We start from the raw sequence: 227835 nt of genomic DNA, 5'->3' as shown, positions 1-227835 counted from the left end.
GCCGTCCTCGAGTTCGCGGATGGACGTGGCGTGGATCTCGCGCAGCCGGGTGCGGCTCGCGTCGTCCAGCGGAGCCGCTCGGACCTCTTCGAGGAGCTGTTTGATCATCGTGCCGATCCGCATCACCTTGGCCGGCTGCTCCACCAGTTCGGTGATCGAGCGCTGATCGTCGTCCTCACCGGCCGACACCGCGTCCGGGTTGCTGATGATCTCGATGTTGTCGTCGTCGGTGTTCGCTGTCATGCGCTGAGCATTCCCTCTGAATTCGATGTCATCGGCTGTCCGTCGGCGCCGGCCCGCGCCATTCGTAGATACGGGCCTCGCCGTTGTCGTAGATCTTCGCCCACGACGCGGACTTGTCTAGTGACACTAGACCGTCGGGCATCACGAACCCGCGGACTATCCGGCTGCCGGTGAGCACATAGCGAATGTTCAGCGCCTTCACCGCTTCGGCGATCCGCGGGTCGTGGTCGGCGTCGTCGGCATAGGCCCAGAAGATGAACCGGTGATAGCCGGGCCCCTGCTGCACCGGATAGTCGTAGTGCGTCCACAGCGGATGCAGGTCCGCGACCGCGTACATCCAGGCGGTGCCGTCGGTGTTGGCGTTGCCGATCAGGGTGTCGTGCGCGCCGGGCAGGCTGGCGAGGTAGGCCATGGCTTCCAGATCTTTGTTGTCGACCATCACCTGGTCGTACTTCTCGCCCATGAGGTGGCGGTGTCGGGGGAAGTAATGCCAGTTCAGGCCGATAACAACCACGGTCAGCAGGGTGGCTGTCGCGCCGATCCACACTCCCCGGTCGGGGTCGGTGGCACCCAACCGCCGGACCAGCCGCCGCACCCCGGCGACCAGCAGCAGCGCCAGCGACCACAGCGCCACTCCGGCCATCGGCGCCAGCAGCATGGTCACGACGGCCGACAGTCGACGCGGGTCGCTGTAGAACAGGTCGCTGTACTTGCCGGTGATCGCTCCGATCGGGCCGCCGAATGGTGCCGAGGAGTGCACGATCGAGACCACCAGCAGGGCCCATACCGCGGCCGGCCACCAGACGCGTTTGATCAGCAGCAGCAGGAATCCCGCGGCGGCCAGCGCGATGAGCATGTTCTGGATCGGATAGTCGTTGAGATGGCGGGTGTGCTGGACGATCGCGTCGAACAGCGCCTTCTTGCGGCCCTGGTGAGTGAGGAAGGCGTGGCCGGTGATGATCTCGGCCTGTTGCAGCACCCCGAGGAATTGCGGTAGCAGCACCGCCAGCGTGGGGGCGGCGACGCAGACCAGCGTCACGAAGTCGCGGAGGCGGCCCAGCACCGGGTGCCACAACGCATCGAGCAGCCACCAGGCGATCACGAACGTCACCACGACCACACCGCCGGTGATGTGCACCGAGAACACCCCGATGAGGGCCAGGACCGCCAGCGGGATGCGGTCGCGGTGTCGCAGGGACGAGGTGATCAGCACGAACGCGGGCACCGCGATGCCGTAAGCGGCCATGTTCGGCATCGAGGCGGTGTCGAACTCCACATAGGGCACCGAGGTGAACGCTGCCGACAGGGCGGCCGCGGTGGCGGCGGCCCCCGCGGTGCGCCATGGCGTCGTCCTGCCCCCCAGCAATTGCCAGGTCAGCACCGCCGCACTGAGTGGGAACAGCCACACCGCGGCGGCCAGCGAACTCAGGGTGTACGCGGTGGTCGGGGCGGCACCGGTGAGCTGGGCCAGGACGGCGCCCAACGCGTGGAAAGCCGACGGGTAGTACAGGGCGGCGTGGGTTTCGACGTTGCGCAGCTCTCCCATGTGGGTCGAGGACGCCTGTCCGGTGTCGAGGATCCAGCGGATGGTGTTGGCATGCCACACCGAGTCCCAGTTGCTCGGGATGGACTGCCAGTGCGGGGTGCCCTTCCAGGCCGCCAGGCCGATCACCAGCGCGCCCAGGATCACCCCGGCGCCCGTCGTCAGGGCCGGCCCCACCGCTATCGCGGCGGTGCCGGAGTCCGGATCGCGTAGCCGGGCGAGCGGAATCCGCAAACCCGCCACGATTGCGGTCACAACGATCAGCGCCGCCAGTGCGGTCAGTGCGTTCCAGGCGATCCCCACCGCCCCGAGCGGGATGATGGCCAGGCTCACAACGCCGTATGTCAGCACTGGGCCAACGGCGATCGCGACGGGCCAGCTCAGCCGCCCCGCCATCGCCACCACAGCGCCCGGTAGGGTCAGCAACAAGACCGCGAACAGGACTCCGAACCCGAAGCTCACTGGACTAGTATGGCTGCCCAGGTGATCCTGCCCTCAGCGCCGTCGGCGGGGCCGGGGACGCTCTCGCTGTTTCGGTAGCGAAATCTCTGACGCTTTAAGGTGGGCTTCATGCCGTACGACGTTGCCCGGGTGCGTGGTCTGCACCCAGCGCTGGGCGACGGGTGGATGCGCTTCGATGCCCAGGCCGGAATGCTCCTGCCGGACTCGGTGGCTACCACGGTGTCCACCGCCTTCCGTGGGTCGGCCACTAACCTCGCCAGCCCGCACCCGTCGGCCCGGCGCAGCGTGGCTGTCCTGGAGGCGGCTCGCCAAGCCGTCGCCGATCTGGTCAACGGTGATCCCGCCGGTGTGGTGCTGGGCGCCGACCGCTCGATCCTGCTGACGTCGCTGGCCGACGCATCGTCCTCGCGTGCCGGGATCGGCTACGAGGTGGTGGTCAGCCGGCTCGACGACGAAGCCAACATCGCCCCATGGCTGCGGGCGGCCAACCGCTACGGCGCCAAGGTCAAGTGGGCCGAGGTCGACATCGAGACCGGTGAGCTGCCCGCCTGGCAGTGGGAGAACCTGATCACCCCGCCCACCCGCCTGGTGGCGCTGACGACCGCGTCCTCGACGCTGGGCACGATGACCGACGTCGGCGTCGTCACCAAACTGGTGCACGACGTCGGTGGTCTGGTGGTGCTGGACCACTCGGCGGCCGCGCCGTACCAACTGCTGGACATCCACGAGGCCGAGGCCGACGTGGTCGCGCTCAACGCGCCCGCCTGGGGGGGCCCGCCGATCGGCGCACTGGTGTTCCGCAATCCGTCGCTGATCGACTCGTTCGGTTCGGTGTCGATGAACCCGTACGCCAGCGGGCCGGCCCGTCTCGAGTTGGGCGGCCACCAGTACGGGATGCTCGCCGGTGTGGTCGCCAGCATCGAGTACCTCGCCGGACTCGACGAGTCGGCGCGCGGCACCAGGCGCGAAAGACTTGCGGTGTCAATGCAATCCGCGAGTGGCTACCTGAACCAGCTGTTCGACTACCTGATGACGTCGCTGCGGTCGCTGCCGTTGGTGATGGTCATCGGCCATCCTGAGGTCCATATCCCGGTGGTCAGCTTCGCCGTCAACGGCGTGCCCGCTGAGCGGGTGGTCCAGCGGCTGGCCGACAACGGAATCCTGGCCATCTGCAACGCCAATTCCCGTGTCCTCGACCTCATCGGCGTCAACGACATCGGCGGTGCGGTGACCATCGGGCTGGCCCACTACTCCACGATGGGCGAGGTGGACCAGCTGGTCCGCGCGCTGGCGTCGCTGGGTTGACCCTCACTCGTTGACGGTCAGCAGGATCTTTCCGTAGGTCTGCCCACTGGCCAACGCCCGGTGGGCTTCGGCCGCTTCGGTGATCGGATAGCGGCCGCCGATGACGGGTTTGACCCGGCCGTCGCCGATCATCGGCCACACCGAGGCCACCACTTCGTCGACGATCGCGCTCTTGCCGTGCGCCCCGCCGACGGGTCGGGCGCGCAGAGTTGTCCCGATGACCCGCAATCGCTTGGTCATCACCTTGCCGATGTTCAGCTCGGCCTTGACGCCGCCCTGCATCCCGATGATCACCAGTCGGCCGTCGGGTGCGAGCGCATCGAGGTTGCGGTCCAGATATGCCGCACCCATGATGTCGAGAATGACGTCGGCGCCGGCACCGCCGGTCGCTTCGCGAATACGATTCACGAAATCGTCGTCGCGGTAGGAGATCACGATATCGGCGCCGAATTCCCGGCAAAGGTCGAGTTTTGCCGGTGACCCTGCCGTCACCGCCACGGTGGCGCCCAATGCGTGGGCGATCTGGATGGCGTGGGTGCCGATACCGCTGGCGCCGCCGTGCACCAACAGTACCTCGCCTGGCGTGAGGGCCCCGGCCGAGACGATGTTCGACCACACCGTGCACGCCACCTCGGGCAGTGCCGCGGCGTCGTGCACGCTCACCCCCGGAGGGATCGGCATGACCTGGCCAGCGGGCACAGCAACGTACTCGGCATAACCGCCGCCGGCCAAGAGAGCGCAAACCTCTTGTCCCACGCTCCATTCCGTGACGCCGCCACCTACGGCGGCGACAATTCCGGAAACCTCCAGCCCCAGGATGTCGCTGGCTCCCGGAGGCGGTGGGTACTTACCCGCTGCCTGGAGCAAATCCGCGCGATTGACGCCGGCGCTACTTACCTTGATGAGGACTTCGCCGTGCTCCGGTGCCACGTCGGGCACCTCTTGCCACAGCAGGTGATCAGAGCTCTCGGCGATGATGGCGCGCATGAGATAAACGTACTACCGGTACGTTTCGCCGCGAAGCGAGGCTTTTGGCCTCGAACTCGCTAGCGTCGCTTACGATTGCGCTATGGGAGGGATTATTGCGGGGCGGACTGCATCTGAAATGCCGGGGCTGGATATTGCCGAGCAAAGAGCTTGGCAGAATTTTCTGGACGCGGCGCTGCGACTCTACGGAACGTTGAATCGCGGCTTGGTGGACAAACACAAGCTGACGCTGGTGGATGTCCGGTTGTTGGAGATCTTGGACAACTCCGAGACGGGCTCGGCGCGGATGGGGGATCTGGCCGAGCAGTTGATGTCGTTGCCGAGCCGGGTGACACGTCAGATTCGCCGGCTGGAGACGGCTGGGCTGGTTCGCCGGGAGGCGAGCCCGGACGACGGGCGCGGAGTGTTGGCCAGTATCACCGACCGTGGCCGCGAGGTGGTGGAGGAAGCGATGATGACGTATGCCCGTGGCGTGCGTGAGAACTTCCTGGGTCCGCTGTCGCGTCCGCAGATGTCGGCGATGGGGGAGAACTGCCGCAGGATCAGCGCCTCGCTGAAGGCGGCCGGCTCCTCGGCGAAATTCGGCAGGGTCTAGGAACCGCGTCTAGGTCGCCCGACGGTCGCACCCAAACGCCCACCGCTTACCCTTGTACACGGTGGCGTGGCAGAGCGGCCTAATGCACTCGCCTTGAAAGCGAGAGACGGCTAACACCGTCCGGGGGTTCAAATCCCTCCGCCACCGCTCTTTGGGCGGCTGTGCCGCTTCCTGGCAGCGGCGTACCACCTTTCTGTGGGTTCGGTGTACACCGTCTGTGTACCGGCGGTCGGGTTTCTGTGGGTCACCTTGAGGTACGTGCTTTGCGGCCCCTGTCGGGCGTACAACGGAGCTACAGGCGACAAATTCGTTGCTCGGCCACCAATGGAGTGTTGGCCGGGTTTCTTGGCGCCGTCCGCTGAACGCTCGAAAGGTGTTGTCCCCCATGAACTCAGACGTGAACCTGAAAAGCAGCTCGGATTCCCGTAAGAGGTTGCTGGCAGCGACGGTAGGCAGCGGCGCTCTCGCGGTGATGGCACTGTTCGGTATCGCCCACTCGCTGCCCACCGCAGATACCAGCGGCGTGACCGCGGACTCCGGCAAGGAGACCAAGATGCCCGGCTTCACCTCGCCGGCCGTCAGCGGCATGGAGATGGGTGCCACCACCACCATGCAGCCCACCGACGAGCCGACGGCGCTGGCGACCACGAAGGCCGTCCCGGCTATTACACCCGCGGGCAACTAGTCAGGCGCGACTATTCGCCGGTGAATTCCGGCGCGCGCTTCTCGAACATGGCCTTGATGCCCTCGCCGAGGTCCTTCGATGGCAGGAACGCGGAGTTCCACGCGGCGACGTAGCGCAGGCTGGCCGCGACGTCGGCGGTGCGCTGCTCGTCGAGCACATCCTTGACGCCGTGCACCGCCAGCGGCGAGTTGGCGGCGATCTCCGCGGCCGTGGCGTGGGCCGCGGCCAGTGTGGCGTCGGCGTCGGGGTACACGTCGTTGACCAGCCCGATCTTCTCGGCGCGAGCGGCGTCGATGTCCTTACCGGTCAGGGCGAGCTCCCGCAGGTGACCGTCGTTGAGGATGTAGGGCAGCCGGGCCAGGCTGCCGACGTCGGCGACGATCGACAGCTTGACCTCACGCACCGAGAACTTGGCGTCGGCGCTGGCGTAGCGGATGTCGACCGCAGAAATCAGGTCGACGCCGCCGCCGATGCACCAGCCGTGCACCGAGGCGATGGTGGGGGTGCGGCAGTCGGCTACTGCGCTGATCGACTCCTGCATCCCCTTGAGCTTCTTGTGGAAGTTCGCGCGGGGGCGGGCGGACGGATCACCTCCGGCTGACGGCAGCATGGCGCCCATGGCCATCAGGTCCAGTCCGTAACTGAAGTTACGGCCCGAGCCGGTCAGCACGATGGCGCGGACCTCGGGGTCGGCGTCCAGCTCGCCGAAGACCACCGGCATCTCTTCCCAGAACGCCGGGCCCATGGCATTGCCCTTACCCGGGCCGAGCAGCGTCACCTGGGCGACGTAGCCCTTGACCTCGACGGCCAGTGATTCGTACGGCTCACTCATGCCATGAGGCTACGACGGGGCCTTACTCCAACGTCACCTGGGGCCGCCGGGCCGCGATACCGGCGCCAATGGCGAAGAACGCCACGAGCAGGGCCCCCACGCCGATCGCGATGGGTGTCGAATTGCCGACCAGCGCGGGCAGGTTCTGCAGGATCAACGCGAATGCGATCACCAGGCCCACCAGACCAAGGCTGGGTGCGATGAACGCGCGCCACACCGACACCTCGAGCTGGCCGGCCCGCTTGCGCTTGGCGAAGAAGACAAGCACAGCAACCGATGTCGCGATCAGCAGGGTAGTGACACCAACCGTCGAGATGCCCGCCAGCCAGGTGTAGAACTGCGTCACCGGGTCGAGCTTGAACAGGATGCCGATTAGAAGCGCGACCGCCACGATGACGGCGTCGGCGCCGGAGGCCAGGTGCGGCGAGCCGTGGCTGGCGTGCGCCTCGCCGAGCTGGCCGGGGAACACCCGGCGGTTGGACAGGGTGAACACGTAGCGGGCGACGATGTTGTGGAAGGACAGGATGCAGGCGAACAGGCTGGTGACGAACAGGACCTGGACGATGTGCAGCCCGGCGGTCCCGAGGTACTCCCGGGTGGCTGTCGGCAGCAGGTCCGAGGGTGCGTTGAGCGCTGCCTCGACCACTCGGCTGTCGCCCCACGCGCTGATCAGCGCCCACGTCGAGACGGTGTAGAAGATCCCGATCAGGATCACGGCCAGGTAGGTCGCCCGCGGGATGGTGTGCAGCGGGTCGCGGGCCTCGTCGCGGAAGACGGCGGTCGCCTCGAAGCCGATGAAGCTGAGGATCGCGAACAGCAGAGCCAGACCCGGTGCGCCCGAGACGATTTGCGAGGGTGTGATGATGCCGGTGGACAGGCCTTCGTGGCCGCCGGTGAAGATGACTGCGGCGTCGAGGGCCAGCACGATCGCCACTTCGCCGATCAGCAGTACGCCGAGGACATTGCGGGACAGGTCGATGTTGAAGTGACCCAGCAGCGTGACAATGGCGAATGCGATGAATGCCCATACACCCCAATGGATCTGAGGCAGACCGTAGGACGAGAACAGGGCCTGGGCGCCCTGGCCGATCAGGCCGTACACGGCGATCTCGAGGGTGAGGTAGGAGATCAGCGCCACGAACGCGAACCCGAATCCGGGCACCTTGCCCAGGCCTTTGCCGATGTATGAGTAGAAAGCTCCGGCGTCCGGTACGTAGGGTGTCAGCGCGGTGAACCCGACGGCGAACAGCAGGATGATCACAGTGCTGACGACGAAGATGGCGGGGAATCCGGTCCCGTTGCCGATTCCGATGCCGAGCGGAACCGGCCCGCCGATCACACCCAACGGTGACGCGGCTGCTACCACCACGAACACGATGCCCCAGACACCGAGCGTGCCGCGCAGCTTGCGGTGCGGACGTTCACCGGTCGCCGGAGCTGTTGTCGTTGTGTCAATCTGGTTAGACATGCCGTCCCCTCGGGATCGATATTCGGGCTGGCGAAACGGTAAGCGCGCATCCTTACGTTCCCGATAGTTCCGATCAGTGCGATTGCATGCCGCGCCAGTGCGCCCGCGGCGGCGTACGACAGTCAGGTGAGTCGATCAGTGCCGCCCCCGTCTGCTACGACGTTCGGCGTCGAAGAAGAGTTCCTGTTGGTCGACGCCGGTACGGGTCAGCCCGCCGGCAAGAACTCGGCTGTCGTGGCAGCGGCGGCGGCCCTCGGGTTGAGGTTGACCACCGAGTTCGCCAACTGCCAGGTCGAGATCGATACCTCGGTCCACACTTCGGCGGCGGAGCTGCGTGACGATCTCACCGAGCAGCGGACGTTGGCCGCCAGGGCCGCAGCGAGTCTGGGTACGCGGTTGCTGCCGGTCGGGGTTCCGCCCGTCGGCAGGCTGCCCTTCACCCTGACCGACAGCAGCCGCTTCGAGTGGATCACCGAGTCATTCGGCAGCCTCACCTACGGCCAGGTGATTTGCGGCGCCCACGTCCACGTCGGAATGCCCGATCGCGAAACCGCCTTGCAGGTCGGCAATTACGTCAGGCTCTGGCTACCGTCGCTGCTCGCGTTGACGGCTAACTCGCCGATCTACGGGGGATTCGACACCGGTTACGCGAGCTGGCGTGCCGTCCAGCAGACCGGCTGGCCGGTGTCAGGTCCGCCACCGTACTTTCGCTCGCTGGAGCACTTCGACGAACTGACCGCGGTGCTGCACGAGACGGGTGCGGTGCTCGACGAGCGAATGCTGTACTGGGACATTCGTCCGTCAAGTCATCTGCCGACCATCGAGGTGCGGGTCAGTGATGTCCCGGCGACAGTCGAGGAGTCGGTCACACTTGCCACTGTGATTCGCGCACTGGCGATTACCGCGCTGGCTGAACTCGACGCGGGGCGTACCGCGCCCGAGGTCGGGACGGAGACCCTGGTGGCCGCCAAATGGAAGGCCGCCCACGATGGCGTGACGGGTCAGGGGTACGACGTAGTCGCCGGCACCCTCACCTCCGCGCAGGAGGCGCTGGGCTCGCTCGTCGACTGGGTAGCGCCCGCCTTGGAGGATCTCGGCGAATTGGCCAACGTCAGGCAGTCGGTGCAGCGAATCCTCACCGAGGGCAATGGCGCGGTGCACCAACGCCGCAAGCTCCGGTCGGGCGGCGGTCTACGGGACCTCATCGCCGACCTAGCCGTGCCGGTCGCGCTTGCGGGTTCGGTCTGACGGGCCGGTCCTGCCCGCGCGGCCGCTCGTCTCTGATGTCAGACGGCGCCAATGTGCTGAGCAGTCAATGGTTTTCGCAGCGGTGCTCGGTGCTTACCCCTCTCGCTAGGGGTTGTCGCCCCCCACACCCCGAACTGCTCCGGTGTGGTCAGCGCGTGCTCGAGGCAGCGAACCTTGATCGGGCAGTTCCAGCAGATGGTCTTGGCCTGCTGTTCCAGGCGGCGACGCTCTCGCCTCGGGCTGTCCTCGGGGAAGAAGATCTCCGTCGGTTCGCCAACGCAGTTGCCTGATGCCTGCCAGTCCCATTCCCACGCGAAGGACTGCGCGAGTGGACGCGGAAAGCTATGCGAGCCTCTGGTCAGCTGACCTGCTCGTTGCACCACGTGTGACCTCCGATGCCGCTCGGCCTGTCGTTGTGAATCGAGCATGATGGGCGAGCGTGCCGAGATCGAGGTATCGAATCGCGGTGAATCTGGTTGCTGGCGGGCGTGCCGACCCTGAGCCGTCGAACAAAGACGCCGGGCCGTTAGCCGGTGTTGGATCCGCTTTCGGCGATGCGTCGGACGGCGTCGATGAAGACGTCGATTTCGTCGTAGGTGTTGTAGAACGCGAACGACGGCCGGACGGTGGTTTCCACGCCCATGCGGCGCAGGATCGGTTGGGCGCAGTGATGTCCGGCGCGCACGGCGATGCCTTCGGCGTTGAGGGCTTTACCGACTTCGAGGGATTCGTGGCCGGCGAGCACGAAGGACAGCACGCTGGCCTTCTGTTCGGCGGTCCCGATCAGGCGCACCCCGGGGATGGCGGCCAGCCGCGGGGTGGCGTAGTCCAGCAGGGCGTGTTCGTAGGCGGCGATCCGGTCGATGCCGACCTTCTCGACGTAGCGGATCGCTTCGCCCAGCCCAACGGCATCAGCGATGTTTCCGGTGCCGGCCTCGAACTTGTTGGGCAGGCCCTGATACAGCGAGCGTTCGATGGTGACATCGGCGATCATGTTGCCCCCGCCTTGCCAGGGCGGCGTCTCGGCCAGCACCTCTTCGGTGCCGTAGAGCACGCCGATCCCGGTGGGCCCGAAGATCTTGTGCCCGGAGAACACCAGGAAGTCGGCCCCGGTCTGGGAGACGTCGATCGGGATGTGCGGGATGGACTGGGCGCCGTCGATGAGCACGCGCGCCCCGTAGCGGTGGCCGAGTTCGACGATCGTGTCCACCGGGGTGACGGTGCCCAGGGCGTTGGAGACCTGGGTGGCCGAGACCAGCTTGGTTCGCGGACCCAGCAGGTCCTCGAACTCACCGAGCAGCAGATTGCCGGCATCGTCGACCGGGGCGACCCGCAGGACCGCACCGGTCTGCTGGCAGATCATCTGCCAGGGAACGATATTGGCGTGATGTTCGAGGTGGGTGATCACGATCTCGTCGCCAGCCTTGAGGTGCTTGGCGCCCCAGGCTTTGGCCACCAGATTGATGGCCTCGGTGGTGCCGCGCACGAAGATGATCTGCTCGGCCTTGGGTGCCCCGATGAAGCGGCGCACGGTGTCGCGGGCTTCTTCGTAGGCGTCGGTGGCCCGGGCGGCCAACTCGTGGGCGGCGCGGTGGATGTTGGAGTTCTCGTGGGCGTAGAAGTAGGCCAGCCGGTCGATGACCGCCTGCGGCTTCTGGGTGGTCGCGGCATTGTCGAACCAGATCAACGGTTTGCCGTTGACCGTCTCGGCCAGGATCGGAAAATCAGCCCGGATCGCGTGGACATCGAAGACCTCATGACGATCCGGCAACTGCGGCACCGGCTCGGCCAACACCGACACCGGCGAGGTGAAGTAGTAACTTCCCTCATCACCACCGGGTGTCGCGACCGCGGGGGCCGACAGAAAACCGAGATCCGGTATCCCCGCAACGCCGGTCGGCCAACTGGGTGCCGAACCACGCGGCGCCACCGGCGCGCTGGGCGCTGCGCCGGCGAGCACACCCGGCACCGTCGGCACGATGCCCTCGGGCACTGCGAACTCGTCGAAATGCGGCGGGGTGCTTAGATCCGGTGCACTACCGCGCGGCGCCACCGGCACCGCACCCGGCGGAATCGGTTCGGGGCCAGGCGAACTCGCAGCAGACACCGTCACACCCGGTGCCTCCAGGAACACCGCGGGCGGGCTGAACGGCTGCGCACCTGCCGCCCCGCTCGCGTAGGAAGCCGCCGCGGTGGTGTCGGGCATCGAACCCCGTGGTGCCGGTGGCACGGCCTGTGGGGGTGAATCATTTCCGGGCCGGATGCTGCCCGCCAGCAATTGCGTTGCCAGAGCGGCCAATTCGGCCTCGCTGATCGGGAGGTCGCCTTCGGCGTCTACCGATCGATACTCACTTGTACTCATGGTACTGATCCACCGCAACGCCATCGAGCACCGCCAACGCATCATCGGTCAGCACCGCCAACGACGAATACAACGACACCAGATACGACGCGATCCCCGACCGATCAATCCCGGTGAACCGCACCGACAGACCCGGCGCCTGCTCACCGACCAGACCCGGCTGGAACAACCCGACCACACCCTGGCGCTCCTCACCGGTACGCACCAGGATGAACTTAGTCTTGCCCTTCTCCACCGGCACCTTGTCACTCGGGATGATCGGGATACCGCGCCAGGTGATGAACTGCGCACCAAAGAGATTGACCACCACCGGCGGCACCCCACGCCAGGTCGCCTCCCGACCGAACGCCGCCACCCCCAACGGATGAGTCAAGAAGAACGCCGGCGTCTTCCACACCTTGGTCAACAAACCATCCAGATCATCCGGGGTCGGCGCGCCCTTGAGCGTCTTGATCGTCTGCTCCGGGGTGACCTGCGACAGCAACCCGTACTCGGGGTTGTTGATCAGCTCGGATTCCTGGCGTTCCTTGATCGTCTCGATCGTCAGCCGCAACTGCTGGGTGATCTGGTCATGCGGGCTGGAGTACAGATCCGAGACCCGGGTGTGCACGTCGAGCAGCGTGGAGATGGCGCGCAGCGTGATCTCACGCGGGCTGGTCTGATAGTCGACATACGTCTGCGGCAGTGGGTCCTCGATGTTCTCCCCGCCGACCTCGGCGTGGATCGCCACCCGATCCGGGTTCGCCACCCGGTTCACCCGGTAGATACCAGCCTCCACCGGCACCCAGCTCAACAGGTGCAACAAAAACCGCGGAGTAATCGTCTCCAACTGCGGGACCGTCTTGGTCGCATTCGCCAACTGCCGGGCGGCAAGCGCGCCAAGTGCCTGAGATTCATTCTGTGCCGACGTCATCGTGATCCCTCCGACTTTTTTGGTGGACCAATCATGTCCGTGCGACGTGAGGCTGCACAGGTTTGGACATCAGCGTGATGCGAACCCCGGTGCCGCGTGCCGTTGGCGTCGCGTATGGTATTGGGCATGCAACAGCACGCTCCGCTGCGCTCTGGCTTCACGCGCTGCCTCGACGTGCGCTGTTGTTGTTGTTGATTCTTCTGACGCCGTAATCCCTGCGCTCAGCCCGCCGCCTATTCGGCGCGTTGATCTGCGCTATCGACGTATCCAGAGAGATCAACCAGATGACCACCTTTGCCCTGCCAGCCCTCGCTGCCGCCCCCGTCGCCGTCCGGCGCCGGGTCAGCCCGACACCGTCGGTGGACCTGTCCAGGATGACCCGCTACCGCCCGGGGACCTACTCGCACACCGTCGACACGATCGTGTTCGCGGACGGGACCTCGGCACGTACCGACCTGATCAGGCTGAACCCGAACATCGAGGCCTACTCGCTGGACTTCGCCGGTGTCGCGCCGAGCCGGCCGTCGCGCTACCGCGCCGACACCTGGTCGGCGGTGCCGCACCTGCAGGCCCGCGCCCACGAGGCCGAGGTGGATTGGATCCTGCGCAACTCCTACCCGACCCTGTCGACCACCGAAATCAGCCGGCGGCTGCGTGCGGCCGGATACCGGCTGGGGACGCGCAACATCGCCGAGCACGAGGCCATCGCCGGCACCCAGGCCGCGATCTGGCGGTTGACCAATGGTCTCGAACTCGACGACCGCCCCCGCAACGTCCCGGCCCGTGTCCAGTACGCCCCGGGGTCGGTGGACGTCGAATTCGATGGTGAGCGGCAGCTGGCCGGTTACACCGCGACCATCTCTTCGAGCGCCGGTGCGGTCCTGCGGCTGCAGAAGTCCGATGACGGGCAGGTCTGGGCGGACGTGGCATCCTCGCAAGTACACGTCGACGCCGGTGCCGGCCAGGTCAGTAAGGCGCTCGGCGTCGGCAGCACGGTGTCCGACAACAGGATCAGCCGGGGCGGGCGGGGATTCCGGTACTACCGGCTCCTGATCGACGGCGATGCCGTCATCGACGAGGTCACCTTCGAACTGCACGGTTCCCGCACCTACCGCAACGCCGAGCCCGTCGTGTTCCTCTATGACTACCTGCTGTCCGGGGCCCGGTCGGCCGCCCGCCAGACCGTCACCCCGTCGCTGCTCGCCTCGTCGGCCGTGGTCGAGGGTGCGATCTTGGGGCCATTCCGGCTGGCCGCTACCGACGCTGCCACCATCAGGGTGTCCGACGGACAGGTCGTCGATGCCGACGGCTTGGTGATCGCCGAGCCGTTGGAGCCGGGTGCGGAGTTCTATCTGCGGGTGTCGCCCGGGGCAGAACAGGCCACCTTGACCATCGAGGTGCCGGGCCGCGCGGACGGATTCGGTGGCCGGGTAATCACCGGGGTGGCCCGCGACGAGGTCGCCGGTGATTACACGCCGCTGGCGCTGGCCGTCCCGGCGCAGCTGGTAGTCGAGTTCGATGTCGAATGGGCCGCACCGCACATCAAGGCCGTCGCTACCGTGTAGTGATGGGCGACGAACTCACCGCAGGACCGCAAGCTCCACCCACCGACGAACTGGCCAGTGCCGAAGCCACGCTGAGCGTGCTGCAACAGGCCGTGCACACGATCGCCACGGACGATCTGTCGAAGCCGACTCCGTGCAGCGAGTTCGACGTCGCCGGTCTCACCGACCATCTGCTCAACTCGATCACCATGCTCGGACGGGCCGCAGCTGCCGAGCTTCCCGGGCGCCGCCCGGACGATTCCGTGGAACGCCAGATCATCGCCGCCGCCCGCCCGACGTTGGACGCCTGGCATCGGCGTGGATTGGGCGGCACGGTCCCGTTCGGCCCCAGCGAGGTGCCTGCCGGGTACGTGGCGGGCATTCTCTCGCTCGAATTTCTCATCCACGCTTGGGATTACGCGACGGCCACCGGACGGACGGTCAACGCCCCGGATTCCCTCGTCGACTACGTCTCCACACTGGTGCACCGGGTCGTCACACCGGAGGGCCGCATTCGGGCCGGCTTCGACGATCCCGTCGAGGTACCCGACAATGCCTCTGCGCTGGACCGGCTGCTCGCGTTCACCGGCCGAGTGCCGATCAGCTGATCGTCGAGATCCAGTCGGTGGCGAAGGCCAGAAAGGTGTCGTTCTCCGCAGGCGCGCCGATGGTCACCCGAACACCGTCGGTGCCGTAGGGGCGTACCAGCACCCGCGCCTCGGCCGCCTTTTCGACGAAGTCGAGGGTGTGTTCGGCCAGCGGTAGCCAGACGAAGTTGGCCTGCGTGGGTGGAAATGTGTAGCCCAACTCGGCGAGGGCCGCGGTGACCCGGCGCCGCTCGGCCACCACGGCGTCGGTGCGTGCCATCAGCTCGTCGGAGGCTTGCAGCGACGCGATCGCGGCGGCCTGTGACACCGTGGTGGCGGTGAAGGGGACGTAGACCTTGCCCAGGGCGACGATCAAGTCCGGGTCGCCGACCGCATAGCCCACCCGCAGCCCAGCCAGCCCGTAGGCCTTCGAAAAGGTCCGGATCACAACCACGTTCGGGTACGACCGGACCAGACCCAGACTGTCGGGGACCATCCCGTCGCGGATGTACTCGACGTAGGCCTCGTCGATCACGACCAGGATGTCCGACGGCACCGCGGCGACGAACCGGGCCAGCTCGTCGGGGTCGACGACCGTCGAGGTCGGGTTGTTCGGATTGCAGACGAAGATCAGGCGGGTGCGGTCGGTGATGGCGGCGAGCATCGCGTCGAGATCGAAGGTGTGGTCGCGCAGGGGCACCTGGACCGGCGTGGCCCCGGCCACCCGCACCTGCAGCGGGTAGACCTCGAAGCTGCGCCAGCCGAAGACGACCTCGTCGCCCACGCTGGAGGTGATCTGGATCAGCTGCTGGCACAGGCTCACCGAGCCGCAGCCGACCGCGATGTGCTCGGGGGCGAAATCGACGTGCTTGGCCAGATGTTCCTTGAGTTCGACGTAGCCGTTGTCGGGGTAGCGGTTGATGGTCTCGGCCGCCGCCGCGATGGCCTCACGCACGCTGGGCAGTGGACCGTGCACCGTCTCGTTGCTGGCCAGCTTGATCGCGCCCGGCACGGTCTTGCCCGGTGTGTAGGCAGGCAGGTCAGCCAGTTCGGGGCGCAGACGGACGGTCACCCGACCAAGTCTAGGGGGGCGGGCGCGGGCCGCTCCGCCTCGGTCGAGGGAACCGCTTTGCCATCGGCGATCCCGGCTGTGTACTCTGTCGGATCGGCGGATCTGAGGGCCTTCACGGGACTTCGGTACGCTCAGATGGTTCAGGAGGCGTGCCAGAGCGGCCGAATGGGACTCACTGCTAATGAGTTGTCCCCCTTACAGGGGACCGGAGGTTCAAATCCTCTCGCCTCCGCCGCGGCTGACTCGTCGGCCACGAACAACTGAAGATGACGGCGCCCGTAGCTCAACGGATAGAGCATCTGACTACGGATCAGAAGGTTAGGGGTTCGAATCCCTTCGGGCGCACTCGGCAGAATTCAAGCCGGGCTCAGTAGGCGCCGGCGTTGGGGCCCATGTCGGTGTACTGCGGAACGTTCGGCTGCGGCACATTGCCGGTTCCGCCGGCGTTCTCGCCCTCTTTCCAGTACAGGTCATCGGTAGGCAGCGGTGCCGGGCCGGTGCCTTGGGCGTTCTCGTTGGCATCCCAGTAGTACGGCTCGTTCGGGTCGGGCCACAGCAGGCCGCTTCCGGAGTCGTCGGCCACCGCCGTCGCCGCGGTGGAAAGAGACAGTCCGGCTACCGTCAACAGGGCCAGCGCCACTGCCCGTGCACGTGTCATCCCGCTATCGTCGCCCACTTCCAGGCGGCCGGGAGGTTTTCCGGTAAACGACCGGTGCAACGCACGCCCGGACGGTCAGGGGTGGGTATGCAGCTCGGCGGGCAGGTCCGACCACTGGGGCGCTTTGCCCGCAGTGCGGAATCGGTGCGCGGTAAAGCGAATTGCCTGCAGCTGACCCAGGCCCACCAGGACCAGCGGCCACAGCGCGCCGGCGATGCCGGCGGCGATGGCGCGGACCACCTCGTTGGGCGGATCGAAAGAGTCGAAGCGCGTGCTCACGCACCAGGTGGCGATCGCGACGCCGATCGCCGGTACGAGATACAGCGCTATCCACACGGGACGCCACCTCTCGGCTCGACAACTACTCAGCCTAGAGTTTCAGACTCTTCTGAGGAGAGTACTGCCGTTTGCCGTGAATTTGCTGAGATCGCGACAACCGACGCAATAGCTCCATCGTCGCGTGACATTCCACTTACGTGACCGTCAAACCCCCGTCGACCACGATCGTTTGGCCGGTGACGTATCCGGCAGCGGGCGAGGCCAGCCACACCGCGGTTGCGGCGAGCTCGTCGGGATCGCCCGTGCGGCCCAGCAGCACCCGCGGCAGCTGGCTGTCCAGGTAGCCGGGCTGGTACTCGTCGGTCATCTCGCTCTTGAAGAATCCCGGCGCCAGCGCATTGACCCGAATTCCTTTACGCGATCCCCACTGTTGGGCCAGGTCGCGGGTCAGGCCGATGACACCGGCCTTCGATGCGGCGTAGGCGGCCTGCGGCAGGCCGGCGGTGGTGATCCCCAGTATGCTCGCGATGTTGATGATCGAGCTCCCCGGCTGCATCACCCGGCCGCAGGCCTGAGCCATCCAGTACGAACCGTTGAGGTTGACGTCGACGACCTTGCGGAAATGCTCGGGTGCCTCCCGGGTGGCGGGGACAGCTGCCCCGATGCCGGCGTTGTTGATCAGCACGTCCACTCGGCCGAACTGCTCGACCGCCGAGTCGACAAGTTGCTGGCACTGCTCGGGATCGGCCACGTCGGTCTTGCGGGTGTACACCCGGCGGCCCGCCCCCTCGACCAACGCGGCGGTCGCCGCCAGTTGCTCGAGCCGCCGCGCGCCGAGCACCAGATCGGCACCTGCCTGCGCGAAGGCCTGCGCGAAGGACACCCCGAGGCCGGAAGAGGCGCCGGTGACGACGACGACCTTGTCGTCGAGGCGGAAGGAATCGAGAATGCTCATGCTTGGGGGCTCCTCAGCACCTGGCGGGCGATCGCGTACTTGTGCACCTCGGTGGGTCCGTCATAGAGCCGGAAGGCGCGCATATCGGAGAAGATCATGCCGACCGGGGTCTCGTCGGAGATGCCCATGCCGCCCAGGATCTGCACACAGCGGTCGGCCACCTTGAACAGTTCCTCGGACACGTAGGCCTTCACCATCGAGCTTTCGTGCCGGCCCTTGGCGCCGGTGTCCAGCGCCCAGCAGGCCCACCAGATCGCCAAGCGGCACTGCTGCAGGGCGATCTCGTTGTCGGCGATCATGAAGCCCACACCCTGGTGCTCGCCGAGCGGTTTGCCGAAACCGGTGCGGGTGCGAGCATGGTCGACCGCGATGGAATGCGCCCGCGAGGCCGCGCCCAGCCACCGCATGCAATGCGTCAATCGCGCTGGGGTCAAACGCAATTGGGCATAGCGCAGGGCCTGTCCCACCTCGCCGAGGACCGCCGAGGCGGGCAGTCGCAGGTCGTTGAACCGCACGACGCCGTGACCCTCGACGTAATTGCGGTCCATCGTGTCCATCACGCGTTCGAGTTCGATACCGGGCGTCTGGCCGTCGCACAGGAACAGGGTGGGACCGTCGGCCCCGTGCGGGTTCGGTGCCACGCGCGCCATGATGATCCAGGTTCGAGCCCCGTTCGCACCGGTGATCAGCCACTTGCGGCCGTTGATCACGTAGTCGGTGCCGTCGAACACCGCTTCGGTGGCCAGCTGGCCGGGGTCCGAACCGGCACCGCCGGGTTCGGTCATCGCGAATACCGACCGCTGCCGGCCCTCGATGACCGGGACCAGGAACTTCTCCACCTGTTCGGGGTTGGCGATCTTGGACAGCACGAACATGTTGCCCTCGTCAGGTGCCGCGCAGTTCAGGGCGACCGGGCCCAGTGTCGACCAACCGGCCGCCTCGAACAGCACCGCCTGTTCGCGGTGCGAGGGCTCGCGGCCGCCGAACCGATGCGGTGCCTGGAACGTCAGCAGTCCAGCCTCGCGGGCCAGCTCGACCAGTTCGGAGCGCAGCTCCTCGTTGGGGCCGTGCCGGGTGAGTCGCGGGTCGCGCTCGAAGGGCACGATCTTGTCGACGACAAAGCTGCGGATCTCGTCGCGCAGGGCGGCCAGGTCGTCTGGAATCTCGAAATCGATCATCGTTGTCCCTCCATGATTGCCAGTGCCCGCTGGAACAATTGCACCGTTGCATTGTGTAGGCGATCACCAATTTCCTTGGGCGCCAGGCCTGCTGCCGCCCGAGCGTTCGATCCCTCCAGGATGATGCCGAGTTTGAAACAGGCCAGCACCGTGTACCAGTCGATGCCGGACAGGTCTCGGGTGGTGTTCTGCGCGTAGCGTGCCACCAGTTCCTCGGGGCTGGCCAGGTCTCCGGCGTCCATCAGCACGTTGGTGAGAACCGAGTCGTGGTCGGGGTCGTACCACGTCGCCAGCATCCAGCCGAGGTCCAGGAGGGGATCGCCGATGGTGCACATCTCCCAGTCGACGATGGCCACCACCTCCGGTCCGGTGGGCGAGAACATCACATTGGCGGCGTGATAATCACCGTGCATGATGCCGGGCTTCCAGGACGACGGCTGGTGCTGCTGCAGCCAGGTCGCCACCGCGTCGACATCGCCGATGTCGGGTCCGTCGTAGTTGTCGAAGCCGCGGTAGGACTCGAGCTCTGAAAGCCATCTCGGCACTTGGCGTTCCAGGAATCCGTCGGCTTTGCCGAAATCTGACAGACCCACCGCCACGTGGTCCACCGCTCCCAGCCGGGCCACCGCCTCGGCCATCGACAGTCCCATCTCGTGCCGGATGGCCCCGTCGCCAGCATGCAGCGCGGGCAGTGCGGCGCCGGCGTTGAACCCGTCGATGGGTTCCATCAGGTAGAACACGGCGTCGCCGAGCACCGAGGTGTCCTCGCACACCGCGATCAGGTGAGGGTGTGGAACATCGGTGTCGGCCAGTGCGCTCAGTACCCGGGTCTCGCGCAGGATCACCTTGTTGCTGATCGGCCGCAGATGCCGGGGCCCGCGCCGGAAGACGTAGTCGCGACCGGCTCTGCTGAATCGCAGCATGACGTTCTGGGTGCCGCCGACGATCTCGACGACGTCGTCGATCGGGCCCTCGCCGAGCCCCTGTTCCGACATCCAGTCGGCTACTGCGGTCAGGTTGTCCACGCCGGTGAACCTACCGTACGGTTGGTTGGTCCAGTCCTTTCGGCCATGGCAACTTGCTGTCGATGGTGTGGAACACGCTCCAACCAACCACCGTACCCAACGCGATCGACAGAATCGCGGCACCGGTAGCGCCCAAGCTGGACACCCCGACGTTGCCTCCTGAGGCGGCTTGGCTCACCGACTCGAAGCTCAGCGCACCCGGCACCAACGACCAGAACGCCGCGAGCATCATGACGACGGCCGGTGGCGCGGTCTTGATCCGGGCGGCCAGCATCGCGAAGGGCACCACCAGGATGGCACCGACGAAACCCGAGTGGGCCGCGGACATGACCTTGCCGGCCAGTTCCTGTCCTACCAGGGCCACGGCAATCGCAGCGATCAGCCACAACAGGGATCCACGCGGAGCGGACAGGTAGACGTAGAGACCGATTCCCACCACAACGATCGCCACGTACAACGACCATGGACCCATCTGGGCCGACGGACTCTGCGGGTACACCTCGCCCGCCACCTGAACGCCCAGGGCCACGCCGAATACCAGCAACGCCAACTGTGCCATCCCGTACATCAGCCGGCTGGCTCCCGAAATGATCTGTGAGGCAGCAAGTTCCATCGCGCCAATGGTCAAGGCCATGCCAGGCAGTGTCGCCACCAGCGCCGGCGCGATCACCCGAAGGAGGCCGTCGTTCGCGGTGTCGGCGACGAACCAGGTGGCCAGGACCGTGACGATGGTGGCGGACAGCGTCGGTAGCATCGGATTCAGGCCCGGGAACGGTCGACCCAACTGAACGATGGCGCCCACGACCAGGCCGAGGAACAGATAGCCGGGCAGCGACGCCCACGTCGGGTTGATCACCATGCCGAATCCCACGGTGGTGACGGCGTATCCGATCGTCGTGGCGATCGGTCCGTATCGGGGCTGGAGGGTGCGGGCCGCCTCGATCTCGGCGACCGCATCGGCCGGGGTGATCGCACCGACAGCCGCCAGGCTGGCGATATCGTCGATGCGCCCGGCCATGTCGAGCTGCAGTGACGAGTGGGTTGACCCGTCGACCTGGTAGGCGATGGTGCCGACCTGGATCATCAGCATCGTCGGCAGTACCACCACCCGCACCGGTTCGCTGGTGTATTGCGCGGCGATCTGCAGCAGGCGGCCTTCCACCAGTTGGGTAGGCTGCTCCACCTCCACCAGGGCGATGCCGATCGCCCGAAGCATCGCGGCGATCTCGACCTGATCGTGGGTATCGGGCGGTCCCAGTGGTTCCGGGGGAGTCTTGCGCACCGCGTCGAACCATCGCTTGCGGCGCGCCCGCCGTGTCTCCTTGGTCATCGAGTGGCCGCAGCCGCGTCCTGCTGCTGGCGAGCCTTCTGCCACGGCCAGTAGCCGGTGACCTCCAACTGCAACGAGAAGCTGAGGAACGTCCGGATCAGCACGATGCCGCCGAGCACCGCGACACTGCGGGCGTCCGGGGTGACCGCCACCGTGCGGATGATGTCGGCGGCGACCAGGAACTCCAGGCCGAGCAGGATGGACCGGCCCAGCTGTTCGCGGAACACCCGGTAGGCGGCGCCGGATTTCAGCCGGGGGACCACTCCGGCGGCCGAGATCAATGCGCCCAAGGCGATGACGGCGACGCCGACCCCGTCGATCGTCTTGCCGACTATCTCGATGACCTCGAAGAAACTCATCGAGGCAATTGTAGGAACGCCCGGCCTATCGGGCCGGTAGCACCGCCGTGGCGTTCGCGGTTCCGTTGACCCCGGCTGCCCTGGTACCCCGCACCGTGACTTCGTCGCCAGAATGCAGGGCTGCGCGCGGCTGGCGGGTCTCGGGATCGATGCGGAAGGTCTGCGTGTAGCCGTCGGCGCTGCGCACCGTGATCGAGGTGTCGGTGGCGGCAGTGACGTTGCCGGTCTGGCTCAGCTCGGTGGTGAAGCCGCCCTTGCCGTCGGGGACGACGGACTCGCTGTGGACCGGGCGGGTGCTGTCACCGGGGAATCCCGGTCCACCCGGCGCCCACCCGGCCCCGCCCATCCGGCCGGGCCCGCCATCGTGGGAGACGCCGGTCGCGGCATGGATGACGAGGCCGCCCGCGACGGCGAGCGCACCAGCGATGGCGACGGCGGTCAGCGTGGTGCGAGTGGACCAGGCCGGCGGCCGGGCCGCCGGGGCTCCCCACACGTCGTCGTGCCCGACCGCGTCGTGTTCACCAGTCATACCGTCAGTCATACCGTCCACCGTGGGCGGTCAACATGAGCGGCCGCTGTGGCCGTGATCGGGACGCTCTATGCGGTCCGGCTTTCACAGCCGGAGCATAGGGATTGCATAGGGTCGGCTCATGGCTCGTCCCATACTGGACTTATGACGTCTTCTTCGGCCGATCGTGTGGTGATGCGGCGCGCCGACGGCAACCCGATCAATGTCCTGGTGGTCGACGACGAGGCGGTGCTCGCCGAGATGGTCTCGATGGCCCTGCGCTACGAGGGCTGGAACATCACCACGGCCGCCGACGGCGCCTCGGCCATCTCCGCCGCGCGCACCGCCCGCCCCGACGCGGTAGTGCTCGACATCATGCTGCCCGATATGAGCGGACTCGATGTCCTGCGCCGGCTCCGCGAGCAGAGCCCGAGCCTGCCGGTCCTGCTGCTCACGGCCAAAGATGCGGTGGAAGACCGGATCGCGGGTCTGACCGCCGGCGGCGACGACTACGTGACCAAGCCGTTCTCCATCGAGGAGGTCGTGCTGCGGCTGCGAGCCCTGCTGCGGCGGACCGGTGTCACCACCGAGGACAGCGGCGCCCAGATCGTCGTCGGCGATCTGGTCCTGGACGAAGACAGCCACGAGGTGACCCGCGCGGGCGCCCCGATCGCGCTGACGTCCACCGAGTTCGAACTGCTGCGGTTCCTGATGCGTAATCCCAAGCGGGTGTTGTCGAAGGCCCAGATCCTGGACCGGGTGTGGAGTTACGACTTCGGCGGCCGGTCCAACATCGTCGAGCTGTACATCTCGTATCTGCGCAAGAAGATCGACAGCGGCCGCGAACCGATGATCCATACGCTTCGCGGCGCGGGTTATGTTCTCAAACCTGCGTGCTAGCACCTGGTCGCTGAGCGCCCGGCTGCTCATCGGACAGGTCAGCCTGCTGGCGGCGGTCTGCCTGGGTATCGGCACGATCACCCTGGTGGCCCAGTACCAGTATCTGGTCGGCGAGGTCGACGCACAGTTGCGCGAGACCGCCCACCGCGCGGCGATGATGTACGGCGAACCGCTGCCCCCCCCGCCGCCGGGCTCGCTGCCGGGCAGCGGCGACCGCCCGAACTATCCCCGTCCCGGTCCCGGCCCGCAGTTCCTCGACGCGCCGGGGCAGCCGATCGGGCTCGCCGCTGGCGTGATCCGCGACGGCGTCGCCACCAACGCCGGGGTCTTGGCGGCCGGTGGTGTCCGCCTTGCACTATCGCCGAAAGCCGAGCAGCAGCTTGCCGACGCAGTCGGTCAACGGCATTCGGTCACCGTCGATCTCGACGGGCTGGGCAGCTACCGGGTGATCGCCGCACGCAGCAGGATGACCGGGGACACCCTGGTGATCGGGTTGAGCATGCGCAACGTCGACAGCACTCTGTTGCGGGTGGCACTCATCTTCGCCGTGGTGACCGCGGCCGCCATGATCATCGCGACCACGGCCGGGATGCTGATCATCCGGCGTGCTCTGACCCCGCTCAACCGGGTGGCGGACGCCGCAGGGGCGGTGGCCGACCTGACGCTGGACCGTGGCGAAGTGCAACTGCCCGTGCGTATTCCGCCGCCGGACGCCAACCCGCACACCGAGGTCGGGCGGCTCGGTCTGGCCATCAACCGGATGCTCGAGCACATCTCGGCGGCGCTGTCGACCCGTCAGGCCAGTGAGAGCAGGGTCCGGCAGTTCGTCGCCGACGCCAGCCATGAGCTGCGCACACCGCTGGCCGCCATCCGCGGCTACACCGAACTGGCGCAACGCAAACGCGACCAGATGCCCGATGACGTCGCACACGCGATGGGGCGGGTGGAGTCCGAAGCCGTGCGGATGACCCAGCTGGTGGAGGATCTGCTGCTGTTGGCCCGCCTCGACTCGGGGCGCCCGCTGGAGCGCGAACCCGTTGACCTGTCCCGGCTTTCGGCCGACGTCGTCAGTGACGCCCATGCAGCAGGACCCGAGCACTGCTGGAACCTCGACCTGCCGCCGGATCCGCTCTATATCGTCGGTGACGACGCCCGTCTGCACCAGGTGGTGGCCAATCTGCTCGCCAACGCCCGCACTCATACACCGCCGGGGACGTTGGTGACGCTGTCGCTGGATACCGAACCCGGCGCGGCCGTGTTGCGGGTGGTGGACAACGGTCCCGGTATCCCCACCGAACTGCAGTCAGAAGTGTTCGAGCGCTTCGCCCGCGGTGACACCTCACGCTCGCGCAAGGGCGGGTCCACCGGCCTCGGACTGGCCATCGCCTCAGCGGTCGTGAAGGCGCACGGCGGCAGTATCGGCCTGCGCAGTACACCCGGCAGCACCGAGTTCACGGTGCGGCTGCCCTGCACAGCGGGGGCCTAGCCACGGCTCAGGTCGGGGATATCGTGTGCCGGCAGCATGGCACGGTGACTGCTTCAGTTCGCCGTACCCAACGTGTTGCGCTGGTGGCACTGCTGGGTGCCACCGCAGTGCTGTATCTGTGGAACCTCGGTGCCAGCGGTTGGGCCAACGCGTTCTATTCCGCTGCCGCGCAAGCAGGTTCGAAGAGCTGGACGGCCTGGCTGTTCGGATCCAGTGATCCCGCCAACGCGATCACCGTGGACAAGACGCCCGCCGCGCTGTGGGTGTCGGGGCTGTCGGTGCGCATCTTCGGTCTCAACCCGTGGAGCATCCTGGTGCCGCAGGCCGTGTTCGGGGTGGCCTCGGTTGCCGTGCTCTACGCGAGCGTGCGCCGGGTCGGCGGGGCGTGGGCGGGGCTGGTGGCCGGTGCTGTCCTGGCCGCCACACCGGCCGCGGCACTGATGTTCCGGTTCAACAATCCTGATGCGCTGCTGGTGCTGGCACTGGTGTGCGCCGCCTACGCGACCCAGCGGGCACTGGACCGCGACGCCGCGGTGTGGTGGCTGCCACTGGCCGGAGTGGCCGTCGGGGTCGGGTTCCTGGCCAAGATGATGCAGGCTTTCCTGGTACTGCCCGCGCTGGCGCTGACATTCGCGGTGGCGGCCGACCTGCCGCGGCACGCCCGGGCACGACGACTGATCGCCGCAGCGGCAGCCCTGGTGCTGACCGGTGGCTGGTATCTGGTGCTGGTCACGGCGTGGCCGGTGAACTCACGCCCCTATATCGGTGGATCGCAGCACAATTCGATCATCGAACTGGCTCTGGGCTACAACGGTCTCGGACGGCTGACCGGTGCGGAGACCGGGGGGCTGGGTAACCTGAACTACGACGTGGGCTGGGCGCGGCTGTTCGGCGCAGAGATGGGCCCGCACGTCGCGTGGCTGCTGCCAGCCGCGGTGATCGCGCTGGCGGCCGGACTGTGGATCACCCGGGCCCGGCCGCGGACCGATGTCACGAGGGCCGCGCTGCTGATGTGGGGCGGCTGGCTGGTCATCACGGCCGTCGTGTTCAGCTATGCCAACGGCATCCTGCACCCGTACTACACCGTAGCCCTGGCGCCGGCAGTGGCCGCGACTGTCGCGGTCGGGATCCGCCTGCTGTGGCAGCGCCGAGCCGATATCCGCGCCAGTACCGTACTGGCCGGGATGTCAGCCATCACGATCGCGCTCAGTGACATTCTGCTGCAACACTATCCGCTCTGGCTACCGTGGCTGCGGCTCGCCATTCTGATCGGCGGTATCGCCGCATCCTTGTTGCTGGCCGTGATCGGCCGCCTCCCGCGTCCGGTCGAGGTGATGGTGGCGGCCCTCGCCGTCGTCCTGGCGTTGGCCGGTCCGGCCGCGGTGTCGGTGGCGACGGCGTCGGCGCCGAGGTCTGGCGCCATCCCGTCGGTGGGGCCGTCCGAGGGCGGTGGGATGCCGGGATTGTTCGGTGCACCCCGGCCCGGCCCGGAACTCGTTGCGGCGCTGCGTTCCGACGCGTTCCACTACACCTGGGCTGCCGGCGTCGTCGGGTCGAGCAATGCGGCCGGATACCAGCTCGGCGCGGGTGTCCCGGTGATGGCCGTCGGCGGATTCAACGGAACGGACCCGGCGCCAACGCTGCAGCAGTTCCAGGATCTTGTCGCCCACGGCCGTATCCACTGGTTCGTACACAGCACCATGCCCGGTCCGGCGTTCGCCGGCCGATCGGGTAGCGACGCGGCCGAGCGCATCAATGACTGGGTGAGCGAGAACTTCTCGTCCCGAATTATCGACCGCGTCAAGGTCTATGACCTGACGCATGTGCTCACAGGAGGGTCATAGCCCGGACCAACGTCCGGCTCAATCCGGTGCCCCATGATCGAGTCATGACCATCACCGAACTGCCAGCGATGCGCCGCCGTAATGCCGCTCTGATCGCCGCCGACCGCGGCGTCCCGGTACTCGACGTCGTCGTCCCGGTGTACAACGAAGAGGTCGTGCTGGCCGGCTCGGTGCACCGGTTGCACCGCTACCTTCGCGAGGACTTCCCGTTCGCCTTCCGGATCACCATCGCCGACAACGCGAGTGTGGACGGCACCTGGCGCATCGCCACCGAACTGGCCGAGGAACTGCCGGAGGTGCGCGCTGTGCACCTCGAGCAGAAGGGCCGCGGCCGTGCCCTGCACGCGGTGTGGTCGTCGTCGGACGCCCCGGTGCTGGCATATATGGACGTCGACCTGTCCACCGACCTCGCGGCGGTCGCGCCGCTGGTGGCCCCACTGGTGTCGGGACATTCCGACTTGGCGATCGGCACCCGGCTCAGCCGGGGCTCACGGGTGGTGCGCGGGGCCAAGCGGGAGATCATCTCGCGCTGCTACAACCTCATCCTCCGGTCCACGCTGTCTGCGAAGTTCTCTGATGCGCAATGTGGTTTCAAGGCCATCCGATCCGATGTCGCCGCCGAGCTGCTGCCGCACATCGAGGACACCGGCTGGTTCTTCGACACCGAACTGCTGGTACTGGCCGAGCGCAGCGGGCTGCGCATCCACGAGGTACCCGTCGACTGGATCGACGATCCGGACAGCAGGGTCGACATCGTCGCCACCGCGATCGCCGACCTGAAGGGAGTGGCCCGGTTGCTCAAGGGATTCGGTACCGGAGAGATCCCTGTCCAGGCCATCGGAGCGCAGTTCGGCAACCGCGCCGGCGCACCGCGCTCGCTGCTCAACCAGGGCGTGCGCTTCGCGGCGATCGGGGTCCTGTCCACTCTTGCCTACCTCGCCCTGTTCCTGCTGCTACGGCCGATGGGTGCGCAGGGCGCGAACCTGGTCGCGCTGTTGGTGACCGCGGTGGCCAACACCGCCGCCAACCGGCGCTTCACGTTCGGTGTGCGCGGCCGGGCCGGTGTGGGCCGCCACCAGTTCGAGGGACTGGTCGTGTTCGGCATCGGCTTGGCGATGACCAGTGGTGCACTGGCGCTGCTGCAGCTGGGTGGCGAGCCGCCGCGGGCGCTGGAGATTCTGGTCCTGGTCGCGGCAAACCTGGGTGCTACCGTGGTGCGGTTTGTGTTGTTGCGCGGCTGGGTGTTTCATCCGCGTCGCACCCGGGTTGCCAACGGGGGTGCGCGATGACGGTTCTCGAGGATGTGGTGGTGCCGGAGTACGCCGAGGTGAACTCGACGGCCCGGCGGCGCTGGGTCCGGCCGGCGTTGTGCGCGTTGCTGGCTGCCACCGCCGTGCTGTACTTGTGGGGGTTGGGCGCGGCAGGCTGGGCCAACGAGTACTACGCGGCTGCTGTCCAGGCGGGGACGCAGAGCTGGAAGGCGCTGCTGTTCGGTTCGATCGACTCGGGCAACGCCATCACCGTCGACAAGCCGCCCGCCGCGCTGTGGGTGATGGCGCTGTCGGGGCGGATCTTCGGATTCAGCACCTGGTCGATGCTCGCGCCGCAGGCGCTCATGGGAGTGGCCTCGGTCGCACTGGTCTACGGCGCGGTGCGCCGGGTCAGCGGCTACCGGGCCGGACTGCTCGCCGGCGCTGTGCTGGCGCTGACTCCCGTTGCGGCACTGATGTTCCGGTACAACAACCCCGACGCACTGTTGGTGCTGCTGCTGGTGGCCGCCGGCTACTGCCTGATCCGCGCCCTCGACGGTGCCGCGTCCCGGTGGGTTGCGCTGGCAGGTGTCGCGGTCGGTGTGGCGTTCCTGGCCAAGCTGCTGCAGGCCCTGCTGGTCACACCGGCGCTGGCCCTGGTGGTGCTCGTCGCCTTGCCCGGTACCGGGTGGCATCGACTGCGGGTTCTGCTGGTCGGCCTGGTGTCGATGATCGTGTCGGCCGGCTGGTATCTGGCTCTGGTGAGCCTGTGGCCGGCGGACTCCCGGCCCTATATCGGTGGGTCCACCGACAACAGTCTGCTGCAATTGGCGCTGGGCTACAACGGTCTTGGTCGCGTCTTCGGTGGCGACGGTAATCCGGGTGGCTCGGGTGGCCCGACCGAGGGCGCCGGCCCGATGGCAGGCTCGGCGATGTTCGGCGGCTCCACCGGGATCACCCGGATGTTCGGTGACTCGATGGGCACCGAAATCTCCTGGCTGCTCCCCGCCGCGCTCATCGGTCTGGCCGCCGGCCTCTGGTTCACCCGCCGTGCACCGCGGACCGATCGCACCCGCGCGGCGCTGCTGCTCTGGGGCGGCTGGCTGGTGGTCACCGTGGTGGTGTTCAGCTTCATGAAGGGGATCATGCATCCCTACTACACGGTTGCACTGGCTCCCGCGGTGGCTGCGGTGATCGGTCTGAGTGTCCGAGAGTTATGGCGCGGCAAGCAGTTCAGCATGCCGCGGTGGACGTTGGCCGCGATGCTCGCCGTCACCGGGATCTGGAACTTCGTCCTGTTGGAGCGCACGCCGGACTGGCTGCCGTGGCTGCGATGGGCCATCGTCGTCGGCGCGGTGGTGGTCGCCGCGGTGCTGGCAGCAGGTGGGCACCGTCTCGGCCGGTGGACCGCCGTGCTGGCGGCGGCAGGGCTGCTGGTCGGCCTCGCGGGCACCTCCGCCTACAGCATCGAGACCGTGCTGAACAGCCACAGCGGCGGCATCCCCACCTCGGGCCCCAGCCGCCCGGGCACCGGTTTCGGCCCGGGTGGGCCGGGTGGCTTCGGTGCGGGGGGCGGTTCACGCGGCGGGGTGTCCCCGGCGGTGAACACCGAGTTGCAGAAGCTGCTCAAGCAGTCCGGAAACCGTTGGGCTGCAGCAACAGTAGGCTCGCACGTCGCGGGCAGCCTGGAGCTGGCCACCGGCGCATCGGTGATGTCGATCGGCGGATTCAACGGCGGGGACAACTCACCCACCCTGCAGCAGTTCCAGGACTACGTCAGCTCAGGACAGGTCCACTACTTCATCGTCTCCGAGGGCCCCGGCGGTCACGGCGGCGGCCCGGGTCACGGCTCGAGCAGCGGGTCGGCGATCATCAGCTGGGTGCAGCAGCACTTCTCGGCGCAGGACATCGGCGGCACCGAGGTCTACGACCTGACCGCCGGCTGAGCACCACTCAGCCGGGCCGCAGTGCGGCCACCGCGGCCCGGTTGGTCTCGAACACCTGGTGGCCCTGCAGCAGGTGCATCCGGGTCAGGTTGGCCGCCAGCTGCGGGCGCACCCGGGAGTAGGCGAAGGTGATCGACTTGCCCTGCAGCCACTGCAGTTCTTTGGCCAGCGACTCCGCCCCGGTGACATCGACGTCGGTGACGCCCTCCATGTCGAGGACGAATGCCGTCACCGGGTGCGGGGCTTCGGTGACCAGCCGCCGGATCTCGGCACTCAGCGTCTGGGCATTGCCGAAGAAGATCGGAGCCGCGAACCGCATGGCGATCACTCCCGGTACCGTCTCCCGGATGCCGTCGTGACCGCCGGTCAGCGAGACGTGCGGATCGTCGGAGCCCTCGAGCACGTCGATGGCCGGCCGAGCGGCCTTGCGCAACAGGTTGATCAGGGACAGGGCGAACGCCAGCACGATGCCGGCCAGCGGGCCGATGAGCAGCACCCCGAGGAAACATGTTGCCCCGATGAGGAATTCGAACCGGGACAGCGACCACAGGTGACGGAACTCGCCGATCCCGAGCAGCTTGGCCACCGACACCCCGACGATGGCCCCGATCGCGGGCATCGGGATGTCGGCGAGCAGGTCGGCACCGAACAGCAGCAGAACCAGGGCGCCCGCGGCCATCACCAGCAGCGGCAGCTGAGTGCGTGATCCGGCCTGGTCCATCGCGGCAGCCCGCGAGGTCGACGATCCGAGGGTGAATCCGGAGGACAGCCCCGAGGCGACGTTGGCCGCCCCGAACGCCAGCAGGTCCCGGTTGGGTTCGGTCTTGTAGTCGTACTTGTCGGCGTACGAGCGGGCCAGCAGCAACCCCTCACCGACGGTGACCGTGGTGATCGCGATCGCGGGCAGGATGACGGCGACCCAGTGCGACCAGGACAGGTGCGGGACCGCCAGCACGGGTGGTCCGGACGGCACCGAACCGAGCACCGCGACGCCCTTGCCGGGCAGATCCAGCAGTGTGGACGCGACCGTCGCGAGCACCAGCACGAGCAGCGCCCACGGGACCGCGGGCCAGCGCCGGCGGGCCGGCACCAGCACCGCCACCGCGGTGACCCCCAGTACCAGCGACCACACGTGCAGGGCGCCGACTTTCGTCACCAGCTGGACGAGTCGTTCGAAGAACTCCGCGCCGGCGGGTGTCTTGATGCCCATGATCTTGGCGACCTGGCTGAGCAGGATGTCGGTGGCCAGCCCGCCGACGAATCCGATCAGGATCGGCTTGGACAGGAAGTCGGCAAGGAACCCGAGGCGGAACACCGAACACCCGGCGAACAGCAGGCCGCCGACGATCGCCTGGGCGGCGGCCATCGCCGCATATTGGCCGCTTCCGGCGGGGGCAAGTCCGCTGAGTGCGGAGCCCACCAACGCGGCCGCGGCGGCATCGGGTGCGGCGACCAGGTGGCGCGAAGAGGCCAGCAGCGCGAACACCACCGACGGCACGACCAGCGCGTAGAGTCCGGCTGTCGGAGGCAGTCCGGCGATCTGGGCGTACCCGATGTTCAGCGGTAATGCGATGGCCAGCAGCGTGACCCCGGCCAGTACCTCGGTGCCGATATTGCCTCTGGTAAGACCGGGCAGCACGTTCATCGGCGCAATCATGCGGCCAACTTTGGCCGTCTGGGGAAGGATTTGCCACATGGAGCACAAACCACCCACATCCGTCATCGAGGCTGCGCACGCCGAGCACCTGGCGTCGCTGCCGTTCGAGGACACCGCTGACTTCGACGACGCCGACCGGGGCTTCATCGCGGCACTGGAACCGTGCGTCGTGACCGCTGCGGACGGCCGGGTGGTGTGGGACAACGACGTCTACGACTTCCTGGCCGGCGACGCCCCGGCTTCGGTGCACCCGAGTCTGTGGCGGCAGTCCATCCTGGCGGCCAAGCAGGGGCTCTACGAAGTGGTCGAGGGCATCTACCAGGTCCGTGGTCTTGACCTGTCGAACATCAGCTTCATCGAGGGTGACACCGGGGTCATCGTGATCGACCCGTTGATCTGCACCGAGACCGCGGCGGCGGCGCTGGCGCTCTACCGCACGCACCGCGGCGACCGGCCGGTGACCGCCGTGATCTACACCCACAGCCACGTCGACCACTTCGGTGGTGTGCTTGGGGTCACCACGCAGGCCGATGTCGACGCCGGCAAGGTGGCGGTGATCGCACCGGAAGGCTTCGTTCAGCATGCGGTGCAGGAGAACGTCTATGCCGGCACCGCGATGGCCCGCCGCGCCGGCTACATGTACGGAACCCTTCTCGAACGCGGTCCGCAGGGCCAGGTGGGGTGTGGGCTGGGCCAGCAGACCTCCACCGGCGAGGTCGCCATCATCGTGCCGACGGTCGATATCGCCACCACGGGGCAGACTCACACCATCGACGGTGTCGAGATCGAGTTCCAGATGGCGCCCGGTACCGAGGCGCCCGCCGAGATGCACTTCTACTTCCCGCAGTTCCGCGCGCTGTGCATGGCCGAGAACGCCACCCACAATCTGCACAACCTGCTGACCCTGCGCGGTGCGCTGGTGCGTGACCCGCACGCTTGGTCGGGCTATCTCACCGAGGCCATCGACACCTTCGCTGACCGCACCGACGTGGTGTTCGCCTCGCATCACTGGCCCACCTGGGGCCACGACAACATCGTGGAATTCCTTTCCCTGCAACGTGATCTCTACGCCTATCTGCATGACCAGACATTGCGTCAGCTCAACCAGGGGTTCACCGGCATCGAGATCGCCGAGACATTCCAGATGCCGCCGGCCCTGCACAAGGCATGGCACGCGCACGGTTACTACGGCTCGGTCAGCCACAACGTAAAGGCCGTCTACCAGCGCTACATGGGCTGGTTCGACGGCAACCCGGGCCGGCTGTGGGCGCATCCCCCGGAGGCGATCGGGCCGCGCTACGTCGAGGCGATGGGCGGCGTCGACCGGGTGGTGGGGCTGGCTCAGGCTGCCTTCGACTCCGGTGACTTCCGTTGGGCAGCAACACTACTGGATCATGCGATCTTCACCGACGAGCATCATGCCGGTGCGCGCGCGTTGTACGCCGACACCCTCGAGCAGTTGGGCTACGGTGCCGAATGCGCCACGTGGCGCAACTTCTTCTTGTCCGGCGCCACCGAATTGCGCGATGGCAACTTCGGCACACCGGTCGGCGGGAACTCGGCTGCGATCATGGGCCAGCTGACCCCCGAGCAGATGTTCGACACGCTGGCGATCAGCGTGAACGGTCCGCGCGCCTGGGATCTGGACCTGGCCGTCGACATCACCTTCGACGACCTCGGGTCGAACTACCGGCTGGTGCTGCGCAACGGCGTCCTGGTCTACCGCCAGTGCGCCGCCGACGCCGCGACCGCGGACACCACGGTGACACTTGCCAGCAAGCTGCGGCTATTAGCGGCGGCCGCAGGAGATTTCACCTCACCGGGGTTGACCGTCAGCGGTGATCCTCAGGCATTGCAATCCCTGCTCGGCGTGCTGGACCGGCCGGATCCCAGCTTCAACATCGTCACGCCGTAGCGGGCCGTCTCGCTACCAGGTAGAAGTACAGCGCATCGGTGGAGTCGGCGTTCGTGACGTCGACCCCGTCGAGCGTGATGACACGTTCGAGCACCAGGCCGGTCGCGGCGACTTCGGCCTTGGCCCGCGCCAGCGTCGTGAAATGCAGGATCAGCTGCCAGTGTGAACCTGGCGACGGCTCGTTGGCCCAGCCGTCGCCAGCTTTGCGTGAACTCTGAGCGTGCCGCCAGTTCTTCAGGTTCGACGGCATCTGCAGCGCCCACTGCAGCCAGCGGTAGGTCCACCGCACGGGGCGTTCGATACCCCGCTGCGGCGGCGGCTCCGGTGGTGTCCACGGCCTCTTGCCGGGGTGCGGGCTTTCCAGGTTCAGCGTCGAATAGACGAGGTAACCGCCCGGGGCGACCACGTGCGCCATTTGCTCCAGCGCCTCCGGGCGGGTGGCGTGGTCGAGGCAGTCCAGTCCGTTGAACGAGAAGAACACCAGGGCTTTCGACTCGTCCCCGAAATCCTCCCGGAGGTTGCGAACGTCGCCGACCCGCAGATCGAAACCGGGCAGCACCGCCTTGGCTTCGCGAACCATATTGGGGGCGTAGTCGATTCCCACGTAGTCGTCGGTGAGTAGCGCCAGCAGGGGAGTCGTACGGCCGGTACCCATCCCGACATCGAGAATCGGCTTGCCGCGCACCGCGGACGCCAGCGATAGCAGGACTGCCATCTCGCCGATGTCGTTCCAACCCTTGTGGGTGTCGTAATCCGCGACGAACTGGTCCAGATCGAACAGGTCGACGTTGATGTCCTCGATGTTCTTGGACGGTTCGGTCACGAGCGTTCCCCTCTCCCCGGCATGATGCAGCGAGAATAGCGGGAGAAGCCCACCAGCATGGGACTTGGCGGCCAACAAGCTGCCCGCACTCCTGTGCCCGGCTATGCTCGGCACGATTTACGCGCAGTGGCAGATCCGGGGTTCGGTAAGGGGCGGATGGGATGACGTGTGTGGTCAAGCCCGTGATCGACGAAGCGCGCTGGAACGCGTTGTTCGCCCGCGTGGACCAACCCCACATCCCCCAGGCGTGGGCGTACGGCCAAGCAGTCCAGGAGACAGTCGACTTCACAACACGACGGCTTCTCGACGCGGGGGGATGGCGGGCCCGGCGAGTGGTCTTCGAACGCGACGGCGCACCGGTGGCGATCTGCCAACTGCTCGACAAGACGCTGGCCGGCCTGCGCTGGGCGGCACTCGTCGACCGTGGACCGCTGTTCCTTGATCGGGAGCCCGGTGATGACGTCGTCAGGGACGTCTACGCGGCGCTGCGGCAGGCGTCGCACCGTCGTGGCGTGCTGATCCTGGTGCCCGCGCTTGCCGACAGCCCGCACAACGTCGCACTGCTGAGCGAGGTAGGTTTTCGGCCTCGTCCTGCCGCGGGGTTTCGCTCCACCCGGGTGGACCTCACCCCCGACGAGGACGAGATGCGCAAGAGCCTGAAGGCGAAATGGCGCAACCAACTCAAGTCCGGTGAACGCAGCGGTGCGGTGATGGTGGCGTCCATCGCGCGCGAGGACGTGGAATGGATGATCCAACGCCACATCGAGAACATGGCAGCCAAGGGATTCAGCGAGCCCACACCGGCTTTCGTCAGGGCTCTCTACAACGCCGCCCCGGAGTCGTTGGTGGTCTGCCGCGCCGTTGTCGACGGTGAATCCCTGGCGGGTATGGCGGCATTCACCTTCGGACAGGCCGCCGAGTACTACATCGGCTGGGTGTCTGAGGCGGGCCGCAAGATCAACGTCAACAATTTCCTGTTCTGGCAGGCCGCACTCGAGTTGCGCCGTCGCGGATGCCGCACTTTCGATCTCGGCGGCATGCGGGCCGGGTCGACCGAGGGATTCAAGACCGGGATGGGCGGCACCGAATACCAGTTGGTGCACAACTGGCTGTCGCTCTAGACGTCGATCACGACCTTGCCCACCGCCTTGCGGTCGGCCACATAACGCAGCGCGGCGGGGGCCTGCTCCAACGGGAACCGCGCCCCGATGTAGGGCCGCAGCTTTCCCTCGGCGAACAGGGCGGCCAGTTCGGCGTCATCGCGGCCGATCTCGTCGGGGTAGTCGGCGGCGAAGGTGCGAACCTCCATGCCCATCACCGTGATTGCCTTGAGCATCACCAGGTTCAGCGGGATCGCCGGAATCTCGCCCGCGGCGTAGCCCAGTGTGACGAAGCGCCCGCCGCGGCCCAGCCCACGCAGGGCGGGTTCGGAGTACTTGCCGCCCACCGGGTCGAGCACCAGCTGTGCGCCGGTCTCACCGGTGATCTCCTTGAGCCGCGCCTTGAGATCCTCGCGGTCGTAGTCGATCACCGCCTGCGCGCCACGCTGCCGGCAGATCTCGAGTTTCTCCGGACCGGATGCGGCGGCGATCACCTTGGCGCCCATCAGCACCGCGATGTCGACGGCCGCCAGGCCGACCCCGCCGCCGGCGCCGAGGATCACGACCCAGTCGCCGGGTTTCACCGGGGCCACGGTGCGCAGGGTGTAGTAGGCGGTCCGATTGGTGATGCCGAACGCGGCGGCATCGGCGTAGTCGACCCCGTCGGGGATGCGGGCCAGCCCGTCGGCCTGCAACACCGCTTGCTCGGCGAAGGCCCCGAGGAACGTCAGTCCCGACACCCGGTCGCCGGGCCGCAAGTCGACGCCGTCACCGACGGCCACGACATCGCCCGCCAGCTCACCGCCGGGCGTGAACGGCGGTGGGATCTTGACCTGGTACTTGCCCGCGATCAGCAGGACGTCGGGGTAGTTGACCGCGGCGGCGCGCACATTGACCACCACCTGGCCAGGGCCGGGGGTCGGATCCGGCACGTCCTCGATGACGAGATCCTCCGGCGTGCCGTACTCCCGGCAGATGACGGCGCGCATCGGCGTTCTCCTCTTGTCACGCCCCAGCCCGGCAGCTGGAAGCCACGTAGCGTCGCATCGTACCGATCGTGCCCAGGATCAAGGGACGCCGCCGTCGGCCCGCAGGATCGAGCCGGTGGTGAAGCTGGAGGCACTCGACATCAGGAACAGCGCGGCACCGACGATCTCCTCGGGCTGGCCGGCCCGCTGCAGGTGGTGCGGGGCGAACGGGTTCTGCACACCGAAATCCCAGGCCTTGCTGATATCGGTGAGAAACGGGCCCGGCATCAACGTGTTGACCCGCACGGTCGGGCCGAACGCCGCGGCCAGCCCTTCGGTCATGGCGTTGAGCCCGGCCTTGGACGCGGCGTACGGGATGAACGACGGGTGTGGCCGCAGTGAGCCGTGCGTGCTGACGTTGACGATCACCCCGCCGCCGTCGGCCACCATCCGCTCGCCGACGAGTGCGGAGAGCCGGAACGGGCCCTTGAGGTTCAGGTTCACCACGGCGTCGAACATCTTCTCGCTGACATCGGTGAGCGTGTCGTAGGTCGGGGACATCCCGGCGTTGTTGACCAGGACGTCGAGCTTGCCGAACCGGGCGTACACCGCCTCTACCAGGCCGTCGAGCTGATCCCAGCGGCCGACATGCACCCCGTAGGGCATCGCGGTGCGACCGGTCTGGGCCTCGATCTCCGCGGCGGTGGCCACACAGGTCTCGTACTTGCGGCTGGCGATCACGACGTCCGCCCCGCAACGGGCGGCCGCCAACGCCATCTCCCGGCCCAGCCCCCGGCTGCCGCCGGTGATCAGGACAACCCGGTCGGTCAGGTCGAAAAGTTCGTCTGCATAACCCAATTCAGGTCTCCTCACCGTCATCTTCCGGGCGAACTGGTGACGCCTTCACCGAGAATAGATTCCCGCGAACGCGCCGCCAGTATTGTTCCGGGGATGGCAGGACCGCTGGATGGGATCAAGGTCGTCGAGCTCGGAGTCTGGGTGGCCGGTCCGGCCGCTGGGGGCATCCTGGCGGACTGGGGCGCCGACGTCGTCAAGATCGAACCCCCATCCGGTGATCCGGCCCGGCTGTTCGGCCGGATACTCGGACTCCAGGACGGCAGCAACCCACCGTTCGAGATGGACAATCGCTCCAAACGCAGCATCGTGCTGGACCTGGGCACCGAGGTGCATCGAGCCGTCGCCCACGAGCTCATCAGCGGCGCGGACGTTTTCATCACCAACGTCCGCCCGGATGCACTGCAGCGGCTGGGGTTGGACTACGCCGCGCTCGCCGAGCACAACCCGGGCTTGGTGTACGGGCTCATCACCGGCTACGGCGAGACCGGACCCGATGCCAACCGGCCGGCCTACGACATTGCCGCGTTCTGGGCCCGCGCCGGGGTGGCTGCGCTACTGACCAGACCCGGTGACGTCCCACCGTTCCAGCGCGGCGGCATGGGCGATCACCTCACCGGTATGACGCTGGCCGCCGCAGTCAATGCCGCTCTGGTGGCCCGCGCCCGCACCGGGACCGGCCAGCTGGTCACCACCTCGTTGTATCGCCAGGGCACCTACACCGTCAGTTTCGACCTCAACACGTTCCTGCTCAGCGGGTCACCAATCTCCATCGGACAGCGCGAGAACATGGGCAACCCCGCTATGAACAACTATGCGGCGTCCGACGGGCGCCGGTTCTGGCTCGTCGGGATGGAGGCCGACCGGCACTGGCCACCCCTGTGCCGGGCGGTGAACCGTCCGGAATGGTTGTCCGACAGCAGGTTTGACACAGCGCGTAACCGTGCGATCAACGCCCGCGAGCTCATCGCTGCCCTCGACGTGATCTTTGCAACCAAGACCCTCGACGAATGGACGCCGATCTTCGAGGCCGAGCCGGAACTGTTCTGGTCACCGGTGAACGGCATGGAGGACATCCTGGGTGACGAGCAGTTCCACGCTGGTGGGGGGCTGGTCGACGTGCCCGACGGTGACTCGCCGGTGCCGATGATCGCCACCCCGGCGGACTTCCACGGCACACCGTGGGCGCCGAGGTCGGTGGCGCCGCGACTCGGGGAGCACACCGAGGAGATCCTGGCCGAACTACGCGAGCGCTGACTCCCGCACCAGCGTGTGCACGAAGCCCAGCTTGGCGGCCACCGGTTCGGTGATGTCGAACGGGTACAACGGGTTCTTGCCCATCGCGGTGTTGACCCGGTTGAAGAACAACGAGATCCACGTCCAGTCGAACAGCAGCTGTTCGACCGGTGCGTCGGCGTAGGACTCGCGCGGGACGATGTCCTGCGGCCAGGCGAACCGCACCCTGTCCTTGTGCAACACCAGCCCGCCCTCGCGCGCAGTGTCGATGGTGTCGGTGATGTGCAGATAATGCGCGAAGCACTCGGCGAAGTCCTCCCACGGGTGCATGGTCGCGTATTCCGAGATGAAGGCACGCTGCCAGTCCGCAGGTGCCCCCACCTCGTAGTGCCGCGCGATCGCCTCGGAGTAGCTGGCGCGCTCGTCACCGAACAGCTCGCGGCAGCGATCCAGGTGGCGGGCTGCGCCCGGGCCCGTCTCCACCAGGATGTTCTGGTAGTAGTGGCCCACTTCGTGGCGAAAGTGTCCGAGCATCGTGCGGTACGGTTCGCCGAGGCGCACCCGAAGCGATTCCCGGTACGCGTCAAGGGATTCCACCAGATCGATGGTGATCACGCCGTTGGCGTGGCCGATCATGATGCGTTCACCGTTGCTGTAGCTGGACAGCAGATCGAACGCGAGCCCGCCGGCACGCTGCCAGTAGGGCTCGATCGGCAAGCCCAGATCGTCGAGCTGGTAGACCAGCCTGCGCAGGGCCACCGCGGTGGGTACCAGCTTCTCCAGCGCAATGGTGTCGTCGGGTTCGGGTTCGCGGCGGATCAGCGAATCGGCCAGACACCGGCCGCGCTGCTCGGCGGGCACGGCATCGGGTACCAGCCAGTTGCAGCCCAGCGGTTCGGCCTGGGTGCAGCGCACCCACCCGGCACCCCCGATGATCGCCGTCCCGGTGGTCAGTGCGACCATCGACTTGCTCGGCAGATGCAGGCCCAACGCGGTGCCGCAGGACGGGCATTCTGCGCTCTCGAACAAGGCGAAGCTCTGGCACACCGGACAGGCGAACGCGCGCATGGGCCTTATCGTTGCACGGGCCCGCAGAACGGCCCCAGTACCGAAAGGATGTCTGAACAGATGCAGTTGCTGCTTGTCAGGCACGCCCTGCCGCATCGCACCCAGGCCGGTGAGGGGTCGGATCCGGAGCTGTCCGAGCAGGGTTGGGAGCAGGCCCGCCGGCTACCCGACGCGCTGGCGCGGTTCCCGATCACCCGGCTGGTGAGCAGCCCGCAGCGCCGGGCCATGCAGACCGGCGAGCCCGTGGCCGCGCAGCGGGGGCTGACCCTCGACATCGACGAACGGTTGGCCGAGTACGACCGCGGCCTGTCCCACTACGTACCGATCGAACTCATCCGCGCGGAACGGCCCGAGGAATGGGCCCGGATGGCCGCCGGCCACCTGCCCAGCAGTGTCGACGAGGACGAGTTCGTCGGCAGGGTGATGGCCGCGCTGGCCGATATCGTCGCGGCCTGCGACCACGACGACACCGTGGCGGTCTTCAGCCATGGCGGAGTGATCAACGTGGTGCTGCATCGGCTTCTCGGTACCGAGCGGCTGCTGTCGTTCCCCATCGACTACGTCTCGGTGACCCGCCTTCTCTACGCCCGCACCGGACAGGCGACGGTGGCGTCGGTGAACACCACCGAACATGTCTGGGATCTGCTGCCCCGCAACAATCGCTGAGCCGTTTCGGCTATACATAGCGAGTGACCGGACTCGACGGCCTCGACCTGACTGCGCTCGACCAGCATCTGCGTTCGGCGGGCATCCCGCGCACCGGTGAACTGCGGGCACAGTTCCTCTCCGGCGGACGATCCAACCTGACCTTCCTGGTCTACGACGACGCGTCCAGATGGGTGCTGCGCCGGCCGCCGCTGCACGGCCTGACCCCCTCGGCACACGACATGGCCCGCGAGTACCGAGTGGTGGCCGCGCTGGCCGGCAGCCCGGTGCCGGTGGCCCCGGCAGTGACGATGCGCGATGACGACTCGGTGCTGGGCGCACCGTTCCAGATGGTCGAGTACGTCGACGGCCAGGTGGTGCGCACCCGGGCCCAACTCGAAGCTCTCGGTGGCCCCGACCTGGTGAGCGACTGTGTGGACAGCTTGGTGAGGGTCCTCGTCGACCTGCACGAGGTGGACCCCGATGCGGTGGGACTGTCGGATTTCGGCAAGCCCTCCGGTTACCTCGAGCGCCAGGTGCGGCGCTGGGGATCGCAGTGGGAACTGGTGCGGCGCCCGGACGACCCGCTCGACGCCGACGTGCACCGGCTGCACACCCGGCTGGCCGAATCGGTTCCCGCGCAGAGCCGTACCTCGATCGTGCACGGCGACTACCGGATCGACAACACGATGCTCGACGCCGAAGACCCGACAGTCGTTCGGGCCGTGCTGGATTGGGAGATGTCCACACTGGGCGATCCGCTCTCGGATGCGGCGTTGATGTGTGTGCACCGCGATCCCGCGCTCAACCTGATCTTCGGCGAGGAGATGGCCTGGTCGGCGCCGACCATGCCGTCGGCGCAGGACCTGGCCCACCGGTACTCGGTGGTGTCCGGGAACCCACTGGCGCACTGGGATTTCCAGATGGCGCTCGGCTATTTCAAGTTGGGCATCATCGTCGCCGGAATCGACTACCGACGCAGGATGGCCGCTGCCGAGGACGACGACACCGAGGCCGGTGCGTTGATGGCACAGGCTGTCGGGGTGTTGATCAGCGGTGGGCTCTGCGCGCTGGCGAACGGTTCGGGGTAGCCGGTCAGCTCTTCAGTGCCGCCTTGAGGTTCTTCTTGGCGGCCCGGCGGAGCTGGAAGATCCGTGCTGCCCCGCCCAGGACCGCGATCAGCCCGCCGCCGACCGCAGCGCCCAGGATCGCCACACCCAGCGGCAGCGTCCAGTGCCAGCCGAGGAAGGCGAACGAGGCCGACTCGGTGTTCTGGGCCACGAAGATCAGCAGCACGATCAGGATCAGCAGACCCAGGAAGATCGCCGACCACAGGGCAGCCGCCCTGGTGAAGCCGACTTCGGAGACCGGCTGCGCGGGCGTTTTGGGGGTGTCGACGGGTGGCGCCGGCGGCGCCGGGGAGGTCGGGGGCCCTGGGGGCGTTGGCTCGCTGGCCGATACCGGCGGTTCGGTGCTCATGACGCCATCTTTGCCCGTTCGTGGCCAGAAAGAAACCACCAACCCGCGACGAGACGATGACGTCGGCTGTGATCTAAACCAGGGCGTTGCGGCCATCGGGTCGATAGTGTCGGTCAAGGGTAGGGGTGAAAGGACGCTCCATGATCGCGTCGAGTCGACCGAAGCTGGTGTGCTTGGCGGCGCTGCTCGTTGCCTTCATCGCGCCGGTGGTTGCCGCTTGCGGCAGTGCCAACCCGCTCGGTGGCGGGTCGGTCTCCGGTGATCTCAAGACGCTGGTCGTCGGGTCCGCCGACTTCCCGGAGTCGAAGATCATCGCCGAGATCTACGCACAAGCCTTGGAGGCCAACGGCTTCACCGTCGGGCGGCAGTTCGGTATCGGCAGCCGGGAAACCTACATCCCGGCCGTGCGCGACCATTCCATCGACCTGGTGCCCGAATACACCGGAAACCTGTTGCAGTACTTCGATCCGAAGACCACCGTCACCGACCCGGATCAGGTGGAGCTCGCCCTGGTTCGGGCGTTGCCCGGTGATCTGTCGATCCTGACGCCGTCACCGGCCAGCGATACCGACACGGTGGCCGTCACCGAGGCGACCGCACAGAAGTGGAACCTCAAGACCATCGGTGATCTGGCCGCCCATTCCGCGGAGGTCAAGTTCGGTGGGCCGTCGGAGTTCCAGAACCGCACCGAGGGGCTGCCCGGCCTGAAGGCCAAGTACGGCCTGGACATCACGCCCGACAACTTCATTTCCATCAGCGACGGGGGCGGTCCGGCCACCGTGCGCGCACTGGTCGACGGAACCGTCACCGCGGCCGACATCTTCAGCACGTCACCGGCAATCCCGCAGAACAATCTGGTCGTGCTCGAGGACCCGAAGAACAACTTCCTGGCCGCCAATGTGGTGCCGCTGGTGAGTTCACAGAAGAAGTCCGATGAACTCAAGCGGGTTCTCGATGCGGTCTCGGCCAAGCTCAGCACGCAGGGCCTGATCGAACTGAATACCGCGGTGTCGGGCAACTCGGGTGTCGATCCCGACCAAGCCGCACGAAAATGGATCAGCGACAACGGGTTCGACAAGCCGATCGGGAAATGATGATCACCTTCGCCAACGTCACCAAGTCCTATCCCGACGGCACCGTGGCCGTCGATGATCTCACCCTGCAGGTGCCGACGGGGACGCTGACAGTCTTCGTCGGCCCGTCCGGGTGCGGCAAGACCACCTCCATGCGGATGATCAACCGGATGATCGACCCGACATCCGGCACCGTCACCGTCGACGGCCGCGATATCGCCGGTGTGGATCCGGTCAAACTCCGGCTCGGCATCGGTTATGTGATCCAGAGCGGTGGACTGATGCCGCACCAGCGGGTGGTCGACAACGTGGCCACCGTGCCGGTGCTCAAGGGTGAGTCCCGGCGCGCCGCCCGCAAGGCCGCCTACGGTGTCCTCGAACGGGTCGGCCTGGACCCCAAACTCGGCGATCGCTACCCGGCGCAGCTATCCGGCGGTCAGCAGCAGCGGGTCGGTGTGGCCCGAGCGTTGGCCGCCGACCCGCCGATCCTGTTGATGGACGAGCCGTTCTCGGCCGTCGACCCGGTGGTGCGCGATGAACTGCAGGTCGAAATCCTGCGTCTGCAAAGCGAATTGCGCAAGACGATCGTCTTCGTCACCCATGACATCGACGAGGCGGTCACACTCGGCGACCGGGTCGCGGTATTCGGGCCCGGTGGTGTGCTGCAGCAGTACGACGCTGGAGCCCGTCTGCTGTCCAATCCGGCCAACGACTTCGTCGCCGGTTTCATCGGAGCCGACCGCGGCTACCGCGGACTGCAGTTCCGATCCGCCGCCGGGTTGCCGTTGCACGACGTCGCAACGGTGACCGAGGGTGGGATCGACGCGTTGTCGCTGGCGCCCGGTGATTGGCGACTGGTCACCAAGGATGACGGCCGGCCGTACGCCTGGATCAACGCCGAAGGTGTGCAGCTACACCGCGGCGGAAGTTCGTTGTACGACAGCACGATCGCCGGTGGATCGCTGTTCGGTCCGGACGGCACCCTGCGGCTGGCACTCGATGCGGCACTGTCCTCACCGTCGGGTCTCGGGGTGGCGGTCGACGCAGACGGACAGGTGATCGGCGGGGTGAAGGCCGACGACGTGATCAACGCCCTGCAGGCCCAGCGGAGCGGCGGATGAACTATCTGCTCACCCATCTGGACAAGGCCTGGGCGCTGACCGTCATCCATCTGCGACTGTCGCTGATCCCGGTGGTGCTCGGTCTGCTGATCGCAGTCCCACTGGGCGCCACGGTGTGGCGCAGCACGCCGCTACGCCGGCTCACCACGGTGACGGCCAGCATCATCTTCACGATCCCGTCGCTGGCGTTGTTCGTGGTGCTGCCGCTGATCATCCCCACCCGGATCCTCGACGAGGCCAACGTCATCGTCGCGCTCACGCTCTACACCACCGCGCTGCTGGTCCGGGCGGTTCCCGAGGCACTCGACGCGGTACCGGGCCAGGTCCGCGACGCGGCCACCGCCGTCGGCTACACCGGCGTGTCCCGAATGCTCAAAGTTGAACTGCCACTGTCGATTCCGGTGCTCGTCGCGGGACTGAGAGTGGTTGCGGTGACCAATATCTCGATGGTGTCGGTCGGCTCGGTCATCGGCATCGGCGGGCTGGGCACCTGGTTCACCGAGGGCTATCAGGCCGACAAGAGCGACCAGATCGTCGCCGGGATCATCGCGATCTTCCTGGTCGCCGTCGTCATCGACATCCTGATCCTGTTGGCCGGGCGGGCCATCACCCCGTGGGCGCGGGCGGGGGCGGCGTCGTGAACTTCCTGCACCAGGCGCTGGCCTACATCTTCACCGCCGCCAACTGGGGCGGTAAGGCCGGACTCGGCGCCCGCATCCTCGAGCACCTGCAGTACACCCTGGTCGCCGTCGTGGTCTCGGCGCTGATCGCCATCCCGGTCGGCCTGCTGATCGGGCACACCGGGCGCGGCACCTTCCTGGTGGTCACCGGGGTCAATGCGCTGCGCGCCCTGCCCACCCTCGGCGTGCTGCTGCTCGGGGTTCTGCTGTGGGGACTGGGCCTGCTGCCGCCGACCATCGCGCTGATGCTGCTCGGAATCCCGCCGCTGTTGGCCGGCACGTATGCCGGGGTCGCCAACGTCGACCCCAGGGTGGTCGACGCGGCCCGGTCGATGGGGATGACCGAGACGCAGGTGCTCACCCGCGTCGAGGTGCCCAACGCGTTGCCGCTCATCCTGGGCGGGCTGCGCACCGCCACCTTGCAGGTGGTGGCCACCGCGACGATCGCCGCGTACGCCAGCCTCGGCGGGCTGGGCCGCTACCTGATCGACGGCATCAAGATCCGCCAGTTCCACATCGCGTTGGTCGGCGCGCTGCTGGTCACCGTGCTGGCGCTGGTACTCGACGGGCTGCTCGCCATGGCCGTCTGGGCTTCCTTACCCGGATCCGGACGATGGTGGCGACTGCCGCAGCCGCTGCTCGACGACGAGGTCAGTGTCGAGTCGAAAGCACCCACGTCACAGATGGGCCGCACTTGGCGACCTGGCTACGAGCGCGGCGACCCGTCGCTTACGGTAGACGGGTGAGTTCAGCCACAGATGCTAGCGACAGCGCTTGGCCGAAGACCCTGACCTGGCGCGCCTACGACGCTTCCCAGATGGAGTCGACCCGCGTCCAGCTGTCCGGAAACCGGATCAAGGCCTATGGCCGGATCGTGGCCGCCGCCTCGGGTACGCACCCCGCCTTCAGCGCCTCATATGACCTGGTCACCGACGAGAGCGGCGCGACCAAGCGGCTCTCGCTCAGCATCACACTCGCCGAGCGGGACCGCCAGCTGTCGATCGCCCGCGACGACGAGAACATGTGGCTGATCACCGACCACCAGGGCCAGTCCCGCGGCTCCTACGAGGGCGCGCTGGACGTCGACGTCGTCTTCAGTCCGTTCTTCAACGCCCTGCCGATCCGGCGCACCGGGCTCTACCGGCGGGCTGACTCGGTGACCCTGCCGGTGGTCTACGTCAACCTGCCCGACCTCACCGTCAGCCAGGCGTCGATCAGCTACAGCAGCTCCGGGACCGACGGCGGCGAGGGCATCAAGCTGCACTCCCCGGTGGCCGAAACCACCATCACCGTCGACCCCGACGGGTTCATCCTCGACTACCCGGGCCTGGCAGAGCGGATCTGATCACCGCGCCGGAGCGTCCGGCGGCGGCCAGTTCCTCGCGCCAGTTCTCCGCGCCGAGCACGATGGTGACGATCTGCGGGCGCGAGAAGCTGTCGTAGCGGGCCCGCGCGGCGTGCCCGCTCTCCACCAGTTCGGCCACCGAACCCTTCTCCGACAGGCTCGCGCGGGTGTGGGTCAACAACTCCAGCGCGCGGTCCAGCAGCGGCAGCAACTGCTCGGCGTTGGCCTCGCACATCGCCCGCACCAGGTCAGGTGAGGTGGCGGCCACCCGGGTGCCGTCCCGGAACGATCCGGCTGCCAGCGAGAAGGCCAGTGGTACCTCACCGGCGGTGACGGCCAGTGCCTCGGCCAGCAGGTGCGGCAGGTGCGAGATGCTGGCCGCGGCAGCGTCATGCTCGTCGGACTTGGCGGGGACGACGACGGCGCCGCAGTCCAGCGCCAGTTGCATCACCTGCGCCCACACCGTGGCGTCGACGTGTTCGTCGACCGAGATCACCCACGGCGCGCCGACGAACATCCGGGCGTCTCCGGCCGCCCAACCGGAGTGCGCGGTGCCGGCCATCGGGTGACCCCCGACGTAGCGGTCGAGCAGGCCGGCCGAGCGCACCTCGTCGAGCACCGCACCCTTGACGCTGATGACGTCGGTCAGCGGGCACTGCGGCGCCACGTCGGCGATATGGCTGAGCATCAGGCCTACGGCGGGCATCGGCACGGCCAACACGATGAGGGCGTCACGCTGGGCTGCCCAGGACAGAGCTTCGGTGAGGTCGGTCGTGGCGTCGAAGCCGTCGATCTTGGCGCCGTCGGCCCCCTCGACGGACCGGTTGTAGCCGAGCGCCTCGCGTCCGGCAGCCACCGCCGCGCGCATCACCGATCCGCCGATCAGGCCAAGCCCGAGCACGCACACGGGAGTCTTCGTCACGCTTCCAGGTTGGCACATCACACCCGGTGGCCACCCATTACCTGGTCAAAGGGCCTGCCCAACGACTAGCGTAGGCGGCCATGGAGGCACGGCGGGGCCAAGGCGGTCAGGGGGCACCGGATTCGGTGGACACCCCGGACGGCTTCGGCGTGGCTGTGGTTCGCGAAGAGGGCAAGTGGCGATGCTCGCCGCTGAGCGCCAAGGCGCTCACCAGCCTGCGGGCTGCCGAGACCGAGTTGCGCGAATTGCGCAGTGCCGGTGCGGTGTTCGGTTTGCTCGACATCGACGACGAGTTCTTCCTGGTGGTGCGGCCCGCGCCGTCGGGCACCCGGCTGCTGCTCTCGGACGCTACCGCGGCGCTGGACTACGACATCGCCGCCGAGGCGCTGGAGACCCTGGACGCCGACATCGCCCCGGAGGACCTGGAGGATTCCGACCCGTTCGAGGAGGGCGATCTCGGGGTGCTCTCCGACATCGGCCTGCCCGAAGCCGTGTTGAGCGTCATCCTCGACGAGACCGACCTGTACGCCGACGAACAACTGGGCCGGATCGCCCGGGAGATGGGGTTCGCCGACGAGCTGTCGGCGATCTTGGACCGCCTCGATCGGTGAGTTCGGATTCTGCGCTGATTCGTGCGGCTCTTGCTGCCGCCCGAGGGGCCGGCCCCGATGACGTCCCCATCGGTGCGGTGGTGTTCGGCCCGGACGGCACCGAGTTGGCCCGCGCGGCCAATGCCCGCGAGGAGCTGGGTGATCCGACCGCGCACGCCGAGATCCTGGCGCTGCGGGCAGCGGCCGCGGTGTACGGCGACGGGTGGCGGCTGGAGGGTGCGACGCTGGCGGTGACCGTGGAACCGTGCACGATGTGCGCGGGTGCGCTGGTGATGGCGCGGGTGGCCCGGGTGGTGTTCGGGGCGTGGGAGCCCAAGACTGGCGCGGTGGGCTCGCTGTGGGACGTGGTGCGCGATCGGCGGCTGACCCACCGGCCGCAGGTGCACGGCGGTGTGCTGGCCGATGAGTGCGCTGCGCTGCTGGAGAGCTTTTTCGCCCGTCAGCGCGATTTGGGTTAGGCCGGGGCGGGACCGTAAGCTTGCCGACGGTGGCGTGTCCGAGCGGCCTAAGGAGCACGCCTCGAAAGCGTGTGACGGGTAACCCCCGTCCGAGGGTTCAAATCCCTCCGCCACCGCCATAGCCCCGATCCTGTTAGCGCAGGTGAGGGGCTGTTTTCATGTCTGCTGTCCGAGCTCCGCGCGGATCGCATCAGCGATGGTGGAGTCGAGAGACGTCGAATCCACGAGACACTTCAGGGCGAGTACATGGTCGTAGGTCGACAGCAGGTCGATGACGTCTTCACGACTGCTTCTACTCAGTCCCGGCCATGCAGAAGGGATCGCCTCGAACGCGAGGTCGCGCCTCCTGTTGTCATCGTCCCTGGACGCGGCGGCCACTGTACGGGGTTTAGGCGCGTAGCTGGTTGCGACGTTTGGCAATCACCGTCGCCGCCACATCTCGATCGACCTGGTACTCGAACGTCGCGCTGAGTCGCTCCAACTCATCGATTTCGGCCGCCGACACAGGTGCAATCTCAACCACGCAAATGGCGGCCACTTCGTCATCCCCGCTCAGATCGCCGAGCAGTTGATGCGTCGCGGCGTCACCGAGTTCGGCGCTGTACTTCTCGATCAGCGCCGCGGCGAACGCATAAGCGGATCTCATCACCCGGACCTTATCGGCGGAATCGATTGCGGGCCATCGAATTATGTCCCCACTTTTCGTCTTTGGCGCCGTCTTTGGCGCCACCTCGACTGTGCATCCTGATCCGCGACACGCCGAGGTCAGCGGATCAGGACGCACACTCGCCGCCCGGTCAGGGCTTCGATGCGGTGATCCCGCTCCCCGAGATCCGGATGTGGTTGCGGCTGCCCGGCCCGGCCGTCACCGTGTTGCTCTTGCCGAGCACCGTGGCCGAGTTGTGGTCCGAGGTGCCGGTCGGATTGGTCGGGTCACCGACGCGCACGGTGTTGTCGCCGCCGAACACGATTGCCCGGTTGCGGTTGCCACCGCCGGCATTGGCGACGTTGCCCTCGCCGAGGACGACCGTCTGGTTGCCGTCACCGAAGGTGGCGACCGAGTTGTTGTTCTTGCCGAACACCATCACCCGGTTGCGGTTTCCGGTACCCGCGAAGGCCCCGTTGTTACGGCCGACCGCGGTGGCGCGGTTGAAGTCACCGTTGATGGCGCTGGCGGTGTTCTGCTCACCGAGGGCGGTAGCCACGTTGAAGTTGCCGATGCCCTGCTCGGAGCCGGCGGTGGCGTAGTTGTTGCGCCCCATCGCCATCGCGATGTTGAAGTTGCCGTTGTAGGCGTTCACCTTGTTGCTGGGCCCGCGTCCCATGGCGATGTTGAAGTTGCCGAAGTAGGCGTAGGACTGGCTGCCGCCGCTGGCCGTCGCGATATTGCCCACGCCGTGTTCGGCGTCGGCGACGCTGCCATCGCCGATCGCCACCGCGGTGTTGAAGACGTCATTCGGGGTGTTGCCGCCGGTGGCGGTGCTGCCCGCGCCGATGGCGAAGGCCAGTCCGAAGATCCCCGCCGAGGTGGCCGTGGCCCCCGGTCCGAACGCCACCGCCAATCCCAGCAAACCTGTCGATGAGCAACTCGCCGACCCGGTGTGCATGTTCAGCGCGCCGAAGGCCACGCAGCCGTCGGCTGCGTTCGCCGGCGCCGGTGCCGAGATCGCGAGTGTGGCCGCGGCCGCCGCGCCGATCATCAGCGCGCCGATCCGGCGGGCACCATCGGCGACTGCTGTGTGTTGATACATGGATCCCCCCTTGGTCCGCGGCCTCCGTTGGCCGTCTGGGCGGAACGTAACTCGGCACGCGTCGACGTAGGTGGATTTCGGCAAAATATTGACGGCTGTGTCGAATCCCTGGGAGCTGTCTGTGGGAACCGGCGAATCGTCGGCCTGCCGCCGCCATTCCCAGGAAGCTGACCTAACCTGACAGCATCGATGAAGGGGGTTGTGAGTATGGCGACGGTTCCACTGCACGGCCGGCGGCTGATCTATGGTGCCGTCGGTCTCGCGATCGCACTGTCCCCGGTGGTGGCAGTCCTTTCCAGGCTTGACGGTCAGGGCCCGCGAGTGCTGGCGCAGTGCTCGGACAACGACACCGAGGACAGTTTCTCGATGAACTGCGCCCCGACCGTCATCCCGGATACCAGTGACCAATTGACCGAGGCCGAGGTTGCCGAGCCCGGTTTCAACGGCGGCCCGCACGACAGTAGTGGGGGCGGCGGTGGCGGTGGCCATCACTGACCGAGGTCGTCGTTGAGGATCCGTTTGGCCGTCGTCAGGTGGTCGATCGCCCTGGCGAGGTAGATCTGGTAATTCGTGGCGTCGTTGGGCTGGCGGGCGTCGACGAATCGCAGACACGCGTGCGCCGCGATGTTGATGTCGTCGATCATGCTCTGCAGCTCGCCGGTCAGCGCCGGGTCCGGGGTGGGTAGATCGGCCTGCAGCCCGACGGCATTGGTGTCGTGTAGCCGCTGACAGCCCGCGCGGACGCCGGCCTCGTCATTGCCCTCAGTTGCGTCCGACACCTGTTCGAGCGCTCGCGCTGACTGCGTGAAGTGGTCGCCGGCGCGCGACTCCCAGGAGCGGACCGCGACCGCGAGCGCGGACGGTCCCGGTGCCGCAGATGTCGAGACGTTCGTCGACGCGGTGGGCCCGGCGGTGTCGCCGGCGGGGTGACGCGCCATCCCGATGAACGCCACCACCAGCAGCCCGATCCCGGCCAGTGTCGCGCCGACGACAACGGCCATGGCTGCCCGCATGCGCCGATCGGCCGTCATGACTTTCACCCTGCGCTGTGGGGGCCGCGCCGGACAGGGTCTTTGGACCTGACGATCCACCCGATTGGCATCGGTGGCGAATAGCGACCCGCTCTAATGGGCACACGGATGGCAGTGAACGCGCGGAGGGAATGCAATGGGATTGATTTCACCGACCGATTCGATGTTCCTGCTGGCCGAATCCCGCGAGCATCCGATGCATGTCGGTGGACTGCAATTGTTCGAGCCACCCGAGGGCGCCGGCCCCGACTTCATCCGCGACATCTATTCGGCGATGCTGACTTTCGAGGATGTCCAGCCCACCTTCCGCAAGCATCCCGGTGAAGTGCTGGGCGGGATCGCCAATCTGTCATGGTCGTTCGACCATGACATCGACCTCGAATATCACCTGCGCCGCTCGGCACTCCCGTCGCCGGGGCGAGTCCGCGAGCTGCTCGAGCTGACCTCGCGGCTGCACGGCAGCCTGCTCGACCGGCATCGCCCGCTGTGGGAAGCCCATCTGGTCGAGGGCCTCAACGACGGCCGCTTCGCGGTGTACACCAAGGTGCATCACGCGCTCCTCGACGGTGTCTCGGCGATGAAGCTGATGCGCCGGTCCCTGTCGATCGATCCGCAGGACACCGAACTGCGGGCCCCGTGGAACATGGGGCCGCGCCGGCGAAGGACGAGCACGTCGCGGTCGTCGCGGTTGGGCGGACTGGTCAAGGCCGCGGGATCGGTTGCAGGACTTGGTCCTTCAGTGTTCACCCTGGCCCGGGCTGCACTGCTGGAGCAGCAGCTCACCCTGCCGTTCGGTGCACCCAAGACGATGTTCAACGTCCCGATCGGCGGCGCTCGGCGGTGCGCTGCGCAGTCCTGGCCGATCAAGCGCGTCGTCGCGGTCAAGGATGCCGCCGGTGTCACCGTCAACGACGTCATCCTGGCGATGTGCGCCGGCGCCCTGCGCGCCTACCTTCTGGAGCAGAAGGCGCTGCCGGACCGGCCGTTGGTCGCCATGGTGCCGGTGAGCCTGCGGTCCGAGGACGACGCCGCCAGCGGCGGCAACCAGGTCGGGGCGATCCTGTGCAGCCTGGCCACCGACCTCGACGACCCGGCCCAGCGGCTGGACACCATCAGTGCGTCGATGCGCGGCAACAAAGAGGTGTTCTCCCAACTGCCGAGGCTGCAGCAGCTGGGCCTGTCCGCATTCAACATGGCGCCGCTGGCGATGGCCCTGGTGCCGGGATTGGCCCAGGCCGCCCAGCCGCCGTTCAACATCGTGATCTCCAACGTGCCCGGTGCGCGCGAACCGCTGTACTGGCGCGGCGCCCGGCTCGACGGCAACTACCCGATGTCGATCGCGCTGGACGGCCAGGCACTCAACATCACGTTGTCGAACAACGCCGACAACCTGGACTTCGGCCTGGTCGGCTGCCGGCGCAGCGTGCCGCACTTGCAGCGGTTGCTCGGCCATCTGGAGGACTCACTGACCGGACTCGAAGAGGCGGTCGGCGTCTAGCCGAGAAGGCGGCGACGACCCCTCAGGTCGCCGCCGCCTTGTCTGGGTCTGCCGTCAGGGGCAGGTGACGTCGATCTCGAAGGGCTTGTTGACCGGCTGCATCGGGTTGGCCATGTCGATGCCCGTCGCGGTTCCGGTGATCTTGAAGTTGTTGCCGTCCTTGGTGGCGGTGGCCGAGGCGCCGCCCGGCACGCCCTCCTGGTAGCCCAGGGTCACGCCGTTGACGTTGCCCAGGCCGACGGAGTGCACCTTGGACGCGTCTTCGCTCATCACGACGGCGATCCCGGTGGCGGCCTCACCGATGGCGATGTTGTAGTTGCCGGCTGCGGTCGCGCAGACGACCTGCCCGTTGATGGTCTGCGGCTGACCGTCGATGGTCACCTTGGCGGTGCTGGCGCCGGAACTGGCGCTGGGTGTCTCGGCTGCGCTCGAGGATGCGCTTGCCGCCGCCGACGAACTCGACGCGCTCGACGTCGACTCCGATTTCTTGTCGTCTTTGGAACAGCCGGACAGGCCGGCGACCAGAACTGCGGCGCCGGCTACGGCCACCACAAAGCCACGATTCACCGAATTTCTCCTTTGTTGAAGTGACCGGTCGACATTGACCGGTCATCGGGACGATTATCGGTCGCCGTTTGCCAGTGAAGGACTGAATGAACGAAATTTCCCCCGTCGGTATCGGTAACGTCGGGCAGCGTGCAGACCCTGCGTACCCCCGAAGATCGGTTCGCTGAACTCCCCGACTTCGACTTTCAGCCGCACTACGCCGAACTCGACGACGACGAGGGCGCGACCCTGCGCGTGGCCTGGGTGGAGGCCGGTCCCGCCCACGCCGACCCGGTCCTGATGTTGCACGGCGAACCGACGTGGTCGTTCCTGTACCGCAAGATGATCCCCATCATCGCCGCCGCCGGCTACCGAGTGATCTGTCCGGACCTCGTCGGTTTCGGTCGCTCCGACAAGCCGACCCGGCTCGAGGACCACACCTACGCGCGCCACGTCGAATGGATGCGGGCACTGGCCTTCGATGTGCTGGATCTGCACCGGGTGACCCTGGTGGGTCAGGACTGGGGTGGTCTGATCGGCCTTCGGGTGGCTGCGGAGAACCCGGACCGGTTCAGCCGCATCGTGGTCGCCAACACCGGTCTGCCGACCGGGGACGTCAGCATGCCCGAGATCTGGTGGAAGTTCCGCGAGGCCATTCAGAGCGCACCCACCGTCGACGTCGGGCGGTTCGTCGAGTCCGGCTGCCGCCGGCCGATGAGTGACGAGGTGCGCGCGGGCTACGACGCCCCGTTCCCCGAGGACAGCTTCTCGGTCGCGGCACGGGCGATGCCAGGCCTGGTGCCGACCAGTCCGGACGACCCGGCATCCGACGCCAACCGCCGGGCCTGGGCTGTGCTGGCGGCCAGCACGACGCCGGTGCTGGTGGCGTTCAGCGATGGCGACCCGATCACCGGCGGCATGGCACCGATCTTCCGCGAGCACATGACCGGGGCCAAGGGCATCGAGCACCCGACGATCCACGACGCCGGTCACTTCCTGCAGGAGGACGCCGGCGAGGACCTGGCCCGGCACATCGTGAGCTTCCTGGGGTAGCCCGCTGGTTAGATGTCGACGTGCCTTTCTTCACCGTCGACGCGGAACTACCCGGCCGGCGGGGACGCAGTGGGGTAATCCACACCCCGCACGGCGACATCCAGACGCCGGCATTCGTCGCCGTCGGCACCAAGGCCACCGTCAAGGCCGTGCTGCCCGAAACCATGCGCGATCTGGGTGCCCAGGCCGTGCTGGCCAACGCCTACCACCTGTACCTGCAGCCCGGTCCCGACATCGTCGACGAGGCCGGTGGTCTCGGTGCGTTCATGAACTGGCCCGGGCCGACGTTCACCGACAGCGGTGGGTTCCAGGTGCTCTCACTGGGCGCGGGGTTTCGCAAGGTGCTGTCGATGGACGCCAACCGGGTCCAGGCCGATGATGTGATCGCCGAGGGCAAGCAGCGGCTGGCCCATGTCGACGACGACGGCGTGACGTTCATTTCGCACCTCGACGGTTCCACGCACCGGTTCACCCCGGAAGTGTCGATGCAGATTCAGCACAAGATCGGTGCGGACATCATCTTCGCCTTCGACGAGCTGACGACATTGGTCAATACCCGTGGCTACCAAGAGGAATCGGTGGCGCGGACACACGCGTGGGCGCAACGCTGCCTGACCGAACACCGGCGGCTGACGGCGCAGCGGCCGGAACGTCCCGCGCAGGCGTTGTTCGGGGTGGTCCAGGGTGCGCAGTACGAGGATCTGCGCCGCCAGGCGTCCCGTGATCTGGCGACCCTGCTGGATTCCGACGGCCGCGGCTTCGACGGCTACGGCATCGGCGGCGCGCTGGAGAAGCAGAACCTGGCCACCATCGTCGGCTGGTGCATCGATGAATTGCCCGACGACAAGCCGCGTCATCTGCTCGGGATCAGCGAGCCCGACGATTTGTTCGCCGCGATCGAGGCCGGTGCGGACACCTTCGACTGTGTGTCACCGTCGCGGGTGGCGCGCAACGCCGCGGTGTATTCGCCGACCGGCCGGTTCAACATCAACACCGCGCGGTTCCGGCGTGACTTCACCCCCATCGACGAGGAGTGCGACTGCTACACCTGCGCGCACTACACCCGGGCGTACCTGCACCATCTGTTCAAGGCCAAGGAGATCCTGTCGGCCACGCTGTGCACGATTCACAACGAACGCTTCATCATTCGACTGGTCGACCAGATCCGCGCGGCTATCGTCGCCGGTGAGTTCGACGAGCTGCGCGATCACGTCCTGGGCAGCTACTACGGCACCGCCCGCTGACGTTCGGCTCAGGTTGCTCTTACTTGACGCATGCACAATAGGGCTATGACCGCTCCCGCTCAGTCGCAGGCGCTGCTCGTCGAACTACTCGACCCGGCCAACCGGGCCAACCCCTACCCGGTGTACGCCCGGATCCGCGAAAGCGGCCCGATGCAGCTGCCCGACAACGACCTCCACGTCTTCTCGACCTTCGCCGAGTGCGACGAGATCCTGCGCCACCCTGATTCCTGCAGTGATCGCACCAAGTCCACGATGGCGCAAAAGGCCTTGGCCGCAGGCCAGCAGGTGCGCCCGTTCGGCACCCCCGGCTTTCTGTTCCTCGATCCGCCCGACCACACTCGGTTGCGCCGGCTGGTCAGCAAGGCGTTCTCGCCCAAGGTCGTCAAGTCGCTGGAACCCGATGTCGCCACCATGGTCGGCGGTCTGCTCGAAAAGGTCTCTGCCAAGGGTGAATTCGATGTGATCGAAGATCTGGCCTACCCACTTCCGGTAGCGGTGATCTGCCGGCTGCTGGGGGTGCCGATCGAAGACGAGCCGAAGTTCAACTGGGCCTCGGCGCTGCTGGCCCAGGGACTGGATCCGTTCATCGCTTTCACCGGGCAGACCCAGGGCTTCGAGGAGCGCCTGGAAGCCGGGTTGTGGCTGCGCGAATACTTGCGCGAATTGCTCGAGAAGCGGCGCGCCCATCCCGCCGAAGACCTGATCTCGGGCCTGATCGCCGTCGAGGAGTCCGGTGACCAACTCACCGAGGAAGAGATCGTCGCGACCTGCAACCTGCTGCTGATCGCCGGCCATGAGACCACGGTGAACCTGATCGCCAACGCCGTCCTGGCGCTGCTGCGCCACCGCGAGCACTGGACGGCGCTGGCCGCCGACGCCGACCTGGCTCCGGCGATCATCGAGGAGACGCTGCGCTACGACCCGCCGGTGCAACTCGCCGGCCGTATCGCCGGTGCGGACATGACGATCGGCGGCGTCGAGATCCCCAAGGGGGACAACATGATGCTGCTGTTCGCCGCCGCGCAGCGCGACCCGTCGGTGACCGAGCGTCCCGACGAGTTCGACCCCACCCGGGAGACCGTGCGCCACATGGCATTCGGCAAGGGCCCCCATTTCTGCCTCGGTGCCCCGCTGGCCCGGTTGGAGACGGCGCTGGCGTTGTCGGCGGTGGCCAAGCGGTTCCCGAATGCGCACCTGGCCGGTGAGCCGCAGTACAAGCCCAACGTCACCCTGCGGGGGATGGCGTCGCTGCCGGTCGCGTTGGGTTAACCGTTGAGCGCCGCGATGACTTCGGACGCCGCCCGCTCGCCGGCGTCCACCGCGCCCTCCATGTAGGCGCTCCAGAAGGTCGCGGTGTCGGTGGAGGCCCAGTGGATGGTGCCGATCGGTTCGCTCAGCGCTGATCCGTAGGTGGTCCACACATGCGGGCCGTGGTTGGCGTTGTAGCAGCCACGCGTCCACTGCCGATCCGACCATTCCCCGTCGACGTAGAACTCGGGGGTGGCGGCCCTGCTGCCGAAGTGGCGCACCAGCTCGGCGGTCAGCGCCTCGCGGCGGTCGTCCTGCGACCACTTGGCGTAGTCGCGGGCCTGTTCGCCCTCCAGGAACATCAGGATGATGCCGTGGTCGTCACCGGGCAGGCAGGTGTCGTTGGACATCCGCGCCGGGCCGATGTCGGAGATCAGCTGACCGTTGAAACCGTCTGCGCGCCAGAAGGGTTCATCGTAGATGAAGAACGCCTTCATCGCCGATCCGTTGGGCATCCGCTGGGTGAGCTGGTCGCGAACCCCGGGCAGCGGCGGGTCGTACATGATCCGCCCGGCCAGCGTCGGCGAGATCGCCACGATGACACGCCGGCCGGTGGCCACCAAGCCGCCGCGACAATGCACGCTCACGCTGTCGGCGCTGTGCTCGATCAGCCATACCGGAGCCTTGAGCACGATGTGCTCGGAGATCAATGCCGCCAAGCGATTCGGTATCTCACTGGTGCCGCCGACAAAGCGGGTGGTCTGCGCGCCGCCCTCGGACTCGGCGAACAACTCCGCGGTGACACCGCACGTTTGGATGGTGAACAGCAGATGCAGGAACGACACCTCGACCGTGGGCACCGCGAGGATGCCGACGGTGCAGATCTCCAGCAGCGTGCGCGCGACCGGGGCCAGGCCTTGGGCGTCGTACCAGTCGGCCGCCGTCATGACATCCCATTCCTCGGCGTGCGGCGCCAGCCAGGGCGCCGCCGGCGGAACCTCGGCCGCCAATTCGTCCAGCGTCCGGAATACCCGCTCCAGGGCCGCCAGTTCGTCGGCGAAGCGGGCGTGGAACTCGTTCTCTCCCAACACTCCTGAGCCCACCAGCTCATAGGACGTCTGGCCGTCGTCGTACTGCGGATAGGTCTGGACGCCGAGTTCCTCGGCCAGCGCGAACATCCGGTGGTGGGTGTCGCCGATCCACTGGGCGCCCAGTTCCACCGGCAGCCCCGGGATGACCTCCTCGGTGAGGATCCGGCCTCCGACGCGTTCGTCCGCTTCGAGCACCAGCGGCTGCAGACCGGCTGCCAGTACCGTGCGGGCAGCGATCATTCCGGACAGCCCGGCGCCGACGATGACCACATCGGCGTCCCGGCGGGAGGTCTGTGACATAGAGACAATCTAGAGCGGGTTGAGCACTCGTTCCAGGAATTGACGGGTCCGTGCCTCTTTCGGGTTGCCGATGACCTCCGACGGTGGCCCCTGCTCGAGGATGATGCCCTGGTCGGTGAACAGCACCTGGTCCGAAACCTGCCTGGCGAACTGGATTTCGTGCGTCACGATCACCAGCGTCCAGCCCTGCACCGCGAGATCCTTGATCACCGACAGGACCTCGCCGACCAGCTCGGGATCCAACGCCGACGTGGGCTCGTCGAACAGCACCAGCCGGGGTTTGAGCGCCAGCGCCCGCGCGATGCCCACCCGCTGCTGCTGGCCACCGGAAAGCTCGTACGGGTATTGGTCGCGCTTCTCCGCGAGCCCGACCTGATCCAGCAGCGTCAGAGCCTCGGCGATGACCTCGTCCTTGGGACGCTTCTGAACGATCAGCGGTCCCTCGGTGACGTTCTCCAGCACCGTCTTGTGGGGGAACAGGTTGTGTCCCTGGAACACGAAGCCGCTGCGCGACTGGAACCTTCGTACCTCGGGCTTGGGAATCGGCTGGGAGAAGTCGAGCTCGATATCGTCGACCCGGATGACGCCGGCATCGGCCCGATCGAGCGCGTTGAGGGTGCGTAACAGGGTGGTCTTCCCGGAACCGGACGGCCCGATGATCGTGGTCGCCGTGCCCTTCTGAACCTTGAACGACACACCCTTGAGCACCTTGTTGTCGCCGAACGCCTTCTCGACGCCCTCGGCGGTGACGCGATACTCGATGTCGTCGGTCTTCTGGGCTGCACTGTCACTCATCGCGCCACATGCCTTTCCAGCCGGTGCTCGAGGCGGCTCTGGCCGAACGAGAGGACCAGGCAGATGATCCAGTAGTACACGGCCGCCGTGCCGTACAACGCGAAGAACTCGAAGGTCGGAGCGGCGGCCACCTGTGCGGTGCGCAGCAGTTCGGTGACCAGGATCGTCGAGGCCAGCGACGTGTCTTTCACCAGTGATATCAGGGTGTTCGACAGCGGCGGCACGGCTACTCGCGCAGCCTGCGGGAGGATGATCCGGCGCAGCGCTCCGGCGTAGTTGTAGCCGATGGTCTCGGCGGCCTCCCATTGGCCCTTCGGGATGCTCTGGATTGCCGAGCGGATGATCTCCGCCGCATAGCCGCCGACGTTGAGGCTGAACGCGATCACCGCGGCCAGGAACGGCGCGAGCTTGATCCCGATCTGCGGTAGCGCGAAGAAGATGATGAACAGCTGAACCAGCAGTGGCGTACCGCGGATGATCGAGATGTAGAACCGAGCCACATTCGACACGACGGCGTTCCTCGACAACCGGCCCAGCGCCACGATCAGTGCGATCACCAGACCGATGACAAAGCTGATGATGGTCAGCGGAATCGTGACCGTGATCGCGGCCTTGGCCAGTGGCCAGAGGTTGTCGGCGATGAGTTTCCACACCGAGCGGTGTCCGGGTTCGGTACCGCCAGCGGTCGGCGCGCCCGTGACATTGGCTTTCAGGTACTTCTGTGAGATCGCCGCCAGTGTGCCGTCGGCCTTCAGTTCGTCGAGGGCCTTGTTCAGCTCGGGCAGCAGGCCGCTGTTCTTCCGGGCCGCGAAGCCCTGTTCGCTCTTCTCCCCGATGGTGGCGCCGATCTTGACCGACTTGTCGTTGGTCTCGGTCTGGTAGGCGTAGAAGGCGATGCTGTCGTTGACCACGGCGTCGACCCGGCCCTGGTTGAGCAGGGTGATTGCCTGGGTGAATCCCTCGACCGGTTCCAGCTTGGCGCCGGCGTCGCGGGACACCTGGGCCCAGTTGCTGGTCACCGTGGCGCCGACGGTCTTGCCCTTCAGATCGGCCACCGAGGTGATGGAGTTGTCGTTGGCCCGGGTGATGACGACGCCTTCGCCCACCGAGTAGGGCTCGGAGATGTCGTATTTGCTCTGGCGTTCCGGGGTGATGGTGACTTCGTTGGCCACCACGTCGAACCGGTTGGCTTCCAGCGCTGCGAAGATGGAATCCCATGGGGTCTGGACGAATTCGACCTTCTTACCAAGCCGCTCGCCGACCGCATTGGCGACGTCGACGTCGTAGCCGGCCAGTTGCCCGGTCGCAGGATCCTGGTAGCTGAACGGCGCGTAGGTGCCTTCGGTGCCGACCCGCAGTACGCCCGAGGACAGCGGAGCGCCGCCGTCGGACTTCGACCCGCAAGCACCCAGCAGCACTGCGGCGACCAGCAGGACGGCCAGCAGCAGGGTGCGGGGGAGGTGACGCATGGAGCGGAGGTTAATGACGCAGGGGATGCCCGCCAAGGGTTCGGATCAAACGGGTTGGTATGTCCACGGCTGGCGCGGCAACGTCGTCGGGTCGAATCGGTCCAGCAGTTCGGTGAGGTCGGCTGACGGCCACCCCAGGGAGGTGCTGATCAGCGAAAACGCCCGCTCGACACCGAGCTCGGCCAGCGTCACCGCACCGTCGCGTTTGGCCAGCCGCTTGCCATCGGCATTGAGCGCCAGCGGCACGTGGGCGTAGACCGGCTGCCGATACCCGAGTAGCTCGGCCAGATAGGCCTGCCGGGGAGACGAGGACAGCAGGTCGTCACCGCGCACCACCTGGTCGACGCCGCTGTGCGCGTCGTCGACCACCACCGCCAGGTTGTAGGCCGGCACGCCGTCGCCGCGACGCAGCACGAAATCGTCGACCACACCGGTGTAGGTGCCATGCAGCAGATCGGTGACCGTGTATTCGGAGGTATCCGAACGCAGTCGCAGGGCCGGTGGCCTGCTCGCGCGACGCTGGGCCCGCTGCTGCTCGGACAGCCCACGGCAGGTGCCCGGGTAGGCTCCTTCCGGAGCATGCGGTGCCCGAGGGGCGGCAAGGATATCCTTTCTGCTGCAATAGCATTCGTAGACCAGGCCGCGTGCGGCGAGGTCGTCGACGACCGCGGCGTAACGGTCGGGGTGTGCGGACTGCCACTGCGGTTCGGCATCCCAGGTGATACCGATGGCGGCGAGATCGGCCAGCTGACGGTGCGCGACATCGTCATGGGTGCGGTCATCGAGGTCTTCGACCCGGATCAGAAACCGTCTGCCGGTCGAGCGGGCGAACAGCCAGGCCAGCACGGCGGTGCGCAGATTCCCGATGTGCAGATCGGCTGACGGGCTGGGGGCGAACCGGCCCGCGCCGCTCACCCGTGACCGCCGAGTCCGGGGACGATGTCACCGACACGGAACCGGACCGGCTCGTCGAGTTGTTCGTAGGTGCACGAGCGGGGATCGCGGTCGGGCCGCCAGCGATTGAATTGCGCGGTATGCCGGAACCGGTCGCCCTCCATGTGGTCGTAGCGAACTTCGACCACGAGTTCGGGACGCAGGGGCGTGAACGACAGGTCCTTACCGGCATTCCACCGCGATCCTTCGTTCTTGCGTGGCGTGCGCTCGCCGGATTCGTGGGCCGCCCAATTCCACGGGTGGTGCTCGAAGTCGGTCACCAGGGGCTGCAACTCGGTGAACAAGGCGCGCCGCTTGGCCATCGGGAACGCCCCGATCACGCCGACGGACGCCAGGTGTCCGTCGGGCTTGTACAGCCCGAGCAACAGGGAGCCGATGGCGTCGGCACCGGACTTGTGCAACCGGTAACCGGCCACCACACAGTCGGCGGTGCGCTCATGCTTGATCTTGAACATCACCCGCTTGTCCGGCTGGTAGGTGACGGTCAGCGGCTTGGCGATGATGCCGTCGAGCCCGGCACCCTCGAATTCGGCGAACCATCGCTGGGCGGTCGGAAGGTCGGTGGTGGCCGGCGTGACGTGGAACGTGGGTCCGGCCGCGGCGAGCGCGTCGACCAGGGCGGCGCGCCGCTCACTGAACGGCGCGGCGGTGTAGTCGTGATCGCCCAGGGCGAGCAGGTCGAAGGCCACGAACGCGGCCGGGGTCTGCTCGGCGAGCAGACGGACCCGGGAGTCGGCGGGATGGATGCGTTGTTGCAGCGCTTCGAAATCCAGCCCGTGCCCGGTGGCGATGATGATCTCCCCGTCGATCACACACCGGGGTGGAAGCTCCGTCCTGGCGGCGGCGAGCAACTCGGGGAAGTAGCGGGTCAACGGCCGCTCGTTGCGGCTGCCCAACTCGACCTCGTCGCCGTCCCGGAAACAGATCGACCGGAAGCCGTCCCATTTCGGTTCGTAGGAGGCATCCGGCGGGAAGGACGTCACCGACTTGGCCAGCATCGGGGAGACCGGCGGCATGACGGGCAGGTCCATGACCCCCATTGTGCCCACTTCTGCGCCTACTTCACCGCGGAGTCGAGGAGGGTCTGCGCGGCTTTGCGGGCGTACCCCCAGCTGGTGGGGTCGTCGAGGGAGGTGCCGAGGGCCGCCGCGCCCTCGTAGAGCACGGCCAACTGCCAGCCGAGCAGCCGCGGGTTGGCAGCCCCGGCCTGTTGGGCCAAGGCGATCAGACCGTCGAGGAAATCCTGCTTGTGATTGTGGACGATGTCCTGCACACCGGGCATGGACGCGGCTTCGACAGCGGCATTGTGGAACGGGCAGCCCCGCATCTGCCCGGGCGGCAGCGGGCGGTCGAAGATCGCGAGCAGCCGTGCTCGTGGTGTGCGAGCCAGATCGCCGGGTGTCGGACTGATGGGATCACCGACGCGGTCCTGAATACCTCGCAGGTATTCCTCGACCACTGCTTGCTTGCTCGGAAAATGTTGGTAGAGAGTCCGTTTGGATACCGCAGCTGCGCTGGCCAGCTGCTCGACGCCGGTGGTGTTGATACCTTCCCGGTAGAACAGCCGGCCAGCTGCATCGAGGATGCGGGCACGGGCGCCGCGGCCGCCGCGCGTTACCTCTCGGTGCTCACTGCTCACCAGTCGAAGTATACCGATGGGTTTACCCCGGGCCAGGGGAGCTGCTACGGTCGATAAAGCACACCGTTCGGTTTACTAACAGGAGGATCCCCGTGACATCGCTCGCTGATCAGACCGTGCTCGTCACCGGCGCCAATCGGGGCATGGGCAGGCATTACGTCCGTCAACTGCTGGACCGGGGAGTGGCCAAGGTCTACGCCGCGGCGCGTGATCCACGCACCATCGAGGCCACCGACTCCCGGGTGGTCCCGCTGGCTCTGGATGTGACCGATCCGGCTTCGGTGGCCGCGGCAGCGCAGGCCGCACCCGACGTCAGCGTGTTGATCAACAACGCCGGCATCGCGCGGCTGACCTCGGTGCTCGACCCCGACGCCACGGCTTTGCGCGAGCAACTCGAAACCAACCTGCTGGGCCCGCTCGCATTGGTGGCAGCGTTCGCCGACCGGATCGCCGAGCGGTCCGGAGCCGTCGTCAACGTGTCCTCGGTCCTGGCCTGGCTACCGGTCGGCGCCAGCTACGGGGTCTCGAAGGCCGCGCTGTGGAGCGCCACCGACTCGATGCGAACGGAACTGGCACCCCGCGGCGTCCAGGTGGTGGGGGTCCATGTCGGACTCGTCGACACCGACATGGGGGCATTCGCCGACGCGCCCAAGTCCGATCCCGCCGATGTGGTGTGCCAGGTTCTCGACGGCATCGAATCCGGTGCGCAGGAGGTGCTCGCCGACCAGGTGACCCGGGATGCGCGTCGGCAACTCGGCACGCCGTTGGACGAGCGGTGACCCTCATCCCCGGTGCCGCAACGGCGTAGTTTCGAACGTGTGGCGACCAAGGCCGAGGAACTCGACGTCGACGGCGTCGCGGTGCGGCTCACCAATCGGGACAAGAGCTATTTCCCCGCACTCGGATCAGCCGGGACCAAGGGCACTCTCGTCGAGTACTACCGCACGGTTGCCTGCGCCGGACCATTGCTGACCGCGCTGCGCGACCGCCCCACGCATCTGCAGCGATTCCCCGACGGGATCGACGGCGAGGAGATCTACCAGAAGCGGGTGCCCGAGAAGCATCCTGACTATCTGCAGACCTGCCGGGTGACGTTCCCGTCCGGCCGTACCGCGGACGCGCTGAAGGTGACCCACCCGTCGGCAGTGGTGTGGGCTGCCCAGATGGGCACCGTGACCTTTCATCCGTGGCAGGTGCGGTGTCCGGACACCGACCATCCCGACGAGCTGCGGGTGGACCTCGACCCGCAGCCGGGCACGGGATTCGCGCAGGCGCGCACCGTCGCCGTCGACATCCTCAAGCCACTGCTCGACGAACTCGGTCTGATCGGTTACCCCAAGACCTCGGGCGGCCGAGGGATCCACGTGTTCCTGCGTATCGCCGAGCACTGGGACTTCGTCGCGGTGCGCCGGGCCGGCATCGCCCTGGCTCGCGAAATCGAAAGGCGCGCTGAGGATTTGGTCACCACCTCGTGGTGGAAGGAAGAACGCGGCAAGCGGATCTTCATCGACTACAACCAGAACGCGCGCGACCGCACCTTCGCCGCCGCCTATGCGGTGCGAGCCACTCCGATCGCCACGGTGTCGACGCCGCTGACGTGGGCTGAGTTGGCCGACGCCGATCCGGACGACTACACGATGGCCACCGTCCCGGCGTTGATCGCCAGCCGCGGCGACCCGATGGCGGACATGGATTCGCAGGCCCAGTCCATCGATGCGCTGCTGGCGATGGCCGACGCCGACGACGAGCGCGGTCTGGGTGACCTGCCGTACCCGCCGAACTACCCCAAGATGCCGGGCGAACCCAAACGGGTGCAGCCCAGCCGGGACACCGATCGCAAGGCCGACAGGGATATCGACGGCCACTGAGCCCAGGACTGATTACTGCCGCTGGCAAATACGCCAGTATTGTTTGCTGCTCTGGTTAGGTGCCAGCTGTGAGCTGTGCGCGTTGGCTATGCCCGCCACCAGACGCTGTGATAGACAAACCAGCAAATTCGCGACGGCGTTAACTCGCTGTGTGAGCCATCAACGCGAGGGGAAGCAATGAGGCAAACGGGGAGCACGAACGGCAGCGGCGGAAAGCACCGCGCGAAGCGGCGCCGCCTGCAGCCCTACGCCTGGTTGGGGGCCGGCGCGGTGACACTCGGGGTGGGTGCGGCACTGGCCGGCGGAACAGCAGTGGCCTACGCCGACACCGGATCCTCCGGTGGCAGCGCCAAGAGCGCGTCGGCCAGTTCGGACAGCAGCTCGCCGGGCTCCAGTGATTCCTCGGCCAGCGATTCGTCGAGCACGGCCAAGAAGACCACCGCCCACTCGGCGCGCAGCAGCAGCAAGGTGTCGTCGTCGGGTGGCAACACCAGCTCACGGTCGTCCGCACCCACGTCGGACAGCTCGAGCGCCGGCACCGCCGGCTCCGCGGCGGCCGGCAACGCCGGTGCGGCGGCGGTGCTCACCCAGACATCGGCGACGGTCACCACGACGTCCACCGAAGCCCTGCCCGAGCCCACCCCGGTGACCTCGACGACCGTCGCACACACCGCCCGAGTGACGGCCACCAAGACCGCCGCCACGCAGACCTCGTCGGCCACCTCCTCCTCGACGGCGGAGACGACCAGCACGCAGACCGCAGCGCCGGCTGAGTCGGTGACCCCGAGCTCGACCTCATACCTGCCGACCAATCCGAAGATCGTGGCCGGCGTCGCCTACCAACTGGGCCGCCAGCAGCTCGTCGACGCGCAGACCGAACTCAACGCGGCGACCTGGGGCAGCGGGAACATCGCCGGCGGTCTGGCCGCCATCGTGCCGAATCTCCTGCTGGCCAGCGCGTCGGCCACCCTGGACATCTGGCAGGGAACCAACGCCGGTGCGCAGGGCTTCTTCGCCAGCACCGCGAACATCCCGATCATCCACCAGATCGCCGGGGGCAATCTGCTGGCCAACATCCTGCTGCCGTCGCTGGCCGGAGCGGAGATGAACACGGCGGCATTCCTGTTGCCGCTGGTCGGTCTGTTCACCGGCACCGGGAGCATGACCCCGGTGTCGAACTCGCTGTCCGCGGCGATGTCGAACACCCGGGTCTACGGGTTCGTGCCGGTGTCCATGAAGGCCACCACCGAACCGGTCGTCTACCTCTCGGTCAACGGCGGTCCCAGCGTGCCAGTGCTGGTGGACACCGGTTCGTCGGGTCTGGTGATCTCCTACAACGCGGTCAACCAGAACGGTCTGGGATCACCGACCGGCAGCGGCTCCATCACCTACAGCGGTGCCCCCACCGACTCCTACGACTACAACATCTATACGACCACCGTCGACTTCGGGAACGGCATCGTCTCCGGCCCGACCAGTGTCGACGTTGTCACCCAGGCTGACTCGGCGGCGTTCGAGAATTTCCTGAGCTGGGGAGCTGACGGCATTCTCGGCATCGGAGCGAACGCGGCGGGGCCGGGCCCCAGCCTGCCCACCACGTCCCTGCCGGGTGAGCTGAGCGACGGCGTGCTCCTCTACCAAGGGTTGTTCTTCGGTCTGGGTGGTCTGATGATCTTCGGCCAGAACGCGATGCCGGTTCGGGCCTCGGTATCCGGCGCTCCCGACGCGTGGTTGCAGGTCCAGGTCAACAACGGCGCCAAGACCACGGTCGGATCGATCATCGACTCCGGCGGTGTGTACGGAACCATGCTGCAGTCGATCGTCGGCGGCGCTGTCGGATCCACCGTTCCGGCGGGCACCAAGATCTCGGTCTACACCCCCGACGGCAACACGCTGCTGTACTCCTACACCACGACGTCCTACGGCAGTCCGACGGTGATCTCCACCGGCCTGATCAACACCGGTTACTACGCCTTCCAGCAGGGGCCGGTGTACATCAACTACGCCTACAACAACCCGTACGGTGTCGGCTCGACGGATTTCAACTACGCGTGAGGCTTTGCCCGACAAAGTAACTCGTGTTGTCGTTGCCAACGACAGCAAACACGTTTTGACGTTTTCGGAAATTTCACGGACCCCGGCCCCCGGTGGGGCTAATCTCCGCTGAGGTGGCGGTCGCCAATCCTCAGGAGGAAGAAGAACATGGGTGCTTCGAGGTTCGTGGGTCGGGTCGGCGGATTGGCGGTTGCGCTGGGAGTAGGCGCCGCGCTGCTGTCGTCGGGCTGTGGTGTGGCCCTGGCGGACCAGTCCACCGGATCGGCGGCCAGTTCCGGCGCTGACGGCGGCAGTTCGGCCGACGCCGGCTCATCGGGCTCCCATGCCAAGTCCACCGGCGGCTCCCGGCGTGCCGCCTCCTCGGACACCGGGAAGGTCAGCAGTACCGGCGGGGCGCAGAGCAGCTCCAAGCACTCGCGCAGCACCATCTCGCTGAGCACCCCGGGATCGTCGACCGACACCTCCGCGTCGGATTCGTCCAACAACTCGGCCGCCCCTGCGGCGTCCACCGCCACCGCCGGCCCCGCCGAATCCAGCACCTATGCGGCGGTGACCGCACCCGCTTCTGCACCCAAGCCGAGCTCGACGGTCGGTTCGGTGAGCCCGGCCGCGCCCGTCGTCGCGCCGGCGACGTCGATCTCCGGCGCCCTGACCACCGCCATCAACGACCTCTTCGATCCGCTGGCCAACGGTGGCCCGACGGTGCCGGTCGACAACCCGCTGGCGCTCGCCCTGGCGGCGTTCACCCGGCGCGAGTCGGCCAGCGCGCTCACCACCACCACTGCGGCTGCCCAGACCACCGCGTCGCTGACCGTCGGGAGCAACCCGATCATCGTGACGCCGACGCTGACCATCAGCAACGGCGTCATCGTCGGACAGAGCTACGTCACCGACTCGTCCGGAAGCACCTTGGTGTACACGCTGGTCAGCGCACCGGACAAGGGTGGCAAGGTCACGTTCTCAGCCACCACCGACCCCAACTACGTCAAGGGGAACTTCGTTTACCTGCCCGACCAGTCGGTGCTCAGCGGCGCCACCAACGAGAAGTTCACCATCATGGTGGCCCAGAGCACCGCCTTCGACCAGTTCTTGGGCAACATTCCGATCCTCGGTTCGCTGGCCACCCCGATCATCAACCTGCTGCACCAGACCCCGATCCTCGGTGACCTGCTCGCCCCGGTGATCGGCTACTCCAGCCTGGCGACGTTCAACTCCAACACCGTCCTGCCCGCGACCAACCCGGTGGCCTACACCTACAAGATGCCGTCGTTCGACGGCACCCTGATCAGCGTCAACTGGTTCCCCGCCACGGGCCTGACCGCTGGTCAGCAGCAGCAGACGGTGCTCGATGGTCCGGGACTGGCCACCGCCGGCCAGACCGACCCGTACCAGCTCTACGGCATCTCTGGTCTGACCCCGGGGGTGTCCCAACTCCGTGATGCCGGCTACAACGTGGTCACCTGGGACCCGCGCGGCGAGTTCGCCTCGGGCGGCATCCTGCAGCTGGACAACCCGTTCTTCGAGGGCCGCGACGTCTCGGCGATCGTCAGCTGGGTGGCCGGGCTTTCGGCGTCCACGCTCAACACCACCGGCGACCCGGTGGTCGGCATGGTCGGTGGCTCCTACGGCGGCGGCATTCAGCTGACCAGCGCCTCCGTCGACCCCCGGATCGACGCCATCGTCCCCGGTATCGCCTGGAACTCGCTGAACAACTCGCTCTACCCGAACGACGCATTCAAGACCGCCTACGGCTCGTTGCTGCTGCTCTCGCTGATCACCAGCGGTGCGCGGATCAACAACCAGATCTACCTGGGTGTTCTCTCCGGTGACCTGATCGGCCGGCTGAGCGAGACCGCACAAGCGGTGTTGAGCAGCAGCGGACCCACCTCGCTGCTGAACAACCTGAAGATCCCGGTGCTGTTTCTGCAGGGCACCGTCGACGTGCTGTTCACCCTGCAGCAGGCCATCGACAACGCCCAGACGGTGCTGGCCAACGGCAACACCGACGTGAAGATGGTCTGGTACTGCGGTGGGCACGGCGTCTGCCTGACCGGGCCGACCTCGCCGAACCCGAACCTGGCCAACACGATCACGTTCCTCAACGAGCAGTTGAAGGGAATCGCCCCGCCGATCGGCTCGGAGATCCCGAACTTCCAGTACACCGACCAGAAGGGCAATTGGTACCAGTCCACCGATCTGCCGGTGGCGGGCAGCCCCTTCTTCGGAACCCCGGAGCAGGTGCTCACCAACGCAAGCGGCGGGGTGCTCGGGATCGTGCCGTTCCTCGGCGGTTCGGGCCCCGGTAGCGGCACGCCGCCCTATCAGGCCACGCTGCCGTACTCCCTGGGACTGGCGTCCAAGGCGAGCAATGCGATCAACGTCGCGGTCAACACCACCGGGATCAATCAGATCGTCGGGTCGCCCACGCTGAGCTTCGACTACCAGGGCATCGGCACCAACCGCTTCGTCTACGCCCAGCTGGTCGACAACAAGACCGGGCTGGTGGTCGGTAACCTGGTGACTCCGGTCGCGGTCACGATGGACGGCCAAACCCACACGGCCACAGTCAATATGGAGAACATCGTCTACACCGTCGACGATCCGAACGTCGACAACCTGACCCTGCAGATCACCAGTTCCACAACGGCGTACTGGAGCCTGACGTCATACGGCGTGGTGAACATCTCCAATATCAACCTCACCGTGCCGACACCGGCGAACATCAGCCCTGAGCTCCTCCCGACGTAGTCGGTACCGCGGTCAGCCGGTGGTCTGTACCACCCGGCTGGCCGCGAACTGGGCGCCCTGGGCCACCGTGCCCGAGTCGATGTACCTGCCGTGCGCGAGAAGGTCGGTGCCCCAGGAGCAGATCGGGTCTCCCGGCATGCACAGGTCGATCGTCTTCGCGCCGTACAGCGAGCTGCGTCCGGTCAGTGGACCGCCGCCGACCTTGCGCGACGGGTCGCCGAACAGCACCACTGCGGCGACATGGGCGGCGGTGGCGGCCGGCATGGGCGTGGGCACGGTGAGCGCGGTGCCGGAGTCGGCCGTCAGCGCATCGATCACATTCGCGCCCTGCGAGTATCCACTGAGCACCAATCTCGTTGCGGGACAGGCGGCTACTTGGTTCTGGATGTATTGCCAGGCCACCGCGGAGCCCTGCGGCGTCGAGCCGGCGAGGTCCAGGGTAGCCGGATAGTCGACGCCGTAGATCGCCAGCGATCGCGGCGCCAGCTGCGTAGTGAGGATGTTGACGAGCGCCTGGCCGACGGGGTCGACCGGGGGAGTCGTGTTGGTGCCGCGGGCATAGATCACCTGAACGTCGGGGCAGGCTCCGGCGGCGGCTGGCGGTGCGTTATTCGGGATCGCGAGCGTGAACAGGGCGGTAGCAACCAGAAGAGCAGACCGGTGTCGGGGCACCGGCGCATGGTGGCATGGCGCTGATCTCGAAAATTGCAGCCACACCGCGGATCAGGAACCGTTATCGGCAAATTCACATCTGGGTGCCATGGTGTTTCAGCACACGGCCGCGCGAACGTAGTGTCGCCGAAACCGACGAACGGGCGCACAATGCCCGAGAAGAGTGCGCCACAACGTCGATCTCGGCGGCGCCCGATCAGTCGGTTGACGGTGTTGAGTCCCGGCGGCGCAGCCGATGGCTGGTCTTGCCGGTCGGCCGCCTGTTGCGCAGGGCACCCGATTCGGGTTCGGCGGCTGTACTGACTTCGGCCGGGGTGTCCTCGTCCGCAGGCTCATCGCCGGCCGGTTCGGTCGACTCCTGCGCCGAATCTTCGTCGACCTCGCCCGCGGCCTCGTCGTCAGCGAAAGTCCCGAGATTGCGCTTGGCCTTCTTCTCCCTGGCGGGTTTTGCCGGCTGGTCGGCGACGAAGGCGAGGTAGAACGCCCCCAGCGCCAGAATCGCCACCGCCGCCGCGGCACCGTAGACCCCGAACAACCACGGCCCCGCGCTGTCCAGGCTGACCCAGGTCTCGGTGACGGCCGCGCCCGCGATCAGCGCAGCGGCCACCAGATGCAGGATCAGCGACCACAACCGCAGCCGCAACGCCAGCGCCGGCGTGCCCAGTGCGGGCTCGCGGGTGCGCTGCAGCGTCAACAGCACCGGGACAGCGGCCAGGGCGAACACCAATGCGGTGACGATGCGCAGCGCGGTGCCGAGGGTGTGCGAGATATCGCCCATCAGCTCCCACCAGCGCGGGAGGACGAACAGGAAGTACAGGACGCCCCCGACCAGCCACACCGTCAGATGCAGTGCCGTCGCGGTAAAGCGACCCATACCCCTCCTAATGCTGTGAATCCGAGGTGCGATCAGGTGGTGATTCACCCCTGATCGCACCTCGGACCAGGTGCGGAGGATAGGGGATTTGAACCCCTGAGGGCTGTTAACCCAACCCGCGTTCCAGGCGAGCGCCATAGGCCACTAGGCGAATCCTCCGTCGGCAATGGTAGCGGACTCGCAGAGCGCTCGGATCCGGCTGCCTGACAGTCGGGATTGGCACAGGTATTAGACTCGCTGTGGACCCCGCGCGGCGTCTATCCTGTGAACTCCCCCAGGGCCGGAAGGCAGCAAGGGTCAATGGGCTCTGGCGGGTGCGCGGGGTCCCCTATTTTGTCGGACACCCCTCACCCCGGTGATCACGGCGTTGACGGTCGAAAGGCGCATGGTGTCGTTCCACTCCCTGAGCCGTGACGAGCTCGCTGCTCAGCATGATGTCCAGCGCCAGAACTACGCCGACTTGCAGGCCAAGAAGCTGTCCCTCGACCTGACCCGAGGCAAGCCGTCGGCCATCCAGCTGGATCTGTCCAACGCGCTGCTGAGCCTGCCGGGCGCCGGTGACTATCGCGACGACGAGGGCACCGACACCCGCAACTACGGCGGCCTGCACGGCCTGCCGGCACTGCGCGCGATTTTCGGTGAGCTGCTCGGCGTGCCGGTGCCCAACCTGATCGCCGGTAACAACGCGAGCCTGGAGATGATGCACGACGCCGTCGTCTTCTCGCTGTTGCACGGTGGCGTCGACTCGCCGCGCCCGTGGATCCAGGAGCCGGTGGTCAAGTTCCTCTGTCCGGCGCCGGGCTACGACCGCCACTTCGCGATCACCGAGACCTACGGCATCGAGATGATCAATGTGCCGATGCTCGAGGACGGCCCCGATGTGGACCTGATCGAGGAGCTCGTCGCGGCCGACCCGGCGATCAAGGGCATGTGGTGCGTGCCGGTGTTCTCCAACCCGACCGGGACCACGTACTCCTGGGAATCGGCCCGCCGTCTGGTCCAAATGCAGACTGCTGCACCGGATTTCAGGCTATTCTGGGACAACGCCTATGCCGTGCACACGTTGACCATGGACTTCCCGCGCCAGATCGACATCCTCGGACTGGCCGAGAAGGCCGGCCACCCGAACCGGCCGTTCGTGTTCGCCTCGACCTCGAAGATCACCTTCGCCGGTGCCGGGGTCAGTTTCCTGGGCGGGTCGTTGGGCAATATCGCCTGGTACCTGCAGCACGCGGGGAAGAAGTCGATCGGCCCGGACAAGGTCAACCAGCTGCGGCATCTGCGGTTCTTCTCCGATGCCGACGGGGTGCGCCTGCACATGCTGCGCCACCAGCAGCTGGTCGCGCCGAAGTTCGCACTCGCCCTGGAGATCCTGGACCAGCGGTTGTCGGACTCGAAGATCGCGTCATGGACCGAACCCAAGGGCGGCTACTTCATCAGCCTCGACGTGCTGCCCGGAACGGCCAAGCGCACGGTGGCCCTGGCCAAGGACGCCGGGATCGCGGTGACCGAGGCCGGCGCTTCGTTCCCGTACCGGAAAGACCCGGAAGACAAGAACATTCGCATCGCACCTACGTTCCCGCCGGAGTCTGATCTGCGGGACGCGATCGACGGTCTGGCCACCTGCGCGCTGCTGGCGGCCACCGAATCGATGCTGGGCTGAGCTTCCGGTAGATGCCTGACGATCCACGCGGATTGCGCGCGAGCGCGCCGCTGTTGGATGCGTGGTTGCGCTTCGCCGAGAACCCACCCACGCCGTTCACCATCCCGGGCCACAAGCAGCGGCACGACCTGGTCGGCGATGTCGTCGCCGGCGACGTTCCGCTGTATGCGGGCCTGGACACCATGAAGCTGAGCCGGGGCGTCCTGGCCGAGGCGGAGGGCCTGGCCGCGCGGCTGTGGGGTGCGCAGGTCTGCCGGTTCTCCGTCGGCGGGGCGACGCACGTCAACCAATCGCTGGCGCTGGCGGTGGCCGCCGGCAGCGGCGATGTCAACGCCAGTGGGTCGCCCGGCAACGGTTCGGTGGTCATCAGCCGGACCCTGCACCGGTCGATGCTGCTGGGCCTGGTTCTGGCCGGCCTCACGCCGGTGTGGGTGTTTCCCGAGATCGACCCGTTGACCGGCTTGCCGCTCGGGGTACGGCCCGATTCGGTCACCGCTGCGCTGCAGCAGTGTCCGCAGGCGCGGGCGGTGTTCGTCGGTGACCCGTCCTACGTCGGGACCGTCGGTGACATCCGCGGGCTCGCCGAGGCGGCGCACGCCGGTGCCGTGCCACTGATCGTCGACGCGGCCTGGGCCGCGCATTTCGGGTTTCACCCCGACCTGCCGCGCCACCCGCTGCAGCTGGGTGCCGACGCCATGGTGGTCAGCGCACACAAGACGCTGCCCGCGTGGAGCCAGGCCGCCATGGTGCTGGCCAACGGTCAGCGGATCGACCCGGCGGCTCTGGATGCCGGGGTGGAGGCGACGCACACCACCAGCCCCGCCGGTGCCATCCTCGCCAGCATCGATGCTGCCCGCGCGCTGCTCGAGCGCGACGGGGCCGCCCTGTTGGGGGAGGCGCTGGCCGCGGTGCGCGTCGCCCGTGCCGAATTGTGCGGTGTCGAGGGCCTCGTGGTCCTCGACGGTGCGCACGTCGATCCGCTCAAGCTGACGGTGGTGCTGTCCGGCACCGGTGCCGACGGGATCGCCGTCGAGAACGACCTGCTGGCAGCCGGACTGCCGGTGGAGGCCGCCGAGCGCGACATGATCGTCGCGCAGGTGTCCCTGGCCGACACCCACGACAGCCTCGGGCGCCTGGTGGAGACGCTGGTGCAGTCGGTGCGGCGACATCGTGGGGCGCCCCGGCCCGTCGTCGCCGGGGCGGCCTACCAGATCGCCCCCGTCACGGCGATGCCGCCGCGGGAGGCGTTCTTCGCCCCCACCGAGACCGTCGAGTTGAGGCGCGCGGTGGGGCGCGTGAGCGTCGAACTCGTCGCGCCCTACCCGCCGGGCATACCGGTCCTGGCGCCCGGTGAGCAGATCACCGAGGGCGTCCTGGACACCTTGGCCAAGGCCCGCGCCGACGGCGTCCGGGTCGCCTATGCCGCCGACAGGACGCTGCAGACGCTGCGAGTGGTGCGCTGAGGCAGCGCAGGCGCAACCCGTCGCGGCGAAGTCGGTCGGTCTAGGTAGCCTTCTTCCGTGGCGCTCTACCGCAAGTATCGGCCGGCGACCTTCGCCGAGGTGGTGGGGCAGGAGCACGTCACCGAACCGCTGTCGACGGCATTGTCGGCCGGCCGGATCAACCATGCCTATCTGTTTTCCGGCCCGCGCGGGTGCGGCAAGACGTCATCGGCGCGCATCCTGGCCCGCTCGCTGAACTGTGAGCAGGGGCCCACCCCCACCCCATGCGGGGTGTGCGCCTCGTGTGTGGCGCTGGCACCCAACGGCGGCGGCTCGGTGGACGTCACCGAGCTCGACGCCGCCAGCCACGGCGGTGTGGACGACACCCGCGAACTGCGCGACCGCGCGTTCTATGCGCCGGCCCAGTCGCGCTACCGCATCTTCATCGTCGACGAAGCCCACATGGTCACCACTGCGGGTTTCAACGCGCTGCTCAAGATCGTCGAGGAGCCGCCCGAGCACCTGATCTTCGTCTTCGCCACCACCGAACCGGAGAAGGTGCTGCCGACCATCCGGTCGCGCACCCACCACTATCCGTTCCGGCTGCTGGCGCCGCGCACCATGCGGTCGCTGATCGAGCGGATCCTGGCTTCCGAGGACGTCCAGGTCGACGACGCCGTCTTCCCGCTGGTGATCCGGGCGGGTGGCGGCTCACCGCGTGACACGCTCTCGGTGCTCGATCAGCTGCTGGCCGGCGCCCAGGACAACCGGGTGCACTACCAGCGGGCGCTGGGTCTGCTGGGCGCCACCGATGTGGCGCTGATCGACGATGCGGTGGACGCCCTGGCCGCGGGTGACGCAGCGGCACTGTTCGGCGCGGTCGAGTCGGTGATCGACGCCGGTCATGATCCGCGCCGGTTCGCCACGGATCTGCTGGAGCGGTTCCGCGATCTGATTGTGCTGCAAGCGGTTCCGGATGCCGCAACCCGAGGTGTGGTGGACGCGCCCGACGATGTGCTGGAGCGGATGCGGGATCAGGCCGCCCGGTTGGGTCCGGCGACGCTGGCCCGCTACGCCGAGGTGGTGCACGCTGGGCTCGGCGAGATGCGCGGAGCCACCGCGCCCCGGCTGCTGCTCGAAGTCGTGTGTGCGCGGCTGCTGCTCCCGTCGGCCAGTGACACCGAATCGGCGCTGCTGCAGCGCATCGAACGTATCGAGACCCGGATGGAGATCTCGATTCCGGCCGGTGAGGCCGCGCTGAGCTCGACGTCCGCAGCTCCGGCCAAGCAGTACGTGCGCAAGACGCAGGCGCAACCGGCCGCACCCGCTGCGCCGCCCGCGTCCGCGCCGGAGCCGCCGCCGGCTCCCCGCCCGGAACCGGTCGCCGCACCCGAACCCGCCGCGCCACCTGCCCCGGCGGCCAGGCCCGAGCCAGTGGCCAGACCGGAACCCGTCGCCAGACCCGAACCCGTCGCCCCGCCCGCGCCCGTCGCCAAGCCGGAACCTGTTGCACCTCAGCCCAAGCCGGTCCCCGAGCCCACACCCGCCCCGGCAGCCCACGCGGGTGAGCCCGGCGCGGCCGCGGTGCGCAGCATGTGGTCCACGGTCCGCGAGAAGGTCCGACAGCGCAGCCGCACCACCGAGGTGATGCTGGCCGGTGCGGTCGTGCGCGCGGTCGACGGTGACACCCTGGTGCTCGCGCACGAGTCCGCCCCGCTGGCCAAGCGGCTCAGTGAGCAGCGCAACGCCGACGTCATCCGTGACGCGCTCAAGGACGCCCTCGGGGTGGATTGGCGGGTGCGGTGCGAGGTGGGCTCGGCAGGGCCCGTCGTCGCCGCCGCTGAACCGCTGCCGCCGGAGCCCGCTCCCGACCCGGTCGAGGCGCAGCGGGCCGAAGAAGACAGCATGATCGCCGAAGTGAACCGCGAGGAGGACTCGGCCCCGCGCCGTGACCCTGAAGAGGTGGCGCTGGAGCTGCTGCAGACCGAGTTGGGTGCCCGGAGGATCGACGGCTGAGGATTTGCTGTGTAATCGGCGAATCGGCCTTCCTCGCAGCGCACTCCTGCCCAACGCCCCCTACCGTCGAACCCGGTGTGTGCGGTCCGATGTGGGCCGCACCGGGACTAGGACGGAATCGAGCGGCGATGCCCAGGACTCTTCTGACCCGGCGACTGACGGCAGCGACGTTCGGCGCGCTGACCCTGACGATGGTGGGTGCCATGCCACTGGCGTCGGCTGATCCTGACGCGCCGCCGCCCCCACCCAACTGCACGGCCGCCGACCTGGAAGGGGTGCGCACCGGGGTGCAGGCCGCCACGTCGGTGTACCTGTTCACCCACCCTGACGTGAACGCCTTCTTCACCAGCCTGGGTGGTCTGCCGCGCGCTCAGGTGCTGGCCAAGGTGAAGGCCTATATGGCCGCGAACCCCGACGTGAAGGCCGACATCGCCGGAATCCGGCAGCCGTTGCAGGACATCAAGAACCGCTGCGGGGACCAGGGCGCGCCCAACCCGGTGTAGCGACGGGCGGCCGGTCAGCCTAGGCGTTCCACCACGGGCGCAGCGGCAGCCCGCCGTCGCCGCCCTTGGGATCGAGCTTGACCGCCAGAACCTGGTGCAGCTGAACCACATTGGTTTCGAAGCCCAGCCGCGAGCCGGCCATGTAGAGACCCCACACCTTGGCGACGGGCAGGCCCACCTCGGCGACAGCCTCGTCCCAATGCTCGACGAGGTTGCGGCACCAGTCCCGCAACGTCATCGCGTAGTGGTGGCGCAGATTCTCCTCGTGGACCACCTCGAGACCGATGTCCTGTATCTCGGTGATGATGCGTCCCGAACCGGTGAGCTCCCCGTCGGGGAACACGTAGCGGTCGATGAACCCGCCGGCGCTGGGGCCGGTCCGATTGTCCGGCCGGGTGATGCAGTGGTTGAGCAGCAGGCCGCCGGTGCGCAGCTTGGACTTCAGGAAAGCGAAGTAGGCCGGGTAGTTGGCCACCCCGATGTGCTCGGTGAGCCCGATCGAGGACACCGCGTCGAAACCGCTCTCCAGTACGTCGCGGTAATCCATGTGGCGCACCTCGGCCAGATCGGCCAGGCCCTCGTCGGCGATCGCCTTCTGCGCCCACGCCGCCTGCTCCCGGGAGAGCGTCACACCGATCGCCCGCACACCGTTGCGGGCGGCGTGGCGCACCATGCTGCCCCAGCCGCACCCCACGTCGAGCAGCCGGTCACCCGGCTTGAGATTCAGCTTCTCGAAGACCAGGCGGTACTTGTTGTCCTGGGCCTCTTCCAGCGTCGCCTCCGCGTTCGGATAGCAGGCGCAGGTGTAGGTCATCGACGGTCCGAGCACCCACTCGTAGAACGTGTTCGACACGTCGTAGTGGTGGTGGATGGCGTCGGCGTCGCGCTTCTTGCTGTGCCGCAGACCCTCGGCCATCCGCCGCCAGCGCGGCAACGCCTCCTGGGGCGGCGGGGCGATCGGCTTGAGCCGCTCGATGCCGATGGATCGCACGATGTCGACGAGCATGCGGGCCGGCGGCCGCTTGAAATCCAGCTTCTGGGCCAGCGCCTTGAGCAGTTCGTAGGGGTCGCCCGGGTGCACACCCTGGGTGGCCAGATCACCCGCCACATAGGCGCGGGCCAGACCCAGGTCGCCGGGCGCGGTGGCGAGATACGTGGTGCCGCGCGGGGTGAGCAGATCCAGGCCCAGTTCGGCATCCTTGGGGCCAGCGCTGCTGCCGTCGTAGGCGCTGAACTTCAGCGGAAGCTCGCCACCGGCGGTGAACATCTCGAGGATCTCGGCAAGGCTGAGCTTGCCGGCAGCCTCAGCAGGGTTGTCGCGGAACGTGGTCATTGTCGTTGCACCGCCTTTGCGTACAGGTCCAGCAGACGCGAATCGGGGTCGTAGATCTTCTTGACGGTCTTGTAGGTTTCTCCGCCGTAGAGCTCGTCAAACTCCTCGCGGCCGTAGAACGAATCCGAGTACAGCGACTTGTGGCCGTGCAGGTCACTGATTTTCTGCTCGATGACCCGATTGGTGTGTCCCTCATGGTGGGGATCGGCCGGTACCGACGACCAGAACCCGATGTTGACGTAGGTGTGGTCGGCGCGCAGCGGGTACAGCGGCCAGCCGTCGGGATCGCGAAGACGCAGCGGGCACAACCAGATCGGTTCGATCGGCACGGTGTCGAGGAACCAGGAGACGAACGTCTCGGTGTTCTCGATCGGCACCTCGACGTCCTGGACCACCCGCTCCCGCGGTGGGCGGCCGTGCCGGGCCTCGATGCGGTCGGCGATGCCGAACTTCTGGTCGTAGCCGATCAGCTTCCAGTAGACGCTGCTGCGGCGGTACCGGCGCGGCCACAGCCGGCGCAGCTTCGGGTCCTGCGCGCCGAATGCCCGTGAGCACCAGAACCAGTCGGTGTCCCAGCGCCACAGGTAGTCGTGGATGGTCAGCTGGTCGTCTTTGACGCCGTCATCGTGCTGGATCGACCGGTAGTAGATGTCGTGCCCGGTGTAGTCGCTGACCGGGCCGGGTGCCGTGGTCTGCACACCCAGGCACAGGTAGCTTTCCTCGGCGCTGAACACCACCCCGTCGAGGTAGTCGACCGGCCGGCCGTCATACCCACCGGTCTCGATGATGCGGTCCATCTCGGCCACCAGGTCGGCCACGGCGTGGAACCGCAGGTGCTCGAGCGCGACGAACGGTTTGACGGTCTCCAGCTCGATCCGCAGCCGAACCGAATAGCCAAGGGTGCCATAGGAATTCGGGAAGGCGCGGAACAGGTCTGCATGCTGGTCGCGGCTGGCGGTGATCACCTCGCCAGATCCGGTGAGGATGTCCATCTCCAACACCGACTCGTGTGGCAGGCCGTTGCGGAAGGACGCCGACTCGATGCCCAACCCGGTGACGGCCCCGCCGAGGGTGATCGTCTTGAGCTGGGGGACCACCAGGGGTGACAGTCCGTAGGGCAGCGTCGCGGCGACCAGGTCCTCATACGTGCACATGCCGGCGACGTCGGCGGTCTTGTTCTCGGCGTCGACGGCGATGACCCCGGTCAGTCCGGAGGTGTCCAGGCCCGGGGCGGTGCGTGTGGCGCGGGCCCGGAACAGGTTGGATGTCGGCTTGGCCAGCCGCACCGACGCCGTGGTCGGGATGGCGCGGTAGCTGGCGAGGAGTCGCTCTACTCCCCGCCGGTGAGCTGTCAGTGCCGCGTCAACAGACACACGACTACGCTAGTCGCCAGCCCCAGCCGATGCGACCGCTCGGCTGAATGATCACACCGGGACACCCCCGCCACCAGAGGAGTTTTGCCTGATGGGACAGGTCAGCGCCGCCAGCACGATCCTGATCGACGCCGAACCCGCCACTGTTCTCGACGCGATCGCCGACTACCAGGGCGTGCGTCCGAAGATCCTGTCGTCGCAGTACAGCGACTATCAGGTGCTTCAGGGCGGCCATGGCCAGGGCACGGTGGCCAAGTGGAAGCTGCAGGCCACCAAGTCGCGGGTCCGCGAGGTCCAGGCAGCGGTCGACGTGGCCGGTCACACCGTCATCGAGAAGGACGCCAACTCCTCGATGGTGACCAACTGGACCGTCGCGCCGGCCGGGCCGGGCTCCACCGTCACCGTCAAGACCACCTGGACCGGCGCGGGTGGCGTCAAGGGCTTCTTCGAGAAGACGTTCGCGCCGTTGGGCCTGCGCCGCATCCAGGACGAGGTGCTGGCCAACCTGAAGAAGACCGTCGAAACGGCTTAGCTCCGGCGGGCTGGAGTGGAGCGACGCGGGCAATCAGCTGGTGCGCGGCGGCTGGGTGGCCAGGAACGCCGCGATGCCCTGCACGACGGCGGAGGCGTACTTCTGCCGGCCTTCCGGGCTTTCCATCAGTGCCGAGTCCGCCGGGTTCTTCATGTTGCCCAGCTCGATGAGGATCGACGGGTACTGGGCCAGGTTCAGGCCGGCGATGTCGGCGCGCGGGTTGAGCCCGTCGGTGCCGATGTAGGTCGACGGTGTCAGGCCCGAGGCGGCCAGGGTGTCGCGCATGACCCGGGCGAACTGCACGGATGGTCCGGCCTGTGCCTGGTTCAGCGGCGGGCTGGAGTACAGCACGTGGAAGCCGCGGCCGGTGGGCGGTCCGCCGTCGGCGTGGATCGACACGATCGCGTTGGGGGCGAACGAGTTGGCCATCGCGGCACGTTCGTCCACACACGCGGCCACCTGGTCGTCGTTACCCCGCGACATCGCCGTGCGCACGCCGAGCTGGGTCAGCTCCTGGCGGATGAGCAGCACGGTGTCCCAGTTGAAGGTGTGTTCGGGGAAGCCGTCGTCGGTGTTGGTGCCCGTGGTCTGGCAGTCCTTGGTGCCGCCGCGGCCGGTCGGGACCTGCTTGGTCAGCGAGGCGTCGTTGGCGCCGTTGTGGCCGGGGTCGAGGAACACGATCATGCCCGCGATGTTGGCGGGCGCGGCATGGGTGATCGGGCTTGCCAGAGGGTATGCCGCGATCAACAGGCCGGCGCAAGCTGCGGTGGCGACACGCCTTGAAGCGGACATAAGCACGCGCGTCACCGTAACTCTTTGGCGTCTAGGCTTGAAGTCGGCGAGCGCCGGAATCCCCAGGCGAAACCAAGTCGAGACCAAGATGCAAGGAGACCGTCATGCAGCCCGGAGAAGTGCCCGACCTCGAGGGTTTGCGTGAGAAGGCCGAGCAGGTGCGCGATCAGCTGATGCCCGGTCTGCAGGCCGCGCTGGAGCAGGCCCAGCAGTTGCAGCAGAAGCTGATGGAAGCCCAGGAGGCGCTGGCCGCCTCCGAGGTGCAGGGTCAGGCCGGCGGCGGGCTGGTGCAGGTGACGATGAAGGGCAGCGGACAGGTGGTCGGGGTGCGCATCGACCCCAAGGTCGTCGACCCCTCCGATGTCGAGACGCTGCAGGACCTGGTCGTCGGTGCCATCGCCGACGCGTCCCGGCAGTTCACGATCCTGGCCCAGACGCATCTGGGACCGCTGGCCAACCAGACTCCGCCCGGTATTCCAGGTGCCGGTGGTCTCGGTACGCCCGGGATCCCGACGGTCTGACGCTGTGTTCGAAGGCCCCGTCCAGGATCTGATCGACGAGCTCGGCAAGCTGCCGGGTATCGGGCCCAAGAGTGCCCAGCGCATCGCGTTCCATCTGCTGTCGGTGGAACCGCCGGACATCGACCGGCTGACCGCGGTTCTGGCGCGGGTGCGCGACGGGGTGCAGTTCTGCGAGGTGTGCGGCAACGTGTCCGACGCGCAGCGCTGTCGGATCTGCAGCGACGCCCGGCGTGACGGTACGCAGGTGTGCGTGGTCGAGGAGCCCAAGGACGTGCAGGCCGTCGAGCGGACGCGCGAGTTTCGCGGTCGCTACCACGTCCTGGGTGGGGCGCTGGATCCGCTGTCCGGGATCGGGCCGGATCAGCTGCGAATTCGTCAGCTGCTCAACAGAATTGGTGAACGGGTCGATGGGGTGGACATCACCGAGGTGATCATCGCGACCGATCCGAACACCGAAGGTGAAGCCACCGCAACGTATTTGGTGCGGATCCTGCGCGACATCCCGGGGCTGACCGTCACCAGGATTGCTTCGGGCCTGCCGATGGGCGGTGACCTGGAGTTCGCCGACGAGCTGACGCTGGGCCGAGCCCTGGTCGGCCGCCGCGCCATGGTCTAGTTCCCTTTGCCCCTCTTTGCGCCGAAACCGACAAACCGGCGCAGAAGTGCGAGTAGACCGCACCATTTCGTCGATCTCGGCGCACTGTCGGACCCTTGGACGACGATGCCGCCATGACTGAAATATTTCTCGGTAGGGAAGCGCTGGGCGATGGCGTTTCACGACACGATCTACGCCGTTGGTATCGGCAGCTGTTCCGCGGCGTGTACGTGCCGAAATATGCAGAGCCAAGCCTGGGAGACCGGGCACGCGGCGCATGGCTGTATACCGACCGAACTGGCGTCATCGCCGGTTCGGCAGCGTCGGCTTTGCACGGTGCACAGTGGATTCGTGATGACGAGCCGATCGAAGTTCTGGTAGCGGAACGACGTCGGCAGGCTGGGTTGGTCATTCGGATGGATCGATTGGCCGACGACGAAGTCACCGAAGTGGGCGGCTTGCCGGTGACCACGCCGGCGCGTACCGCATTTGAGCTTGGGCGATACCAGAAGCGCGCGGACGCTCTAGGACGACTGGATGCGCTTATGCGTGCTGCCCCGTTCGCCGCCGTTGATGTCGAGCAGATCATGCGCCGGTATGGCCCGGTCCGGGGTGTGCGTCAACTCCGTGAGCTCTTGCCACTCGTCGACCCGGGGGCCGCATCGCCCAAGGAAAGCTGGCTCAGACTGCTATTGATCGACGGTGGACTGCCGATTCCTGAGACACAGATCCCGGTGATGGAGGGCGGCGTGCCGGTGGCCTATCTGGATATGGGCTACCGCGACATCAAGCTTGCGTTCGAGTACGACGGAGACCAACATCGCAGTGATCGCCGCCAGTACGTCAAGGATCTTCGGCGTCTGCCCATGGTGGAGAGACGCGGCTGGGAGGTCATCCGCGTGATTGCGGAGGACCGGCCCGCCGAGATCCTGTTGCGGGCGCGCGAGGCTTACGTGCGTCGGGGTGGTGCCGAGATCGACGAAATGGCGCGATCTACTCGAACTTTCGCTGCGTAACGTCGGTTTGGGCGCGATGAAGGCTCACATCCGGCGGGGGGCGGCCAGACGTTCGCGGCGAAGCTCGTCAACCTCGGGCAGGTTCAGCGGTTCCAGCGGCCCGACCACCCGCGACAGCAGCAGGTCGGCCAGCTCCGGATTGCGCGCCAGGCACGGCCCGTGCAGATACGTCGCTACAACGCTGCCCTGCACCGCCCCGTCGTAGCCGTCACCATCGCGATTCCCCGCACCCTTGACCACCGCGGCCAACGGACGTGCATCAGGCCCCAAAACGGTTCCGCCGCGGTGATTCTCGAACCCGGTCAACGGCTGCGACAACCCCTCCACCAACGGGTTGGCCACTACCTCGCCGATCGTGCGGGCCGATTGGGGTGAGGTGGTCACATCCAACAGTCCCACGCCCTCGACCCGCTCACCGGCCGAGGTCTCATACCAGTGCCCCAGCACCTGGATCGCCGCGCAGATCGCCAGCACCGGCGCCCCGCGCGATACCGCACGCTGTAAACCCTGATGTGTCAGAAGATGTTTGGTGGCCAGCCGCTGTGCGTAGTCCTCCGCACCGCCGAGGGTGTAGAGGTCCAACGAGTCGGGCACCGGTTCGGCCAGCGTGATCTCCACGATCTCGGCCGCAATGCCGCGCAGCCGAAGCCGCTGCCGCAGCACCACGGCATTACCACCGTCGCCGTAGGTGCCCATCACATCGGGCAGCACCAGCCCGATCTGCACGGCGCTCATCAGGATCGCATCCTTCCCACTGCGCGGGTCAGCGCAAGGAACGCCGTGTAGTTCGCCACCACCTCGACATGCCCCTTGGGGCAGGACGTGATCGCGTCAATCGTGTTGTGCACCAACGTATGCGGCACCGAGGCATAGCCAAGCCGCACCGCGAGGTCGGTGCCGCGCTCGCCGGCGGCGACCACCGGCACGCCTTCGAAATGCTCGAAGTTGACGTCCCAGAGCCAGGACAGGTCTTCCCCGTCGGGCACCTGCCCGTTGACCGAGATCACCACGCCGTCGGCGCTGGTGTCCACCATCGACAGTGCTTCCTGCCAGCCGGCGGGGTTCTTGGCCAACAGGATTCGCGCCGTGTGCTCACCCATGGGTACGGTCTGGTAGCGCCCGGCGACCTCGTCCACCGTCGACACCGCGGCCACCGCGGCGGCCGGGTCGGCGCCGAGTGCGACGGCTGCCGCGACCGCCTGCGCGGCATTACCCCGGTTCACCCGGCCCGGCAGTGACAACCGCATCGGAATCTCGAGACCGTCCGGCCCGTAGAGGTTCACCTCGTCGAATGTCCACTGCGGTGACGGGCGCTTGAAATCGGTACCGGTGGAGTACCAGTCCACCCCGTCGCGGACGATCACTTCGCCGCTGCGCGGACAGCTCACCGAGTCGTTGGCCCAGCCGGCGCCGGCCGCCACCCACACCACGTTCGGGCAGTCGTAGGCGGCAGAGGCCACCAGCACGTCGTCACAGTTGGCGACGACGACGGCGTCGGGGTGCCGGGCCAGCCCCGCGCGCAGGGTCCGCTCGATGTGGTTGATCTCGCCGACCCGGTCCAGCTGGTCGCGCGAGAGATTCAGCAGCACGATCACCGACGGCTGCACGGCGTCGCAGACGTGCGGTACGTGCATCTCGTCGACTTCCAGGGCGGCCAGCGCCGCGTCGGGGGTACCAGCCAGGGCTGCGATCAGCCCGGCGTCCATGTTGGCGCCCTCGGCATTGGTCGCGACAGTCTGATGTCGCCGGCTCCGCGGCTCCGCGGATCCCAGCGTTCCCAGCGCGGCCGCCGTCATCCGGGTGGTGGTGGACTTGCCGTTCGTGCCGGTGACGACGACGGTGCGACGTCCGGTGCCCAACTGGCCCAGGATCGACTTGTCCAGGGTCATCGCCACCAGGCCGCCGATCATGGCGCCTGCCCCGCGGCCGGTGACCCGCGAGGCCCAGCGCGCGGCGGCGCCGGCGGCAAGCGCGGTGCGCCCCCGGAGAGTCATCGTCGGCCTGGGCATCGGAACGCAGTTTATGCCGAGCGCAGGTGTAAGGCCCGACACGGTGCGATGTACCGGGCGCTGTCGGGGGTGCGTGCCATTCTGACTGGGTGAGCCACACCTGGGGCAGACCAGCCTCCGAGCCGGGGGAGGGCTGGGTCGTCGTTGACGTCGAGACCACCGGCTTTCGCCCAGGTCATGCCCGGGTGATCAGCCTCGCCGCCCTCGCCCTGGACCCCGAGGGACGCGTCGAACATTCCGTCGTCAGCCTGCTCAATCCGGGAGTCGACCCCGGCCCTACCCACATCCACGGCCTGACTGCCGAGATGCTGGAAGATCAGCCGACCTTCGGCGATATCGCCGCTGACGTCGTCGACCTGCTGCACGGCCGCACCCTGGTCGCCCACAACGTCGCCTTCGACTACGCGTTCCTGACTGCCGAGGCCGAGATGGCCGACACCGCGCTGCCGATCGACACCGTCATGTGCACCGTCGAACTGGCCCGCCGCCTGGATCTGGGCCTGGAGAACCTGCGCCTGGAGACCCTGGCCCGGCACTGGGAGGTCGCCCAGACCCGCGCCCACGACGCGTTCGACGACGCACTGGTGCTCTCCCGGGTGCTCACCCCGGCGCTGCAGCGGGCCCGGGACCGTGGCGTCTGGCTGCCGGTGCGCCCGGCCAGCCGCCGGCGCTGGCCCAACGGCCGCGTCACCCACGAAGAGCTGCGCCCGCTGAAGATGCTGGCCTCCCGCATGCCGTGCCCGTACCTCAACCCCGGCCGCTACGACGGTCGCCGGCTGGTGCAAGGCATGCGGGTGGCGCTGTCGGCCGAGGTCGAGCGCACCCATGAGGAGCTCGTCGAGCGCATCCTGCATGCCGGCCTGGCCTATGCCGACGCGGTGGACCCCGAGACGTCGCTGGTGATCTGCAACGCCGCCGAGCCCGAGCAGGGCAAGGGGTATCAGGCCCGCGAACTCGGTGTGCCAACCGTCTCCGACAAGGAGTTCATGGACTCCGTCGCCGAGGTGGCCAACGGCACCGGGATCGACGAGTTCGAGCAGTCGGTGGACCAGGGTCAGCAGTTCGCCCTGTTCTGAAGCGTCAGACCTCGGCTGCCACCAGGTCGGCGGGAGCCGACGAACTCATCTGCTTGCGCAGCGTGGAGAACTCCGAGATCGTCTTGGTCGCCACCGTCGCCACCGGCCGGGCATTGCGGCCGTTGGCGTCGGTCTTGGACACCATCACCACACTGTCGATGTAGGGCTGGATGGTGGTGGCGTTCTGTACGGTCGCCACGATGATGAGCTGGAACCCGAACTTGCGGAACGCCTGCAGCGCCTGCTGGGCGAACTGCGGGTCGGACTTCGAGAACGCCTCGTCGAGCATCAGCTGCGCGAAGATCGGCCGGTTGTCCACGCTGTCGGGGCTGGCGAGGTTGAAGCTCAGCGCACCGGCAAGGCAGAACGCCATCAGCTTCTCCTGCTCACCACCGGAGTTGTCGCCGGCGTTGCTGTGCGTGCGGATCAGCTCGTCGGTGTGCACATCCCACTCGGCGCAGTCGAAGGTGAATCGGTTGCGCACGTCCAGGGCGTCGCGGGTCCAAGCCTTGTCCTCAGGAGTGTTGGCCGCCAACCGGTTTCGCAGCCGAATGATGTCGGCGTACTGATCGAGGATGGCCTGGTTGTCGCCGAGTCCGACCTCGGCGATACGACCCGAGATGGACCGCACGATATCGGTGAGCTCGGACACCGCGGTCAGCTGGCGCGGGGTGGCGCGCAACGTCAGGCGGGTACCGCGGTTGAACTCCACCGACCCCAGACCGGTGTTCACCCGGGCGATCTGATCGCTGATTCGCCGCGCCGCCTGCTCGGCCACCCGGTGCAGGGTCAGGATCGCATCCGGTGCCTGCTCGGTCACCAGACGCATCATCCGCTCGTAGGCCTCGGGTAGTTCGCGCTCGTCGATGTGCTTGCACAACGCCACGTAGTCGTGCACCCGCTCGTCGAACACATCGCTGTCGTTGGGGATCGCGTCGGGGAACGCGGTGTCGAAAGTGTTGAGAATGCGGGCCAATTCGTCATAGGAGCGACGGCGGCTCTCCCGTAGCTGCTCACGCTCGCGGCGGATCGCGGTGAACAACGCGTCGCGGTGCGGTTCGGGATCGAGCAGTTCCAGCGGCACCGGCAGATCTGCGGAGTAGCGGTCCAGCAGCTCGGTCAGCGGTTCGCTGACGAATGCCGGGGTCAGGCGCTCCTGCAACTCCAGCAGCCGGGTGCGGCGCATGTCGAGGTCGTCGCGCCGGGTCTGGATCGCCCCGCGGCGCGTCATCAGGGTCTGGATCTCCGTCCAGCACTCCTCGGCGCGTGCCGACAGCGCCTCGATGTTGGGGTGGTCGGCCAGCAGGATCTCGAATTGCTCGCGCAGCCGCTCGGCGTGCTTGTCGGCGGTCTCGGTGTCGATGTGGCTCCACTGCGGGAACTGTTCGCAGATCGCCTTGTAGGCCGCGGCCCGGTCGCGGCATTGCTGACGCTCGGCGGCGATGTCGTCGGCCGCGCGGCGGGCTAATCGGTAGGCCTCTTCGGCGGTGCTGAGATCGACTGTCAGAGCGTCGATCTTGGCTGCGACGTCACCCTGGTAGATGTACTCCGAGGGGCGCAGTGCCCGCCGGTCGTCCTTGATGGCCAGCCGGTCGGAGTCCTTGTAGAGGCCGGCGTCGGTGACCGCGCGCCGGAACCGGGGGAAGACGTCCGGGGTGTCGACGCAGATGTGGTCGCCGGCCGCGGCCACCACGTCGGCCGCCTCGGCGGCACACGGGTGATCGGGGTCGACGACGAACAGCTTGCCGGCCAACGTGTTCGGCTCGGCCTCCCGGCCGCTGGCCGAGGGGCGCACATGGTGCAGTTGCAACCGCCCGCGCATGTTCGTCTCGTTGACGAAGCGCAGTACTGCCGCGTAATGCTGATCGGGCACCAGCAGCCGCAGGCCGACCCCGCGCAGCACCTTCTCGACGGCCACCCGCCAGCGGCTCTGCTCGGGACGCAGGTCCATCAGCTCGGCGATATAGGGCAGGTCACCGGGCTCGATACCGACTGCGGCACAGATCTGTTCGCGCATGGTGATGGCCGACTCCGGCAGCGCCGAGCCGACGTGCTCCACCCGGCGCAGCTCCTTGACGGCTTCGTCGCGGGCCAGCCGGGCCACCTTCTGCGCGTACTCGGCATCGGTGGACGCCTCGCGGCCGCGGTCCAGCCGGGCCAGCAATTCGGTGGCCTGCCTGGTCAGTTCGTCGCGCAGATTCCAGAACTCGTCGGCGTCCTCGGGCACATCGAGGCCCTGGGCCTCCACCATGGCCTCGTAGGCCGCCCAGCGCCGGGACACCTCGTCGGCCTGAGCCTCCGCGCCGGCCACCTGCGACTGCAGCGGCCCGACCGTCGAGCTGGACCCGTTGATCTGGGCGTTGAGTGAATCCGATTCCGCTTTGGCCAGATTCAGCGTGCGGGTGACGTCCTCGTACTCGTTGCCGAGCTGGTCGATGCTGCTGTCCAGCGCCTCGATCTGGGCCGGGCACTGGGCCAGCCGCACGTGGTCGGTGTAGGCCCGGACCATCGACACGTCGACCAGGTCGATGATGCCCAGATCGGTGGACTCCGAGGCGTACCGCTGCTGGATGTTCTCGATGTCGCCGAGTATTTTGCGTTTACGCTGCGCGACGGCTAGCAGTTCGCGGGCCTCCACCAGCGGGTCGATCTGCTTGAGCGCTTCGGGCAGCCGGGCCAGGCTCTCCGGCTCGTCGAGCATGAACTCCCGCACGAACTGTTCAAGTCCACCAACGCTTTTCAGCGATTTGGCCTTGCCGAGCAGCTGCTGGGCGGCATCCGAGGCGCGGATGCCGATGGTGGCGTACAGCTGGGCGAGGTACTGGGATTCGACCTTGGTGGAGAACCGCCACTCGTCGTCCTTGAACACATTGCTGTCGAACCGGCCCGCGGCCCAGCGGTTGCACACTTCTTCGATGTCGCGGTCCCCGTCGGAGAGCACGAACCGGCTCGAGGAGTCCGACCGGGATTCGCCGACCAGCCACTTGAGCACCAGGCCGGTGACGCTGCGGCCGGTGTTGCTGGCGTAGGTGACCGCGACGGCAGACCACGCGGTGCCTTCCCCGCGCAGGTACATCACCCGGCTGGTGCCACCGTCGGTGCGCTCACCCCAGGCGCCGCGCACGTACTTGTCGACGGTGCGGCGGCCCGCGTTGGAACCGGCTGCCGAATGATCACCCGATGCGTTGAAGTTACGCCGGTTGAACGGCAGGAATCCCAGCGAAATGGCATCCAGCAGTGAGGATTTGCCGCTACCGGAGGCTCCGGCGATCAGTGCTCCACCGTCGGTGAACGCGATGTCGTGGTAGCCGTCGAAGACACCCCAGTTGATGACCTGCAGTCGCGACAGGTGGAACTGCTCAGGCATCGACGTCGACCTCTTCCTGCTCCTGTGGCGCGCCCCCGCTGAGCAGGAGTTCGAACTGCTCCTGCAATTCGGCGATCACCGACGCGGTCATCACGGCGGTGATCACCGGGCTGATGGTGTAGCTGTCCTCGTCGTCGCGGCTGCGGCGCAGGATATCCAGGCCCGCCAACCGGGCGATGGCCCCGTCGATGCGGGCGGCGAAGGTCACGGCGTCGCGGTCGGTGTCGTTGAGCACCCCGGTGAACAGACCGTGGATCTCGTCGCGGGAGATCAGCACACTCTGGTCGCCGGCCGCACGCATCATCTGGGCCAGGTGCAGCGCCAGGATGGAGTCGTAGGTGCCCAGCGGTTCACGGCGCAAAAGCTTGACGCCCCTTGCCGATTCGTAGCGGGCTTGTTCGATGAAGGCGACCTCGACACCCTCGACGACGCGCAGCAGCAGATCCAGCTCGGAGAGCCGGATGCTGAGCTGGTCGCGGTACTCGAGCACCCAGCCGTAGAGTTCGCGGTCAGCCTCGGCGCTGATGTAGCGGCGGGTCAGCAGGTGTTGCAGCGCCCAGCAGGCCCGGTCCGGCAGCTCGCCGACATCGCCGTCGAAACGCGGCCGGCGTTCGGCCGGCACCCGGGAGGTCTTGTTGACCTGCGGCAGGGACGAGAAGTCGATGGCCGGTTCGGTGCTCACTGCGCGGCTCCCTGCAGCGTCGAGATGGGTTCGGTGAACATCAGCAGCGGGACCTCGATCTCCCGGTCACGTCCGTCCAGCGACTGGAAGCGGACTGTCGTCGATTCCTGCGCGTCGCCGGTGCGGGGCTGCTTGAGCGCCCACGACCACAGCACGATGACGTGGCCCAGATAGGCCGAGTCGAGCATGGATACCGCGTCGGGCAGCGACAGCGGGCCACGGGCGACCGCGGTGTTGATCATCTCCGACATCCCGGGGGCGTCGACCTGGGTGGTCAGCGCGGCGAAGCTGGCCAGGTCGACGGTGCTCTGCGCGGCCTGCGCCGGTTTGGGTGTCGACAGGTCGCTGATCCGGAAGCTCAGCGCACCGATCGAACTGATGGTGTGCCGGGCCAGCGGCAGTTCGAGGTCCAGCCGCGAGTCGGTCAGCGACTCTTTGAGCAGGGCGCGGGCGGCGCCGATGGCCGAGTTCAGCTGGCGGGCCACGCCACGGCTCTGCTCCAGGGTGCCGAACGCGGTGAACCGCTTGACCCGCTGGGCGCAGCGCTGCTGGATGCGCTCCACCTCGTCGATCTGCTGGCCGACCAGCTCGAAGAACCCGGTCATCACCTTGCGCAGCGCCGGATCCAGCGACGGCAGCGCATCGGCGACGGCGGCGACATCGGCCTCGAACTCGGCGCGCTGGTCCGGGTCGTTGACCATCGCCAGGAAAGCGCGGTGGGAGTCGCGGCCCTGCGAGTCCCAGGCCGCCTGGTAGTCGGCGTACATCTGGCGCTGCCGGTCGCGGTATTCGACGTTGGTCTCGATCGGCTCGTCGAGTGCCGCGGTGGCCTGCTCGATCATGGTGCCGTACTGGCCGATGTCGGTGATCAGCCGTTCCATCTGCAGCGCGATCGCATGCGCTTCGTCATAGGAGTCGGTGACGTCGTCAACGACGCGGGTGACACCGGCGTCGAGCTCGTCGAGTTCGGCCTGCAGTGCGGCGATCTGCGCCTGGATGCCGGCGCGGATCCGGTCCGGATCGTTGCCGACGCGCATGGCCACCTGCTTGAGCCGCGAGGCGATGCCGTTGATCGACCCGCCGGTGGCGATGGTGTCCTGGCGGCGGATACCGCGCAGGAAGTCCAGCGCGCGGCGGGCGTCCTGGGTCAGGTAACACAGGTTGCGTTCGTAGCCGCTGCGCGTGTCGGCGACCCGGTGCAGCCAACCCTGGCTGGCCCACAGCTTGATCAGGGCCAGCCCGGACAGCCCGTCGGGCCGGTCGAACGCATCCAGGTCACGCTCGAGGGCCACCACCAGTTCGGTCTCCACCGCCACGCCAGTGCTGAGGTGTCGCTCCATCAGCGTGGCGTACATGCTCAGGTTCAGCGCCGCGAGCAGGCGAATCGTCGGCGAGGCCTGGATGTCGCGGTTGGACTGTTCGAGCTCGGCGATGGACCCCCGATCGGTGGACACAGCTGCGTCGTCCACCTAGGCCCTCTCCCGGCTTCTGCGAGTAGTCATCGAAGCGTCCAAGATATGCGACCGGCCCGACGGCCATCGTGTCGGCACGGCGTGTCGCCGCCACCGGCGTGGCGGCCGGGTTACCCCAGCCGCGCCGCCCGGTTGACCGCCGAAACCACCGCGCGCAGCGACGCGGTCGTGATCGACGTGGCGATGCCGACACCCCACACGGTGCGGCCACCGACGGAGGCCTCCACGTAGGCTGCCGCGGCGGCCTCCTCACCGGCGGACATCGCATGTTCGGAGTAGTCCAGGACGCTGATGTCGAAGCCGACGGTGCCCAGAGCGTCGACGAACGCGGCCAGCGGGCCGTTGCCCTGGCCACGGATGTCGGTCTCGACGTCGTCGATCTTCACCGTCGCCTCGATGACGTCGATCCCGCCGTCGGTCTCCGAGCCGATCACCTTCTGCTTGATGCGCTCCAGCGGCCGGATCGGGGCCAGGTATTCGTCGGCGAACGCGTCCCACATCTCCTTGGGCGACACCTCGCCGCCCTCGCCGTCGGTGATCTGCTGAATCGCCTTGCTGAACTCGATCTGCAGGCGGCGCGGCAGCACCAGGCCGTGGTCGGCCTTCATGATGTAGGCCACCCCGCCCTTGCCGGACTGGGAGTTCACCCGGATCACGGCCTCGTAGGTGCGCCCGACGTCCTTGGGGTCGATCGGCAGGTACGGCACCTGCCACAGGATGTCGTCGACGTCTTTGTCGGCGGCATCAGCGTCGAACTTCATGGCATCCAGGCCCTTGTTGATGGCGTCCTGGTGGCTGCCGGAGAAGGCGGTGTAGACCAGGTCGCCGCCGTAGGGGTGCCGCTCGTGGACGCCCAGCTGGTTGCAGTACTCCACGGTGCGGCGGATCTCGTCGATGTTGGAGAAGTCGATCTGCGGGTCCACCCCACGGGAGAACATGTTCAGCCCGAGGGTCACCAGGCAGACGTTGCCGGTGCGCTCACCGTTGCCGAACAGGCAGCCCTCGATGCGGTCCGCGCCCGCCTGATAGCCCAATTCGGCTGCGGCGACGGCAGTTCCGCGGTCGTTGTGAGGGTGCAGGCTCAGGATGATCGAGTCCCGGCGGGCCAGGTTACGGCTCATCCACTCGATCGAGTCGGCGTAGACGTTCGGGGTGGCCATCTCGACGGTGGCCGGCAGGTTGACGATCAGCGGCCAGTCCGGGGTGGGCTCGATGATCTCGGAGACCGCGTCGCAGACTTCCTTGGCGTAGGACAGCTCGGTGCCGGTGTAGGACTCCGGGGAGTACTCGTAACGCCACCGCGTGCCGGGGTGCTTGGCAGCCTCCTGCAGGCACTTGCGGGCGCCGTCGGTGGCGATCTTCTTGATCTCGTCGCGGTCGGCGCGGAACACCACCCGGCGCTGCAGGATCGACGTCGAGTTGTAGAAGTGCACGATCACGTTCGGGGCGCCGTGGCAGGCCTCGAAGGTGCGCTCGATCAGCTCGTCACGGCACTGGGTCAGCACCTGGATGGTGACATCGTCGGGGATGGCGCCCTGCTCGATGATCTCGCGGACGAAGTCGTAGTCGGTCTGGCTGGCCGACGGGAAACCGACCTCGATCTCCTTGTAGCCCATCTTGACCAGCAGCTCGAACATCCGGCGCTTGCGGGCGGGGCTCATCGGGTCGATCAGGGCCTGGTTGCCGTCGCGCAGGTCGACCGCGCACCACAGCGGGGCCCGGTCGATGACCTTGTCGGGCCAGGTCCGGTCGGCCAGGGTGATTTTTTCGACCTCGTCGGCGAACGGCCGGTAGCGGAACGTTGCCATCGAGGAGTTGCGCTGGGTGTTGTATGCCGGCTGGCCATCCTGGCGCGGTCCGGCGGGGGTCTTGATGGTTCGTGCGGATACGAAAGCATCCGCGGCATCCATCGAATGGGAAGAAATGTGGGTGGTCACGATCAGGGCTCCGGGTGTCTTGGATTGGACTTCAGACCGGCGCATCGCGAATACCCGCGACGGGAGGCCAGTCTGGATCAGACCCCGTCGCGGCGTCCGAGAAGGAGCACCCGCTGCACAAGGTCGTACTGTACTCCCGATGCGTCACCCGGCCAAAGCCTGGGGTTTGACAGCTCAGACCTGCGAGTCCGGGAAGGCGATCACCGACAGGAACCGGATCGGCACCTCGACGAGGTCGACGGGCCCGTGCGCCCCCTCGCCGTCGATCTGCAGTGAGTCACCCGGGTGCAGCCGGTACACCGAGCGGCTGTGCGCGTACTCCATCACGCCGGAGAGCATGTAGATGAACTCGGTGCCCGGATGCTGGAACATCGGGTAGGTCTTGCTCTTCTCCGACAGCGTGACCAGCAGACACTCCAGCCGTTTGTGCTCACCGCGCAGTGAGCCGAGCAGTTCGTACTCGTGGCCCTCGCGGGTGCCGTTGCGCACGATCCGCGCCCCGGTCCCGGCCTTGACGAAGGCCGCCGGCCGCTCCACATCGGCGCCACGGAACAGGGTGGTGACCGGGACGTCGAACCCTTTGGCCAGCAACGCCAGGGTCGACAGGCTGGGGGAGGTCTGGGCGTTCTCGATCTTGGACATCATCGCCTTGGAGATGCCGATCCGGGTGGCCATGTCGGCGACCGACAACCCGAGCTGCTGGCGGAGCTGGCGCACATTGCGGGCGATGGCCGCTTCGAACTCCAGCTCGGCCACCGGCTCGTCGGGTTCGCGGTCACGTGCGGTACCCGACTGGTTGCGCAGCAGATCTGTCACAACCGCACTATCGCATCTGCCCAGCACCGACGTAGGGGTAAGGACTCTTGAGCAGCGATCCCTCGGCGAAACGGGACAGCCGGAAGTCGCTCTCCGGGATCCGCGGGTCGCTGCTGTGACCGTCGACCACCAGGTCGGCGACCAGCCGCCCGACCGATGGCGCGATCTTGAAGCCGTGCCCGCTGAAGCCGGCGGCCACGAACAGCCCGTCCCGCCCGCTCAGGGAGATGACCGGGTTCCAGTCGGGTGTGACGTCGTAGCAGCCCGCGTAGCTGGTGGCGATCGCCGGTTCGGGGAAACCGGGGAAGCGGGTACCGACCTTGTTGACGGTGAGGTCGACGAAATCCTCGGTCGCCCGGTTGAGGTAGTCGTCGGGATCGGCGGTCGCGACGTCGGACAGATCGCTGTTGCCGAACAGCACATCGCCGCCCACTTCCGGGCGTACGTACTGCAGGGACACCAGGTCGGAGAACACCGGCACCGGCCCCAGGTCGATGCCGGGCGAGATCATCACGATCTGCTCGCGGACCACCCGGATCGGGACGTCGACGCCGTAGGGAGCCAGGAGCGGCTGCGTCCACACCCCGGTGGCGACCACCACGGTGCCGGCGCTGATCTGACTGCCGTCGGCCAGCCGGACCCCGGTGACGGTGTCGCCGTCGGTGAGCAGCCCGGTGACCTCGGCACCCTGCCTGATGCGCACGCCCGCCGCCCGCGCGGCGACGGCGAACGCCTGGGCGGTCTGATAGGCGTCGCCGTAGCCGCCGCGGGCCTCCCAGCCGAAGGCGGCGAACGGCGACAGATCGGCGAACGGCCACAGCTTGGCCACCTCGCCGGCGTCGATCTCCTCGGTCTGCACGCCCACCTCACGCTGGGCGGCAAGGCTTTTGCGCAGTGAGTCGACGTTCGGCTCGCCGACGCCGACGACGTAGCCGGTCTGGCGGAAGCCGATGTCCCCGCCGAAGATCTCCTCGGCCTTCTCGAAGACCTCCAGACCGGCGGCCGCCATGGCGGCCAGTGAGCTCACCCCGTAGTGGCAGCGGACGATGCCGCTGGATTTGCCCGTCATCCCCGATCCGACGGTATGGCGTTCCAGCACAACGACATCGGTGATGCCGCGTTGAGCCAGCGCCCAGGCGGCGGCGCACCCCTCGAGCCCGCCGCCGACGATGACGATGTCCGCAGTCTCGCTCACAGGCCCGCCCCGGGAATCCACGACGTGCCGGCCAGCGGCACCCGGGCCATGGCTGCGGCCTCGATGGTGACCGCGACCAGATCCTCGGGTTCGAGATGCCGCAGGTGTGCCTTGCCGCAGGCCCGCGCGATCGTCTGGGCTTCCATCGTGAGCACCCGCAGGTAATTCGCCAGCCGCCGGCCACCCTCGATCGGGTCGAGCCGGGCAGCCAGTTCCGGATCCTGGGTGCTGATCCCGGCCGGGTCGCGGCCGTCCTGGAAGTCGTCGTAGAAACCGGCTGCGCTGCCGAGCTTTTCGTATTCGGCGGCGTACTTCGGGCTGTTGTCGCCCAGCGCGATCAGGGCGGCGGTACCGATCGCCACCGCATCGGCGCCCAGCGCCATCGCCTTGGCGACGTCGGCTCCGGTGCGGATGCCACCGGAGATGATGAGCTGAACCTTCCGGTGCACGCCCAGCTCGGACAGTGCCTGCACGGCCTGCGGCAGTGCCGCCAGCGTCGGGATGCCGACGTGCTCGATGAAGACGTCCTGGGTGGCGGCGGTGCCGCCCTGCATCCCGTCGACCACCACGACATCGGCACCGGCGGCCACCGCCAGCTTCACGTCGTAGTAGGTGCGGGTGGCGCCGACCTTGACGTAGATGGGCTTCTCCCAGTCAGTGAGCTCGCGCAGCTCGTTGATCTTGATGGTCAGATCATCCGGCCCGGTCCAGTCCGGATGCCGGCAGGCTGAGCGCTGGTCGATACCCTCGGGCAGGGTGCGCATGGCGGCGACTCGCTCGGAGATCTTCTGCCCCAGCAGCATTCCGCCCCCGCCGGGCTTGGCGCCCTGTCCGAGCACCACCTCGATGGCGTCGGCCTTGCGCAGGTCATCCGGGTTCATCCCGTACCGCGATGGAAGATACTGGTAGACAAGGTATTTGGACTGGCCGCGTTCTTCGGGTGTCATGCCGCCGTCGCCGGTGGTGGTGGAGGTGCCCGCCTCGCTGGCACCGCGGCCCAGCGCCTCCTTGGCCTGCCCGGACAGTGCGCCGAACGACATTCCCGCGATGGTCACCGGGATATCCAGGTGCAGAGGGTGTTTGGCGTGCCGATCACCGAGGATGACGTCGGTGTCGCAACGCTCCCGGTAACCCTCCAGCGGGTACCGGGACATCGACGCGCCCAGGAACAGCAGGTCGTCGAAGTGCGGCAGCGGACGTTTGGCACCCCAGCCGCGGATGTCGTAGATGCCGGTCTCTGCCGCCCGCTGGATGGCCGCGATGGTAGCCCGGTCGAAGGTGGCCGACTCGCGCAGGCCGCGCTGGGTCCGCTCGTCGTAGGAGTAGGTCATCAGTACACCGCCGCATTGTCGACATGGAAGTGGTAGAGCGCACGGGCCGAGCCGTAGCGGGTGTAGGCCGCCGTGTCGTCGTCGTCGAACCCGGCCGCCTTGAGCAGCCGGCTCAGCTCCTGATGGTGCTCGTCGCGCATCTCCTTGGCCACGCAGTCGGCGCCCAGAGAGGCGACATCACCCCGAACATAAAGGCGTGCTTCATAGATGGAGTCACCGAGTGCTTCGCCGGCATCACCGCGGATGACCAGGCGGCCGGCCTGGGCCATGAATGCACTCATGTGCCCGACGCTGCCGCCCACGACGATGTCCACACCCTTCATCGATATTCCGCACCGCGCGGCGGCATTGCCCTCGATGACCAGCAGGCCGCCGTGCGCGGTGGCACCGGCGGACTGCGAGGCATTGCCCTTGACCCACACGGTGCCGCTCATCATGTTCTCGGCGACCCCGGTACCGGCATTGCCGTTGACGATGATCTCGGCCTGCTTGTTCATCCCGGCGGCGTAGTAGCCGACGTGGCCGTCGACGGTGACCCGCAACGGCGCGTCGACTCCGACCGCGACGTTGTGCGCGCCAGCGGGATTGGTGATGAGGAACTCACCGGAAACGCCAGGTGCGTGCAAGGCCGCGTTGACCTCCCGCAGGGGTGTGCTGCTCAGGTCGTACCGTGTTGGATCCCCCGGTCGCTGCGCTCCTGCCCGCCGGTTCACCTCGTCCATGCGTAGACCACCTCCGGCTCGGGCTCCCAGATGACGGCGTTCTCGACGCCGGGCAGGCCGGCCAGGGCGCGGTACTCGCTGCCCATCGCCACCCAGTCGTCCGTCTCGGCGATCACGGCCGGCTTGCAGGCGATCGCGTCGCGCACCACGGCGAACGAGTCGTGGTTGGACACCAGCAGGGTGTAGAAGCCGTCGAAGGTGGCGCACAGTTCCTTGAGTGCGGTCTCCACGTCGCGGCCCGCACCGAGCTGCTCGGCGACGAACCGGGCGCCCACCTCGGTGTCGTTCTCGCTGTCGAACACCACGCCGTGCGCCATCAGGTCGCGGCGGATGGTGGCGTGGTTGGCGAACGATCCGTTGTGCACCAGGCACTGCTCCGGGCCGACGGCGTAGGGGTGCGCACCGGCGGGCACCACGGCGGACTCGGTGGCCATCCGAGTGTGCCCGACGCCCTGCCAGCCCTGCGCCTCGGCCAGACCCCAGGCCTCGGCCAGCGCCTTGGGGTGGCCAACTCCCTTGAGGACGGCCAGATCCCGTCCGAAGCCGGCGATCAGTGCGGCGGGGAAATGCGCGGCCACCGCGGCCCGCAGCGTCTGGGGTGCGACGTCGGCCGAGACCAGCAGCGTTTCGTCGACATGGTGTGCCAAGACCGTCACGCCCAGTGCCTCACCCAGAGCCCGGGTGATCTCGTCGGTTCCGGCGACCACGTCGAGCACCGAGACGGTGCTGCGTCCCGGCGGTGACCAGGTCGGGTCGCCGTATACCGCGACACCGGCTGAATCGCTTCCGCGATTGGACATTTCGCACAGCATGCCGGTAAGCAGCTCGCCGAGCCGGGGGTAGAGCTCCGGGTTGCGCAGGTGAAGTCCCACGATCCCACACATGGTGGTTCCTTTCTTGGGTGTCGGCGTCGCTCAGAAGGCGGTCAGGTACTGGTCGACCTCCCACGCGGACACCGCGCTGTGGTAGGCGAAGAATTCGTTGCGCTTGATGGTCGCGAAGTAGTCCGCGACACCGTCACCCGCCGCATCGAGAACGCCGGTGATCACCGGATCGGTCTGCAGTTCGTCGACGGCGTGCAACAGTGTCGGCGGCAGCGGGGTTCGGCCGATGGCCGCGCCCAGGTCGCCGGGGTCCAGGCTGCGTTTGATGCCGTCGATCCCGGCGCCCAGCGCTGCGGCGATCGCCAGGTACGGGTTGGCGGATCCGTCACCGCCCCGCAGTTCGATGCGCTGGGAGTCCGGCACCCGGATGTAGTGGGTGCGGTCGTTGCCGCCGTAGGTCGGCAGTTTCGGTGCCCAGGATGCCCCGGAGGCCGTGGTCAGCGCCCCGGTTCGCTTGTAGGAGTTGACCGTTGGGCCCACCACTGCCTGCAGGGCACAGGCATGGTCGAGGATTCCGCCGATGAAGGCGTACGCGGTGGGCGAGAGTCCCAGCCCGCGACTGTCTTCGTCCCCGGCCGCGGGGAACACCGGCGTTCCCCCGCTGGTGAGCGAAAGATGAAGGTGCAGGCCGCTTCCGGTTCGGTCGGCGAACGGCTTGGGCATGAAGGTGGCCACCATGCCGCGTTCGGCCGCGATCATCGACAGCAGGTAGCGCAGTGTGATGACCCGGTCGGCGGTGGTGAGTGCGTCGGAGTACTCGAAGTTCTGCTCGAACTGGCCGTTGCCGTCCTCGTGGTCGTTGGCGTAGTTGGACCAGCCCAGCGTGTTCATCGCCGTCGAGATCGACGTCAGGTGGTCATACATCCGCGTCACGCCGCGGGCGTCATAGCAGGGCTGGGACGCGGTGTCGGCCACATCGGCGGTAGCCAGCGTGCCGTCGGCTCCGCGGGTCAGCAGGAAGTACTCCACCTCGGCGCCGACCCACGGCTCGAACCCGGCGTCGGCGGCGCGCTGGATCAGCGACTTCAGGATCACCCGCGGCGCGAACGGCCACGGCCGCCCCTCCACGTGCGGATCGCAGTGCACGATCGCCAGGCCCTCTTTGATGAACGGGATCGGGGTGAACGACTCCGGATCCGGGATGGCCATCATGTCGGGATCCTTGGGCTCCTGGCCCATGGCTCCGACGGCGTACCCGGCGAACCCGACGCCCTCGGTGGACAACAGGCCGATGGCCTCGACCGGAACCAGTTTGGCGCAGGGCTTTCCGCGCAGATCGACGAATAGCGCAAGGATGAACTTCGTTGCCGACGCCTCGGCCAGCTCGGCAAGGGTGGTGGGGGACATGTTCTCCGACAGGTTCTTTCGTGCGGATAAGGGCTATCGAGAGGACGGGCCGGACGCGCTGGGTGAAGGGTGCGCGCCCGGCCCGGGCCCTCGTCAGGCGTACTCGAGCTCGTACGCCAGGTCGCGGTGCACGTGGGCGTCGATGCCCTTTTCCTCTTCCTCCGGCGAGATGCGGATGCCCATCGTCTTCTTGATCGCGAAGGCGATGCCGTAGGCAATGGCGAAGGAGTAGATCATCACCGCGCCGGCGGCGACGGCCTGGCGCCACAGCTGGTCGAAACCGCCGCCGTAGAACACGCCGTTGATCTTGTTGGGCATCGTGTCGCTGGCCAGGAAGCCGATCAGCAGGGTGCCGATGACGCCACCGACCAGGTGGACACCGACCACGTCGAGCGAGTCGTCGTAGCCGAACTTCTCCTTGAGGCCCACCGCGTAGGGGCAGATGGCGCCCGCGACCAGACCCAGGATGATCGCTCCGACCGGCGTCACCGAACCACACGCCGGGGTGATCGCGACCAGGCCGGTGATGGCGCCCGCTGCGGCTCCGACTCCGGTGACGTGACCGTCCTTGATCTTCTCGACGGCCAGCCAGGCCAGGGTGGCCGCACAGGTGGCGACGAACGTGGTGACCATGACGATGGCAGCCGAATTGCCTGCTGCCAGAGCAGATCCGCCGTTGAAGGCGTACCAGCCGGCCCACAGCAGCCCGGCGCCGAGCAGGGTCAGCGGCACGTTGTGCGGCTTGCGCAGCTTGCCCCAGCTGGCGCCCTTGCCGAGCACGATCGCCACCGCCAGCGCGGCGGCTCCGGCGTTGATGTGCACTGCGGTGCCACCGGCGAAGTCAATGGCCTTGAGGCTGTTGGCAATCCAGCCGCCAACCGAGTCCTTGGTGACGACGCCGTCGAAGGCGAAGACCCAGTGCGCGACGGGGAAGTAGACCAGCACCGCCCAGACGGTGGCGAAGACCATCCACGCCGCGAACTTCATCCGGTCGGCGGCCGCACCCGAGACCAGCGCCACGGTGATGGCGGCGAACAGGGCCTGGAACAACGCGAACAGGCTGACCGGTAGACCGGAGATCGTGGTCTGCGGATCCATCAGGTTCTTCATGCCGAGGAACTCGGTGAAGTTACCCACGAAACCGCCGTAGGACGTGCCGAACGTCATCGAGAAGCCGAACAGCACCCACAGCACGCCGACGACGGCGACAGCGCCGAACGTCATCATCATCATGTTGGTCGAGCTCTTGACCGAGACCATGCCGCCGTAGAACAGCGCGAGGCCCGGGATCATCATCGTCAGCCCGATGATGCAACACAGCATGAATGCTGTGGTCCCTGTATCCATCTACTCTCCTGCCAGAAATGTCGTCGAGTGGGCGGCGCCGCCCAGCCCCTTCGTTCACTAGCAGTGAACAATGTTTCTGTTACGTAGACGGTGATCGGTTGTTGCCGGGGAGTTACGAATCTCCGGCGTCGCTACGCTTCGGTCATGCGTCGTCGTCCGCCCCGCTGGACCCTCACCGTGCTCGTCCTCGTTCTTGCCGCCGGGTACGCCATCTGGTCCTACTTCGACAAGCCGCCGGAGAAGTGCAAGCCGGTGATCGAGATGCTGAACTACAACAAGAGCCAGTCCCAGCTCATCGAGTCCAAGGGCGGTACCGGTACGCCGACCGCCAATGACGACCTGATGTACCAGCAGTGGGCCGACGGCCTGGCCGAGCGGTCGCAGAAGGTCACCGATCCAGCCCTGGCGGCCCAGGCCGTCCAGCTCGCGCAGCTGGCCAATGAGTTCGTCACGGATCTGCCCAAGGTGCGCGCCGAGAAGGACACCCGGGCACCGGGGGCGCCGGCACCGGTGATCGTCTACCAGATGCAGGCGCTGTCCGATCAGATCACCGCGGTCACCAACCAGCTCTCAAAGGCCTGTTCCTGACCAGTTGAGCACCACGTCCGGCAGCGGCAGGCGCTCGCGGGGACGGGAGTCGCGCTCCAGGATCTCCGGTGCCATGGTGCGGTAGTCGCCCAGGGTGCCGACGGCGATCATGATCAGCGGACGGACGCCGGCCGGCAGGTCCAGGACAGCGGGCGCGGCGTCGACGTCGAACCCGGCCATCGGGTGGGCGATCAACCCGCGGGCCACCGCCTCGATGGCCAGGTTGGCCGCCGCGGCGCCCGCGTCGACCGCCGCGTACAGCGCGGTCCGCTCGTCCTCGCCCTCGTCGACGCACAGCAGGATCAGCGCGCCGGCCGCCTTCGCGTAGCTGTTGCCCCGTCTGAGCAGGCCGGAAAGCGCCTCGAACGCTTCGTCACCCCGTCGGAGTTGTTCCCCGGGTCGCTTCGCTCCAGCCCGCCGGGCGACCACGAACCGCACCGGTTGGCGATTTCCCCAGGTCGCGGCCCAGCGGGCCGCCTCCAACAGGGCGGTGAGCTGCTCGTCGGAGACCGTCGCCCCGGGGTCGAAGGCCCGCGGACTCCATCGCTGGGCGATCGGCGGGTGCAGCGGCACCCGGGTATCAGCACGCCGGTCGGACGGTTGGTCGGCCACGGTCGCGACGCTACCGCCGATCTCGGCGGAAAAAGCATGTGCGTATACCCCTTATCCTTATGGGCAACCCCACGCATGCAGAAAGGGCAGACAGTGGCGCTCGTCGTGCAGAAGTACGGCGGATCCTCGGTGGCAGACGCCGAGCGGATTCGTCGGGTGGCCGAGCGCATCGTCGAGACGAAGAAGCAGGGTAACGACGTCGTCGTGGTGGTTTCGGCCATGGGCGACACCACCGACGAACTGCTGGACCTGGCCCGCCAGGTCTGCCCGGCACCGCCGCCGCGCGAACTCGACATGCTGCTGACGGCCGGAGAGCGGATCTCCAACGCCCTGGTGGCGATGGCCATCGAGTCGCTCGGCGCTCATGCCCGCTCGTTCACCGGATCGCAGGCCGGCGTGATCACCACCGGCACCCACGGCAACGCCAAGATCATCGACGTCACCCCGGGCCGGCTGCGGGCCGAGCTCGACGAGGGGCAGATCGTCCTCGTCGCCGGCTTCCAGGGGGTCAGCCAGGACAGCAAGGACGTCACCACCCTGGGCCGCGGCGGGTCGGACACCACTGCGGTGGCGCTGGCCGCCGCGCTGCACGCCGACGTGTGCGAGATCTACACCGACGTCGACGGCATCTTCACCGCCGACCCCCGCATCGTGCCCAATGCCCGCCGGCTCGACACCGTCAGCTTCGAAGAAATGCTGGAGATGGCGGCGTGCGGCGCGAAGGTACTCATGCTGCGGTGCGTGGAATACGCCCGCCGCTACAACGTTCCGATTCACGTCCGGTCGTCGTACTCCGACAAGCCCGGCACGATCGTCACCGGATCTATTGAGGACATCCCCATGGAAGACGCCATCCTGACCGGAGTTGCCCACGACCGCAGCGAGGCCAAGGTCACTGTTGTCGGTCTGCCCGACGTACCCGGCTACGCCGCCAAGGTGTTCCGGGCTGTCGCCGACGCCGACATCAACATCGATATGGTGCTGCAGAACATCTCCAAGGTCGAGGACGGCAAGACCGACATCACCTTCACCTGCTCGCGGGACATGGGGCCCGCCGCGGTGGAGAAGCTCGCCTCGCTGCAGGGCGAGATCGGCTTCACCAAGGTGCTCTACGACGACCACATCGGCAAGGTGTCGCTGGTCGGCGCCGGTATGCGCAGCCACCCGGGCGTCACCGCCACGTTCTGCGAGGCGCTGGCCGAGGTCGGGGTGAACATCGAGCTGATCTCCACCTCGGAGATCCGAATCTCGGTGCTGGTCAAGGATTCCGAGCTGGACAAGGCCGTGGCCGCACTGCATGAGGCGTTCGGCCTGGGCAGCGAGGAAGAGGCCGTGGTATACGGCGGGACGGGGCGCTGACGATGGTGAACATCGGAGTCGTCGGCGCGACCGGACAGGTCGGCCAGGTCATGCGCACCCTGCTCGAGGAACGTGACTTCCCGGTCACCAGTGTGCGGTTCTTCGCGTCGTCACGCTCGGCGGGCAAGAAACTGCCGTTCCGCGGTCAGGAGATCGAGGTCGAGGATTCCGAGACCGCCGACCCCAGTGGCCTTGACATCGCGCTGTTTTCGGCCGGTGCCACGATGTCGCGGGTCCAGGCGCCGCGGTTCGCCGCCGCCGGTGTGGTCGTGATCGACAATTCCTCGGCCTGGCGCAAGGATCCCGACGTCCCGCTGGTGGTCTCGGAGGTCAACTTCGCACGGGACGCCGGCAATCGGCCGAAAGGCATCATCGCCAACCCGAACTGCACCACGATGGCCGCGATGCCGGTGCTCAAGGTGCTGCACGACGAGGCGCAGCTGGTGCGGATGATCGCCTCGACGTACCAGGCGGTGTCGGGCAGCGGACTGGCCGGGGTCGAGGAGCTGGCCTCCCAGGCGCGCGCGGTGATCGATGGTGTCGAGGAACTGGTGCACGACGGCTCTGCTATGGACTACCCGGCGCCGGTGAAATACGTTGCGCCCATTGCGTTCAACGTGGTGCCGCTGGCCGGTGCGCTGGTCGACGACGGCTCCGGTGAGACCGACGAGGATCAGAAGCTGCGCAACGAGAGCCGCAAGATCCTCGGCATCCCTGACCTGGCCGTCAGCGGCACCTGTGTGCGAGTCCCGGTGTTCACCGGTCACTCGCTGTCGATCAATGCCGAGTTCGCCCAACCGATTTCGCCGGCCCGCGCCACCGAATTGCTGGCCGATGCGCCGGGCGTGACGCTGGTGGACGTGCCCACCCCGCTGGCCGCCGCTGGAGTGGACGACACCCTGGTGGGCCGTATCCGCCAGGATCCCGGTGTGCCCGACGGTCGCGGGCTGGCGCTGTTCCTGTCCGGGGACAACCTGCGCAAGGGTGCGGCCCTGAACACCATCCAGATCGCCGAACTGCTGGCCGCCCAGCTTTGACCTCCTCACGCCGAAACCGAAGTTTGGGCGTGAAACTGCGAGTGGCGTGCGCCATTTCGTCGATCTCGGTGCTGGTATTCGCGCCAGCCGCACGGGCTGACCCGCCGAGTCCGGCACCGGACCCGATCCTTGCGCCCCTGGCGCCGGGACAGGTGGCGCTCATCGGCCCGACGGCGGGCACCGGCACTCCCACCAGCGACTACGGTATCGGCGCCACCGATCTCTGCGAGTTCATGGAGTTCCCCACCGAGCTGCTGCAGATCTGCGGTGACAGCTTCGCCGGGCAGGGCGTGGGCTTCGGCGGCTGGTTCTCGCCGGTGGCCCTGCACGTCGCCGGAGACTCGGTGGACGATCCGGCCGGCGTCCGCTACACCGGCGTCACCGGTGTGGACAAGCCCCTGCTGGCCGACCCGACACCGGCCGGCGCATCGCAACTGCCCGCCGGTGTCGTCTCGATCAACCGGCAGAACTATCTGCTGGTGACCACTACCAAGAATCTGACGCCGCAGAGCTCCCGACTGGTCAAAGCCGAAGCTGGACAAGGTAATTGGCAGACCGTGCCGGGTTCGGTGCGCGCGGCCGGCTACGCCGGTGAGCGGCAGACCCAGATCAGCGGCTACTACGACCCGATCCCCACCCCGGATTCGCCGACCGGGTGGGTGTACGTCGTCGCCAACAACTTCGACCGCACCGGGCCGGTGATGCTCTACCGGGTTGCACCGCAGGACTTCACCGACCGCAGCCGCTGGCAGGGCTGGTCGGCTGCCGCCGGCTGGAACAAGCCCCCGACACCGCTGTGGCCCGATCGGGTGGGGGAGATGAGCATCCGCCAGATCGACGGCAAGACCGTGCTGTCCTACTTCAACGCCAGCACCGGCAACATGGAAGTACGGGTGGCCTACGACCCCACCGGGCTGGGCAGCGCGCCGGTGACGACCGTGGTGCAGGCCGGGCAATGGCCCGATCCCGCCGACGCACTACCCGCTCCCGACGACAATCGGTTGGCCCAGCCCTATGGCGGCTACATCTCGCCGGGTTCCACGCTCGACGAGGTCCGGGTTTTCGTCAGCCAATGGAACACCGCCCCGCGCGACCGCGCACCATACCGGGTGCTGCAGTTCGCGGTGAATCCCTACAAGCCCTGGGACAGCTGATACGCCGAGGCTGAAGCCTGGGCGGGATTGAGGCCAGGATCCCGCCCTGGTGCACGTCTGGGTGAGCTGTGGATGCGCGAAACCGCGAGTACCCGCGAGCCGCCATCCTGTGACGCGTGCACCCTATGCCGTTTGTGGGCAAGGACGCCTTGCTGGACGGGAGACTCACTCGGCACGCCTTGAGAACACAGCACCGCGCGGTCTTTCCCGGCGTTTACGTCCACAACTCGATCGAGCTGACACTGCGCTGCAGAACCGTCGCGGCGTGGCTGTGGTCGGGTCGAACTGCTGCCATCGCAGGATGTGCGGCGGCGGCATGGCATGGCACCAAGTGGATCGACGACGATCTCGACATCGAACTCGTATCGGCCAATACGCGGCCGCCGCCAGGTATTGCCACCTATAACGACACACTGCTGCCCGACGAGGTGATGGTGAGATCGGGTCTCCTGGTGACCACACCCGCGCGCACCGCGTTCGACCTGGCGCGACGCCGCGGCCGAGATGAGTTGGCGAGACTAGATGCGCTGGCGCGCGCGTCGGGATACACCGCTGAGCAGGTCGAGCAGATTGCGCGCCGTCATCCAGGCGCGCGTGGAGTGCGCCGGTTGCCGCAGGTCTTGGCCCTCGTCGATCCGGGGGCAGAGTCGCCCCGTGAAACCTGGTTGCGAGTGTTGTTGGTAGAGGCGGGTTTCCCGGCTCCGGTTACCCAGATCGAGGTCTATGACTGTGGCCTTTTCATCGCCCGGCTGGACATGGGGTGGGAGAAAGTCAAGGTCGCAGTGGAGTACGACGGTGACCAGCACCGCAGTGATCGAGCGCAGTATGTCCGCGATGTGCGCCGTCATGAGTTGTTGCAGAGGTTGGGCTGGATCGTGATCCGGGTGGTCAAGGAGGATGCGCCCGCTGGCGTCGTCCGTCGGGTTCGCGTTGCGTTGCAGTCGCGGGGATTGTCCTAGCCAGTGGTACCGCAGCATTCACATCCATTTCAAAGCCGTTACCTACGGCGCGCTATGCGCCCGGCTCGGATGATCGAAGGCATGACCGATACACCCGAGCGGGTCGAGGAACCCGCAACCGGCCCCGTCGCCACCCTTCCCCCGCCCCCTCCACCACCGGCCTACGTTCCACCGGTGTATCCGCAGCGACCCAGCCGCCTGTACCAGGTGGCTGCCTGGGTGGCGATCGTCGCGGGCGTCATTTTCATCGTCGGCGCCGTGTTCTTCACCGGCTTCGCGCTCGGCCGCCACAGCGGCTATGACGGCGGCTGGCGTCACCACAACTCCGAATTCCGCGAGCGCATCGGACCGCCGATGTTCCCCATGCCGATGATGCCGGGCGGGCCCGGCGGCCCCGGTGAGTTTGGTGGACCCGGCGGTCCCGGCCCGTTCGGCGGACCGGGCATGGGCCCCGGCCCCGGACCGGGCGCCGGTCCGGGGATGCCGGGCAGCGGCGGCCCGGGTGCCACGGCGACGCCGATTCCGCGCCCCTGACCGATCAACCCGACGAGAGCCCAGTGCCCCCGCGCTGGGCTCTTGTCGTCGGGTGGGGACAATCCGTCGAAGTGGGTACACCCCGCACATGACCGAGAAGTATGCGACCACCGATGCCGGCGCCCCGGCGCCCAGCCTCGAGCATTCGCTCACCGTCGGCCCGGACGGACCGATCCTGCTGCAGGACCACTACCTCATCGAGCAGATGGCCAACTTCAACCGGGAACGCATCCCGGAGCGCCAGCCGCACGCCAAGGGCGGCGGCGCCTTCGGCATGTTCGAAGTGACGCAGGATGTCAGTGCGTTCACGAGGGCGGAGTTCCTGCAGCCTGGCGCCAAGACGGAGATGGTGGCTCGGTTCTCCACCGTCGCCGGTGAGCGGGGCAGCCCAGATACGTGGCGCGACCCGCGCGGGTTCGCGCTGAAGTTCTACACCTCCGAAGGCAACTTCGACATGGTCGGCAACAACACCCCGGTGTTCTTCATCCGGGATCCCATGAAATTCCAGAACTTCATCCGCTCGCAGAAACGCCTGCAGTCCAGCAACCTTCGCGACCACCACATGCAATGGGACTTCTGGACCTTGTCCCCGGAGTCTGCACATCAGGTCACCTGGCTGATGGGGGACCGCGGTATCCCCAGGACGTGGCGGCACATGAACGGCTACTCCAGCCACACCTACAGCTGGCTCAACGCCGCTGGTGAGCTGTTCTGGGTGAAGTACCACTTCAAGAGCGACCAGGGCATCGAGTTCCTCACCCAGGAGGAGGGCGACGAGATGGCCGGCACCGACGGCGACGCCCACCAGCGCGACCTGTTCGCCTCGATCGAGGGAGGCGACTTCCCGAGCTGGACGCTGCACGTTCAGATCATGCCGTTCGAGGATGCCAAGACCTACCGGTTCAACCCGTTCGACCTCACCAAGGTGTGGCCGCACAGCGACTACCCGCTGCGCGAGGTCGGCCGGATGACGTTGAACCGCAACGTCACCGACTACCACGCAGAGATCGAACAGGCCGCCTTCGAGCCGAACAACATCGTGCCGGGCACCGGACTGAGCCCGGACAAGATGCTGTTGGCCCGGGGATTCTCCTACAGCGACGCCCACCGGCACCGACTTGGCGTGAACTACAAGCAGATTCCGGTCAACACCCCCAAAGTCGAGGTGCATAGCTACTCCAAGGACGGTGCGATGCGCATCCGCAACGTCACCGACCCGGTCTACGCGCCCAACTCTATGGGTGGCCCACAAGCGGACCCGGCGCGCGCCGCCGAGGTGCACTGGGCCTCCGATGGCGACATGGTGCGCACCGCGTACGCCCTGCGCGAGGACGACGACGACTGGGGCCAGGCCGGCACCCTGGTGCGCGAGGTGCTCGACGACGAGGCTCGGGAACGTCTGGCGCACAACATCATCGGCCACGTCTCCAAGGGTGTGCGGGAGCCGGTGCTGTCCCGGGTGTTCGAGTACTGGCGCAAGGTCGATCCCGACCTCGGCAAGGCCGTGGAGGAAGGTGTGCGCGCGAACCTGGAGGGTTAGTTCGCGTCGTCGATCGTGGGTGATCACGCGTATTCTGCACACGCCGGATGCCGGCGAGACCGCACCCGCTTGTCGATCGTCGACCCGAGAGGGCACCGCTATGACCACAACCGATGCCGCTGACATCCGGCGTTCGGTGCCCGCCGATATCGGCTACTTCGACCCGCAGGTCTTCGAGGACCTGGGCATCGTTCAGACCGTCGTCGCCCGGGGCACCATCTACGTCTCCGGAATAGCGCCGCTGACCGTCGGTGAGTCCGGGCTCGAGCCGGTGGCAAGTAGTTTCGACGAGCAGTTGGACTTCACCCTGGAGGTGCTCGACCGCTCTCTGCAGGCCGTCGGTGGCCAGCGCAGCGGTCTGGTCGCATGGACGATCTACACGACCGACATGGCTGGGCTCGCCGCTGCCGCGCCGATTCTCAAGGCCTGGGTCGGTGCCCACCGCCCGACGAGCACCTGGGTGACGGTGGCGGGGCTGATCCATCCGCAGCAGAAGCTCGAGTTGACGGCGACCGCCGTCTGCTGACGCTGGCATGATCGATTCATGACCGTCGACGCCAGCCGCCTGTTGGCCGCCGCGCCGGCGATGGCTGCGGCGGTGGCGATCGCCTTTGCGGCGGCAGGGCCGGCACAGGCCCGGCCGTCGGATCCGGGGGTGGTGTCCTACGCGGTCCTCGGCAAGGGCTCGGTCGGCAATATCGTCGGCGCGCCGATGGCCTGGGAGTCGGTGTTCACCGATCCGTTCCAGGCCTACTGGGTGGATCTGCCGGTGTGCAACAACTGGGCCGACGTCGGCCTGCCCGAGGTGTACTACGACCCCGACCTCGCCTCGTTCAACGGTGCGGTGACCCAGACGTCGGCCAGCGATCAAGGCCACCTGGTCAAGCAGGCGATCGGGGTGTTCGCCACTGCCGAGGCGGCGTCGCGCGCCTACCACCGGGTGATCGACCGCACGGTCGGCTGCGCGGGGCAGACCACGGCCATGCACCTCGAGGACGGCACCACCGAGGTGTGGTCGTTCACGGGTGCGCCGCCGACTGCCACCGACGCCGTGTGGGTCAAGCAGGAGGCCGGTAGTGATCGGCGCTGCTTCACCCAGACCAGGCTGCGAGAGAACGTCCTGCTGCAAGCCAAGGTCTGCCAGTCCGGAAACGGCGGCCCCGCGGTCAACGTGCTGGCGGGCGCGATGCAGAACACCCTGGGTCAGTAGCGGTAACGATCCGCGACTTTGGGTACACGTCACCAACGTGTCGCTCGATCAGCGGGGAGTTTTGTCGGTGCGGTCTGGAAGATGGATCCCATGACGTTCGTCGTCACGTCCACACCGGGCCGTTCGCGCAGCGGGCCGGAGGCCGACGAGCGCCCGCTGGCCGATTCGACCTCGGCCGCCCTGCACATCGCGGGGCTGACTCTGTCCGACACCTCGGTGGGACGGGTGGGCCTGGAACTCGAGGCGCACTGCTTCGACCTCGACGATCCGCATCGCAGACCGAGCTGGGCCGAGTTACGTGCGGTGATCTCCGCGGTGCCGTCCCTACCGGGCGGTGGTGCGATCACGGTCGAGCCGGGCGGCGCCATCGAACTGTCCGGACCTCCGCTGGACGGCCCGACGGCCGCGATTGCCGCCATGGCCGCTGACCGGGAGGTCCTGCGGTCGGTGGCCGAGGAGGCCGGGCTGGGGCTGGTGCTGCTGGGTGCCGACCCGCTGCGGCGTGCCCAGCGGATCAACCCGGGCGCCCGCTACCTGGCGATGGAACAGTTCTTCACCGCCACCTGCACGGCCGGCGCCGGCGCGGCGATGATGACCTCGACGGCCTCGATGCAGATCAACCTGGACGCCGGTCCCCGGGACGGCTGGGCCGACCGGGTGCGCCTTGCCCACGCGCTGGGCCCCACGATGATCGCGATCGCGGCCAACTCGCCGCTGCTGGCCGGCACTTTCACCGGCTGGCAGTCCAGCAGGCAGTGGGTGTGGGGACAGCTGGACTCCGCGCGGTGCGGCCCGGTCCTGGGTGCCAGCGGGGATGACCCGTGCACCGACTGGGCGCGCTACGCGCTGAAAGCGCCGGTGATGCTGGTGCACACACCACACGCGGTCCCGCTGACCACCCAGGTGCCCTTCGCGGACTGGGCGGACGGCCTGGTCGAGCTCGACGGCAGGCGGCCCACCACGACGGATCTCGACTACCACCTGACCACCCTGTTCCCGCCGGTCCGCCCGCGCGGCTGGCTGGAGATCCGTTATCTCGACAGCGTGCCCGACGCGCTGTGGCCGGCCCTGGTGTTCCTGTTGACCACGCTGCTCGATGATCCCCAGGCAGCCGATGTGGCCGCCGAGGCTGTCGCGCCGGTGGCGACGTCCTGGGACCTGGCTGCCCGGGTCGGCCTCGCCGACAATCGGCTGTACACCGCGGCCAACCGCTGCGTGGCCGCCGTCGCGGATCGGGCGCCCGCGGAATTATCGGAGTCCATGGCGCGGTTGGTCCACAATGTGGAAGCCGGCCGTAGTCCTGCCGATGACATCGCCGACGGGGTGATCCGGAGTGGGATCGTGCCCGCCGTGCGCCGGCTGGCGCGGGGGCAGGAGTGATCTCCCGCGAGCTGCTGGCCCGTGACCTCGACCGGGCCCGGCAGCGGACGCTGGCCCTCACCGACTTCGATGACGCCGAACTGCACCGCCAGTACAACCCGCTGATGAGTCCACTGGTCTGGGACCTCGCCCACATCGGCCAGCAGGAAGAACTCTGGCTGCTGCGCGACGGCAATCCAGACCGTCCGGGCATACTGCCCGCCACCGTCGAGGGCCTTTACGACGCGTTCGTGCACAGCCGAGCCAGCCGGGTCGACCTGCCACTGCTGTCGCCGGCCCAGTCCCGGGCTTACTGCGGCAGCGTGCGGGCGGCGGCGCTCGACGTCCTCGATGCCGCATCCGAGCATGACGAGGACATCGCATTCCGCTTCGGTCTGGTGATCAGCCACGAAAACCAGCACGACGAAACCATGCTGCAGGCGCTCAACCTGCGCACCGGCGCACCGATTCTCGGCCCGGGCGCCGCGCTGCCACCCGGTCGACCCGACCTGGCCGGAACCTCCGTGCTGGTCCCCGGCGGGCCGTTCGTGCTCGGCGTCGATGCCGATGACGAGCCGCTGTCACTGGACAACGAGCGCCCCGCGCACGTCGTCGACGTGCCGTCCTTCCGGATCGGGCGGGTGCCGGTCACCAACGGCGAGTGGCGGCACTTCATCGACGACGGCGGCTACCGCCAGCCGCGGTGGTGGTCGCAGCGCGGCTGGGAGCATCGCGTCCAAGCCGGGCTCACCGCACCCCAGTTCTGGAACGCCGACGGCAGCCGCGCCCGGTTCGGCCACATCGAACAGATCCCCGATGACGAACCCGTCCAGCACATCACCTACTTCGAAGCCGAGGCCTACGCGGCATGGGCCGGGGCGCGCCTGCCCACCGAGATCGAATGGGAGAAGGCCTGCGCCTGGGACCCGGAAGCGGGTGCCCGGCGCCGCTTTCCCTGGGGTGCCGAGCGCCCGTCGGCGCAGCTGGCCAACCTCGACGGTGCCGCCCTGCGCCCAGCCCCGGTGGGCGCCTACCCGCAGGGGGCGTCGGCCTACGGTGTCGAGCAGATGCTCGGCGATGTCTGGGAGTGGACCACCTCGCCGCTGCGGCCGTGGCCGGGCTTCACGCCGATGATCTACCAGCGCTACTCCGAACCGTTTTTCGACGGCGACTACCGGGTGCTGCGCGGCGGATCGTGGGCGGTGGCCGGTGACATCCTGCGCCCCAGCTTCCGCAACTGGGACCATCCGATCCGCCGGCAGATCTTCTCCGGTGTGCGATTGGCCTGGGACGCCTGATGTGTCGGCATCTCGGCTGGCTGGGCGAATCGGCGTCGTTGGCCTCGCTGACACTGGACCCGCCGTCGGGGTTGCTGGTGCAGTCCTATGCCCCCCGCCGGCAGAAGCACGGATTGCTCAACGCCGACGGTTGGGGTGTGGGCTTTTTCGATGACCTGAGTCAGCCACGGCGTTGGCGCAGCGCCGCCCCGCTCTGGGGTGATGCGTCGTTCGCGTCGGTGTCGCCCGCGCTGCGCAGCAGTTGTGTGGTGGCCGCTGTGCGATCGGCGAGTGTCGGTATGCCGATCGAACCCAGTGCCTGCGCCCCCTTCACCGACGGCCGATGGTTGTTGTCGCACAACGGGATTGTCGATCGTGGCGTGCTCCCGCTGACGTCGGCGGCCGAATCGACCGTCGACAGCGCGATCCTGGCCGCGATGATCTTCGAGCGCGGTCTGGACAACCTCGGGGACACCATCGTCGAGGTGGCCGCCGCCGACCCAGGAGCGCGGCTGAACATCCTGGCCGCCAACGGTTCCCGGCTGCTGGCCACCACCTGGGGAGACACCTTGTCGGTGCTCGAGCGTGCGGACGGCGTAGTGCTGGCCAGTGAGCCCTACGACGATCACCCCGATTGGCGCGACATCCCGGACCGTCACCTGGTCGAGGTCACCGAGCAGCGCGTGACGCTGACCCCGCTGAGAGGATCGTCGTGACCTTCACCCTGTCGAACTACCTGGCTGCCGACGCCGCCGGGCAGGCGCTGCGCCACGATGTGCGCACCGGCTTGCAACAGACCCCGAAGTCGTTGCCGCCCAAGTGGTTCTATGACGCCATCGGAAGTGACCTCTTCGATCAGATCACCCGTTTGCCGGAGTACTACCCGACCCGCGCCGAGGCGCAGATCCTGCGCGCCGAGTCGGCCGCCATCGCGGCGGCTAGTGGCGCGGACACCCTGGTCGAACTGGGCAGCGGCACCTCGGAGAAGACCAGGATGCTGCTGGCCGCCCTGCGCGACCACGGATCGCTGCAGCGCTTCATCCCGTTCGACGTCGATGCAGGGGTGCTCGAGGCCGCCGGTGCGGCACTGCAGTCGGAGTTCGCAGGTCTGGAGATCGACGCGGTGTGCGGTGATTTCGAGGAGCACCTGGCCAAGATCCCGGTGGGCGGTCGGCGGCTGTTCGTCTTCCTCGGCTCGACGATCGGCAATCTGACCCCGGGGCCGCGGGCAGCCTTCTTGTCCGCACTCGCCGACGTGCTCGAGCCCGGGGATTCCCTGCTGCTGGGTACCGACCTGGTCAAGGACGTCGGGCGGCTGGTCCGCGCCTACGACGACAGCGCCGGTGTGACGGCTCGGTTCAACCGCAACGTCCTCGCAGTCGTCAACCGGGAACTCGATGCCGACTTCGCCGTCGAGCAGTTCAGCCACGTCGCCCGGTGGAACGCCCCCCAGGAGCGGATCGAGATGTGGCTGCGTGCCGACACGCCACAGCACGTCCACATCGCGGCACTGGACCTGCACGTCGACTTCGGCCAAGGTGAAGAGATGTTGACCGAGGTGTCGTGCAAGTTCCGTCCGGAGGCTGTCGGCAGGGAACTGGCCGACGCCGGGCTGCGGCGGACGCACTGGTGGACCGATCCGGCGGGGGATTTCGGCCTCTCGCTGGCGGTCCGGTGAGCGATCTCGCGCAACGCTGGCGCGCCGACCGGCTGCCGGTGGCCGGAGTGCACCTGGACAGCGCGGCCTGCTCACGGCAGAGCCTTGCGGCCATCGATGCCGCGGTCGCCCACGCCCGCCACGAGAGCGAGGTCGGCGGCTACGTGGCCGCCGAAGCCGCCGCACCCGTGCTCGACGCCGGCCGAGCCGGGGTTGCCGCGCTCACCGGAATGTCCTCGGGTGATGTGGTTTTCAGCACGGGATCGGGCAATGCCCTCGAACTGTTGCTCGGGGTGTGGCCGCTGCCGCGGACCGTGGCCTGTCTGCCCGGCGAGTACGGGCCCAACCTCGCTCAGTTCGCCGCACAGGGATTCACCACCTCGCCGTTGCCGGTGGATGAACTTGGCCGGCTGGACCCCGATGCCGCCGCAGCAGCGCTGCGGGCCGCACCTCCGGCGATGGTGCATCTGACCGCTATCGGCAGCCACCGCGGGGTGCTGCAACCAGTACCGGCAGTAGCCGAGATCTGCCGCGAGCTCGGGGTGCCCCTGGTGGTCGACGCCGCGCAGGCCCTGGGTCAGATCGATTGCGTGGTCGACGCCGACGCCGTCTACTCCTCGTCGCGCAAGTGGATGGCTGGTCCTCGCGGCGTCGGTGTTCTGGCCGTCCGGCCCGCACTCGCGGATCTGCTGCGCACCCCGCAGTGGGCCGACCAGTTCTCGGCATTACAGTCCCTGGAACTCGGCGAGGCCAATGTGGCTGCGCGAGTGGGATTCTCGGTTGCAGTGGGAGAGCACCTGGCGGCCGGTCCGGACGTGGTGCGCCAGCACCTGATCGAGCTGGCCCGCGCCACCCGTGGTGTGCTGGCCGAGGTCCCCGGCTGGCGCGTGGTGGAACCGGCCGACGAGCCCACTGCCATCACGACTTTGGCGCCGACCGACGGGGCCGACCCGGTGACGGTGCGGGCCCGGCTGATCGCCGAACACGGCATCGTCACCACCGCGGCAGGTGTGGAGCGCGCGCCACTGGAGATGCAGACGCCGGTCCTGCGAGTGTCGCCGCATGTCGACAACACCGTCGAGGACGTCGAGGTGCTGGCCGCCGCGCTCAGTTCCGCCACCTGACCGGCGGCAGAGGTCAGCTCGCGGTATGCGCGCTGAGCAGGTAGGCCGGCATCATCATCCGGCCCTTCCCGTCGGTGTCGAACGGCATCGGGCCATCCGGCATGTCGGGGAATTCCGGTTTGTGCGAATGGATCTTGGCGGGCCGGATCTCATCGATCTCGAAATGTTGCGACACCGCGGCTCGCAACTCGTCCTCGTCGACCTCGTGCGGCTTGGTCTCGATGTCGGGCGGGAAGGCGCCCTTGGCGAACACCAACACGTAGTAGCGCGCGCCCGGCGCCGCGGCCCGGCGAATGGACCGCAGGTACCCGTCACGGCCCTCGATCGGTAGCGAATGGAACAACGTGCTGTCGATGATCGTCGAGAACCGGCCGTCGAAACCGGTGAAGGCGGTGATGTCATCGCACACGAACGTCGCGTTGGACAGCCCGCGTTCCTCGGCCGAGCGGGTGGCGGCGGCGATCGCGGTCGGTGAGACGTCGATGCCGACCACGGTGTAGCCCTGGGCGGCCAGCGCCAACGACAATTCGGCGTGCCCGCAGCCGGCGTCCAGCACGTCGCCGGTCACCTTGCCGTCGCGGATCAGCGCCGCCAATTCGGGTTGCGGCTCACCGATGTTCCACGGCGGCGGTCCCGGGAAAGCCCCGTCCTGCCGGTAGGCGCTGTCCCAATCCATCACTTCGTCAGCCATGAGAACGACGCTACTCCGCGTTTCGGATCAGGTGGGTTGCTCCCAGGTGTGCACCGGTTCGTTGCTGTGCATCTGCTCGCAGTAGCGCCGCAGCATCTCGGCCAGTGCCTGCGGCCGGGCCACGCCCTGCTCCTGCAGTGCGCGCACCGTGGCCACCTGCCAGGCCGACCCGTTGCGGCCGGTCTTCGCGCGGCCCTCGATCACCCCGAGATAGCGATCGCGGACCTCGGCGGCCACCTGCCAGCGGCGCAGCCCCTCGTCGGCCATCGGCAGCAGCGTCCGCAGCACCAACTCGTCGGCGGTCACCTCACCAAGGCCGGGCCAGTACAGCCGGCCATCCAGACCGTTGCGTGCAGACTCCAGAAATTGTCTTGTGCCGCAGTGAAACTCATCTTCGTCCACAGTGGACGGTCCTCCTCGGACAGGTAGCGCAGCGCCCCGTAATAGAACGCCGAGTTGGCCATCATGTCGACGACGGTCGGCCCGGCCGGCAGCACCCGGTTCTCCACCCGCAGATGCGGGCGGCCGTCCACCACGTCGTACACCGGACGGTTCCAGCGGTAGACCGTGCCGTTGTGCAGCCGCAGCTCGGGCAGGTGCGGGGTACGCCCGGCGGCCAGCTCGGCGACCGGATCCTCGTCGGACAGTTCGGGCAGCAGCGACGGGAAGTAGCGGACGTTCTCCTCGAACAGGTCGAAGATCGAGGTGATCCAGCGTTCGCCGAACCACACCCGGGGACGTACCCCCTGTGCCTTCAACTCGTCGGGCCGGGTATCGGTGGCCTGGGCGAACAGTTCGATGCGGGTCTCGGCCCACAATTGATGGCCGAAGAAATAGGGTGAATTCGCGCCGAGTGCCAACTGGGGCCCCGCCAGTACCTGCGCGGCGTTCCAATTGCTGGCGAAGTCCGCCGGCGACACCTGAAGGTGCAATTGCATGCTGGTGCAAGCGGATTCGGGTGCAATGGACTCCGCGTGCAGGCTCAGCCGCTCCGGGCCCGCGATATCGATCAGGATGTCCTCGCCGCGGGCGGTGAAGATGGAATCGTTGAGCGCCTGATACCGCATCGACGGGCTCATCCAATGCCCGGTCAGGTGTTGCGGCATCAGCGTCGGCAGGATGCCGATCATCACGATGTGGGCGCCGTCGGTGTTGGCCTTGGACTCCGCGGCGTTGAGACTGGCGCGGATCTCGTCCTCCAATTCCAGCGCCGTTCGCCCGGGCAGCCGACGCGGTGGGACGTTGAATTCGATGTTGTAGGCGCCCAATTCAGTCTGGTAGGCCGGATCGGCGATCGCCGCGAGCACCTCTTGGTTGGACATCGCCGGCTGGTAGCCGGCGTCCACCAGGTTGCATTCGATCTCCATCCCGGTCAGCGGCCGGTCGAACTCGAAACTGGACTGGGCCAGCATGGTTTCGAACACGTCCAGGCACAGCTGCACCTTGCGGCGGTATTCCTGGCGGTGTGCCCGGTTGTAGCTGGCGTGCTTGACCTCTTCGCCCACTTTGGCCATGCAACCGGTTCGGCGCCGAGCGCGCAAGGAAATCGCGGAGATCAGCCGCGGCGGCGGACTACCACCGTCTGCCGGTCGAACTGGCCGCTGCTGACCTCGACGTCGACACCCGCGTGGTCACCGAGGGCCTGCAGGGCCGAACGACTGTAGGCCCGCAGCGAGCTGATCAGCCCGTCGTGGGCGAACGGCCAGCACAGCGCGAACGGGGCGAACGTCGCCAGCTTCACCAGGTGCAGCGGTGACGGCGGCCGCGGCAGGTCGATGATCAACAGCTCGGCGGCCACCCGGGTTCCCTCGGCGAAGACGCGGGCAGCCAGATCCGGTGGCAGGTGATGGAACGACAGCGCGAAGACCGCGAGGTCGAACGAGTCGTCCGGGGCGTCGATCGCCGTCGCGTCGAGGGTGCGGACGGTGGCGCGCGGGTGCTCGCCGAGGTCGGAAGCCGACATCGCCGCCACCGACTCGGGGTTGATGTCGGAGATCGTCACCGTGGCGGTGGGGTGCTGGTCGAGGACGATCCGCGACAGCGCACCATGGCCGGCACCGAGTTCGAGAATCCTGGGGTCGGGCACGTCGGCGACCTCGGCCAGCACCAGGGCAGCGTTGCGTTCGTGCTCCTTGAACAGCGAGCCCATCACGTCCAGCGCCCGGATCACCCCGCGCTTGACCTTGTCATCGACGTCGTCGCGGTCGAGGTATTCGGGGCGATCGGTCTGCAGCATGCGGTCCAACCAGGACGCATCCGGGCCGCCCCGGGGCATGTCGGCGATGTCGGCCACTGGCTTTGCCACGTAGGCCATCATGGACGATGGACCGCCACCTTTTCTAGGAGCACTGTTGGCCGACTTCGTCGCATCCATTGACCAGGGCACCACCAGCACCCGCTGCATGATCTTCGACCACAACGGTCTGGAGGTGGGGCGCCACCAGCTCGAGCACGAGCAGATCCTGCCTAAGGCAGGGTGGGTGGAGCACAACCCGGTGGAGATCTGGGAGCGCACGCAGACGGTGGTGCAGTCGGCCCTCAACGCCACCAAGCTGTCGGCCGGTGACCTCGCTGCCCTCGGTATCACCAATCAGCGCGAGACCACGCTGGTGTGGAACCGCAAGACCGGCCGGCCGTATTACAACGCGATCGTGTGGCAGGACACCCGCACCGACCGCATCGCCACCGCGCTGGATCGTGACGGCCGTGGTGAGGTGATCCGGCACAAGGCCGGTCTGCCGCCGGCGACGTACTTCTCGGGCGGCAAGCTGCAGTGGATCCTGGACAACGTCGACGGGGTGCGGGCGGCCGCCGAACGCGGCGATGCGTTGTTCGGCACGCCGGACACCTGGGTGCTGTGGAATCTCACCGGGGGCCCGGCCGGCGGCGTGCACGTCACCGATGTCACCAACGCCAGCCGGACCATGCTGATGAACCTCGAGACCCTGGACTGGGACGACGAGCTGTTGTCGTTCTTCGGCGTTCCGCGCGCCATGCTGCCGGAGATCCGTCCGTCGTCCTCACCGGAGCCCTACGGCATGACCCATCCCGGTGGTCCGGCCGGCGGGCAGGTGCCGGTGACCGCCAGTCTGGGGGATCAGCAGGCCGCGATGGTCGGCCAGGTGTGTCTGGCGCCGGGGGAGGCCAAGAACACCTATGGCACAGGCAATTTCCTGCTGCTCAACACCGGCGAGAAGATCGTGCGTAGCGCCAACGGGCTGCTGACCACGGTGTGCTACCAGTTCGGTGACGCGAAACCTGTTTACGCCCTTGAGGGTTCGATCGCGGTGACCGGGTCGGCGGTGCAGTGGTTGCGAGATCAGCTGGGCATCATCAGCGGGGCCTCCGACAGCGAGACGCTGGCCGCGCAGGTCTCCGACAACGGCGGGGTGTACTTCGTGCCGGCGTTCTCCGGATTGTTCGCGCCCTACTGGCGCTCCGATGCGCGCGGCGCGATCGTGGGGCTGTCGCGGTTCAACTCCAATGCCCACGTGGCTCGCGCGACGCTGGAGGCGATCTGCTATCAGAGCCGCGACGTCGTCGACGCCATGGAGGCCGACTCCGGCGTGCACCTGGAGGTGCTGAAGGTCGACGGCGGGGTGACGGCCAACGAGTTGTGCATGCAGATCCAGGCCGACGTGCTGGGCGTCGACGTGGTGCGCCCGGTGGTGGCCGAGACGACGGCGCTGGGCGCGGCGTACGCGGCGGGTCTGGCGACCGGCTTCTGGGCGGATCCCGATGACCTGCGGGCGAATTGGCAGGAGGATCGCCGGTGGTCGCCGGCCTGGAGTGAGGAGCAGCGCGCCGGTGGGTACGCCGGCTGGCGTAAGGCGGTGCAGCGCACCCTGGACTGGGTCGACGTCTCGTGACTGCGGCTAGCGGCGGGTCAGCCCGGCGCTGATCGCGTCGAGGGGGCAGAGGTCGTCGGGGCAGTCGCTGGGCGCCGTCGGCACCTGCTGTGCCGGGCCTGGCACCAGATCACGGATCTGGTCCAGGGTTTGGGAACGGTAGGACGTCCGGACCAACCGGTGCCCGGCACCGTCCTCGAGCACCTCGAAGATCAGCGCACCGCCGGGTGCCGGCTCGTCGTCGGCGAATCCGGTGATGGACCAATGCAGGTCCAACAGGCCGGAGAGGTTGGCGATGTCGGTGTCGTGGCCGACGATCACCGTCAACGGCGGCCCGTCGGCGAGTGCGCGGGCGACGGTGTCGGCGATCCCGCCGGCGTTGGCCAGCGCCAACGGGCGTGGCCGGGCGATGATCGACAGCTCCAGCGCGTGCAGTGTTCCCACGGCGGCGATGTCGGCGGCGCTGGCTCGCCCCCACCCGACATCGGAGCGCGGCTTGCCCTCGGCGTACTGGAGTTCCAGCACTTCGGAGATCACCGATCCGTGGGCCAGCGCCCCGGTCAGCTTCGGGCGGTGTGCGCCGCTGGGGTCGACCTCGGTGCCGCTGGTCAGGTCGGTGAGCCCGCATCCGCTGCTGTGCGTCCCGCACAGGATGCGGGTCAGCGTGGCCAGCTCCGGTTGATATCGGGCAGCCAATGCCGTCGCGCCGTCGGGGCCGACCGCCGCGGCGACGGCGTCGGCGGCTTCCTCGGTGGTGATGCCCGAGTCCCGATACTCGGCGAACAGCGGGTCGGGTTCCCCTTGCGGGCGGTGCAGGTTGGGCAACGCACAACCGGGGGCCAGGGCGGCGGCATAGGCGTTGCCGGTGGCGATGGTGCGTTCCAGGGAATCGGATAGGACCTGCACCGAGCCTGACGGCGGGCAGCCCTGAGCGGGCAGGAGACCGTCGGCGGTGAATCGGCGGCCGTCGTCGGCGGCGACCAGTCGGATGGCGGCGGCGCCGTGATCGGTGAGCCAGCCGGGTGGGGTTACCCATGCGGGCCACGGTTGGGGGGCTATCGAGGTGGGTACCGGCGGTTCCTGGTTTGGCGGGCGCACGCCGTGGCGCATCACCACGACGGCACGTACCACGTGCCAGTCGTCGGCGCGGCTCACCCCTGGCGCCGGTGCGCCAAGCAGAAGCCCGAGAGTCAGGACACACGCGATCGACCGTGACACGGGACCATCGAAGCATGCCCATGATTTCGGCGCGGTTGCCGCCGCTCAGCGACGGCAACCGCGCCGAAATCGCTACTCCGATTCGCCGAGGATCTGGTAGACCTCACGGCGCGCAGCGTTGACGATGTCGACGATGCGCTGCTGTTGCTCCGGGCTGGCGGTGTGCGCGGACTGCGCAACCGCTCCGAACAACTGGCCGATGGCGGCACGCAGGTTGAGCTGGCCCGGGTCGACGTCTTCGGCGATCTCCTGCCACGGCGGGGCGGTGATCTTCTCGGCGGCGGCGCGACCGTCCTCGGTCAGCTCGAAAAGCTTCTTGCTGCCGTCGGTTTCGGTGCCGACGATGACGCCTTCGTCGACGAGCAATTGCAGGGTGGGGTAGACCGAGCCGGGGCTGGGCTTCCACACACCGTCGGTGCGTTCGGCGATCTCCTGGATCATCTCGTAGCCGTGCATCGGCCGTTCGGCCAGCAGGGCCAGGATCGCGGCACGGACATCACCGCGCCTGCCGCGGCCACGGCCATGCCCGCGGCGGCCACCGCGGCCGCCGGGCCCGAAACCAGGCCCGAAGCCGAAGCCCGGGCCGAACCCGAATCCGGGGCCGAAGCCACCGCGCGGGCCGAACCCGGCCGGACCGTCACCGGCGGCCATCTGTTCGCGGACGTGCTCACGGAAGTGCCGGCGAGCGTGCCGGCGGCCGGGTCCGGGCGGGGCGAAACCGAATCCGGGGCCGAAGCCAGGACCGAACCCGGGACCGAAACTGGGACGACCCGGGTGCGGGCCGTTGAACTGGGGAAATGGGGTGCTCATCGCACTCTCTCTTTCTCGACGGGAAGCGCCGAGTGCGCCTCCGATACGTCAACGATATATCGGAAGCTATCGCGATGCAACGACGAGTTTCAGGAGCGGCGGTCGATCTCCTCGACGAGCCAGCGGGCCCAGTCGGCTTCCATCGCCTCTGCGCGCAGCCCGTACTCCAGGGCGGCACGGCCGTAGAAGTCGGTGTCGGAGGTGCCCCAGTCGACCGAATCGCGCAGCTGCTCATAACGTTTGCGCTCGGCATCGGCTTGTTCGGCCAGGCTGGCGACATGCGCGCGCGCCTGATCGGCGGGCATCTCGCCGAGCAGGAACACCCGCAGGAGTTCGGCACTGCGATACGGCGGGTCATCCTGCGGATGGGCCATCCAGCGCAGCAGATCCTCGCGGCCGGCGTCGGTGACCCGGTATTCCTTACGCCCGCGCGGGCCGATATCGGTGACCTCGATCAGGCCGGCGTCGGCCAGCTTGTTCAATTCGCCGTACAGCTGGCTCTGGGTGGCGGGCCACACGTTGGCCATCGAGTACTCGAACCGCTTGAGCAGGTCATACCCACTGCCGGGCTGCTGGGCCAGCAGGCCCAATGCTGCGTAGCGAAGACTCACCCGTCCATCGTAGAGCGCGACATGTCAGAAGTGGAACGTCACGGCTGCGGCACGGTCATCTTCATCGACGAATGTTTCGCCAGCAGGTAGTACAGGCCGAACGCCACCCCGCAGCCGATGAACCACGAGTACTGGGCGGCGGTGTGCATCCCGTAGACCGACCCGGCCAGCAGTACCGGGACCACGGCCAGCACCGCGCCCACTCCGGTGGCGATGACGGCCACCGGGTTGTAGCCCTTGGTGTACCAGTAGGTTCCGTTCGGGCTCATCGTGAACAGGTCGTCGACCGCGACGTGCTGGCGGCGCACCAGGTAGAAGTCGGCGATCAGGACGCCGAACAGCGGGCCGATGAAGGCACCGAGGATCTCCAGCGTGTAGTGGATGACCTCGGGGTTGTTGTAGAGGTTCCACGGGGTGATCAACACCGAACCGATGGCGGCGATCATGCCGCCGGCACGCCAGCTGATCTTCTGCGGGCTCACGTTGGAGAAGTCGAAGGCCGGGCTGATGAAGTTCGCGACGATGTTGATGCCGATGGTCGCGATGGTGAAGGTCAAGGCGCCCAACACGATCGCGAAGGTGCTGTCGATGCGGGCCACGGTCTGAACCGGATCGGTGATCAGTTCACCGAAAACCGGAACGGTCAGCGAGGCCGTCACCACCACCAGTACCGAGAACACCAGAAAGTTGACCGGCAGGCCCAGGAAGTTACCCCGCTTCACCGCAGCGAACGACTTTCCATACCGCGAGAAGTCGCCGAAGTTCAGCATCGGGCCCGAAAAGTAGGACACCACAAGGGCGATCGCCCCCAGCATCACCGGAACCGACTCCAGTCCGGTGTAGGTCACCGCACCCAGGTTGAGGTCGATCGCGCTCCAGCCGGCCTTGTGGATCAAATACCCGCACAGGATGAACATCACCACGTACACCGCGGGGCCGCAGAAGTCGATGAACCTGCGGATCGATTCCATGCCGCGCCAGAACACGCAGGCCTGCAGCACCCAGAGCAGCATGAAGCTGCACCAGCCGAGCAGCGGCAGCCCGAGGAAGCCGTACTGGTTCACATCGGCGTAGGGCGCCAGGCCTGGAAAGAGCTTGAGCAGCACCACATCCAGTGCTGCCGAGGCCAGGTATGTCTGGATGCCGTACCAGGCGACCGCGATCAGGCCGCGGATGATCGCCGGGATGTTGGCGCCCAGCACACCGAATACGCTGCGGCAGATCACCGGATAGGGCACCCCGGCCTGCTGGCTGGGTTTGGCGACCAGGTTGCAGAAGATGTTGACGATCACGATCCCGATCAGCAGCGCGACCAGCACCTGCCAACTGGCCAGTCCCAGCGCGAACAGGCTGCCCGCGGTGACATAGCCGCCGACACTGTGCACGTCGGACATCCAGAACGCGAAAATGTTGTAGGCCGACCAGCTTTGCTTGGCCAGTGGTGCAAGGTCCTCGTTGGTCAGTCGCGGGTCATACCCCGGTTTGATCAGGCCACCGCCGACTGGGTGCCCGGCCGCCTCGACGATGTCGTCAGCACCGGCGCGGGCGGTGGGCGGGAGGTCGCGCGTCTCGGTCATGGCAGGCTCCGTGGATCAATCAACAGGTCGTTGCCGGAACCGTATCGACGCCATATTGCCGGGCCGTTGCAGGAAAGCTATATTCTGCGGCCTACGCTTCGTCAGCCACCAGGCCGCTGTGCGCCGGCAGGGTGGACACCACCGCGTTGAGCCGCTGGTGATGCAGCGCGCTGACCGACAGCAGCCGTTCGGTGTCGCGGTCGAGGAACGCTTCGAGCATGACCCGGTGATCCTGGTGGAGCAGGGCGCGTTGCGACTGCTCGACGTGCACCATCAGTTGGACGGGTTCGGTGATGTTCCAGGCGTATTCGAGCATGTGCAGTAGCCGCAGCATCCGCGACGGCCGGGCAAGTCCGAGATGGAAATGCCGGCTCTGCCGGTGATAGTTCTGCGGATCACCCTCGGCGAGAGCGGTTTCCAGTTGTGTGTTGATGTCGCGCAGGGCGTGGCGTTCGGCATCGTCGGCGCGGTCCACGGCCGCGGCAAGTGCTGCGGACTCCAATGTCTGACGCACGATGTACATCTCGGCCAACTCGCTGGCGGTCAACTGGGCCACCGAGTAGCCGAAGTTACGGCGGTGCTGGATCAGTCCTTCGCCGGTGAGGGTCTTGAGCGCCTCCCGCACCGGGATATGACTGACTCCGAACGCGTCGGCCACCTCACCGACGGGCACGGCAGTTCCCGGCGGCAGGGCACCATCGAGGATGACGCGGCGCAGCTCGTCGAGGATGTCCTGCTGGGAGCAGCCCACCGGGCGCACCGCGAGCCGGAACAGCAGCGCGGAGTGCCGGCGGTCGGTCATCCCCCATTCTCACCGGGCAGGCCGCGATGCGCGCGCCGAGACCGCTACCGGCCGCGTGGAATCCTGGTGTGCGCGGTGAGCAACACGTGGTCGTAGACCGATCGGGCCGGCAACCGTTCGCCGTGCTCGAGGGCGCGGACGTCGATCAGGATCTGCTCGGCCAGCAGCCGCACTTTGGTGTTGGTGGTTGCCGAGCGCCAGCGCAGGATCTCGAAGGCCCGGTCGGCGTCGATGCGGTAGACCAGCATCAGCATGCCCTTGGCCTGTTCGATCGTGGCCCGGTTGGTGGCCACCTCGGCGACGGCGGCGGCGATGTGCTCGTCGGCGGCGCGCAGGGTGGGAGTGACGTCGACGTAGTGGCCCTCGCTGCCGACGATCCGGCCGGTGTCGTCACGCAGGTGGGAGCCGACGACCACGACCTCGTGGAGAGCGCCGCAGGTGTCGATGATGCGGTGCCGGCTGCTCCACGGCTGGTGCGCCTGCCGGACCCGGTCCAGGAGCGCATGCACCATCGCGAGATCGTCCGGGTGCTTGTGCGACAGCACCAGCTCGGTGGTGGGGGCCACGGCATCCGGTGCATACCCGTGCAATCGGGCCACCGCGGGCGACCACTCCCACCGGTCGTCGGCGAAGTAGAAGCGGGTCCAGCCCACAGTGCCGACCGGGTCGTCTCCCCCTCCGGACGGCATGCTCGAAATCTACGCAGTCCGCGCGGCATGCGGTCGGGGAGCGACCAGGCTGTACCGAATTCGGATAACCGTTCACTATTGACATGTCATGTCTGGACAGTCAGAGTGGTGAGATGACCGACGTCACAGCAGACTCCGCCAATCTGCCCACCGAGGGCCAGTTCTTCCAGCGCGGCAACTACGCGCCGGTACCCGACGAACTCACCGACTACGACCTGCCCGTCGAGGGCGTCATTCCGCCCGAGCTCGACGGCTGGTACCTGCGCAACGGCCCCAACCCGCGGCAACCCACCGGACACTGGTTCACCGGCGACGGGATGATCCACGGGGTGCGCATCGAGGGAGGTGCGGCCAGGTGGTACCGCAACCGCTGGATCCGCACCGACAGTTTCACCGACCCGTTCCCGCTCTACAACGAGGACGGCACTCGCAGCCTCAACGCCTCGGTGGCCAACACTCACGTCGTCAACCATGCCGGCAAGACGCTGGCACTCGTGGAATCCTCGCTGCCGTATGAGATCACCAACGACCTCGAAACCGTCGGCTGCTACGACTTCGACGGCAAGCTCAACGACGCGATGACGGCTCACCCGAAGATCTGCCCGACCACCGGCGAACTGCATTTCTTCGGATACGGCAACATCTTCGAACCGAACGTCACCTATCACCGTGCCGACGCAGACGGCCGGCTGACGATCAACCGGCCCGTCGAAGTCGGGGCGCTCACCATGATGCACGACTTTGCGATGACGTCGGGGCACGTGATCTTCATGGACCTGCCGATCGTGTTCAACCTCGACATCGCCATCGAGGGCAAGGGCGACATGCCCTACCGCTGGGATGACAACTACGGGGCCCGGTTGGGAGTCTTACGCCGCGACGACCCGTTCGGCGAGATCCGCTGGTTCGACATCGATCCCTGCTACGTCTTCCACGTCGCCAACGCCTACGAGTCCGGGAATTCGATTGTGCTGCAGGCAGTCCGGTATCCCGAACTGTGGCGGGACAACGGCGGATTCGAAGCCAGTGCCGTGCTGTGGAGCTGGACCATCGACCTTGCCGCCGGCACCGTTCGCGAGCAGCAGCTCGATGACCGGGCTGTCGAGTTCCCGCGGATCGATGACCGGCTGGCCGGTCTGCCCGCCCGCTATGCGGTGTCGGTCGGCGACGCGAAGCTGGTGCGCTACGACCTGCAGACCGGCGCTGCCGTCGAGCATTCCTTCGGTCGCGCGGCCGCCCCGGGCGGCCCCGGCGAAGCGGTGTTCGTGCCGTCGCCGTCGGGCCCGGCCGACGAGACCAACGGCTGGTACCTGGGCTACGTCTACGACGCGGAGCGCGACGGCAGCGATCTGGTGATCCTGGATGCCGCCGACTTCGCCGCCGACCCGGTCGCCCGCATCCGATTGCCTCGGCGAGTCCCGTACGGATTCCACGGAAACTGGATCAGCGCCTAGCCTTCGGGCATGGATGACTTCGGGGCACAGCCCGGGATGGCGCTGGTCGTGGGCGGCACCGGCGGGATCGGCTCGCAGATCGTGCGGACCCTGATCGCTCGCGGTTCCCGGGTGGGGTTTACCTTTCACGGCAACGAGGCCACGGCGGCCGCGCTCGCCGCGGAGACCGGCGCCCGTGGACACCGGTTGGAGTTGGGCGATGCCGCGGATGTCCAGCGGGTCGTGGAATCGGTCGCACAGCCAGCAGCTGGCTTGCACACCGTGGTCTACGCCGCCGGGCCGCATGTGCCGATGCGCCACCTGAGCACGATCGAACCGGAGCAGTTCGATCGCCAGATCGGCACGGACGCTGGTGGTTTCTTCGCCCTGATCACCGCGGCACTACCGTATCTGCGCGCCTCCCGGGGCAACCTGGTGGCGGTGACCACTGCGGCGACCCGGCGATTCGCGGTGCGCGACGGCCTCTCGGTGGCTCCCAAAGCTGCCATCGAGGCGTTGATCCGGGGTGTGGCGGCCGAAGAGGGACGGTTCGGCGTCCGGGCCAACTGTGTGGGTCCGGGGATGCTCGTGGACGGCAACGCCGAACGGCTCAGGGCCGATGGTGATCTCGATGATGCCGCGCTGGAGGCCGCGCGACGCAACACCCCGCTGCGCCGCTTCGGCTGTGCCGCCGACGTGGCCGAGGCGGTGTGCTTCCTCGCCTCGCCGCGGGCCGGTTTCATCACCGGTCAGAAGCTCGACGTGGACGGCGGCTACGGTGCCTGAGGACGTAGGTCGGCTGGCTGATGTCGCCGCGATTCGTGAGGTGGTGACGCTGTACTGCCGCGGGGTGGATCGCCTCGACCTGAAGCTGGTGCGAGAGGCTTACCATCCCGGCGCTGTCGATCACCACACCGGCTTTGACGGCACTGTCGAGGAGTACGTCGTCTGGCTTGGCCGCAATCTCGAATACCTGTCCGGGACAATGCACTTCATCGGAAACCATCACGTCGAGTTCGTTGGTGCGGACCGAGCGGTCAGCGAAACATATTGCACGGCAACGCATTGGGGATCGGGCGAGCGCTTGAACTTCACCACCGGGGTGCGCTACATCGATCTGATGGAACGCCGCGACGGCCGGTGGGCCATCGCCGAGCGGTGGGCGGTGCGGGAATGGACCCGCCCGGATGAGTTCGTCGGCCCGGACCGCCCGGGGCCGCGGGGAAGCCGCGACAGTACCGACCCGCTCGCTGTTCTCAGGCGACATTACGGTCTGAGCTGAGGGCGCAGTCGATGCGACTAGAGCTCCTTGAGAGCTGCGAAGGTGTCGTTGACCAACATCTGATTGGCAGCGCGGTCTGCCATTGCCGCGAACATGCGGTCGCCACGCTCGGTAGACTGCACGCCCAGCGATATCGGAATCGACAACATCAGGCCGTAGATCGAGTGAGCCCGGTATTCATGCCAACACTGGTCCAGGGAGTACCCCTGTACGCCGTGGGCGAGCAGCCGTCGATGGTAGGACGTGACGAGCGCCCGCTCGGTGGCCATTCGATCGGCTTCCGACAGAGAATTGCCAAGGAAATAGGAGACGTCGGCGATACCCGGGCCGGAGGAAACGCTTTGCCAGTCGACAACCACGACCGGTGTCCTGCCGTCCTGCGCGTCGAAGAGCAGGTTATCCAGCCGGAAATCGCCATGCCAAAGGCAACGAGAATCACGGAGTGTGGCCAGCCACGAGGACACGTGTGAGCCGCACTCCTCGATCACTGGAAGATGCTCTGGGCGTAGGTACTTGCCGAATCGCTCGAGCCACATCCCCGTGACTTGCGGGATCGATCCGGCGAGCGCCGACCACAGATCGGCGATCGACAGCCAGGACTCCGCTTTCAGCGCAGGATGGCCCCATGTGGGGCCGTGCAAGTCCGCCGCTTGCGCGAGGGCCAGCTCCGCCTGGTCCGGTGTGCATCCAGCGAGCTGATCGATGGTGCGGGCCGGACCCATATCCTCGAGTAGTAACACAAAACCCAGGCTGTCACTGGTGATATCAGCGAAATGGCAGGCCGGTGTGCGGGCTGTCGTGAGGGCGGCAAGGCTTCGATAAAAGCAGATCTCTCGCAGATAAGCGCCTGTCGCGAGTGCCATCTGCCGGCTGGTTGGATCGGTGCTCGGCATCTTGGCGATGAGCGTGTCGGGCGCACCAGTCGGTTGACGTTCGTAGTCGAGGTCGAGGCGGTAGCTGCTCGCCATCTGTCCCGTACCGACCGCGGTCGATTTCACCTGGGCGACAGCGGCATCGGCCCACTCTGGCGTGGTACGCAACATCGAAGTGACAACCCCAGGGGTCAGTTCGGCAACGGTGTAGTCGTGGATTGTCATGTCCTCAACCCTTCTGGTGGCGTATTGCTCGGTAGGCGGGCAAGATGGGGCTCAATTCAGCCGGAGACGCTCCGTGCAGAATGACTCCGTCGGCGCCGTGGTCGAGTTGTGACTGGATCGTGGCAGCACACTGCTGCGGGCTTCCGGTCGCCGCGTGGGCCAGCCATTCCGCGGGCAGCAGAGTGCCGATGTGTTCGAGTTGTTCAACCGTAGTCGACGGGGAGTCGATGACCTTTATCGCACCGCTGGGCGGCATGAAGGTCTGAACCACCGCGTCTTCGCGGAACCGCCTGAGCACCAGAGGATCCCAGTTGTTCGTAGTGACGAGCAGGTCACCATAGGCTTGGAGATATGTCGCCAACCGACCGACCGTCTTCCGCAGACGCTGCTCTTCTGACAGATGGTCACCGATCGTGGCCAGACAGGACCACACCTTGACCGCATCGGGATCCCGGCCAGCTCGTTGGGCGGCCGACTTCACGGTCCGGACGCATCGTTGGAGAGTCTCGTCGGTGAAGTAGGTGTGCAAGACGACCTTGTCGAAAGCACGTCCGGCGAGTTCAAGGGAACCGGGGCCGAATGCCACAATGCCCAGCTGAACGTCTTCGTCGAAGTTCGGATCCAATCGAAGGGCGGGATAGCGCCCCATCGGACCATCGTGCCCTACTACGGTCTGGCCGTGAAACAGGCGACGCATCACCCCGGCGAAATCCTCCATCTGCGCCGTGGTGATTGTCGGCATGCCGAACGCCTTCTGTACCCCTGCGATACCCCGTCCGATGCCGAGCGTGAATCTGCCGCGGGTGAGTCTGTGCATCGTTGTTGCGAATGCCGCTGTCACGATCGGGTGTCGAGTGTTGTGGTTCGTTGCGGCGGTGGTGATTTCGATGGTCGTCGTCGCGGCGCCGACGGCGCCTGAGATCGTGGCCGCTTCCTTGGTGGAGAACCGTTCGGAGATGAAGCACTCCCCAATCCCCATCGCTTCCGCGTCGTGCACTTCGTCGACCAACTGGCGGGGGTCTTCGGCCTGACCTGCCAACGTGTAGAAGCCAATCTCTGGCATCGGGGCCGTCATCAATGTCTCCCAGTCTCGGGCGTCGCGGCGGTGCACACGGGGGGCGACGCTAGGTTGTCAAGCGTTGGTAGTCAAGGCTTTCGGCATATTTCGACCGGAAGTCGGACTCGACATATTCTAATGTCAAATAAATTTGACGGATTGCCCCAAACTGTTCACGGCAAGGGCAGTATTATTTTGTGGCGGTCGGGGTTTCATGGACGGCCTCGAATGTCTGGCGGTCTATCCTGAGCTCAACTGCGTGCGGCTTTAGGCGGTGCTGGATGACCCGCGGTGCAGCGTGTGGGGTCCCCGTGTCATGACGTCAGCACCAGGGGATCGACCGGCGCAAATTTACTGGCGGGCGCGAAATGCCGGCGCAGGAAGTGCAATTGATGAGCTACCGCGGGTTCAAACCAGTCGCTGCCCGGGTAGACGTCGAAGTGATCACAGGGATAGTGGCGTACGTCGGCGCGGCACCGGAACGCGGCGGTACGCGCCGATTGCGGGGGAGCGGACATGTCGTTGTCGGCGATCTGTACGAGGACCGGACACGAGATCTTGTGGGCGCGCCGCAATGGCCGGTACAGCGCGGCCCGCAGGACCGAGCGCGCGGGCACCCCGTTGACCGCAGATGGGCCCGCCATCTGCGTGTAACCCGTTGCGGCACCGGGGGCTGACATGACGGCCGTCGCGCCGGGCTCGCCTACCACCGCTACTGTCACGCGGGGACGGCCCGACAGTGCTGCGGCCGTGTCGCGGAGCGCAGCCCACGCCATCCGGGCGGCTGCGATCGGTGATCGTCGAATGGCCACGCGGATGGCGGCGACGCCGTCGACCGCGGGGGTCATGGCGATGACTGCTGCGACGGACGAGTCTTGGGCTGCCACATTCATCACGTGTCCGGAGGACAGTGAAACACCCCAGATGACGATCCTTTCGGGATCAACTCCGGGCAATGACCGAGCATGATGTACCGCGGCGCGGAAGTCGGCTTCGTGTGAGCGCGGGTTGACCTCTGCCGGGACACCGTCGACGGAATTGGCACCGAAGTGGCGGTAGTCGAAGGCCAGTACGTCGAGACCGGCAGCGGCAAGACGCTCTGCATACTCGGCCAGCCCACTGTCCTTCGTCGCGCTGAACCCGTGACCCATGACGACACAGGGGCGGCGGTCGTCGACCAGGAATTCATCGCCTGTGCCCGTGAAATGCCAAGCGTGGCAGCGGTGATTGGCGGACTGGAAGGTGACATCAGTGGGCATTGGCGGACTCCTGGTTGCGGTTGGTTGCGCGACCCGCCAGCGTCACGGGGCCCAATTGCCGGGCACGTTGAGCGCCGGCAGGGATCTCGCGGCGGTTGATGTCGTCGTTGTAGATGGGGGTGTCCATCTGCTGGGTATGGCGTGGGCGATCGCTGACGTGCGCGCGGTCGCGTTTGTCGTCGGCGGCGATCGCTGAGTGCATCTCGTCGATGGTTGGCGTCCGATAGGTGCCGGCGAGATACCGCGCTGCCAGGTGCGCCTGGCATTCGACGAAGGGAAACAGCGTGGGAATCGCCTGGCCGAATCCGACGAGGATCAGATCGTCGATGCCGGGTTTGAACATTCGCTTGAAGAGATCGATCTTATTGCCGGGAGCGCTGAGGAACTCGGGATCGAAGAACGGGAACGAGATGTTGTAGCCGGTGGCCCAGATGATGACGTCGATCTCCTCGACGGAGTCGTCGACGAAGCGAACGCGGTTGCCCTCCAGTGCTTTCACATTGGGCTTGGCGATCGCATCGCCGGATCCCAGCCGGACGAGCAACTCCGCGGACTGCGTCGGGTGTGCGTCCATGAAGTGGTGGTCTGGCTTCGGTAAACCGTAGCGCTGCATGTCGCCCGAGAGAAGTTTCGGCAGAATCCGGGCTGCGATCTTCTGGGGGCGCAACGGTAGCCGGGGCTTCAGGGATAGCATCTGATCGACCGGAACACCCATGATGTATTTGGGTACCACCCAGGCTCCCGAGCGGGTCGAGAGGAAGACCCGGTTGCGATTGCTCTTCTGCGACAGCTCCGAGGTGATGTCGGAGGCGCTGTTACCGATGCCCACCACCAGAATCCGCTTGCCCCGCAGATCCATGGGCTCGCTGGGATCGATGTAGTAGTGGGAGTGCATCTGCTCGCCGGTGAACGTGCCCGGGAACTCGGCGTATCGCGGATCCCAATGGTGGCCGTTGGCCACCACCAGCGCATCGAAATACTCGACGTCGCCAGAGTGCAGCTCGATCTCCCAGCCACCGTGGGTGAGTCGCCGGGCATGTCGGACCGGCGTCTCGAACCGGATGTTGCGCTTGAGGTCGAAGGCCCGGCAGTAGTCCTCGAGATACTGCTGAACCTGGCTGTGATGCGGGAAGTCGGGATATGCCGTCGAGATTGCAAAATCGCGAAACCGCAAGCCTTCCTTGGAGGTGTCGATGTGCAGTGAGCGGTAGGCGCTCGAATGCCCATTGGAGTTCTTGAAGGCCCAGTTGCCACCAACCCGGTTCCCGGACTCGAAGATCACATGGTCGATTCCGTAGTCGCTAAGGCTCTTTGCCGTAGTCAGGCCGCTGATACCTGCACCGATGATGGCGGTCCTCGGGTTCTGCGATGCCAAGGTTCACTCCCTGCGTCGGGTGTCACAGCGTGAGGTTGTTGTGACTGGAGTCATAGTAGGACTAGAATCGACGCATGTCCAAAAAAATCGACGACCGTCGAAAAAGTCCGGTGGATGTGCAGCCTCCCGTCTCTGCGCCCCGGTGGTCGTCGGGCAGGATTCGTAAGAGCGACCTGACCCGCCAGCGAATCCTCGAGGCTCTCGAGGGGCTGCTGGCCACCCGCAGTCTCGATGAGCTCAGCGTCAACGAGGTCGCCGCAGCCGCAGGCGTGCGCCGGACCGGCTTCTACTTCTACTTCCCCAGCAAGGCGGTCGCTGTCGCGACGTTGCTCGATGAAGTGTTCGACGAGACCTTCGAGGGCGCATCGCAATTCATGGCTCGCAGCATGGATCGTCCCACTGCCCTACGGGTGGCGATCGGGCATCTGTGGGCACTGTGGCAGCAGCACAGACCGTTGATGCTGGCCGTCCTCGACGCACGATCTACCGACCGGGAAGCGGCCACGATCTGGGAGCGCTGGCTGGAACGCCACGTCGCGCCGGTCGCGGGTGTCGTCGCCGCTGATCGCGCAGCAGGACTCGCGCCTGAAGGCCCTGAGCCGGCCACATTGCTGCGACTGTTGGTATCGATGAACGAGCGCACTCTGGAGCGAATGTTGCGCGCCGACCTCACGCGCGCGGAAGCCGAATCCGAACTGGACGCTTTGACATCGATTTGGGCACGGGCGATTTACGGCACGCTGACCTGCTAGTCACGACGGGGATGCCGGCGCCAACACTCTCAGGCGACATTACGGTCTGAGCTGAGCTAACCGCCGGTGAGGGCGAGTACCCTCTGCACACCATGGCGGTGAAATGGCTGGACGATCCCGAAGATCATGACTACGACGCGGCGGCGGACTACCTGAGTCTGCTCGCCGAGTCGTCGGCGGTCACCGCGACGGTCGCCGCACTCGGGTCGACGGGTACCGAGTACCGCAAGGCCAAGGACATCTTACGGGCGGCCAGACTCAGCCTGCTGCCGGCCGACAACCCGCATGTCCGTTCGGATCTGGACAAGATCAGCAACGGCAAGAAGCTCTCACCGATCCTGCTGGTCCGCGGCAGCGCGGCTGACGCGCTCCAGGTGGCCGACGGTTATCACCGCGTGTGTGCCAGCTACCTGACCGACGAGAACACCCCTATTCCCTGCCGCCTGGTGTCGTGGGCTGACGGTTCGTGAGCGGTTTCGGGTTCGGCGCGCTGGCGATCGTCACGGTGGCCGGCCTGGCCGGCCCGCTGTTGGCGTCGGTGCCCGGACTGCGGATCCCGGTTGTCATCGGGGAACTCGCGATCGGTCTGGTGATCGGCAGAACCGGCTTCGGCGTGGTCGACTCGGGCGATCGCACCTTCGAATTGCTGGCCAACATCGGTTTCGCGCTGGTGATGTTCGTGGTCGGCACCCACGTCCCGATCCGCGACACCACCCTGCGGTCATCGATTCCGGGTGCTGCCGGCCGGGCCGTCCTCGTCGGAGTGGCGGCCGCCATCCTGGGGGCGGCGCTGGCCGCGGTCTTCCAGACCGGGCACGCCGCGGTCTACGCGGTGCTCATGGCGTCGTCCTCGGCGGCGCTGGCGTTGCCCGTGATCCAGTCCCTTCGGCTCGATGGCCCCGCGGTCAAGAGCGTGACGGCCCAGATCGCCATTGCCGACGCCACCTGCATTGTGCTGCTGCCCTTGGTGATCGACCCCAGCCGCGCGGTCACTGCGGCGATCGGGGCGGCCATCATCGCCGGCTGCGCCGTGATCCTGTTCGTCGCGCTGCGTTTTGTCGATCGGCGCGGACTACGTCAACGACTGCACCGGTACTCCGAGCGCAACCGCTTCGCCCTCGAACTGCGGATCAGCCTCATCGTGCTGTTCAGTCTGGGCGCGCTCGCCATCACCACCCACGTGTCAATCATGTTGGCGGGGTTCGCGATCGGTTTGGTGGTCAATGCGGTGGGGGAACCGCGCCGGCTGGCGCGCCAGCTGTTCGGGATCACCGAAGGCTTTTTCGGCCCCCTGTTCTTCGTGTGGCTGGGTGCCTCGCTGCAGGTCCGCGATCTCGGCGATCACCCGGCCTACATCCTGTTGGGTGTCAGCCTCGGGGTGGGCGCGGTAGTGGCGCATTGCGTGTCGCGTCTGGTCAGTCAGCCGCTGGCACTCGGCGCACTGGCCGCTGCCCAGCTGGGCGTCCCGGTCGCCGCCGCGACGCTCGGTACTCAACAGCATCTGCTGTCCGCCGGCGAACCCTCCGCATTGATCCTGGGCGCGCTGTTGACCATCGCCGTGACCTCCGTCGCCGGTGTGGTGGCGGCCCGCCGCAACAGCGCCCAGCCGCTGACCCCGTAGTCGCGCCGGGGTAGGTGTGCCGTGCCGGTTTGGCGGGTAGCCGACGTGGCATGACCGCATCGAATGCCACCGACGTCGACACCGACCGCGTCCACCGCAGACGGCTGTGGCTCAACTGGCTGTTGGCGCTGTCCACGATCCTCGGGGCGGTAGCCGTGCAGCTACTGGCCATGGGGGCCGTGATGAGCACCGCGGCGTGCAGCCAACCGAGCTGCCCGAAACCGACCGGGTTTGGCTACGGGCTGCTCATCTACACCCCGCCTGTGGTCGCCGTCCTCGCGATCGTGCTGTCCTTCTTCACCGCCGGGCGCCGGCGCGGCTTCCTGGTGCCGGTGATCGCCTGGGTGGTGATCCTGGTGGACGTCGTCGTTCTGGTGGCGGCCTTCTCCTGATCAGCCCGGCGGAACGAAGCCGTCGGTCCGAGCCGGCTCGGCCACCGCGGGCACTACCGGCGATGCTGGCGGTGGGGGTATCGGCGCGGGTGGGTAGTAGCCGTAGGTGGGTGCCGGCACCGGTGGGGCGGCCGGACGCAAGCGGGCCAGTTCGCGTCGATGCCGCTCGGCGAGCACGGCGGCGAGCACGTACTGCGGTGGTGTGCCAGGAGGTGGTGGCGGCGAGATCCGCGCGACTACCTCCGAGGCGATCCGGTAGGCCATCTGGTCGCGGATATCGGGATCCAGTTGTGGCGCGCGAGAGAGGAATTGGCGAGCGAGCTCGGCCTGCTCCGGGCCGAGGCCAGATAGTTCCAGGGAGGCCGCCCACCACGCCAGCGCCGGTGGCATCACCGGCGGCGGAGCCAGCTTGGGACCGCGTTCGCTGATCACCACTGTCCCGGCGAAGATGTCACCGATTCGCTTGCCCTGTGCCGAGGCGAGGCTGCAGATCACCGCAGGCCCGCCGAACAGCGTCCAGATTTCCACGAATCCGGCGAGCGCGCGAAACAGCGCCTGGCGGAAGCGCTCCGGGCCGCCGTCGTCAGATACCACCCGCAGCCCCATGACCATCTTGCCGATCGAGCGGCCCCTCGTCGCGGTCTCGATGATCACCGGATAACCCACCAGCGCCAGCACGGTGAAGATGATCATCACCGCGGCACTGAGGGCCTCATCGAATTGGACCACCGTGGCGACCCACAGCATCATGCCGATCAGGTAGACGATCGTCACGACGCAGATGTCGATCAACGAACTCACCGCGCGCACCGGCAGTTGAGCGATCTGGACATCGAGGACGACGGCGTCCCCGGTCACCACCGTCTCGGGCACCGGCATCATGGGGACCAACGGTACTAGTCTCGGCCGGGTGGACGTCGACGCATTCGTCTTGGCCCACCAGGACACCTGGGACCGGCTCGAGCAGCTGGTCAAGCGGCGCAGGCGGCTGACCGGGCCGGAGGTGGACGAACTCGTCGACCTCTACCAGCGCGTTTCCACCCATCTGTCGATGGTGCGCTCGGCATCGTCGGACACCGTGCTGATCGGGCGGCTGTCCACCTTGGTGGCTCGCGCACGGTCGGCGGTCACCGGGGCGCACGCGCCGCTGTGGAGCGAGTTCGTGCGGTTCTGGACGGTGTCGTTCCCGGTGGTGGCCTACCGCGCCTGGCGGTGGTGGCTGGCTACCGCGGTCGCGTTCTTCGTCGTCGTCGTGCTGATCGGCATCTGGGTGGCAAGCAACCACGAGGTGCAGTCCGCGCTGAGCACACCCGAGGAGATCGACCACCTGGTCAACCACGACTTCGCCAACTACTACCGGGACAACCCGGCCGGCTCGTTCGCGCTGCGGGTGTGGCTGAACAATTCGTGGGTGGCCGCCCAATGCATCGGCTTCGCGATCCTGCTCGGTATCCCCATCCCGTGGGTGCTGTTCCAGAACGCGGCCAACCTCGGCGTCACGGGCGGTCTGATGATGCACGCCGGGAAGGCTGACGTGCTGTTCGGACTGTTGATCCCGCACGGCCTGCTGGAGCTGACTGCGGTGTTCCTGGCTGCCGCGGTCGGGATGCGTCTGGGCTGGACAGTGATTGCGCCCGGTGACCGCCCCCGCGGGCAGGCACTCGCCGAGCAGGGCCGGGCGGTGGTCGCCGCCGCGGTGGGACTGGCCGTGGTGCTGCTGGTATCCGGCCTCATCGAGGCGTTGGTGACGCCGTCACCGCTGCCGACGTTCGTTCGCATCGGCATCGGGGTGGTCGCCGAGGCCGGATTCCTGTCCTACGTCGTCTATTTCGGGCGTCGGGCGGCCCTGGCCGGGGAGACCGGCGACCTCGAGGACGCGCCCGACGTCGTGCCTACGGGGTGAGAGCGCCGGGGGAAGGCGCGCGGCGTTCAGAGCCGCCCGGTGGCTTTCATCGCCAGATAGCGGTCGGCGAGCGCAGGGGCAACATCCTCGGGAGCGGCGTCGACCACCTCAACTCCCTTGTGCCGCAACTGAGATGCGATGCGCCGACGCTCATTGCGCGCCCGCTCGGCCGCGGCCGCGTCGTACACCTGAGCAGCGTCGGCCCGCCCCGCGGCCAGCTGGTCGACCCGCGGATCAGACACCGCGGCGACGATCACCTGATGCTTGGCCGACAGCTGCGGCAACACCGGCAGCAGCCCTTCGTCGAGTGCCGAGGCGTTGAGGTCGGTCAGCAGTACCACCAGTGCGCGCCGCCGCACCCGCCGCTGAACCGCGGCCACCATCGCGGTGGCATCGGACTCGATCAGTGCCGGCTCCAGCGGCGCCATGGCGTCGACAAGCTGGGCCAGCAACTCCGTGCGCGAGGCGCCGAACACCGCCGCCCGCGTCAGCCGGTCGTGAGCCAGGAAGTCGACATGATCACCGGCGCGGGAGGCCAGCGCGGCCAGCAGCAGAGCGGCATCCATCGACCAGTCCAGCCGCGGCCAGCCGCCGGGATCTCGGGCCGTCGGGTCCACCCCCACCCGGCCCGCCGAGGTGCGGCCGGTGTCGAGCACGATCACCACCCGGCGGTCCCGCTCGGGACGCCAGGTGCGGACCACCACGTCGGCGCGCCGTGCGGTCGCTCGCCAGTCGATGGAACGCACATCGTCACCCACGACGTATTCGCGCAACGAGTCGAACTCGGTGCCGTGACCACGGATCAGCACCGGCAACAGCCCGTCGATCTCCCGCAGCTTGGCCAGCCGTGACGGCAGATGCTTGCGGGACAGGAACGGCGGCAGGATCCGGATCAGCCCGCCCACCTGATAAGAGCGTTGACGCCCGGCCAGACCGAGCGGCCCGATGGAGCGCGCCGTCACGACCTCCGATGTCAGGTCCCCGCGCCGGCGCGGTTGCAGGACCGATGTGACGGTGGCGGTTTGGCAGGACGGCACAGCCAGCGTGTGTGCCCGCGGTCGCGCCCCGGCGCTGGGCGGCCACGCGTCACGCAGCACGCCGCGGAACCGCCGCGACCCGTCGTTGTGGACCTGCAGCCCAGCGTGTACCGGTTGGCCGAGGCGTGCCGACGTCTCACCGGCCCGGCGGATGCGCAGTGCCCGCGGATTACCGGCCAGCGCGACGTCCACGACTACGGCCGCCAGTAGCACCAGCAGGGCGACCGCGAAAGCCGTTGCGGGCCAGGGCGCCAGCGCGATCGGCAGCACGCACACCAGTGCCACCAGCCCGGCGCGGCCGGTGAGAACCACTAGCGTGGCACCGGCACGGCGGCCAGGATGCCGTCGAGCACACCGTCCGGTGTGGCTCCCTCGAGTTCGGCTTCGGGCCGCAAACCGATCCGGTGGCGCAACGTCGGGCGTGCCATCGCCTTGACGTCGTCGGGGGTGACGTAGGTGCGCCCCGACAGCCACGCCCAGGACCGCGCCGTACCCAGCAGCGCGGTGGCACCGCGTGGCGAGACGCCCAGTTGCAGCGACGGCGAACTCCGGGTGGCGCCCACGATGTCGACGATGTACCCGAGCACCTCGTCGGCGATCAGCACCTGCTTGACCGCCGCGCGGCCGGCGGCCAGTTCGGCGGGCCCGGCCACCGGCCGGATCGCGCTCAGATTGCGGGGGTCGAACCCCTGGGCGTGTCGGCTCAGGATCGCGATCTCCTGATCACGCGGCGGTAGCGGCACATTCAGCTTCAGCAGGAACCGGTCGAGTTGCGCTTCGGGCAGCTGGTAGGTGCCCTCGTACTCGATCGGGTTCTGGGTGGCGGCCACGATGAACGGATCCGGCAACGGCCGGGGTTCGCCGTCCACGCTGACCTGACGCTCCTCCATGGCCTCCAGCAGAGCGGCCTGAGTCTTGGGTGGGGTGCGGTTGATCTCGTCGGCCAGCATCAGATTGGTGAAGACCGGACCTTCCCGGAACACGAAGGCAGCGGTGCGCGCGTCGTAGACCAGCGAGCCCGTGACGTCCCCGGGCATCAGATCCGGAGTGAACTGCACCCTCTTGAAATCGAGCTGCAACGCCGCAGCCATGGCTCTGACCAACAGCGTCTTGGCCACGCCGGGAACACCTTCCAGCAGGACGTGGCCGCGGCACAGCAGCGCGATCACCAGACCGCTGACGACGGCGTCCTGTCCGACAACCGCTTTGGCGATCTCGGCCCGCAGGGCGAGCAGGGCGTTGCGGGCCGCGTCGTGGTCGGCGGTGGGGGAGGGAGGGGTCGCGAAGTGCGTCACGTCGTCGTGACCTGCCTTTCGATGTCGTCGAGTGCGTGGGCCAGGTGCAGAAGGTCGGCGTCGGTGGCCGGGACGGGTCCGAACAGGATGTGCGCCACCGCGTTGGCGTCGCCACGGTAGCGCTGCGCGACGGCCGACGCGATGGCGGCTGCGGAAGCGTTGGCGCCCAGACCGAGCCGGGGCGTCAGACGGTGCAGCGAGGCGGTGCGCAGCGCTTCGGCCGCCTGATCGCGGGCCCGGCGGGACCGATAGAGCCGCGCGCGGCCCTCGACGGTCTCCGAGGCGCGCACCACCACGGGCAGCTTCTCGGCGACCAGCGGGCCGAGACGGCGGCCCTGCCACAGGGCCAGCAGAACCACCACCAGACACAGCTGCCAGATCACCCAGCTCACCGCGTCGGGCACCAGGTCCCCGATCTCCGAACCTCCGCCGGCTCCGCCTTCCGCTTTCTGGGGGGCGTACCAGATCAACCTGGGCCGCTGCCCGGCCAGGTTCATCGCCAATGCGGCGTTGCCTTCTTTGAGCAGTGCGCCGTTGGTCATGAAGTCCGAGCTGCCGACCACGGTGATCGTCCGTCCTGCGTCGCGGTAGCGCACCAGGGCTCCGCCGTAACAGCGGGTGAGGTCGGTGTCGCCGGCCTTCTCGTAGGCATCGGTGGTGCCGAACTGCACCACACCGGCCTGATTCGCCTCGCGCAGATCGCAATTCGGCTGGTCGTCGAACACGCTGGCACCGCCGATCCGGATCCCGGGAGCCATCGCCTCGCGCACCCGGGCGGTCGGCTCGAGCAGCAGCCGGTCACCAGGGACCGCGGCAAGCCGGTCGAGCAGACCCTCTCCGCGGGTGAAGTAGGTTTCGGCGGCCAGCAGCAGGGTGTCGGGCCGGGCGGCCCGCTCCACATCGGCGACGTCCTTGGCGACGATCACCTGCACGCCACGCTGCCGCAGCAGGGCGACCACGGCGTGCGCGCCGTCCGAGGACGTCGACTCCGGATCCATCCGACCGCCCGGCCGCGGAGCGGTCAGGTAGGCGCTGACCGCGGCGACCGCCGAGATGAGGATCAGGCCCACCGCCAGCCAACGGCCGGTGCGCCAACGCTGCGAGATGGTGGTACTCACCGCAGCGGAGCCCAGGCTTCGGTGGTCGCCGGTAGGGCGGCCTCGGCACCAGCCGGTGCGGTATGGCGGCGCAGGGCGTCATCCAGGTCGGCGATCATCCGGTAGCCGTCCTCGGTACCAGGCTGCTCGCCGTAGGTCACGTCGTTGAATGCCGTTGCGGCGCGGCGCAGCTCGGCGGCGAAACCTGGCAGCAGCTCGCCGGCGTCGCGGGCCCACTCATTGGCGGTGCGGCCGGGGACGGCGTTCAGTGTGCCGGCTTCTTCCAGCTGGCGGGCCACCGCACGTAGCCGGTGCCGGATCGCCGAGGCCCAATTGCCCTGTGCGGCGAAGCTTTCCGCGGTCGCGCGGTGTTCGGCGGCGGACAGCTCATGAGCGCCGAACAATCCCGCCCCGGTGCCCCGATTGGTTCGCATGGTGCGTCGCGCGATCCGGACCGCCACCACGAAGGCCACGGCAACCAGGATCACCAGCACCGCGATGGTGAACCAGCCGCCGGGGATCGAGCCGCCCTTGACGATCAGCTGGTTGATCAGGTTGTCGAGCCATTCGGTGATCCGGTCGGTCAGCGACGGCCTCGGGTAGATCGGTTTGGCCAGCTCGCGCTGAGCCAGCTCGTGGGCGGTATCCCGGTCGATATCGACGGTCGGCACGGTGAATCTCAGCGTGCCGCGGTGAGCCAGAGTGCGTCGCCGGCATCGGCCTCCGCGGGCCCGCGCGCGGCACCGGTCTGCAACACCAGGTCGAACGCCTCGGCGCGGATCCGGATGTCGGTGTAGAGCAACACCACCACGCCGGCGTTGAACGGTGCGGTCACGATCTGTCCGATGGCGCCGCCGACCGCGGCGATGGCGGTGGCCGCGATGAAGGGTCCCGAGGTGTCGGCGCCCAGCGCGGTGAGCTGGCCGGCGATGCTGAACGGCACTGCCACCGCGCCCGCGACGAGTCCGGCGACCAGTGAGGCCAGCAGCCGGATCCCCAGGACACGCCAGAAGTGGTTGCGCACCAAGCCGAATGAGCGGTTGATCGCCTCCATCACCGACTTGCGCTCCAGGACGATCGCCACCGGTGCGAAGGCCAACGCCGTGTAGAGGTACAGCAGGACGGCGATCATCATCAACACCAGGGGGATCCCCACCAGTACCGCGGCCACCGTGTTGCCGGCGACCGAGATCCCCAGGATCGCCAGGATGACGGCGCCGATGACCACCACTGCCGCAACGACTTCCAGTGCGCTCAGGCCGATCAGGGCCAGCAGTCGCCCGCGGACTCGCTGCCAGGCTTCCCCGACGGTGATGGTGGACCCGAACACCGCTCGTCCCACGACCACGGTCAGCATTCCCGAGAGCAGGATCGCCGACAGCGCGGTGGCGATGCCACCGGCGATGGTCGAGGCGGCGGAGCCGATCAGCATCGGCGTGGACAGCTCGTCACCGGTTTGGGCGCCCACCCGCCCGGCGTAGGCCAGTGGCCCCAGCTGCAACAGCAGGGCCAGGATCTGGGTGATGATCACCACGACCGCGGTCAGCCCGAGGGTCGCCTTGGGGTTGGTCCGGATGTAGCCGACCGCGCCGTTGAAGATGTCGCTCAGTGACAGCGGCCGCAGCGGGATGATCCCGGGCTTGAGGCCCACCGGCGGCAGGAATCCCGGCGGCGGATAGCTCGGTGGCGGGTAACCGGGTGGCGGATAGCCCGGCGGGGGATAGCCGGACGGTGGGTAGCGGGGCGGAGCGACGTACGGGCCGGCCTGCGGGTAGCTCGGTGGCGGGAACTGTGGCTGACCAGGCCAACCGTACGGCGGCCAGCCGGGGCCAGGAGGTGGTGTCGTCACAGGACGACGCCCCCGACGTCGTTGCTCATGGACCCATCCTGTCGATCGGCGGGGTAATTCTCAACGTCCTGCCACTTCGGGCGCGTAGCGTTTGCGCCATGGCGGAGCTCAAAGACCGGCTGAGATCAGACCTCACCGACGCGATGAAGTCGCAGGACAAGTTGCGCACCTCGACACTGCGAATGCTGCTCGCGGCGATTCAGACCGAGGAGGTGTCGGGCAAGCAAGCCCGGGAGCTCTCCGACGACGACGTCCTCAAGGTGCTGGCCCGCGAATCCCGCAAGCGCAGTGAAGCCGCTGAGATCTACACCCAGAACGGCCGCGGTGAGCTCGCTGCCGAGGAGCACGCCGAGGCGCGCGTCATCGACGAGTATCTGCCGACCCCGCTGACCGAGGCGGAGGTGGCCGACGTGGTCGACACGGCCATCGCGCAGGTGGCCGAGGAGCTCGGGGAGCGGCCGTCGATGAAGCAGATGGGTTTGGTGATGAAGGCCGCCACGCTGATCGCTGCGGGCAAGGCCGACGGCTCGCGGTTGTCGGCGGCGGTCAAAGACCGGCTCTAGCCAGCCGGTGGGCCCCTCGGCCCGGGGTTCGCCGAAGGTAACCTCACGGCGGAAAATCGCCACCTTCTCCGCGGTGGCGTTACTCTCGTGAGCCTCGGGTGACGTCGGGTACTGCAACTCGTTTTGTGCGCTGACGTGCGGGTACCCGTAGCGCATGACGCGCTTCGGATACACCCTGATGACTGAGCAGAGCGGTCCCAAAGAGCTTGTCCGCTATGCCATTTCGGCGGAACAGGCCGGCTTCGACTTCGAGGTCTCCAGTGACCACTATTCGCCGTGGCTGGCCGCGCAGGGGCATGCGCCCAACGCCTGGACCCTGCTCGGTGCGGTGGCTCATGCGACCGAGAAGGTGGACCTCTATACCTACGTGACCTGCCCGACGATGCGGTACCACCCCGCTGTCGTCGCCCAACAGGCCGCGACGCTGCAGATTCTGGCCGACGGCCGGTTCACGCTGGGCCTGGGCTCCGGAGAGAACCTCAACGAGCACGTCGTCGGAAAGGGCTGGCCGACCGTCCAGCGACGCCACGACATGCTGCGTGAGGCGATCGTCATCATCCGACGGCTGCTCAGCGGCGACCTCGTCGACCACAAAGGCGACTACTTCGAAGTCGACTCGGCGCGGATCTGGGACGTGCCCGACGAACCGGTGACGCTCGGTGTTGCGGTGTCGGGCCCTCGTTCGCTTGACGCCTTCGCCACCGCCGGCGATCACATGATCGCCGTCGAACCCAACGGGGAGCTCGTCGACGGGTGGCACAGCGCCCGGCAGGCCACCGGGCTGCCCGGTGGTGGCCGGGTGATCGGACAGATCCCGATCTGCTGGGACCCCGACCGGGACGCCGCCATTGCCCGGGCCCACGAGCAGTTCCGGTGGTTCGGCGGCGGCTGGGCGGTCAACGCCGATCTGCCGACACCCGCCGGGTTCGCCGGCGCCACCCAATTCGTCACGCCCGAGGCGGTGGCCGACAGCATCCCCTGCGGGCCCGACCTGGACGCCATCGTCGAGTCGGTCAGTGCGTATTGGAAAGCCGGATTCACCGACATCGCCCTGGTGCAAATCGGCGACGACGGGCAGGAGGAATTCCTGGCCAAGGCCGCCGAACCGCTGCTGGCCGCGCTGCGCGACGCCGCGGGCTGACCAGCCACATCCGTTGTCTCGAAACGTGTTTGGCCCACTCGTTCGAAGTATGTGATCGCGCGCTCATACCCGGCGCCGGTGGGTTGAAACAGCAGCCCGCGGGCTATCCCCAGGGCCATGACCGAACGGACTTCTGACGAGGACGACCACGCCGACTACACCGACGACCACCAGGAAGACCGGGCGACCGCGGCACCGCAACGATCCGACTCCGACCCCACGCCCGATGTCGCCGAGGTGCCTGATTTCGAGCCGCCCGACTAACCCTTAGGGGTTTAACGCACTGGTAATCGGGCATGTATGTGGACAATGCCGTGGCCTCACAACGGCTTCGATCTCGAAAGGCCGATGTTGACCATCCTCTATCCCGACGTGCAGGATTCGGTTGCCGCCGCGACGGGTGTGTATGCCCCACAACATGATTCGATGCTTCTGATCGAGGCGATGACGGTGAAGGCGGACGTTGCCGGCCGTCGGGTTCTCGACGTCTGCACCGGCAGCGGAGTGGTGGCCATCGCCGCCGCACAGCTGGGTGCACGTAGCGTCGCCGCGTTGGACATCTGCCCGCGCGCAGTGCGTTCGGTGCGTGCCAACGCCGAGCGGGCCGGCGTCCGTGTCGAGGCCATGGTGGGCACGGTCACCGCTCCGCTGCGCGACGCCCCGTATGACGTGGTGGTGGCTAATCCGCCTTACGTGCCAACAAGTCCCGATTCGCATCTGGAGTGTATCGCCGCCGAGGTCGGTCCGTCGCAGGCCTGGGATGCCGGGCCGGACGGCCGGATGGTCCTGGACCCGTTGTGCGACAAAGCTCCCTCGCTATTGGCCGATGGTGGCACGATGTTGATCGTGCAGTCCGAGTTCGCCGACGCAGATCTCACCGTGCGCAGTCTGCAGCGCGGCGGACTGCGCTCGGAAATTGTTTTGACACAGCTCATTCCGTTCGGGCCAGTGCTTCGTGCCAGGGCGAGATGGATGGAGCGGATCGGCATGCTGCCAGTCGGCAGACGTGAGGAGGAGCTGGTCGTGATCAGAGCGGTGAAGCCGTGAGCGACAGTGAGCCGCGGCTGGTCCGGATCATCCCGTCGGGGCCGATGATGGTCCAGGGGCCGGTCCGGATCGAACTGGCCGACGGTACCGTCGTCGAGTCGGACCGGTTCCAGGTCGCGATCTGTATGTGCAAGCGCAGCAAGAACTATCCGCTGTGCGACACCAGTCACCGTCGTCGACGTAAGGTCGACGGGTCCTAGCCGATCGGCTTGCGCAGTGAGCTCTCTCCGTCGGTCCAGCACCGCATCAGGTGGTTGGCCAGCCGGTCCTCCACCACCTCGTGGGCCCGGATGCCGAAGATGACATCGCCGTTCAGTGCCGGCTCGCGGCTGACCAGATCGCCGACGACGTCGGTGCGGACCACCTGTTCGTGCACGGCGTCGGCCTCGACGTGTTCACGGTAGAACGCCACACAGGTATCCGGGGCCCCCAGGCGCTCCAAGGCCTCGACCAGCCGGCGTGAGCCGGGGGAGGAAGTGATCTCGGTGGAGGCGAAGTGGCCAACGGCGCATCCTCGATGCTTGCGGTGCAGGCCGAACAGGGACATCAGGTTCACCACGGCCAGCGACTCGGCCGGGACGGCGTCGATGTAGCCGAGGTAGCTGGCGTCCAGCCCGGCCGCGACCATGAGGTCGGCGAACAACTGCTGGTGCACCTGATCGCTACGGCCACCGCCGAACTCGTCGTACTCGACGGCCACGAACGCCGCCTTGGCCTGACCGGTGAGCCGCGGGATCGCCCAGGCGTGCGGATCGCCCTCCTTGAGGTGATAGAGCGAGCGGTGCACGAAGTACTCCCGCATCTGTTCCCAGGTGCCCTTGTCGCGCAGGAAGTACGACGGCCCTGAGCCGTCGGCCGGTTCCACCGACAGCCGCTCCATCTCGGAGGCCGCGGTGTCTTCCAGTCCGATGTCCCCGACGTCGTGGCGAACGGCGCTCAGAAAGGTCTCTTCCAGGCGGGCCCGCAGGTGTAGCAGGCCCGGGTTCCATTCCCAGCCGTTGTCCACTCCGGCGAATCCGCGGTAATGCAGTTCGTAGCAGACGTACAGGCTCAGCTGGACGTCGATGCCGTAGGGGTCGGAGTCGCCGACGGAGGCCTCCACCCGGTTCAGGTGGGCTCGCGGTGCGCGCTCGGTCAACAGGTCGAGCACGGCCATGGACAACGGACCCCGCGGCGCCGGGAGGTAGGGCTGCAGGGCGAAGGGGGCGAGCGTCACCCCTGACGGCTTCCCTGCCGAGTGTTTTGCTAAACACCGTGCGTCACATCGGCCACGCCGCTCGGCGGTACGGTGAGTGCTGCGTGATCTGGAGGTTGTCATGGACGCAGACGTCATCGTCGTCGGGGCCGGCCTGGCCGGTCTGGTTGCCACCCACGAACTGACCAGCCGCGGCAAGCGGGTGGCCCTGGTCGATCAGGAGAACGCCGCGAACCTCGGCGGGCAGGCGTTCTGGTCCTTCGGTGGGCTGTTCTTGGTCGACAGCCCCGAGCAGCGCCGCCTGGGCGTCAAGGACTCCTTCGAACTGGCCTGGAACGACTGGCGTGGCAGCGCCCAGTTCGACCGCATCGAGGACGAGGACAGTTGGGCGGTGCAGTGGGCCCGCGCCTACGTCGAGTTTGCGGCCGGTGAGAAACGGTCGTGGTTGCTGGGCCACGGGATCAGCTTTCTGCCGACGGTGGGCTGGGCCGAGCGCGGTGACCTGCGCGCCGACGGCCACGGCAATTCGGTGCCCCGGTTCCACGTTGCCTGGGGTACTGGCACCGGTGTGGTCGAGCCGTTCGTCAACTCGGCGCTGGCCGCCGCCGACCGTGGGCTGGTCACGTTCCACCACCGCCACCGGGTCGACGAACTCGTCATCAGCGGCGGATCCGCCACTGGCGTCCGGGGTACCGTGCTGGCCGCTGACGACGCACCGCGTGGCGCTCCGTCCAACCGGGATGCGTTGGGCGAGTTCGAGATTGCGGCTCAGGCGGTGATCATCACCACCGGCGGGATCGGCGGCAACCACGACATCGTGCGCCAATACTGGCCGGCCCGCATGGGTACCGCGCCGCGGTCGATGATCACCGGGGTCCCGGCTTACGTCGACGGCAGGATGCTCGACATCGCCGCCGGCTCGGGGGTGCGCCTGGTCAACCGGGACCGGATGTGGCACTACACCGAGGGCATCCAGAACTGGGATCCGATCTGGCCCGAACACGCCATCCGGATCCTGCCCGGACCGTCCTCGATGTGGTTCGACGCGTTGGGCAGGCGGTTGCCGTTCCCGTATCTGCCGGGTTATGACACCTTGGGCACACTGCGCTACCTGCGCACCACCCCGGAGATCGCCGGCTATGACCACAGCTGGTTCATCCTCACGCAGAAGATCATCGAGCGGGAGTTCGCGCTGTCGGGCTCCGAACAGAACCCCGACATCACCAACTCCGATCGCCGGAGTTTCCTCAAGGAGCGACTGCTGAGCAAGGGTGCTCCGGCGCCGGTGGAGGCGTTCAAACAACACGGCGCCGACTTCGTGGTGGCCGGCACCATCGAGGAACTCGTCACCAAGATGAACACTTTGACCGACGAACCCCTGCTCGACGTGGCCACCATCCGGGATCAGATCGTTGCTCGGGATCTGCAGATGGCCAACCCGTACTCCAAAGATGCTCAGGTGCAAGGTATTCGGAATTCCCGGCGCTACATCGGCGACCGGATCGGCCGGACAGCGGCGCCGCACCGGATCCTCGATCCGCAAGCCGGGCCGCTGATCGGCGTCAAACTGCACATTCTGACCCGAAAGACGTTGGGCGGCATCCAAACCGACCTGTCGTCCCGCGCGCTCGGCCACGACGGCAACCCGATCGGCGGCTTGTACGCTGCCGGTGAAGTGGCCGGATTCGGCGGCGGTGGCGTGCACGGGTACAACGCGCTGGAGGGCACGTTCCTCGGCGGCTGCCTTTTCTCCGGCCGGGCAGCAGGCCGGGCCGCCGCCGACGCGGTGTGACCAGGAGCCGGGCACCTCTGCTGACTCTTACGAGTTGCTGACAAGCCCGGTTCTGCTTTCCGCCAACACCTTCGGTGATGCCAGGCTGTGTGCAGGAGGTAACCCGACATGACCGCCATCCCCGGACGGGGCCCGATCAAGGCGCTGGTACTCGTGACGTACCTGGCCATGGTCACCATGAACGTCTTGGCCAACGCGCTGCCACTCAACGGTCGCAACACCGGCGACGTGTCCAACGCCTATCCCAGCCTGTTCACCCCGGCCGGGATCACGTTCTCGATCTGGAGCCTGATCTATCTGCTGCTCGGCCTGCACGTGCTCTACCAACTGGGTCTGTTCCGGGAGAGCACGCCCGACGTCGGGCGGACGGCGCTGCTGAATCGGGTCGGCGTCCTCTTCGCGGTCTCTTCCCTGGCCAACACCGCTTGGATCTTCGCCTGGCACTACGACGTCATCGGGTTATCCGTGGTCCTGATCGTCGTGATCCTGGTGTGCCTGATCCTGATCACCGATACGGTGCGGGTCGCGCAGCTGAGCAAGCGGGAGAAGTTCTTCATCGCGGTGCCGTTCAGCGTCTACTTCGGCTGGACCACGGTGGCGACGGTGGCCAATGTGACCGTGCTGCTGGTCAGCCTGAACTGGGACGGCTTCGGCATCAGCCCCGCTGTATGGGCCACGATCATCGTTGCCGTGGCGATGCTGATCGGTACCGTCACGATGCTACGCAACCGGGACGTCGCCTACGGGCTGGTGCTGATCTGGGCGTTCGCCGGAATCCTGCTCCGTCAGACGACCGATCTGGGCGGTCGGTACCCGGCGATCATCGCCGCGGTGGTCGCGTCACTGGTGATCTTCGTCGCCGCCGAGGTGCTGCTCTTACGTCAGCATCGGGCCAACGTATTGACGTGAGCGTCGATAACGATTGCTGTCCTCGGCGGGGGATGCCGGATACTATTGCTCGCATCCCACAAAAGGAGTGATCATGGGCTTCCGGCATACCTCAGTCCGCATGGCGGCCGCGGCGTCGCTGTGCGTCGGGGCGTTGCTGACCCTTAGCGGGCCCGCCATGGCGGCTCCCGGTGACGACGACACAATCCTGCCCGCCGAGGGGCAGCCCCGCGCGCAGAAGGTCAGCAATCCTTCTGACCTGCAGTCATTCCTCAACAGCCTGTCGCAGTCCTTCAACGACAGCATCGGACGACAACTGGACGAGGCCCGGGATACCGCCGTCCAGCAGGCCAATTCCAACCTCGCGGTGAGTATCGCCACCCCGATCGCCAACGGGGCCGCCGGCGTGGTGTCCGGTGCGGCCTCGGGTGCGGCCTCGGGCCTGTTCTACCTGCTGGCCCAGAACATCGGGAAGATCTCGGCGCCGTCCGGGTCGGCCTTCGCGCTGCCGGCCGCCTCGGTGGCGGCGATGCCGGCCTTCAGCGCCGCGTCCCTGCCCTCGCTGAGCCTGCCGCAGCTGCCCCCGCCCCCGCCGATCGGTCTGCCCCAGTTCGCGGCGCTGAGCCTGCCCTCGCTGCCGCCGCCTCCGTCGATCGGACTGCCGCAGTTCCCGCCCATCGGCCTGCCGTCGCTGCCGCCGCCGCCACCCATCGGCCTGCCGCAGCTGCCGCCTATCGGGCTTCCGGAACTACCGCCGCCTCCGCCGATCGGGTTGCCGCAACTGCCGCCCCCGCCGTCGCTGCCCTGCATCATCTTCTGCCTGCCGAAGCTGTTCTGATCCGGCACGCCCCTGGCGACTCAGATCTCGACGCGCTCACCCATGACGACGGTGCGCTGCAGCGGGAGTTGGAAGTACGCCGCGGCGTCGGCCGCGACGTAAGACGTGGCGATGAACAGCCGCTTGCGCCACGGCGGAAGTTCGGTGCCCGCCCCGGCGACCAGGTCGATCTTGGACAGGAAGTAGGAGACCTGATCGATGTCGATCGGTCCCTCGGTCAGTGACGGGTCGATCAGCCGCGGAATCGCCGGCACGTTGGGCCGCTCCATGTAGCCCAGCTTCGCGGAGACGAAGAAGATACCGTCGGTGCGATCACCCAGATCGTCGACGCTGATCCGGTCGGAATCGGCCACCCGCGGCACCGGAACCGTGGCCAGCGACAAGATGATGACGTGCTCGTGCAGAACGTGGTTGTGTTTGACGTTGGCGCGCATGGCAATTGGGGCGGTGAGCCCACCACGGTCCAGGAACACCGCGGTGCCCGGAATGCGGCGCAATCGTGGGGTACGCCCGGTGAGGGCGGCAACGAACTGCCGTAGCGACCCTTGGGCGCCGTCGCGGATCGTGGCGACGATTCCCTGCCCCTTGGCCCACGTCGTCATCACGGTGAACGCGCACACGCCGATCAACAGGGGCAACCAAGCCCCGTGGACGAGCTTCGTCAGATTGGCGCTGAAGAACAGCAAGTCCACGGTCAGCAGCAGCCCGCCGCCGATCACTACCACCCACAGCGGCCAGCGCCAGCGAGTACGGGCGATGTAGAAGAACAACAGCGTGGTGATGGTGATGGTCCCGGTGACCGCCATTCCGAAGGCGTAGGCCAACGCCGAGGAACTGCGGAACGCGAACACCAGGATCAGCACCGCCACCATCAGGAAGCCATTGATCCACGGGACGTAGATCTGCCCGATCGACGATGCGGACGTGTGTGCCACCCGCAGCCTCGGCAGGTAGCCCAGCTGGGCGGCCTGGGAGGTCACCGAGTAGGCGCCGGTGATCACCGACTGCGAGGCGATCACCGTCGCAGCGGTGGCCAGCACGATCATCGGCAGCTGCGCCCAGCTCGGAGCCAGCAGGAAGAACGGCGCGTTGACCACGCTCTGGTTGCCCAGCAGCAGGGCGCCCTGCCCGAAATAGCTCAGCACGCAGGCTGGTAGCACCAGCACGATCCACGCCAGACTGATCGACGGCCGGCCGAAGTGCCCCAGATCGGCGTAGAGAGCTTCCGCACCGGTCACCGACAGCACGACCGCGGCCAGCGCGAAGAAGGCGATGTGGAAGTGGCCGGCCATGAACCCGAGCGCGTACGTCGGCGACAGTGCCCGCAGGATCTGCGGGTGGGCGCCGATGCCCCATGCCCCGCACACGCCGATTGCCACGAACCAGAGCACCATCACCGGACCGAAGAAGCGTCCTACCACCGCAGTGCCCCGGCGCTGCACGGAGAACAGGCCGATGATGATGATCGCGGTGATGGGAACCACCCAGCCGGCCAGGCCGGGGCTGACCACCTTGAGGCCTTCGACGGCCGAGAGCACCGAGATCGCGGGGGTGATCATGCTGTCGCCGAAGAACAACGCCGCACCCAGGATCCCGATGGTGACCAGTGCTCTGACGGTTGTGGTGCGCCGAGCGCCCGACAGCGGGCTGATCAGCGTGATCAGCGCCATGACGCCGCCCTCGCCGTGGTTGTCGGCCCGCATCACCAGCAGCACGTAGGTGACGGTCACGATGATCATCACCGACCAGAACACGAGCGAGACGATCCCGTAGATGTTGTCGGGATTGATGCTGACCGGGTGCGGATCGCCCGGATCGAAGACGGTTTGCAGGGTGTAGATCGGGCTGGTGCCGATGTCGCCGAAGACCACACCCAGCGCACCGATCACCAAGCCCGTGCGCAGCTGATGGCCCACCGGCTCCACGGTGGTGGGGACCGCGTCCGTCATCGGTGACTACCTGCCATGAAAGGTCCTCCGGTCAGCGGATCGGCTGGATGGGGCTCGGAACAGCCTCACCAACATCGTCCTGCCGGCCGGGGACTCCGTACGGGTTGTATACGGCCGACGCCCGGCACCTTTACGGATTCTTAGCGAATCAGCCGAAGGGGCTTGGTACGCAAACGCCCCGACGGCTCGTTGCCAGTCGGGGCGTTGCTTTCACACGAGTCGGGGTGGCGGGATTCGAACCCACGACCTCTTCGTCCCGAACGAAGCGCGCTACCAAGCTGCGCCACACCCCGCGTGAAGCCACGACAGCGTATCGCACTGGCACCTCGGGAAGCCAAACGGCCGGTCACGGCGGGTGCGCAGGTTGATCACCTGCGGCGGGAAGCATCTGACTTGTCGGTGGCGTTGTGCACACTAACGGCGCGACGACAACGCCGGCAGGCGAAAGGTGGAGCGGATGATGACCGCTTTGGGAGCCGTGGTGTACGGGGGATTCTTCCTACTTGCCGCGCTGTGGCTGGTGGTGACCGGCGACTACGACGCCGTCGACGACACCGGTCAGGACCAGCCGCTGGAGCGTTCGAACTCGGCCAGCACGCCCGCGTGCTGGCTCGGCTCGAGGTTGTGACCCGCTAGCCACACCGGGTCGAAGTAGGTGTCGGCGTAGCGGTCGCCGCTGTCGGCGATCAGGGTGACCACCGACCCGCTCGCGCCCCTGGCCACCATCTCGGACAGCAGGCTGAACGCCCCCCAGACGTTGGTTCCCGTCGACGGCCCAACACGGCGGCCCAGCACCCGCGAGACGTGGTGCGCAGCGGCCACCGAGGCGGCGTCGGGCACGAGTTCCATCCGGTCGACCACCTCCGGCAGGAACGACGGTTCCACCCGCGGCCGCCCGATTCCCTCGATTCGGGAGGACCCCGCCATGACGATGTCGCGGCGGCCCTCGGTATACGACGGGAAGAACGCCGAATTCTCCGGATCCACCACGCAGAGTTTGGTGGCGTGCCGCCGGTAGCGGATGTAGCGCCCGATCGTTGCGCTGGTGCCACCCGTGCCGGCGCCCACCACGATCCACGACGGGATCGGGTGGGACTCCTCGCGCATCTGGTCGTAGATCGACTCGGCGATGTTGTTGTTGCCCCGCCAGTCGGTGGCTCGCTCGGCGTTGGTGAACTGGTCCAGATAGTGCCCGCCGGTCTCCTCGGCGATGCGCTGCGCCTCGGTGTACACCTCGCCCGGATGATCGACGAAATGGCAACGCCCGCCCTGGGATTCGATGAGCGCGGTCTTGGCCGGGCTGGTCGAGGCCGGCATCACCGCAACGAACGGTAGGCCGAGGAGGGCAGCGAAGTAGGCCTCCGACACCGCGGTGGAACCCGATGACGCCTCGACGACGGTGGTGCCTTCACCGATCCATCCGTTGCACAGGCCGTAGAGGAACAGCGAACGGGCCAGCCGGTGCTTGAGGCTGCCGGTGATGTGGGTCGATTCGTCCTTGAGGTACAGCTGCACGTCCACCCGGTCGCTCCACGACGACGGCAGCGGATAGCGCAGCAGATGGGTGTCGGCGCTGCGGCGCGCGTCAGCCTCGATCAACCGGATGGCGTCGTTCACCCAGCCTCGCGGCTGGCTGTGGACGGCGACCTTGCTCATCGCCGGGACGCTATCAACGCACAGAAGCGGTGGGGCTGGAGCGCACCACGTTTCGCGAATCGTCGTGGCCGCCGGTCGGTGCGCCGACCAACGTGAGCAGGGTGGCCTCTGGGCGGCAGCAGAACCGGAACGGCGCATACGGCGAGGTGCCGATGCCGGCCGAGACATGCAGCGCGGTGTCCGCACCCCAGCGCGACGCACCCTTGGCCCGGGTGCGGTCGATATCGCAGTTGGTGGCCAGAGCACCGTAGAACGGCAGGCACAGCTGCCCACCATGGGTGTGCCCGGCCATGATCAGCTGGTAGCCATCCGCGGCGAACCGGTCCAGCACCCGGGTATACGGCGCGTGCGTCACGCCGAGGCTGAGGTTCGCGATCGGATTGGGCGCCCCGGCGATGGTGTCGTAGCGGTCGCGCTCCAAATGGGCGTCGTCGACACCGGCGGCGGCGATCGTCAGACCCGCGACCTCGAACTCGCGGCGGTTGTGGGTCAGATCCAGCCAGCCCCGCTCGGTGAACGCCGCCCGAAGGTCCTGCCACGGCAACGGCTTACCCAGAATCCGATGGTCGGGGTCGGTGATGTACTTCGCCGGGTTCTTCAGCTTGGGGGCGAAGTAGTCGTTGCTGCCGAAGACGAACACCCCAGGGAACGAGAGCAGGTCGCCGATGGCCTGCACGACGGCCGGCACGGCCTTCGGATGCGACAGGTTGTCGCCGGTGTTGACCACCAGATCCGGCTCCCAGCGGGCCAGCTCACGGAGCCAGGCCTGCTTGTGCCGCTGGGTGGGGCGCATGTGGATATCGGACAGGTGCAGCACCCGCAACGGGGTCGAACCGGGGGTCAGCACCGGCATCGTCACCTCGCGCACGACGAACGCGTTGCGTTCGATCACCGTGGCATAACCGACCGCGAGCGCCGCTGAACCTGCGGCCACGAGGGCGGAGGTTTTCACTGCTGGAGGCACAGCCATACCCGTCAGAGTACTGCCAACGGCCAGCTCCGAAAGGGTCGAGGCGCTGTGAAGATCCCTACGTCAGAGACCCGTCAGGGTGGCGGCGGCGCCAAGAGCGGCACCGTGATCGGCGGTAGGCCCGGAATCTCGACCACGGTCACCGCAGGGGGTGGCGGCAGGCCGTCGAGACCTGGCGGCGCACCGGGAGGTGGCGGCGGCGGGGCCGGCGGGATGCCGTTGCTGGTCTGGATCGTCACGATGGAGCCCGGCACCGTCTGCCCGCCCGGCGACGTGCCCACCACGCTGCCGGCCGGTGCCGCGCTGTTGACCGGGGTGGGCTGATCGGCCACCTGGAAGCCGGCGCTCTTGAGCCGCTCGCGGGCGGTGTCCACGGTCAGACCGGCGACGCTGGGCACCTTGGAGCCCGGCGCCCCGTCCACATAACGCGGATCGGTCGGTGGCAGCGCCACGTCCCCGAAGCTCTGGGCGATCGGCAGCATCGCGGTGAACCAGGTCTTGGCCGGCTCGTTACCGCCATAGAGGTTGCCGTCGCCGCACTGGCGCAGCGGCCACGAGCACAGATCCGACGGGTTGGGGGAGTCGTCGTAGATGTAGTTGGCCGCCGCGTAGTGGTTGGTGTAACCAAGGAAGCCCGACGACCGGTGCGCCTCGGTGGTACCGGTCTTGCCGGACATCGGCAGGGTCCACCCGGCCGAACTGGCCGACCCGGCGGCGGTGCCGCTGACGTCGTCCTTGCTCAGAGCGTTGGACAAGGTGTTGGCCAGACCTTCGGGGACCACCTGGTCGCAGGTTTCGGTGGTCACCGCGACCTCGTTGCCGTGCCGGTCATAGAGCTTGTCGATCGGGTTGGGTGGGCACCACACCCCGCCGGAGGACAGGGTGGCCGCCACATTGGACAGCTCCAAGGCGTTGACCGCAATCGGGCCCAGCGTGAACGAGCCGAGGTTGTAGTGCTTGATGTAGTCGGCCAGGCTCTCGTTGCTCTCCGGGTCGTACGGCCGGGCGGTCCCGGGCTCGGCGTAGGACCGCAGGCCCAGCTTGACCGCCATGTCAACGGTGCGCTGCACGCCCACCTGGGAGATCAGCTTGGCGAACGCGGTGTTCGGCGAGGTCGCCAACGCGTCGGTCACGCTCATCGAGCCCCGGTAGTTGCCGGCGTTCTGCACACACCAGGTGTCCCGCGGGCAGTTCTTGGCGCCGCCGCTGCCCAGGCCCTTGGCCTCGAAGCGCACCGGAGAGTCCAGGGTGGCGTTGATACCCAGCCCCATGTCGAGCGCGGCCGCGGTGGTGAAGATCTTGAAGATCGACCCGGCGCCATCACCGACCAGGGAGAACGGTTGCGGCTGCATGGTCTCGCCGGCCGCGGTGTTCAGGCCGTAGGTGCGGTTGCTCACCATGGCCACCACCGGATGGGCCGTCTTACCCGGCAGCACCACACTCATCACGCTGGCGATGCCCTGGATGTCCGGGGCCGCCAACGAGTCGACGGCCTGCTTGGCCGAATTCTGAATGTCGGGATCCAGCGTGGTCTTGATCAGGTAGCCGCCCTTGGCCAGCTGCTCCTTGCTGATGCCGGCCCGAGCCAGGTACTCCTGCACGTAATCGCAGAAGAAGGCGCGATCGCCGGCGGCGATACAACCGCGGGGCAGTTCGTTGGGCTGCGCCAGGATGCCCAGCGGCTGTTCCTTGGCGGCCCGCAACTCGTCGGCCTTGTCCGGCAGGTTCTCGATCATGGTGTCGAGTACGAGGTTGCGCCGGGCCAGCGCACCGTCGGGATTGGTGTAGGGGTTCAGCGCGCTCGTCGACTGCACCAGGCCGGCCAGCAGCGCGGCCTGCTGCCAGTTCAGGTCGGAGGCGTCCACTCCGAAGTAGGTCTGAGCGGCGTCCTGGATACCGAAGGCACCGTTGCCGAACGACACCAGGTTGAGGTACCGGGTCAGGATCTCCGGTTTGGTGAAGGTCTTGTCCAGCGTGAGCGCCATCCGGATCTCGCGCAGCTTGCGCGCCGGGGTGGTCTCGATCGCGGCGCGCTTCTCGGCGTCCGTCTGGGCGATGACCAGCAGCTGGTAGTTCTTGACGTACTGCTGCTCGATGGTCGACCCGCCGCGGGTGTCCGCGTCGCCGGAGGCGTACCCGGCCAGGCCGGTCAGGGTGCCTTTCCAGTCGACACCGTTGTGTTCGGCAAATCTCTTGTCTTCGATCGAGACGATCGCCAGTTTCATCGTGTCGGCGATCTTGTCGCTGGGGACCTCGAAGCGGCGCTGCGAGTACAGCCAGGCGATGGTGTTGCCCTTGGCGTCGACCATCGTCGTCACCGCGGGCACCTCGCCCTCGACAAGTTGGGCTGATCCGTTGGCCACCACATCGGAGGCGCGGTTGGACACCAGGCCCAGTCCGCCGACCACCGGGAACAGGAGCGCCGCCAGTATCACGCTGGCCAATAGGCAGCACCAGGCCAGCTTGATGATCGTGGCGCCGGCCAGGGGGCGTTCCGACATGGGTACAGAGTACTGAGGACCTTCGGGGTCTTGCGGACCGTCCCTACGCGGGCAATGATGACCCCGGGGAATTTACGGGGGAGTTAGAAAATGGCAGCTCACGCCAAAATTTGAGCCGGACTGGACGATCGTCCCAAAAAAGCTGAGATCTAACTGTTGCGCAAACGATACCTGACCACCTAACTTAAACAGACAGTGCGATTCAGGTAACACTCAGGATCGCAATGTGGCGTAGATCGCATGCACGTTCTACACCTGAAGAGTGCGCCGCTCACGCAGCGGCCCGGAGGAAGGGGATCGCCGGTGTCAGCTACTCGGCCCGCTGCCCGCAGGACCAGCGCAGTTTCGGTACCCGGTTCCATCCACGGTGTCGACGGAGAATCCCGTATCGCGTGGGTGTCCAAGGCGCTGTGCCGATCCACTGATCCCGACGAGCTCTTCGTTCGCGGCGCCGCCCAGCGCAAGGCTGCCGTGATCTGCCGGCACTGCCCGGTGATGGCCGAATGCGGCGCCGACGCCCTGGACAACCGGGTGGAGTTCGGCGTATGGGGCGGTATGACCGAGCGTCAGCGCCGCGCCCTGCTCAAGCAGCATCCCGAGGTGGTGTCCTGGGCCGAGTTCTTCTCCTCCCAGCGCAAGCACCGCAGCGTCAGCTAACTCGTTATTGACGCGGGGCAACGCCCCAAGCAAATTTTCGTATCCGTCAGCTAGCGACGGTCATGTCGTTTCACCCGTGATCTGATCGGCGATCGCCTGCAGCGCATCGAGATCAGAGACATCGAACGGCAGCGACGGAACCCCGATCCACGGCACATGCGGATTCGCCCCGGTGAACCGGGACAGCAGCCTGATCTCCCGCTTGGCGGTCTGCGCCCGGTCGGCGTGAACCTCCAGCACCGCCGCCGCCAGCTGGTCGCCGTTGGATCCGGATTTCAGCTCCTCGGCGGCATCGACGGCCCGCTCCACCGTCAACGAGCACAACGTCGGATGGGTCCGGTTGAGGATCAGGCCCGCCAGGGGCATCGACTCCTCGGAGAGCCGGTCGACGAAGAACGACGCCTCACGCAGCGCATCGGGTTCGGCCGCCGACACCACCACGAACTGGGTGCCGCGCCGCTTGAGCAATTCGTAGGTCCGGTCCGCCTTCTCCCGGAAGCCGCCGAACGTCGAGTCCAGCGACTGCACGAATGCCGAAGCGTCGGAAAGCATCTGCGAACCGAGGATCGTCGACATCGCCTTCATCGCCAAACCGACCACGCCGGTGACCAGGCGGCCGATGCCCTTACCGGGAGCCAACAGCAACCGCCACAACCGGCCGTCCATGAAACTGCCCAGCCGTTTGGGAGCATCCAGGAAGTCCAGCGCATTACGCGAGGGTGGGGTGTCGACCACCACCAGATCCCAGCGGTCCTGGCCGAGTAGTTGGCCAAGCTTCTCCATGGCCATGTACTCCTGCGTGCCCGCCAGTGAGGTCGCCACGGTCTGATAGAACTGGTTATCCAAAATCGCTTGTGCGCGTTGCGGTCCCGAGTGTTCGATGACCATGTCGTCGAACGTGCGGCGCATGTCGAGCATCATCGCGTGCAGTTCGCCGGTCACCTCGGGAGCCAGCGGGACCCGCTGCGGTTCGTTACCCAGCTCCCGGATGCCGAGGGCCTGGGCCAGCCGCTTGGCCGGGTCGATGGTGAGAACCACCACCGTGCGGCCGTATTCGGCGGCGCGCACCGCCATTGCCGCCGCGGTGGTGGTCTTGCCGACGCCGCCCGCGCCGCAGCAGACGACGACGCGGTTGGACTTGTCGGTGAGGATCGACTTCATGTCGAGCGCTGCAGCTGCGCCACTCATCTACCTAACTCCTTGCTGCGCAAGCGTTTCCGCCAACTCGTACAGGCTCCCCAGATCCACGCCGTCGGCGATGGTGGGCAGCTCCAGCCGCGGAACCTTCAACCGGTCCAACTGTTCGGCACTTTCCGTGCGGGCCCGGATCCGGGTGGCATGCTCGATGGTCTCGGTGAGCAGCCCGGCGAAATCGGCGTCGTCCAGGGTGATACCGGCCTTGCCCAGCCCGGCACGCACTGCGTCGGCGTCGATGTCACCCTCGGCGGCCTTGGCCAGATCCGCAGGCGGCAGGAACGGCGGGATGTTCCGGTTGACGATCACGCTGCCGATCGGCAGTTCGAGCTCTTCGAGTTCCTCGATCGCCTCGATGGTCTCCTGGATCGGCAGCGCCTCCAGCAGGGTGACGAGGTGGATCGCGGTCTGCTCGGAATGCAGCAGTTTCACCACGCCTTCGGCCTGCGAATGCACCGGCCCGCCCTTGGCCAGATCCGAGACCGCCTTGGTGACGTCGAGGAACCGCGCGATCCGCCCGGTGGGGGGAGAGTCGACGACGATCGCGTCGTAGACCGGCTTCTTGTTGCGGTCCAGCCGGACCACCGATTCCTTGATCTTGCCGGTGAGTAGCACGTCACGCAGCCCCGGCGCGATGGTGGTGGCGAACTCGATGGCCCCGATCCGGCGCATCGCGCGGCCGGCGATGCCCAGGTTGTAGAACATGTCGAGGTATTCCAGGAACGCCGCCTCGATGTCGATCGCCAAGGCGTTGACGTGTCCGCCGCCATCGGCGGTGGCGATCTTGGACTCCTCGTAGGGCAGCGGCGGCACATCGAACAGCTGGGCAATGCCTTGCCGCCCTTCGACTTCCACGAGCAGCACCCGCCGGCCACCGGCCGCCAGCGTCAGCGCCAGGGCCGCGGCGACGGTGGTCTTGCCAGTACCGCCTTTGCCCGTCACGAAGTGCAGCCGTGCTTTGCTCAGGCGGGAGGGCCAGCCGACGGCAGCGCCGTCGCTCGAAGTGGTCGCCATCAGTGCATGCTAACCAAGGCCGTCCCGGGGCCCTCAGCGATTGCCGAGTTCAGCGATAGGCTTCGGCCATGAGCGAACCGACGACATGGGAATACGCCACGGTCCCCCTGCTGACCCACGCGACCAAACAGATCCTCGACCAGTGGGGCGCCGACGGCTGGGAATTGGTAGCCGTCCTGCCCGGCCCGACCGGCGAACAACACGTCGCCTACCTCAAGCGGCCGAAGTGACCCCTTCTCAGAGACTGGCCGAGCTGGGCCTGACCCTGCCCACCGTCGTCAAGCCGCTGGCGGCGTACGTCCCCGCCGTGCGTACCGGCAACCTGGTGTACACGGCAGGCCAGCTGCCCATGGAAGCCGGCCAGCTCACCGACACCGGCAAGGTCGGCGCCGAGGTGAGCCCTGAGCAGGCCAAGGTCGCTGCCCGGCTGTGCGCGCTCAACGCGTTGGCCGCCATCGACGCGCTGGTCGGCATCGACAACGTCGTCAAGGTCGTCAAGGTGGTCGGGTTCGTCGCCTCCGCGCCCGGCTTCGGCGGCCAGCCCGGCGTCATCAACGGGGCCTCGGAGTTCCTCGGCGAGGTGTTCGGCGAGGCCGGCGCCCACGCCCGCTCCGCTGTCGGCGTCTCCGAGCTTCCGCTCGACGCGCCCGTCGAGGTCGAGCTCATCGTCGAGGTGCAATGACCCATCCGGCGTACGGGGTGCTGAGGCCCGTCACCGACGTCGCCTCGGTGCTGCTGTGCAACAACCCGGGCATCATGACGCTCGACGGCACCAACACCTGGGTGGTGCGCGGTCCGGGTAGCGACGAGATGGTCGTCGTCGATCCCGGGCCCGACGATGACGAGCACATCGCCCGGCTCGCCGGCCTCGGCACCATTTCGCTGGTCCTCATCAGCCACAAGCACGACGACCATACTGGCGGGATCGACAAGATCCGCGACGCCACCGGGGCCACCGTGCGGTCCGTCGGCAGCGGCTTCCTGCGTGGGTTGGGCGGACCGCTGACCGACGGTGAGGTGATTGACGCCGCCGGGGTGCGGATCACCGTGATGGCCACTCCCGGGCATACCGCCGACTCGCTGTCCTTCATCCTCGAGGACGGCCGGGGCGAGCGCAGCGACGGGAGAAGGGCGGTGCTGACCGGCGACACGGTGCTGGGCCGCGGCACCACGGTCATCGACGACGAGGACGGCAGCCTCGCCGACTATCTGGAGTCCTTGCGCCGGCTTCAGGCGCTGGGCAGGCTGCGGGTGCTACCGGGGCACGGCCCCGAACTCGATGACATCGCCGCCGTCACCACCATGTACCTGGCTCACCGCGAGGAGCGCCTGGACCAGGTCCGGGCGGCGTTACGCACCCTCGGTGCGGACGCGACGGCACGTGAAGTCGTCGAACACGTCTATACCGATGTCGACGAGAAGCTGTGGGACGCCGCGGAGAAATCCGTGCGGGCCCAGCTGGACTACCTCAGGACGTGATTTCGGCGCGGTTGCCGTCGAGTAGGGACGAGAACCGCGCCGAAATCGTTAGCGGGCGCGCCTCGCGAGGCGCTCGCTGTCGCTGATCAGCACGCTCTTGCCTTCGAGGCGGATCCACCCGCGGTGGGCGAAGTCGGCCAGGGCCTTGTTCACCGTCTCGCGCGAGGCGCCGACAAGCTGGGCGATCTCTTCCTGAGTCAGGTCATGGGTGACACGCAGCGCGCCGCCCTCCTGGGTGCCGAAGCGCTGAGCGAGCTGAAGCAGCTGCTTGGCCACCCGGCCCGGCACGTCGGTGAAGATCAGGTCGGCCAGGTTGTTGTTGGTGCGCCGCAGGCGGCGGGCCAAAACGCGAAGTAGCTGCTCAGCGATCTCGGGCCGATCGGCGATCCACGCGCGCAGCGCGTCGCGGTCCATCGACACGGCGCGCACCTCGGTGATCGTGGTGGCGCTCGACGTGCGGGGACCCGGGTCGAAGATCGACAACTCGCCGAACATGTCCGACGGGCCCATGATCGTCAGCAGGTTCTCCCGACCGTCCGGGGAACGCCGGCCGATCTTCACCTTGCCGGAGATGATGATGTACAGCCGGTCGCCGGGCTCGCCTTCGGCGAACACGGTATGCCCCCGCGGGAAGTCCACCGGCTGCAGTTGCTTGGTCAGCGCGGAAACTGCGCTGGGTTCAACCCCCTGGAAGATTCCGGCCCTCGCCAGGATCTCGTCCACGTTGCCCCTCTTAGGTCATTGATTGTCAGTCATGCTCAGGCCAGCTCTATGTCGACGTCAGTCTAGAGGTAGCACACCTGGCAACGTGCCAACGCTACACACGATTGGCGTATTGAGTCCGGTGAAACTGCGGATTCGGCCTCGCGTGCGCGTAGGAGCGCGTCGGCAAACCCGGCTCGTCGGCATTCAACAGATGGTGAACATCGACGGGGCGGGGCTCCTCGGGCGCCGGACGCGGCGGCGCCTGCCTGCGCGCCTCCTCGGCCTGCTTGAGGTACTCGGCGACCTCGTCGGCGGCTGCCCGATCGGTTTCCAGGCTGCTTTCCAGGCGCTGCAACCCGAAGGTTGAGAGCATCATCAGCCCGGGGACACACACCGCGAGCAACCAGGTCACCCGGCAAAGTAAACACGGGCAAGGTCTCGGCCAGATCACGAATTGTCACCGGTCTGCCCGCAGCTCGGTCACTATTCGTCGGAGCTCGTCAGTACCCTTGGCAGCGTGCCCGCGGCCGCCAAGAAACCGGACTCGAAGAAGTGGGATTCCGAGACCCACCTGGGACTGGTGCGCCGCGCCCGCCGGATGAACCGGACGCTGGCCGTCGCCTTCCCGCACGTTTACTGCGAGCTGGACTTCAACAATCCACTCGAGCTGGCCGTCGCCACCATCCTGTCGGCGCAGTCCACCGACAAGCGGGTCAACCTGACCACCCCGGCGCTGTTCAAGCGGTACCGCACCGCGCTGGACTACGCCCAGGCCGACCGCACCGAACTCGAGGAGCTGATCCGGCCCACTGGGTTCTATCGCAACAAGACCACCTCCCTGATCCGGCTGGGCCAGGAGCTCGTCGAGCGGTTTGACGGGCAGGTGCCGGACACCCTGGATGAGCTGGTCACGCTGCCCGGAGTCGGCCGCAAGACGGCCAACGTGATCCTCGGCAACGCCTTTGACATCCCCGGCATCACCGTCGACACCCACTTCGGCCGTCTGGTCCGGCGCTGGCGCTGGACGGCCGAAGAGGATCCGGTCAAGGTCGAGTTCGCCATCGGCGAGTTGATCGAGCGCAGCGAGTGGACGCTGCTCAGCCACCGGGTCATCTTCCATGGCCGCCGGGTCTGCCACGCCCGCAAGCCGGCCTGCGGGGTGTGCGTCCTGGCCAAGGACTGCCCCTCCTTCGGCGTCGGCCCGACCGAGCCGCTGGTGGCAGCCGCGCTGGTCAAAGGCCCCGAGACCGAGCATCTGCTCGCCCTGGCCGGGCTGTGAGCGTCCGGCTCGCCGCCCGCCGATGACCAGATCGACAATCTGGACGCTGGTGGTGCTGGCTGTGGTGGCTGCACTTGTCGCCGCGTTCGTGGTCGAACTCGACGACGACCCAGCTGCCGGCGGCGGACCCCCCAGCGCACAGGCCGCCCGCGCCCACCGCGACGCCGACACCCCGGCGGCGCTGGCCGGTCCACGGCAGCAGGCCGACCTGCCGCCCTGCCCGTCCAGCCCGGACAACCCCGGTCCGGCCAGGCTGCGCGGCATCGTCGTCGAGTGCGCGGGCGACGGCGTCGCCGTCGACGTCGCCCGCGCGGTGGCCGGGCAGCCGACCGTGCTGAACCTGTGGGCCTACTGGTGTGGGCCGTGCGCGGAAGAATTGCCCGCGATGGCCGAATACCAACGCCGGGCTGGGCCGGACGTCCGGGTGATCACCGTGCACCAGGACGAGAACGAGACGGCAGCCCTGCTGCGTCTGGCCGATCTGAAGGTGCGGCTGCCTACCCTGCAGGACGGTCAGCGGCGGGTGGCCGCCGCCCTGGGGGTGCCCAATGTGATGCCCGCGACGGTGGTGTTGCGGGCGGACGGTAGCGTTGCCGCAATCTTGCCGCGGGCATTCACCACTGCCGATGACATTGCCGCCGCGGTGAAGAATGCACTCCAATGACCGCGAGCGAGGGAGCACGGGTGACGGGTGGGATACCGCTCAACCCCGACGTGCGGCCGCCGTGGCTGGCCCCGCTGGTGGAGAACGTCGACCGCGTCCCGCACGCCTATCGCCGCAAGGTGCCCCCGGAGCTGCTGGCCGCGGTGAGCAGCACGGGCAACGCCGGCCGGCCGTCTCGCGATGCCGCGGTGCTGGTGCTGTTCTCCGGGCCGCCCTCCGAGCACCCGCTCGGGGCGGTGCCCGACGACGCTGACCTGCTGCTGACGGTGCGGGCCAGCACACTGCGACACCACGCCGGTCAAGCGGCCTTTCCCGGCGGGGCGGCAGATCCCGGTGACGCCGGACCGGTGGCGACTGCCCTGCGGGAGGCCCAGGAGGAGACGGGCCTGGATCCCAACCGACTGAGTCCGCTGGCCACCCTGGAACGAATGTTCATCCCGCCCTCGGGCTTTCACGTCGTACCGGTGCTCGCCTACTCGCCTGACCCCGGGCCGGTCGCGGTGGTCGACGCAGCCGAGACGGCGATCGTCGCCCGGGTTCCGCTGCGCGCGTTCGTCAATCCTGACAATCGGCTGATGGTGTACCGCACCGATGCGGGGGCGCGTTTCGCCGGACCGGCGTTTTTGCTCAACGAGATGTTGGTGTGGGGGTTCACCGGTCACGTAATCTCGGCGATGCTCGATGTGGCCGGCTGGTCACAACCGTGGGACACCGAAGACATCCGAGATCTGGACGAGGCGATGGCACTCGTCGGCGACAACAGTAAGGGGCCGCTGTGACGAGTTCGCAATGGCTGGACCTCGCCGTCCTGGTGGTGGCGTTCGTCGCCGCGATATCCGGCTGGCGCTCCGGTGCGTTGGGCTCGTTGATGTCGTTCGTCGGCGTGGTGCTCGGTGCCATCGCCGGCGTGATGCTGGCTCCGCACATCGTCAGCCACATCCAGTCCCCGCGGGCCAAGCTGTTCGCCGCGCTGTTCCTGATCCTGGCGCTGGTGGTCGTCGGCGAGGTCGCCGGTGTGGTGCTCGGGCGGGCGGTGCGCGGCGCGATCCGCAACCGCGGGGTGCGTACGGTCGACTCGATCATCGGCGTGGCGCTGCAGCTGGTAGTGGTGCTGGTCGCCGCCTGGCTGCTGGCCAGCCCGCTGACGTCTTCGGATCAACCCAATCTTGCCGCCGCCGTACGTGGCTCCAAAGTGCTTGCGCAGGTGGACAAATACGCTCCGGAGTGGCTGAAGTCCGTGCCCAAGCGGATGTCGACCCTGCTCAGTACGTCCGGGTTGCCGGATGTCCTGCAGCCGTTCGGGCGCACCCCTATCCAGGCCGTCGAAGCGCCTGACGCCTCGCTGGCCGACAGTCTGGTGGTGGCAACGGCGCGGCCCAGCGTCGTCAAGATCCGCGGTGTGGCACCCGGCTGCCAGAAGGTGCTGGAGGGAACAGGTTTCGTCATCGCCCCCAACCGGGTGATGTCCAATGCGCACGTGGTTGCCGGGTCGGACAGCGTCACCGTCGAGGCCGAAGGGCAGACCTACGACGCCACCGTCGTCTCCTACGACCCCAACGCCGACATCTCGATACTGGACGTGCCGAACCTGCCGCAGCGTCCGCTGGTGTTCGCCGACCAGCCCGCCAAGTCGGGCACCGACGCGGTGGTGCTGGGCTACCCCGGCGGCGGCGATTTCGCCGCCACCCCGGCCCGCATCCGCGAAACAATCGAACTGTCGGGTCCGGACATCTACCGCACCACGACCGTCAACCGCGAGGTCTACACCATCAGAGGCACTGTCCGGCAAGGTAATTCCGGTGGGCCGATGATCAACCGGGCGGGTCAGGTGCTCGGTGTGGTGTTCGGCGCCGCCGTCGACGACAACGACACCGGTTTCGTGCTGACCGCCAACGAGGTCTCGCGTCAGCTGGCCAAGATCGGCAACACCCAGAAGGTGCCCACCGGGGCTTGCGTCACCTAGCCGAGCCGTACACCTGGTCGAGGAACCGCCGCAGGTGGTGATTGACCTCGTCGGGGGCTTCCTCGTGGGCATAATGCCCCACCCCGGCCAGTGCCACGAAGCGTCCGCGGGGGGCATAGCGCTGGGTGCGGTCTACCGGGTCGGCGAGCACGTACGGGTCGGCATCGCCGCGCAGGTGCAGTACCGGCACGTCGAGTTGGCGGTTCATCAGCTTCATGAAGCGCCACCCCTCGGACCGCAGCTGGCTGCGTACCGCCCACCGTTGATACTCCAGCGCGCAGTGTGCTGCCGACGGAATCCGGATGGCGCGGCGCATGTGTGCGATGGTCTCGGAAAAGTCCTCGGAGGCAAGCCATTTGCCAGCGGAGCGGCTTCGGACCAGATGCTCGAGCTGGTCGGCGTTGTGAGCGGTCAAGGCCCGCTCCGGCAGCACCGGCAGCTGGTAGCGCAGCAGGGACGGCAGCAGCGCGCGACCCTGGTCCCGCCGGGTCAGCACCGATGCCCGCAGAGCCGCTGGATGCGGTGAACTCACCAGGGCGATGCCGCGCACCAGCCGGGAGTGCAGTACCGAGGTCGCCCAGCAGACCAGTCCGCCGTCGGCGTGCCCGACCAGCGTGGCCGAGCTGTGTCCCAGGGCGCGGACCAGGCCAGCGGTGTCACCAGCCAGCGTCCACCCGTCGTAGCCGCGGGGCGGCTTGTCGCTGCCGCCGTAGCCGCGCAGATCCACCGCGACGACCCGGACGCCCGGCAGGCCCTGCAGCTGATGGCGCCACGACCACCAGAACGATCCGAAGCCGTGCAGCAGGATCACCAGCGGCCGGGCGGTAGCCGGTGCGCTGTCCTCGGAGAGTGCCTCCACGCAGTGGAACCGGATCCCGTTGGCATGGACGTCGAGGTGACGCCACGGCCCCGCAATGCGGGTGACCGAGGGATCCGGCTGTGCCATTACCAGCCCGAGGGGTCGGTGGGCGCGGGGCTGGCGCTGCCGTTGGCCGGAGCGACTGCCGTGCCGGGCGCACGATCGTGGCCCGGAGTCAGGGCGTCGCGGGTTTCCTTGACCGATTCGATGGTCTGCTGCGGTCCGCGGATGCGGCGCACCTTGAGATAACCGAGCAGGGCGAACACCGCGGTGGTGACGACCATGAGCAGGAACACGATCAGGAAGGCGACCCAGCGCCACAGCCAGGTGTCGAGCAGTTCGGCGAGGAAGAAGAAGAAAAAGAAGGTCGAGTAGAACAGCACCACCAGCGCGAGGATGAAGAAGACGCTGCCGGTCAGGCCCTTTTTGACGTCGCGGGTGATCTCCGCCTTGGCGAGTTCGACCTCGGCCCGCACCAGGGTGGAGACCTGGGTGGTGGCGTCCTTGACCAGGTCGCCGAGGGAGGGGTTGGCCGGTATGGCGTTCGGGTCCACCAGCGGGATCGAGGTCACGGTGGTCGGCACCCCGTTCGTGCGATCGCCATTGCTCACGGTCGTCCTCCAACTCTCGTTGTCGTCGCGGTTCATGTTGCCATGTCCGGTGCGCGGCCGGATACCCGCCGAGCTGTTACGCAAGTTACTGGTGTGAAACAGGTAGACTCCCTTGTCAGGGTGGGTTCGGACGGAGGTTTGCCTACAGTGACGACCGCGCGAATGCGGGTGATGGCAGGGGCCGCGGCCCTGGCTGTCGGCGCACTGTTTGTCAGCCCCGTCTGCGCGGCCGGCGCCGACAACAAAGTCCCGATGGGTGGCGGTGCGGGCATCGTCATCAACGGCGACACGTATTGCACGCTGACCTCGATCGGCACCGACAAGACCGGTGCGTTGATCGGCTTCACCTCCGCGCACTGCGGTGGCCCGGGCGCCCAGGTGGCCTCCGAAGCAAACCAGGACAGCGGCGTCATCGGAACAATGGTCGCCGGCAACGACGGCCTGGACTACGCGGTGATCCGGTTCGACCCGGCCAAGGTGGCACCGGTGGCCAACTACAACGGCTTCCTCATCGACGGCCTCGGCCCCGACCCGGAGTTCGGTGCGGTTGCCTGCAAGCTCGGCCGCACCACCGGCTACTCCTGCGGTGTCACGTGGGGACCCGGCCAGGAGCCCGGCACGATCCTCAACCAGGTGTGCGGTCAACCCGGTGACTCCGGTGCTCCCGTGACGGTGAACAACAAGCTCGTCGGCATGATCCACGGCGCCTTCAGCGACGCGTTGCCGACGTGCATCATCAAATACATCCCGCTGCACACGCCCGCGGTCACGATGTCGATGAGCTCGATCCTCGGCGATATCGCCGCCAAGGACCGCCCGGGCAGCGGCTTCGTGCCGACGCCCAACATGGCGCCGGCACCCGCAGCCTGACTCCCGGCTAGTTGGCCTTGCTGGCCCGGATCGCCTCGAAGACCGTTGCATCCACCAGCGTCGAGGTGTCGCCGAGTTCGCGGCCCTCAGCGACGTCACGCAGCAACCGCCGCATGATCTTGCCGCTTCGGGTCTTGGGAAGCTCTGGCACGACGTGGATTTCGCGCGGCTTGGCGATCGGGGAGATCTCCCGGGACACTTCGGCCCGCAGTTCGTCCACCATCTGCTCGGTCGGCGTCTCGGCATGGTGCGCCTTGAGGATCACGAACGCACAGATCGCCTGGCCGGTGGTGTCGTCGCTGGCACCCACGACGGCAGCCTCGGCGACACCGGAGTGGCCGACCAGAGCCGATTCCACCTCGGCCGTCGAAATGCGGTGTCCCGAAACGTTCATCACGTCGTCGATGCGGCCGAGCACCCAGACCTCACCGTCGCTGCCGTACCGGGCGCCGTCACCGGCGAAGTACCAGCCCCGCTCGGCGAATCGCGACCAGTAGGTCTCCTTGAAACGTTCCGGGTCGCCCCAGATACCGCGCAGCATCGATGGCCACGGCTTGTCGAGCACCAGATATCCGGTGACATGCTCACCGTGATCGGCGCTGGGCGTCAACTCATTTCCGTCGTCATCGACGATCTTGGCCGAGATGCCCGGCAGCGGGCGCATCGCCGAACCCGGCTTGCAGTTCGTCACGCCGGGCAGCGGCGAGATCATCGCGGCCCCGGTCTCGGTCTGCCACCAGGTGTCCACGATCGGGGTGGCGTCGGCGCCGAACACCAGCCGGTACCAGCGCCAGGCTTCCGGATTGATCGGCTCGCCGACCGAGCCCAGCAGCCGCAGGCTGGACAGGTCGTGCTGGAACGCCAGCTCGCGGCCCCACTTCATGAAGGTGCGGATCAGCGTCGGCGCGGTGTAATAGATTGTCACACCGTACTTTTCGATCACCTGGAAGTGGCGGTGCTCGTCGGGGGAGGCGGGAGTGCCTTCGTAGACCACCTGGGTGGCCCCGTTGGACAGCGGTCCGTAGACGATGTAGGTGTGACCGGTCACCCAGCCGATGTCGGCCGTGCACCAGTAGACGTCGCTGTCCGGCTTGATGTCGAACACGTTGTAGTGGGTGTAGGACGCCTGGGTCAGGTAGCCGCCGGAGGTGTGGATGATGCCCTTGGGCTTGCCGGTGGTGCCCGAGGTGTACAGCAGGAACAACGGTTGCTCGGAGTCGAAGGCCTCCGGAGTGTGCTCCGGCGAGGCGCTGTCGACCGTCTCGTGCCACCACAGGTCCCGGCCCTGGGTCCATTCGACGTCAATTCCGGTGCGCCGCACCACCAGAACGTGTTCGACCGAAGGCTGGTCGGAGACCGCGTCATCGACGGCGTCCTTCAGTGACACCGCAGCGCCGCGCCGGTACTGGCCGTCGGTGGTGATCACCAGCTTGGCTTCGGCATCCTCGATGCGGGCGCGCAGGGCCGAGGCCGAGAATCCGGCGAAGACCACGCTGTGCATCAGACCCAGACGCGCGCAGGCCAGCATCGCCACGATCGCCTCGGGCACCATCGGCATGTAGATGGCCACCCGGTCGCCTGCCACCAGGCCTAGATCGGTGAGCGTGTTGGCGGCCTTGCTGACCTCGTCCTTGAGCTGTGCGTAGGTGATGGACCTCGCATCACCGACCGGCTCGCCCTCCCAATGGATGGCGACCCGGTCGCCGTTACCGGCCTCGACGTGCCGGTCCACGCAGTTGTAGGCGACGTTCAGCTTGCCGCCGACGAACCATTTCGCGAACGGCGCGTCCGACCAGTCGAGCACCTCGCCGAACGGCGTCGCCCAGGACAGCCGGTTGGCCTGCTTGGCCCAGAAGGCCAGCCGGTCGGCTTCGGCCTCGTCATAGAGGGCGGCCGTGGCATTGGCGTTGTCGGAGAACTCCGCAGCCGGCGGGTAGTAAGACGGAACTTCGGTGTGCGCCTCGGTCATGGTTGTGAGCGTAGTCACTTGAGGTTGCATCGGCGTTGGGGAGTCACATTCGTCGGCGGGCGGTCCGTGTCACGCGCCGAACGGTCGAATCACGACCCACCGTACTGCCGCCTCCGGCGCGCCGATAGCGTGGCCGAACGTGACCGACCTGCTGGCCCCGTTACTCGACCTGCCGGGCGTCTCCGACGCCGCCGAGGCGGCCCGCGAGGCGCTGGCCAAAGCCCACCGGCACCGCACGAACCTGCGCAACTGGCCGGTGACCGCCGCGGAATCGGCGATCCGCGGCGCACGGTCGTCGTCGGCTCTCGACGGCGGCGCCGTGCAACTGGATGCCTCGGGCGCCGAACCCAACGATCCGGTGCTGGCAGGCGCGCTGCGGGTCGGCCAGGCGATGGAGGGCGGCACCACGGCACTGGTCGGGGTGTGGCAGCGCGCGCCGTTGCAGGCGCTGGCCCGGCTGCACGCGTTGGCCGCCGCCGACCTCACCGACGGCGACAGCCTCGGTCGGCCGCGGCAGGACCCCGAGGTTGCTGCCCGGCTGGATCTGGTCACCCGATTGGTGACCGGGGCCAGCACTGCGCCGGCCCCGGTGCTCGCGGCCGTCGCGCACGGCGAATTGCTGGCGCTGGCACCGTTCGGTAGCGGGGACGGTGTGATCGCCCGGGCGGTGTCGCGTCTGGTCACGATCGGCACCGGTCTGGATCCGCACGGTCTCGGTGTTCCCGAGGTGTATTGGATGCGCCGCGCCGAGGAATACCAGGCTGCGGCCGGCGACTTTGCCTCCGGTGTGCCCGACGGTGTCCGGCGGTGGCTCTTGATGAGTTGCGCTGCGCTGGAAGATGGTGCGCGAGAAGCACTCTCGATCGCGGAAGCGGCTGCGAAGTAGTCCGGACAGTCGAAAGCGGGCGACGATCCGAGAAGAGTTCGGCTCGCCGCCCGCTAGCACGGTTTCCCGGTTACCAAGCGTGCGGTATCGGCTGCGTGGGTTGGCCTCGGCGGTCTTGCGATGCGCTTCGGTAGCGATCCACCCCAAAGGATCGTCGTGTCCGTCCGCTTTTCGCAATGGCGCAGGCCCGCAACACTTCTGCCATATCGCGGCATGCTCCGCGTGGGTGCCGGGAACCGTGCTGGGTCGCTGGGGTCGGGAGATAGTGCCTTCTCTTCCGGCGCTACCTAGGCCTCGCTTCGCGACCGTGCTTCCTTTGTACTCCGTGACGATCGTCACATCAAGGCTTTGGCGGGCAACGGTTTGGCGGCTAGAAGGTCAAGCGCCGTAACACCGAGTACGTCAACGCGCCGGCGGCCAGTGCGCTGATCCCGAGGGCGGCCGAGGTGGCGACCGCCGCGCCGGACGGCGCCGAGATCCGGTCGCGCAACGGCACCGGTCGGGAGAACGTCAGGATGGGCCAGTCGCGGGCGCTGGCTTCCTTGCGGAGCGCGCGATCTGGGTTGACCGCAGTGGGGTGGCCCACCGCCTCGAGCATCGGCAGATCGGTCACGGAGTCGGAATAGGCGTAGCAGTGTTCCAGCGGGTAGCCCTCCAGGGCGGCCAGTTCGCGGATCGCGGCGGCCTTGCCCTCGCCGTAGCAGTAGAACGCGACCTCGCCGGTGTACTTGCCGTCCTCGACCACCATCCGGGTGCCCATCGCGTGGGTGGCGCCCAGGGCGCGGGCGATCGGCGCCACGATCTCCTCACCGGAGGCCGACACGATCACCACGTCGCGTCCGCAGAGCCGATGGTCGGCGATCAGCTCGGCGGCCTCGGCGAACACCAGCGGATCGACGATGTCGTGCAATGTCTCGTTGACGATCGACGTCACCTGCTCGACGTCCCAGCCGGCACACATGCTGGTGACATAGGAGCGCATCCGGTCCATCTGGTCGTGGTCGGCACCGGACATCAGATAGAGGAACTGGGCGTAGCTCGAGGCGAGCACGGCGCGGCGGTTGAGCAGGCCTTGGTTGAAGAAGGGTTTGCTGAAAGCGAGCGTGCTTGACTTGGCAATCACTGTCTTGTCCAGGTCGAAGAACGCCGCTGTGCGGGGTGCGCTATCCGCGGTGGGGCCGCCGTGGGGGGCCGTTAGCTGGGGTGTTGCCGTCGGGGCATCGGTCACACGGCCAGGATAGGTGCGGCGCTTCTGGTCGGGGCGGCGCGCGGAAAGTGGCAGAGGGCGCCACGTGTCCTGTGCTGCACTTTCACAGCAAAAACATGGGCTTTTCGTAGATTGAGTACTTGCGCGACAGCGCCTCGTCGTGTGTATAGTGGCATTACTCGGCTTATGCCGGGTGTGCATCAGCCCGACCCCCCGGGGCTGATACACGACGACCTCCGCCTCCTCCCCCCCTGGCGGGGGTCGTCCCTTTTTCCGGACCTTCTCCGGCGTCAATTCCCTCCGATTCTGGCTAACACCCCGTTCGTTGCCAGAACTGCAGTTCCGTGTCGAGTGCGATTTTCGGTGGACGGCGGTGGGCGCCCGTGTTCCGATGAGCGACTGGTCGGCGCGGGTTTATCCCCACACCCCGGTTGATCCCCAGAACGGCTGCTGACGGCTATCGCCTCGAGCGCGACGGCGCGACGGTGGTCAGGTGACGTCCCAGACCGGTGTGGTGCTGACCCTGCTCGACGACGATCAGCTGCGGGCGCTGTGTGCCCGCGCCGCCGCGGCGGCAGGTCTGCGGATGGTGGCTGCCTCGTCGACCATCACCCGCAGGGCCTGGTCGAGTGCGACCGCCGTCCTCCTCGACGACGCCGCTGTGCACCGATGCGGAGATGACGGGCTGCCCCGGCGCGACTCGGTCATCCTGGTCTCGGGTGTCGATCCACACCCGGCCACCTGGACCGCGGCGATGGCCGTCGGTGTTCAGCACCTGTGCACGCTCCCGGCACAGGAAGACGACCTGGTCCGGTATCTTTCCGAAGCCGCCGAGACCGAACCGGACAAACCGGCCCGCGGCCGGCTGATCGCGGTGACACCGGGACGTGGCGGCGCCGGCGCTTCGGTCTTCGCCGCCGCACTCGCCCTGGTGGCAGCGGACTCGCTGCTCGTCGACCTCGACCCCTGGAGCGGTGGTATCGACCTGTTGCTCGGAGCGGAGTCCGCCACCGGCTTGCGCTGGCCGGACCTGAGTCTGCAGGGCGGCCGGCTCAGTTGGCCGGCGGTGCGTGACGCATTGCCCGCCCAGCGTGGTGTCACCGTCCTGTCGGGGACGCGCTCGGGTCACGAGATGGATGCCGCACCGGTCGAATCGGTGCTCGACGCGGGTCGCCGTGGCGGCGTGATGGTGGTCTGCGATGTGCCCCGCCGGGGCACACCGGCGGCCGCGGTCGCGCTGGAGTGCGCCGATCTGGTGCTGGCCGTCACCACGTGCGATGTGCGCGCGGTCGCCGCGATGTCGGCGCGGGCCGCGATCCTGCGGGCGGCCAACCCCAACGTCGCACTGGTCGTCCGGGGCCCCTCCCCGGGCGGTCTCACCGCCCGCGAGGTCGCCGAGGTGACCCGACTGCCCCTGCTGGCCGCCATGCGCCCGGAGCCGATGCTGGCGCAGCGTCTCGAGCACGGCGGCATTCGGCTGGGGCGGCGGTCGCCGCTGGCCGCCGCCGCCCGGCAGGTGCTGGAGGCGTTGCGCCGCGGGTCAGGAATGCAGGCCGCATGAGTGCCTCCCTGATCGAGCGCGTGCGCGAACGGTTGGCCGCGGAGTCGGGCGCGTTGCGTCCGACCACCGTGGCGGCGGCCATCCGCGCCGAGTCGGGCGGCGTGCTGGGTGACACCGAGGTGCTGAGCAATCTGCGGGTGCTGCAGACCGAACTCACCGGTGCCGGTGTGCTGGAACCGCTGCTGCGGGCGCCGGGCACCACTGACGTTCTGGTCACCGCACCCGACGCGGTATGGGTGGACGACGGGTCCGGATTGCGCCGCAGCACTGTGCGTTTCGACGACGAGGCCGCGGTACGTCGGCTTGCGCAGCGTCTGGCGGTCGCCGCCGGCCGCCGCCTCGACGATGCCCAACCGTGGGTGGACGGGCAGCTGACCGGTATCGGCAGCGGCCAGTTCACGGTGCGCCTGCACGCGGTGCTCCCGCCGGTGGCTGTCGCCGGCACGTGCGTATCGCTGCGGGTACTGCGTCCGGCCACCCAGGACCTCGCGGCGTTGGCTCGCTCGGGCGCGATCGATGACGAGGCGGGCCGATTGCTGAGCCGCATCATCGCAGCGCGGTTGGCCTTCCTGGTCTCGGGTGGGACGGGCGCGGGCAAGACCACTCTGCTGGCGGCGGCGCTCGGGTCGGTGAGTGCCACCGAGCGGATCGTCTGTGTCGAGGATGCCGCCGAACTGGCACCGCCCCACCCGCATCTGGTGCGGCTGGTGGCGCGCGGCGCCAACGTCGAAGGCATAGGAGAGATCACCCTGCGCCAGCTGGTCCGCCAGGCCCTGCGGATGCGGCCGGACCGCATCGTCGTCGGGGAGGTGCGTGGGGCCGAGGTCGTCGACCTGCTTGCCGCACTGAACACCGGCCACGACGGCGGGGCCGGAACAGTGCACGCCAACAGTCCCGCCGAGGTGCCTGCCCGGCTCGAGGCGCTGGCCGCACTCGGCGGGCTGGACCGCGCAGCGCTGCACAGCCAACTCGCGGCCGCGGTGCAGGTGGTCGTGCATGTCAGTCGCGGCCATGACGGGGTTCGCAGGCTCACCGAGATCGCGGTGTTGCAGCGCGCCGACGACGGCCGGGTGGCCGCGCGCGCCGCCTGGCGTCTGCATCGCGGATTTGATTGTGGCGCTGACGAACTGGATCGTCTGCTCGGCGATCGCGGGGTGCCGTGATGGCCGTGGCAGCCGTGTTGTTGGCGGCCGCGTTCCTGGTTGCGCCCGCGCCTGCGCACCGTCGGCTGGGACTGGCCGGCAGACAGGTGCGGGTGAAGGGTCCGATGGTCGTACTCGGTGCGGTGGCCATGGTGACCACGCTGCCACCGGCCGTGGTGATCGCCGCGGCGCTCCTGACGGCGACGCTGGCGGTACGGCGGCGGCAGGCCCGGCACCAACACCGTCGGCGAGCCGACGCACGCGCACTGGCCGCAGCGCTGGAGGTTCTGGTCGGGGAACTCCGAGTCGGTGCCCACCCCGTGCTCGCGTTCGCCGTCGCGGCCACCGAAAGCGATGGCGATGTCGGGGCTTCGCTACAGGCGGTCGCCGCCCGCGCGGGACTGGGCGCGGATGTCGCGGGTGGACTGCACGCGGTGGCGGACCGGTCCCTGGTCGCAGGGCAGTGGAGTCGCCTGGCGGTGTGTTGGCAATTGGCCGCCGAGCAGGGTCTGGGAATGACGGCACTGATGCGCGCGGCGCAGCGCGACATCGTCGAGAGGCAGCGGTTCGCCGACCGGGTCCAGGCCGGGCTGGCCGGGGCCCGCGCCACTGCCCTCATCCTCGCTGGCCTGCCCGTGCTCGGCGTGCTGCTGGGCCAGCTGATCGGAGCACGGCCCGTCGCGTTCCTGGCCGGCGCCGGACTCGGTGGCTGGTTGCTGGTCACCGGTGTGATGCTGGTCTGTCTCGGCCTGCTGTGGGCGGACCGGATCACCGAACGGACGGTGACATGACTTCTGCTGCACTGCTTCTGGCGGCCGCGTTGCTGATCGCCGCGGGTCCGGCGGCAGTCCGGCACCGGGCCGGGATCCGAAGCGTACGGTCGGCGGGGCCGCGCGCGGTGCACCGTCGTCGTGACCCACTCGCGGCGGCCTCGGCGCTCGATGTGTTCGCTGTCTGCCTGTCCGCCGGGATGTCGGTACCCGCGGCGGCCACGGCCACGGCGCCATCGGCACCCGAACAACTCGGCGCGATGCTGCGTCGCGCCGCCGACCTACTGGCACTGGGCGCCCCGGCCGACATGGCCTGGGAAGTCCCCGATGGGCTGCGTGATCCGACCTGTGCGGCCGTGGCCCGGCTGGCTCGGCGCTCGGCGGCCTCGGGCAGTGCGCTGGCGCAGGGAGTGGCCGAATTGGCCGAACAATCGCGCCAGGACGCCACCCATGCCGCGGCTGCCGCCGCCGAACGCGCGTCGGTGCTCATCGCCGGTCCGCTCGGGTTGTGTTTTCTGCCCGCCTTCATCTGCCTGGGCATCGTGCCCGTGGTGGCCGGCCTGGCCGGTGACGTGTTCTCCGGAATCCTGTTATGAGAGAAGGGAAAAGCATTGAGCAACAGTTCATTACGAGACTTCAAGGTGCGGATCGCGGCGCTGGGCGCCGACGAATCCGGCATGTCCACCGTCGAATACGCTATCGGGACTATCGCCGCGGCGGCCTTCGGCGCGATCCTCTACAGCGTGGTCACCGGCGATTCCATCGTCGGAGCACTGACCAACATCATCAGCCGGGCGCTGAACACCAACGTCTAGCCGATGCCGGTTTCAGCACGGTCGAGGCGGCCCTGGCCATCGCCGCGTTGGTGGTGGTGCTGGTCTGCTGTGTCGGCGGCGTCACTGCGATTTCCGCTCAGCTCCGCTGTGTCGATGCGGCCAGGGAGGCGGCCAGGCTGGCCGCTCGTGGTGACACCGTCGCCGCCGATGCGGCGGCCCGGCGGGTGGCTCCGCCGGGTGCCGGGGTGGAGCTGCGGCGCACCGGCGGCTTCGTGGAGGCCAGGGTCAGCTCCCGATCGGCGTTGCTTCCCGGCATCGTCATCTCGGCCGGTGCGCTCGCGGCGACCGAGCCGGGTCAGTGACGACAACGGCGCGGCGACGGTCCTAGGTGCGCTGCTGATCGTCGTGGTCGTGGTGGTGACACTGGCTGGTGTCCAGATCGGCTCGGCGGTCGTGGGCCGCCATCGCGCCCAGGCGGCCGCGGACCTCGCGGCGCTGGCCGCGGCAGTATGGCTGCCACAGGGGCCGGGCACCGCGTGCCGGCAGGCCGCTGCGGTCACCGCAGCCATGAACGCCTCGCTGCTGCGGTGCGAGGTCGAGCAGCTCGATGTGGTGATCAACGCGGGCGTGGGGTCCGCGCGGGCCGTGGCCCGTGCAGGGCCGGTCGAATAGAGCCCGGGCAGGGACCGGTCAGGTGGTGCTCCCAGCGCCCGATAGGCCCGCCTCGGCCAGTTCGGCGTCGGTCGGCAGCCGCAGCGTGATCAGCCCGGCGAACACGCCGTTGTCCAGTTCGATGCGGTTGGCCATGATATGCATCGGCACCCATCCGCTGCCGTTGGCGGGGAGCCGCAAAACCCTACTGGTCGAACCGGTTTCGAACTCCTTGACCATCGGTTCGAGCTTCGTCCTGTCGTCGGGATGGAACTGCATACCCTGGCGCCAGTCGTAATGCGGGCACGGCTCGTCGAGCCACTTGAGCAGATGCCAGCTGCCCAGGTCGACGATCGCCCGGTACACCCCGCGCTGCGAAAGACCCTTCAGGATTCGCTGGGCCAGCAGGCCGGTCGGGATGTCCGTCTCGTCCAGTTCGCCCACCAGGTTCATAGCGCGGGCAATGAGGTGCTCGGTGCCGTCTGCGGCGGGCTCCATCGCGGTGCGCACGACGAAGCCGACACGGCGGAAGCCGCCCAGCTTGTCGGTGAAATCCCAGCTGCTGCAATAGGTGCGCCCGGGCGCGGTATCGACGGCCATAGCGAGCACCCGGGCCTCGTTCTTGTGGAGGTCCCGGCTGGGTAGATCCTCGACGAAAGCGCGACCGTGGGTGCGTTCCTGAGCCGGGTTCATCCCGGAGTTCGTCAGCGATTCCACGGTGTCGGTCGCCTCGCCCGCGGTCATGTCCCAGATCAGCGGACCGGGAATCGGGCGCTGCGGCGGCTCGGCGTCGGCCGGTCCGATCCACACGTGCACACCGTGCACCTTGCCGTCGGACATCGTGACCGGTTCGGTACGGATCACCCGATCGCTTTTCGGGGTAATGCTGGCGAGGCTCGTCCCCGCGATCACCGTCTCGGTGATCGCGGTCTGGATCGCCGCCCGGTGCGGATGGCGCCGCAGGAACGCGGTGATCGGCACCAGGTTCTTCATCCGGCGGCCCTGCGCAACGACCACGGGTTCGGTGCCGAGCGTCTCCACCAGCAGCCAGTCCTGGTCCATGGCTAGGAGTTTATTCGGCGCCGGGTTGGCCGGTTTGTCGCGAGATCAAACAGCACAATGGCGTCACATCGTGGTCACGACCGCTGCATGTGGGGTTCAGATCCTTGCCGGGGCCCAATTGCTTGGGTATTTTTCGCTAGGTCCGACTCGTCGGACGGAGGAACGGATCGAGTTGTCCGGCTGTTCCTCGACGGCGATTGCGCATCGCCCTTCGGGCCTCCAGCAGAGCGGGGCACCAGCTTGTGCCGCGTTGGCACCGACGCCTGGAGGTCGACCGTGCGAGGGGTCGGTCGGCCGCCAACAGTCAGGTGCCGGCGGCGGCGAGCTCGGCGAGGATGAGCCTGAGGACGCGCACCGCACCGACCTTGTCCAGCGGATCATTGCCGTTCCCACACTTGGGGGACTGCACGCACGACGGGCAGCCGTTCGGGCACTCGCACGATTCGATCGCGTCTGCCGTCGCGCCCAGCCAGGTGGTTGCCAGCCGGTAGCCCCGCTCGGCGAAACCGGCTCCCCCCGGGTGCCCGTCGTAGACGAACACCGTCGGCAGGCCACCTTCCCCGATCGCGGTCGACAGGCCGCCGATGTCACCTCGATCGCAGCTGGCCACCAATGGCAGCAGCCCGATCGCGGCGTGCTCGGCGGCGTGCAGTGCGCCGGGGATCCGTACCACATCGATTCCGTTGTCCACCAACGCTTCCAGGGCAATGGTGTACATCACCGCGGTGGTGGGCAGTGACTGCTCAGGCATGTCGAGCTCGACGAAGTCGATCACCTCGCCGGACAGGCGCCGGCGCAGATACCCGATGACGCGGTGGGTCACCGACACCGGCACCAGGCCCAGCGTCACCGCGTCGTATCGCACCCGTTCGCCGGGGCCGCTCACCGTGATGTCGGTGATCTCGCGCGCGTATGTCGAATAGCCGGGGTCCTCGGCGTGCACGAAGGCCACCCCGTCCTCCAGCCGCAGCGAGTCCACCACATAGCTCTCGCCCTGATGCAGATAGACCGCGCCGGGGTGCACCGTTGCCGGTGCCTGGCCGGCCGGCGTGCTGCCGAGCATGCGGCCGGTGTCCTCCTCCACGATGGCCACCTGCCCGCCCGCCGAACCGCGAATGTCCACGGCCGGATGCGGGTCCAGTCCCGGCGCCGGGAAGTACCGTTCGCCGCGTTTGCGTAACAACCCGTCGTCGACCAGCTCCTCGGCCACCGACTCGGCCTCCCAGCGCCGGACCTCGGCGGATTCGAGCGGTAATTCGGTTGCTGCACAGAGCAACTGCGGTCCCACCACGTACGGGTTGGACGGGTCGATGACGACCCGCTCGACGGGCTTGTCCAAGAGGGCGGCGGGATGGTGCACCAGGTAGGTGTCCAGTGGGTCGTCGCGCGCGATCAACACCACCAACGCCCCCTGGCCGCGACGCCCGGACCGGCCGGCCTGCTGCCAGAACGAGGCGACGGTGCCCGGGAAGCCGGCCAGCAACACCGCGTCCAGGCCGGCGATGTCGATGCCCAGTTCAAGCGCGTTCGTCGTTGCCAGCCCACGCAATTCGCCGTCGGTGAGCTTGCGTTCGAGATCCCGGCGATCCTCGGCGAGATAGCCCGCACGATAGGACGCCACCGTCTCGAGCAGCTGCGGCGCGATGTCCTCCAGTCGGGCCCGGGCTCCCAGCGCGGTCAGCTCGGCCCCACGCCGCGAGCGCACAAAGGTCAGCGTCCTGGCCCCTTCGGCCACCAGGTCTGCCATCATCCGCGCCGCCTCCGCGCCCGCCGAGCGCCGCACCGGAGCCCCGTTTTCGCCGAGCAGATCGGTGCGCAACTCCGGTTCCCAGAGGGCAACGGTGCGCGCTCCGTGTGGCGAACCGTCCTCGGTGACCGCGTCCACCGTCTGACCGATCAACTCCGCGGCCGTCTCACCCGGGGCCGCGGTGGTGGCACTGGCGAAGATCACCGTGGGGCCCGACCAGGCCCCCGGTCCGGCCCGCCGATCCTCGGAGGCTGGTGCGTACCGCTGGCACAGCCGCAGCAGCCGGCGCAGCACCATCGCGACGTTGGATCCGAATATCCCTCGGTAGTAATGGCATTCGTCTACCACGATGTAGCGCAGGTTGCGCAGGAACACCGCCCACCGGGCGTGGTTGCGCAACAACGCCGCATGGATCATGTCGGGGTTTGAGAACAGCCACCTGGAGCGTTCGCGGGCGAATCTACGTACCTCGGTGGGGGTGTCACCGTCATAGGCCGTCGGCGCGACGTCGGCCAGCGCCGGCACCGCTGCAGCCAACGAGTGGGCGGCCCGCAGCTGGTCGTGGCCAAGCGCTTTCGTCGGCGACAAATACAGTGCCCGGGCCCGCGGGTCGCGAGCCAGCGCATCCATGATGGGCAACTGGAAGGCCAGCGACTTGCCCGATGCGGTGCCGGTGCTGATGACGACATGGCGCCCGGCATGGGCCAGGTCCGCGGCCTGAACCTGGTGGGACCACGGTGCCACAATTCCGCGATCATGGAACGCGCGGAGGACATCTGGCTGAACCCACGCCGGCCACCCGACGCTGACGGCGGCGCGCGCGGGGATCTCCGCGACGTGTCGCAATGCCCCGGCAGCAGAGTCCGCGCCGGCGATCGCGACGGTCAGCAATTCACTGCCGAAACTCGCCACCCCCGACCTCCTCTCCGGCTCCGTGACACCGCTGCACAACGGTTGTATCGAATTGTTCATCAGTTGGTAGCAGTGAGACTGTCGCAAGTGCGCTGAACGTGATTGGATAAGGGCGGTCGCAGCTTCTGTGTTCGTGTCTTCACAATCGCAGGATCGACGTTGCGATCGCGGTTCCTGCGAGGGTCTGTAGGTCGGGTGAGTTCCGACAACTCCACGAAGGATGGCGGTCGGAACGGGCCCGGTCTGCCGAAAACTCGGTCGGCCGCACCCGGTAGCAAGAGAAGGAAAGTACGAAAGATGCCACAGGGAACTGTGAAGTGGTTCAACGCGGAGAAGGGCTTCGGGTTCATTGCCCCCGAGGACGGTTCTGCGGATGTGTTTGTCCACTACACGGAAATTCAGGGGTCGGGCTTCCGCACCCTTGAGGAGAACCAGAGGGTCGAGTTCGAGGTCGGTCAGAGCCCCAAGGGACCGCAGGCCACAGGCGTGCGCTCTATCTGATCAGCAGCGACATACAGAATCACCCCCGTGCGTCCCGGTGACGGGCACCGCCGGGGGTGTTTCGTTTTCTGGTGTCATACGGCTCGGCGACATGGCGCTGGTCGCCGACTGGCTTAGTGTCGAGTCGTGAGTCAGCTGTCCTTCTTCTCGGCTGAGTCGGTGCCGCCCGCGGTCGCCGACCTCACCGGGATGCTTGCGGCAGCTGGACAGGTGGTCATGGTCTCCGGTGGAGCGCGGCTGTCGGTGGTGGTCGAAGACCTCTGGCGGGCCACCGCGCTGGCCGAGATGATCACCGAGGCTGGTCTGCAGCCGGAGATCACCCGCACCGAGGAGGACACTCCGCTGGTGCGCACCGCGGTGGACGACCGGCTGGTGGTCACCGCGAAGGAGTGGACGCGCGGGGCGGTCAAGACGGTGCCGCCGCAATGGCTGCCCGGGCCCCGGCAATTACGGGCCTGGACACTGGCGGCCGGGACGCCGGAGGCCGATCGCTATCTGCTGGGACTGGACCCGCACGCCCCCGACACTCACTCGCCGCTCGCGTCAGCGCTGATGCGGGTGGGAATCGCACCCACCCTGATCGGAACAAGAGGGTCTAGGCCGGCGTTGCGAATCAGTGGACGCAGACGGCTATCGCGCCTGGTAGAGAACGTGGGGGAACCGCCGGATGACACGGAGGCGTTGTCAGCGTGGCCCACAATCTGAGACATTCCGTGTGGGGGGTCGGTTTGCGTCGGCCCGTCCGGGGTGCCACATTGTGGGGTGCCCGCGAGGCCGGGGGTACCGGTGGGCACGACAGAAGTGGAGCGTAAGCGCAGTTGGCTGACGACGAAACCCGCGACAGCGGCGGCGGCAATGGCCGCGTGCGACGGCTCGTCATCGTCGAGTCGCCGACCAAGGCGCGCAAAATCGCCGGCTACCTGGGCTCCAATTACATCGTGGAGTCGTCCCGCGGGCACATCCGTGACCTGCCGCGCAACGCCGCTGACGTGCCCGCGAAGTACAAATCCGAGCCCTGGGCCCGCCTCGGGGTCAACGTGGAGCAGAACTTCGAGCCGCTCTACATCATCAGCCCGGAGAAGAAGAGCACGGTCAGCGAGCTCAAGGACCTGCTGAAGAACGTCGACGAGCTCTACCTGGCCACCGACGGTGACCGCGAGGGTGAAGCCATCGCCTGGCACCTGCTGGAAACCCTCAAGCCCAGGGTGCCGGTCAAGCGCATGGTGTTCCACGAGATCACCGAACCGGCCATCCTCGCCGCCGCCGAGCATCCCCGCGACCTGGACAACGACCTGGTCGACGCGCAGGAGACCCGCCGCATCCTGGACCGGTTGTACGGCTACGAGGTCAGCCCGGTGCTGTGGAAGAAGGTAGCCCCGCGGCTGTCGGCCGGCCGGGTGCAGTCGGTGGCGACCCGCATCATCGTGCAGCGGGAACGCGACCGCATGGCGTTCCGCAGCGCGTCGTACTGGGATGTGCTCGCCGAGCTGGATGCCAGCGTGTCCGACCCGAATGCCGCACCGCCGCGTTTCAACGCCCGTCTGGTCACGCTGGACGGCAAACGGGTGGCCACCGGGCGCGACTTCGACTCGCTCGGCGTCGTCCGCAAGCCCGACGAGGTGCTGGTGCTCGACGAGGCCTCCGCCGGGGCGTTGGCCGCTGGCCTGCGCGGGGCCAGCCTCAGCGTGGCCTCGGTGGAGGAGAAGCCCTACACCCGCCGCCCGTACCCCCCGTTCATGACCTCCACCCTGCAGCAGGAGGCCGGTCGCAAGCTGCGGTTCAGCTCCGAGCGCACGATGAGTGTGGCGCAGCGGCTGTACGAGAACGGCTACATCACCTATATGCGTACCGACTCGACGACGTTGTCGGAGTCGGCCATCAACGCGGCCCGCAACCAGGCCCGTCAGCTCTACGGCGACGAGTACGTGCACCCGTCGCCGCGGCAGTACACCCGCAAGGTCAAGAACGCCCAGGAGGCGCACGAGGCGATCCGGCCCGCCGGTGACACTTTCGCCACCCCGGGTGCCCTGCACCGCGAACTCGACGGCGACGAGTTCCGGCTCTATGAGCTGATCTGGCAGCGCACGGTGGCCTCGCAGATGGCCGACGCCCGCGGCACCACACTGAGCCTGCGGATAGCCGGCACGGCCGCCGACGGCCGCGAGGTGGTCTTCACCGCCAGCGGGCGCACCATCACCTTCCCCGGCTTCCTGAAGGCCTACGTCGAGACCGTCGACGAACTGGCCGGCGGTGAGGCCGACGACGCCGAGAGCCGACTGCCCCAATTGCGGCAGGGCCAGCGGGTGGATGCCACCCAGCTGACCGCGGACGGACACAACACCAACCCGCCCGCCCGCTACACCGAGGCGTCCTTGATCAAGGCGCTCGAGGATCTCGGAATCGGCCGTCCCTCAACGTATTCCTCGATCATCAAGACGATCCAGGACCGCGGCTACGTGCACAAGAAGGGCAGTGCCCTGGTGCCGTCCTGGGTGGCGTTCGCGGTCACCGGCTTGCTCGAGCAGCATTTCGGACGGCTGGTGGACTACGACTTCACCGCCGCGATGGAAGACGAGCTCGACGAGATCGCCTCGGGTCACGAGCGTCGCACCAACTGGCTGTCCAATTTCTACTTCGGTGGCGAGCACGGCGTGGCCGACTCGATCGCGCGGGCCGGTGGCCTCAAGAAGCTGGTCGGCGTGAACCTCGAGGGCATCGACGCCCGAGAAGTGAACTCCATCAAGCTCTTTGACGACGAGCAGGGCCGCCCGATCGTGGTGCGGGTGGGCAAGAACGGGCCCTACCTGGAGCGGATGATCACCGGCGAGGACGGCGAGCCCACCCCGCAACGGGCCAACCTGTCCGACGAGATCACTCCGGACGAATTGACCCTGGAGCTGGCCGAAACGCTGTTCGCCACACCGCAAGAGGGCCGGGTGCTCGGCGTCGACCCGGACAGTGGACACGAGATCGTGGCCCGCGACGGCCGGTACGGCCCGTACGTCACCGAGGTGCTGCCGCCCCCGCCGGACGAGGACGGCGGCGTCACGGCCAAGAAGTCCAAGAAGCCCACCGGACCCAAGCCGCGTACCGGCTCGCTGTTCCGCTCGATGGACCTGCAGACGGTCACCCTCGAGGACGCGCTCAAGCTACTGTCGCTGCCGCGGCTGGTCGGGGTGGACCCGGAAAACGGTGAGGAGATCACCGCGCAGAACGGCCGCTACGGCCCGTACCTCAAGCGCGGCACCGACTCTCGCTCACTGGCCACCGAGGACCAGATCTTCGACATCAGCCTCGAAGACGCGCTGAAGATCTACGCCGAACCCAAGCGCCGTGGCCGCCAGGGCGCGGCCGCACCGCCCTTGCGTGAGCTGGGCACCGACGCCGCGTCGGGCAAGCCGATGGTGATCAAGGACGGCCGGTTCGGTCCTTACGTGACCGATGGCGAGACCAACGCCAGCCTGCGCAAGGGCGATGACGTGCTGAGCATCACCGACGAACGTGCGTCGGAGTTGCTGGCCGACCGCCGCGCCCGTGGGCCGGTCAAGAAGGCCGCCCGCAAGGCGCCGGCCAAGAAGGCTGCGGCGAAGAAGGCCCCGGCGAAGAAGGCCGCCAAGAAAGCCTGACCTCGTCGCGCCCAAACCGACAAACGGGTGCGAAAAGCCAAGTGGGATAACCCAATTCGTCGATCTGGACGATAGCGCTATCCGGCGATGTCGCTGGCGACCTCGGGCCGCCTGACCGGCATGGCCAGCTTGGCCGGGCGGGCCAGCTGCGTCGGAGCGGTGCGCCCGCGGAGTTCGACGATTTCGCCGACGTTCCAGCACAGCGCCTCGGCGTCCAGCGCGCCGCTGACCGCGATCGCCGACGCCAGCACGTGGCCGTTCTCCAGCTTGGCCAGCTCGGTGAGCCGGGCCGCCTCGTTCACCGGATCGCCGATCACGGTGTATTCGAACCGCGCCTGGGCACCGATGTGTCCGGCGATCGCGCGCCCGGCCGACACCCCGATGCCGAAGTCGGTTTGGCCCAGCACCTCGACGAGTTCGTCGTGCAACTCACGGGACGCGGCCAGCGCGGCGCCCGAGGCGTCCGGGTGCTCGATCGGCGCGCCGAAGATGCACAGTGCGGCGTCACCCTGGAACTTGTTGACGAACCCGCCGTGCTTCTTCACGGTGTCGACGACCACGCGGAAGAACTCGTTGAGCAGGTTGACGACCTCGCTGGGCGGGCGGGTCGAGGCCAGCTGGGTCGAGCCTACGAGGTCGACGAACAGCACCGCGACGTCGCGTTCCTGGCCGCCCAGTTCGGTGCCGCGCTCCAGGGCCCGGCGGGCGACGTCCTCGCCGACGTAGCGGCCGAACAGGTCGCGCAGCCGCTGCCGCTCAGACAGGTCGCGCACCATGTCGTTGAAGCCGGCCTGCAGCAGCCCCAGCTCGGTGGCGTCGTAGATCTGCATGTGGGCGTTGTAGTTGCCGCGCTGGACCTCGCCGAGTGCCCAGCGCAGCTGGCGCAGCGGGTCGGCGATCGCCATGGCGGACAGCAGGTTACCCGCCAGGCCGATCACCAGTGCGGCGATCGCCATCAGCAGGATCGGGGTGAACAGCTGGTCGGCGGAGGCCTGCAGCAGCGAGAACTTGGCGGCCACCACCGACAGCACGATGGCCAGCAGCGGCACCCCGGTGGACAACAGCCAGGTCAGCACCAGCCGCAGGATCACGCCCGGCCGGCGGAACTTGACCGGCGGCCCACCGCGCAGCGCCGCCACCGCGACCGGGCGCAATACCCGCTCTGCCTGCAGATAGCCGATGATCGAGGTTGCTGCCGCGCCGAGCAGGGTCGCCACCGCCATCACCGGCGCCGCATGGCTGGCCACCGGCCAGCTGGCCGCGATGAACACCACGGCGCCGAGCACCCAGTTCGTCATGCTGATCATCGAGCGGTAGACGGGCATCCGCAGCGCACGCAGCCGGGCTGCCTCGGTGGTCTCCGGATCATCGTCGGCCAGTAGCGCGTCGCGTCGCTGCCAGCGGAACACCGGGACCATCAGTCGCAGGCTGACGTAGGCGCCCACCGCGAACGAGATGAACAGATAGCTCAGGAAGATCGCCAGGTTCACCGCAGGCAGGTCCTGCAGCATGATGCGGTCCGCGGGCGGCAGTCCGAACCGCAGGAAGCCCAGCACGAGCAGCGCGCCTATGATGTCGGCCTGCAGCATGCCGAGGGAAAACACCGGCCACGGCGTACGGGCGACCCAGCGGATGAATCCGCTGATTCGTCCGATGCTGGTCGGCGCAGTGCTCACCAACCCACCGTATCGGTCCAGAGCGACGGATCTGCACCTTACTGACCTACCGCCGAGCTGCTGTGTCGTTGCTGCACACTAGGGTCGGAAGGTGATGTCCGGGGTATTTACGCGGCTGGTGGGCCAAAGTGCGGTGGAAGCCGAGCTCGTTGCTGCTGCTCGCGCCGCGCGGGGTGATTCCGCTCACGATGTCGCTGCCACCGGCACCATGACACATGCCTGGCTGATCACCGGCCCGCCCGGGTCCGGCCGGTCGGTGGCCGCGTTGTGCTTTGCCGCTGCCCTGCAGTGCACCTCGGCGGGCGCTCCGGGCTGTGGGGAATGCCGGGCGTGCACGACGACGATGGCCGGCACCCACGGCGACGTGCGTCGCATCATCCCCGAAGGGCTCTCGATCGGCGTCGACGAGATGCGTTCCATCGTCCAGATCGCCTCCCGGCGCCCCAGCACCGGACGATGGCAGATCGTCGTGGTGGAGGATGCCGACCGGCTGACCGAAGGTGCGGCCAACGCGCTGCTCAAGGTCGTGGAGGAGCCGCCACCGTCGACGGTCTTCCTGCTGTGTGCACCATCGGTGGATCCCGAGGACATCGCCATCACGCTGCGGTCGCGATGCCGCCATGTGGCGCTGGTGACGCCGTCCACGGCGGCGATCGCGCAGGTGCTGATCGACAGCGACGGACTGTCTGCCGAGCAGGCGCAATGGGCGGCCTCGGTCAGCGGCGGCCATGTCGGGCGGGCCCGGCGGCTGGCCACCGATTCCGAGGCCCGGGACCGTCGGACCCGCGCCCTGGGACTGGCGCGTGACGCGGCGACGCCCTCGCGGGCGTACGCAGCCGCCGAAGAGCTGGTGGCAACCGCAGAAGCCGAGGCCCGGGCCCTGACCGGCGGGCGGGACGAGGTCGAGACCGAGGAATTGCGTACCGCCCTGGGTGCCGGCGGCACCGGCAAGGGCGCCGCGGGCGCCCTGCGGGGCTCGGCTGGAGCGCTCAAGGATCTCGAGCGGCGGCAGAAGTCGCGACAGACCCGCGCCTCGCGGGATGCCCTGGACCGGGCGCTGATCGACCTCGCGACCTACTTCCGGGACGCCCTGCTGGTCGCCAACGGGGCAGGAGCGGTCGCACCGAACCACCCGGACATGGCCGACAAGGTGGCCAGCCTGGCCGCGCACGCCTCCCCGGAGCGGCTGCTGCGCTGCATCGAGGCCGTCCTGGAGTGCCGGGAGGCGCTGGCGACGAACGTCAAGCCGAAGTTCGCCGTCGATGCCATGGTGGCCACCGTGGGACAGGCACTGCGTTCGGACCTGTAGACTCATCGCTCGGCCCGGCGCTCATCGGCGACGGCCACGCCGCCTTAGCTCAGTCGGTAGAGCGATTCACTCGTAATGAATAGGTCGGGGGTTCGATTCCCCCAGGCGGCTCCACGTTCTCCGCGGACGCGGCCAACCGTGCCCCATCAGTTCTTCGGGGACAGCGCCTCGATCGCCACGGTCTTGGCGGTGGCGGCCGCCGGGAAGCCGGCATAGCTGCTCGAGTGATAGATCACCTCGGCCAGTTCCTCGTCGGACAGACCGTTCTGCCGCGCGATCCGGAAGTGCGCCTTGAGCTCGTCGGTGGCCCGCAGGGCGATCAGGATGCCCAGCGTCACCAGGCTGCGATCACGTCGGCTCAGCCCTTCGCGGGTCCACAGCTGGCCGAACACGTTCTCCAGGGTGATGTTCGTGAATTCGCTGGCGAATCCCTCGGTGAAGTCGATCTCGCCCTCAGGCAGTATGCCCGGCAGCATTTCCCGAAGTACTTCCAAGCCATCCTCACGTAAGTTAGACATGCGAACTATTTTTCCACACTCGATCTAATGCCGGGGTGCGAGATAGCCCACAGGCCCCGAGGCCAGACAGAGCGAGAGTGCGGCCGTCGTGGCCCGCACCGTGATCGCGTCGCCCGCTCCCGGCAGCCGCACGAACACCCGATTCAGACCCGGGTGCACCGCCACCTTGGTCGCGGGGCCTTCGGACATTTTCATCGTTATCGAGCCCTCGCTGTTGGCCAGATAATTGATCTCCGCGGTCCAGTCGGCGGGCAGCATCGGCCCGTCCAGCGGCATCCGCACCGCGGAGTCGGGCTGGCCATCAGATTGGATGAGGTATCCGCACCCTGGGGTGGGTCCCGGCACGATGGTACGCACCCAGGTCACGTTCGCATCCACTAGCCGGCCGCTGGTATCGAGCATCCGCAGTTCTGTTGTGGAGGAGGCGAATTCGGGACGATCGCGGATCAGCGCGAACATGTGGCTGGCCAGGTTCTCCGGGTAGGCGACGCGCTGTAGCACCAGCGGGTCCACCTCCTGGTCCAGCAGGGGCGCCGCCGCCGACGCCCGAGCCTGCGCCAGACCCCGCAGCGCGTTCTGCACATAGGGCTGCGCGGGGTTGTCCTTCCAGCTGGTCAGGAACGTCGACGTCGAATACAGACTGCTGGCCAGGAACGCCGCGGTCACCCCGGCAACGACGGTGGTGCGGACCCGTGACGCGTCGAGCCATCCCGATGACAGCCGGTTCGGCGCGCACAACCCGACCGCGGCCAGCAGTGCCAGTACGACCACCAGATCCGGGAAGTAGCGCAACGTCTGGGCCAACTCCAGCGCAGTGAACTTCGACGAGCGCATCAGATAGATCGGAATCTGACAGGCCACCGCATACCCCAGCGCCACCACCCACACCGGGCCGATGCGTCGCTTACGGGCCAATGACACCGCGATCACCGCGGCCAGCGCAACCCAGCCGAGCACCATCACCGCGACCGGCGGCACCCCCCAGGGCGAGGCGGGTGCCCACCGCTGCCATTGCCACGGACCGCCGGCCAATCCGGGCACCATCCCGTGGGTGAAGGAGCGGCGCAACAGATCCCACGTCATCGCCAGATCCGAACTCCACCGTTGCTGGTCGACGACCACCAGGTAGACACCGATCCAGCCGGCGGTCAATGCCAGCGCCGCAACCCACAGCCGCATCCCCGCGCGCCACACGGTGCGCAGCGCAGCCGAATCGCCCTGGACATGCCGGAGCAGAGCCGTCACCGTGAACGCCACGAACGGGATGACGGCGGCCTTCTCGAAGAACAACAACCCGCCGAAGAATGCCAGCACAGCGGTGCCGGCATACCGCCGATTCCCGGTGCGCACCAACATGATTGCGTCGGCGCACACCCACGCCATCGCCGCCAGCATGGGCAGTGAATTGAGCGCCGCGGCCCACCACGCGAAACCCGGCACGCCCAGCGGGGTGAACAGCGCAAACGTCAGCGGAAGCAACAACACCGGGCGCCAGCCCAGGATCACGTGCAGCGCCCGCAACAACGACAGCGAGGCCAGCAGCTGCAACACCACCAGGCTCACCGCGGGCCAGGTCCAGATCAAGGGAGCGAGTCGGGTGATCACCCCGGCCAGCAGGAACGCGCCGGGCATGACGTGACCGTCGTGATCGTCGAACAGGTACGACGGTGACAACAGGCCCTGAGTTCCGGCCCGGCCCACCAGGATCAGGTCATCCCAGTAGAAATAGCCGCCGAAGGCCAGCACCGCGCGCACCACGAGTTGCACCGCGATCAGGACGACGGCTGCCACCGCGACCGGTGGCACGCGCGCCACTCGAGCCGGAACTGCCATCGCATCGACTGTACGGCCTCGGTAGTGTGTTTCCGATGGGGGTATTGGTCACCGGAGCCGCAGGCTTCATCGGTTCGACGCTGGTGGACCGGCTGCTCGCCGACGGCCACACCGTGCTGGGCATCGACGATCTCAGTACCGGCAACGCCGCCAATCTCGATGATGCGCGTCACAGTGGCGGTTTCGAACTCATCGAGGCAGACATCGTCAGCGCCGATCTGATCGGTCTGCTGGCCGCGCACCGGCCCGAGGTCGTCTATCACCTCGCCGCCCAGATCGACGTGCGTCGCTCGGTGGCCGACCCCGAGTTCGACGCCGCGGTCAACGTCATCGGCACGGTGCGTTTGGCGGAGGCGGCCCGGCGGGCCGGGGTTCGCAAGGTGGTCTTCACCTCGTCCGGCGGCTCGATCTACGGTGTCCCGAAGAACTACCCGACCAACGAGACGTCGCCCGTCGACCCTGAATCACCCTATGCGGCAAGCAAGATCGCGGGCGAGACCTACCTCAACACCTTCCGGCACCTCTACGGGCTGGAGTGTTCGCACATCGCTCCGGCCAACGTCTACGGCCCGCGGCAGAACCCGCACGGCGAGGCCGGGGTAGTGGCGATCTTTGCCACCGCGCTGCTGGAGGGCCGGCCCACCAAGGTCTACGGTGACGGCGCCAACACCCGCGATTACGTGTTCGTCGACGACGTGGTCGATGCGTTCATCCGCGCCTCAGGACAGGCCGGCGGAGGCCAGCGGTTCAACATCGGCACCGGCGTGGAGACCTCGGACCGGGCGCTGCACACCACGGTCGCCAAGGTCGTCGGGGTGCCCGACGAACCCGCCACCGCTCCGGCACGCCTGGGCGATCTGACCCGCTCCTGCCTCGATGTCCGCAAGGCCGAAATGATCCTTGGCTGGCACCCCACTGTGCACCTCGAGGAGGGCGTGCGCCGCACCGTCGAGTACTTCCAGGCGCTGCGCTAAGCGTCGGGTACCCGGGCGCCCTCGAGCGCGACCGCGCGGGCCAGCCGGGCGTAACGCAACTCGAGCTCCTTGAACCGCAGATAGGTGCTCAGCGTGGTGAACACGAACGCGATGATCAGCGCGTAGGTGATCAGGTCGGCACCGCGGCGCACACCGAGCCAATTGGCCAGCACCGTGGTGTCGTCCGGGCGCAGGATGGCATAGATCGCGGCGACGACGAACAGCACATAGCCCACCTTGACCCAGGCCTTGGCCTTGGCGTTGGTGCGGGAGCGCAGCAGGTACACCAGCAGCGCCATGACCGCCGCGATCAGCAGCACCTGAATCCAGTTCATCGGCGCATCCTTCCGCGCAGGAACCCGTCGAAGACGATGTTCACCCCGTTGAGCAGCGGCTGCCCCTTGGACATCGAGTACTCGGTATAGAGGATCTCGACGGGTTCTTCGGCGACCCGCCAGTGGTTTTCGACGATGAGCGCGACGAACTCGCTGGCGTGGCTCATTCCGCTCATGGTGAGGTTGAGGTGGTCGGCCACCGTCTTGTTGAACACCCGCAGCCCGTTGTGGGCGTCGGTGAGGCCGAGTCGGTGGCTGCTCGGGCTCAGTGCGGCCGCGGTGCGCAGGATCAGCTTCTTCAACGGCGGCGTGTGGCTGACCGTCGTCCCGGAGAACCGGGTGCCGACGACAATGTCCACGTCGCCCCTGGCCAGTCGGTCGATCATCGACAGGACGTCTTTGACGCGGTGCTGGCCGTCGGCGTCGAAGGTGACGAACACGCTCGCACCCGGCTGGCTGCGGGCGTACTCCACGCCGGTCTGGATGGCCGCGCCCTGGCCCAGGTTCACCGGATGTCGCACCACGTGGGCTCCCGCATGCAGGGCGATCTCGGAGGTGTCGTCGCGGCTTCCGTCGTCGACACACACCACATGGGCGAAGGTCTGGCGAAGGTCGGTGATGACGTCGCCGATGACCTCCGCTTCGTTGTACGCGGGGACGATGATCCAGGCGTCGGGGTGGGCCGTCGTGTCGATGCCCACAACGTACACGCTGATCCCGGCCCGTTCAGCGCCCGGCGCGGGCCAGTGCATACAGGTGAACGGCGATGCCGACCAGCGGGCCGCACAGCAGTGCGACCACGGTGCGCTCGGCCAGGCCCAGCGGCAATGTCAGCAGCAGAGCCGAGGCCACCGTCGCGCCGACCCAGCCGATCGAGTACGCCCGGTGCTGGGCGGCGGCCACCGTCGCCGCGCCGGTCAGGGTCAGCAGGGCGATCGCCACCGCGCCGGCCGTCAGCCAGCCCAGCAGCACCCCGTCGGGGGTGTATTCGGCGCCGAAGGCCACCCGGATCAGCCAGGGGCCGGCCAGCCAGGCTGCCAGCACCCCGATGGTGCCCAGCGCCAGCACCACGGCGGCCGGTGCGACCAGGGACTTGAGCCGGTGGCCGCGATGGTCGACGAAGTGGGCGATCAGGTTGCCCTGCATCGCGGTCAGCGGCACCAGCAGCGGTGCGCGGGTCAGTGTCACCGCCAGGATCACCACGCCACCTGCCGCGCCCAGTTCACCGGAGGTGGCCTTCAGTAGCACGGGAAAGCCCATGACCAGGACCGCGCTGGCGCCTGCCGCGGCGATCGAGTGCGCCGCCCCGCGCAGGAACGTCGATGTGCCACCCGGCGTACGCAGCGCCGCCGCAGTGCGGGCGGTCGGCGACACCAGCAGTAACAGCAGCCACCCGATCGCGCCACCGACAGTGGCCCACAGGAACCCGACCAGACCCCAGCCCAGCAGGAACGTCGCTGCGGCTACCAGCACCCGGATGACGGCATCGGCGACCATCAATGCGCCGTACTGGCCCCACTGCCCGATCCCGGCGAGCAGTCCGAGCAAGGTGGCGTGCAGGCAGAAGCCGGCCAACCCGGCGGCCAGCAGCGCCACCGACAGCGGGCGGGCCTCGCTGAACACGTGCGGTGCCCATAGCGGCGAGGTCGCGGCCATCACCAGAGCACCGACCACACCCAGCCCGGCACTGACCCTCATCGGGTGTGTGCGCGGCCCGTCGGCCACCTCGACGTAGCCGGCGGTGCGGACCTCCCGGGTCGACTCCTGCAGCAGGCCGTAGGCGGCGCCACCGACCAGACCGAAGGCGCCCCAGAAGACGCCGAAGACGGAGAAGCCGGCCGGATCCAGGGCGCGGGCGGCCAGATACAGCACGGCGTACCCGCACACCGCCGAGATCGCGGTGGCCACCCCGACCCGGGCGACGCTGCCGCGGCTGATCGCGGCGCTGCGGACCTGATCGGGGCCGGTGGCGCTCAGCGCGTCGAAAGAGGCACCTGCGTCGGTCACAACCGCGGCACTTCGGTGGAGAACAACCAGTCATTCCACAGCGGACGCAGGGACACGTCGGCGTAGTTGGCGGCCAAGCCGGTGAAGTCGTCGGTGACGACGGTGCCGTGCCGATGGCGGGCCGTCCAATCCCGTAGCAGCGCAAAGAATTTGTCGTCACCGATGGTGGTGCGCAACACGTGCAGGGTCAGTGCGCCACGCTTGTAGACCCGGTCGTCGAACATGTCCCGCGGCCCGGGGTCGGCCAGCACCATGTCCTGCGGCGCGCTGACAAGCTTCTGGTGGTAGTGCCGTGCCCATTGCTCGGCGGTCTGACCGCCGGAGTTCTCCGACCACAACCATTCGGCGTAGCAGGCGAATCCCTCGTGCAGCCAGATGTCCCGCCATCGCCGGGCGGTCACGCTGTTCCCGAACCACTGGTGGGCCAGCTCGTGGGCGATCAACCGCTCCGAGCTGCGCGAGCCGTCGCAGTGGTTGGCGCCGAAGATTGAAATCCCTTGCGCCTCGAGCGGTATCTCCAGCTCGTCGTCGGTGACCACGACGGTGTACCCGTTGGACAGCGGATAGGGGCCGAAGAGCTTGACGAACAGTTTCATCATCTGCGGCTGGCGGCCGAAGTCGTGATCGAAGTTGCGCTGCAGCCGGTCGGGCAACACCGCCTGCATCGGTACCGGCGCCTTGGGCAGCTTGTGGACGCCGTACATCCCGATCTGTAGGGTCACCAGATAGGTCGATGTCGGCTCGGGCTGCTCAAAGGTCCACACCGTGTGTGCTGCCCGGACCCGCCGCGACACCAGTTCCCCGTTGGCCAGCGCCCGGTACGGGCTGTCGGTGCTGATCTGGATGCGGTAGCTGGCTTTGGCGCTCGGATGGTCGTCACAGGGGAACCAGGACGCCGCGCCGTTGGGCTGCCCGGCCACCAGCACCCCGTTGGTCAACTCCTCGAAACCGACTTCCCCCCAATAGCTTCTGATGGGTCGGGGGGATCCGCCGTAACGCACCTCGATCGACATCGCGGCGCCGGCCGGCAGTGCCGTGCTCAGGGTGATGTGCAGCTTGGCGTTGCCGGTGCGGAAATTCGCCGGCCGGCGTCCGTTGACCACCACCTTGGTCACCGAGAGCGCATCGGCCAGGTCGAGGGTGAATGTCTTGAGTGACGCCAGCGTCACGGCGGTGATGGTGGCCGTCCCGGTCAGCCGGTTGATCGCGACCTTGTACTCCAGGTCCAGCTCGTATCGCGACACCCGATAGCCGAAGTTGCCGTTGGCGGGCAGGTAGGGGTCGATCACCGGGGCGTTACCGCTCTTCTTGACGGCCTTCTTGGGGGGCCGTTTCATGCCGCCGCTTCCTCGGGGCTTCTGTCCCGAGACTTCTTCCGCGAAATGACCCATGGTGCAATGGGATTGCCCTGCCATCGCGTTGACGGCGGGACCTCGTCCCCGCGCATCACCAACGACGCCGGTCCGACGGTGGCGCCGGCGCCCAGCTTGGCGGCAGGCAGGGCCACGCAGTGCGGTCCGAGTGTCGCGCCTTCTTCGAGGATGACGGTGTCCATCCGCATGATCCGGTCGTGGAACAGGTGGGTCTGCACCACGCATCCCCGGTTGACCGTGCTGGCGCGCTGCAGCGTCACCAGATCCGCCTCGGGCAGCCAGTACGTCTCGCACCACACGCCGCGGCCGATCTTCGCGCCGAGCGCGCGCAGCCACAGGTTCATCACGGGTGTGCCGCTGGCGGCGCGGGCGAACCACGGTGCGGCCACCGTCTCGACGAAGGTGTCCGAGACCTCGTTACGCCAGACGAACGACGACCACAGCGGGTACTCCACCGCGCGGATCCGGCCCACCACAAGCCATTTGGCGGCCACCGCGACACCGCCCGCGACGGCGCCGGCCACCAGCAGCAGGACTCCACTTGCCAGCCCGGCCCAGCCGTAGCCGAACCGCAGGGCCAGCGCCTGCAGGGTCACGAGCACCGCCACGCCGATGGCGAAGGTGACGATCACCGGGAGCAGTCGGCAGGTTTCCACGGCCGAGCGCATGGCCTTCAACCGCAGCGGCGGCTGGTAGGTCAGTGCGGCGTCGGCCTCGTCGGCATGCCTGCGGAGCCGGATCGGCGGGCTGCCCAGCCACGACGACCCGGCTTTGGCCTTGTGCGGGGCGGCGGACAACACCGCCACCAGGCCGTCGTCGGGAACCCGCCGGCCCGGCTGGGTGATACCGGAGTTGCCGAGGAAGGCCCGCTTGCCAACGGTGGCTTTCGCGGCATGGATCCAGCCGCCGCCGAGTTCGTAGGAGGCCACCATGGTGTCGTCGGCCAGGAACGCGCCGTCCTCGATGACGGTGAACTTCGGTGTCAGCAGGGCGGTGGAGATCTCGGTGTTGCGGCCCACCTTGGCACCCAGCAGCCGCAGCCACCACGGGGTGAGCAGGCTGGCGTAGATGGGGAACAGGTAGTTGCGCGCGGCATCCATCAGCCGTTCGGTGGCCCACATCTGCCAACCGATCCGGCTGCGCACCGGGTGGTAGCCCTCTCGCAACCCGAACGAGAGCAGCCGCACCAGCACCACGGTCACCAGCGCGTAGATCGCCATCGCCGCCAGGGCCGCCACCGGAATCCACGGCGCGGCAACCACTATCGCGTCGCGCAGGGTCACTGTGTGCCGGGCGATGAACGCCGGCACCGCAAGCCCGGCGGCCAGTGCGGCCAGCGGCAGCGCCCCGAGCAGTATCGAGGTCAGGCCGTAGATCGCCACCCATTGAGTAGCCCGCGGCGGGCGGTGCTGCGGCCAGGGATGGCGGGCCTTGCCGGACTTCACCGCCGGCGACCCCTTCCAGTATTGGCCGTTCTTCACCTTGCCGACCACACCCGAACCGGGTGCGACATCGGCGTCCTTGCCCACCACCGCACCGGGGAACAGGGTGGTGCGGGCCCCGATCGTCGCGTCGTTGCCGACGGTGATCGGCCCGACGTGGAACAGGTCGCCGTCGATCCAGTGCCCGGTCAGATCCACCTCCGGCTCGATGGAGCAGCGGTGGCCGAGTTTGACCATGCCGGTCACCGGAGGCGCCGAATGCAGATCCACGCCCTTGCCGACGGTGTTACCCAGGGCTCGCGCGTAGTACACCAGCCACGGTGCGCCGGCCAGGTTCTCGGCGCCGCTGGCGTCGGCCAATCGTTCGGCCAGCCAGACCCGCAGGTGTTCGGAGCCGCCGCGCCGGTAGGTGCCGGGCTGCAGCCCGGACAGCAGCGTGCGGGCACCCAGCACGGCGATCCCCATCCGGCCGATCGGGGTGATGAACAGCAGGAAGCCGATGACCACCAGCCACCAGTTGACCGGGGTCAGCCAGGGCAGCGGGTGGACGGCGGCGGCGACGTTGTTGATCAGCGCCAGCCAGATCAGCCACTGCAGCCCGGTCAGGGTGGCCAGCGGCACCGACAGCAGAACCTGCGCGGCCTGGGTGGTGACCGGCGTGGGTGCGACGTCGCGCGGGGTCACCGCGACCGCGGGGGCCTGCTCGTCGAGGAACTCGGCCAACGAACCCAGTCGCGGATGGTCGTAGAGCTGGGCCACGGTCAGCTGGGGGAACCGGTCGCGCAGCGCCGCCACCAGCTGTGCGGCCGACAGCGACCCGCCGCCCAGCGCGAAGAAGTCCGCCTCGGGTCCGTCGACAACCGCGCCGAGGACGTCGCGCCACAGCCCGGCCAGCCAGCCCATGGTGCCGCCGAGGTCCGGCTCGGACTCCTGGTAGCCGGGCGGCGGCCACGGCAGCGCGTTGCGGTCGACTTTCCCGGAGGTGCGGGTGGGTAGTTCGTCCATCAGCACCAGCCGCGGTACCAGTGCGGCAGGCAGTTCCTCGGCCAGTCGGGCCCGGGCGGCGGCCAGGTCGAAGTCCGGGTTGGTGCTCGCGATATACCCGACCAGCATCGGCGTGCCGCTCGCCGTACGCCGCACCGCAGCCGCACCGCCGCTGACACCGGGCAGGTTCACCAGTGCGGAGTCCACCTCACCGAGTTCGATCCGGCGCCCACCGACCTTCACCTGGTCGTCGGCGCGGCCCTGGAAGTACAGCCCGTCGGCTTCCAGGCGCACCAGATCGCCGCTGCGGTAGGCCCGCGCCCAGCCCAGTGATTCCATCGGGGCGTACTTCTCGGCGTCCTTCTCCGGATCGAGGTAGCGGGCCAGCCCGACACCGCCGATCACCAGCTCGCCGACCCCGCCGAGGGGCACCGGGTTGCCTTCGGCGTCCACCACTGCCAGATCCCAGCCGGGCAGCGGGCGGCCGATACTGACCGGGCTGCGCCCATCCAGCCGCGCACCGCTGGCCACCACGGTGGCCTCGGTGGGCCCGTAGGTGTTCCACACCTCGCGGCCCTCGACCGCCAGCCGCTCGGCCAGCTCGGGCGGGCAGGCCTCGCCGCCGAAGATCAGCAGCCGGACGGCCTCCAACGCCTCGGCCGGCCACAGCGAGGCCAGGGTGGGCACGGTGGACACCACGGTGATGTCGCGGGCGACCAGCCAGGGACCGAGGTCCATCCCGCTGCGGACCAGGGCCCGCGGCGCGGGTACCAGGCAGGCGCCGTGCCGCCAGGCCAGCCACATCTCCTCGCAGGAGGCGTCGAACGCCACCGACAGTCCGGCCAGTACCCGGTCGCCCGGTCCAATCGGGTTGTCCTGCAAGAACATCTGCGCTTCGGCATCGACGAACGCCGCGGCGTTTCGGTGCGTCACCGCCACGCCTTTCGGGGTGCCGGTGGAGCCGGAGGTGAAGATGATCCACGCGTCGTCGCGGCCGAGCGGGGCGGTCGCCCGCCAGCCCCGTGAGGACCCGGTGCCGCGGGTCAGCCCCGCATCGGTGATCACGCCGACCACCTGGGCCTCGCCGAACACCAGGTGCGCGCGCTCCTCCGGATCGTCGGCGTCGACCGGGACGTAGGCCGCACCGGCGGCCAGCGTCGAGAGGATCGCGACGTAGAGGGCATAGCTGCCCGACGGCATCCGGATGCCGATGCGGTCTCCCCGGCCGATACCCCGGGCGCCCAGCCAATCGACGCTGTCCTCGATGTCGGCGATCAGCTCGGAGTAGGTCAGCACCACGGTGCCGTCGTCGATGGCCGGCGCGTCGGGGTAGCGCGCCGCGGTGTCGTAGAGGATGTCGATGAGCGTGCGCGGGGCCGGAGCATGCTCCGAGAGCAGGTACTGAGCGGGAATTTCCGGCGTCGCCACGACTGTGGATACTAGGCGTCCCCGATGACGGGGGAGCGTCGGACGCAGCTCGGTTTGTGCTGTCCTGGGACTACCTGGGAGACTGCTGGGTGAGGGGAGTATTCCTTCGTCGCGGTGTCGTCACCACGGCGGCCGTCCATCGGCTGTCCGGTGCCGCGGGCCGCGGCTGGTATGCGGCGGAAGAGACCTCGGACGTTTCCTGACGCCCGGAGGTCTTGTTGTGAACGTGTCCCAGCTCGAATGGCTGATCACCCTCGGTGTGACGGTGGCCGTGCTGCTGTTCGATGTGATCGTCATCGCGCGTCGGCCACACGAACCGACGATGCGCGAGTGTGCGATCTATTTGTCGTTCTATGTGAGCCTGGCCATTGCGTTCGGCATCTGGGTATGGAACTTCCACGGCAGCCAGTTCGGGCTGGAGTTCTTCGCCGGCTGGCTGACCGAGTACAGCCTGTCGGTGGACAACCTGTTCATCTTCATCATCATCATGGCCAGCTTCAACGTGCCCAAGGTGTACCAGCAGCAGGCGCTACTCGTCGGGATCGTGCTCGCCCTGGTGTTCCGCGGAATCTTCATCGCGCTGGGAGCGGTTGCGATCAAGCAGTTTTCGTGGATCTTCTACATCTTCGGCGCATTCCTGGTGTTCACCGCGATCAAGCTGGTCCGTGACACCGACCACGACGACGACGCCGAGAACGCGGTGGTGCGCTTTGCTCGCACCTACCTGAACACCACTGACAAGTGGGACGGGCTCAAGCTGTACATCAAAGATGGCGGCAAGCGGCTGATGACCCCGATGTTCCTGGTGATCGTGGCGCTGGGCACCACTGACCTGCTGTTCGCGCTGGACTCGATCCCGGCGATCTACGGGCTGACCAGCGAACCGTATCTGGTGTTCACGGCCAACCTTTTTGCGCTGATGGGGTTACGCCAGCTGTACTTCCTGCTCGGTGATCTGCTCAACCGCCTGGTGTATCTGTCGCAGGGGCTGGCGTTCATCCTGTTCTTCATCGGGGTCAAGCTGGTGCTGCACGCGCTGCACGAGAACACCGTGCCGTTCATCAACGGCGGCGAGCACGTCGCAGTCCCGGAGATTCCCACCCTGCTCAGCCTGGCGGTCATCATCCTGACGCTGTTCCTGACGATGGTGGCCAGCCTGATCAAGACCCGCGTGGTCGACAAGCCCTGACACCTTTAGCGTCCGGATGAATGCAACCGTTTGCGGGCCGGGCGACGGCCCCTAGCGTGGCGATCATGCCGGAGTCACGGAAACCGCGGGTCTTCATCACCGACGCGGTGGGGGAATGGACGGAACTGACGGCGGGCGGCCGTCCCGTCGTCCGGTTGCGGGCGGCTGACCTGCAGGAGGCGCAACGACGCCGGCGGCGGCTGCCCGCCGATGTGCCCGTGGTGCTCGACGTGGCCGTCGCCGTCGCCGAGGACTCCCGGGCCGCGCTGACCGCGATCTCCGGGCACGCCGGTGAGTCGACGGTGCACTATGCCGGCACCGTGGACGGCCTGGCCGGGATGGTCACCGACCTGTTCGTCGCCGGGGTGGCCGACGGGGTGACGCTGATCCCGGTGACACCCGAGCAGGACCTTCGGCCACAGGCTCAGGCCGCGCTGCGCGGCATCCAGAATCGGCTTCGAATCTCCGCCGCCTGATCACTGCCTGCCTCCTACCCTGGACAGCGGAGGGAGGCGACGATGATCGAAGTGCTGGCCGACATGCCCGCTGGGGTGACCGGCTTCCGGGTATCGGGGACCTTGAGCGGTGCCGAACTGCAGGACTTCCGGCCCCTGATCGACAAACAGCTCGCCGACGGCGGCGCGATCCGGATCGTCGAGGTGATCGACCACGACTACGAGGGCTTCGGTCCCGGTGGTCTGGTCGAGGATCTCAAACTCGGCTTCGGCACGGTGTATCCGCATCACGCGGCGTTCAAGCGCATCGCGATCGTCACCGACAAGGACTGGGTGGCGATCACGTTGCATGCGTTGGCGTGGCTCGTCCCCGGTGAGTGTGCGGTGTTCGGGCTCGACGAACTCGAGCGCGCCAAACAGTGGGCGGCGGGCTGATTCTCCGCTATTCCGCGTGCCGGGACGGCGACGGCCAGACATTTTCCTCGCCGAAGATGGCAGGCGCCCATGGTTGAGGTGTTGGTAGCCGAGCCTGGGGAACTCGGCGCAGTCGACCTTGGTGCAGCCGAAGTGTTGGTGCGTACCTGATTCGGATCTCAGTTCCGTTCTCACGACTGGCTGCACGCCGTCGAGGGCGTGCACGTCGCCATCTACAACGATGGGACTGCCCCGGGTTCAGTTGACTCGCGGGGTGTGAATTTCAGGCCGCGGTTGCAACCGGTGTGTGGAGCAGTTCGAACTCTATCGGGGTGAGCCTGCCGAGTGTGCGCTGGCGCCGGCGGCGGTGGTAGGTCCGCTCGATCCAGGTGACGATTGCCATTCGTAGTTCGGCTCGTGTGGCCCATCGCGTGCGGTCCAGAACGTTGCGTTGCAGCAGGGCGAAGAACGACTCCATGGCGGCATTGTCTCCGCACGCCCCGACACGTCCCATCGATCCGTGTAATCCGTTGTGCAACAGAGCTTGGACGAACCTCCGTGACCGGAATTGACCGGATTCAATCGGTGCATGCAACACCGGCTTGGTGAAGCAAGAGTAGCTCTTCGTTGAATGCTTCGGCCGGTGTCTTCCAGCCCAGAGTTTTGCGCGGTCGGGCGTTGAGTGTGTGAGCGACGGCCTCGATTTCCTCGGCGGACCATCGGGCGAGATCGGTGCAGGGCACGGCCAGTGCGCAGGCACCAGACCAGTTCACGTTTGAGCGCGCAACGCCCCTGAATGTAGAGCGATTGGTAGATCGCCTCGTGGCTGATGCGCATGGCATCCGCCGAACATCCAGTGGTGCGCTTACTGCACGCCTTCGGCGATGATCCCGAGAGCGGAATCGATGAGGTGTTCTAACGCCTCGAAGTCGCCGGCGCCCGTTGCCAACCAGACATCGAGGGCGGTGAACATCGCTGAACTGATCATCTGCGCCTGCAGCTGATCTCGCAGAGTGTCGAGCACGTCATCACCGCTCGACGTCCGTCGGAGCCGGCGCAGGTGTTGCACGATCTCGTGGGTGAAGTCGGCCTGCACCCGGCGTAAGTGCGCGTTGATTGTGTCTATCTGTAGTTCGCGGGTGCGTAGTTCAGCCACTTCCCGTAGAGCGTCGTCATAGGGAAACGATTCGACAGCAGTGCGCACCGACGCCATGATCGGCTCACGAGGTGGACGGACGCGCAACGCCGCGCGGAACCAGTCCAGCCGAGCGTCGTAATCGCTAAAGAGAATATGCTCTTTCGACGGGAAGTACCGGTAGAAGGTTCTCTCCGTCACACCGGCATCGGCGGCGATGTCAGCAACCGAGGTGGTTGCAACCCCATGATTGAGAAATCGCCGCAACGCCGCCGAGATCAAGGCGTGCCGAGTCCGTTCGCTGCGTGCGGTACTGCTCGTCATCGCCTGAGCATATGGCACACCTACACGCTGCAGCACTGTTGACACCTTAATGTCACTTCTGACATTCTGATGGCTCACTCGACGACTGAGGGAGAACAGTATGGCGGATTACGACGCGATCATCATCGGTGCAGGTCACAATGGCCTTACGGCAGCGAACGTACTGTCCAAGGCGGGTGCGCGGGTGCTGGTACTTGAGCGAGCTCGGTTCGTCGGCGGCATGGCCGCCACACGGCAGCTCTTCGATGGATTCAAACACAGCGTCGGCGCCTGGGCAGTCCTCGTCTGGTCAGAACTGATGACCGAGCGTCTCGAGTTGACGAACTGGGATTTCGAGCTGGTCGAGCAGTGGTCCTCGGCGTGCACCTTCGGCGACCCGGGTGACACCCCGTTCGTGATGTACAACAACCCCGAGCGGATGGCTCGGCACATGCTCGAAGACCACAACCCCGAGGTAGCCATGAAGATGGGCGAGTTCTTCGCCCATCTCATGAGATTCGAGCCGTACTTCGAGAAGGCTCGATTCGATCCGACCATGAGCATCTTCGAGGTCATCGCCGAGCAGACCGACCCCCAGACGCGTCGGGACTTCGCGCAGATGTGGTTTGGCAGCGCCATGGACACCGTCCGTCGGTTCTTGCCCAAGGGCGTCGGCGACCCGATCCAGGGATCGATGGCAGCGATGTCGATCGACGGATTTGACGGCGGCCCCTGGACACCCGGTTCGGGAACCTCAATGCTCTATCACTACCTGCTGCGCAGCCCCGGGGAAGCCAGCGACCGAATCTTGATGCCTCGCGGCGGTATTGGCTCGCTGAGTTCGGCGCTGCAGCGTCGCGCCGAATCAATGGGCACCGAAGTGCGCCTCAACACCGCGGTGAAATCGATCGATCTCGTCAACGGCACCGCCACCGGCGTAACGTTGCGAGACGGAACGCAGATCTCGGCGGACATCGTCCTGTCGAGCTTGGACCCACACACCACGTTCCGCGAGCTCATCGGCGACGACTACCTGCCCGACGAGTTCATCCGCAAGATCAAAGAGATCAACTACGACCTCGGCTATCTGCAGGCGCACCTCACCATCGAGGGAGAGCCTGAGTTCGTCGAGTGGCTTGAACCCTACGTCCAGGACGAAGGCCACACCTGCCCCACGCTGGCCTATCTACCGTCAGCGGAGTACGTGGCCGACGGGTGGGACGAGTACCGCTTCAACGTCTGTCCGTCAAAGCCCATCTGCTACCTGTACCTACCCAGCATGGTGGACCACACTCTGGCACCCGAGGGCTATCACAGCGCCACGATCTACGCGCCATACTTCCCGTACGGACTCGACCCGGACACACACCGCACGCTGAAAGACGCCTACACTGACGCCTGCATCGCCTCGATTGACAAGTACTCGCCGAAATTCTCCGAGCGGATCATCGACCGAGTAACCATGTCCGATCGGTACTTCCACAGCGCGTTCAGCGCCCACAACGGCGACTTCTGCCACGGCACGCTGTCACCGATGCAGATGTGGGACAACCGCATGGCGCCCGGCGAATCCAAATACGCCACGCCGCTGAAGAATCTGTTCCTGTGCGGGCAAGGCACCCACCCCGGCCCCGGAGTCACCGGAATGCCCGGCTGGAATGGCGGCACTGCTGCCGTCGAGGCGCTCAACACCCGAACCTCGGCGCCGGCCTAACGAGACAACAACTTTCAGGAGTCTGACACATGACCTATGTCATCGCCGAAGCCTGCGTTGACATCAAAGACAAAGCCTGCATCGCAGAGTGTCCCGTCGACTGCATCTACGAGGGTGCTCGCATGCTCTACATCAACCCCGATGAGTGCGTCGACTGTGCCGCGTGCGAGCCGGTCTGTCCGGTCGATGCGATCTACTTCGATGAAAACGTGCCTGAGGAGCTCAGTCAGTACACGAAGTACAACGTCGATTTCTTCGCCGACCTTGGCTCACCTGGTGGTGCGTCGAAACTCGGAGTCATCGAACACGATCCGGAGCCGATCAAATCCCTGCCGGCACGACAGCACTAGCCCACAACGCTGCGGTGGTGATGCGCAACCGCACATCACCGCCGCGGCCTGTGCTTCCGTGACGACAGCGAACGTTGAGCGGACCACGCTGGCGGTCGTCTTTCCGACGAGCGGATGGAAGTTCCAGCGCTCCTCTGCTCCGATCTCTTTTCCGGACCGAACACAGCGCCTTCCTACCGGCGGTCGTCACAACAAACTGAGCGACGTGCTTGAGCGCATCACCCGGCCAAACAGACTGCCGATGAGGCTGATTCAGGTGTCGTGGAAGTCGGCCGGGCCGGACTTCGCGGTAGGCCACTGTGCGGCGGTGTCGTCCGCCGCGCCACGCTGATCCAACTCCACGGCGGAGTGACTGCGGCGGCGCAGCAGAGCTAGCGTGCCGTATGCAGTGCGACATCATTTCCGGACACCTGTCCACTCAGGGTGCCAACCGGTGGTCCACACATGAACCAGAAGCTCGAGTCCGACATCTTCTCAAAACCACTGAAGTCTTTGTACATGAGCCTGTTTCGATGCACGGTTGAACCGCACCAAGGACCCCGGCTATACTGGACACATGTCCACCTATTCACGAGGTGCACGGCTATGGCCTACGTAATCACGCAGAACTGCTGCAAGGACGCCAGTTGCGTGCCTGTCTGTCCCGTCGACTGCATCCGTCCAGTCGCCGGTGCAGGTGAGTTGACGGGCACTGACATGCTCTACATTGACCCCGCCACGTGCATCGATTGCGGTGCATGCCAAGAGGAATGCCCTGTTGACGCGGTGTACTACGAAGATGATCTGCCGCAAGGTCTCGAAATATTCCGCGACATCAACGCACGGTATTTCGAACAGCACCCGCTTGAGCCCGACCGATCGCACGCGCCAACCGGGCACGGCCGCGTCGAACCGGGCGTACTGCGCGTCGCGGTGGTGGGCGCAGGCCCAGCCGGCTGTTACGCCGTCGAACAGCTGCTCGCGGTCGACGGCGTCGAGGTAAATCTGCTCGACCGACTGCCCACGCCCTTTGGACTGATTCGTGCCGGCGTGGCACCGGACCACCAGCACACCAAATCCGTCACCAAAGTGTTCGACCGAGCCTTTGGGAACGCGCGGTTGCGATGCTGCTTCAACGTCGAAGTCGGTAGCGACATCACCCACGATGAGCTCCTAGCTCACCACCACGCGGTGCTCTACGCAGTCGGCGCTGAGCAGAGTCGGCAGCTCGGAATCCCCGGCGAACAAGTGTCCGGGCACCACGCAGCCTCCGAGTTCGTTGGGTGGTACAACGGTCACCCCGATCATGCGCACCGCGCCTACGATCTATCCGGCGAGCGCGCCGTCATCATCGGCAACGGCAATGTCGCTTTGGATGTGGCTCGGATCCTGCTCACGTCAGCAGAGGTCCTGGCCTCAACCGATATCGCCGAGCACGCCTTGGATGCTCTGGTCCGCAGTGATATTCGCGAAGTCGTTATCTTGGGACGGCGTGGCCCGCGCCATGCCGCCTTCTCGGTCGGCGAGTTCAACGCTCTGACTCATCTACCCGGTGTTGACGTCCTGATCGAGGGCATCGATTTGAATCCAGCGCCTGAGGACGGCATCGAGACGGTTCTCAAGCTGGAGGCGATGCGCGAACGTGCATTGCGCAGGGCAACTCCCGGCAATAAGCGCATCATCTTCCGATTCCACGCACCGCCACTGAAGATCGAGGGTGAAACGCACGCCGAAGGCGTTTGGATCGCCGCCAGCGATCCAGCAGGAGAAGCCGAATTTGTCACAGCATCGATAATCCTGCGTGCGACTGGATATCGCGGCTCTGCGATCCCGGGCCTGCCCTTTGATGAAATCAGTGGCACCATACCCAACGATTCTGGACGCGTGGTCACACACGACGGTGCTCGCGTACCGCGAACCTACGTCACCGGATGGGTCAAGCGCGGTCCGCGCGGCGTGATTGGCACCAACCGGACCTGCGCCACGCAGACAGTTCAACGTCTCTGGGAGGATTTTGACGCCAACGTCCTGGCCGCCGAGCTTCCCCCGCGGGGCGAGCTCAGCGTGCTGCTGGCGGATCGCGGGGTGGCCACACTGGACTGGCGCGACTGGCGGACTATCGACGTCGCCGAACGCGATCGCGGTAAGTCACGCTCGCGGCCTCGGATCAAGTTCGTCTCAGTCGATGACATGCTTTCCGCGGTCCGGCGCTGATGCACGGCCCCAACGCCGCCGTCGCGGACCACGACAGGCTTGCTCATGCATGACTGGGTGCTCGTCACAGGCGCATTCGGTGTCGTAGGTTCGGCCACCGTGCGCCAGCTTGCCGCCGATAACCGCCGCGTCGTTCGCAACCGATCTGGACACCGGAGCCAACCGGAAAGCCCTGGCGGACCTACCGAAAGGGGTCGAGGCGCGCTGGGCCGATCCCACCGATCCCGAGCAAGTGCGCCAATTGGTTTCCGGCGTCGCGCCCAGCGCGATCATCCACCTCGCCACGTTGATTCCACCGCTGATATACCGGAACCCACCGCTAGCCCAACGGTTCAACGTCGAGGCCACCGCGGAGCTGGTGCGGGTCCGCGCTTGACAGCCGCCTGCCGGCAGCGTCAGGCTAATGTCAATACAGACGTGATGATGTCAGGTCCGCAATTTGCGGCTGGTGCCCGATGCTAACGATGGGAGTGTGTCAATGCAACGAAGTGAGATGATTGGCGCTCTGAAGGATCTCCTCCACCACGATGCCGCGGGGACCACGGCGATGAGCGAGTCGGTGACGTCGTTGCCGGCTGATAGGTTCCTCGACCCTCAGCGACACGAGGATGAGCGCCGCGCCCTGTTCCTGCACTATCCACAGGTTGTTGGGATGAGTACTGACATCGACGCGGGGCAGTACCGGACGCAGACGGTTGCCGGTGTGCCGGTGCTGTTGACCCGTGATCGGGAGGGTGAATTTCATGCCTTCCTCAACGCCTGCCGACACCGAGGCACCGCCGTGGCCGAGGGGTGTGGCAAGGCGCGGCGGCTAGTCTGCCCTTGGCACGCATGGTCTTACGACTTGCGAGGGGCACTGGTGGGCGTGGCTCATGCGCCCACGTTCGGCGAGATCGACAAGAGCGTGAACGGCCTTGTCGAGCTGCCCAGCGCCGAACGACACGGGATGCTGTTCGTCGTCCCCACCCCGGGGGAATCCATCGACGTTGACGCTTCGCTGGCCGACCTAGGGCCTGAACTGGCCGATTTCAACTTCGAGACACTTCACCTAGTGGCTGAGCGCACCAGCACCGTGGACCTGAACTGGAAACTGGCGAACGACACCGGATTCGAGCTCTACCATGTCGCCTACCTCCACAAAGACAGCGTCGGGCCGGCCAACATCGGCAACACCGGCCTTTATCGCCAATACGGCTACAACCACCGAATGACGGCGATATCACCTGCCGCACGAGAGCTCCTCACCACTGCCGAAGATCAGTGGCAGCCGTTCGACCATCTGCAGTTCATCTACAACATCTTCCCCAGCGCCGGACTCGTCGTGTCCGCCCAACTCGTCGCGCTGACGCGGTTGGATCCGGGGCCGACTCCGGGCACATCTGAATTTCGATTCTCCAGCTACAGCTGGCAGCCGCTCGATGACACCAGCCGGGCAGGGGCGGAGATGCTCAACGAGTTCCTCTTCAACATCGTTGCCAGTGAGGACTTTCCGACGGCCGCCAAGACCCAAGTCACACTCGCGTCGGGCATCCTGCCGGAGCTTCTAGTCGGCCGCAACGAGCCTGCCATCGCCAACGTCCACCGCTCCTACGACGCCGTACTCGCCAGCGCCCTAGCCGCGATCGACTGAGCATCGCCAACCGAAAACGCTACACGGCTCTTGGCGGCCGGGACGAAACCTCGGCGGTGCGGCGCGAGAGCTGCAGTACGGTGCACTCGTCGCTGAGACCGAATAGCCACGGCGCGGAACGTCTTCTGCTGATTCGCCACACGGGTCGAAGCGGAGTTAGACCTCGCTGCGGCTTGCTTCAGCACGGCGGTCGTCGGTCGACGGCTGAAGCCGGAAGATTCGGATCTGCCTAGGCGCGCAGTTTCTGCGGTAGTTCTCGTAGCCGGCGTAGAAGTCGTTGGCCGTCGCCCAGGCTGCGTCACGCTCGGCTCCCGCCAGGAGTTCGGCTCGATGACGGACAGGCGGACCGCTGAGCTCGACGGTGCAATCAGGGTGCGCGAGCAGGTTCGAACTCCACCCAGGATGCTTTTCGCGGCCGAAATTGGACCCGATCGCCAGGAGACCTCGGCCATCGTTGATCAAGGCCAGCGGTTGCCGGCGGAGCCGGCCGGACTTGGCGCCGACGGTCGTAACGATCCCGATCTTGTTGAGCCCCATCGTGCTCAGTCGGCCGTTCGTCCTAGGTATCACTGCCTTGTCAAAGCGCGGCCCCACGCGTTGCCCAAGGTAGGATGCGACCCGGGTCATGGCCATGCGTTCGAAGAGGGCCTCGTCCCAGCGCAGACGCCTACCCCGATAGGGGCTGAACCGTCGCAGCATCACGGCTAGATGGTAATCACGTTGCCCGGCAACGGCGCGCAACTTGTGCGGATTGGTCAGCGATGCGGTGGACGTGTGCGCACCCAAAGGCAATGCCGTGCAGGACGATGTCGTCGAAAGGTATCCCGATCGACGCCGCTGGACCCGCACACCCAGTAGTTCGCGGATCTCGATCCCATCACCCAAACCCCAATGCTCAGCTTGGCAGGCGGGCAACCGGCACTGGCAGCCGAGCCACCGACGTTCGGCATTCGCACACCGGTGCGGCAGCTATGTCGGTCCCGAGTAACCCCTGACTGTGCGCCGCACTTAAGCGCCCGTCTTCTCCCACGCATCGGACACCGTGCTACCGAGATAGGGGATGTCGGTGGCAGTCCCTTACACCGCCGAGTTCCTCGCGGCGCAGGAACCGCTTGCGTCGAGTGGGCCGCGCTCAGCTCGATCAGCCGTCCAGCTGAGCGCGACCTGCGTCTCCTCAGTCGAGTTTGAACCGGCCGGCAAAACCGCGCAGCGGCAGGTCGGCACTGGTGAGTAGCCCCGGCGGCGCGGCAACGACAGCTTTGATGGCGTTGATCGCGGGCATTCCGGTCACCGTCATACCGATCGAGGCGAATTCGTCCGGATTAGACAGGTCCACACCGGGTTTCGGGAAGATCATGTGTTTGTTATAGATGCAGGGGTCGCCCTTGATCTGAGTGATGTAGCAGCCCTTGATGTCCCAGCTGGGGTCCGTGTGGGGAGTCATCTGCCACTCCAAATGTGTCTCGACCCTGCGCACGCCATCGACGGTGCCCACGTACTTGATGTAATTGCCGCCCAAAGACCCCTTGGGCAACGTGTACCACCCGAGGTCGACGTCCTTGGTGCAGGCGCCGAGCTCATACTCGAATTTCACGTCGTCGAGCGTCAAACCGAAGCAGTCAGCCATCATGTACACCGAGTCGGCGAACACTTCAGTATACTTGCGCAGCTTACCGGGGATGCTCGGATCATCAACGGGCAGACCGTATCCCACCTCGATCCAGGTGTCCTTGCTGTGATGGCATGACACGTCGACCGACTCGATGGTCACGATGTTCTCGATCTCGGCGACGTCCGCGGAGGCGACCACACCCAGAATTTGGTTGAGGCCTGGATTCATGCCGGTGCCGTAAAAGCTGACACCCCCCCGGCGGCAGGCCTCGGCCAGCACCTCGGTAACTTTCTTGCCGGACGGATGCGGATGATTCGTGTCGCGGTGGAACCCGGTGATCCAATCTGCAGTCGTGACGATGTTGATGCCCGCCTCGAGGACCTTCACGTAGAGATCTTCATCGGGGAAGACGCCGTGGAAGGTCAGGACATCGGGTTTGGCGGCGATGATGTCGTCAATGGAGCCGGTGGCGATGACACCGTTGGGCGCCAGCCCAGCCAGTTCCCCGGCGTCTTTGCCTACCTTGCTCGGTGAGTAGCAATGTACGCCGACCAGTTCGAGGTCGGGTTGGGTCGCGATGCGCTTTATCATTTCCGAGCCGACGTTTCCGGTGGCTACCTGGAATACCCGAATGGGTTGACTGTTGCTCACTTGTCACTTCCGCCTTTCGCTAGCGCTGCGTACACGTCGGCAGCACTGCCGCCGATGCCATCTGGATAGAACTGCTTGGCCCACTGGCGGATTGCCGTGAACCCGGTCACCTCCGAACTCACCAACGCCGGTGGATCGGAGTACCGCTGATGTGACCAGATGTGGATGTCCTGGCGGAACTGTCTGATCACGTCGAGGCCGAACCCCTCGGCCTTGATCCGTGCGCGTTCTGGGTCGCGCACCTCGCGTTTCGGTTTGCCGATGTAGACCATGAACCGGACGTCGGAGGTGACGTCGTCCACAGGGGTGATGCAGGAGATCGTTCGATTATCGATCATCCCCCAGCTCTTGGTGACGGCGATGCCCAGGCCTGCATTAATGGCTTCTACACCACTGTGTACGTCATCGACAACCTGTTGATCGTCGCCTTCGAACGTGATGGTGAAATCGACGAATGACACCGGTTGATCGAAGTCATGGCGAGTGAAGATCGGGTTGATCGGCGTGCCGTGCACATACTTGAAGTGGGCGAAATCGACGCCGTTTTCCAGTACATACTGCGGGTGCATTTCGTGGCCCTGTTCGAACAGGCGCTGCTGGGGGTAGTAGTCCTCGATGCTTGACCCGTCCGCGAAGCTGGCGAAGACGTCGGGTACATCGAAGAACGGCTCTCGGCCATCGACGTCGTGCCAAATGTACACTGATGCATTGCGTTCCACGACCGGATAGGTCGGAATGCGGCGCCCGCGATTGGGTCTTGATTCATACGGAATGCAGACGTTTCGACCTTCGGTGCTCCACTGCCACCCATGAAATGGGCATTGGATCACCTCGCCCACCACATGCCCGCCGAACCCAAGGTGGGCGCCTAGATGTTCGCAGTACGCGTGCATCACGGTGAGTTCGCCCCTCGCGGTTCGCCATGCCACGAGGTCTTGACCGAAGTACCGCATGCGGTGCACCTCGCCGACGCCGATCTCGTCGGACCACGCCACCTGGAACCAGCCCGTCGGCTTCATGGATAGTGGCGGTTTGGCCATGCCGATAAACCCCTCTCTCAACGAGTCTCGCGATTCCTAGAGCACCCTATGAAATATTCATAGATCCGTCAACGAAAAATATTGGACGGCGGGTTAGGATGCGGGGTATGGCTGAACCGGACAGCGCGGGTCGGACTTCGAACCGTCGGGGTCAGGCGACTCGCGAGGCGATGCTGAATGGCGCCGTGGCAGCCCTGGCGACCGGTGATCCCGCTGCCGTATCCGCGAATCGCATCGCCAAAGACATCGGGGTGACGTGGGGAACGGTCCAGTATCAATTCGGAGACGCTGATGGCTTCTGGGCCGCAGTCCTGCACCACACCGCCGAGCGTAGGGCCCACCTCTTCGTCCAGTTCGCCGGTGCGGATCCCGCTCAGTCGGTGCAAGAGCGCGTCGCCGACATCATCAATACCTTGTACAAAGGACTCGACGCGCCCGACTCCCGAGCGATCGAAAACCTTCGTGCCGCCCTCCCTCGTGATCCGGCCGATCTGGACCGGCTTTATCCCGCCACTGCGGCTGAGTTGCGCTCCTGGGGTCGCAGCTGGCACGAAACCTGCCAGAAGGCCTTTGCTGACCTGCAGGTCGATCCTCAGCGAGTCCACCAGGTGGCCTCGTTCATTCCAGGCGCGATGCGTGGCCTGGTGTCAGAGAAAACGCTGGGCAGCTATGCCGATATTGACGAAGCGCGGGAGGGCTTGGCGAACGCGATCGCCGCGTACCTCGATACGTCTCACAACTAGAGCCGCCGGCCCGCGGGCCTATCGACGAGACCTCCATCATCCCCGCAACCGTGCGCTTACCCACAGACCCTGGGGCACCGGCCTTTTGGTGATGTTGACCCCGAGGCATCCACGGCGTGCGACAATCGAAGCTCCGTCACTCGTCGCCGCGCCAGGGAGGATATCAGCGTGAAGTCCCTTGTGATCACCGCTGCGGTGGTGGCGGCAACGGTGGCGCTCGCTCCGCCGGCGTCCGCCGAGATGTACCTGGGCAATTACGAGCTGATCATCCCCGACCGCAGGGACTTTCACACCTGGGTCTGGTCGGCGGTGACTCCGTGTAAGGACGACCAGAACAACAACATTGCCCATTGCATTCACATCCTGACGCTGCCGCGACCGATCGCCAAGGCAGTGCAGAGCGTCGGTGATGCGCATCTGGTCAATGGTCAGTACAACTTTACCGTCGACGACCCGTTCGGGTTGCGGTGCGGCGATATCTATTACGGTCCAACCGTTCCCACCCATGACGTATACACCTGGGACGCGAACACACTTGCCGGATCGATGGTCTCGACGTTCGATGCCGGCTGTGACGGCGCCCCCGGCGGCAGTTTCAGCTACCCGTTCAGCCTGAACCGGATTTGACTATGCGATTCGCTTCAAACACGTCTGCCATCGCCCTCGCCATTGCTTGCATCGCAACTGCTTTCGCCTCACCGGTGCTCGCCGACGACCCGCCGCCGGGAGTCGATCCGACTCCTCCCCCGCCACAGATGTTCAACGTGCGCTACACCGTCACCGCCGACAAACCGGTGATCGCCGAGATTTATTACCGGGATACCGATCCGCCGACCTTCTCGGACTACAGCCACGACCCGTATGTCTTCAGCCCGAACGCCGAGGCGACCGTCGGGCCCAGCAAGCCGTGGGTATTAGAGTCCACGTTGACCGATCCGATTCAGTGGGGCCTGGTGCTCGTCCAGGCCACGGGTGCGCTGCCGAAGGCGGCCGCTGGGTTCAATTGCACGATGGAGATCAACGGCCAAGTGGTGAAGCGAAACAGCGGGCCAAGGGGCGCGCTGTGTTCGTTGCGCAATTGGTAGCGGCTACAGCTTTTTCATGTAGAACGGCATCTCGATCACCGGCCATTGATTACGGCCGCACGATCCACTTGGACCGATGACGCGATTCGTGCCGGTGTATTCGTCCGATGCGATATCGACGTGGCCGTCGGCGCCGACGGGATAGAGGTGGTATTCCTGAAATCCTTCGATCGCCGCTCCGTCGGCGCAGAATCGCCAGTTCGGGATGGTGCGCTTGAGGTACCAGATGCCGTTGGTGGTGAAGATCGGCGCCGTCCAGCCTGCATCGCTCTGTACGGTTCCGGTGCATTCGGTTGGCGAAATACATTGAGTCGATATCGTCCAAGTCTGGCGCTCGGACGGTTGGTCCTGATACCGCTGGTTGACCTTTGCCCATTCCCCGTTGGATGACGTGGCGAATGTGCCGTCGATGCCCCAATTCTGGTCGGCCACCGCGGGTGTGGCGCCACAAATCTCAGCGAAGGTCGCCGCCGCAATCGCGACCAGCGCTTGCAGTGTGCGCATCGACAGACCCCTTTCAGCTTTGGAACATGTCCTGCCACGTCGTTGCCGGCTTGGCCAAGTTCGTCTGGCGGTAGAGAGTTCCGTCGCTGCCCATGTATTGCCCGGTGCGCGGATCGTACTTGGCGACCTGCAGTGCCGGTACCTTTTGGCCGTTCGGGGTGTAAGCGCTCGGAGAAACTTGCGGCACAGCGGGGTCCAGCGGTGGTGGCGGTTGTAGGTCCGGTGGCAACATGTTGCCGGGACCCGGCTCGTTGATCGGGTCGGGGCCGATATTGCCTTCCGGCCCTGGCGGACTGACCGGCGGGGTCTGATAGATCGGTTGGCCAGGAAGCAGCGGTCCCGGCCCGGTGCCAGCGAAGTTCGGTGGTGGTTGGTCGATTGGCGCCGCTCCCGGCGGTGGTGTGGGCACCCCCGGTGGTAACGGAGTGCCCTGGAGGGGCCCGAAAATGTTGGAATCGGGCAGGACCCGGTTGTCGACCGGAATGCCCTGGGCGACCAGGTTGGGGTCGATCGGGTACGGACCGGTCACGTGTTGGCGTTGTGCGATCGGTTGAAAACCGTTGGGATCGTTGCACAGTTCCACCGTCGGCGCCCGCTTACCCGGGTGTTCCATGCAGGGATAGTTGCGTGCGCCGCGAACGGCTATCGGGGAGTCCTGCGGCAGCTTGCAGTACATGCCGTCCGGGGTGTCGATCACCGAGGTGTCGGCGGGGTTACGCCACGAGGATGGCGGGAGGAACCCGACGGTACAGGGAGCCGGGTCAGCCTGTCCCAGCGAGAACTCACCGTTGGGTATGCCGGCGGGATTGCTGGACTGTGTGTAGGTTTGGATCTGGGCGACGAATGGTGGAACGAGTACCATCAATTGCTCGATCGACTTGTTGTACGTCAGCAAGATCTGACCGAACGTGGTGAGGTTCGCCAAGAGCACTGGCAGTGTTGGTTTTATCTGTTCGAGCAGCTGTGACGTTTCCTGTGCGAACCCGGGGCCGTCGTGCAGGATCGACCGGACCTGCGGGTCGTTGTTGGCCACCTGCTCGGTGATGCCGGCCAGGCTCTGTGCCCAGGTCCGGATTGAGTCGGTGGTCATCTCCTGTGCCCCTACGAACGGTCGTGCGTCGTCGATCAGGGCGCGGGTGTTGTCGGAGACTGCGTTGGCGTCCCGGGTGATGGTCGCCCCGGAGTCCACCAGCGAACCAAAGTCGTAGCCGGTCCCGTTGAAAGCCTGATAGGTCTCGCCAAGCAATTGACTCAGCTTGTCCTTCGGGATGCTGTCCACCAGCTTGCTGACTTGGTCGAGCATCGGGCCCACCGCTTGTGGGATCGCGGTGTTGCCGACCGGGATGACGGAGCCATCCTGCAGGTAGGGCGCTTTGTCGTTACGCGGCAACAGCTCTACGTACTGCTCGCCGACCGCGGACATGCTGCGGACCTCGGCCTTGAGGTCCGCAGGGATCTTCGGCGAGGTGTCCAGTGACAGCGTCGCCCGAGCACCGTTGTCGGTGAGCTCGATCGAGGTGACCTTGCCTACCTGCAGTCCCCGATAGGTGACATTGCTGAACTTGTACAGGCCACCGGTGGCCGGCAGGTCCAGGGTCACGGTGAGCCGGCCCAACCCCAGCAGGGTCGGGAGCTGCACGTAGGCGAACATCATGATGGCCACACCGACAATCGAGGCGACCGTGAAGATGATCAGCTGAGTCCGGACGAAACGCGTGAGCATTAGCCGCCCCCTCCCGTCGGCGGAGCCGGCGGCGTCGCTGCCGGCGGATTAGCTTGTCCCCCATAGGGTCCGGCGAAGATCGGTTGGACGCCCGTTGCGGTCAGCTGTTCCCGGGTGTAGATCTGGGTGTCCGGCGCCGCGATCGGTGCCGGCGGCACCAGCGGCAGGATCGGGCCCGCGGCGGCGATCGCGGCGGGCGGGGGCGCCACTGCCGGGTTGTCGTCGATGCCGTCCGGGGGTGGGGGTGTGACCCCGGTCTTGAGCGGGTCGTAGGTGTAGTTCAGGTAGTACGGGTCACCGGGTGCGGGAATCACCTGCGCATTGGCATCTCCCCACCGGGTACCCAGCATCAGGGTGCGCTTCAGGCGCGGGATGGTCAGGTCGATGGTTGCGAACAGGTTGAAGTAGTCACCCCGGATCGCACGGTCGATCAGACTCTGTGTGAAGGGGAAATGGCCGGCGTATTCGATCAGCGCATCCAGGTCGGGGCCGACGTCGGCGAACGCTTTGAGGGCCGGTTCGAGGTTCTTCAGGTTCGCCACGAGGTCGGCCTGCGATTCGTTGACCAGTGTGTTGGCGGTGACGCTGAAGGTGCCGAGCTTCTGCAACGCTGTTGTCAGCGTGGGCCTTTCCTTGATCAGCACGTCGATTGCGGGTGGGATCTTCTGCAGGGCCGCCGCGACGTCGTCGCGCTGTTCGGCGAACGTCGATGCCATCCGGTTCAGTGACTGGATGACTGAGACGATGTTGTCGCGCTGGCTGTCCAGGGTTCCGACGAAGGTGTCCAGTCGGGTGATCAGGTCACGGAATGCGGCCTCGTTGCCGTTGACCGCGGTGCTGAAGTTGTGGATGACGTCGCCGATCTGCCCTAGTCCGCCGCCGTTGACAACCGCCGCCAGTGAGGCCAGGGTTTGCTCGGTGGTCGGGTAGGTCGATGAGGCGTTGAGTGGGATCGTCGCGCCGGGGGTGAGCGTGCCGTTGGGGGCTTGTCCGACCGGCGGATTCAGCGAGAGGTGCATCGAGCCGAGCAGGCTGGTCTGGCCCACGCTCGCGACCACGTTCGCCGGCACCGCCACGTCGGGTTTCACCGAGAATTCGACGTCGGCGTGCCAGTTCTTGACCGTCATCTTGCGCACGCTGCCGACGACGGCGTCGTTCATCAGCACCGGTGAATTCGGTTCCAGGGTCGACACGTTGGCGATCTCGACGTGGTAGATGCTGGCGTCGGAGCTGCGGCCGACCGTGCCGGGCAGTGGTAGTGAGTTGACGCCTTGGAAGGCGCATGCACTACTGGTCACCGCAACACATGAGCCGACGATCACTGCTCGTCGCAACGACTTTCCGCCGATCATGGCGTCCCTCCTGCTTCCGCGGCCATCGGCGGACTAGGCGCTGGGCCGGGCGCGGCCGCCGGGTTCAGCATGCTGGGCAGCGACGAGATCACCGATGGCGGTATTGCCGGCGATCCGCCCGGAAGAAGCTGGGCAGCACCTGGAGGCGCCTCTCCCGGGGCACGTCCGGTGAATCCCGGCGGTCCAGGCAGCACGCCCTCGTATGCCGAGTGGTGGGGCGGCTGCGGTGGAATGTCCGGGGTCGGTCCACCCGCGCCGGGCGCGAGATTGGGCTGCGAGTAGATGAGCTCGTCTGGCGCGGCGGCCGGCATCAGGTAGGGATCGACGGGGATCGGTAGGTAGTTGAAGTTCAGCAGGCGAAGCGCGGGGCCGAGGTACTGGCTGCACAGCTTTGCCGTTTCCGGGGCGGTGGTGTTCTCGATGGCACCGATTGCGCCACAGATGTATTCGGTCGGGTTGGAGAAGTCGTTGAGGACGAACTGTCCGACCGCGCTGCCCGTGGACGGGTTGTAGATGTTGTACGCGTTGGCCAATGCGTTCGGGGCGATGTGGAGAAGGTTCTCGATCTCCATCTTGTTGTTGAGCAGGTTGGTGGTGACGTTGGTCAGCCGGTGCAGCTGCTCGGAGGTCTGGTTCCGGCTGCCCGCGACGAATCGCTGTATGTCGACGATGGCCACCGAGAGGTTCTTCAGTGCGGCGTCGAGGTCCGACCGGTTGCCGTCGATCACGCTGGTCAGCGTCGCCAGCCGGTTCTGGAACATCACCACCTGCTCGTTGCTCTCGCGCAGGGTCGTGATGAAGGTCTGTAGGTTCTTGATGATGTCGACGATGTTGCCGCTGCCGTTGGCCAACACTCGGGAGACTCCGGCGAGCTCGGTGATGGTCTGGCGGAGTTTGTCGCCGTTGCCGTCGAGTGCGTTGGCCGCGCTGTCGATGAAGCGCGACACCGAGGTTCCCGATACACCGTTCTGCGGTCCGAGGTCGGTGGCTAGTCGGGTGAGCTGTTCTTTGACTTCGTCCCACTCCACCGGGATCGCGGTGCGGTCCGATGGGATCAGCGTGTCGACGGCCATCTCCTTCTGCCCAGTGTTCTTCCGATATGCCGGGGTCAGTTGAACGTAGCGGGCTGCGACGAGGTTCTGGGCCACGATCACCGCCTTGGCGTCGGCGGGGATGGGCACATCGCGATCGATGTGCAGCACCAGTTTGGTTTGGGTGCCTTGCGGCTCGATCGCATCAATGGTGCCGACCTTGACGCCTGACACCCGTACATCGTCGCCGGGATAGATGCCGGTGGCGGTGGTGAACAACGCGGAGATGGTTTTCGGTCCGAAGAAGATGTTGCGCACCAGTACCGCGGTCCCGACCACTAGGAGGCCGGCCAGTACGACCGAGAGCACCTTGGCCCTACGCTTGCTCATCAGCGGGATCCTTCCGGAATACCGTTGTACGGCAGCGGCAGCTCGGCGCGCGGGCCCGCAGTGTCGGGCGGCTGGCCTGCGTTGACGCCGCGCCGGAAGCCGAGCGCATAATCCAGGAACGGCTGGAGCTGACCCGCCGGTGGCAGGTTGGGCACATAGGCGTTGTAGTAGGGGCCGTTGGCCAGCGTCTCGCCTTCGGTGAGGATGAACTTTTTCACGTTCGGCAGCATCGCTGCGATGTTGTCTTTGTTCTTCTCCAGAACGGCGACAACGGAATTCAGCCGCTGCAGGGTTGGCGCCAGTTTGTCCTCGTTGTCGTGGACCAGACCCGTCAGCTGCGCTGAGACCGCGGCGGTGTTGGCCAGCAGGTCGACGATGGCCTCGCGGCGGTCGTTCAGCACACCGAGCAGGTAGTTGGCATTGAGGATCAATGTGTTGAGCTGCTGACTGCGCTGCCCCAGCACCGTGGTGACGTCGGCGGCGCTCTTGAGTAGACCGGCCAGGTTCTCGTTGCGGCTGTCGAGGGACCGCGAGAGCTTGCTCAAGCCATCGAATGCCGGTCCCAACTTTGGGGCGAGCTGGTCGATGGTGTCCGAGAGTGTGTCCAGCGACTGGTTGAGTGACGAGGTGTCGGTGCCGGCGGTGTCGGTGGTCAGGTCACTGACGGCGTCGGTGAGTGAGTACGGCGAGGACGTCCGCGTCGTCGGGATGACGTCGCCGGCACGGAGGGTCCCGCTGCCCGCGGATTCCAGGGTGAGGACGCGCTCACCCAGCAGCGAGCCGGTCTGGATGTGGGCGGCGGTCTGCGAGCCCAGCGTATATTTGCCCGCGGTGGTGAAGGTGACCAGGGCGTCGCCGTTGTCAAGCGAAACATCGTTCACCGAACCGATTTTGATGCCGGACAGCGTCACGTCGTTGCCGACGGTGATCCCGCCGGCTTCGGTGAACAGCGCCTGGTGACGCACCGACGTGGCGAGCTGGAATAGCCGCTCGGGCTGCAGGCCCACCGCGATCACCAGGAGGATCAATACCGCGCCGAGGAAGCCGGCGCGCCACAGGTTTGGAGCTCGGTATTTCAGCATTATGGCTCCGAACACCTGCCGGATTCTTGTTTGATCGTTGGGAAGACTGCGGTCCGTCCCTGGAGGTCAGTGACGCGGATGGACAGGCCGCAGATGTAGTACATGATGAAGCCGCCGTATGCGCCGAGCCGGGCCATCTTGCGGTAGTTGTCAGGCCCCCGCTGGAGCCCTCTATCGAGAACGATCCTGTTGTCGTCCATGAGTGGCGCCAGCCGATTGAGCTCGTCGATATCGCCCTTCAGCGGAGCACGAGCCTCGTTGAGAAGGCTGGTCAGAGAGGCAGTTCCGTTGTCCAGCTGGGTGATCGCGGTAACGATCGGTTCGCGATCGTGCGACAGGCCGGTCATCAGCTGCTCCAGCTTGTCGATGGCCCCGGAGAACTTGTCTCCGTCCTTGGCGAGCGTGTCGACGACCACCTTGAGGTTGTCGATCAATTGCTCCACGGTCTGGCTGTTGTTGGCCAACGCATTCGAGAACGATGTGGTCTTGCCGAGCAGCGAGTCGAGCGTATCGCCCTGACCCTGTAGAACATTGATCAGTGAAGCGGTGAGTGCGTTGACATCCTGCGGGTTCAGTCCCTGGATCACCGGCCGCAGCCCGCCGAGTAGGAGGTCCAGGTCGAGCGCTCCCTGCGTGCGATCCTTGGGGATCTGGGATCCCGGCGGCAGCACGCGGGTGGAGCCGGGGCCGTCGATCAGATCCAGATAACGATCGCCGGTCAGGTTCAGATAGCGCACGGCCGCTTGGGTTCCTGTGGTCAAGACGATGTCGCGGTCGGCGTCGAACGTGACCAGAACGGTCTTGTCCGGTTGCAGGTCAACGCTGTTGACCGTGCCGACCCGGACGCCGGCGACTCGCACGGTGTCGCCGTCCTTGAGCCGGGATGCGTCGGCGAACACCGCCGAGTATCCGGAGGTCGAACCGCTGCGGTAGTTGCTGAAGGTCAAAAACAGAAAGGCGGTCAGGAGCGCCATCACCACCGCGAACACGCCGAACTTGACGAGTGTGCTTGTGGTGCTCATCATCCCGGCTGCCCGATCTGTGCAGTGTTGCGCGGTGGCCCGTCTAACGGTCCGAACAACAGCTGCTTGAGACCGTCGGAGTTCAGCAGGATGCCCTGGTTGCCGTAATGCCACGGGTTCGCGCCAACGTCGGTCACCAGGTATTTGGACTTCTTGCCGTATCCGATGTAGGGCAGGCCCATGCACTGCGGACCGCCCGAGGCGGCGACCTTAGGCAGGTTCGACGGGTAGCGATACCGTTCGATGCCCAGGGTGAAGGCAACCGAAACTGCTAAGCCGGGATCCACCGGGGGCGGTGATAGTCGGATCGAGTTCATGCCTTTGAGTGTGCAGTCGATCGCCGGTGCGTACTCGTTGAACAACGTCGTGGTGGGCGCGAGCAGATGAAGCACCTTGCTCAGGGCCGGCTGGTTGGTGCCGAGCACCTCGTTGCCTTCGTCGGCCAACCCAATCATGTTGACCAGGAGGCTATCGAGGTTCTGCTGCTCATCGACGATGCTGTCGCTGACTTTGTTGGTACTCTGCACGGTCTTGACCAGATTTGGTGCGGCATCGGCATAGGCCGACGACACTGGGGCGGACAGTTCGATGTCCTTCGCCAGGTTCGGCAGGCTGGGCTCCATCTTGGCCAACAGTTCGTCGAAGTCTGCGATGGTCTGGCCGAATCTGTGGCCACGCCCGGCGAATGCCTCCGAGAGGGCACCGAGGGTCGCGTTGAGCTGGGTCGGGTCGATCTTGTTCAGCACCTGAGTGAGTTGCTGGAACACGGTGTTGATTTCAACCGTCACGTGCTGGCCCTGCAGGACCTGACCGGCGTACATCGGCTTTGGCGACGGGTCTGCCGGCGGTTGGAAGTTGACGTACTTGGCGCCGAAAACTGTGGTGGACGCGATGTCGGCGACGACATTCGACGGGATCTTGCGCAGCTGCGCGGGATCCATCGCCAGGTGCAGTGCCGCGGTGCCGTCGGCGCGGCTCTCGATCGATTCCACCTTGCCGACCTGGACACCGCGCATCTTCACGCGCGCGTCGGGGTTCATCACCAGTCCCGCCCGATCGGAGATCACGGTCACTGGAACGGTTTTGGTGAAGTCGCCGCGGAAGAGACCGACGGCAACCGCGACGATAGCGACCACGAGGACGACCGTGGCCAGACCCGCAATCGGCCGTGCCCATCCGGTTGCGCCGAAGCTTGCGCCGGTTCGCGCCGCAACCGGCGCTGCATGGGTTTCGGTTTCGGATCGGTCGGCCGGACCCGGACCGAGATTGCGTGTCACGTCATCTCCCGATCCGGACAGGTTGAAGTTGCCGTTGGAGCCGTAGATGGCCAGGGATACCAGCAGGATGACGGAGACGGAATCGCCACCAACAACGTCGGCGCTAACGACACCCGCGCCACAAACCACGACTGCTCCGAAAACTCCCGCCACTGAAACGGCTTGCGAAACACAAACCGCACCGCATCCGCCGACATAGCAAACAAGCCACCAATGGCCTGCATCGGACCAGCCGCACTACTCAGCGCAATGCCCGGCGACCAACGATCTGCTCCCCTAACAGGCATCGGTATCAGATCTCTTCAGGATCGCGACCGCGGCGACCGCCGTCGGCCCACTGATGCTGTGGGCCAGTCCGATTCGTGCGCCGTCCACCTGATTGCCGGCCTCACCACGCAGCTGGTCGAAGAGCTCCACACACTGAGCCACCCCGGTCGCACCGAGCAGATGGCCCTTGGCCTTCAGGCCGCCACTCGGATTCGCCGGCAAAGTGCCACCGGACACGTCCGACTCTGACCTCGGCAAGTGCGACGGCAGACGACCAATCATCAACAATGCAGGAAACCCTCTCCCCGGAACCGCCGCCCCAGAGGCAGAAAAGACATCATGATGTCTGTTCTGACAGAAGAATGACCTATAAGACGACTGAAGTCAACGCCTGGGTACCGGTTGCTGAGACGTCTAGGATGCGCTGATGGACGGTGGAGTGTGACCCCGCCAGGGATTCTGGAAACCTAGCTGGCCAGCTTTGAGCTGCCGCCGCCGACGTCTATAGCCGGTTGGGAGTGTCCTCGGGCGGTTGTGTATCGACGGTGGGGGATGAATCAGCCTGTGGGTTACGGGGGTTCGCGGATGACCTGCGCACCGCCCCATTCGGTCGGAGCGAATGTTGAGCATGAGACGCACAGTCGCCGTAGTGGCTGGCCGCATGTCGTCGCTGACGGATGTCGAGATCACCGAGTTACGAGCAGCACTGGCAGGAGTAGCAGTAGTCCATAATCCAACTATGCCGAACAGCCTGCGGCAGCATTGACACAGACATGTCAGAAGTGACACAGTCCATCCACTGTGGTCGCCAGTCGCGCGATCCGGAGAGGCGTGGAGGTATGTGTAGTTCAGGTGCTGTTTCTGCGGGCACGACGCGCTCCAGCAAATCCCCGCACGGCCTTCGTCACACCCTCGCGCGCCGGATCGTGGGGCTGCGCCGCGCCACGCCCGATCCCATGATGCCTCAGTGGGCAAACCTGTGAGTCAGAATCAGAATGATGCTGCTCTCGCCGATGGCGCGCAGGGCACGCGTGGTGTCTCCAATGTTGGCCAGATCGACTCACATTGGTTGACTGCGGTGCTTCGTGCGTCGGGTCTTGCCGTCACCGTGCGCGGGGTCGAGTCCGAACCCATCGGTACCGGACAGATGGGTTCGTGCTTCAGATTGACGATTGACTACGCCGACGGGGACGGCCCGCGCCGGCTGGTCGTGAAACTGCCTGCTGCTGATGAGAGCAGCCGGGCGGCAGGAGCATTGGGCTACCGTTGTGAAGTCAGCTTCTACCGGGAGTTCGCCGACCGGATCCAGGCACGTGTGCCACGTTGTTATTTAGCCGCACTTGATGATTCGACCAACGAGTTCACCTTGTTGTTGGAAGACATGGCGCCGAAGCTGCCGGGTGACCAGATCGCCGGATGTTCCGTGAGGCAGGCAGAAGTCGCGGCTGTTAACGTCGCGGGTCTGCATGGGCCTACGTGGAATGACCCGCGCATTCGTTCCCTGGATTGGCTCATACCCGAATGGTCGTCGATGGTGGACTTCACCGCGAAGTTTCTCGCTGAGGCTACCGAGCAGTTCCTCCGCCGCTACTCCGTTGATCCTTCGACGGAGTCGGTTCTCCAAGAGTTCGTCGACCTCTTTACCAGTTGGGCTACCCGACGCAGCCAGCCGTATTCGTTGGTACATGGCGACTACCGGCCCGACAACCTCCTGTTTGACGCGCCCCATATGCCCGATCCGGTTGTGGCAGTGGACTGGCAAGTCGTGTCGACCGGCCTACCTTTGCGCGACATCGCATTGTTGCTCGCCACCGGACTCACCACCCAGGACCGCCGCAGTTCGGAGTACGAGATCGTCTCGGCCTATCACCGAAGACTCGTCGAACTGGGCGTGACGCATTACGACCTCGAGCACTGCTGGGACGATTACCGATACGCCATCTTTTATGCGCCATTCATGACGGTAGTGGGTGCTTTTGTCGCCCAACGCTCTGAGCGTGGAGATCGGATGTTTACGGTGATGGCCGAGAGATCGTCGGCCGCCATCACCGACCTCGACGCCTTCGAACTGCTCTTCACGTGATCGCCCCCGAAGGGCGCCTCCTTATCCGCGTCGTCGCGCCAACACTTGAAAACGGCCACGAAGGCCACTCGCCGCCTGTCCTTGCGGAGAACCAAACTAAGAATTTTGGCCGAATACTGGCTCCCGCACAGGGGGTTTCGGCCTCCTGTTGTGGTCGCAGGTGTTCATCGCGTGTTGTGCAGGAACACCGGTGTTGCTCAGATGCGCTCTGCACGTACGTTTGCGGCACCCCGTAGGTGAAAGGGATCTCGTGTGACCGACCGAATGCTGAATGAACTGGGTTACTACCTCTTGGCGGGCGCCGGGGGTGAGGGACCCGCCGGTCTTGTGGCGGAAGCTCGTCGCGGTGAGCAGCTCGGCTTTGGCACGGCGTTCATTTCCGAGCGCTGGAATTTTAAAGAGGCATCCTCACTTACCGGTGCGGCCCTTGCGGTCACGAGCAATATGCGCATCGCGACAGGTGCTACCAACCACAACACTCGCCACCCCTTGATCACCGGAGCGTGGGCGGCGACCATGCACCGCCTGTCCGGCGGCAGATTCACTCTCGGGTTGGGACGGGGCGTGGCGGCAATCTATAACGCGTTCGGTGTGTCGTCGGTGACGACCGCCCAGCTGGAAGACTTCGCTCAGGTGATGCGACGCCTGTGGCACGGCGAGATCATCGTCCACCACGACGGACCGATCGGCCAGTATCAGATGCTTCTGCTAGATCCGGACTTTGATGAAGACATTCGGCTGGCGATTGTGGCATTTGGCCCGAAGACGCTTGCGCTGGCTGGGCGAGAATTCGACGATGTCATTCTGCACACGTACTTCACCCCGGAAACGGTCCAGCGCGCGGTCGCCACAGTGAAGACCGCCGCCGAACAAGCGGGCCGTGATCCGGCCACTGTGCGGGTGTGGTCGTGCTTCGCCACCGTCGGTGATCACCTGCCCGAGGAGCTGCGCCTGAAGAAGACTGTCGCCCGGCTCGCTACCTATCTGCAGGGGTACGGCGACCTCATTGTTGGCACCAACGGATGGGATCCCGCGGTACTGCAGAAGTTTCGCGATGACAAGGTGGTGCAATCGATTCCAGGAGGGATCGACCATAAGGCGACCGCCGACCAGATCCAACACATCGCCACGCTGATCCCCGACGAATGGCTCGAGCCCTCGGCAACAGGATCGCCCCAGCAATGCGTCGCGCGGGTCCGTAAGGAGTTCGACTACGGTGCCGACGCGGTCATCCTGCATGGCGCAACGCCCGACGAACTCGAACCGATTGTCAGCGCATACCGCACCGCTGCCAAATGACGTCAAGGTTCGGCGCTAAGCGGCCGCAACTACGCTCACTGCGTCGATTGCTGGTTCGCAGCCGAGGTGTCCGCGTCGGCGGCTAGGGTCACGTTGTTGTCATCGCTCCAGCGGGGCAGCGAAATTCGCCGTTCTGCGTTGTTGAAAAGCTGCGATGCCTTCGCGGAACTCGCTGCCCTCGATAAGGATCTGCTGGCCATGCTTCTCGCGTTCGAGAGCCTCGTTGAGTTCGCTCAGGGCGGCAGAATTGATGGCGCTGTTGGTTTTACCCAGCGCGGTCGCGGGCCCGGCCGCCAACGATGCAACGATCTTATCCGCCTCGGCTCCCAGCGCGTCGTCTGGATAGATCCCGCTGATGAGGCCCCAGTCGTAAGCAGTTGGTGCGGGGATGCGCTGGGCCAGCAGCGCCATTCGCATCGCACGGACGCGACCTGCCGCGGCAGCGATGAGAGCTGACGCGCCGCCATCAGGCATCAGTCCGATCTTGGTGAAAGTGAGGGCGAAAAAAGCTGTTTCGGAGGCCAGTACGATATCGCACGCCAGCGCCAACGAGACCGCGACTCCGGCTGCGGCACCTCGAATGACGGCCACCACCGGTTGCGGCAATTTGGTGATTGCGCGGACAGTGTCGTTGGTGGCCTCCAGGATGTCGGCCGGTGTCACCGGTGCTCCTGGCTGTGTGAAGTCCTCGCCGCCGATACCGGCACCGGACGAAAAGCTAGAGCCCGCGCCGCTGAGCTGTACCACCCTCACCCGCGGATCCACTGCGGCCAGGTTCAGGATGCCGACCAGCCCGACGAGCATCGACGCGGAGAGAGAATTTAGACTCTCAGGGCGGTTGAAGGTGACCGACAACACGCCGTCGGCCAAGGACACGGGTAGGTCGGGAATGGTCGGATAGTTATTATCGACAGACTTCATGGAGCTGCGTCGCCTTTCCTTGCCCCGGCTCTCTTCGAGATTGTGTTGCGCATTCTGACGATCTAAAGGGAGCTAATGCCGCAGATCTGCACGGGCCGAGGATGTTTCGCTGGGCGATGGTAGGTCGTGAAGGCTCCGCACAAAAGCGGACAAATCCGCGATGCTCGGTTTGTAGCCGGGGAAGTAGCAGCAGACCTCGGATGCATGGTCGCCGAAGCGGCGATAGATCTGCTCAGCACATTGCCGCGGTGTGCCTACCACACCGTATGTATCGACCATGTCGTCGGAGACGAGCTCGCGCATCTCAGGGTAATTGCCTCCCTTGGATAGAGCGTTGAGCCGCGGTTGCAGCTCGCCCCAGCCCTCGATGTCGAGAACCCGACGATAGTTCGGCGTTGAACCGTAGAAGCCGATGAGGAAGGCGACGAGGTCGATCGCCTTGCGCAGCTCGGTGTCGATGCTCCCCATCGCGACCATGACCTGGGCGATGATCGGGAAGGGGTGGTCGACCCTGCCTGCTCTGCGCAACCCGTCTGTGACAGCGGTCATCGTCTGCTCGGCGAAGAATCGGGTGCTGGTGAACGGCATCACCAGCAGACCGTCGGCGACCTCTGCTGCTTTACGTGTCATCACCGGTCCTAGCCCACCCATCAGCACCGCTGGTGGACCGTATGGATTCGGGCCCGGGTTGAAGTTGGCTGGCATGAGGGTGTGGGTGTAGAACTCACCCCGGAAATCCAAGGGCGCCTGCCCTTCCCAGGCCGCGAAGATAGCTTTCACTGCTGCCACGGTTTCGGCTACCCGGGCGGCCGGTTTCTCCCATCGACCGCTGTAGCGCTTCTCGATGTGCACCCGAATCTGGGAGCCGAGCCCTAATCGGAAGCGCCCACCGCTGTAGCTTTGCAAATCGTAGGCGGCATGTGCCAGGTGGAGTGGGCTGCGCGGGCCAGCGATAGCGACGTTGGTCATCACCTCGAGGTCGGTTTCGACGGCGCTGAGCACTAGCGGGAGGAACACATCGTGTTGACCTTCAAAGGAGAAAGCCCCGTCAGCTCCGGCTTGGACGATGCTGCGGGCACTGTCGAGCACGCGGCGCGGGTCGCCGTCGACCTGCAAATGAACTTTCATGGCCGAATCCGACTGGCTGTCGCAGCGCCGCCAGCCGGGGGTCTGATGGTTGTCATCGACCAACTCCTCGCCGTCACAACGGTGTCTTCTGTCATTCCAATGCTGTTCTGTTCGCGGGCGGTCAGTGGATGACGGTGTCGCGGCGCAACGCGTCGAGATTGTCGGCAAGGCCGAGTTCGTTGAGTACTTCCTCGGTGTGCTGGCCGAGTGTCGGTGCGTCGCGCGTCAGTGTCGCTGGCGTGGAGCCGAATTGGGTGGGGTGTCGCGGCATTCGGACGCGGCCGGC

The 227835-nt window shown here is 67.0% G+C and carries 217 protein-coding genes, 7 tRNA genes, 1 other RNA gene and 6 pseudogenes (2 of these 231 only partly in view); 113 read left to right on the top strand and 118 right to left on the bottom strand.

The window, feature by feature from the left end; translation table 11 throughout:
- Positions 1-243, bottom strand: partial view of a bacterial proteasome activator family protein gene (locus tag G6N35_RS17850; RefSeq protein ID WP_163805453.1) — the 5' end (the start) only. The gene continues 270 nt to the left of window position 1, outside the view; the window shows 243 of its 513 coding nt (coding positions 1-243); its start codon is at positions 241-243; its stop codon lies off the left edge, out of view.
- Between the two features lie 28 nt (positions 244-271).
- Positions 272-2248 (bottom strand): DUF6541 family protein, encoded by a 1977-nt coding sequence (locus tag G6N35_RS17845; protein WP_163805452.1) that lies wholly within the window; start codon positions 2246-2248, stop codon positions 272-274.
- Between the two features lie 108 nt (positions 2249-2356).
- Here G6N35_RS17845 and G6N35_RS17840 point away from each other — a divergent pair, with 108 nt between their 5' ends.
- Positions 2357-3553, top strand: coding sequence for a cysteine desulfurase-like protein (locus G6N35_RS17840; RefSeq protein WP_163805451.1), 1197 nt, complete (start codon positions 2357-2359; stop codon positions 3551-3553).
- 3 nt (positions 3554-3556) lie between these two features.
- Here the strand turns inward: G6N35_RS17840 and G6N35_RS17835 are convergent, their stop codons facing one another.
- Positions 3557-4540, bottom strand: a complete 984-nt coding sequence (locus G6N35_RS17835; protein ID WP_163805450.1) for an NAD(P)H-quinone oxidoreductase — start codon at positions 4538-4540, stop codon at positions 3557-3559.
- A gap of 82 nt (positions 4541-4622) precedes the next feature.
- On the opposite strand from G6N35_RS17835, the gene G6N35_RS17830 reads away from it, so the two are divergent.
- The 3 genes from G6N35_RS17830 (at position 4623) to G6N35_RS17820 (ending at position 5820) form a co-directional block, all read left to right on the top strand.
- On the top strand, positions 4623-5135 hold the full coding sequence (locus G6N35_RS17830) for a MarR family winged helix-turn-helix transcriptional regulator (RefSeq protein WP_163805449.1): 513 nt from the start codon (positions 4623-4625) through the stop codon (positions 5133-5135).
- Positions 5136-5195: 60 nt separating this feature from the next.
- Positions 5196-5282: transfer RNA gene (locus G6N35_RS17825), tRNA-Ser, on the top strand.
- 238 nt (positions 5283-5520) lie between these two features.
- The gene (locus tag G6N35_RS17820; protein ID WP_163805448.1) at positions 5521-5820 is read left to right on the top strand and encodes a hypothetical protein; all 300 of its coding nucleotides are present in this window, start codon (positions 5521-5523) and stop codon (positions 5818-5820) included.
- Between the two features lie 10 nt (positions 5821-5830).
- Here G6N35_RS17820 and G6N35_RS17815 read toward each other — a convergent pair whose 3' ends face one another.
- Complete coding sequence (locus G6N35_RS17815) at positions 5831-6652, bottom strand: crotonase/enoyl-CoA hydratase family protein (RefSeq protein ID WP_163805447.1); 822 nt, start codon at positions 6650-6652, stop codon at positions 5831-5833.
- A gap of 22 nt (positions 6653-6674) precedes the next feature.
- Positions 6675-8120, bottom strand: a complete 1446-nt coding sequence (locus tag G6N35_RS17810) for an APC family permease (protein WP_163805446.1) — start codon at positions 8118-8120, stop codon at positions 6675-6677.
- A gap of 138 nt (positions 8121-8258) precedes the next feature.
- Here G6N35_RS17810 and G6N35_RS17805 point away from each other — a divergent pair, with 138 nt between their 5' ends.
- Entirely contained in the window at positions 8259-9368 is a 1110-nt protein-coding gene (locus G6N35_RS17805; RefSeq protein ID WP_163805445.1) for a carboxylate-amine ligase, read from the top strand.
- A 38-nt stretch (positions 9369-9406) separates the two neighbouring features.
- Here G6N35_RS17805 and G6N35_RS17800 read toward each other — a convergent pair whose 3' ends face one another.
- The 3 genes from G6N35_RS17800 to G6N35_RS17790 form a co-directional block, all read right to left on the bottom strand.
- Entirely contained in the window at positions 9407-9796 is a 390-nt protein-coding gene (locus tag G6N35_RS17800) for a WhiB family transcriptional regulator (RefSeq protein ID WP_163805444.1), read from the bottom strand.
- 98 nt (positions 9797-9894) lie between these two features.
- Positions 9895-11730, bottom strand: coding sequence for a family 2A encapsulin nanocompartment cargo protein cysteine desulfurase (locus G6N35_RS17795; RefSeq protein ID WP_163805443.1), 1836 nt, complete (start codon positions 11728-11730; stop codon positions 9895-9897).
- Positions 11717-12643: a family 2A encapsulin nanocompartment shell protein gene (locus tag G6N35_RS17790; protein WP_163805442.1), complete on the bottom strand. Its 927-nt coding sequence runs from the start codon at positions 12641-12643 to the stop codon at positions 11717-11719. The genes G6N35_RS17795 and G6N35_RS17790 overlap by 14 nt, the downstream gene beginning before the upstream one ends.
- 284 nt (positions 12644-12927) lie before the next feature.
- Between G6N35_RS17790 and G6N35_RS17785 the strand changes: the two genes are divergently transcribed.
- Together G6N35_RS17785 and G6N35_RS17780 are read left to right on the top strand one after the other, a co-directional pair.
- On the top strand, positions 12928-14208 hold the full coding sequence (locus tag G6N35_RS17785) for a thioester domain-containing protein (RefSeq protein WP_163805441.1): 1281 nt from the start codon (positions 12928-12930) through the stop codon (positions 14206-14208).
- 2 nt (positions 14209-14210) lie between these two features.
- Positions 14211-14795, top strand: coding sequence for a TIGR03086 family metal-binding protein (locus G6N35_RS17780; protein WP_163805440.1), 585 nt, complete (start codon positions 14211-14213; stop codon positions 14793-14795).
- Here G6N35_RS17780 and hisC read toward each other — a convergent pair.
- The gene (gene hisC, locus G6N35_RS17775; RefSeq protein ID WP_163805439.1) at positions 14788-15846 is read right to left on the bottom strand and encodes a histidinol-phosphate transaminase; all 1059 of its coding nucleotides are present in this window, start codon (positions 15844-15846) and stop codon (positions 14788-14790) included. The two genes, G6N35_RS17780 and hisC, sit on opposite strands and share 8 nt — an antisense overlap.
- Before the next feature lie 143 nt (positions 15847-15989).
- Here hisC and G6N35_RS17770 point away from each other — a divergent pair.
- A tRNA-Ser gene (locus G6N35_RS17770) sits at positions 15990-16078 on the top strand.
- A 40-nt stretch (positions 16079-16118) separates the two neighbouring features.
- Positions 16119-16191, top strand: a tRNA-Arg gene (locus G6N35_RS17765).
- Positions 16192-16213: 22 nt separating this feature from the next.
- Here the strand turns inward: G6N35_RS17765 and G6N35_RS17760 are convergent.
- From G6N35_RS17760 to G6N35_RS17725, 8 genes are all read right to left on the bottom strand, one after another.
- Positions 16214-16504, bottom strand: coding sequence for a hypothetical protein (locus G6N35_RS17760; RefSeq protein ID WP_163805438.1), 291 nt, complete (start codon positions 16502-16504; stop codon positions 16214-16216).
- Positions 16505-16579: 75 nt separating this feature from the next.
- The gene (locus tag G6N35_RS17755; RefSeq protein ID WP_163805437.1) at positions 16580-16840 is read right to left on the bottom strand and encodes a hypothetical protein; all 261 of its coding nucleotides are present in this window, start codon (positions 16838-16840) and stop codon (positions 16580-16582) included.
- 136 nt (positions 16841-16976) lie between these two features.
- Entirely contained in the window at positions 16977-17738 is a 762-nt protein-coding gene (locus tag G6N35_RS17750) for an SDR family NAD(P)-dependent oxidoreductase (RefSeq protein WP_163805436.1), read from the bottom strand.
- Positions 17735-18916, bottom strand: coding sequence for an acyl-CoA dehydrogenase family protein (locus G6N35_RS17745; protein WP_163805435.1), 1182 nt, complete (start codon positions 18914-18916; stop codon positions 17735-17737). Before G6N35_RS17745 ends, G6N35_RS17750 begins: the two co-directional genes overlap by 4 nt.
- Positions 18913-19911: a phosphotransferase family protein gene (locus tag G6N35_RS17740; RefSeq protein WP_163807756.1), complete on the bottom strand. Its 999-nt coding sequence runs from the start codon at positions 19909-19911 to the stop codon at positions 18913-18915. Before G6N35_RS17740 ends, G6N35_RS17745 begins: the two co-directional genes overlap by 4 nt.
- Before the next feature lie 40 nt (positions 19912-19951).
- Positions 19952-21271 (bottom strand): threonine/serine exporter family protein, encoded by a 1320-nt coding sequence (locus tag G6N35_RS17735; RefSeq protein WP_163805434.1) that lies wholly within the window; start codon positions 21269-21271, stop codon positions 19952-19954.
- Complete coding sequence (locus tag G6N35_RS17730) at positions 21268-21630, bottom strand: DUF1622 domain-containing protein (protein WP_163805433.1); 363 nt, start codon at positions 21628-21630, stop codon at positions 21268-21270. Before G6N35_RS17730 ends, G6N35_RS17735 begins: the two co-directional genes overlap by 4 nt.
- A 25-nt stretch (positions 21631-21655) precedes the next feature.
- The gene (locus G6N35_RS17725) at positions 21656-22171 is read right to left on the bottom strand and encodes a hypothetical protein (protein ID WP_163805432.1); all 516 of its coding nucleotides are present in this window, start codon (positions 22169-22171) and stop codon (positions 21656-21658) included.
- A gap of 162 nt (positions 22172-22333) precedes the next feature.
- Between G6N35_RS17725 and G6N35_RS17720 the strand changes: the two genes are divergently transcribed.
- From G6N35_RS17720 to G6N35_RS17700, 5 genes are read left to right on the top strand one after another with little or no spacing between them, the layout of a single operon-like run.
- Complete coding sequence (locus G6N35_RS17720; protein WP_163807755.1) at positions 22334-23038, top strand: response regulator transcription factor; 705 nt, start codon at positions 22334-22336, stop codon at positions 23036-23038.
- On the top strand, positions 23016-24524 hold the full coding sequence (locus G6N35_RS17715; protein ID WP_163805431.1) for a sensor histidine kinase: 1509 nt from the start codon (positions 23016-23018) through the stop codon (positions 24522-24524). The genes G6N35_RS17720 and G6N35_RS17715 overlap by 23 nt, the downstream gene beginning before the upstream one ends.
- Positions 24525-24568: 44 nt before the next feature.
- Positions 24569-26368, top strand: a complete 1800-nt coding sequence (locus G6N35_RS17710; protein ID WP_246224345.1) for a glycosyltransferase family 39 protein — start codon at positions 24569-24571, stop codon at positions 26366-26368.
- A gap of 44 nt (positions 26369-26412) precedes the next feature.
- A complete protein-coding gene (locus tag G6N35_RS17705) occupies positions 26413-27657 on the top strand; it encodes a bifunctional glycosyltransferase family 2/GtrA family protein (protein WP_163805430.1) in 1245 nt (414 codons plus the stop codon).
- Positions 27654-29564 carry an ArnT family glycosyltransferase gene (locus tag G6N35_RS17700; protein ID WP_163805429.1) on the top strand — a complete coding sequence of 637 codons (1911 nt, stop codon included), beginning with the start codon at positions 27654-27656 and terminating at the stop codon, positions 29562-29564. Before G6N35_RS17705 ends, G6N35_RS17700 begins: the two co-directional genes overlap by 4 nt.
- Before the next feature lie 7 nt (positions 29565-29571).
- Here G6N35_RS17700 and G6N35_RS17695 read toward each other — a convergent pair whose 3' ends face one another.
- On the bottom strand, positions 29572-31221 hold the full coding sequence (locus tag G6N35_RS17695) for a SulP family inorganic anion transporter (RefSeq protein ID WP_246224343.1): 1650 nt from the start codon (positions 31219-31221) through the stop codon (positions 29572-29574).
- 37 nt (positions 31222-31258) lie between these two features.
- Here G6N35_RS17695 and G6N35_RS17690 point away from each other — a divergent pair, with 37 nt between their 5' ends.
- Positions 31259-33136, top strand: coding sequence for an alkyl/aryl-sulfatase (locus tag G6N35_RS17690; protein ID WP_163805428.1), 1878 nt, complete (start codon positions 31259-31261; stop codon positions 33134-33136).
- On the opposite strand, the gene G6N35_RS17685 is transcribed toward G6N35_RS17690, so the two are convergent.
- On the bottom strand, positions 33126-33959 hold the full coding sequence (locus tag G6N35_RS17685) for a class I SAM-dependent methyltransferase (RefSeq protein WP_163805427.1): 834 nt from the start codon (positions 33957-33959) through the stop codon (positions 33126-33128). The genes G6N35_RS17690 and G6N35_RS17685 overlap by 11 nt on opposite strands.
- Before the next feature lie 170 nt (positions 33960-34129).
- On the opposite strand from G6N35_RS17685, the gene G6N35_RS17680 reads away from it, so the two are divergent.
- Positions 34130-35080: a lipid II:glycine glycyltransferase FemX gene (locus tag G6N35_RS17680; RefSeq protein ID WP_163805426.1), complete on the top strand. Its 951-nt coding sequence runs from the start codon at positions 34130-34132 to the stop codon at positions 35078-35080.
- On the opposite strand, the gene G6N35_RS17675 is transcribed toward G6N35_RS17680, so the two are convergent.
- A complete protein-coding gene (locus G6N35_RS17675; protein WP_163805425.1) occupies positions 35077-36048 on the bottom strand; it encodes an NADPH:quinone oxidoreductase family protein in 972 nt (323 codons plus the stop codon). The two genes, G6N35_RS17680 and G6N35_RS17675, sit on opposite strands and share 4 nt — an antisense overlap.
- A gap of 78 nt (positions 36049-36126) precedes the next feature.
- Positions 36127-36906 carry an SDR family NAD(P)-dependent oxidoreductase gene (locus tag G6N35_RS17670; RefSeq protein WP_163805424.1) on the bottom strand — a complete coding sequence of 260 codons (780 nt, stop codon included), beginning with the start codon at positions 36904-36906 and terminating at the stop codon, positions 36127-36129.
- Positions 36907-36978: 72 nt separating this feature from the next.
- Here G6N35_RS17670 and G6N35_RS17665 point away from each other — a divergent pair, with 72 nt between their 5' ends.
- Positions 36979-38139, top strand: coding sequence for a CaiB/BaiF CoA transferase family protein (locus G6N35_RS17665; RefSeq protein ID WP_163805423.1), 1161 nt, complete (start codon positions 36979-36981; stop codon positions 38137-38139).
- Here G6N35_RS17665 and G6N35_RS17660 read toward each other — a convergent pair.
- Positions 38125-39186, bottom strand: a complete 1062-nt coding sequence (locus G6N35_RS17660) for a zinc-binding metallopeptidase family protein (RefSeq protein ID WP_163805422.1) — start codon at positions 39184-39186, stop codon at positions 38125-38127. The two genes, G6N35_RS17665 and G6N35_RS17660, sit on opposite strands and share 15 nt — an antisense overlap.
- Before the next feature lie 60 nt (positions 39187-39246).
- On the opposite strand from G6N35_RS17660, the gene G6N35_RS17655 reads away from it, so the two are divergent.
- Both G6N35_RS17655 and G6N35_RS17650 read left to right on the top strand, forming a co-directional pair.
- Positions 39247-39852: a histidine phosphatase family protein gene (locus G6N35_RS17655; protein WP_163805421.1), complete on the top strand. Its 606-nt coding sequence runs from the start codon at positions 39247-39249 to the stop codon at positions 39850-39852.
- A gap of 23 nt (positions 39853-39875) precedes the next feature.
- The gene (locus G6N35_RS17650) at positions 39876-40922 is read left to right on the top strand and encodes a phosphotransferase family protein (RefSeq protein ID WP_163805420.1); all 1047 of its coding nucleotides are present in this window, start codon (positions 39876-39878) and stop codon (positions 40920-40922) included.
- Positions 40923-40926: 4 nt separating this feature from the next.
- On the opposite strand, the gene G6N35_RS17645 is transcribed toward G6N35_RS17650, so the two are convergent.
- The gene (locus tag G6N35_RS17645; RefSeq protein WP_163805419.1) at positions 40927-41310 is read right to left on the bottom strand and encodes a LapA family protein; all 384 of its coding nucleotides are present in this window, start codon (positions 41308-41310) and stop codon (positions 40927-40929) included.
- A gap of 140 nt (positions 41311-41450) precedes the next feature.
- Here G6N35_RS17645 and G6N35_RS17640 point away from each other — a divergent pair, with 140 nt between their 5' ends.
- The 5 genes from G6N35_RS17640 to G6N35_RS17620 are packed head-to-tail and all read left to right on the top strand — an operon-like array spanning position 41451 to position 45529.
- Positions 41451-42404: an ABC transporter substrate-binding protein gene (locus tag G6N35_RS17640; RefSeq protein ID WP_179967381.1), complete on the top strand. Its 954-nt coding sequence runs from the start codon at positions 41451-41453 to the stop codon at positions 42402-42404.
- Positions 42404-43504: an ABC transporter ATP-binding protein gene (locus tag G6N35_RS17635; RefSeq protein ID WP_163807751.1), complete on the top strand. Its 1101-nt coding sequence runs from the start codon at positions 42404-42406 to the stop codon at positions 43502-43504. Before G6N35_RS17640 ends, G6N35_RS17635 begins: the two co-directional genes overlap by 1 nt.
- On the top strand, positions 43501-44145 hold the full coding sequence (locus G6N35_RS17630) for an ABC transporter permease (RefSeq protein ID WP_163805418.1): 645 nt from the start codon (positions 43501-43503) through the stop codon (positions 44143-44145). The genes G6N35_RS17635 and G6N35_RS17630 overlap by 4 nt, the downstream gene beginning before the upstream one ends.
- On the top strand, positions 44142-44930 hold the full coding sequence (locus G6N35_RS17625) for an ABC transporter permease (protein WP_163805417.1): 789 nt from the start codon (positions 44142-44144) through the stop codon (positions 44928-44930). Before G6N35_RS17630 ends, G6N35_RS17625 begins: the two co-directional genes overlap by 4 nt.
- Complete coding sequence (locus G6N35_RS17620; protein ID WP_163805416.1) at positions 44927-45529, top strand: putative glycolipid-binding domain-containing protein; 603 nt, start codon at positions 44927-44929, stop codon at positions 45527-45529. Before G6N35_RS17625 ends, G6N35_RS17620 begins: the two co-directional genes overlap by 4 nt.
- Here G6N35_RS17620 and G6N35_RS17615 read toward each other — a convergent pair.
- The gene (locus G6N35_RS17615) at positions 45492-46436 is read right to left on the bottom strand and encodes a prephenate dehydrogenase (RefSeq protein ID WP_179967479.1); all 945 of its coding nucleotides are present in this window, start codon (positions 46434-46436) and stop codon (positions 45492-45494) included. The genes G6N35_RS17620 and G6N35_RS17615 overlap by 38 nt on opposite strands.
- Before the next feature lie 95 nt (positions 46437-46531).
- Here G6N35_RS17615 and G6N35_RS17610 point away from each other — a divergent pair, with 95 nt between their 5' ends.
- From G6N35_RS17610 to G6N35_RS17600, 3 genes are all read left to right on the top strand, one after another.
- On the top strand, positions 46532-47062 hold the full coding sequence (locus tag G6N35_RS17610; RefSeq protein ID WP_163805414.1) for a tRNA adenosine deaminase-associated protein: 531 nt from the start codon (positions 46532-46534) through the stop codon (positions 47060-47062).
- A complete protein-coding gene (locus G6N35_RS17605) occupies positions 47059-47520 on the top strand; it encodes a nucleoside deaminase (RefSeq protein WP_163805413.1) in 462 nt (153 codons plus the stop codon). The genes G6N35_RS17610 and G6N35_RS17605 overlap by 4 nt, the downstream gene beginning before the upstream one ends.
- A 28-nt stretch (positions 47521-47548) precedes the next feature.
- A tRNA-Ser gene (locus G6N35_RS17600) sits at positions 47549-47639 on the top strand.
- A 37-nt stretch (positions 47640-47676) separates the two neighbouring features.
- On the opposite strand, the gene G6N35_RS17595 is transcribed toward G6N35_RS17600, so the two are convergent.
- The 3 genes from G6N35_RS17595 to G6N35_RS17585 form a co-directional block, all read right to left on the bottom strand.
- The gene (locus G6N35_RS17595) at positions 47677-47898 is read right to left on the bottom strand and encodes a hypothetical protein (protein ID WP_163805412.1); all 222 of its coding nucleotides are present in this window, start codon (positions 47896-47898) and stop codon (positions 47677-47679) included.
- Between the two features lie 10 nt (positions 47899-47908).
- A complete protein-coding gene (locus G6N35_RS17590; protein WP_163805411.1) occupies positions 47909-48250 on the bottom strand; it encodes a hypothetical protein in 342 nt (113 codons plus the stop codon).
- 67 nt (positions 48251-48317) lie between these two features.
- Complete coding sequence (locus tag G6N35_RS17585) at positions 48318-49271, bottom strand: hypothetical protein (RefSeq protein WP_163805410.1); 954 nt, start codon at positions 49269-49271, stop codon at positions 48318-48320.
- 207 nt (positions 49272-49478) lie between these two features.
- Here G6N35_RS17585 and G6N35_RS17580 point away from each other — a divergent pair, with 207 nt between their 5' ends.
- Positions 49479-49766: a hypothetical protein gene (locus G6N35_RS17580; RefSeq protein ID WP_163805409.1), complete on the top strand. Its 288-nt coding sequence runs from the start codon at positions 49479-49481 to the stop codon at positions 49764-49766.
- On the opposite strand, the gene G6N35_RS17575 is transcribed toward G6N35_RS17580, so the two are convergent.
- Complete coding sequence (locus G6N35_RS17575) at positions 49760-50302, bottom strand: hypothetical protein (protein ID WP_163805408.1); 543 nt, start codon at positions 50300-50302, stop codon at positions 49760-49762. The two genes, G6N35_RS17580 and G6N35_RS17575, sit on opposite strands and share 7 nt — an antisense overlap.
- Before the next feature lie 136 nt (positions 50303-50438).
- Here G6N35_RS17575 and G6N35_RS17570 point away from each other — a divergent pair, with 136 nt between their 5' ends.
- Entirely contained in the window at positions 50439-51800 is a 1362-nt protein-coding gene (locus G6N35_RS17570; RefSeq protein ID WP_163805407.1) for a WS/DGAT/MGAT family O-acyltransferase, read from the top strand.
- Between the two features lie 54 nt (positions 51801-51854).
- On the opposite strand, the gene G6N35_RS17565 is transcribed toward G6N35_RS17570, so the two are convergent.
- Positions 51855-52367, bottom strand: a complete 513-nt coding sequence (locus tag G6N35_RS17565) for a lipoprotein LpqH (RefSeq protein ID WP_163805406.1) — start codon at positions 52365-52367, stop codon at positions 51855-51857.
- A gap of 129 nt (positions 52368-52496) precedes the next feature.
- Between G6N35_RS17565 and G6N35_RS17560 the strand changes: the two genes are divergently transcribed.
- The 3 genes from G6N35_RS17560 to G6N35_RS17550 are packed head-to-tail and all read left to right on the top strand — an operon-like array spanning position 52497 to position 55912.
- Positions 52497-53399, top strand: a complete 903-nt coding sequence (locus G6N35_RS17560; RefSeq protein WP_163805405.1) for a haloalkane dehalogenase — start codon at positions 52497-52499, stop codon at positions 53397-53399.
- A gap of 20 nt (positions 53400-53419) precedes the next feature.
- Entirely contained in the window at positions 53420-54643 is a 1224-nt protein-coding gene (gene tgt, locus G6N35_RS17555) for a tRNA guanosine(34) transglycosylase Tgt (protein ID WP_163805404.1), read from the top strand.
- Between the two features lie 45 nt (positions 54644-54688).
- Positions 54689-55912 (top strand): cytochrome P450, encoded by a 1224-nt coding sequence (locus tag G6N35_RS17550; protein WP_163805403.1) that lies wholly within the window; start codon positions 54689-54691, stop codon positions 55910-55912.
- On the opposite strand, the gene G6N35_RS17545 is transcribed toward G6N35_RS17550, so the two are convergent.
- Genes G6N35_RS17545 through G6N35_RS17520 form a run of 6 tightly spaced genes read right to left on the bottom strand, consistent with a single transcriptional unit; the run spans position 55909 to position 62139 of the window.
- Complete coding sequence (locus tag G6N35_RS17545; RefSeq protein WP_163805402.1) at positions 55909-57282, bottom strand: flavin monoamine oxidase family protein; 1374 nt, start codon at positions 57280-57282, stop codon at positions 55909-55911. The two genes, G6N35_RS17550 and G6N35_RS17545, sit on opposite strands and share 4 nt — an antisense overlap.
- Before the next feature lie 9 nt (positions 57283-57291).
- The gene (locus tag G6N35_RS17540) at positions 57292-58077 is read right to left on the bottom strand and encodes an amino acid ABC transporter ATP-binding protein (protein WP_163805401.1); all 786 of its coding nucleotides are present in this window, start codon (positions 58075-58077) and stop codon (positions 57292-57294) included.
- A complete protein-coding gene (locus G6N35_RS17535; RefSeq protein ID WP_163805400.1) occupies positions 58074-59546 on the bottom strand; it encodes an ABC transporter permease subunit in 1473 nt (490 codons plus the stop codon). Before G6N35_RS17535 ends, G6N35_RS17540 begins: the two co-directional genes overlap by 4 nt.
- A 45-nt stretch (positions 59547-59591) precedes the next feature.
- Entirely contained in the window at positions 59592-60461 is an 870-nt protein-coding gene (gene gluQRS / locus G6N35_RS17530; RefSeq protein WP_163805399.1) for a tRNA glutamyl-Q(34) synthetase GluQRS, read from the bottom strand.
- The gene (locus tag G6N35_RS17525; RefSeq protein ID WP_163805398.1) at positions 60458-61531 is read right to left on the bottom strand and encodes an ATP-dependent DNA ligase; all 1074 of its coding nucleotides are present in this window, start codon (positions 61529-61531) and stop codon (positions 60458-60460) included. Before G6N35_RS17525 ends, gluQRS begins: the two co-directional genes overlap by 4 nt.
- A 26-nt stretch (positions 61532-61557) precedes the next feature.
- Entirely contained in the window at positions 61558-62139 is a 582-nt protein-coding gene (locus G6N35_RS17520; RefSeq protein ID WP_163805397.1) for a TetR/AcrR family transcriptional regulator, read from the bottom strand.
- A 92-nt stretch (positions 62140-62231) separates the two neighbouring features.
- On the opposite strand from G6N35_RS17520, the gene G6N35_RS17515 reads away from it, so the two are divergent.
- Positions 62232-62918: an SDR family oxidoreductase gene (locus G6N35_RS17515; protein ID WP_163805396.1), complete on the top strand. Its 687-nt coding sequence runs from the start codon at positions 62232-62234 to the stop codon at positions 62916-62918.
- 39 nt (positions 62919-62957) lie between these two features.
- A complete protein-coding gene (locus G6N35_RS17510; RefSeq protein ID WP_163805395.1) occupies positions 62958-64007 on the top strand; it encodes a DNA polymerase domain-containing protein in 1050 nt (349 codons plus the stop codon).
- Positions 64008-64324: 317 nt separating this feature from the next.
- On the opposite strand, the gene G6N35_RS17505 is transcribed toward G6N35_RS17510, so the two are convergent.
- A complete protein-coding gene (locus G6N35_RS17505) occupies positions 64325-64819 on the bottom strand; it encodes a hypothetical protein (protein ID WP_163805394.1) in 495 nt (164 codons plus the stop codon).
- Between G6N35_RS17505 and G6N35_RS17500 the strand changes: the two genes are divergently transcribed.
- Positions 64785-66062, top strand: a complete 1278-nt coding sequence (locus G6N35_RS17500; protein WP_163805393.1) for a PecA family PE domain-processing aspartic protease — start codon at positions 64785-64787, stop codon at positions 66060-66062. The two genes, G6N35_RS17505 and G6N35_RS17500, sit on opposite strands and share 35 nt — an antisense overlap.
- Before the next feature lie 147 nt (positions 66063-66209).
- Positions 66210-68810 carry an alpha/beta hydrolase family protein gene (locus G6N35_RS17495; protein ID WP_163805392.1) on the top strand — a complete coding sequence of 867 codons (2601 nt, stop codon included), beginning with the start codon at positions 66210-66212 and terminating at the stop codon, positions 68808-68810.
- A gap of 12 nt (positions 68811-68822) precedes the next feature.
- Here G6N35_RS17495 and G6N35_RS17490 read toward each other — a convergent pair whose 3' ends face one another.
- The 3 genes from G6N35_RS17490 to G6N35_RS17480 form a co-directional block, all read right to left on the bottom strand.
- Positions 68823-69482 carry a cutinase family protein gene (locus G6N35_RS17490; protein WP_179967380.1) on the bottom strand — a complete coding sequence of 220 codons (660 nt, stop codon included), beginning with the start codon at positions 69480-69482 and terminating at the stop codon, positions 68823-68825.
- Positions 69483-69678: 196 nt separating this feature from the next.
- On the bottom strand, positions 69679-70356 hold the full coding sequence (locus tag G6N35_RS17485) for a lipid uptake coordinator LucA (RefSeq protein WP_163805391.1): 678 nt from the start codon (positions 70354-70356) through the stop codon (positions 69679-69681).
- Positions 70357-70429: 73 nt separating this feature from the next.
- A tRNA-Ser gene (locus G6N35_RS17480) sits at positions 70430-70515 on the bottom strand.
- A gap of 79 nt (positions 70516-70594) precedes the next feature.
- Here G6N35_RS17480 and ffs point away from each other — a divergent pair.
- From ffs to G6N35_RS17455, 5 genes are all read left to right on the top strand, one after another.
- Positions 70595-70689: signal recognition particle sRNA small type (gene ffs / locus G6N35_RS17475), an RNA gene on the top strand.
- 55 nt (positions 70690-70744) lie between these two features.
- Positions 70745-72019: an aspartate aminotransferase type Ic gene (locus tag G6N35_RS17470; protein ID WP_163805390.1), complete on the top strand. Its 1275-nt coding sequence runs from the start codon at positions 70745-70747 to the stop codon at positions 72017-72019.
- Between the two features lie 11 nt (positions 72020-72030).
- Positions 72031-73482 (top strand): aminotransferase class I/II-fold pyridoxal phosphate-dependent enzyme, encoded by a 1452-nt coding sequence (locus G6N35_RS17465; protein ID WP_163805389.1) that lies wholly within the window; start codon positions 72031-72033, stop codon positions 73480-73482.
- A 57-nt stretch (positions 73483-73539) separates the two neighbouring features.
- A complete protein-coding gene (locus G6N35_RS17460) occupies positions 73540-75477 on the top strand; it encodes a DNA polymerase III subunits gamma/tau (protein WP_163805388.1) in 1938 nt (645 codons plus the stop codon).
- 128 nt (positions 75478-75605) lie between these two features.
- A complete protein-coding gene (locus G6N35_RS17455) occupies positions 75606-75980 on the top strand; it encodes a heme-binding protein (RefSeq protein ID WP_179967379.1) in 375 nt (124 codons plus the stop codon).
- A gap of 19 nt (positions 75981-75999) precedes the next feature.
- Here G6N35_RS17455 and G6N35_RS17450 read toward each other — a convergent pair whose 3' ends face one another.
- The gene (locus G6N35_RS17450) at positions 76000-77313 is read right to left on the bottom strand and encodes a class I SAM-dependent methyltransferase (RefSeq protein WP_163805387.1); all 1314 of its coding nucleotides are present in this window, start codon (positions 77311-77313) and stop codon (positions 76000-76002) included.
- Positions 77310-78686, bottom strand: a complete 1377-nt coding sequence (locus G6N35_RS17445) for an FAD-binding oxidoreductase (RefSeq protein ID WP_163805386.1) — start codon at positions 78684-78686, stop codon at positions 77310-77312. Before G6N35_RS17445 ends, G6N35_RS17450 begins: the two co-directional genes overlap by 4 nt.
- 91 nt (positions 78687-78777) lie before the next feature.
- On the opposite strand from G6N35_RS17445, the gene G6N35_RS17440 reads away from it, so the two are divergent.
- A complete protein-coding gene (locus G6N35_RS17440; protein ID WP_163805385.1) occupies positions 78778-79218 on the top strand; it encodes an SRPBCC family protein in 441 nt (146 codons plus the stop codon).
- A 33-nt stretch (positions 79219-79251) separates the two neighbouring features.
- On the opposite strand, the gene G6N35_RS17435 is transcribed toward G6N35_RS17440, so the two are convergent.
- Positions 79252-80010: an Rv3717 family N-acetylmuramoyl-L-alanine amidase gene (locus G6N35_RS17435; protein ID WP_163807748.1), complete on the bottom strand. Its 759-nt coding sequence runs from the start codon at positions 80008-80010 to the stop codon at positions 79252-79254.
- 173 nt (positions 80011-80183) lie between these two features.
- Between G6N35_RS17435 and G6N35_RS17430 the strand changes: the two genes are divergently transcribed.
- From G6N35_RS17430 to G6N35_RS17420, 3 genes are all read left to right on the top strand, one after another.
- Positions 80184-80531 carry a YbaB/EbfC family nucleoid-associated protein gene (locus G6N35_RS17430; RefSeq protein ID WP_163807747.1) on the top strand — a complete coding sequence of 116 codons (348 nt, stop codon included), beginning with the start codon at positions 80184-80186 and terminating at the stop codon, positions 80529-80531.
- Between the two features lie 4 nt (positions 80532-80535).
- Positions 80536-81147: a recombination mediator RecR gene (gene recR, locus G6N35_RS17425; protein WP_163805384.1), complete on the top strand. Its 612-nt coding sequence runs from the start codon at positions 80536-80538 to the stop codon at positions 81145-81147.
- A gap of 113 nt (positions 81148-81260) precedes the next feature.
- On the top strand, positions 81261-82142 hold the full coding sequence (locus G6N35_RS17420; RefSeq protein WP_163805383.1) for a type IV toxin-antitoxin system AbiEi family antitoxin: 882 nt from the start codon (positions 81261-81263) through the stop codon (positions 82140-82142).
- Positions 82143-82166: 24 nt separating this feature from the next.
- On the opposite strand, the gene G6N35_RS17415 is transcribed toward G6N35_RS17420, so the two are convergent.
- Both G6N35_RS17415 and G6N35_RS17410 read right to left on the bottom strand, forming a co-directional pair.
- Positions 82167-82877 (bottom strand): type 1 glutamine amidotransferase, encoded by a 711-nt coding sequence (locus G6N35_RS17415; RefSeq protein ID WP_179967378.1) that lies wholly within the window; start codon positions 82875-82877, stop codon positions 82167-82169.
- Complete coding sequence (locus G6N35_RS17410; protein ID WP_163805382.1) at positions 82877-84151, bottom strand: Mur ligase family protein; 1275 nt, start codon at positions 84149-84151, stop codon at positions 82877-82879. Before G6N35_RS17410 ends, G6N35_RS17415 begins: the two co-directional genes overlap by 1 nt.
- 89 nt (positions 84152-84240) lie before the next feature.
- Here G6N35_RS17410 and G6N35_RS17405 point away from each other — a divergent pair, with 89 nt between their 5' ends.
- On the top strand, positions 84241-85227 hold the full coding sequence (locus G6N35_RS17405; protein ID WP_163805381.1) for a DEDDh family exonuclease: 987 nt from the start codon (positions 84241-84243) through the stop codon (positions 85225-85227).
- Between the two features lie 4 nt (positions 85228-85231).
- Here G6N35_RS17405 and G6N35_RS17400 read toward each other — a convergent pair whose 3' ends face one another.
- From G6N35_RS17400 to G6N35_RS17350, 11 genes are all read right to left on the bottom strand, one after another.
- Positions 85232-88594, bottom strand: a complete 3363-nt coding sequence (locus G6N35_RS17400) for an ATP-binding protein (RefSeq protein ID WP_163805380.1) — start codon at positions 88592-88594, stop codon at positions 85232-85234.
- Entirely contained in the window at positions 88587-89276 is a 690-nt protein-coding gene (locus tag G6N35_RS17395) for a DUF4194 domain-containing protein (protein ID WP_163805379.1), read from the bottom strand. The genes G6N35_RS17400 and G6N35_RS17395 overlap by 8 nt, the downstream gene beginning before the upstream one ends.
- Positions 89273-90745, bottom strand: coding sequence for a DUF3375 domain-containing protein (locus G6N35_RS17390; RefSeq protein ID WP_246224342.1), 1473 nt, complete (start codon positions 90743-90745; stop codon positions 89273-89275). The genes G6N35_RS17395 and G6N35_RS17390 overlap by 4 nt, the downstream gene beginning before the upstream one ends.
- A gap of 113 nt (positions 90746-90858) precedes the next feature.
- Positions 90859-92658: a 2-isopropylmalate synthase gene (leuA, locus tag G6N35_RS17385; protein WP_246224627.1), complete on the bottom strand. Its 1800-nt coding sequence runs from the start codon at positions 92656-92658 to the stop codon at positions 90859-90861.
- Between the two features lie 201 nt (positions 92659-92859).
- Complete coding sequence (locus G6N35_RS17380; RefSeq protein ID WP_163805377.1) at positions 92860-93501, bottom strand: type II toxin-antitoxin system RelB family anti-toxin; 642 nt, start codon at positions 93499-93501, stop codon at positions 92860-92862.
- A 7-nt stretch (positions 93502-93508) separates the two neighbouring features.
- Complete coding sequence (locus G6N35_RS17375) at positions 93509-94696, bottom strand: NAD(P)/FAD-dependent oxidoreductase (protein WP_163805376.1); 1188 nt, start codon at positions 94694-94696, stop codon at positions 93509-93511.
- Entirely contained in the window at positions 94693-96027 is a 1335-nt protein-coding gene (locus G6N35_RS17370; RefSeq protein WP_163805375.1) for an FMN-binding glutamate synthase family protein, read from the bottom strand. The genes G6N35_RS17375 and G6N35_RS17370 overlap by 4 nt, the downstream gene beginning before the upstream one ends.
- Entirely contained in the window at positions 96027-96749 is a 723-nt protein-coding gene (locus tag G6N35_RS17365; RefSeq protein ID WP_163805374.1) for a GltB/FmdC/FwdC-like GXGXG domain-containing protein, read from the bottom strand. Before G6N35_RS17365 ends, G6N35_RS17370 begins: the two co-directional genes overlap by 1 nt.
- Entirely contained in the window at positions 96737-97633 is an 897-nt protein-coding gene (locus G6N35_RS17360) for a class II glutamine amidotransferase domain-containing protein (protein ID WP_163805373.1), read from the bottom strand. Before G6N35_RS17360 ends, G6N35_RS17365 begins: the two co-directional genes overlap by 13 nt.
- A gap of 30 nt (positions 97634-97663) precedes the next feature.
- Positions 97664-98980 (bottom strand): type III glutamate--ammonia ligase, encoded by a 1317-nt coding sequence (gene glnT, locus G6N35_RS17355; protein WP_163805372.1) that lies wholly within the window; start codon positions 98978-98980, stop codon positions 97664-97666.
- Positions 98981-99073: 93 nt separating this feature from the next.
- Positions 99074-100327 (bottom strand): ammonium transporter, encoded by a 1254-nt coding sequence (locus G6N35_RS17350; protein WP_163805371.1) that lies wholly within the window; start codon positions 100325-100327, stop codon positions 99074-99076.
- 144 nt (positions 100328-100471) lie between these two features.
- Between G6N35_RS17350 and G6N35_RS17345 the strand changes: the two genes are divergently transcribed.
- Positions 100472-100915, top strand: coding sequence for a hypothetical protein (locus tag G6N35_RS17345; protein WP_163805370.1), 444 nt, complete (start codon positions 100472-100474; stop codon positions 100913-100915).
- Here G6N35_RS17345 and G6N35_RS17340 read toward each other — a convergent pair.
- Positions 100898-101527: a nitroreductase family protein gene (locus G6N35_RS17340; protein WP_163805369.1), complete on the bottom strand. Its 630-nt coding sequence runs from the start codon at positions 101525-101527 to the stop codon at positions 100898-100900. The genes G6N35_RS17345 and G6N35_RS17340 overlap by 18 nt on opposite strands.
- A gap of 93 nt (positions 101528-101620) precedes the next feature.
- Between G6N35_RS17340 and G6N35_RS17335 the strand changes: the two genes are divergently transcribed.
- The 13 genes from G6N35_RS17335 to egtE all read left to right on the top strand — a co-directional run bounded on the left by G6N35_RS17335 (position 101621) and on the right by egtE (position 114737).
- The gene (locus G6N35_RS17335) at positions 101621-102886 is read left to right on the top strand and encodes an aspartate kinase (RefSeq protein ID WP_163805368.1); all 1266 of its coding nucleotides are present in this window, start codon (positions 101621-101623) and stop codon (positions 102884-102886) included.
- Positions 102887-102888: 2 nt separating this feature from the next.
- Positions 102889-103923 (top strand): aspartate-semialdehyde dehydrogenase, encoded by a 1035-nt coding sequence (locus tag G6N35_RS17330; protein ID WP_163805367.1) that lies wholly within the window; start codon positions 102889-102891, stop codon positions 103921-103923.
- A 29-nt stretch (positions 103924-103952) separates the two neighbouring features.
- A complete protein-coding gene (locus tag G6N35_RS17325; protein WP_407664558.1) occupies positions 103953-105077 on the top strand; it encodes a DUF4185 domain-containing protein in 1125 nt (374 codons plus the stop codon).
- Between the two features lie 125 nt (positions 105078-105202).
- Positions 105203-106036, top strand: coding sequence for a type IV toxin-antitoxin system AbiEi family antitoxin (locus G6N35_RS17320; RefSeq protein ID WP_163807744.1), 834 nt, complete (start codon positions 105203-105205; stop codon positions 106034-106036).
- Positions 106037-106117: 81 nt separating this feature from the next.
- A complete protein-coding gene (locus G6N35_RS17315; protein ID WP_163805365.1) occupies positions 106118-106570 on the top strand; it encodes a hypothetical protein in 453 nt (150 codons plus the stop codon).
- Between the two features lie 88 nt (positions 106571-106658).
- Positions 106659-108110: a catalase gene (locus G6N35_RS17310; protein WP_163805364.1), complete on the top strand. Its 1452-nt coding sequence runs from the start codon at positions 106659-106661 to the stop codon at positions 108108-108110.
- Positions 108111-108210: 100 nt separating this feature from the next.
- Positions 108211-108636, top strand: coding sequence for a RidA family protein (locus G6N35_RS17305; protein WP_163805363.1), 426 nt, complete (start codon positions 108211-108213; stop codon positions 108634-108636).
- Between the two features lie 18 nt (positions 108637-108654).
- Entirely contained in the window at positions 108655-109320 is a 666-nt protein-coding gene (locus G6N35_RS17300; protein ID WP_407664557.1) for a sensor domain-containing protein, read from the top strand.
- A 90-nt stretch (positions 109321-109410) separates the two neighbouring features.
- Positions 109411-110700, top strand: coding sequence for an ergothioneine biosynthesis glutamate--cysteine ligase EgtA (gene egtA, locus G6N35_RS17295; RefSeq protein WP_163805362.1), 1290 nt, complete (start codon positions 109411-109413; stop codon positions 110698-110700).
- Complete coding sequence (gene egtB / locus G6N35_RS17290) at positions 110697-111977, top strand: ergothioneine biosynthesis protein EgtB (protein WP_163805361.1); 1281 nt, start codon at positions 110697-110699, stop codon at positions 111975-111977. Before egtA ends, egtB begins: the two co-directional genes overlap by 4 nt.
- Positions 111977-112672 carry an ergothioneine biosynthesis protein EgtC gene (gene egtC, locus G6N35_RS17285; protein WP_163805360.1) on the top strand — a complete coding sequence of 232 codons (696 nt, stop codon included), beginning with the start codon at positions 111977-111979 and terminating at the stop codon, positions 112670-112672. Before egtB ends, egtC begins: the two co-directional genes overlap by 1 nt.
- Positions 112669-113634, top strand: a complete 966-nt coding sequence (gene egtD / locus G6N35_RS17280) for an L-histidine N(alpha)-methyltransferase (RefSeq protein WP_163805359.1) — start codon at positions 112669-112671, stop codon at positions 113632-113634. Before egtC ends, egtD begins: the two co-directional genes overlap by 4 nt.
- Positions 113631-114737, top strand: a complete 1107-nt coding sequence (gene egtE / locus G6N35_RS17275) for an ergothioneine biosynthesis PLP-dependent enzyme EgtE (protein WP_163805358.1) — start codon at positions 113631-113633, stop codon at positions 114735-114737. Before egtD ends, egtE begins: the two co-directional genes overlap by 4 nt.
- Before the next feature lie 13 nt (positions 114738-114750).
- Here the strand turns inward: egtE and G6N35_RS17270 are convergent, their stop codons facing one another.
- From G6N35_RS17270 to G6N35_RS17260, 3 genes and pseudogenes are all read right to left on the bottom strand, one after another.
- Positions 114751-115428 (bottom strand): class I SAM-dependent methyltransferase, encoded by a 678-nt coding sequence (locus G6N35_RS17270; RefSeq protein ID WP_163805357.1) that lies wholly within the window; start codon positions 115426-115428, stop codon positions 114751-114753.
- Between the two features lie 27 nt (positions 115429-115455).
- Positions 115456-116933: pseudogene (locus tag G6N35_RS17265) on the bottom strand (glutamate--cysteine ligase).
- Between the two features lie 50 nt (positions 116934-116983).
- Entirely contained in the window at positions 116984-117742 is a 759-nt protein-coding gene (locus tag G6N35_RS17260; RefSeq protein WP_163807742.1) for a class I SAM-dependent methyltransferase, read from the bottom strand.
- A gap of 1 nt (position 117743) precedes the next feature.
- Between G6N35_RS17260 and glpK the strand changes: the two genes are divergently transcribed.
- On the top strand, positions 117744-119297 hold the full coding sequence (gene glpK, locus G6N35_RS17255; protein WP_179967377.1) for a glycerol kinase GlpK: 1554 nt from the start codon (positions 117744-117746) through the stop codon (positions 119295-119297).
- 6 nt (positions 119298-119303) lie between these two features.
- On the opposite strand, the gene G6N35_RS17250 is transcribed toward glpK, so the two are convergent.
- The 6 genes from G6N35_RS17250 to G6N35_RS17225 form a co-directional block, all read right to left on the bottom strand.
- Complete coding sequence (locus G6N35_RS17250; protein WP_163805355.1) at positions 119304-120494, bottom strand: histidine-type phosphatase; 1191 nt, start codon at positions 120492-120494, stop codon at positions 119304-119306.
- A 72-nt stretch (positions 120495-120566) separates the two neighbouring features.
- Positions 120567-121304, bottom strand: a complete 738-nt coding sequence (locus tag G6N35_RS17245; RefSeq protein ID WP_163805354.1) for a PadR family transcriptional regulator — start codon at positions 121302-121304, stop codon at positions 120567-120569.
- A gap of 89 nt (positions 121305-121393) precedes the next feature.
- The gene (locus G6N35_RS17240) at positions 121394-121915 is read right to left on the bottom strand and encodes a PadR family transcriptional regulator (protein WP_163805353.1); all 522 of its coding nucleotides are present in this window, start codon (positions 121913-121915) and stop codon (positions 121394-121396) included.
- A gap of 38 nt (positions 121916-121953) precedes the next feature.
- Positions 121954-123492: an NCS1 family nucleobase:cation symporter-1 gene (locus tag G6N35_RS17235; RefSeq protein WP_163805352.1), complete on the bottom strand. Its 1539-nt coding sequence runs from the start codon at positions 123490-123492 to the stop codon at positions 121954-121956.
- Positions 123493-123583: 91 nt separating this feature from the next.
- The gene (locus G6N35_RS17230) at positions 123584-124294 is read right to left on the bottom strand and encodes a GntR family transcriptional regulator (RefSeq protein WP_163805351.1); all 711 of its coding nucleotides are present in this window, start codon (positions 124292-124294) and stop codon (positions 123584-123586) included.
- Positions 124295-124338: 44 nt separating this feature from the next.
- Positions 124339-124983: a PAS and ANTAR domain-containing protein gene (locus tag G6N35_RS17225; protein ID WP_163805350.1), complete on the bottom strand. Its 645-nt coding sequence runs from the start codon at positions 124981-124983 to the stop codon at positions 124339-124341.
- A 113-nt stretch (positions 124984-125096) separates the two neighbouring features.
- Here G6N35_RS17225 and G6N35_RS17220 point away from each other — a divergent pair, with 113 nt between their 5' ends.
- Genes G6N35_RS17220 through G6N35_RS17210 form a run of 3 tightly spaced genes read left to right on the top strand, consistent with a single transcriptional unit; the run spans position 125097 to position 127698 of the window.
- Entirely contained in the window at positions 125097-126437 is a 1341-nt protein-coding gene (locus tag G6N35_RS17220) for a carotenoid oxygenase family protein (protein WP_163805349.1), read from the top strand.
- Positions 126438-126446: 9 nt separating this feature from the next.
- On the top strand, positions 126447-127202 hold the full coding sequence (locus tag G6N35_RS17215; RefSeq protein WP_163805348.1) for an SDR family NAD(P)-dependent oxidoreductase: 756 nt from the start codon (positions 126447-126449) through the stop codon (positions 127200-127202).
- Entirely contained in the window at positions 127195-127698 is a 504-nt protein-coding gene (locus G6N35_RS17210; RefSeq protein WP_163805347.1) for a nuclear transport factor 2 family protein, read from the top strand. Before G6N35_RS17215 ends, G6N35_RS17210 begins: the two co-directional genes overlap by 8 nt.
- A 17-nt stretch (positions 127699-127715) precedes the next feature.
- Here the strand turns inward: G6N35_RS17210 and G6N35_RS17205 are convergent, their stop codons facing one another.
- The 4 genes from G6N35_RS17205 to G6N35_RS17190 all read right to left on the bottom strand — a co-directional run bounded on the left by G6N35_RS17205 (position 127716) and on the right by G6N35_RS17190 (position 132486).
- Positions 127716-128795, bottom strand: a complete 1080-nt coding sequence (locus G6N35_RS17205; protein WP_163805346.1) for a phosphotransferase family protein — start codon at positions 128793-128795, stop codon at positions 127716-127718.
- 4 nt (positions 128796-128799) lie between these two features.
- Positions 128800-129870 (bottom strand): TIGR03857 family LLM class F420-dependent oxidoreductase, encoded by a 1071-nt coding sequence (locus G6N35_RS17200; protein WP_163805345.1) that lies wholly within the window; start codon positions 129868-129870, stop codon positions 128800-128802.
- 296 nt (positions 129871-130166) lie between these two features.
- Positions 130167-131111: an alpha/beta hydrolase gene (locus G6N35_RS17195; protein WP_163805344.1), complete on the bottom strand. Its 945-nt coding sequence runs from the start codon at positions 131109-131111 to the stop codon at positions 130167-130169.
- Positions 131101-132486, bottom strand: coding sequence for a flavin-containing monooxygenase (locus G6N35_RS17190; RefSeq protein ID WP_163805343.1), 1386 nt, complete (start codon positions 132484-132486; stop codon positions 131101-131103). The genes G6N35_RS17195 and G6N35_RS17190 overlap by 11 nt, the downstream gene beginning before the upstream one ends.
- A 74-nt stretch (positions 132487-132560) precedes the next feature.
- Here G6N35_RS17190 and G6N35_RS17185 point away from each other — a divergent pair, with 74 nt between their 5' ends.
- The 4 genes from G6N35_RS17185 (at position 132561) to G6N35_RS17170 (ending at position 135251) form a co-directional block, all read left to right on the top strand.
- Complete coding sequence (locus tag G6N35_RS17185; protein ID WP_163805342.1) at positions 132561-133238, top strand: TetR/AcrR family transcriptional regulator; 678 nt, start codon at positions 132561-132563, stop codon at positions 133236-133238.
- Between the two features lie 92 nt (positions 133239-133330).
- The gene (locus tag G6N35_RS17180; RefSeq protein WP_163805341.1) at positions 133331-133708 is read left to right on the top strand and encodes a hypothetical protein; all 378 of its coding nucleotides are present in this window, start codon (positions 133331-133333) and stop codon (positions 133706-133708) included.
- The gene (locus tag G6N35_RS17175) at positions 133705-134859 is read left to right on the top strand and encodes a cation:proton antiporter (protein WP_163805340.1); all 1155 of its coding nucleotides are present in this window, start codon (positions 133705-133707) and stop codon (positions 134857-134859) included. Before G6N35_RS17180 ends, G6N35_RS17175 begins: the two co-directional genes overlap by 4 nt.
- Before the next feature lie 50 nt (positions 134860-134909).
- The gene (locus G6N35_RS17170; protein WP_163805339.1) at positions 134910-135251 is read left to right on the top strand and encodes a hypothetical protein; all 342 of its coding nucleotides are present in this window, start codon (positions 134910-134912) and stop codon (positions 135249-135251) included.
- Here the strand turns inward: G6N35_RS17170 and G6N35_RS17165 are convergent, their stop codons facing one another.
- Positions 135252-136133: an RDD family protein gene (locus G6N35_RS17165; protein WP_163805338.1), complete on the bottom strand. Its 882-nt coding sequence runs from the start codon at positions 136131-136133 to the stop codon at positions 135252-135254. It lies immediately after the preceding gene.
- A 28-nt stretch (positions 136134-136161) separates the two neighbouring features.
- Here G6N35_RS17165 and G6N35_RS17160 point away from each other — a divergent pair, with 28 nt between their 5' ends.
- Positions 136162-137154: a stage II sporulation protein M gene (locus G6N35_RS17160; protein ID WP_163805337.1), complete on the top strand. Its 993-nt coding sequence runs from the start codon at positions 136162-136164 to the stop codon at positions 137152-137154.
- 26 nt (positions 137155-137180) lie between these two features.
- Here the strand turns inward: G6N35_RS17160 and G6N35_RS17155 are convergent, their stop codons facing one another.
- From G6N35_RS17155 to G6N35_RS17135, 5 genes are read right to left on the bottom strand one after another with little or no spacing between them, the layout of a single operon-like run.
- On the bottom strand, positions 137181-138503 hold the full coding sequence (locus G6N35_RS17155; RefSeq protein ID WP_163805336.1) for a DUF58 domain-containing protein: 1323 nt from the start codon (positions 138501-138503) through the stop codon (positions 137181-137183).
- Entirely contained in the window at positions 138503-139486 is a 984-nt protein-coding gene (locus tag G6N35_RS17150; RefSeq protein ID WP_163805335.1) for an AAA family ATPase, read from the bottom strand. The genes G6N35_RS17155 and G6N35_RS17150 overlap by 1 nt, the downstream gene beginning before the upstream one ends.
- Entirely contained in the window at positions 139483-140604 is a 1122-nt protein-coding gene (locus G6N35_RS17145; protein WP_179967376.1) for a DUF4350 domain-containing protein, read from the bottom strand. Before G6N35_RS17145 ends, G6N35_RS17150 begins: the two co-directional genes overlap by 4 nt.
- Positions 140601-141254, bottom strand: a complete 654-nt coding sequence (locus G6N35_RS17140; RefSeq protein WP_163805334.1) for a DUF4129 domain-containing protein — start codon at positions 141252-141254, stop codon at positions 140601-140603. The genes G6N35_RS17145 and G6N35_RS17140 overlap by 4 nt, the downstream gene beginning before the upstream one ends.
- Before the next feature lie 8 nt (positions 141255-141262).
- Entirely contained in the window at positions 141263-142432 is a 1170-nt protein-coding gene (locus G6N35_RS17135) for a DUF7847 domain-containing protein (RefSeq protein WP_163805333.1), read from the bottom strand.
- 98 nt (positions 142433-142530) lie between these two features.
- On the opposite strand from G6N35_RS17135, the gene G6N35_RS17130 reads away from it, so the two are divergent.
- The 5 genes from G6N35_RS17130 (at position 142531) to G6N35_RS17110 (ending at position 145383) form a co-directional block, all read left to right on the top strand.
- Positions 142531-142995, top strand: coding sequence for a GatB/YqeY domain-containing protein (locus G6N35_RS17130; protein ID WP_163805332.1), 465 nt, complete (start codon positions 142531-142533; stop codon positions 142993-142995).
- 154 nt (positions 142996-143149) lie between these two features.
- Positions 143150-144136 carry an LLM class F420-dependent oxidoreductase gene (locus G6N35_RS17125; protein WP_163805331.1) on the top strand — a complete coding sequence of 329 codons (987 nt, stop codon included), beginning with the start codon at positions 143150-143152 and terminating at the stop codon, positions 144134-144136.
- A 117-nt stretch (positions 144137-144253) separates the two neighbouring features.
- Complete coding sequence (locus G6N35_RS17120) at positions 144254-144400, top strand: hypothetical protein (protein ID WP_163805330.1); 147 nt, start codon at positions 144254-144256, stop codon at positions 144398-144400.
- 87 nt (positions 144401-144487) lie between these two features.
- The gene (locus G6N35_RS17115) at positions 144488-145183 is read left to right on the top strand and encodes a HemK2/MTQ2 family protein methyltransferase (protein ID WP_407664629.1); all 696 of its coding nucleotides are present in this window, start codon (positions 144488-144490) and stop codon (positions 145181-145183) included.
- Positions 145180-145383: a CDGSH iron-sulfur domain-containing protein gene (locus G6N35_RS17110; protein ID WP_163805328.1), complete on the top strand. Its 204-nt coding sequence runs from the start codon at positions 145180-145182 to the stop codon at positions 145381-145383. Before G6N35_RS17115 ends, G6N35_RS17110 begins: the two co-directional genes overlap by 4 nt.
- On the opposite strand, the gene G6N35_RS17105 is transcribed toward G6N35_RS17110, so the two are convergent.
- Positions 145380-146339 carry an iron-containing redox enzyme family protein gene (locus G6N35_RS17105; RefSeq protein ID WP_407664628.1) on the bottom strand — a complete coding sequence of 320 codons (960 nt, stop codon included), beginning with the start codon at positions 146337-146339 and terminating at the stop codon, positions 145380-145382. The two genes, G6N35_RS17110 and G6N35_RS17105, sit on opposite strands and share 4 nt — an antisense overlap.
- A gap of 160 nt (positions 146340-146499) precedes the next feature.
- Here G6N35_RS17105 and G6N35_RS17100 point away from each other — a divergent pair, with 160 nt between their 5' ends.
- The 3 genes from G6N35_RS17100 (at position 146500) to G6N35_RS17090 (ending at position 149896) form a co-directional block, all read left to right on the top strand.
- A complete protein-coding gene (locus tag G6N35_RS17100; RefSeq protein WP_163805326.1) occupies positions 146500-148170 on the top strand; it encodes an FAD-binding dehydrogenase in 1671 nt (556 codons plus the stop codon).
- A gap of 108 nt (positions 148171-148278) precedes the next feature.
- Complete coding sequence (locus tag G6N35_RS17095) at positions 148279-149079, top strand: TspO-related membrane protein (protein ID WP_163805325.1); 801 nt, start codon at positions 148279-148281, stop codon at positions 149077-149079.
- Positions 149080-149152: 73 nt separating this feature from the next.
- Positions 149153-149896: a hypothetical protein gene (locus G6N35_RS17090; protein WP_163805324.1), complete on the top strand. Its 744-nt coding sequence runs from the start codon at positions 149153-149155 to the stop codon at positions 149894-149896.
- A gap of 20 nt (positions 149897-149916) precedes the next feature.
- On the opposite strand, the gene G6N35_RS17085 is transcribed toward G6N35_RS17090, so the two are convergent.
- The 5 genes from G6N35_RS17085 to ponA2 form a co-directional block, all read right to left on the bottom strand.
- Positions 149917-151845, bottom strand: coding sequence for a potassium transporter Kup (locus G6N35_RS17085; RefSeq protein ID WP_163805323.1), 1929 nt, complete (start codon positions 151843-151845; stop codon positions 149917-149919).
- A 219-nt stretch (positions 151846-152064) separates the two neighbouring features.
- Positions 152065-152138 (bottom strand) — tRNA-Pro (locus tag G6N35_RS17080).
- Positions 152139-152403: 265 nt separating this feature from the next.
- A complete protein-coding gene (gene cds1 / locus G6N35_RS17075) occupies positions 152404-153501 on the bottom strand; it encodes an L-cysteine desulfhydrase Cds1 (protein WP_163805322.1) in 1098 nt (365 codons plus the stop codon).
- A gap of 13 nt (positions 153502-153514) precedes the next feature.
- Positions 153515-154471 carry a metallophosphoesterase gene (locus G6N35_RS17070; protein ID WP_163805321.1) on the bottom strand — a complete coding sequence of 319 codons (957 nt, stop codon included), beginning with the start codon at positions 154469-154471 and terminating at the stop codon, positions 153515-153517.
- Positions 154472-154545: 74 nt separating this feature from the next.
- Positions 154546-156972, bottom strand: a complete 2427-nt coding sequence (ponA2, locus tag G6N35_RS17065; protein ID WP_163805320.1) for a transglycosylase/D,D-transpeptidase PonA2 — start codon at positions 156970-156972, stop codon at positions 154546-154548.
- Positions 156973-157275: 303 nt separating this feature from the next.
- Between ponA2 and G6N35_RS17060 the strand changes: the two genes are divergently transcribed.
- On the top strand, positions 157276-157629 hold the full coding sequence (locus G6N35_RS17060) for a WhiB family transcriptional regulator (protein ID WP_163805319.1): 354 nt from the start codon (positions 157276-157278) through the stop codon (positions 157627-157629).
- Positions 157630-157689: 60 nt separating this feature from the next.
- Here G6N35_RS17060 and G6N35_RS17055 read toward each other — a convergent pair whose 3' ends face one another.
- Positions 157690-158817: an ATPase BagB gene (locus G6N35_RS17055; protein ID WP_163805318.1), complete on the bottom strand. Its 1128-nt coding sequence runs from the start codon at positions 158815-158817 to the stop codon at positions 157690-157692.
- Positions 158818-159840: an ATPase BagA gene (locus tag G6N35_RS17050; protein ID WP_179967478.1), complete on the bottom strand. Its 1023-nt coding sequence runs from the start codon at positions 159838-159840 to the stop codon at positions 158818-158820.
- Between the two features lie 65 nt (positions 159841-159905).
- Here G6N35_RS17050 and G6N35_RS17045 point away from each other — a divergent pair, with 65 nt between their 5' ends.
- From G6N35_RS17045 to G6N35_RS17035, 3 genes are read left to right on the top strand one after another with little or no spacing between them, the layout of a single operon-like run.
- Positions 159906-160067: a Sp36 family protein gene (locus tag G6N35_RS17045; protein WP_163805316.1), complete on the top strand. Its 162-nt coding sequence runs from the start codon at positions 159906-159908 to the stop codon at positions 160065-160067.
- The gene (locus G6N35_RS17040; RefSeq protein WP_163805315.1) at positions 160064-160519 is read left to right on the top strand and encodes a RidA family protein; all 456 of its coding nucleotides are present in this window, start codon (positions 160064-160066) and stop codon (positions 160517-160519) included. Before G6N35_RS17045 ends, G6N35_RS17040 begins: the two co-directional genes overlap by 4 nt.
- Positions 160516-161316, top strand: a complete 801-nt coding sequence (locus tag G6N35_RS17035; RefSeq protein ID WP_163805314.1) for an MBL fold metallo-hydrolase — start codon at positions 160516-160518, stop codon at positions 161314-161316. The genes G6N35_RS17040 and G6N35_RS17035 overlap by 4 nt, the downstream gene beginning before the upstream one ends.
- Positions 161317-161364: 48 nt before the next feature.
- Here the strand turns inward: G6N35_RS17035 and crp are convergent, their stop codons facing one another.
- Together crp and G6N35_RS17025 are read right to left on the bottom strand one after the other, a co-directional pair.
- Positions 161365-162039 (bottom strand): cAMP-activated global transcriptional regulator CRP, encoded by a 675-nt coding sequence (gene crp / locus G6N35_RS17030; protein WP_005138643.1) that lies wholly within the window; start codon positions 162037-162039, stop codon positions 161365-161367.
- 94 nt (positions 162040-162133) lie between these two features.
- A complete protein-coding gene (locus G6N35_RS17025) occupies positions 162134-162433 on the bottom strand; it encodes a hypothetical protein (protein ID WP_163805313.1) in 300 nt (99 codons plus the stop codon).
- A 105-nt stretch (positions 162434-162538) separates the two neighbouring features.
- On the opposite strand from G6N35_RS17025, the gene nth reads away from it, so the two are divergent.
- The 4 genes from nth to marP are packed head-to-tail and all read left to right on the top strand — an operon-like array spanning position 162539 to position 165927.
- Positions 162539-163300 (top strand): endonuclease III, encoded by a 762-nt coding sequence (nth, locus tag G6N35_RS17020; protein ID WP_163805312.1) that lies wholly within the window; start codon positions 162539-162541, stop codon positions 163298-163300.
- A gap of 22 nt (positions 163301-163322) precedes the next feature.
- Complete coding sequence (locus tag G6N35_RS17015) at positions 163323-163964, top strand: TlpA family protein disulfide reductase (protein ID WP_163805311.1); 642 nt, start codon at positions 163323-163325, stop codon at positions 163962-163964.
- Positions 163961-164743, top strand: a complete 783-nt coding sequence (locus G6N35_RS17010) for an NUDIX hydrolase (protein ID WP_163805310.1) — start codon at positions 163961-163963, stop codon at positions 164741-164743. The genes G6N35_RS17015 and G6N35_RS17010 overlap by 4 nt, the downstream gene beginning before the upstream one ends.
- On the top strand, positions 164740-165927 hold the full coding sequence (marP, locus tag G6N35_RS17005) for an acid resistance serine protease MarP (protein ID WP_163805309.1): 1188 nt from the start codon (positions 164740-164742) through the stop codon (positions 165925-165927). Before G6N35_RS17010 ends, marP begins: the two co-directional genes overlap by 4 nt.
- Here marP and G6N35_RS17000 read toward each other — a convergent pair.
- Together G6N35_RS17000 and G6N35_RS16995 are read right to left on the bottom strand one after the other, a co-directional pair.
- A complete protein-coding gene (locus tag G6N35_RS17000; RefSeq protein ID WP_163805308.1) occupies positions 165920-166873 on the bottom strand; it encodes an alpha/beta fold hydrolase in 954 nt (317 codons plus the stop codon). The two genes, marP and G6N35_RS17000, sit on opposite strands and share 8 nt — an antisense overlap.
- Entirely contained in the window at positions 166873-167397 is a 525-nt protein-coding gene (locus G6N35_RS16995) for a phage holin family protein (protein ID WP_163805307.1), read from the bottom strand. Before G6N35_RS16995 ends, G6N35_RS17000 begins: the two co-directional genes overlap by 1 nt.
- Before the next feature lie 171 nt (positions 167398-167568).
- On the opposite strand from G6N35_RS16995, the gene G6N35_RS16990 reads away from it, so the two are divergent.
- Positions 167569-168267, top strand: coding sequence for a S1 family peptidase (locus G6N35_RS16990; RefSeq protein WP_163807740.1), 699 nt, complete (start codon positions 167569-167571; stop codon positions 168265-168267).
- A 7-nt stretch (positions 168268-168274) separates the two neighbouring features.
- Here the strand turns inward: G6N35_RS16990 and acs are convergent, their stop codons facing one another.
- Positions 168275-170266 (bottom strand): acetate--CoA ligase, encoded by a 1992-nt coding sequence (gene acs, locus G6N35_RS16985; protein WP_163805306.1) that lies wholly within the window; start codon positions 170264-170266, stop codon positions 168275-168277.
- A 109-nt stretch (positions 170267-170375) separates the two neighbouring features.
- On the opposite strand from acs, the gene G6N35_RS16980 reads away from it, so the two are divergent.
- A complete protein-coding gene (locus tag G6N35_RS16980; RefSeq protein ID WP_163805305.1) occupies positions 170376-171122 on the top strand; it encodes an oxidoreductase in 747 nt (248 codons plus the stop codon).
- 370 nt (positions 171123-171492) lie between these two features.
- Here the strand turns inward: G6N35_RS16980 and G6N35_RS16975 are convergent, their stop codons facing one another.
- Positions 171493-172350, bottom strand: coding sequence for an HAD-IB family hydrolase (locus G6N35_RS16975; RefSeq protein ID WP_197748431.1), 858 nt, complete (start codon positions 172348-172350; stop codon positions 171493-171495).
- Positions 172351-172852: 502 nt separating this feature from the next.
- On the opposite strand from G6N35_RS16975, the gene ssd reads away from it, so the two are divergent.
- From ssd to G6N35_RS16945, 7 genes are read left to right on the top strand one after another with little or no spacing between them, the layout of a single operon-like run.
- Positions 172853-173890 (top strand): septum site-determining protein Ssd, encoded by a 1038-nt coding sequence (ssd, locus tag G6N35_RS16970; protein ID WP_163807738.1) that lies wholly within the window; start codon positions 172853-172855, stop codon positions 173888-173890.
- On the top strand, positions 173887-175053 hold the full coding sequence (locus G6N35_RS16965) for a TadA family conjugal transfer-associated ATPase (RefSeq protein ID WP_163805304.1): 1167 nt from the start codon (positions 173887-173889) through the stop codon (positions 175051-175053). Before ssd ends, G6N35_RS16965 begins: the two co-directional genes overlap by 4 nt.
- A complete protein-coding gene (locus G6N35_RS16960; protein WP_163805303.1) occupies positions 175053-175823 on the top strand; it encodes a type II secretion system F family protein in 771 nt (256 codons plus the stop codon). Before G6N35_RS16965 ends, G6N35_RS16960 begins: the two co-directional genes overlap by 1 nt.
- Positions 175820-176398 carry a type II secretion system F family protein gene (locus G6N35_RS16955; protein WP_179967374.1) on the top strand — a complete coding sequence of 193 codons (579 nt, stop codon included), beginning with the start codon at positions 175820-175822 and terminating at the stop codon, positions 176396-176398. Before G6N35_RS16960 ends, G6N35_RS16955 begins: the two co-directional genes overlap by 4 nt.
- A gap of 15 nt (positions 176399-176413) precedes the next feature.
- Complete coding sequence (locus G6N35_RS16950; RefSeq protein WP_163805302.1) at positions 176414-176617, top strand: DUF4244 domain-containing protein; 204 nt, start codon at positions 176414-176416, stop codon at positions 176615-176617.
- Positions 176618-176649: 32 nt separating this feature from the next.
- Positions 176650-176940 (top strand): TadE family type IV pilus minor pilin, encoded by a 291-nt coding sequence (locus G6N35_RS27390; RefSeq protein ID WP_246224624.1) that lies wholly within the window; start codon positions 176650-176652, stop codon positions 176938-176940.
- Positions 176909-177250, top strand: a complete 342-nt coding sequence (locus tag G6N35_RS16945) for an Rv3654c family TadE-like protein (protein ID WP_246224338.1) — start codon at positions 176909-176911, stop codon at positions 177248-177250. The genes G6N35_RS27390 and G6N35_RS16945 overlap by 32 nt, the downstream gene beginning before the upstream one ends.
- Before the next feature lie 18 nt (positions 177251-177268).
- Here the strand turns inward: G6N35_RS16945 and G6N35_RS16940 are convergent, their stop codons facing one another.
- Together G6N35_RS16940 and G6N35_RS16935 are read right to left on the bottom strand one after the other, a co-directional pair.
- Positions 177269-178291 carry a PAS domain-containing protein gene (locus G6N35_RS16940; protein ID WP_163805300.1) on the bottom strand — a complete coding sequence of 341 codons (1023 nt, stop codon included), beginning with the start codon at positions 178289-178291 and terminating at the stop codon, positions 177269-177271.
- A 304-nt stretch (positions 178292-178595) separates the two neighbouring features.
- Positions 178596-180950, bottom strand: coding sequence for a DNA 3'-5' helicase SftH (locus G6N35_RS16935; RefSeq protein ID WP_163805299.1), 2355 nt, complete (start codon positions 180948-180950; stop codon positions 178596-178598).
- Between the two features lie 297 nt (positions 180951-181247).
- On the opposite strand from G6N35_RS16935, the gene G6N35_RS16930 reads away from it, so the two are divergent.
- The 3 genes from G6N35_RS16930 (at position 181248) to topA (ending at position 185077) form a co-directional block, all read left to right on the top strand.
- Positions 181248-181451, top strand: a complete 204-nt coding sequence (locus tag G6N35_RS16930) for a cold-shock protein (RefSeq protein ID WP_003925183.1) — start codon at positions 181248-181250, stop codon at positions 181449-181451.
- A 126-nt stretch (positions 181452-181577) separates the two neighbouring features.
- On the top strand, positions 181578-182156 hold the full coding sequence (locus G6N35_RS16925) for a hypothetical protein (protein ID WP_163805298.1): 579 nt from the start codon (positions 181578-181580) through the stop codon (positions 182154-182156).
- 113 nt (positions 182157-182269) lie between these two features.
- Entirely contained in the window at positions 182270-185077 is a 2808-nt protein-coding gene (gene topA / locus G6N35_RS16920; protein WP_163805297.1) for a type I DNA topoisomerase, read from the top strand.
- 77 nt (positions 185078-185154) lie between these two features.
- Here topA and G6N35_RS16915 read toward each other — a convergent pair whose 3' ends face one another.
- The gene (locus G6N35_RS16915) at positions 185155-186753 is read right to left on the bottom strand and encodes an adenylate/guanylate cyclase domain-containing protein (protein ID WP_163805296.1); all 1599 of its coding nucleotides are present in this window, start codon (positions 186751-186753) and stop codon (positions 185155-185157) included.
- 94 nt (positions 186754-186847) lie between these two features.
- On the opposite strand from G6N35_RS16915, the gene G6N35_RS16910 reads away from it, so the two are divergent.
- Complete coding sequence (locus G6N35_RS16910; protein ID WP_163805295.1) at positions 186848-188062, top strand: DNA polymerase III subunit delta'; 1215 nt, start codon at positions 186848-186850, stop codon at positions 188060-188062.
- A 38-nt stretch (positions 188063-188100) separates the two neighbouring features.
- Positions 188101-188176 (top strand) — tRNA-Thr (locus tag G6N35_RS16905).
- A gap of 32 nt (positions 188177-188208) precedes the next feature.
- Here G6N35_RS16905 and G6N35_RS16900 read toward each other — a convergent pair.
- Together G6N35_RS16900 and G6N35_RS16895 are read right to left on the bottom strand one after the other, a co-directional pair.
- A complete protein-coding gene (locus G6N35_RS16900) occupies positions 188209-188580 on the bottom strand; it encodes a carboxymuconolactone decarboxylase family protein (protein WP_163805294.1) in 372 nt (123 codons plus the stop codon).
- A 24-nt stretch (positions 188581-188604) separates the two neighbouring features.
- On the bottom strand, positions 188605-190413 hold the full coding sequence (locus tag G6N35_RS16895) for a hypothetical protein (RefSeq protein ID WP_179967373.1): 1809 nt from the start codon (positions 190411-190413) through the stop codon (positions 188605-188607).
- 35 nt (positions 190414-190448) lie between these two features.
- Here G6N35_RS16895 and G6N35_RS16890 point away from each other — a divergent pair, with 35 nt between their 5' ends.
- Positions 190449-191387, top strand: coding sequence for an NAD-dependent epimerase/dehydratase family protein (locus tag G6N35_RS16890; RefSeq protein WP_163805293.1), 939 nt, complete (start codon positions 190449-190451; stop codon positions 191385-191387).
- Here the strand turns inward: G6N35_RS16890 and G6N35_RS16885 are convergent.
- From G6N35_RS16885 to G6N35_RS16865, 5 genes are read right to left on the bottom strand one after another with little or no spacing between them, the layout of a single operon-like run.
- On the bottom strand, positions 191384-191722 hold the full coding sequence (locus G6N35_RS16885; protein WP_163805292.1) for a DUF2304 domain-containing protein: 339 nt from the start codon (positions 191720-191722) through the stop codon (positions 191384-191386). The two genes, G6N35_RS16890 and G6N35_RS16885, sit on opposite strands and share 4 nt — an antisense overlap.
- Positions 191719-192474, bottom strand: a complete 756-nt coding sequence (locus tag G6N35_RS16880) for a polyprenyl-phospho-N-acetylgalactosaminyl synthase PpgS (protein WP_163805291.1) — start codon at positions 192472-192474, stop codon at positions 191719-191721. Before G6N35_RS16880 ends, G6N35_RS16885 begins: the two co-directional genes overlap by 4 nt.
- Positions 192449-193699, bottom strand: a complete 1251-nt coding sequence (locus tag G6N35_RS16875) for a lipopolysaccharide biosynthesis protein (RefSeq protein ID WP_163807735.1) — start codon at positions 193697-193699, stop codon at positions 192449-192451. The genes G6N35_RS16880 and G6N35_RS16875 overlap by 26 nt, the downstream gene beginning before the upstream one ends.
- Before the next feature lie 26 nt (positions 193700-193725).
- Positions 193726-195066 (bottom strand): M1 family metallopeptidase, encoded by a 1341-nt coding sequence (locus tag G6N35_RS16870; RefSeq protein ID WP_163805290.1) that lies wholly within the window; start codon positions 195064-195066, stop codon positions 193726-193728.
- Positions 195063-198956: a Pls/PosA family non-ribosomal peptide synthetase gene (locus G6N35_RS16865; protein ID WP_163805289.1), complete on the bottom strand. Its 3894-nt coding sequence runs from the start codon at positions 198954-198956 to the stop codon at positions 195063-195065. Before G6N35_RS16865 ends, G6N35_RS16870 begins: the two co-directional genes overlap by 4 nt.
- 220 nt (positions 198957-199176) lie before the next feature.
- On the opposite strand from G6N35_RS16865, the gene G6N35_RS16860 reads away from it, so the two are divergent.
- The 3 genes from G6N35_RS16860 (at position 199177) to G6N35_RS16850 (ending at position 201035) form a co-directional block, all read left to right on the top strand.
- Positions 199177-200145, top strand: a complete 969-nt coding sequence (locus G6N35_RS16860) for a TerC family protein (RefSeq protein WP_163805288.1) — start codon at positions 199177-199179, stop codon at positions 200143-200145.
- 65 nt (positions 200146-200210) lie between these two features.
- Positions 200211-200621 carry a hypothetical protein gene (locus G6N35_RS16855; protein WP_163805287.1) on the top strand — a complete coding sequence of 137 codons (411 nt, stop codon included), beginning with the start codon at positions 200211-200213 and terminating at the stop codon, positions 200619-200621.
- A 42-nt stretch (positions 200622-200663) separates the two neighbouring features.
- Complete coding sequence (locus G6N35_RS16850; protein WP_163805286.1) at positions 200664-201035, top strand: SpoIIAA family protein; 372 nt, start codon at positions 200664-200666, stop codon at positions 201033-201035.
- A gap of 262 nt (positions 201036-201297) precedes the next feature.
- Here G6N35_RS16850 and G6N35_RS16845 read toward each other — a convergent pair.
- The 4 genes and pseudogenes from G6N35_RS16845 to G6N35_RS16840 all read right to left on the bottom strand — a co-directional run.
- Positions 201298-201585: pseudogene (locus G6N35_RS16845) on the bottom strand (integrase core domain-containing protein); the annotation flags it as partial.
- A gap of 7 nt (positions 201586-201592) precedes the next feature.
- A pseudogene (locus G6N35_RS27770) lies at positions 201593-201748 on the bottom strand (IS30 family transposase); the annotation flags it as partial.
- A pseudogene (locus tag G6N35_RS27825) lies at positions 201738-201857 on the bottom strand (IS30 family transposase); the annotation flags it as partial. The pseudogenes G6N35_RS27825 and G6N35_RS27770, both read right to left, overlap by 11 nt.
- A 22-nt stretch (positions 201858-201879) precedes the next feature.
- On the bottom strand, positions 201880-202473 hold the full coding sequence (locus G6N35_RS16840) for a TetR family transcriptional regulator (protein WP_163805285.1): 594 nt from the start codon (positions 202471-202473) through the stop codon (positions 201880-201882).
- Positions 202474-202573: 100 nt separating this feature from the next.
- Between G6N35_RS16840 and G6N35_RS16835 the strand changes: the two genes are divergently transcribed.
- The 5 genes from G6N35_RS16835 to G6N35_RS16815 all read left to right on the top strand — a co-directional run bounded on the left by G6N35_RS16835 (position 202574) and on the right by G6N35_RS16815 (position 208339).
- Complete coding sequence (locus G6N35_RS16835) at positions 202574-204166, top strand: phytoene desaturase family protein (protein WP_163805284.1); 1593 nt, start codon at positions 202574-202576, stop codon at positions 204164-204166.
- A 29-nt stretch (positions 204167-204195) separates the two neighbouring features.
- Entirely contained in the window at positions 204196-204516 is a 321-nt protein-coding gene (gene fdxA / locus G6N35_RS16830; RefSeq protein ID WP_163805283.1) for a ferredoxin, read from the top strand.
- 585 nt (positions 204517-205101) lie between these two features.
- Positions 205102-206709 (top strand): FAD-dependent oxidoreductase, encoded by a 1608-nt coding sequence (locus tag G6N35_RS16825; protein ID WP_163805282.1) that lies wholly within the window; start codon positions 205102-205104, stop codon positions 206707-206709.
- Positions 206710-206818: 109 nt separating this feature from the next.
- Entirely contained in the window at positions 206819-207085 is a 267-nt protein-coding gene (locus tag G6N35_RS16820) for a hypothetical protein (RefSeq protein WP_163805281.1), read from the top strand.
- A gap of 171 nt (positions 207086-207256) precedes the next feature.
- On the top strand, positions 207257-208339 hold the full coding sequence (locus G6N35_RS16815; RefSeq protein WP_220098509.1) for an aromatic ring-hydroxylating oxygenase subunit alpha: 1083 nt from the start codon (positions 207257-207259) through the stop codon (positions 208337-208339).
- A 156-nt stretch (positions 208340-208495) separates the two neighbouring features.
- Here G6N35_RS16815 and G6N35_RS16810 read toward each other — a convergent pair whose 3' ends face one another.
- From G6N35_RS16810 to G6N35_RS16800, 3 genes are all read right to left on the bottom strand, one after another.
- Entirely contained in the window at positions 208496-209224 is a 729-nt protein-coding gene (locus tag G6N35_RS16810) for a nitroreductase family deazaflavin-dependent oxidoreductase (RefSeq protein ID WP_246224336.1), read from the bottom strand.
- 289 nt (positions 209225-209513) lie between these two features.
- On the bottom strand, positions 209514-210602 hold the full coding sequence (locus tag G6N35_RS16805; RefSeq protein WP_281357016.1) for an NAD(P)H-dependent amine dehydrogenase family protein: 1089 nt from the start codon (positions 210600-210602) through the stop codon (positions 209514-209516).
- The gene (locus G6N35_RS16800) at positions 210599-211642 is read right to left on the bottom strand and encodes a Rieske 2Fe-2S domain-containing protein (RefSeq protein WP_163805279.1); all 1044 of its coding nucleotides are present in this window, start codon (positions 211640-211642) and stop codon (positions 210599-210601) included. The genes G6N35_RS16805 and G6N35_RS16800 overlap by 4 nt, the downstream gene beginning before the upstream one ends.
- 107 nt (positions 211643-211749) lie before the next feature.
- On the opposite strand from G6N35_RS16800, the gene G6N35_RS16795 reads away from it, so the two are divergent.
- The 3 genes from G6N35_RS16795 to G6N35_RS16785 all read left to right on the top strand — a co-directional run bounded on the left by G6N35_RS16795 (position 211750) and on the right by G6N35_RS16785 (position 213470).
- Positions 211750-212385, top strand: a complete 636-nt coding sequence (locus tag G6N35_RS16795) for a TetR/AcrR family transcriptional regulator (protein ID WP_163805278.1) — start codon at positions 211750-211752, stop codon at positions 212383-212385.
- 168 nt (positions 212386-212553) lie between these two features.
- Entirely contained in the window at positions 212554-213012 is a 459-nt protein-coding gene (locus G6N35_RS16790; RefSeq protein ID WP_163805277.1) for a hypothetical protein, read from the top strand.
- A 2-nt stretch (positions 213013-213014) separates the two neighbouring features.
- Positions 213015-213470 carry an Rv2576c family protein gene (locus tag G6N35_RS16785; protein ID WP_163805276.1) on the top strand — a complete coding sequence of 152 codons (456 nt, stop codon included), beginning with the start codon at positions 213015-213017 and terminating at the stop codon, positions 213468-213470.
- Between the two features lie 3 nt (positions 213471-213473).
- On the opposite strand, the gene G6N35_RS16780 is transcribed toward G6N35_RS16785, so the two are convergent.
- The 9 genes and pseudogenes from G6N35_RS16780 to G6N35_RS16745 form a co-directional block, all read right to left on the bottom strand.
- Entirely contained in the window at positions 213474-213974 is a 501-nt protein-coding gene (locus G6N35_RS16780; RefSeq protein WP_163805275.1) for an Rv2253/PknI dimerization domain-containing protein, read from the bottom strand.
- Positions 213975-213987: 13 nt separating this feature from the next.
- Positions 213988-215697: an MCE family protein gene (locus G6N35_RS16775; RefSeq protein WP_163805274.1), complete on the bottom strand. Its 1710-nt coding sequence runs from the start codon at positions 215695-215697 to the stop codon at positions 213988-213990.
- Positions 215697-217049 (bottom strand): MCE family protein, encoded by a 1353-nt coding sequence (locus tag G6N35_RS16770; RefSeq protein WP_163805273.1) that lies wholly within the window; start codon positions 217047-217049, stop codon positions 215697-215699. Before G6N35_RS16770 ends, G6N35_RS16775 begins: the two co-directional genes overlap by 1 nt.
- Complete coding sequence (locus G6N35_RS16765) at positions 217046-218470, bottom strand: MCE family protein (protein WP_179967372.1); 1425 nt, start codon at positions 218468-218470, stop codon at positions 217046-217048. The genes G6N35_RS16770 and G6N35_RS16765 overlap by 4 nt, the downstream gene beginning before the upstream one ends.
- Positions 218470-219552 (bottom strand): MCE family protein, encoded by a 1083-nt coding sequence (locus tag G6N35_RS16760; protein WP_163805272.1) that lies wholly within the window; start codon positions 219550-219552, stop codon positions 218470-218472. Before G6N35_RS16760 ends, G6N35_RS16765 begins: the two co-directional genes overlap by 1 nt.
- Positions 219552-220577 (bottom strand): MCE family protein, encoded by a 1026-nt coding sequence (locus G6N35_RS16755; protein ID WP_163805271.1) that lies wholly within the window; start codon positions 220575-220577, stop codon positions 219552-219554. Before G6N35_RS16755 ends, G6N35_RS16760 begins: the two co-directional genes overlap by 1 nt.
- Complete coding sequence (locus G6N35_RS16750; protein ID WP_163807731.1) at positions 220574-221851, bottom strand: MCE family protein; 1278 nt, start codon at positions 221849-221851, stop codon at positions 220574-220576. The genes G6N35_RS16755 and G6N35_RS16750 overlap by 4 nt, the downstream gene beginning before the upstream one ends.
- A 77-nt stretch (positions 221852-221928) precedes the next feature.
- A pseudogene (locus tag G6N35_RS27380) lies at positions 221929-222138 on the bottom strand (ABC transporter permease); the annotation flags it as partial.
- A pseudogene (locus tag G6N35_RS16745) lies at positions 222128-222349 on the bottom strand (thiolase C-terminal domain-containing protein); the annotation flags it as partial. The pseudogenes G6N35_RS27380 and G6N35_RS16745, both read right to left, overlap by 11 nt.
- A 736-nt stretch (positions 222350-223085) precedes the next feature.
- Here G6N35_RS16745 and G6N35_RS16740 point away from each other — a divergent pair.
- Together G6N35_RS16740 and G6N35_RS16735 are read left to right on the top strand one after the other, a co-directional pair.
- Positions 223086-224201 carry a phosphotransferase gene (locus G6N35_RS16740; RefSeq protein WP_163805270.1) on the top strand — a complete coding sequence of 372 codons (1116 nt, stop codon included), beginning with the start codon at positions 223086-223088 and terminating at the stop codon, positions 224199-224201.
- Between the two features lie 264 nt (positions 224202-224465).
- Entirely contained in the window at positions 224466-225500 is a 1035-nt protein-coding gene (locus tag G6N35_RS16735) for a TIGR03857 family LLM class F420-dependent oxidoreductase (RefSeq protein WP_407664627.1), read from the top strand.
- 99 nt (positions 225501-225599) lie between these two features.
- Here G6N35_RS16735 and G6N35_RS16730 read toward each other — a convergent pair whose 3' ends face one another.
- From G6N35_RS16730 to G6N35_RS16720, 3 genes are all read right to left on the bottom strand, one after another.
- On the bottom strand, positions 225600-226421 hold the full coding sequence (locus G6N35_RS16730; RefSeq protein ID WP_163805268.1) for an enoyl-CoA hydratase-related protein: 822 nt from the start codon (positions 226419-226421) through the stop codon (positions 225600-225602).
- Between the two features lie 72 nt (positions 226422-226493).
- A complete protein-coding gene (locus G6N35_RS16725) occupies positions 226494-227549 on the bottom strand; it encodes a TIGR03617 family F420-dependent LLM class oxidoreductase (protein WP_163807730.1) in 1056 nt (351 codons plus the stop codon).
- Between the two features lie 121 nt (positions 227550-227670).
- A protein-coding gene (locus G6N35_RS16720) for a CaiB/BaiF CoA transferase family protein (RefSeq protein ID WP_163805267.1) crosses the window boundary here: on the bottom strand, positions 227671-227835 show its 3' end. 1023 nt of this gene lie beyond the right edge of the window; 165 of the gene's 1188 nt are visible here — the last part of the coding sequence; its start codon lies off the right edge, out of view — the gene reads right to left on this strand; it ends in the stop codon at positions 227671-227673.

Origin of the sequence: Mycolicibacterium anyangense (assembly GCF_010731855.1) — a bacterium.
Lineage (GTDB): Bacteria > Actinomycetota > Actinomycetes > Mycobacteriales > Mycobacteriaceae > Mycobacterium > Mycobacterium anyangense.
This window is presented reverse-complemented; position numbering and strand designations above follow the sequence as displayed.

Excerpts from the sequence above, each read along its gene's own strand:
- G6N35_RS17840 (WP_163805451.1), top strand. The coding sequence starts at position 2,357 with ATGCCGTACGACGTTGCCCGGGTGCGTGGTCTGCACCCAGCGCTGGGC.
- G6N35_RS17835 (WP_163805450.1), bottom strand. The coding sequence starts at position 4,540 with ATGCGCGCCATCATCGCCGAGAGCTCTGATCACCTGCTGTGGCAAGAG.
- G6N35_RS17830 (WP_163805449.1), top strand. The coding sequence starts at position 4,623 with ATGGGAGGGATTATTGCGGGGCGGACTGCATCTGAAATGCCGGGGCTG.
- G6N35_RS17820 (WP_163805448.1), top strand. The coding sequence starts at position 5,521 with ATGAACTCAGACGTGAACCTGAAAAGCAGCTCGGATTCCCGTAAGAGG.
- G6N35_RS17815 (WP_163805447.1), bottom strand. The coding sequence starts at position 6,652 with ATGAGTGAGCCGTACGAATCACTGGCCGTCGAGGTCAAGGGCTACGTC.
- G6N35_RS17810 (WP_163805446.1), bottom strand. The coding sequence starts at position 8,120 with ATGTCTAACCAGATTGACACAACGACAACAGCTCCGGCGACCGGTGAA.
- G6N35_RS17800 (WP_163805444.1), bottom strand. The coding sequence starts at position 9,796 with ATGCTCGATTCACAACGACAGGCCGAGCGGCATCGGAGGTCACACGTG.
- G6N35_RS17795 (WP_163805443.1), bottom strand. The coding sequence starts at position 11,730 with ATGAGTACAAGTGAGTATCGATCGGTAGACGCCGAAGGCGACCTCCCG.
- G6N35_RS17790 (WP_163805442.1), bottom strand. The coding sequence starts at position 12,643 with ATGACGTCGGCACAGAATGAATCTCAGGCACTTGGCGCGCTTGCCGCC.
- G6N35_RS17785 (WP_163805441.1), top strand. The coding sequence starts at position 12,928 with ATGACCACCTTTGCCCTGCCAGCCCTCGCTGCCGCCCCCGTCGCCGTC.
- G6N35_RS17780 (WP_163805440.1), top strand. The coding sequence starts at position 14,211 with ATGGGCGACGAACTCACCGCAGGACCGCAAGCTCCACCCACCGACGAA.
- G6N35_RS17760 (WP_163805438.1), bottom strand. The coding sequence starts at position 16,504 with ATGACACGTGCACGGGCAGTGGCGCTGGCCCTGTTGACGGTAGCCGGA.
- G6N35_RS17750 (WP_163805436.1), bottom strand. The coding sequence starts at position 17,738 with ATGAGCATTCTCGATTCCTTCCGCCTCGACGACAAGGTCGTCGTCGTC.
- G6N35_RS17745 (WP_163805435.1), bottom strand. The coding sequence starts at position 18,916 with ATGATCGATTTCGAGATTCCAGACGACCTGGCCGCCCTGCGCGACGAG.
- G6N35_RS17740 (WP_163807756.1), bottom strand. The coding sequence starts at position 19,911 with ATGTCGGAACAGGGGCTCGGCGAGGGCCCGATCGACGACGTCGTCGAG.
- G6N35_RS17735 (WP_163805434.1), bottom strand. The coding sequence starts at position 21,271 with ATGACCAAGGAGACACGGCGGGCGCGCCGCAAGCGATGGTTCGACGCG.
- G6N35_RS17730 (WP_163805433.1), bottom strand. The coding sequence starts at position 21,630 with ATGAGTTTCTTCGAGGTCATCGAGATAGTCGGCAAGACGATCGACGGG.
- G6N35_RS17725 (WP_163805432.1), bottom strand. The coding sequence starts at position 22,171 with ATGACTGACGGTATGACTGGTGAACACGACGCGGTCGGGCACGACGAC.
- G6N35_RS17720 (WP_163807755.1), top strand. The coding sequence starts at position 22,334 with ATGCGGCGCGCCGACGGCAACCCGATCAATGTCCTGGTGGTCGACGAC.
- G6N35_RS17715 (WP_163805431.1), top strand. The coding sequence starts at position 23,016 with ATGTTCTCAAACCTGCGTGCTAGCACCTGGTCGCTGAGCGCCCGGCTG.
- G6N35_RS17705 (WP_163805430.1), top strand. The coding sequence starts at position 26,413 with ATGACCATCACCGAACTGCCAGCGATGCGCCGCCGTAATGCCGCTCTG.
- G6N35_RS17700 (WP_163805429.1), top strand. The coding sequence starts at position 27,654 with ATGACGGTTCTCGAGGATGTGGTGGTGCCGGAGTACGCCGAGGTGAAC.
- G6N35_RS17695 (WP_246224343.1), bottom strand. The coding sequence starts at position 31,221 with ATGATTGCGCCGATGAACGTGCTGCCCGGTCTTACCAGAGGCAATATC.
- G6N35_RS17690 (WP_163805428.1), top strand. The coding sequence starts at position 31,259 with ATGGAGCACAAACCACCCACATCCGTCATCGAGGCTGCGCACGCCGAG.
- G6N35_RS17675 (WP_163805425.1), bottom strand. The coding sequence starts at position 36,048 with ATGCGCGCCGTCATCTGCCGGGAGTACGGCACGCCGGAGGATCTCGTC.
- G6N35_RS17670 (WP_163805424.1), bottom strand. The coding sequence starts at position 36,906 with ATGACGGTGAGGAGACCTGAATTGGGTTATGCAGACGAACTTTTCGAC.
- G6N35_RS17665 (WP_163805423.1), top strand. The coding sequence starts at position 36,979 with ATGGCAGGACCGCTGGATGGGATCAAGGTCGTCGAGCTCGGAGTCTGG.
- G6N35_RS17660 (WP_163805422.1), bottom strand. The coding sequence starts at position 39,186 with ATGCGCGCGTTCGCCTGTCCGGTGTGCCAGAGCTTCGCCTTGTTCGAG.
- G6N35_RS17655 (WP_163805421.1), top strand. The coding sequence starts at position 39,247 with ATGCAGTTGCTGCTTGTCAGGCACGCCCTGCCGCATCGCACCCAGGCC.
- G6N35_RS17645 (WP_163805419.1), bottom strand. The coding sequence starts at position 41,310 with ATGAGCACCGAACCGCCGGTATCGGCCAGCGAGCCAACGCCCCCAGGG.
- G6N35_RS17640 (WP_179967381.1), top strand. The coding sequence starts at position 41,451 with ATGATCGCGTCGAGTCGACCGAAGCTGGTGTGCTTGGCGGCGCTGCTC.
- G6N35_RS17635 (WP_163807751.1), top strand. The coding sequence starts at position 42,404 with ATGATCACCTTCGCCAACGTCACCAAGTCCTATCCCGACGGCACCGTG.
- G6N35_RS17630 (WP_163805418.1), top strand. The coding sequence starts at position 43,501 with ATGAACTATCTGCTCACCCATCTGGACAAGGCCTGGGCGCTGACCGTC.
- G6N35_RS17610 (WP_163805414.1), top strand. The coding sequence starts at position 46,532 with ATGGAGGCACGGCGGGGCCAAGGCGGTCAGGGGGCACCGGATTCGGTG.
- G6N35_RS17585 (WP_163805410.1), bottom strand. The coding sequence starts at position 49,271 with ATGTATCAACACACAGCAGTCGCCGATGGTGCCCGCCGGATCGGCGCG.
- G6N35_RS17580 (WP_163805409.1), top strand. The coding sequence starts at position 49,479 with ATGGCGACGGTTCCACTGCACGGCCGGCGGCTGATCTATGGTGCCGTC.
- G6N35_RS17575 (WP_163805408.1), bottom strand. The coding sequence starts at position 50,302 with ATGACGGCCGATCGGCGCATGCGGGCAGCCATGGCCGTTGTCGTCGGC.
- G6N35_RS17570 (WP_163805407.1), top strand. The coding sequence starts at position 50,439 with ATGGGATTGATTTCACCGACCGATTCGATGTTCCTGCTGGCCGAATCC.
- G6N35_RS17550 (WP_163805403.1), top strand. The coding sequence starts at position 54,689 with ATGACCGCTCCCGCTCAGTCGCAGGCGCTGCTCGTCGAACTACTCGAC.
- G6N35_RS17545 (WP_163805402.1), bottom strand. The coding sequence starts at position 57,282 with ATGTCACAGACCTCCCGCCGGGACGCCGATGTGGTCATCGTCGGCGCC.
- G6N35_RS17540 (WP_163805401.1), bottom strand. The coding sequence starts at position 58,077 with ATGAGTGACAGTGCAGCCCAGAAGACCGACGACATCGAGTATCGCGTC.
- G6N35_RS17535 (WP_163805400.1), bottom strand. The coding sequence starts at position 59,546 with ATGCGTCACCTCCCCCGCACCCTGCTGCTGGCCGTCCTGCTGGTCGCC.
- G6N35_RS17525 (WP_163805398.1), bottom strand. The coding sequence starts at position 61,531 with ATGGACCTGCCCGTCATGCCGCCGGTCTCCCCGATGCTGGCCAAGTCG.
- G6N35_RS17495 (WP_163805392.1), top strand. The coding sequence starts at position 66,210 with ATGGGTGCTTCGAGGTTCGTGGGTCGGGTCGGCGGATTGGCGGTTGCG.
- G6N35_RS17485 (WP_163805391.1), bottom strand. The coding sequence starts at position 70,356 with ATGGGTCGCTTTACCGCGACGGCACTGCATCTGACGGTGTGGCTGGTC.
- G6N35_RS17465 (WP_163805389.1), top strand. The coding sequence starts at position 72,031 with ATGCCTGACGATCCACGCGGATTGCGCGCGAGCGCGCCGCTGTTGGAT.
- G6N35_RS17455 (WP_179967379.1), top strand. The coding sequence starts at position 75,606 with ATGCCCAGGACTCTTCTGACCCGGCGACTGACGGCAGCGACGTTCGGC.
- G6N35_RS17450 (WP_163805387.1), bottom strand. The coding sequence starts at position 77,313 with ATGACCACGTTCCGCGACAACCCTGCTGAGGCTGCCGGCAAGCTCAGC.
- G6N35_RS17440 (WP_163805385.1), top strand. The coding sequence starts at position 78,778 with ATGGGACAGGTCAGCGCCGCCAGCACGATCCTGATCGACGCCGAACCC.
- G6N35_RS17435 (WP_163807748.1), bottom strand. The coding sequence starts at position 80,010 with ATGTCCGCTTCAAGGCGTGTCGCCACCGCAGCTTGCGCCGGCCTGTTG.
- G6N35_RS17430 (WP_163807747.1), top strand. The coding sequence starts at position 80,184 with ATGCCCGGTCTGCAGGCCGCGCTGGAGCAGGCCCAGCAGTTGCAGCAG.
- G6N35_RS17420 (WP_163805383.1), top strand. The coding sequence starts at position 81,261 with ATGACTGAAATATTTCTCGGTAGGGAAGCGCTGGGCGATGGCGTTTCA.
- G6N35_RS17415 (WP_179967378.1), bottom strand. The coding sequence starts at position 82,877 with ATGAGCGCCGTGCAGATCGGGCTGGTGCTGCCCGATGTGATGGGCACC.
- G6N35_RS17410 (WP_163805382.1), bottom strand. The coding sequence starts at position 84,151 with ATGCCCAGGCCGACGATGACTCTCCGGGGGCGCACCGCGCTTGCCGCC.
- G6N35_RS17400 (WP_163805380.1), bottom strand. The coding sequence starts at position 88,594 with ATGCCTGAGCAGTTCCACCTGTCGCGACTGCAGGTCATCAACTGGGGT.
- leuA (WP_246224627.1), bottom strand. The coding sequence starts at position 92,658 with ATGGATGCCGCGGATGCTTTCGTATCCGCACGAACCATCAAGACCCCC.
- G6N35_RS17370 (WP_163805375.1), bottom strand. The coding sequence starts at position 96,027 with ATGACCTACTCCTACGACGAGCGGACCCAGCGCGGCCTGCGCGAGTCG.
- G6N35_RS17365 (WP_163805374.1), bottom strand. The coding sequence starts at position 96,749 with ATGGACGAGGTGAACCGGCGGGCAGGAGCGCAGCGACCGGGGGATCCA.
- G6N35_RS17360 (WP_163805373.1), bottom strand. The coding sequence starts at position 97,633 with ATGTGTGGGATCGTGGGACTTCACCTGCGCAACCCGGAGCTCTACCCC.
- glnT (WP_163805372.1), bottom strand. The coding sequence starts at position 98,980 with ATGTCCCCCACCACCCTTGCCGAGCTGGCCGAGGCGTCGGCAACGAAG.
- G6N35_RS17350 (WP_163805371.1), bottom strand. The coding sequence starts at position 100,327 with ATGGATACAGGGACCACAGCATTCATGCTGTGTTGCATCATCGGGCTG.
- G6N35_RS17345 (WP_163805370.1), top strand. The coding sequence starts at position 100,472 with ATGCGTCGTCGTCCGCCCCGCTGGACCCTCACCGTGCTCGTCCTCGTT.
- G6N35_RS17330 (WP_163805367.1), top strand. The coding sequence starts at position 102,889 with ATGGTGAACATCGGAGTCGTCGGCGCGACCGGACAGGTCGGCCAGGTC.
- G6N35_RS17320 (WP_163807744.1), top strand. The coding sequence starts at position 105,203 with ATGCCGTTTGTGGGCAAGGACGCCTTGCTGGACGGGAGACTCACTCGG.
- G6N35_RS17315 (WP_163805365.1), top strand. The coding sequence starts at position 106,118 with ATGACCGATACACCCGAGCGGGTCGAGGAACCCGCAACCGGCCCCGTC.
- G6N35_RS17310 (WP_163805364.1), top strand. The coding sequence starts at position 106,659 with ATGACCGAGAAGTATGCGACCACCGATGCCGGCGCCCCGGCGCCCAGC.
- G6N35_RS17305 (WP_163805363.1), top strand. The coding sequence starts at position 108,211 with ATGACCACAACCGATGCCGCTGACATCCGGCGTTCGGTGCCCGCCGAT.
- G6N35_RS17300 (WP_407664557.1), top strand. The coding sequence starts at position 108,655 with ATGACCGTCGACGCCAGCCGCCTGTTGGCCGCCGCGCCGGCGATGGCT.
- egtA (WP_163805362.1), top strand. The coding sequence starts at position 109,411 with ATGACGTTCGTCGTCACGTCCACACCGGGCCGTTCGCGCAGCGGGCCG.
- egtC (WP_163805360.1), top strand. The coding sequence starts at position 111,977 with ATGTGTCGGCATCTCGGCTGGCTGGGCGAATCGGCGTCGTTGGCCTCG.
- G6N35_RS17270 (WP_163805357.1), bottom strand. The coding sequence starts at position 115,428 with ATGGCTGACGAAGTGATGGATTGGGACAGCGCCTACCGGCAGGACGGG.
- G6N35_RS17260 (WP_163807742.1), bottom strand. The coding sequence starts at position 117,742 with ATGGCCTACGTGGCAAAGCCAGTGGCCGACATCGCCGACATGCCCCGG.
- glpK (WP_179967377.1), top strand. The coding sequence starts at position 117,744 with ATGGACGATGGACCGCCACCTTTTCTAGGAGCACTGTTGGCCGACTTC.
- G6N35_RS17245 (WP_163805354.1), bottom strand. The coding sequence starts at position 121,304 with ATGAGCACCCCATTTCCCCAGTTCAACGGCCCGCACCCGGGTCGTCCC.
- G6N35_RS17235 (WP_163805352.1), bottom strand. The coding sequence starts at position 123,492 with ATGACCGAGACGCGCGACCTCCCGCCCACCGCCCGCGCCGGTGCTGAC.
- G6N35_RS17230 (WP_163805351.1), bottom strand. The coding sequence starts at position 124,294 with ATGACCGACCGCCGGCACTCCGCGCTGCTGTTCCGGCTCGCGGTGCGC.
- G6N35_RS17225 (WP_163805350.1), bottom strand. The coding sequence starts at position 124,983 with ATGCCGTCCGGAGGGGGAGACGACCCGGTCGGCACTGTGGGCTGGACC.
- G6N35_RS17220 (WP_163805349.1), top strand. The coding sequence starts at position 125,097 with ATGACCGACGTCACAGCAGACTCCGCCAATCTGCCCACCGAGGGCCAG.
- G6N35_RS17215 (WP_163805348.1), top strand. The coding sequence starts at position 126,447 with ATGGATGACTTCGGGGCACAGCCCGGGATGGCGCTGGTCGTGGGCGGC.
- G6N35_RS17205 (WP_163805346.1), bottom strand. The coding sequence starts at position 128,795 with ATGACAATCCACGACTACACCGTTGCCGAACTGACCCCTGGGGTTGTC.
- G6N35_RS17200 (WP_163805345.1), bottom strand. The coding sequence starts at position 129,870 with ATGACGGCCCCGATGCCAGAGATTGGCTTCTACACGTTGGCAGGTCAG.
- G6N35_RS17195 (WP_163805344.1), bottom strand. The coding sequence starts at position 131,111 with ATGCCCACTGATGTCACCTTCCAGTCCGCCAATCACCGCTGCCACGCT.
- G6N35_RS17185 (WP_163805342.1), top strand. The coding sequence starts at position 132,561 with ATGTCCAAAAAAATCGACGACCGTCGAAAAAGTCCGGTGGATGTGCAG.
- G6N35_RS17180 (WP_163805341.1), top strand. The coding sequence starts at position 133,331 with ATGGCGGTGAAATGGCTGGACGATCCCGAAGATCATGACTACGACGCG.
- G6N35_RS17170 (WP_163805339.1), top strand. The coding sequence starts at position 134,910 with ATGACCGCATCGAATGCCACCGACGTCGACACCGACCGCGTCCACCGC.
- G6N35_RS17165 (WP_163805338.1), bottom strand. The coding sequence starts at position 136,133 with ATGATGCCGGTGCCCGAGACGGTGGTGACCGGGGACGCCGTCGTCCTC.
- G6N35_RS17130 (WP_163805332.1), top strand. The coding sequence starts at position 142,531 with ATGGCGGAGCTCAAAGACCGGCTGAGATCAGACCTCACCGACGCGATG.
- G6N35_RS17125 (WP_163805331.1), top strand. The coding sequence starts at position 143,150 with ATGACGCGCTTCGGATACACCCTGATGACTGAGCAGAGCGGTCCCAAA.
- G6N35_RS17120 (WP_163805330.1), top strand. The coding sequence starts at position 144,254 with ATGACCGAACGGACTTCTGACGAGGACGACCACGCCGACTACACCGAC.
- G6N35_RS17105 (WP_407664628.1), bottom strand. The coding sequence starts at position 146,339 with ATGGCCGTGCTCGACCTGTTGACCGAGCGCGCACCGCGAGCCCACCTG.
- G6N35_RS17100 (WP_163805326.1), top strand. The coding sequence starts at position 146,500 with ATGGACGCAGACGTCATCGTCGTCGGGGCCGGCCTGGCCGGTCTGGTT.
- G6N35_RS17095 (WP_163805325.1), top strand. The coding sequence starts at position 148,279 with ATGACCGCCATCCCCGGACGGGGCCCGATCAAGGCGCTGGTACTCGTG.
- G6N35_RS17090 (WP_163805324.1), top strand. The coding sequence starts at position 149,153 with ATGGGCTTCCGGCATACCTCAGTCCGCATGGCGGCCGCGGCGTCGCTG.
- G6N35_RS17085 (WP_163805323.1), bottom strand. The coding sequence starts at position 151,845 with ATGACGGACGCGGTCCCCACCACCGTGGAGCCGGTGGGCCATCAGCTG.
- cds1 (WP_163805322.1), bottom strand. The coding sequence starts at position 153,501 with ATGAGCAAGGTCGCCGTCCACAGCCAGCCGCGAGGCTGGGTGAACGAC.
- G6N35_RS17070 (WP_163805321.1), bottom strand. The coding sequence starts at position 154,471 with ATGGCTGTGCCTCCAGCAGTGAAAACCTCCGCCCTCGTGGCCGCAGGT.
- ponA2 (WP_163805320.1), bottom strand. The coding sequence starts at position 156,972 with ATGTCGGAACGCCCCCTGGCCGGCGCCACGATCATCAAGCTGGCCTGG.
- G6N35_RS17055 (WP_163805318.1), bottom strand. The coding sequence starts at position 158,817 with ATGAGTGGCGCAGCTGCAGCGCTCGACATGAAGTCGATCCTCACCGAC.
- G6N35_RS17045 (WP_163805316.1), top strand. The coding sequence starts at position 159,906 with ATGAGCGAACCGACGACATGGGAATACGCCACGGTCCCCCTGCTGACC.
- G6N35_RS17035 (WP_163805314.1), top strand. The coding sequence starts at position 160,516 with ATGACCCATCCGGCGTACGGGGTGCTGAGGCCCGTCACCGACGTCGCC.
- G6N35_RS17015 (WP_163805311.1), top strand. The coding sequence starts at position 163,323 with ATGACCAGATCGACAATCTGGACGCTGGTGGTGCTGGCTGTGGTGGCT.
- G6N35_RS17010 (WP_163805310.1), top strand. The coding sequence starts at position 163,961 with ATGACCGCGAGCGAGGGAGCACGGGTGACGGGTGGGATACCGCTCAAC.
- G6N35_RS17000 (WP_163805308.1), bottom strand. The coding sequence starts at position 166,873 with ATGGCACAGCCGGATCCCTCGGTCACCCGCATTGCGGGGCCGTGGCGT.
- G6N35_RS16990 (WP_163807740.1), top strand. The coding sequence starts at position 167,569 with ATGGCAGGGGCCGCGGCCCTGGCTGTCGGCGCACTGTTTGTCAGCCCC.
- acs (WP_163805306.1), bottom strand. The coding sequence starts at position 170,266 with ATGCAACCTCAAGTGACTACGCTCACAACCATGACCGAGGCGCACACC.
- G6N35_RS16965 (WP_163805304.1), top strand. The coding sequence starts at position 173,887 with ATGAGTGCCTCCCTGATCGAGCGCGTGCGCGAACGGTTGGCCGCGGAG.
- G6N35_RS16960 (WP_163805303.1), top strand. The coding sequence starts at position 175,053 with ATGGCCGTGGCAGCCGTGTTGTTGGCGGCCGCGTTCCTGGTTGCGCCC.
- G6N35_RS16955 (WP_179967374.1), top strand. The coding sequence starts at position 175,820 with ATGACTTCTGCTGCACTGCTTCTGGCGGCCGCGTTGCTGATCGCCGCG.
- G6N35_RS16940 (WP_163805300.1), bottom strand. The coding sequence starts at position 178,291 with ATGGACCAGGACTGGCTGCTGGTGGAGACGCTCGGCACCGAACCCGTG.
- G6N35_RS16930 (WP_003925183.1), top strand. The coding sequence starts at position 181,248 with ATGCCACAGGGAACTGTGAAGTGGTTCAACGCGGAGAAGGGCTTCGGG.
- G6N35_RS16910 (WP_163805295.1), top strand. The coding sequence starts at position 186,848 with ATGTCCGGGGTATTTACGCGGCTGGTGGGCCAAAGTGCGGTGGAAGCC.
- G6N35_RS16900 (WP_163805294.1), bottom strand. The coding sequence starts at position 188,580 with ATGTCTAACTTACGTGAGGATGGCTTGGAAGTACTTCGGGAAATGCTG.
- G6N35_RS16895 (WP_179967373.1), bottom strand. The coding sequence starts at position 190,413 with ATGGCAGTTCCGGCTCGAGTGGCGCGCGTGCCACCGGTCGCGGTGGCA.
- G6N35_RS16890 (WP_163805293.1), top strand. The coding sequence starts at position 190,449 with ATGGGGGTATTGGTCACCGGAGCCGCAGGCTTCATCGGTTCGACGCTG.
- G6N35_RS16885 (WP_163805292.1), bottom strand. The coding sequence starts at position 191,722 with ATGAACTGGATTCAGGTGCTGCTGATCGCGGCGGTCATGGCGCTGCTG.
- G6N35_RS16880 (WP_163805291.1), bottom strand. The coding sequence starts at position 192,474 with ATGCACTGGCCCGCGCCGGGCGCTGAACGGGCCGGGATCAGCGTGTAC.
- G6N35_RS16870 (WP_163805290.1), bottom strand. The coding sequence starts at position 195,066 with ATGAAACGGCCCCCCAAGAAGGCCGTCAAGAAGAGCGGTAACGCCCCG.
- G6N35_RS16855 (WP_163805287.1), top strand. The coding sequence starts at position 200,211 with ATGCCGGAGTCACGGAAACCGCGGGTCTTCATCACCGACGCGGTGGGG.
- G6N35_RS16850 (WP_163805286.1), top strand. The coding sequence starts at position 200,664 with ATGATCGAAGTGCTGGCCGACATGCCCGCTGGGGTGACCGGCTTCCGG.
- G6N35_RS16840 (WP_163805285.1), bottom strand. The coding sequence starts at position 202,473 with ATGACGAGCAGTACCGCACGCAGCGAACGGACTCGGCACGCCTTGATC.
- G6N35_RS16835 (WP_163805284.1), top strand. The coding sequence starts at position 202,574 with ATGGCGGATTACGACGCGATCATCATCGGTGCAGGTCACAATGGCCTT.
- fdxA (WP_163805283.1), top strand. The coding sequence starts at position 204,196 with ATGACCTATGTCATCGCCGAAGCCTGCGTTGACATCAAAGACAAAGCC.
- G6N35_RS16825 (WP_163805282.1), top strand. The coding sequence starts at position 205,102 with ATGGCCTACGTAATCACGCAGAACTGCTGCAAGGACGCCAGTTGCGTG.
- G6N35_RS16815 (WP_220098509.1), top strand. The coding sequence starts at position 207,257 with ATGAGCGAGTCGGTGACGTCGTTGCCGGCTGATAGGTTCCTCGACCCT.
- G6N35_RS16800 (WP_163805279.1), bottom strand. The coding sequence starts at position 211,642 with ATGGCCAAACCGCCACTATCCATGAAGCCGACGGGCTGGTTCCAGGTG.
- G6N35_RS16795 (WP_163805278.1), top strand. The coding sequence starts at position 211,750 with ATGGCTGAACCGGACAGCGCGGGTCGGACTTCGAACCGTCGGGGTCAG.
- G6N35_RS16785 (WP_163805276.1), top strand. The coding sequence starts at position 213,015 with ATGCGATTCGCTTCAAACACGTCTGCCATCGCCCTCGCCATTGCTTGC.
- G6N35_RS16780 (WP_163805275.1), bottom strand. The coding sequence starts at position 213,974 with ATGCGCACACTGCAAGCGCTGGTCGCGATTGCGGCGGCGACCTTCGCT.
- G6N35_RS16775 (WP_163805274.1), bottom strand. The coding sequence starts at position 215,697 with ATGCTCACGCGTTTCGTCCGGACTCAGCTGATCATCTTCACGGTCGCC.
- G6N35_RS16770 (WP_163805273.1), bottom strand. The coding sequence starts at position 217,049 with ATGATCGGCGGAAAGTCGTTGCGACGAGCAGTGATCGTCGGCTCATGT.
- G6N35_RS16765 (WP_179967372.1), bottom strand. The coding sequence starts at position 218,470 with ATGAGCAAGCGTAGGGCCAAGGTGCTCTCGGTCGTACTGGCCGGCCTC.
- G6N35_RS16760 (WP_163805272.1), bottom strand. The coding sequence starts at position 219,552 with ATGCTGAAATACCGAGCTCCAAACCTGTGGCGCGCCGGCTTCCTCGGC.
- G6N35_RS16755 (WP_163805271.1), bottom strand. The coding sequence starts at position 220,577 with ATGATGAGCACCACAAGCACACTCGTCAAGTTCGGCGTGTTCGCGGTG.
- G6N35_RS16735 (WP_407664627.1), top strand. The coding sequence starts at position 224,466 with ATGCTGAATGAACTGGGTTACTACCTCTTGGCGGGCGCCGGGGGTGAG.
- G6N35_RS16730 (WP_163805268.1), bottom strand. The coding sequence starts at position 226,421 with ATGAAGTCTGTCGATAATAACTATCCGACCATTCCCGACCTACCCGTG.
- G6N35_RS16725 (WP_163807730.1), bottom strand. The coding sequence starts at position 227,549 with ATGAAAGTTCATTTGCAGGTCGACGGCGACCCGCGCCGCGTGCTCGAC.